The organism is Sporosarcina newyorkensis (assembly GCF_900167515.1).
In the GTDB taxonomy this organism is placed as follows: Bacteria; Bacillota; Bacilli; order Bacillales_A; family Planococcaceae; genus Sporosarcina; species Sporosarcina newyorkensis.
Map to the genome: position 1 here is coordinate 115,344 of NZ_FUYJ01000003.1, position 230,686 is coordinate 346,029.

At 42.4% G+C, this 230,686-nt stretch carries 214 protein-coding genes, 2 pseudogenes, 3 riboswitches and 1 other annotated feature (2 of these 220 only partly in view); of the genes and pseudogenes, 65 read left to right on the top strand and 151 right to left on the bottom strand.

All coding sequences use genetic code 11. From position 1 onward, the window contains the following. The 4 genes from B5D59_RS07285 to B5D59_RS07300 form a co-directional block, all read right to left on the bottom strand. Positions 1-3,053, bottom strand: partial view of a nitrate reductase subunit alpha gene (locus B5D59_RS07285; RefSeq protein ID WP_078817455.1) — the 5' portion only. Its footprint begins 622 nt before the window's first position; the window shows 3,053 of its 3,675 coding nt (coding positions 1-3,053); it begins with the start codon at positions 3,051-3,053; its stop codon lies off the left edge, out of view. Between the two features lie 400 nt (positions 3,054-3,453). Further along, positions 3,454-4,605, bottom strand: coding sequence for a Ger(x)C family spore germination protein (locus B5D59_RS07290; protein WP_078817456.1), 1,152 nt, complete (start codon positions 4,603-4,605; stop codon positions 3,454-3,456). Beyond that, positions 4,592-6,046 (bottom strand): spore germination protein, encoded by a 1,455-nt coding sequence (locus B5D59_RS07295; RefSeq protein WP_078817457.1) that lies wholly within the window; start codon positions 6,044-6,046, stop codon positions 4,592-4,594. Before B5D59_RS07295 ends, B5D59_RS07290 begins: the two co-directional genes overlap by 14 nt. 20 nt (positions 6,047-6,066) lie before the next feature. Continuing rightward, positions 6,067-7,167 (bottom strand): endospore germination permease, encoded by a 1,101-nt coding sequence (locus tag B5D59_RS07300; protein ID WP_078817458.1) that lies wholly within the window; start codon positions 7,165-7,167, stop codon positions 6,067-6,069. 396 nt (positions 7,168-7,563) lie between these two features. On the opposite strand from B5D59_RS07300, the gene scpC reads away from it, so the two are divergent. After that, positions 7,564-9,084, top strand: a complete 1,521-nt coding sequence (gene scpC / locus B5D59_RS07305; RefSeq protein ID WP_078817459.1) for a succinyl-CoA:acetate CoA-transferase ScpC — start codon at positions 7,564-7,566, stop codon at positions 9,082-9,084. A 62-nt stretch (positions 9,085-9,146) separates the two neighbouring features. Then, positions 9,147-9,416, top strand: a complete 270-nt coding sequence (locus tag B5D59_RS18170) for a hypothetical protein (RefSeq protein ID WP_176132522.1) — start codon at positions 9,147-9,149, stop codon at positions 9,414-9,416. On the opposite strand, the gene B5D59_RS07310 is transcribed toward B5D59_RS18170, so the two are convergent. The 5 genes from B5D59_RS07310 to B5D59_RS07330 form a co-directional block, all read right to left on the bottom strand. Beyond that, positions 9,371-10,408 (bottom strand): ribonucleotide-diphosphate reductase subunit beta, encoded by a 1,038-nt coding sequence (locus B5D59_RS07310; RefSeq protein WP_078817460.1) that lies wholly within the window; start codon positions 10,406-10,408, stop codon positions 9,371-9,373. The two genes, B5D59_RS18170 and B5D59_RS07310, sit on opposite strands and share 46 nt — an antisense overlap. Further along, positions 10,387-10,824, bottom strand: coding sequence for a flavodoxin (locus B5D59_RS07315; protein WP_139365972.1), 438 nt, complete (start codon positions 10,822-10,824; stop codon positions 10,387-10,389). The genes B5D59_RS07310 and B5D59_RS07315 overlap by 22 nt, the downstream gene beginning before the upstream one ends. Beyond that, positions 10,812-13,034 (bottom strand): ribonucleoside-diphosphate reductase subunit alpha, encoded by a 2,223-nt coding sequence (locus B5D59_RS07320; protein WP_078817462.1) that lies wholly within the window; start codon positions 13,032-13,034, stop codon positions 10,812-10,814. The genes B5D59_RS07315 and B5D59_RS07320 overlap by 13 nt, the downstream gene beginning before the upstream one ends. Positions 13,035-13,179: 145 nt before the next feature. After that, positions 13,180-13,358, bottom strand: a riboswitch (cobalamin riboswitch). A 118-nt stretch (positions 13,359-13,476) separates the two neighbouring features. Next, positions 13,477-14,904: an alanine/glycine:cation symporter family protein gene (locus B5D59_RS07325; protein WP_139365973.1), complete on the bottom strand. Its 1,428-nt coding sequence runs from the start codon at positions 14,902-14,904 to the stop codon at positions 13,477-13,479. A gap of 103 nt (positions 14,905-15,007) precedes the next feature. Next, the gene (locus tag B5D59_RS07330; RefSeq protein WP_078817463.1) at positions 15,008-16,150 is read right to left on the bottom strand and encodes a glycerate kinase; all 1,143 of its coding nucleotides are present in this window, start codon (positions 16,148-16,150) and stop codon (positions 15,008-15,010) included. A 455-nt stretch (positions 16,151-16,605) separates the two neighbouring features. On the opposite strand from B5D59_RS07330, the gene B5D59_RS18175 reads away from it, so the two are divergent. The 4 genes from B5D59_RS18175 to B5D59_RS07350 all read left to right on the top strand — a co-directional run bounded on the left by B5D59_RS18175 (position 16,606) and on the right by B5D59_RS07350 (position 18,774). Beyond that, positions 16,606-16,782, top strand: coding sequence for a hypothetical protein (locus tag B5D59_RS18175; RefSeq protein ID WP_176132523.1), 177 nt, complete (start codon positions 16,606-16,608; stop codon positions 16,780-16,782). Positions 16,783-16,912: 130 nt separating this feature from the next. After that, complete coding sequence (locus B5D59_RS07340; RefSeq protein WP_078817465.1) at positions 16,913-17,350, top strand: DUF4181 domain-containing protein; 438 nt, start codon at positions 16,913-16,915, stop codon at positions 17,348-17,350. 103 nt (positions 17,351-17,453) lie between these two features. Next, positions 17,454-18,209: an arylamine N-acetyltransferase family protein gene (locus B5D59_RS07345; protein ID WP_078817466.1), complete on the top strand. Its 756-nt coding sequence runs from the start codon at positions 17,454-17,456 to the stop codon at positions 18,207-18,209. A gap of 169 nt (positions 18,210-18,378) precedes the next feature. Continuing rightward, positions 18,379-18,774 (top strand): VOC family protein, encoded by a 396-nt coding sequence (locus B5D59_RS07350; protein ID WP_078817467.1) that lies wholly within the window; start codon positions 18,379-18,381, stop codon positions 18,772-18,774. A gap of 41 nt (positions 18,775-18,815) precedes the next feature. Here the strand turns inward: B5D59_RS07350 and B5D59_RS07355 are convergent, their stop codons facing one another. Both B5D59_RS07355 and B5D59_RS07360 read right to left on the bottom strand, forming a co-directional pair. Beyond that, a complete protein-coding gene (locus tag B5D59_RS07355) occupies positions 18,816-19,721 on the bottom strand; it encodes a chemotaxis protein (RefSeq protein WP_078817468.1) in 906 nt (301 codons plus the stop codon). A 141-nt stretch (positions 19,722-19,862) separates the two neighbouring features. Further along, entirely contained in the window at positions 19,863-21,917 is a 2,055-nt protein-coding gene (locus tag B5D59_RS07360; RefSeq protein ID WP_078817469.1) for a bifunctional diguanylate cyclase/phosphodiesterase, read from the bottom strand. A 406-nt stretch (positions 21,918-22,323) separates the two neighbouring features. Here B5D59_RS07360 and B5D59_RS07365 point away from each other — a divergent pair, with 406 nt between their 5' ends. Together B5D59_RS07365 and B5D59_RS07370 are read left to right on the top strand one after the other, a co-directional pair. Further along, entirely contained in the window at positions 22,324-22,638 is a 315-nt protein-coding gene (locus tag B5D59_RS07365; RefSeq protein WP_078817470.1) for a hypothetical protein, read from the top strand. Between the two features lie 8 nt (positions 22,639-22,646). Then, positions 22,647-22,952 carry a hypothetical protein gene (locus tag B5D59_RS07370; RefSeq protein WP_078817472.1) on the top strand — a complete coding sequence of 102 codons (306 nt, stop codon included), beginning with the start codon at positions 22,647-22,649 and terminating at the stop codon, positions 22,950-22,952. A 229-nt stretch (positions 22,953-23,181) separates the two neighbouring features. On the opposite strand, the gene B5D59_RS07375 is transcribed toward B5D59_RS07370, so the two are convergent. The 7 genes from B5D59_RS07375 to B5D59_RS07400 all read right to left on the bottom strand — a co-directional run bounded on the left by B5D59_RS07375 (position 23,182) and on the right by B5D59_RS07400 (position 31,348). Beyond that, positions 23,182-26,070, bottom strand: coding sequence for a DEAD/DEAH box helicase (locus B5D59_RS07375; RefSeq protein WP_078817473.1), 2,889 nt, complete (start codon positions 26,068-26,070; stop codon positions 23,182-23,184). Positions 26,071-26,092: 22 nt separating this feature from the next. Then, positions 26,093-26,500, bottom strand: coding sequence for a (deoxy)nucleoside triphosphate pyrophosphohydrolase (locus B5D59_RS07380; protein WP_078817684.1), 408 nt, complete (start codon positions 26,498-26,500; stop codon positions 26,093-26,095). Between the two features lie 252 nt (positions 26,501-26,752). Next, positions 26,753-28,573 (bottom strand): DUF262 domain-containing protein, encoded by a 1,821-nt coding sequence (locus tag B5D59_RS07385; protein ID WP_078817474.1) that lies wholly within the window; start codon positions 28,571-28,573, stop codon positions 26,753-26,755. Positions 28,574-28,666: 93 nt separating this feature from the next. Further along, positions 28,667-28,831, bottom strand: a complete 165-nt coding sequence (locus B5D59_RS18180; RefSeq protein ID WP_176132524.1) for a hypothetical protein — start codon at positions 28,829-28,831, stop codon at positions 28,667-28,669. A 1-nt stretch (position 28,832) separates the two neighbouring features. Then, on the bottom strand, positions 28,833-29,300 hold the full coding sequence (locus B5D59_RS07390; RefSeq protein WP_078817475.1) for a hypothetical protein: 468 nt from the start codon (positions 29,298-29,300) through the stop codon (positions 28,833-28,835). After that, the gene (locus B5D59_RS07395) at positions 29,297-30,577 is read right to left on the bottom strand and encodes a replicative DNA helicase (protein WP_078817476.1); all 1,281 of its coding nucleotides are present in this window, start codon (positions 30,575-30,577) and stop codon (positions 29,297-29,299) included. Before B5D59_RS07395 ends, B5D59_RS07390 begins: the two co-directional genes overlap by 4 nt. Next, entirely contained in the window at positions 30,578-31,348 is a 771-nt protein-coding gene (locus B5D59_RS07400) for a conserved phage C-terminal domain-containing protein (protein WP_078817477.1), read from the bottom strand. A gap of 159 nt (positions 31,349-31,507) precedes the next feature. On the opposite strand from B5D59_RS07400, the gene B5D59_RS07405 reads away from it, so the two are divergent. Together B5D59_RS07405 and B5D59_RS07410 are read left to right on the top strand one after the other, a co-directional pair. After that, a complete protein-coding gene (locus tag B5D59_RS07405) occupies positions 31,508-31,858 on the top strand; it encodes a hypothetical protein (RefSeq protein WP_078817478.1) in 351 nt (116 codons plus the stop codon). Positions 31,859-32,124: 266 nt separating this feature from the next. Then, positions 32,125-33,024 (top strand): RpnC/YadD family protein, encoded by a 900-nt coding sequence (locus B5D59_RS07410; RefSeq protein WP_139365974.1) that lies wholly within the window; start codon positions 32,125-32,127, stop codon positions 33,022-33,024. Positions 33,025-33,351: 327 nt separating this feature from the next. Here the strand turns inward: B5D59_RS07410 and B5D59_RS07415 are convergent, their stop codons facing one another. The 5 genes from B5D59_RS07415 to B5D59_RS07435 all read right to left on the bottom strand — a co-directional run bounded on the left by B5D59_RS07415 (position 33,352) and on the right by B5D59_RS07435 (position 40,267). Then, the gene (locus B5D59_RS07415) at positions 33,352-34,761 is read right to left on the bottom strand and encodes a sigma-54 interaction domain-containing protein (protein WP_078817480.1); all 1,410 of its coding nucleotides are present in this window, start codon (positions 34,759-34,761) and stop codon (positions 33,352-33,354) included. A gap of 77 nt (positions 34,762-34,838) precedes the next feature. Then, a complete protein-coding gene (locus B5D59_RS07420; protein ID WP_217698587.1) occupies positions 34,839-36,038 on the bottom strand; it encodes an acetyl-CoA C-acyltransferase in 1,200 nt (399 codons plus the stop codon). Between the two features lie 25 nt (positions 36,039-36,063). Beyond that, the gene (locus tag B5D59_RS07425) at positions 36,064-37,797 is read right to left on the bottom strand and encodes a class I adenylate-forming enzyme family protein (protein WP_078817482.1); all 1,734 of its coding nucleotides are present in this window, start codon (positions 37,795-37,797) and stop codon (positions 36,064-36,066) included. Between the two features lie 47 nt (positions 37,798-37,844). Beyond that, the gene (locus B5D59_RS07430) at positions 37,845-39,275 is read right to left on the bottom strand and encodes a carotenoid oxygenase family protein (RefSeq protein ID WP_078817483.1); all 1,431 of its coding nucleotides are present in this window, start codon (positions 39,273-39,275) and stop codon (positions 37,845-37,847) included. Then, positions 39,272-40,267 carry an NAD(P)H-dependent flavin oxidoreductase gene (locus B5D59_RS07435; protein ID WP_078817484.1) on the bottom strand — a complete coding sequence of 332 codons (996 nt, stop codon included), beginning with the start codon at positions 40,265-40,267 and terminating at the stop codon, positions 39,272-39,274. The genes B5D59_RS07430 and B5D59_RS07435 overlap by 4 nt, the downstream gene beginning before the upstream one ends. A 222-nt stretch (positions 40,268-40,489) precedes the next feature. Between B5D59_RS07435 and B5D59_RS07440 the strand changes: the two genes are divergently transcribed. The 3 genes from B5D59_RS07440 to B5D59_RS07450 are packed head-to-tail and all read left to right on the top strand — an operon-like array spanning position 40,490 to position 42,247. After that, complete coding sequence (locus tag B5D59_RS07440) at positions 40,490-40,855, top strand: muconolactone Delta-isomerase family protein (RefSeq protein ID WP_217698588.1); 366 nt, start codon at positions 40,490-40,492, stop codon at positions 40,853-40,855. A 25-nt stretch (positions 40,856-40,880) separates the two neighbouring features. After that, positions 40,881-41,825 (top strand): alpha/beta hydrolase, encoded by a 945-nt coding sequence (locus tag B5D59_RS07445; RefSeq protein ID WP_078817485.1) that lies wholly within the window; start codon positions 40,881-40,883, stop codon positions 41,823-41,825. Continuing rightward, complete coding sequence (locus tag B5D59_RS07450) at positions 41,795-42,247, top strand: acyl-CoA thioesterase (RefSeq protein WP_078817486.1); 453 nt, start codon at positions 41,795-41,797, stop codon at positions 42,245-42,247. The genes B5D59_RS07445 and B5D59_RS07450 overlap by 31 nt, the downstream gene beginning before the upstream one ends. A 167-nt stretch (positions 42,248-42,414) precedes the next feature. On the opposite strand, the gene B5D59_RS07455 is transcribed toward B5D59_RS07450, so the two are convergent. From B5D59_RS07455 to B5D59_RS07505, 11 genes are all read right to left on the bottom strand, one after another. Then, positions 42,415-42,903, bottom strand: a complete 489-nt coding sequence (locus B5D59_RS07455) for a metallophosphoesterase family protein (RefSeq protein ID WP_078817487.1) — start codon at positions 42,901-42,903, stop codon at positions 42,415-42,417. 566 nt (positions 42,904-43,469) lie between these two features. Continuing rightward, positions 43,470-44,114 carry an L-fuculose-phosphate aldolase gene (locus B5D59_RS07460; protein WP_078817488.1) on the bottom strand — a complete coding sequence of 215 codons (645 nt, stop codon included), beginning with the start codon at positions 44,112-44,114 and terminating at the stop codon, positions 43,470-43,472. A 28-nt stretch (positions 44,115-44,142) separates the two neighbouring features. Further along, complete coding sequence (locus B5D59_RS07465) at positions 44,143-44,934, bottom strand: DeoR/GlpR family DNA-binding transcription regulator (protein WP_078817489.1); 792 nt, start codon at positions 44,932-44,934, stop codon at positions 44,143-44,145. Positions 44,935-44,968: 34 nt separating this feature from the next. Then, complete coding sequence (gene mtnA, locus B5D59_RS07470) at positions 44,969-46,012, bottom strand: S-methyl-5-thioribose-1-phosphate isomerase (RefSeq protein WP_078817490.1); 1,044 nt, start codon at positions 46,010-46,012, stop codon at positions 44,969-44,971. 9 nt (positions 46,013-46,021) lie between these two features. Beyond that, on the bottom strand, positions 46,022-47,230 hold the full coding sequence (mtnK, locus tag B5D59_RS07475) for an S-methyl-5-thioribose kinase (RefSeq protein ID WP_078817491.1): 1,209 nt from the start codon (positions 47,228-47,230) through the stop codon (positions 46,022-46,024). A gap of 16 nt (positions 47,231-47,246) precedes the next feature. Continuing rightward, positions 47,247-48,251 carry an ABC transporter permease gene (locus B5D59_RS07480; protein ID WP_245799475.1) on the bottom strand — a complete coding sequence of 335 codons (1,005 nt, stop codon included), beginning with the start codon at positions 48,249-48,251 and terminating at the stop codon, positions 47,247-47,249. Between the two features lie 4 nt (positions 48,252-48,255). After that, complete coding sequence (locus tag B5D59_RS07485; protein WP_217698589.1) at positions 48,256-49,743, bottom strand: sugar ABC transporter ATP-binding protein; 1,488 nt, start codon at positions 49,741-49,743, stop codon at positions 48,256-48,258. A gap of 63 nt (positions 49,744-49,806) precedes the next feature. Beyond that, a complete protein-coding gene (locus tag B5D59_RS07490) occupies positions 49,807-50,871 on the bottom strand; it encodes a sugar ABC transporter substrate-binding protein (RefSeq protein ID WP_078817493.1) in 1,065 nt (354 codons plus the stop codon). Between the two features lie 1,125 nt (positions 50,872-51,996). Further along, positions 51,997-53,388 carry an amidase gene (locus B5D59_RS07495; RefSeq protein ID WP_078817494.1) on the bottom strand — a complete coding sequence of 464 codons (1,392 nt, stop codon included), beginning with the start codon at positions 53,386-53,388 and terminating at the stop codon, positions 51,997-51,999. After that, entirely contained in the window at positions 53,389-54,711 is a 1,323-nt protein-coding gene (locus tag B5D59_RS07500) for an MFS transporter (protein WP_078817495.1), read from the bottom strand. It abuts the gene before it with no gap. A 391-nt stretch (positions 54,712-55,102) separates the two neighbouring features. Then, the gene (locus B5D59_RS07505) at positions 55,103-56,791 is read right to left on the bottom strand and encodes a sigma-54 interaction domain-containing protein (RefSeq protein WP_245799476.1); all 1,689 of its coding nucleotides are present in this window, start codon (positions 56,789-56,791) and stop codon (positions 55,103-55,105) included. Between the two features lie 832 nt (positions 56,792-57,623). Here B5D59_RS07505 and B5D59_RS18185 point away from each other — a divergent pair. Then, positions 57,624-57,782, top strand: a complete 159-nt coding sequence (locus B5D59_RS18185) for a hypothetical protein (RefSeq protein ID WP_176132525.1) — start codon at positions 57,624-57,626, stop codon at positions 57,780-57,782. A gap of 156 nt (positions 57,783-57,938) precedes the next feature. Here the strand turns inward: B5D59_RS18185 and B5D59_RS07510 are convergent, their stop codons facing one another. Together B5D59_RS07510 and B5D59_RS07515 are read right to left on the bottom strand one after the other, a co-directional pair. Beyond that, entirely contained in the window at positions 57,939-58,868 is a 930-nt protein-coding gene (locus B5D59_RS07510) for a DMT family transporter (protein ID WP_078817496.1), read from the bottom strand. Between the two features lie 92 nt (positions 58,869-58,960). Beyond that, positions 58,961-59,408 (bottom strand): annotated as a pseudogene (locus tag B5D59_RS07515) (SDR family oxidoreductase); the annotation flags it as partial. Between the two features lie 240 nt (positions 59,409-59,648). Here B5D59_RS07515 and B5D59_RS07520 point away from each other — a divergent pair. Beyond that, positions 59,649-60,152, top strand: a complete 504-nt coding sequence (locus B5D59_RS07520) for a DinB family protein (protein ID WP_078817497.1) — start codon at positions 59,649-59,651, stop codon at positions 60,150-60,152. Positions 60,153-60,454: 302 nt separating this feature from the next. Here B5D59_RS07520 and B5D59_RS07525 read toward each other — a convergent pair whose 3' ends face one another. The 11 genes from B5D59_RS07525 to B5D59_RS07575 all read right to left on the bottom strand — a co-directional run bounded on the left by B5D59_RS07525 (position 60,455) and on the right by B5D59_RS07575 (position 73,470). Further along, a complete protein-coding gene (locus B5D59_RS07525; RefSeq protein WP_078817498.1) occupies positions 60,455-61,408 on the bottom strand; it encodes a ketopantoate reductase family protein in 954 nt (317 codons plus the stop codon). Between the two features lie 81 nt (positions 61,409-61,489). Then, entirely contained in the window at positions 61,490-62,761 is a 1,272-nt protein-coding gene (locus tag B5D59_RS07530) for a TRAP transporter large permease (protein ID WP_078817499.1), read from the bottom strand. Beyond that, positions 62,761-63,237: a TRAP transporter small permease gene (locus B5D59_RS07535; protein WP_078817500.1), complete on the bottom strand. Its 477-nt coding sequence runs from the start codon at positions 63,235-63,237 to the stop codon at positions 62,761-62,763. The genes B5D59_RS07530 and B5D59_RS07535 overlap by 1 nt, the downstream gene beginning before the upstream one ends. Positions 63,238-63,316: 79 nt before the next feature. Beyond that, complete coding sequence (locus B5D59_RS07540; protein WP_078817501.1) at positions 63,317-64,378, bottom strand: TRAP transporter substrate-binding protein; 1,062 nt, start codon at positions 64,376-64,378, stop codon at positions 63,317-63,319. Between the two features lie 551 nt (positions 64,379-64,929). Beyond that, a complete protein-coding gene (locus B5D59_RS07545; RefSeq protein ID WP_078817502.1) occupies positions 64,930-65,925 on the bottom strand; it encodes a tripartite tricarboxylate transporter substrate binding protein in 996 nt (331 codons plus the stop codon). A gap of 35 nt (positions 65,926-65,960) precedes the next feature. After that, the gene (locus tag B5D59_RS07550) at positions 65,961-67,469 is read right to left on the bottom strand and encodes a tripartite tricarboxylate transporter permease (RefSeq protein WP_281250654.1); all 1,509 of its coding nucleotides are present in this window, start codon (positions 67,467-67,469) and stop codon (positions 65,961-65,963) included. 16 nt (positions 67,470-67,485) lie between these two features. Then, entirely contained in the window at positions 67,486-67,995 is a 510-nt protein-coding gene (locus tag B5D59_RS07555) for a tripartite tricarboxylate transporter TctB family protein (RefSeq protein WP_078817503.1), read from the bottom strand. 64 nt (positions 67,996-68,059) lie between these two features. Continuing rightward, complete coding sequence (locus B5D59_RS07560) at positions 68,060-69,181, bottom strand: mandelate racemase/muconate lactonizing enzyme family protein (protein WP_078817504.1); 1,122 nt, start codon at positions 69,179-69,181, stop codon at positions 68,060-68,062. 44 nt (positions 69,182-69,225) lie between these two features. After that, positions 69,226-70,143 (bottom strand): malate dehydrogenase, encoded by a 918-nt coding sequence (locus B5D59_RS07565; RefSeq protein ID WP_078817505.1) that lies wholly within the window; start codon positions 70,141-70,143, stop codon positions 69,226-69,228. Between the two features lie 83 nt (positions 70,144-70,226). Next, positions 70,227-71,720: an aldehyde dehydrogenase family protein gene (locus B5D59_RS07570; RefSeq protein ID WP_078817506.1), complete on the bottom strand. Its 1,494-nt coding sequence runs from the start codon at positions 71,718-71,720 to the stop codon at positions 70,227-70,229. Continuing rightward, positions 71,707-73,470, bottom strand: coding sequence for a thiamine pyrophosphate-requiring protein (locus B5D59_RS07575; RefSeq protein WP_139365975.1), 1,764 nt, complete (start codon positions 73,468-73,470; stop codon positions 71,707-71,709). Before B5D59_RS07575 ends, B5D59_RS07570 begins: the two co-directional genes overlap by 14 nt. Positions 73,471-73,620: 150 nt before the next feature. Between B5D59_RS07575 and B5D59_RS07580 the strand changes: the two genes are divergently transcribed. Beyond that, on the top strand, positions 73,621-74,502 hold the full coding sequence (locus B5D59_RS07580) for a LysR family transcriptional regulator (RefSeq protein ID WP_078817507.1): 882 nt from the start codon (positions 73,621-73,623) through the stop codon (positions 74,500-74,502). A gap of 137 nt (positions 74,503-74,639) precedes the next feature. On the opposite strand, the gene B5D59_RS07585 is transcribed toward B5D59_RS07580, so the two are convergent. The 4 genes from B5D59_RS07585 to B5D59_RS07600 form a co-directional block, all read right to left on the bottom strand. Next, entirely contained in the window at positions 74,640-75,764 is a 1,125-nt protein-coding gene (locus B5D59_RS07585; protein ID WP_078817508.1) for a cupin domain-containing protein, read from the bottom strand. Between the two features lie 42 nt (positions 75,765-75,806). Beyond that, complete coding sequence (locus B5D59_RS07590) at positions 75,807-76,748, bottom strand: fumarylacetoacetate hydrolase family protein (protein ID WP_078817509.1); 942 nt, start codon at positions 76,746-76,748, stop codon at positions 75,807-75,809. 200 nt (positions 76,749-76,948) lie between these two features. Next, entirely contained in the window at positions 76,949-78,214 is a 1,266-nt protein-coding gene (locus tag B5D59_RS07595) for a phenylacetate--CoA ligase family protein (protein ID WP_078817510.1), read from the bottom strand. Between the two features lie 58 nt (positions 78,215-78,272). Continuing rightward, a complete protein-coding gene (locus B5D59_RS07600; RefSeq protein ID WP_078817511.1) occupies positions 78,273-78,680 on the bottom strand; it encodes an acyl-CoA thioesterase in 408 nt (135 codons plus the stop codon). Positions 78,681-78,854: 174 nt separating this feature from the next. Here B5D59_RS07600 and B5D59_RS07605 point away from each other — a divergent pair, with 174 nt between their 5' ends. From B5D59_RS07605 to B5D59_RS07630, 6 genes are all read left to right on the top strand, one after another. Next, positions 78,855-79,655: an IclR family transcriptional regulator gene (locus B5D59_RS07605; protein WP_078817512.1), complete on the top strand. Its 801-nt coding sequence runs from the start codon at positions 78,855-78,857 to the stop codon at positions 79,653-79,655. Beyond that, on the top strand, positions 79,652-80,422 hold the full coding sequence (locus B5D59_RS07610) for an IclR family transcriptional regulator (RefSeq protein ID WP_078817513.1): 771 nt from the start codon (positions 79,652-79,654) through the stop codon (positions 80,420-80,422). The genes B5D59_RS07605 and B5D59_RS07610 overlap by 4 nt, the downstream gene beginning before the upstream one ends. 147 nt (positions 80,423-80,569) lie before the next feature. Continuing rightward, positions 80,570-81,793: an FAD-dependent oxidoreductase gene (locus B5D59_RS07615; protein WP_078817514.1), complete on the top strand. Its 1,224-nt coding sequence runs from the start codon at positions 80,570-80,572 to the stop codon at positions 81,791-81,793. A 20-nt stretch (positions 81,794-81,813) separates the two neighbouring features. After that, positions 81,814-82,365 (top strand): hypothetical protein, encoded by a 552-nt coding sequence (locus B5D59_RS07620; protein WP_078817515.1) that lies wholly within the window; start codon positions 81,814-81,816, stop codon positions 82,363-82,365. 903 nt (positions 82,366-83,268) lie between these two features. Further along, positions 83,269-83,796 (top strand): sigma-70 family RNA polymerase sigma factor, encoded by a 528-nt coding sequence (locus B5D59_RS07625; protein ID WP_078817516.1) that lies wholly within the window; start codon positions 83,269-83,271, stop codon positions 83,794-83,796. Further along, positions 83,789-85,117 (top strand): DUF4179 domain-containing protein, encoded by a 1,329-nt coding sequence (locus B5D59_RS07630; RefSeq protein ID WP_078817517.1) that lies wholly within the window; start codon positions 83,789-83,791, stop codon positions 85,115-85,117. Before B5D59_RS07625 ends, B5D59_RS07630 begins: the two co-directional genes overlap by 8 nt. A 185-nt stretch (positions 85,118-85,302) precedes the next feature. Here B5D59_RS07630 and B5D59_RS07635 read toward each other — a convergent pair whose 3' ends face one another. The 18 genes from B5D59_RS07635 to B5D59_RS07720 all read right to left on the bottom strand — a co-directional run bounded on the left by B5D59_RS07635 (position 85,303) and on the right by B5D59_RS07720 (position 105,342). Next, positions 85,303-86,901, bottom strand: a complete 1,599-nt coding sequence (locus B5D59_RS07635) for a BCCT family transporter (protein WP_078817518.1) — start codon at positions 86,899-86,901, stop codon at positions 85,303-85,305. 328 nt (positions 86,902-87,229) lie between these two features. Next, on the bottom strand, positions 87,230-87,748 hold the full coding sequence (locus B5D59_RS07640; protein WP_078817519.1) for a flavin reductase family protein: 519 nt from the start codon (positions 87,746-87,748) through the stop codon (positions 87,230-87,232). 39 nt (positions 87,749-87,787) lie between these two features. Continuing rightward, positions 87,788-89,239: a cytosine permease gene (locus tag B5D59_RS07645; RefSeq protein WP_009766377.1), complete on the bottom strand. Its 1,452-nt coding sequence runs from the start codon at positions 89,237-89,239 to the stop codon at positions 87,788-87,790. Positions 89,240-89,403: 164 nt separating this feature from the next. Beyond that, the gene (locus B5D59_RS07650; protein ID WP_078817520.1) at positions 89,404-90,078 is read right to left on the bottom strand and encodes a cysteine hydrolase family protein; all 675 of its coding nucleotides are present in this window, start codon (positions 90,076-90,078) and stop codon (positions 89,404-89,406) included. Between the two features lie 91 nt (positions 90,079-90,169). Further along, complete coding sequence (locus B5D59_RS07655) at positions 90,170-90,445, bottom strand: YciI family protein (protein ID WP_009766379.1); 276 nt, start codon at positions 90,443-90,445, stop codon at positions 90,170-90,172. Between the two features lie 10 nt (positions 90,446-90,455). Continuing rightward, a complete protein-coding gene (locus tag B5D59_RS07660; RefSeq protein WP_009766380.1) occupies positions 90,456-91,904 on the bottom strand; it encodes an aldehyde dehydrogenase family protein in 1,449 nt (482 codons plus the stop codon). Continuing rightward, positions 91,905-92,234 carry a hypothetical protein gene (locus B5D59_RS07665; RefSeq protein WP_009766381.1) on the bottom strand — a complete coding sequence of 110 codons (330 nt, stop codon included), beginning with the start codon at positions 92,232-92,234 and terminating at the stop codon, positions 91,905-91,907. A 46-nt stretch (positions 92,235-92,280) separates the two neighbouring features. Continuing rightward, positions 92,281-93,762 (bottom strand): aldehyde dehydrogenase, encoded by a 1,482-nt coding sequence (locus B5D59_RS07670; RefSeq protein ID WP_009766382.1) that lies wholly within the window; start codon positions 93,760-93,762, stop codon positions 92,281-92,283. 19 nt (positions 93,763-93,781) lie between these two features. Next, positions 93,782-94,579 carry an alpha/beta fold hydrolase gene (locus B5D59_RS07675; protein WP_078817521.1) on the bottom strand — a complete coding sequence of 266 codons (798 nt, stop codon included), beginning with the start codon at positions 94,577-94,579 and terminating at the stop codon, positions 93,782-93,784. After that, positions 94,579-95,157 carry an amino acid synthesis family protein gene (locus B5D59_RS07680; protein WP_009766384.1) on the bottom strand — a complete coding sequence of 193 codons (579 nt, stop codon included), beginning with the start codon at positions 95,155-95,157 and terminating at the stop codon, positions 94,579-94,581. The genes B5D59_RS07675 and B5D59_RS07680 overlap by 1 nt, the downstream gene beginning before the upstream one ends. A 25-nt stretch (positions 95,158-95,182) precedes the next feature. Further along, entirely contained in the window at positions 95,183-96,307 is a 1,125-nt protein-coding gene (locus B5D59_RS07685) for an LLM class flavin-dependent oxidoreductase (protein ID WP_078817522.1), read from the bottom strand. Positions 96,308-96,320: 13 nt separating this feature from the next. Next, positions 96,321-97,007 carry a GntR family transcriptional regulator gene (locus B5D59_RS07690; protein ID WP_245799478.1) on the bottom strand — a complete coding sequence of 229 codons (687 nt, stop codon included), beginning with the start codon at positions 97,005-97,007 and terminating at the stop codon, positions 96,321-96,323. 147 nt (positions 97,008-97,154) lie between these two features. Further along, positions 97,155-98,756, bottom strand: coding sequence for a BCCT family transporter (locus tag B5D59_RS07695; RefSeq protein WP_040758597.1), 1,602 nt, complete (start codon positions 98,754-98,756; stop codon positions 97,155-97,157). A 539-nt stretch (positions 98,757-99,295) separates the two neighbouring features. Then, a complete protein-coding gene (locus B5D59_RS07700) occupies positions 99,296-101,041 on the bottom strand; it encodes a methyl-accepting chemotaxis protein (protein WP_078817524.1) in 1,746 nt (581 codons plus the stop codon). 137 nt (positions 101,042-101,178) lie between these two features. Continuing rightward, positions 101,179-101,568, bottom strand: coding sequence for a 4-carboxymuconolactone decarboxylase (gene pcaC / locus B5D59_RS07705; RefSeq protein WP_009766391.1), 390 nt, complete (start codon positions 101,566-101,568; stop codon positions 101,179-101,181). A gap of 576 nt (positions 101,569-102,144) precedes the next feature. Then, entirely contained in the window at positions 102,145-103,374 is a 1,230-nt protein-coding gene (locus B5D59_RS07710; RefSeq protein ID WP_078817525.1) for a Zn-dependent hydrolase, read from the bottom strand. Then, positions 103,371-104,126 carry an L-2-amino-thiazoline-4-carboxylic acid hydrolase gene (locus tag B5D59_RS18450; protein WP_245799479.1) on the bottom strand — a complete coding sequence of 252 codons (756 nt, stop codon included), beginning with the start codon at positions 104,124-104,126 and terminating at the stop codon, positions 103,371-103,373. Before B5D59_RS18450 ends, B5D59_RS07710 begins: the two co-directional genes overlap by 4 nt. Continuing rightward, on the bottom strand, positions 104,119-105,342 hold the full coding sequence (locus tag B5D59_RS07720; RefSeq protein ID WP_050804670.1) for a trans-sulfuration enzyme family protein: 1,224 nt from the start codon (positions 105,340-105,342) through the stop codon (positions 104,119-104,121). Before B5D59_RS07720 ends, B5D59_RS18450 begins: the two co-directional genes overlap by 8 nt. 117 nt (positions 105,343-105,459) lie before the next feature. On the opposite strand from B5D59_RS07720, the gene B5D59_RS07725 reads away from it, so the two are divergent. From B5D59_RS07725 to B5D59_RS07740, 4 genes are all read left to right on the top strand, one after another. Then, positions 105,460-106,326 carry a LysR family transcriptional regulator gene (locus tag B5D59_RS07725; protein ID WP_078817526.1) on the top strand — a complete coding sequence of 289 codons (867 nt, stop codon included), beginning with the start codon at positions 105,460-105,462 and terminating at the stop codon, positions 106,324-106,326. Positions 106,327-106,493: 167 nt separating this feature from the next. Continuing rightward, positions 106,494-107,447: an agmatinase family protein gene (locus B5D59_RS07730; protein ID WP_040758616.1), complete on the top strand. Its 954-nt coding sequence runs from the start codon at positions 106,494-106,496 to the stop codon at positions 107,445-107,447. Between the two features lie 120 nt (positions 107,448-107,567). Then, on the top strand, positions 107,568-108,203 hold the full coding sequence (locus tag B5D59_RS07735) for a helix-turn-helix transcriptional regulator (protein WP_009766409.1): 636 nt from the start codon (positions 107,568-107,570) through the stop codon (positions 108,201-108,203). A 49-nt stretch (positions 108,204-108,252) separates the two neighbouring features. After that, on the top strand, positions 108,253-109,503 hold the full coding sequence (locus B5D59_RS07740) for an Nramp family divalent metal transporter (protein ID WP_009766410.1): 1,251 nt from the start codon (positions 108,253-108,255) through the stop codon (positions 109,501-109,503). Between the two features lie 484 nt (positions 109,504-109,987). Here the strand turns inward: B5D59_RS07740 and hutH are convergent, their stop codons facing one another. The 6 genes from hutH to hutU are packed head-to-tail and all read right to left on the bottom strand — an operon-like array spanning position 109,988 to position 118,607. Beyond that, positions 109,988-111,493, bottom strand: a complete 1,506-nt coding sequence (gene hutH, locus B5D59_RS07745) for a histidine ammonia-lyase (protein WP_078817691.1) — start codon at positions 111,491-111,493, stop codon at positions 109,988-109,990. A 37-nt stretch (positions 111,494-111,530) separates the two neighbouring features. Then, positions 111,531-112,877: a Na+/H+ antiporter family protein gene (locus tag B5D59_RS07750; RefSeq protein WP_078817527.1), complete on the bottom strand. Its 1,347-nt coding sequence runs from the start codon at positions 112,875-112,877 to the stop codon at positions 111,531-111,533. A 57-nt stretch (positions 112,878-112,934) separates the two neighbouring features. Then, positions 112,935-114,098: a M20/M25/M40 family metallo-hydrolase gene (locus B5D59_RS07755; RefSeq protein ID WP_078817528.1), complete on the bottom strand. Its 1,164-nt coding sequence runs from the start codon at positions 114,096-114,098 to the stop codon at positions 112,935-112,937. Between the two features lie 18 nt (positions 114,099-114,116). Then, the gene (gene hutI, locus B5D59_RS07760) at positions 114,117-115,382 is read right to left on the bottom strand and encodes an imidazolonepropionase (protein ID WP_245799480.1); all 1,266 of its coding nucleotides are present in this window, start codon (positions 115,380-115,382) and stop codon (positions 114,117-114,119) included. 48 nt (positions 115,383-115,430) lie between these two features. Continuing rightward, complete coding sequence (locus tag B5D59_RS07765; RefSeq protein WP_176132526.1) at positions 115,431-116,858, bottom strand: YjiH family protein; 1,428 nt, start codon at positions 116,856-116,858, stop codon at positions 115,431-115,433. A 24-nt stretch (positions 116,859-116,882) separates the two neighbouring features. Continuing rightward, positions 116,883-118,607, bottom strand: coding sequence for a urocanate hydratase (gene hutU, locus B5D59_RS07770; RefSeq protein WP_078817529.1), 1,725 nt, complete (start codon positions 118,605-118,607; stop codon positions 116,883-116,885). Positions 118,608-118,964: 357 nt separating this feature from the next. Between hutU and B5D59_RS07775 the strand changes: the two genes are divergently transcribed. Next, on the top strand, positions 118,965-120,671 hold the full coding sequence (locus B5D59_RS07775) for a sigma-54 interaction domain-containing protein (protein ID WP_078817530.1): 1,707 nt from the start codon (positions 118,965-118,967) through the stop codon (positions 120,669-120,671). 229 nt (positions 120,672-120,900) lie between these two features. On the opposite strand, the gene B5D59_RS07780 is transcribed toward B5D59_RS07775, so the two are convergent. Further along, positions 120,901-121,536, bottom strand: coding sequence for a hypothetical protein (locus tag B5D59_RS07780; RefSeq protein ID WP_078817531.1), 636 nt, complete (start codon positions 121,534-121,536; stop codon positions 120,901-120,903). A gap of 371 nt (positions 121,537-121,907) precedes the next feature. Further along, positions 121,908-122,954 carry a helix-turn-helix domain-containing protein gene (locus B5D59_RS07785; RefSeq protein ID WP_078817532.1) on the bottom strand — a complete coding sequence of 349 codons (1,047 nt, stop codon included), beginning with the start codon at positions 122,952-122,954 and terminating at the stop codon, positions 121,908-121,910. A 167-nt stretch (positions 122,955-123,121) separates the two neighbouring features. On the opposite strand from B5D59_RS07785, the gene B5D59_RS07790 reads away from it, so the two are divergent. From B5D59_RS07790 to B5D59_RS07800, 3 genes are all read left to right on the top strand, one after another. Beyond that, a complete protein-coding gene (locus B5D59_RS07790) occupies positions 123,122-124,255 on the top strand; it encodes a class II histone deacetylase (RefSeq protein WP_078817533.1) in 1,134 nt (377 codons plus the stop codon). 403 nt (positions 124,256-124,658) lie between these two features. Then, positions 124,659-125,081: a DUF1284 domain-containing protein gene (locus B5D59_RS07795; protein ID WP_078817534.1), complete on the top strand. Its 423-nt coding sequence runs from the start codon at positions 124,659-124,661 to the stop codon at positions 125,079-125,081. 60 nt (positions 125,082-125,141) lie between these two features. Beyond that, positions 125,142-125,702 (top strand): TetR/AcrR family transcriptional regulator, encoded by a 561-nt coding sequence (locus B5D59_RS07800; protein WP_050804646.1) that lies wholly within the window; start codon positions 125,142-125,144, stop codon positions 125,700-125,702. Between the two features lie 178 nt (positions 125,703-125,880). Here the strand turns inward: B5D59_RS07800 and B5D59_RS07805 are convergent, their stop codons facing one another. Together B5D59_RS07805 and B5D59_RS07810 are read right to left on the bottom strand one after the other, a co-directional pair. Next, positions 125,881-127,380: a class I adenylate-forming enzyme family protein gene (locus B5D59_RS07805; protein ID WP_009766424.1), complete on the bottom strand. Its 1,500-nt coding sequence runs from the start codon at positions 127,378-127,380 to the stop codon at positions 125,881-125,883. Positions 127,381-127,395: 15 nt separating this feature from the next. Continuing rightward, positions 127,396-128,991, bottom strand: a complete 1,596-nt coding sequence (locus tag B5D59_RS07810; protein ID WP_078817535.1) for an acyl-CoA dehydrogenase family protein — start codon at positions 128,989-128,991, stop codon at positions 127,396-127,398. Between the two features lie 297 nt (positions 128,992-129,288). Here B5D59_RS07810 and B5D59_RS07815 point away from each other — a divergent pair, with 297 nt between their 5' ends. From B5D59_RS07815 to B5D59_RS07830, 4 genes are all read left to right on the top strand, one after another. Then, positions 129,289-130,419: a polysaccharide deacetylase family protein gene (locus B5D59_RS07815; protein WP_176132527.1), complete on the top strand. Its 1,131-nt coding sequence runs from the start codon at positions 129,289-129,291 to the stop codon at positions 130,417-130,419. A 420-nt stretch (positions 130,420-130,839) separates the two neighbouring features. After that, positions 130,840-131,343: a DUF2243 domain-containing protein gene (locus tag B5D59_RS07820; protein ID WP_009766428.1), complete on the top strand. Its 504-nt coding sequence runs from the start codon at positions 130,840-130,842 to the stop codon at positions 131,341-131,343. After that, positions 131,303-132,118, top strand: a complete 816-nt coding sequence (locus tag B5D59_RS07825; protein WP_342536768.1) for a cytochrome c oxidase assembly protein — start codon at positions 131,303-131,305, stop codon at positions 132,116-132,118. The genes B5D59_RS07820 and B5D59_RS07825 overlap by 41 nt, the downstream gene beginning before the upstream one ends. Before the next feature lie 214 nt (positions 132,119-132,332). Further along, positions 132,333-134,384, top strand: coding sequence for a catalase (locus B5D59_RS07830; protein ID WP_176132528.1), 2,052 nt, complete (start codon positions 132,333-132,335; stop codon positions 134,382-134,384). A gap of 110 nt (positions 134,385-134,494) precedes the next feature. On the opposite strand, the gene B5D59_RS07835 is transcribed toward B5D59_RS07830, so the two are convergent. From B5D59_RS07835 to B5D59_RS07845, 3 genes and pseudogenes are all read right to left on the bottom strand, one after another. Then, positions 134,495-136,045 (bottom strand): arylsulfotransferase family protein, encoded by a 1,551-nt coding sequence (locus tag B5D59_RS07835; RefSeq protein WP_245799481.1) that lies wholly within the window; start codon positions 136,043-136,045, stop codon positions 134,495-134,497. Between the two features lie 100 nt (positions 136,046-136,145). Continuing rightward, positions 136,146-137,594, bottom strand: coding sequence for a bifunctional metallophosphatase/5'-nucleotidase (locus B5D59_RS07840; RefSeq protein ID WP_078817539.1), 1,449 nt, complete (start codon positions 137,592-137,594; stop codon positions 136,146-136,148). Positions 137,595-137,768: 174 nt separating this feature from the next. Beyond that, positions 137,769-138,462 (bottom strand): annotated as a pseudogene (locus tag B5D59_RS07845) (acetate uptake transporter). Positions 138,463-138,752: 290 nt separating this feature from the next. Here B5D59_RS07845 and B5D59_RS07850 point away from each other — a divergent pair. Beyond that, positions 138,753-139,538, top strand: a complete 786-nt coding sequence (locus B5D59_RS07850) for an arylamine N-acetyltransferase family protein (RefSeq protein WP_078817540.1) — start codon at positions 138,753-138,755, stop codon at positions 139,536-139,538. A gap of 150 nt (positions 139,539-139,688) precedes the next feature. Here the strand turns inward: B5D59_RS07850 and B5D59_RS07855 are convergent, their stop codons facing one another. Then, the gene (locus tag B5D59_RS07855; RefSeq protein ID WP_078817541.1) at positions 139,689-140,366 is read right to left on the bottom strand and encodes a Dph6-related ATP pyrophosphatase; all 678 of its coding nucleotides are present in this window, start codon (positions 140,364-140,366) and stop codon (positions 139,689-139,691) included. Further along, complete coding sequence (locus B5D59_RS07860) at positions 140,363-141,355, bottom strand: GNAT family N-acetyltransferase (RefSeq protein ID WP_245799482.1); 993 nt, start codon at positions 141,353-141,355, stop codon at positions 140,363-140,365. The genes B5D59_RS07855 and B5D59_RS07860 overlap by 4 nt, the downstream gene beginning before the upstream one ends. Positions 141,356-141,516: 161 nt before the next feature. Here B5D59_RS07860 and queC point away from each other — a divergent pair, with 161 nt between their 5' ends. After that, a complete protein-coding gene (gene queC, locus B5D59_RS07865; RefSeq protein ID WP_009766438.1) occupies positions 141,517-142,170 on the top strand; it encodes a 7-cyano-7-deazaguanine synthase QueC in 654 nt (217 codons plus the stop codon). Between the two features lie 79 nt (positions 142,171-142,249). On the opposite strand, the gene B5D59_RS07870 is transcribed toward queC, so the two are convergent. From B5D59_RS07870 to B5D59_RS07935, 14 genes are all read right to left on the bottom strand, one after another. Next, the gene (locus B5D59_RS07870; protein ID WP_078817542.1) at positions 142,250-142,669 is read right to left on the bottom strand and encodes a hypothetical protein; all 420 of its coding nucleotides are present in this window, start codon (positions 142,667-142,669) and stop codon (positions 142,250-142,252) included. A 120-nt stretch (positions 142,670-142,789) separates the two neighbouring features. Further along, the gene (locus tag B5D59_RS07875; RefSeq protein ID WP_078817543.1) at positions 142,790-143,305 is read right to left on the bottom strand and encodes a PCYCGC motif-containing (lipo)protein; all 516 of its coding nucleotides are present in this window, start codon (positions 143,303-143,305) and stop codon (positions 142,790-142,792) included. 84 nt (positions 143,306-143,389) lie between these two features. Beyond that, positions 143,390-144,775, bottom strand: coding sequence for a class II fumarate hydratase (fumC, locus tag B5D59_RS07880; protein WP_078817544.1), 1,386 nt, complete (start codon positions 144,773-144,775; stop codon positions 143,390-143,392). 279 nt (positions 144,776-145,054) lie between these two features. Next, complete coding sequence (locus B5D59_RS07885) at positions 145,055-146,272, bottom strand: multidrug effflux MFS transporter (RefSeq protein WP_009766442.1); 1,218 nt, start codon at positions 146,270-146,272, stop codon at positions 145,055-145,057. Positions 146,273-146,606: 334 nt separating this feature from the next. Beyond that, positions 146,607-147,689 (bottom strand): sensor histidine kinase, encoded by a 1,083-nt coding sequence (locus B5D59_RS07890; RefSeq protein ID WP_078817545.1) that lies wholly within the window; start codon positions 147,687-147,689, stop codon positions 146,607-146,609. Then, positions 147,682-148,365, bottom strand: coding sequence for a response regulator transcription factor (locus B5D59_RS07895; protein ID WP_078817546.1), 684 nt, complete (start codon positions 148,363-148,365; stop codon positions 147,682-147,684). Before B5D59_RS07895 ends, B5D59_RS07890 begins: the two co-directional genes overlap by 8 nt. 37 nt (positions 148,366-148,402) lie before the next feature. Next, the gene (locus tag B5D59_RS07900; RefSeq protein ID WP_078817547.1) at positions 148,403-148,972 is read right to left on the bottom strand and encodes a peroxiredoxin family protein; all 570 of its coding nucleotides are present in this window, start codon (positions 148,970-148,972) and stop codon (positions 148,403-148,405) included. A 17-nt stretch (positions 148,973-148,989) separates the two neighbouring features. Continuing rightward, on the bottom strand, positions 148,990-149,748 hold the full coding sequence (locus B5D59_RS07905) for a cytochrome c biogenesis CcdA family protein (RefSeq protein ID WP_040758624.1): 759 nt from the start codon (positions 149,746-149,748) through the stop codon (positions 148,990-148,992). Then, a complete protein-coding gene (locus B5D59_RS07910) occupies positions 149,735-150,394 on the bottom strand; it encodes a hypothetical protein (RefSeq protein ID WP_078817548.1) in 660 nt (219 codons plus the stop codon). The genes B5D59_RS07905 and B5D59_RS07910 overlap by 14 nt, the downstream gene beginning before the upstream one ends. 580 nt (positions 150,395-150,974) lie before the next feature. Next, positions 150,975-151,751, bottom strand: coding sequence for a sulfite exporter TauE/SafE family protein (locus B5D59_RS07915; protein ID WP_078817549.1), 777 nt, complete (start codon positions 151,749-151,751; stop codon positions 150,975-150,977). Between the two features lie 347 nt (positions 151,752-152,098). Further along, the gene (locus B5D59_RS07920; RefSeq protein ID WP_009766451.1) at positions 152,099-152,992 is read right to left on the bottom strand and encodes a LysR family transcriptional regulator; all 894 of its coding nucleotides are present in this window, start codon (positions 152,990-152,992) and stop codon (positions 152,099-152,101) included. Between the two features lie 127 nt (positions 152,993-153,119). Then, positions 153,120-154,514, bottom strand: coding sequence for an L-cystine transporter (locus B5D59_RS07925; RefSeq protein ID WP_078817550.1), 1,395 nt, complete (start codon positions 154,512-154,514; stop codon positions 153,120-153,122). Then, on the bottom strand, positions 154,514-155,716 hold the full coding sequence (locus tag B5D59_RS07930; RefSeq protein ID WP_078817551.1) for a MalY/PatB family protein: 1,203 nt from the start codon (positions 155,714-155,716) through the stop codon (positions 154,514-154,516). The genes B5D59_RS07925 and B5D59_RS07930 overlap by 1 nt, the downstream gene beginning before the upstream one ends. Positions 155,717-155,810: 94 nt before the next feature. Continuing rightward, positions 155,811-157,226: an MBL fold metallo-hydrolase gene (locus B5D59_RS07935; RefSeq protein WP_078817552.1), complete on the bottom strand. Its 1,416-nt coding sequence runs from the start codon at positions 157,224-157,226 to the stop codon at positions 155,811-155,813. A 480-nt stretch (positions 157,227-157,706) separates the two neighbouring features. On the opposite strand from B5D59_RS07935, the gene B5D59_RS07940 reads away from it, so the two are divergent. Together B5D59_RS07940 and B5D59_RS07945 are read left to right on the top strand one after the other, a co-directional pair. Further along, positions 157,707-158,954 (top strand): threonine synthase, encoded by a 1,248-nt coding sequence (locus tag B5D59_RS07940; RefSeq protein ID WP_078817553.1) that lies wholly within the window; start codon positions 157,707-157,709, stop codon positions 158,952-158,954. A gap of 160 nt (positions 158,955-159,114) precedes the next feature. Beyond that, on the top strand, positions 159,115-160,338 hold the full coding sequence (locus tag B5D59_RS07945; RefSeq protein ID WP_078817695.1) for a dicarboxylate/amino acid:cation symporter: 1,224 nt from the start codon (positions 159,115-159,117) through the stop codon (positions 160,336-160,338). Between the two features lie 155 nt (positions 160,339-160,493). Here B5D59_RS07945 and B5D59_RS07950 read toward each other — a convergent pair whose 3' ends face one another. Beyond that, complete coding sequence (locus tag B5D59_RS07950) at positions 160,494-161,801, bottom strand: ABC transporter permease (protein ID WP_009766458.1); 1,308 nt, start codon at positions 161,799-161,801, stop codon at positions 160,494-160,496. Continuing rightward, complete coding sequence (locus B5D59_RS07955; protein WP_040759045.1) at positions 161,791-162,489, bottom strand: ABC transporter ATP-binding protein; 699 nt, start codon at positions 162,487-162,489, stop codon at positions 161,791-161,793. Before B5D59_RS07955 ends, B5D59_RS07950 begins: the two co-directional genes overlap by 11 nt. 485 nt (positions 162,490-162,974) lie before the next feature. Between B5D59_RS07955 and B5D59_RS07960 the strand changes: the two genes are divergently transcribed. The 5 genes from B5D59_RS07960 (at position 162,975) to B5D59_RS07980 (ending at position 168,406) form a co-directional block, all read left to right on the top strand. After that, entirely contained in the window at positions 162,975-163,595 is a 621-nt protein-coding gene (locus tag B5D59_RS07960; protein WP_009766460.1) for a DUF47 domain-containing protein, read from the top strand. 13 nt (positions 163,596-163,608) lie between these two features. Next, complete coding sequence (locus B5D59_RS07965; RefSeq protein ID WP_009766461.1) at positions 163,609-164,607, top strand: inorganic phosphate transporter; 999 nt, start codon at positions 163,609-163,611, stop codon at positions 164,605-164,607. Between the two features lie 158 nt (positions 164,608-164,765). Then, on the top strand, positions 164,766-164,966 hold the full coding sequence (locus B5D59_RS07970; protein WP_009766462.1) for a cold-shock protein: 201 nt from the start codon (positions 164,766-164,768) through the stop codon (positions 164,964-164,966). A gap of 166 nt (positions 164,967-165,132) precedes the next feature. Then, complete coding sequence (locus tag B5D59_RS07975) at positions 165,133-167,280, top strand: MMPL family transporter (RefSeq protein ID WP_078817554.1); 2,148 nt, start codon at positions 165,133-165,135, stop codon at positions 167,278-167,280. 220 nt (positions 167,281-167,500) lie between these two features. Continuing rightward, a complete protein-coding gene (locus tag B5D59_RS07980; protein ID WP_078817555.1) occupies positions 167,501-168,406 on the top strand; it encodes a PhzF family phenazine biosynthesis protein in 906 nt (301 codons plus the stop codon). A 142-nt stretch (positions 168,407-168,548) separates the two neighbouring features. On the opposite strand, the gene brnQ is transcribed toward B5D59_RS07980, so the two are convergent. From brnQ to B5D59_RS18540, 6 genes are all read right to left on the bottom strand, one after another. Beyond that, entirely contained in the window at positions 168,549-169,850 is a 1,302-nt protein-coding gene (brnQ, locus tag B5D59_RS07985) for a branched-chain amino acid transport system II carrier protein (RefSeq protein ID WP_078817556.1), read from the bottom strand. 79 nt (positions 169,851-169,929) lie between these two features. Next, positions 169,930-170,180: a binding site (T-box leader), on the bottom strand. Positions 170,181-170,332: 152 nt separating this feature from the next. Then, positions 170,333-170,722, bottom strand: coding sequence for a hypothetical protein (locus B5D59_RS07990; RefSeq protein ID WP_009766467.1), 390 nt, complete (start codon positions 170,720-170,722; stop codon positions 170,333-170,335). Next, entirely contained in the window at positions 170,719-170,925 is a 207-nt protein-coding gene (locus B5D59_RS07995) for a helix-turn-helix transcriptional regulator (protein ID WP_078817557.1), read from the bottom strand. The genes B5D59_RS07990 and B5D59_RS07995 overlap by 4 nt, the downstream gene beginning before the upstream one ends. A gap of 187 nt (positions 170,926-171,112) precedes the next feature. Then, positions 171,113-171,286: a hypothetical protein gene (locus B5D59_RS18190; RefSeq protein ID WP_176132529.1), complete on the bottom strand. Its 174-nt coding sequence runs from the start codon at positions 171,284-171,286 to the stop codon at positions 171,113-171,115. Between the two features lie 21 nt (positions 171,287-171,307). Next, the gene (locus tag B5D59_RS08000) at positions 171,308-171,769 is read right to left on the bottom strand and encodes a hypothetical protein (protein ID WP_078817558.1); all 462 of its coding nucleotides are present in this window, start codon (positions 171,767-171,769) and stop codon (positions 171,308-171,310) included. Between the two features lie 31 nt (positions 171,770-171,800). Further along, positions 171,801-171,926, bottom strand: a complete 126-nt coding sequence (locus B5D59_RS18540) for a hypothetical protein (RefSeq protein WP_281250655.1) — start codon at positions 171,924-171,926, stop codon at positions 171,801-171,803. A gap of 118 nt (positions 171,927-172,044) precedes the next feature. Here B5D59_RS18540 and B5D59_RS08005 point away from each other — a divergent pair, with 118 nt between their 5' ends. The 3 genes from B5D59_RS08005 to B5D59_RS08015 all read left to right on the top strand — a co-directional run bounded on the left by B5D59_RS08005 (position 172,045) and on the right by B5D59_RS08015 (position 173,985). After that, on the top strand, positions 172,045-173,172 hold the full coding sequence (locus B5D59_RS08005) for a CAP domain-containing protein (protein ID WP_245799483.1): 1,128 nt from the start codon (positions 172,045-172,047) through the stop codon (positions 173,170-173,172). Between the two features lie 97 nt (positions 173,173-173,269). After that, positions 173,270-173,710: a hypothetical protein gene (locus B5D59_RS08010; protein ID WP_009766473.1), complete on the top strand. Its 441-nt coding sequence runs from the start codon at positions 173,270-173,272 to the stop codon at positions 173,708-173,710. Beyond that, positions 173,695-173,985, top strand: coding sequence for a DUF2653 family protein (locus B5D59_RS08015; RefSeq protein ID WP_009766474.1), 291 nt, complete (start codon positions 173,695-173,697; stop codon positions 173,983-173,985). The genes B5D59_RS08010 and B5D59_RS08015 overlap by 16 nt, the downstream gene beginning before the upstream one ends. Before the next feature lie 89 nt (positions 173,986-174,074). Here B5D59_RS08015 and B5D59_RS08020 read toward each other — a convergent pair whose 3' ends face one another. From B5D59_RS08020 to B5D59_RS08040, 5 genes are all read right to left on the bottom strand, one after another. After that, positions 174,075-174,662, bottom strand: a complete 588-nt coding sequence (locus B5D59_RS08020) for a superoxide dismutase family protein (protein WP_245799484.1) — start codon at positions 174,660-174,662, stop codon at positions 174,075-174,077. A gap of 197 nt (positions 174,663-174,859) precedes the next feature. Beyond that, positions 174,860-175,249, bottom strand: a complete 390-nt coding sequence (locus B5D59_RS08025) for an ectoine synthase (RefSeq protein WP_078817561.1) — start codon at positions 175,247-175,249, stop codon at positions 174,860-174,862. A gap of 12 nt (positions 175,250-175,261) precedes the next feature. Continuing rightward, positions 175,262-176,542 carry a diaminobutyrate--2-oxoglutarate transaminase gene (gene ectB, locus B5D59_RS08030; protein WP_009766477.1) on the bottom strand — a complete coding sequence of 427 codons (1,281 nt, stop codon included), beginning with the start codon at positions 176,540-176,542 and terminating at the stop codon, positions 175,262-175,264. A gap of 66 nt (positions 176,543-176,608) precedes the next feature. Further along, the gene (gene ectA, locus B5D59_RS08035) at positions 176,609-177,133 is read right to left on the bottom strand and encodes a diaminobutyrate acetyltransferase (protein WP_009766478.1); all 525 of its coding nucleotides are present in this window, start codon (positions 177,131-177,133) and stop codon (positions 176,609-176,611) included. Between the two features lie 623 nt (positions 177,134-177,756). Then, positions 177,757-178,437, bottom strand: coding sequence for a phosphoribosylaminoimidazolesuccinocarboxamide synthase (locus tag B5D59_RS08040; RefSeq protein ID WP_009766479.1), 681 nt, complete (start codon positions 178,435-178,437; stop codon positions 177,757-177,759). A 167-nt stretch (positions 178,438-178,604) separates the two neighbouring features. Here B5D59_RS08040 and B5D59_RS08045 point away from each other — a divergent pair, with 167 nt between their 5' ends. The 8 genes from B5D59_RS08045 (at position 178,605) to B5D59_RS08080 (ending at position 184,546) form a co-directional block, all read left to right on the top strand. Continuing rightward, positions 178,605-178,826, top strand: a complete 222-nt coding sequence (locus B5D59_RS08045) for a heavy-metal-associated domain-containing protein (protein ID WP_040758634.1) — start codon at positions 178,605-178,607, stop codon at positions 178,824-178,826. Between the two features lie 15 nt (positions 178,827-178,841). Then, a complete protein-coding gene (locus B5D59_RS08050) occupies positions 178,842-180,743 on the top strand; it encodes a heavy metal translocating P-type ATPase (RefSeq protein WP_078817562.1) in 1,902 nt (633 codons plus the stop codon). Then, positions 180,721-181,419 (top strand): Crp/Fnr family transcriptional regulator, encoded by a 699-nt coding sequence (locus tag B5D59_RS08055; RefSeq protein WP_078817563.1) that lies wholly within the window; start codon positions 180,721-180,723, stop codon positions 181,417-181,419. Before B5D59_RS08050 ends, B5D59_RS08055 begins: the two co-directional genes overlap by 23 nt. Before the next feature lie 93 nt (positions 181,420-181,512). Beyond that, a riboswitch (TPP riboswitch) is annotated at positions 181,513-181,621 on the top strand. Between the two features lie 79 nt (positions 181,622-181,700). Further along, the gene (locus tag B5D59_RS08060; protein WP_078817564.1) at positions 181,701-182,291 is read left to right on the top strand and encodes a thiamine phosphate synthase; all 591 of its coding nucleotides are present in this window, start codon (positions 181,701-181,703) and stop codon (positions 182,289-182,291) included. Between the two features lie 17 nt (positions 182,292-182,308). Further along, complete coding sequence (gene thiS / locus B5D59_RS08065) at positions 182,309-182,515, top strand: sulfur carrier protein ThiS (protein ID WP_078817565.1); 207 nt, start codon at positions 182,309-182,311, stop codon at positions 182,513-182,515. Continuing rightward, complete coding sequence (locus B5D59_RS08070; RefSeq protein ID WP_139365977.1) at positions 182,512-183,285, top strand: thiazole synthase; 774 nt, start codon at positions 182,512-182,514, stop codon at positions 183,283-183,285. Before thiS ends, B5D59_RS08070 begins: the two co-directional genes overlap by 4 nt. Then, positions 183,282-184,298, top strand: a complete 1,017-nt coding sequence (locus B5D59_RS08075; RefSeq protein WP_078817567.1) for a ThiF family adenylyltransferase — start codon at positions 183,282-183,284, stop codon at positions 184,296-184,298. Before B5D59_RS08070 ends, B5D59_RS08075 begins: the two co-directional genes overlap by 4 nt. 26 nt (positions 184,299-184,324) lie before the next feature. Next, positions 184,325-184,546 carry a hypothetical protein gene (locus B5D59_RS08080; protein ID WP_009766487.1) on the top strand — a complete coding sequence of 74 codons (222 nt, stop codon included), beginning with the start codon at positions 184,325-184,327 and terminating at the stop codon, positions 184,544-184,546. Between the two features lie 69 nt (positions 184,547-184,615). On the opposite strand, the gene B5D59_RS08085 is transcribed toward B5D59_RS08080, so the two are convergent. The 4 genes from B5D59_RS08085 to B5D59_RS08100 all read right to left on the bottom strand — a co-directional run bounded on the left by B5D59_RS08085 (position 184,616) and on the right by B5D59_RS08100 (position 188,238). Then, positions 184,616-185,296 (bottom strand): ABC transporter ATP-binding protein, encoded by a 681-nt coding sequence (locus B5D59_RS08085; RefSeq protein ID WP_009766488.1) that lies wholly within the window; start codon positions 185,294-185,296, stop codon positions 184,616-184,618. 3 nt (positions 185,297-185,299) lie between these two features. Beyond that, positions 185,300-186,370, bottom strand: a complete 1,071-nt coding sequence (locus B5D59_RS08090; RefSeq protein ID WP_009766489.1) for an ABC transporter permease — start codon at positions 186,368-186,370, stop codon at positions 185,300-185,302. Between the two features lie 16 nt (positions 186,371-186,386). After that, entirely contained in the window at positions 186,387-187,679 is a 1,293-nt protein-coding gene (locus B5D59_RS08095; RefSeq protein ID WP_176132530.1) for a globin-coupled sensor protein, read from the bottom strand. 121 nt (positions 187,680-187,800) lie between these two features. Next, positions 187,801-188,238 carry a hypothetical protein gene (locus tag B5D59_RS08100; protein WP_078817569.1) on the bottom strand — a complete coding sequence of 146 codons (438 nt, stop codon included), beginning with the start codon at positions 188,236-188,238 and terminating at the stop codon, positions 187,801-187,803. Positions 188,239-188,363: 125 nt separating this feature from the next. Between B5D59_RS08100 and B5D59_RS08105 the strand changes: the two genes are divergently transcribed. Further along, a complete protein-coding gene (locus tag B5D59_RS08105) occupies positions 188,364-189,245 on the top strand; it encodes a MerR family transcriptional regulator (protein WP_176132531.1) in 882 nt (293 codons plus the stop codon). Here B5D59_RS08105 and B5D59_RS08110 read toward each other — a convergent pair. From B5D59_RS08110 to B5D59_RS08130, 5 genes are all read right to left on the bottom strand, one after another. After that, entirely contained in the window at positions 189,242-190,654 is a 1,413-nt protein-coding gene (locus B5D59_RS08110) for a cryptochrome/photolyase family protein (RefSeq protein WP_078817571.1), read from the bottom strand. The two genes, B5D59_RS08105 and B5D59_RS08110, sit on opposite strands and share 4 nt — an antisense overlap. Before the next feature lie 83 nt (positions 190,655-190,737). Continuing rightward, the gene (locus B5D59_RS08115) at positions 190,738-192,423 is read right to left on the bottom strand and encodes a DUF2207 domain-containing protein (RefSeq protein WP_078817572.1); all 1,686 of its coding nucleotides are present in this window, start codon (positions 192,421-192,423) and stop codon (positions 190,738-190,740) included. A gap of 59 nt (positions 192,424-192,482) precedes the next feature. Then, entirely contained in the window at positions 192,483-192,977 is a 495-nt protein-coding gene (locus B5D59_RS08120) for a DUF1648 domain-containing protein (RefSeq protein ID WP_176132532.1), read from the bottom strand. A gap of 17 nt (positions 192,978-192,994) precedes the next feature. Continuing rightward, on the bottom strand, positions 192,995-193,381 hold the full coding sequence (locus B5D59_RS08125; protein WP_078817574.1) for a hypothetical protein: 387 nt from the start codon (positions 193,379-193,381) through the stop codon (positions 192,995-192,997). A gap of 96 nt (positions 193,382-193,477) precedes the next feature. After that, complete coding sequence (locus tag B5D59_RS08130) at positions 193,478-194,674, bottom strand: class I SAM-dependent rRNA methyltransferase (RefSeq protein ID WP_040758643.1); 1,197 nt, start codon at positions 194,672-194,674, stop codon at positions 193,478-193,480. A gap of 506 nt (positions 194,675-195,180) precedes the next feature. Here B5D59_RS08130 and B5D59_RS08135 point away from each other — a divergent pair. After that, positions 195,181-195,915: an MBL fold metallo-hydrolase gene (locus tag B5D59_RS08135; protein ID WP_009766497.1), complete on the top strand. Its 735-nt coding sequence runs from the start codon at positions 195,181-195,183 to the stop codon at positions 195,913-195,915. A 43-nt stretch (positions 195,916-195,958) separates the two neighbouring features. Here B5D59_RS08135 and B5D59_RS08140 read toward each other — a convergent pair whose 3' ends face one another. The 11 genes from B5D59_RS08140 to B5D59_RS08185 form a co-directional block, all read right to left on the bottom strand. Next, positions 195,959-196,789, bottom strand: coding sequence for an undecaprenyl-diphosphate phosphatase (locus B5D59_RS08140; RefSeq protein WP_040758646.1), 831 nt, complete (start codon positions 196,787-196,789; stop codon positions 195,959-195,961). Between the two features lie 277 nt (positions 196,790-197,066). After that, positions 197,067-197,699, bottom strand: coding sequence for a response regulator transcription factor (locus B5D59_RS08145; RefSeq protein WP_078817575.1), 633 nt, complete (start codon positions 197,697-197,699; stop codon positions 197,067-197,069). Continuing rightward, a complete protein-coding gene (locus tag B5D59_RS08150; protein WP_078817576.1) occupies positions 197,674-198,720 on the bottom strand; it encodes a sensor histidine kinase in 1,047 nt (348 codons plus the stop codon). The genes B5D59_RS08145 and B5D59_RS08150 overlap by 26 nt, the downstream gene beginning before the upstream one ends. After that, on the bottom strand, positions 198,717-199,418 hold the full coding sequence (gene liaF / locus B5D59_RS08155) for a cell wall-active antibiotics response protein LiaF (RefSeq protein ID WP_078817577.1): 702 nt from the start codon (positions 199,416-199,418) through the stop codon (positions 198,717-198,719). The genes B5D59_RS08150 and liaF overlap by 4 nt, the downstream gene beginning before the upstream one ends. 50 nt (positions 199,419-199,468) lie before the next feature. After that, the gene (locus B5D59_RS08160; RefSeq protein WP_078817578.1) at positions 199,469-200,101 is read right to left on the bottom strand and encodes a PspA/IM30 family protein; all 633 of its coding nucleotides are present in this window, start codon (positions 200,099-200,101) and stop codon (positions 199,469-199,471) included. A gap of 14 nt (positions 200,102-200,115) precedes the next feature. Further along, positions 200,116-200,466, bottom strand: a complete 351-nt coding sequence (locus B5D59_RS08165) for a lmo0954 family membrane protein (protein ID WP_078817579.1) — start codon at positions 200,464-200,466, stop codon at positions 200,116-200,118. Positions 200,467-200,677: 211 nt separating this feature from the next. Continuing rightward, positions 200,678-201,139 carry a DinB family protein gene (locus B5D59_RS08170; protein WP_078817580.1) on the bottom strand — a complete coding sequence of 154 codons (462 nt, stop codon included), beginning with the start codon at positions 201,137-201,139 and terminating at the stop codon, positions 200,678-200,680. Between the two features lie 69 nt (positions 201,140-201,208). Further along, positions 201,209-201,559 (bottom strand): hypothetical protein, encoded by a 351-nt coding sequence (locus tag B5D59_RS08175; RefSeq protein ID WP_078817581.1) that lies wholly within the window; start codon positions 201,557-201,559, stop codon positions 201,209-201,211. A 155-nt stretch (positions 201,560-201,714) separates the two neighbouring features. After that, positions 201,715-203,922, bottom strand: coding sequence for a sensor histidine kinase (locus B5D59_RS08180; RefSeq protein ID WP_176132533.1), 2,208 nt, complete (start codon positions 203,920-203,922; stop codon positions 201,715-201,717). Next, complete coding sequence (locus tag B5D59_RS18195) at positions 203,919-204,101, bottom strand: hypothetical protein (RefSeq protein ID WP_176132534.1); 183 nt, start codon at positions 204,099-204,101, stop codon at positions 203,919-203,921. The genes B5D59_RS08180 and B5D59_RS18195 overlap by 4 nt, the downstream gene beginning before the upstream one ends. Continuing rightward, positions 204,079-204,768, bottom strand: a complete 690-nt coding sequence (locus tag B5D59_RS08185) for a response regulator transcription factor (RefSeq protein ID WP_078817583.1) — start codon at positions 204,766-204,768, stop codon at positions 204,079-204,081. The genes B5D59_RS18195 and B5D59_RS08185 overlap by 23 nt, the downstream gene beginning before the upstream one ends. A gap of 212 nt (positions 204,769-204,980) precedes the next feature. Between B5D59_RS08185 and B5D59_RS08190 the strand changes: the two genes are divergently transcribed. Beyond that, positions 204,981-205,166, top strand: a complete 186-nt coding sequence (locus B5D59_RS08190) for a hypothetical protein (protein WP_221837734.1) — start codon at positions 204,981-204,983, stop codon at positions 205,164-205,166. Between the two features lie 91 nt (positions 205,167-205,257). Then, entirely contained in the window at positions 205,258-205,722 is a 465-nt protein-coding gene (locus B5D59_RS08195; RefSeq protein WP_078817584.1) for a GNAT family N-acetyltransferase, read from the top strand. Between the two features lie 78 nt (positions 205,723-205,800). Here B5D59_RS08195 and B5D59_RS08200 read toward each other — a convergent pair whose 3' ends face one another. Beyond that, positions 205,801-205,983 carry a hypothetical protein gene (locus B5D59_RS08200; protein WP_009766511.1) on the bottom strand — a complete coding sequence of 61 codons (183 nt, stop codon included), beginning with the start codon at positions 205,981-205,983 and terminating at the stop codon, positions 205,801-205,803. Between the two features lie 157 nt (positions 205,984-206,140). Between B5D59_RS08200 and B5D59_RS08205 the strand changes: the two genes are divergently transcribed. Further along, positions 206,141-206,626: a QueT transporter family protein gene (locus tag B5D59_RS08205; protein ID WP_078817585.1), complete on the top strand. Its 486-nt coding sequence runs from the start codon at positions 206,141-206,143 to the stop codon at positions 206,624-206,626. A gap of 144 nt (positions 206,627-206,770) precedes the next feature. Here the strand turns inward: B5D59_RS08205 and B5D59_RS08210 are convergent, their stop codons facing one another. From B5D59_RS08210 to B5D59_RS08260, 11 genes are all read right to left on the bottom strand, one after another. Further along, complete coding sequence (locus tag B5D59_RS08210) at positions 206,771-207,256, bottom strand: flavin reductase family protein (protein WP_078817586.1); 486 nt, start codon at positions 207,254-207,256, stop codon at positions 206,771-206,773. 43 nt (positions 207,257-207,299) lie between these two features. After that, on the bottom strand, positions 207,300-207,848 hold the full coding sequence (locus tag B5D59_RS08215) for an FAD synthetase family protein (protein WP_245799485.1): 549 nt from the start codon (positions 207,846-207,848) through the stop codon (positions 207,300-207,302). Between the two features lie 39 nt (positions 207,849-207,887). Further along, a complete protein-coding gene (locus B5D59_RS08220) occupies positions 207,888-208,673 on the bottom strand; it encodes a dioxygenase family protein (protein WP_078817587.1) in 786 nt (261 codons plus the stop codon). 17 nt (positions 208,674-208,690) lie between these two features. Then, the gene (locus B5D59_RS08225; RefSeq protein WP_078817588.1) at positions 208,691-210,262 is read right to left on the bottom strand and encodes a 4-hydroxyphenylacetate 3-hydroxylase family protein; all 1,572 of its coding nucleotides are present in this window, start codon (positions 210,260-210,262) and stop codon (positions 208,691-208,693) included. A gap of 166 nt (positions 210,263-210,428) precedes the next feature. Further along, a complete protein-coding gene (locus B5D59_RS08230; protein WP_078817589.1) occupies positions 210,429-212,234 on the bottom strand; it encodes a XylR N-terminal domain-containing protein in 1,806 nt (601 codons plus the stop codon). Between the two features lie 501 nt (positions 212,235-212,735). Continuing rightward, entirely contained in the window at positions 212,736-213,941 is a 1,206-nt protein-coding gene (locus tag B5D59_RS08235) for an acetyl-CoA C-acyltransferase (protein ID WP_078817590.1), read from the bottom strand. Beyond that, positions 213,926-214,585: a 3-oxoacid CoA-transferase subunit B gene (locus B5D59_RS08240; protein ID WP_078817697.1), complete on the bottom strand. Its 660-nt coding sequence runs from the start codon at positions 214,583-214,585 to the stop codon at positions 213,926-213,928. Before B5D59_RS08240 ends, B5D59_RS08235 begins: the two co-directional genes overlap by 16 nt. Next, complete coding sequence (locus tag B5D59_RS08245; protein ID WP_078817591.1) at positions 214,576-215,265, bottom strand: CoA transferase subunit A; 690 nt, start codon at positions 215,263-215,265, stop codon at positions 214,576-214,578. The genes B5D59_RS08240 and B5D59_RS08245 overlap by 10 nt, the downstream gene beginning before the upstream one ends. Further along, complete coding sequence (locus B5D59_RS08250) at positions 215,262-216,107, bottom strand: alpha/beta hydrolase (protein WP_078817592.1); 846 nt, start codon at positions 216,105-216,107, stop codon at positions 215,262-215,264. Before B5D59_RS08250 ends, B5D59_RS08245 begins: the two co-directional genes overlap by 4 nt. A gap of 21 nt (positions 216,108-216,128) precedes the next feature. Further along, positions 216,129-216,596 (bottom strand): DUF3237 domain-containing protein, encoded by a 468-nt coding sequence (locus B5D59_RS08255; protein WP_078817593.1) that lies wholly within the window; start codon positions 216,594-216,596, stop codon positions 216,129-216,131. A 3-nt stretch (positions 216,597-216,599) separates the two neighbouring features. Beyond that, positions 216,600-217,721: a muconate/chloromuconate family cycloisomerase gene (locus B5D59_RS08260; protein ID WP_078817594.1), complete on the bottom strand. Its 1,122-nt coding sequence runs from the start codon at positions 217,719-217,721 to the stop codon at positions 216,600-216,602. Positions 217,722-217,849: 128 nt separating this feature from the next. Between B5D59_RS08260 and B5D59_RS08265 the strand changes: the two genes are divergently transcribed. The 3 genes from B5D59_RS08265 (at position 217,850) to B5D59_RS08275 (ending at position 221,250) form a co-directional block, all read left to right on the top strand. After that, positions 217,850-218,656 carry an IclR family transcriptional regulator domain-containing protein gene (locus B5D59_RS08265; RefSeq protein ID WP_078817595.1) on the top strand — a complete coding sequence of 269 codons (807 nt, stop codon included), beginning with the start codon at positions 217,850-217,852 and terminating at the stop codon, positions 218,654-218,656. A 107-nt stretch (positions 218,657-218,763) separates the two neighbouring features. Continuing rightward, positions 218,764-219,276, top strand: a complete 513-nt coding sequence (locus tag B5D59_RS08270; protein WP_078817596.1) for a DUF1572 family protein — start codon at positions 218,764-218,766, stop codon at positions 219,274-219,276. Between the two features lie 483 nt (positions 219,277-219,759). Further along, positions 219,760-221,250, top strand: a complete 1,491-nt coding sequence (locus B5D59_RS08275) for a glycine betaine uptake BCCT transporter (RefSeq protein WP_078817597.1) — start codon at positions 219,760-219,762, stop codon at positions 221,248-221,250. A 49-nt stretch (positions 221,251-221,299) separates the two neighbouring features. Here B5D59_RS08275 and B5D59_RS08280 read toward each other — a convergent pair whose 3' ends face one another. From B5D59_RS08280 to B5D59_RS08310, 7 genes are all read right to left on the bottom strand, one after another. Continuing rightward, entirely contained in the window at positions 221,300-222,592 is a 1,293-nt protein-coding gene (locus B5D59_RS08280; protein ID WP_009766517.1) for an O-acetylhomoserine aminocarboxypropyltransferase/cysteine synthase family protein, read from the bottom strand. A 236-nt stretch (positions 222,593-222,828) separates the two neighbouring features. Further along, positions 222,829-222,935, bottom strand: a riboswitch (SAM riboswitch). A gap of 96 nt (positions 222,936-223,031) precedes the next feature. Continuing rightward, positions 223,032-223,808, bottom strand: coding sequence for a sulfite exporter TauE/SafE family protein (locus B5D59_RS08285; RefSeq protein ID WP_009766518.1), 777 nt, complete (start codon positions 223,806-223,808; stop codon positions 223,032-223,034). Between the two features lie 60 nt (positions 223,809-223,868). After that, complete coding sequence (locus B5D59_RS08290) at positions 223,869-224,096, bottom strand: sulfurtransferase TusA family protein (protein WP_078817598.1); 228 nt, start codon at positions 224,094-224,096, stop codon at positions 223,869-223,871. A 423-nt stretch (positions 224,097-224,519) separates the two neighbouring features. After that, the gene (locus tag B5D59_RS08295; RefSeq protein ID WP_078817599.1) at positions 224,520-225,641 is read right to left on the bottom strand and encodes an MBL fold metallo-hydrolase; all 1,122 of its coding nucleotides are present in this window, start codon (positions 225,639-225,641) and stop codon (positions 224,520-224,522) included. Next, complete coding sequence (locus tag B5D59_RS08300) at positions 225,641-226,216, bottom strand: sulfurtransferase TusA family protein (protein WP_078817600.1); 576 nt, start codon at positions 226,214-226,216, stop codon at positions 225,641-225,643. The genes B5D59_RS08295 and B5D59_RS08300 overlap by 1 nt, the downstream gene beginning before the upstream one ends. Positions 226,217-226,263: 47 nt before the next feature. Beyond that, on the bottom strand, positions 226,264-226,743 hold the full coding sequence (locus tag B5D59_RS08305) for a DsrE/DsrF/DrsH-like family protein (RefSeq protein WP_009766522.1): 480 nt from the start codon (positions 226,741-226,743) through the stop codon (positions 226,264-226,266). Positions 226,744-226,826: 83 nt separating this feature from the next. Next, complete coding sequence (locus B5D59_RS08310) at positions 226,827-227,090, bottom strand: metal-sensitive transcriptional regulator (protein WP_009766523.1); 264 nt, start codon at positions 227,088-227,090, stop codon at positions 226,827-226,829. A gap of 193 nt (positions 227,091-227,283) precedes the next feature. Here B5D59_RS08310 and B5D59_RS08315 point away from each other — a divergent pair, with 193 nt between their 5' ends. Further along, positions 227,284-227,523 (top strand): DUF2187 family protein, encoded by a 240-nt coding sequence (locus B5D59_RS08315; RefSeq protein ID WP_009766524.1) that lies wholly within the window; start codon positions 227,284-227,286, stop codon positions 227,521-227,523. A gap of 65 nt (positions 227,524-227,588) precedes the next feature. Here the strand turns inward: B5D59_RS08315 and B5D59_RS08320 are convergent, their stop codons facing one another. Then, the gene (locus B5D59_RS08320; protein WP_009766525.1) at positions 227,589-228,467 is read right to left on the bottom strand and encodes a DMT family transporter; all 879 of its coding nucleotides are present in this window, start codon (positions 228,465-228,467) and stop codon (positions 227,589-227,591) included. A gap of 218 nt (positions 228,468-228,685) precedes the next feature. Here B5D59_RS08320 and hutG point away from each other — a divergent pair, with 218 nt between their 5' ends. Together hutG and gltS are read left to right on the top strand one after the other, a co-directional pair. Next, positions 228,686-229,645: a formimidoylglutamase gene (hutG, locus tag B5D59_RS08325; protein WP_078817601.1), complete on the top strand. Its 960-nt coding sequence runs from the start codon at positions 228,686-228,688 to the stop codon at positions 229,643-229,645. Further along, on the top strand, positions 229,642-230,686 hold the 5' portion of the coding sequence (gltS, locus tag B5D59_RS08330) for a sodium/glutamate symporter (RefSeq protein WP_009766527.1). 146 nt of this gene lie beyond the right edge of the window; only the first 1,045 of its 1,191 coding nucleotides appear in the window; the start codon lies at positions 229,642-229,644; its stop codon lies beyond the right edge, outside the window. Before hutG ends, gltS begins: the two co-directional genes overlap by 4 nt.

The window sequence follows — 230,686 nt, forward strand, 5'->3', positions numbered from 1 at the left end:
ATATTCGTTGTGAACGGCGAGTAGCGGCGTCCCAATTTATTCGACCCGCTAAATACCGGTGTCGGAATAACTTCGCGAGGCTGGGCGGTAATGTTGGCAAATGTGAAGCGCTCGGCCGCCCGGTCTGCTGAGATATCCTTCAGCTCGACGCCCGTATCTTGCTCGGCCGCTTCGAATGCACGCTGTGAGACCCGGCCATTCGTTGCTGAAGACAGCGTGAGCATGGCCTCTGCCGCATGTTTTGCCGTATAAAGTTTCGGCAGGCCGTCTTTGATCGTGTCGTCCTCGTATATACCATTGATGCCTTTCATCAGTTCGTATTCCTCTGCCACGGAGAAACTGACACCGTGCGCTCCGGTTTTCCCTGTTGACAATAAAGGTCCAAGCGTAACGTACTTGTCATAGATTTTTGTAAAGTCACGTTCTACGATGGTCATGCCTGGCATTGTTTTGCCCGGAATTGCTTCAATTTCACCTTTACTCCAGTCGCGCACTTCGCCAAATGGCTGTGCGATCTCTTGAACCGAATCATGTGCCAATGGTGAAGTAACGAGGTCCTTATAGACACCCGGCAAATGAATTTTCGCCAATTCCGAGAACGTTTCGGCGATCGTCCGGTAAATATCCCAGTCCGAACGGGATTCCCATAGTGGATTGACCGCTGGATTAAACGGGTGGACAAATGGGTGCATATCCGTAGACGATAAATCTACTTTTTCATACCAAGTGGCTGCCGGTAAGACGAGATCGGCGTATAGCGGTGTTGCCGTCATCCGGAAATCCAATGCGACCATTAAATCCAATTTGCCTTCCACTTCATCTCGCCAAACCATCTCTTCCGGTTTCATGTCTTCATTCGGACGGGCCAGTAAACCGCTGGAAGCGCCGAGTAGATGTTTCATGAAATATTCTTGACCTTTAGCTGAACTGGAGATGAGATTGGAGCGCCAGATGAACAGTGAACGCGGGAAGTTTTCCGGTGCTCCCGGATCCTCTGCCGCAAATTGCAACTCTCCTGACTTCAGCTGATCAACGATATGACCGACGATTTCTTTTGTTTCGGTCTTACCTTGTTTCGCTGCTTCTTCAACGAGCATTAAGCTGTTTCTATTAAACTGCGGATAGGATGGCAGCCAACCAAGACGCGCAGCAAGTACATTGTAGTCCGCCGGATGTTTGTATCGCGCTTCGCCCCCGAGCGGTGACATGAGCGTATCGGCACCTGCCTCTTCGTACTTCCATTGATCGGTTGCAAAATAAAAGAATGACGTTGCATTTTGCAGACGCGGCGGCCCTTGCCAGTCTTTCGCAAACGCAATCGTGCTCCACCCTTCAATCGGACGGCATTTCTCCTGACCGACGTAATGCGCCCAGCCACCGCCGTTGACGCCTTGTGATGCCGTCAGCGTGACCAAGTTCAGGATCGCCCGGTAAATCGTGTCACTGTTGAACCAGTGATTGATTCCCGCCCCCATGATGATCATCGAACGTCCACCCGTATCAATCGCGTTTTGTGCAAATTCCATCGCGATTTGCGTGACCAGTTCAGGTTTGACGTTCGTGATTGATTCCTGCCAAGCTGGGGTATATATAGAAGTAACATCATCATACCCAGTCGCTTCGAGCTCGCTGCCGATTCGATTGACGCCGTATTGGCTTAACATGACGTCATACGTTGTCGCCACCAAGCGTTCCGTTCCGTCTGCAAACTGGACTTTCATTGCAGGGATCGGTCGTTTGAATGTACCGTTACCTTTCTGATCGAAATAAGGGAAATGGATCTTCTGCCACTCCGCTCCATGTTTTTCGACAGACAGTGCCGGTTCCACGTACGTCCCGTCTTCATTTTCAAGCTGCAAGTTCCACTTTACTTCCTTCTCCCAGCGCTGCCCCATCGTTCCGTTCGGTACAATAATTTCATCTTTCGCTTCATCGAATAGCATCGGTTTCCATTCTGCATGCTCAGATTGCTGACCCAAATCGCTGGCACGCAAGAATCTTCCGGCTTTATAGGAATCCTCATGAGGCTCCAATAGAATCAAGAACGGCATATCCGTATATTGCTTCGCATAATTTAAGAAAGTCGGTTCTTTACGTTTCTGATAGAATTCATCCAATATGACGTGTGTCATTGCCTGCGCAACTGCCGCATCCGTACCTGGATTTGCTGCGATCCAATCATCTGCGTGCGTTACATTTTCCGCATAGTCTGGTGCCACTGAAACCACTTTCGTTCCTTTATAGCGGACTTCTGTCATGAAATGTGCGTCTGGCGTACGAGTTAACGGTACGTTCGAGCCCCACATGATGATGTAGCCTGCATTGAACCAGTCACTCGATTCAGGAACATCCGTCTGCTCGCCCCAAATCTGTGGGGAGGATGGCGGCAGATCCGCATACCAGTCATAGAAACTCAGCATTTCTCCGCCTAATAATGAAATGAAACGCGCGCCGGATGCATAGCTGACCATCGACATGGCCGGGATAGGGGTAAACCCTGCTACACGGTCTGGGCCGTACTTCTGCACAGTATAAATGAGCTGCGCCGCGATCAGCATCGTCGCATCACGCCAATGGATCCGGACATGCCCGCCTTTACCGCGTGCTTTCTTATATTCATTTGACTTCACCGGATCCTCAACAATAGCCGTCCAAGCCTTCACCGGATCTTTCGTTTCCTGTAGCGCTTCATTCCACATACGCCATAATTTCCCGCGAATATAGGGGTACTTCACCCGAAGCGGGCTGTACTCATACCAAGAGAATGATGCGCCTCGGGGACAGCCGCGCGGTTCAAATTCCGGCATATCCGGACCACAGGAAGGATAATCGATCTGCTGGTTTTCCCAGGTGATGATGCCGTTCTTGACAAACACTTTCCAGCTGCAGGACCCTGTACAGTTCACGCCGTGCGTTGTACGCACTACTTTGTCATGCGACCAGCGCTGACGGTACATATTTTCCCAATCACGGTTCTTTTCCTCCAATACTGACCAATTCCCAGAATAACTTTCGACAGGTTTAAAATAATTCAGTCCAAATCTCTTTTTCATCGAACATTTCCACTCCTTCTCAGAATGTCGCAATAAAGAACACAGTCATACTTAACTTTTTACCCCAAAATAAATTAATTAATCCGAATTTTGGTAAGGGTATTCCCTAATTAAGTTTCCACCTAACGTAACTATCAAACTATTTCCATCAAGTTCTCTTTATATTCCTTAATTATACGCGCTTTCTGGACGTTCACCATTAGGGATTCCCCTATTTCCCCATGGGAAAGTTAAACTTCACAATTTTCGATTAGGGAAAGCTCTGACTCTATCAGCTGCCGAATCATTCTGAGACTCATATAACTATAATCTCTCCATGTTCAGCACTACCCGCAGAAAAAGCCGTAACGTTGGACGGCTTTTTCGAGCATAAGCGAAGTGTTGGGAGCATATCTTTGCGCTACCTAATTTTTTCAGTAAATGTTTTTCTATCCGAATTAAGTTCGGTTATTTTAACATTCAGTGTGCGTATTGAATCGTCTGATAACTCAACTTTCCCTTTATCTTGAAGTCGTTTCCACGCCTTGACATCCTTCCGATATAAATATTCGGACAATCGATAAATATCGACATCTAATTTTAATGCTTCCTTGTAGGTTTCTTCGATTTGCTTTTTTATTTCTTGTTCTGCTTTTTTTCTGATTTCATCCTTCTTTATTTTTATAGGAATGGCGCTTACTTCTCCTATCATGCGAACGTCAATGTCGAATTTCACGGAATCGCCTTCGACAACAGGCGTTACTTTCACTTTTATCTTCTGTAACACAGCTGTCATGAAATCTTCTCCCGAGTTTAACGAAAACGTGACTTCTCCTCTTTGCGTCTTCTCATTCATCCACCTCAATCCAGATATTTTTTCTATATCCAGGAATCCTTTAAATTCTTTCGGGGTAATTAACCCACCCCCTGCAAGCTGTGCTATTTGATCCTTGCCTGTTACCGTTTCCCAGTTTTCGGAAACCTCCATATATGGAATAACCATTTCGTGACCCGGTTCATTTAATCCGATAATCATTCTGCGTATATCAACTGGTTCGACAGACGACGATTGGTCATACGTATTCTTAGGATCCCCTAATCTTGACAATGTAATGGCCGTATTTACAATAGGAACTGTTAACAATACATCTTTTACGGAATCAGCCGTGCCGTACAGCAAAACTTGATATCTTGTCTCTCTATAACGAAGAAAAGTGTCAATAGCACTTTGCATGGCGCCATTTTTCAACGCTTCTTCAGAGAGGACGACGTAAGTGAGCTGACCCCAATAAATCCTTTGATCCGCTGAATTGTATACATTGAAGATTGCTTCGGCTATTGTTTTACCAGTGGCAAAGCCTGTTTCTGATTGGTTAGGATCCGTATTCGGTTGTTCTAATTTTGCCACTCTTTTAAAATCAATAATTTGGACGTATACATTATACTCACCATCTTTATAATCAATACCGAGACCATACACATAAAGCATCCGTTCTGGTTCATTTCGATTCCAACAACCAGAAAGCAAAGCAACTAGTAGTAAACTAAGAACAATCCACTTATTTCTTCTCATGTTTCATCCTCGTTTTATCTTTGGGATTTAAATCTTGCGGGCGCTCTGTGTAGTATTTACCCGGGGGTCGAAATAATGTTTTGATAATCTTAGACCAACTTAAATCTCCCGCAATAGACAAATACGGAACGCCAAACACTCTCATATTGGCTACATGAAGAACAATAAAGTGAAACGAGAGTAAAAGCCCGACCAGCCCAAAAAAAGATGTTAATAGGATGCAAAAATATCTTAATATACTCACGGTCGTAACCAGTGTTTGGTTCACTAAGGTGTAGGATGCAATGATTGAGCTTGCTATGACGACAATCATTGCCGGACTTGTAACCCCCGCCCGGATGGCCGCGTCACCGATTATTAAGCCACCGACAACTGATATTGTTCCGCCGATTGCAGCAGGAGCCCGTGAACCGAACTCACGAAATAAATCGAATATAAAAAGCATGAGGATCATTTCAAGGCCTGATGGCAATGGAAGCCCCGTACGCGATTGCACTACTGTTGCTAACAATTGTGAGGGCAGCTGGTTTTGATGGAACGTCGTCAAGGCCAGCCAGAACGCGGGAAGGAACGCACCTATAAAAAGACCGACCAACCTTAGTAATCGCCCAAGTGAGGTATAAACAACTGAATTCTCATTATCCTCACCCGTTTTAAAGAGTAGAAATACATTCACCGGAATAATCACCCCATAGGCGACACCGTCGATGAGGATAACGAATCTTCCTCTTGCCAGGTGTTGAATGGCAAAATCCGGTCTTCCGGTATAGTCATGCTTCGGGAATAAATAAGACTTTTTATCCAAGTGCTCCATTAGGATATTCCCGCTAAAGAGGATATCAATATCAATCTTATTTATTTTTTCCTTTATGCCTTTAAGAATTTCTTTATCTGCAATATCGTCAAAATAAAGGACAGCAACCGCTGTTTTTGTCCTTCTTCCTACTTCGAACTTTTCAACGCACAGTGAATTTGTAGGCAGCCGTTTCCGAATTAAGGCAATGTTGGTGGAAATATTTTCAATAAATCCGTCCCTCGGTCCTTTCACAACTACTTCTGTGCTCGTTTCTTCCGTATTACGGTTTGGCTTTTTGGAAATAGAACTCGAGTAAATGACATTATAGTCTTCAAAATAAAGAAGAACATTTCCGGCGTATACGTCAGTTATCATCTCATCCGTGTCTTCTACTTTTTTTAATGCCGGAATGTGTAAATGACTTGACACTGCCTCTTCAAAGGACAACTCTTCAAGTGCATTGAAGAAAAGCTGAATGCGTTCAACAATTACGTCATTTAATAAGTGTTGATCGATCATTGCTTCACAGGTAATAAACAGCACATTACGCTGATTAAACGTATAGACCTGAAACTGGACATCGGCAGATTTATGAAATAATTGTTTCAATGTTTCCGAATAATCGTTCGTATCGGCAGGTTGCATACTTTTTCACCCTTTCCAGCTTACATCTCATGCTTCAATCTCTTTGATGATCTACCTGAAAAAAAGGCAACCGACGCGAGAAACAGCGAAAAAGCAAAATACACAATAAAGGTAATCGGCAACATGTATTTTCCTTTGATCTCATCGAATGTACTTCCACTCATCTGCAATAACGCTAAGCTGATAAAGAAGAATGCCGGTGCAATATATATCCAGATCATTTTCTTATTCCCATTCAGATTAAATAAGTCGACGATGATGTATAACATGAATCCAACTCGTATAAACGCACCTGTAATCCATTGATAAATCGAGAAAAAGTCAAGGTGTTCGATATAGCGCCCGATTTGCACGAGTCCCCATTCTTCATAAGCCGGAAAACGTTGTTCATTTGCCTCACTGGGCCCGAACTCCGTAATCGCACCGACTAATGGTCCCAGCGTCAGTCCCGTCAAAATAAAGAACATGATCAGATAATGTCTAAAGTGAATCCGATCTTTTATTTTATGTTGGAGAAAGAGGAGTAACATAAGTTCGATCAGTCCGGAAGCAGGGTACACCATCGCTTTCAGTACAGGATCAAATCCGTGTTCAAAAAATGGCTGCAGCAATACATAATCTTTTACTTGCAAATTCGTAAAAGCAGCAAAAAAACCAAAAGCAACAACACCCACCAAAACAAATACATTTATCATGACAATCGTCTGAATGGACGTTGTGATCAGCAAGACGCTAAGAATCGTAAAAAAAATCAGTAGAGCGAAGGATGGCGTATCATTCAAAAATGTGTACTTGATCCATTGCAGCATTTCACTTGTCGTGAATGAGGCATGCACCAAAAGACTAATGGCGAGCAAAAACCCGAAAACAGATGAACCGACTTTGCCGACTTTCTGTCTTAGCCAAACTTTCATCGGCTCCATATTTGTTTTTTTATGAATATATAAGAGCAGTACGATCCATGGTAATAAAACCAATGTTGCTGACAGTACAGATATCCATCCATCCCTACTGGCGACATTTAAAATCGCCGGAATAATTGTGACGTGATTTTTCAAACCGATAACTGTCATCGCTAGAAATATTATGTGCAGCATACTGATTGAACCCGTATGTTTCATAGTAAAAACCCTCTGTCATATGTTAATACCGTTTATCATTGACATGAATAAGAGGGATTATAAGCAAGTATGTCCTGAATTATTCGCGGAAATACCATCGGCGGTTGCGGTAAAAAAGTGATATTGATCCGTTACTATGTATCCTCCATTGTAATGCGGAAAGTAAGTGGAGATGAAAAAAGGTAAATCTCTTTCAACACAGACTTCGAAATTGAGTAATGAAGGGTGCAAAACCTCTTTTAAAGCTACACACACGTATTCCACGCTTGGACTCTATTTCTGTTCAACCTGTTATTTTTGGAAGATCATTCACTATAGTTCTCTTAATATTATGTTGATTTTATTTAGATTACTGATAGAATTATAGTTAAAATGAAAGGTTAGGTGGATGATACCGTGGCAAACGAATTAAACAAAGTTCTTCGTTGTGAAGCACTAAAAGACAAAATCGTAACAGCAGAAGAAGCAGCATCTTGGATTGAGGATGGGATGTCTCTAGGTTTAAGTGGATTCACTTTGTCTGGAGATGCGAAAGCGGTTCCATTGGCATTAGCGGAAAGAGGTAAAAAAGAAAAGTTGAAAGTAAACGTTTTCACTGGAGCTTCTCTCGGGCCAAACGTCGATGAGTTGATGGCAGAAGAAGACATGATCAACTTACGTATTCCTTATCAAGGCAACCCAGCAATGCGCGGAAAAATCAACTCCGGTGAGTCTTTCTACATCGACCAGCACCTTTCCCATACAGCTGAGTGGGTACGCCAAGGCGTAATCGGCCCAATCGACTACGCAATCATCGAAGCGGCTGCTATTACGGAAGATGGACAAATCATCCCAACTGGATCGGTAGGCAACTCACCAATTTTTGTTGAGAACGCAAAACATGTCATCATCGAACTAAACGTCAATGTACCGGCTGAATATGAAGGTTTGCATGACATTTTCATACCTGCAAAACAAGGCGAAAGAAAAGAAATTCCTGTATACAGTGTAACTGACAAAATCGGTACGCCTGGTATCAAAGTTGATCCTGAAAAAGTACGCGGGATTGTTATTACAGAGAAAGGCGATATTCCTTCCCCTATCGTTCCTCCAGACGAAGAGACACAGGAAATCGCAAATAACTTGCTCGACTTCTTCCGTGATGAGATTAAAAAAGGACGCATGGACGAAACGTTGATGCCTCTTCAATCTGGTGTCGGCTCAGTAGCAAATGCAGTTCTTGACGGCATGAGAACTTCTGAGTTTAAAGACATCGAAGTATATTCTGAAGTCCTTCAAGATGCGATTTTCGACTTGATCGACGACGGCGTTGTAAAGTTTGCTTCTGCGACTTCATTAACGCTTTCTAAGAAGCGTTTGGACAGCTTGCAAGAAGATATCGGTAAATACCGTGACAAGCTTGTATTCCGTCCGCAGGAAGTATCCAACCACCCGGAAGTTATCCGTCGTTTGGGCATCATTTCCTTCAACACGGCGCTTGAGCTGGACATCTACGGAAACGTTAACTCTACACACGTCAGCGGTACACGCATGATGAACGGTATCGGCGGTTCCGGAGATTTCGCGCGTAACGCACGAATCGCAATCTTCGTAACGAAGTCATATGCAAAAGGCGGCGATGTTTCATCCATCGTACCTTTCTGTTCTCACGTAGACCACACAGAGCACGATGTAGACGTAATTGTTACGGAACAAGGCTACGCGGATCTTCGCGGCCTGGCTCCAAGACAAAAAGCGGAAGCATTGATCGAGCACTGTGCGCACCCTGACTTCAAGGATGAGTTGCGTGATTACTTCAACCGAGCAAAAGACCAAGTTGGCGGACAAACACCACACATCTTGGAAGAAGCATTGTCTTGGCACGTAAATCTTGCGAAGAACAAAACGATGCACAAAGAAGCACCTGTTCAGAAATAAATTTCTTTTTTAGCACAGCGAGCGGATTTTTAATCCGCTCGTTTTTTTTGATTGTCTGGGGGTTGGATTGGTTCGGTGTGGTGTGGGTTTGGTGCGGTACGGCGCGGGGTTGGCTCGGTACAGCGCGGGGTTGGTTCGGTACAGCGCGGGATTGGCTCGGTACGGCGCGGGGTTGGCTCGGTACGGCGCGGGGTTGGCTCGGTACGGCAAAACTTTTGCTTGCTTGCCGGCAATCATGTACGGAAAAAGGGAAGCGCGATTGGCGCTTCCCTTCCCTTTTCACTTCTTACAAATCATCAAAGCCATTCAAATCACTCGTCTTCACATACTGACGGCTTGTTTGTTCGAAGAAATCTGTCTTCGTATCATCGAAGTTATCGACATATGCGCGAATCCATTTCATCGGATTGTCCGTGAACTCGGGATAGATTTCACTCAATCCAAGCATGCGCAGCATTTTATTGGCACGATATTTGATGTAGCCTTCCATTTCCTCCATGTCGAGACCTTCGATTTCGCCTAGTACATAGCGGCTCCAAATAACTTCTTGCTCGACGGAATGACGGAATTGATCATAGATCCAATCTGTGAATTCATCCGTATTGTATTCAGGATTTTCCGCAAGCGCTGCGCGGAAAATATCGCTGATTGCTTTCCCGTGTTGCAGTTCATCTCTATTGATATACGAAATCATAGTAGATGTCCCGACCATTTTCTGGTGACGTGCTAAATTATAGAAAAATGCAAACCCACTGTAGAAGAATAAACCTTCAAGCAATGTTGTATAAACCATTGCCTTCAAAACTGTTTCGATTGTCGGATTCTCAGCTAACTCATTATAGACTTCCACAATCCGTTCATTACGTTTCATCAACACTTCATCCGTACGCCCCATTTCAAATGAAGCCATTTGCTTGTCTAGATTGGTGACGGAAGAAAGGACGTATGCATAACTATGGTTATGTTCACTTTCCTGGTCCGCAATTGTCGCCATAATCGACTTGACGGAAGGATCCGTCGCAAAGTCCGCGATCTTCATCGCCACAACTGTTTGTGGGCCATCCAATGTTGCGAGCAGGCCGATAATTTTCAAGAAGGCAGATTGCTCTTCTATCGAAAGGCGCGGGAATTGCTTTACGTCTTGTGTCATATCCACTTCATTCGCCGTCCAAAAAAGAGAACGGATACGCTGACGCAATGTATAGAAATGTGGATGCGCCAAGTCATTCCAGTTCAAAATGCCGCTTGCTTCCCCACCAAAAATAGCCGTCGCTTTGTTCGGATTTGCTGGATTCAATACTTTTACTCTTGTAAGTGTCGCCAATGGTCGAGCACTCCTTTCGTCCAATTCGTTACCAATTTTTCTTGCGTGCCACGCGGGCTTTGTTCGATCTTTAACGGTTCAAATGGTGAATGATAGAAGCGCGCTAACTTTTCTGCCGCTTTGCAAAACAACTCATCTCCACCAAATTGCGTATCCCCTGTGCCGAAGACGTAGACAGGCACTGGCTTGAAGCCGATAGCCGCCACAAAGTCCTTCACTTCATCCGGCGTTGAACCTTTTTCCCATGTAAAGGAACCAATGCAGAATGCTTCATATTTATTTACATCCGGAAGGACCCCGATGCCTATCCGATGGGTGTCGACTTCGATTCCTTCACGGCTTATCTTATCCGCTATCAACTCCGCCACTTCCTCCGTATTGCCGCTCCAGGAAGTGTACGCAATCAGGAATGACACCACTCGCACTCCTCGATTTCAGAAGCTGTTGAGCGCATATAATACGTTGTTTTCATACCGGATTTCCATGCTTGCATGTGCAAATCAAGCAGGACAGATGCCCGAATGGAATTCGGTACGTAAATATTGAATGAAATCGACTGATCGATATGTTGCTGGCGTGCGGCGTTTTGTTTAATTGACCAGCGCTGATCGACGATATACGCGGAACGGCGGTAGATATCATACGTGTTATGGTCCAAATCGGGTGCGATGACCGGCAATTTATAGTCTTTTTTCTCTTCGTGATAGAACGGCTTGAAAACCGGGTCGATCGAAGCAGTAGAGCCCGCTATAACAGATGTAGAACTATTCGGCGCGCCAGCCATCAAATAGCCATTGCGCATTCCGTTGATTGCTACGTCCATACGTAGCTCCCGCCATTTGTTCGAGTCGTATTCGCGTTGCTCGAAGTACCCCCCTGTCTGCCAATCGGAGCCTTCAAACAATGGATATGCGCCTTTTTCCTTCGACAGTTCCATCGACGCTTTGATCGTCAGATATGCAATTTTTTCGTAAAGTTCATCTGCATACTCCACAGCCTCGTCGGATTCCCACTGCATATTTTTCAATGCCAATAAATGATGCCAGCCAAATGTACCAAGTCCGATACCACGGTAACGCGCATTCGTACGTTGTGCCTGTACCACCGGAATTTTATTTTGATCGATGACATTATCGAGCATTCGCACTTGGATCGTAATCAGGCGATCGAGCACGTCCGCCATCACCGCTTTTCCTAAGTTAATGGAAGATAGATTACAAACAACGAAATCGCCCGGCTTTTTGCGTGTAACGACCATATCGTCTTCCAATGAAACCGATTCGAATGTGGTAGCCGACATATTTTGCAAAATTTCTGTACACAAATTACTAGAATAAATAATTCCCTCATGTTTATTCGGGTTCATCCGGTTCACTTCATCGCGGTAAAACATGAATGGTGTGCCTGTTTCCAGTTGGCTGCGCAATACACGTTTCATGATTTCAATCGCAGATACCGTTTCGCGTGATAACTCCGGATTATTGACACATTCCTCATACTTCTCACGGAACGAGCCGGCTCCTTTTGTCTCATCATAAAAGTCTTCCAATGAATAGCCCATCTTCGTCCGTACTTCATGCGGGTCGAATAAATGCCAGTTTTCGCGCGATTCCACTTTCTCCATGAACAGATCCGGCAAGCAAACGCCTGTGAAAATATCATGTGCACGCAAACGATCGTCACCGTTATTCAGCTTCAAATCGAGGAATGTAAAGATATCTTTATGCCACACATCCAAGTACACCGCTACCGCACCCTGTCTTTGACCGAGCTGATCGACGCTGACTGCCGTGTTATTCAACTGCTTGATCCATGGCAGCACACCGCTTGAAGCACCTTCAAATCCTCGGATAGATGCACCGCGTGAACGGACTTTCCCCATATAGACGCCAATCCCGCCGCCGAATTTCGATAAGTTCGCAATATCCGTATTGCTGTTGTAAATGCCCTGCAAGGAGTCATCCACTGTATCGATGAAACAGCTGGATAACTGACCGTGCATCTTCCCTGCATTCGACAGAGTCGGAGTTGCAACCGTCATGTAAAGATTGCTCATCGCCCAGTATGCTTCCCCAATTTTATGGATGCGCTCTTCCGTTTCATCCTGCATCAATGTCATCGCGATGACGAGCCAGCGTTCTTGCGGCAACTCTACCGGCTGCTTGGAGAAGTTTACTGTGACATAGCGGTCCACCAATGTTTTCAATCCAATATAAGTAAATAAAAGGTCGCGGGTCGGCTCCAGTAAACGGCCGATTTCGTCGAGTTCTTCACGGCTGTACTTCTCCGTCAACACCGACGTATAGAGCCCTTGCTCCACCAAGCGTTCTACATTTTTCGCAAAGTCAGTATAAACATCTGCGCCACGCAGCGCTTTTTGCTTCGCATACACATCATATAGATAAATCCGCGCGGCCACGAACGTCCAGTAGGTATTCGCTTCATCGATTCTGCTCAGTGATTTCAAGACCATCGCATTCGTCCAATCCGTTGCTGAACTTTCCGGATGCCGCTCTTGATATCGCCGGCTCGCTTCGACTAATGGCTCAACTTCCTGTTTCCCGAACTCTTCCTGTAGATTTTCCATCAATAAATCAAGACCGACTGTTTCATGAATAATAGCCATTAATATCCGCTCCCTCAAAAATAATAAAAAATAAAAAAAGACTCCCGATCAATCGGGAGTCGTCATGTGACGGATGGTAGTAAGCGGAAAACGACAGGCAAACAAAAACCTCTGCGTTTCGCTTCCACTCTCCAACCCCGAAGAATGTATCGCATGATGAATGGCAGGTCTCCTGGCTGGCATGTCTCTCTTCTGTCCATCCTTCCCGCCTAAGGCAGTGGATAATTACGGACAGTCGTCAATACCATCAGTTGCGGGGGCAGCTCCGTTTTTAGCGGATTCCCTTTTAAACCGTTATCGGTACCGATTCATCAAAATACTATATATAGTGTCTTATGTACAAGTTATACCCTAACATGTTGTGTGTAAACTGTAAAGAACTAAAAAAGGTCGCAGTTCAGAATTGGACTTCTGAACTACGACTTTATTGTTTCAGCGGAACTCACCCACGCAATCGATCTTCTGGATCCGTAGGGGTTTCCTCCCAACATTCCGCGCCTTTTAGGCCAGGAATGCTTTCGGCTTTGAATACTGGATTTTTCCCTTGGCGTCTTTGAGCAGTGAAGTCGTCGAGGACTTGAAAAGCCACTTTTCCGAGAAGTAGGATGACGATCAGATTCAGGATTGCCATTACACCCATGAAGAGATCGGCCATATCCCATACGACTTGTACTTTTGCTACTGCACCGAAAAACACCATGCCTAGGACTAGAATCTGATAAAGCACTTTCCATCCTCTGCCCGCGTGAATGAACTCGATATTCGTCTCACCGTAATAATAATTACCGATGACAGAACTGAATGCGAAGAACATGATCGCGACCGCAATGAAATACGGAGCCCATGCCCCGACATGCACTGCCATCGATGCCTGCGTCAGCAAAATTCCATCCGTTTCACCAGACTGATATAGTCCGCCAAGCAAGATGATGAATGCCGTAGCCGAACAAATTATAATCGTATCGAAAAATACACCAAGACTCTGTACGAGCCCTTGTTTTGCCGGGTGCGAAACATTGGCTGTCGCAGCAGCATTCGGCACACTACCCATACCGGCTTCATTGGAGAATAGTCCTCGGCGAACCCCTTGCATGATCGCCATCCCAATTCCACCGCCCGCAATTTCCTTGATGCCAAATGCATGTTCAACAATCAACATGAACATGGCAGGAACCTGCGTAATATTCATGACAACGATAAACAACGCAACCAGAATGTAGAATACTGCCATCACGGGAACTATCGTCTGCGTCACTTTGACAATGCGCTGGACACCGCCGAAGATGATGATGGCTGTAAGTACTACCAATCCGAGACCGACACCCCAATCTGGAATACCGAAAACATTCATGAAGGATTGGCTGATCGTATTGGATTGTACTGCGTTGAAAATGAAACCGAAACATAGTGTCAACAAAATAGCAAAAGCGATTCCTAGATTCCGCTTTCCGAGCGCTTTCTGCATATAATACGCTGGTCCACCGCGGAACGTCTCACCATCTTTTACTTTATACACTTGCGCGAGCGTACTCTCGATGAATGCGGTCGCCATTCCAATGATCGCAATAATCCACATCCAAAACACCGCGCCGGGTCCACCAATTCCAATTGCAAGGGCGACCCCTGCCACGTTACCAGTCCCGACACGCGAAGCCGCACTGATGGTGAACGCCTGGAAAGGTGAAACTCCGTCATTCCCTTCCTTCTTTTCCACGATCAAACGAAACATTTCACGGAACAAACGCACTTGTACAAATTTCGTGCGAATCGTAAAATATACCCCAGCTGCGAGTAAAAGTCCTATTAAGATATACGTCCAAATAAAGTTATTCGCCGGTCCTACCAGCCAGTCCAAAGCATTTTGAAACATCTGACCACCTCCTTGTTTATCTATACCCTGCTAACTATCCGAATACGCATCGCAAAGCAAATAATCTCGCACTGACGAAACCGGATTTTATCAGTATACTATATCACAAGAATAAATCGCTGTTTTTTATTTCTGACATCAAATGGGCAGTCTCCCTGCAGAGCAGCCCGGATGCATTCGCCATCAACTCAACCAGCGTCTTGCTGCCGTCGTCTAAAGCACGCAGTTCAGAGAACCACTCACTCAATTCCCCGCACGTACCTTTTTCAATCGCCCCTGAAATGACGAAGACAGGAACTCCGCAAACTTTCGCTGACTTCGCAACTCCCAGCAATGCCTTGCCATCCAGCGTCTGGCGATCCGTCTTGCCCTCGCCCGTCAAAATGAAATCAGCAGATTGTATATGCTTTGCGAATTCAATGGCCTCCAACACTACTTCAATCCCGCTTTCCAATCGCGCCCCGCAATAAGCCAGCAAAGCGCCTGCACTACCTCCCGCAGCTCCTGCACCCTTCAGTTTATGGAGACGCATACCAGTAAGTTTGGCTGTTTTATCCGCAAAATGAAGCAATCCTTCATCCAGCAACTTCACCGCTTTTGTATCTGCTCCTTTTTGCGGTCCAAAAATGTACGAAGCACCATTTTCACCGACGAAAGGGTTTTCCACATCCGATGCAATCCGAATATCCGTTGTTACCAAACGCTTATCCATCTGTGACACATCTACTTTATCGATGAGGGAAAGCGAAGAGCCGTTCATCTGCAGCAACTTCCCCTGCGCATCAAAAAACCTGACACCTAGCGCTTCCAACAAACCGGTTCCTCCATCATTCGTCGCACTTCCTCCTAAACCGATGATCAACTTGCGATGCCCTTCATCAAGCGCATGGCGAATCAATTCTCCCGTGCCAAATGTCGAAGCCTCCATCGGATTCAATTCACCAGGCCCAAGTAACATCAGCCCAGAAGCTTGCGCAAGTTCCACCACTGCCGTCTCCCCATCACCAAGTACTCCAAGTTGCGCTTCTACTAAATGCCCGAGCGGTTTGCGTACAGTAAATGTTTTATACACGCCTCCCGTTGCAGATATAAGAGCCGACAATGTGCCTTCCCCGCCATCTGCGACAGGCAAACACATTGTCTCCGCTTGTGGAAATACCTTTTTGACACCTGTCTGCATCGCTTCTGTAGCTTCCTCGGCTGTCAAACTTCCTTTGAACGCATCAGGCGCAATAATTACTTTCATCGTCTCAGCCCCTTTTATTGGTAGTGTAGCAGATTTACAAAGAACAGACATTTCGAAACTGATATTTTCAATTTTTCTGAGAGTACGATATAATCAACGGCAAGTACGAGAGGTAAGCTAGGTGAACTTTCAGAAAGGAGAATGAACAATGAATAGTAAAATGTTTGTTCTACTATTGGTTATCTTAGTGATCAATACTTTGCGATATGGGTCCTATCTTCTAGAAGGGTCAACAAGTACATATTATTTACTATCCTTTTGTTTAAACTTGTTCGCTTTGATTGGAGTCATCCTGTCAAACATAAAAGGACGTATTAAAAATACTGATGGGAACGGAAGCACGGAAAGAAAACAGAGATAAATAGCTTGATGAGGCCAACATAATAATTCCTTGTGTGGAATAACACGTGTAGGAATACAAGGTATTTAGATAACTTGAAAAAGGAGTGTGCAGGATGAATAACTACCAAAAACGTTCCGTGTATATTTCAATTATAGTTCTTGCTTTCTTTTTAGCATTATCCTTAATTACACATCAATGGGGATTCTTTTTGTGGAGTCTATTGCCTGTTTTTATTGTTTTGATGACTGTGTTTTCCAGCAAGATCAACAAAGGAAGCGGTAATAATTGAGAAGTTTTATTCACCTGCCGGACTTGATAAACGGATAAGCACAATCCCTATCAGTTCCAGATTGCAATATACAATTATCTTGCGTATAGATACCTTTTTAAATAAATAACTAAGGTGTGATGAGATAAATATGATTTATTTCGGGGTGGGATCATCTTTTTGGCCAACGTTCTTCCTTTTTTTATTCGTTGTTTGGCTGCTGTTTTTTTCGTTTAATGCCATTATGAGAAAAATCCTTAAAGTTAAAAAGAAGAAGTTATTTTCAGATAACCATATGAATGCATTGCATGAAAAGATTGATTGGACCATTCGAATTGTCTTTATTGTTGCTATCATAGTCGGAAGCATCGTCAATATATCAAGACTGCCATCGGATCCAATCTTGTTTTTAGAACCTTACATTTTACTGTTTGCATTAATTTTCATAACTGAAATCGTTACAGCTATTATGGAATGGAAGTATTCAGAAAATAAAAACGCTTACATTTTAACAACTTCTCAATTAGTTCTTCTTGCAATGCTCTTACTTTCAATGTATTTGACTGATTTTTTCGGCTTGTTTGGGTAGACTTAAAAATATACACATACAGTACTATTGAAGCCAATTTTCTTAAAAGGCTTTACCATAACAGACAGTAAATTAAATAATTTACGTAAAGGAGCATCTCGATATGGAAATTAGTCAATATTTGCAACGAATCGGTCTAAAGGACATAAAAGGGATAAGTATTGAAACACTTTCCCAACTTCAGATGCAACATATGCTGCATATTCCCTTTGAAAATTTAGATGTGATGCACAATGTTCCGATTCCCTTAGACGTAGAAACGTATTACAACAAAATTGTACTGAATCAGCGCGGCGGTTTTTGTTATGAATTAAATGGGCTATTCAACTGGTTACTGCAAGGGCTTGGCTTCAACAATCATTTGATAGCTGGAACCGTGAGAACCCCCAAAGGCACTTGGGCAAAAGAAGAAAGTCATGCCGCCCAGATTGTCCAACTAGATCTGCCTTATTTAGTCGATGTAGGATTTGGCGACTCTACTAGAATGCCACTCCCCTTAACAGGCGAACCGCAAGAAGACGTCAGCGGGGTATACCGTGCAGAAAAGATAGAAGAGAGTATTTTTGACCTGCAAAGAAAAGGTAACGATGCTGAATGGAATACGTTGCTTCGCTTTGACATAACTCCTAAAAAGTTAATGGACTTTGAAGAGGCATGCCATTTTAATCAAACCTCCCCTGATTCCCATTTTACGAACAAAGAACTCATCACGATTGCCACTTCGGATGGCCGGATTACACTTTCAGGGGATACTTTAGTCGTCACTCACAATGGGGAAAAACAAGAGAAAACCGTTCACAACAGCGAAAGGGCTGCTGTTCTGGAACGATACTTCGGTATTCATCTTAAGGAATCATGATATACTCTTTCATTAGGCTGACATGTCCCCAAAATGGTTGGTCGCATTCCCCTACCAATGAAAGAACACGTTTCGGTCTCAGACCACCGCAAAAAAATTCAACTTATTATAAAAGAAGTCCGCAGTTGCATGTTAGAAACTTAAGAAAACAGAGGAAGGATTGATTTATATGGAGAAAGTTACACCATTTTTAATGTTCCAAGATGGCAATGCAGAAGAAGCAATGAATTATTACACATCACTTATTGAGGACTCGGCAATTACAAGCATCACCCGCTACGGAGCGAATGAAGCCGGGGATGAAGGAACGGTGATGCATGCGACCTTTTCTTTGAAGGGGCAGGAATTTATGTGCATCGACAGTAATTTAAAACATGAATTCTCCTTCACTCCTTCGTTTTCAATCTACCTCACTTGCACTTCGGAAAAGGAGCTGGACGATCTTTACGGGAAACTGATCCAGGATGGACAAGCTCTTATGCCGCTGGATGACTATGGTTTCAGCAAGAAGTTTGGCTGGCTAAATGATCGGTACGGTATTTCCTGGCAATTAAATCTTCCGTAATAAATAAAGGAGGCTCCAGAATCAACTGGAGTCTCCTTTTCTTACAATATATACTTATCGATTTTCAATACAAGCTCGGCAATTTCCGGCTTGCTCACTTGATCGTCCGCCCCGACGCTCAATCCTTTATGCTTAAGATCGTCCGTGATTAGCGAAGAGAAAATGATGACCGGCAATCCAGCAAGCTTCGGATTCTCGCGAATTCGTCTCGTAAAGTGATGGCCGTCCATTTGCGGCATCTCGATATCCGTGATGACGAGCTGGACTTCTTTTTTCACGTCGATGCCTTGTTCTACAATGCTTTCCAAATAATCGAAAGCATCTTTACCGTTCTCATAAAAGTCCAAGTTGCCATAGCCTGCTTCTTGCAACGTATCATTCAATAATTTACGCAACAGAGGGGAATCTTCTGCAATCAAAAGACGCTTGTCAGATCGCTCTCGTTTGCCTAACTTCTTCACCTGGTCCACATTTATGCCCGCGTCCGGATTAATATCGAGGATAATCTTTTCGAAATCCAGCAATAACAGCATTTCGCCGTCTAACTTGATGACACCGATGACTTGGGAATTCTCGGCTGCATAGATGCCTGAAGGTTTCTCGATCTGATCCCATGAAATCCGATGAATCTGTGTCACATTGTGTACTTGGAAAACGACGGTCTGTTTATTAAACGAAGCGACGATATATTTTTCATCTGAAGGATTGCTTGAAGGAGCCATCCCTAAAATCTTTTCCATGTTGACGACTGGCAACACTTCGCCGCGTAACTGGACAATTCCCTCCACCGCAAAATGCGCGTGCGGAATCGGGGTGATCGGCAACGGCATAATAATCTCTTTCACTTTGATAACGTTGATACCGTAACGGTTGCCTCCCATTTCAAACCCGACAATCTCCAGCTCATTTGTACCACTTTCCAATAAAATCCCTGAATCGTTCGCCAACTTCTTCCACCCTCTCAGACGATTTGTCTATCTATTTATCAAAAATTCACAGTATCGTATTCATTTTGGTGCCATAGGACTACTATACCATATGGATCACCTATCAATCTATGACAATACGAAGAAATATAGTAGCCCCTTTTATTTTGAAGGCTGCTTACCGAGTTGCATTACTCGTTGGCGCTCATCCGATTTATCAACCCACTTCACCAACTGGTCGACAGCCATCGGTCTCGCGAAGTAATACCCTTGGAAAATCAAGTCCGGCTGAAGATCAAGCAAGAACTCCACTTGCTCTAAGGTTTCTACTCCCTCGATGACGATTTTCAGATCCATGGATTGCCCGATGTTCAGGATGGCATTGAGCACGGCGCATTCTTTTGGCGACGCAGGAACTACATCCGTGAACGACTTATCGATTTTCAATGTCGTGATCGGCAATTGCTGCAGATAGGACAGCGAGGAGACACCCGTACCGAAATCATCCAGCGCTACCGCGAAACCATAGCGCTTAAACCTCTTCAATGCGGTCATGGCAAGCGTGATCGATTTCGCCGTACTCGTCTCCGTGATTTCCAGCTCAATCCGGCTTGGCTCGATACGGAATGCGTCCGTCTCTTTCCATAACACGTCCAATAAATGCGGCTCCGTTACGTATTCGCCCGGAATATTGATGGCGACTTGTGGAATATGCACACCTTGCGCGTCCCAGTCGTGAATCTGCCTGCAAACTTTATGGATGATCCAGTCGGTCACTTCCCCCATCCGTCCATCTGATTCTAAAAATGGTACGAATACAGCGGGCGATATCGGTCCGAGTTCAGGGTGATCCCATCGCAGCAGAGCTTCTACTCCGACAAATTCAGTAGTGGCGCCCTTCACTTTCGGCTGATACACAAGATGAAGATGCTCTTCCTCCATCGCTTTCGAAATATCCCGCAACACTTCTTGCTCATAGGACGTTCCATAAATAGCCGGGTCAAACGTAACCAAGCCCCACTCACGAGAAAGAGTCGCTTGATCGACGACCATCAGCGCTTCTTGGTACAATTGCTTTTTCGTTTTCCGCTGATCCGCTTTCGCTAATGCACACGTATAGCGCATCTCCTGTCGTTTGATCGGCAGCAATTGGTCAATCTCTCGTTGAAGAATGACCAGATTTTTATAGAAATCCGCCGAACGTCCGGATTGATTGACGCAGAATAAATATCGATTTCCACTTACCCGATATAATTGCGCGAACTTTGGCTTCCATTTCGACAATAGTTCGCCGATTTGCTGCAAGATCTTGTCGCCAGCCTCATAACTATATAACTGATTGACACGCTGCAAATCAGGGAAATTCCAGACCGCCACATCTCCTGCCGCTACATCATCCGTCAGTTCACGTTCCCAATTCCGTCGATTGGGCAGCTTCGTCAATACATCAAAATACTTCAGCCAATAGTCCAAATAGCCGTCAATATAGGTTGTCAATAACATGACGACCAGCAATACACCGACACCCACGCCAATAACCGAATTCAATAAAAGCATATGATTGACTGCTTGATCCATGAATGGCTGCCCGTTTTTTATATAATAGCGAGTCCCGAGCAAACCTAAATAATGCATGGCGGCTGGTGCCAACGTCAAACATAGTATGGCAATCCATTTTCCAGCAGTCGTGTTTTTCGGATTACCGATGAGCCGGAAGGTGATGTAAGAAAACAGGCCGACAATCACGTTCGCCACCAGAAGCAGTTGCCAGTCATGTTGGACCACAGCCTCGACTTCCATTGATTGCATACCCAGCACATGCATGGCCGTCATGCCTTCTGCGAACAGCACAGCCGCAATCGTATATTTCCAATTAGGTTTCATGGGGCCTTGAATAAGTTGGAATGCCAGGAAAGAAGCAATGATGGCCGGCAACATGGATAGAAAACTGGTCATGTAATTGACATGCATATCCAGCGGGAGCGATAAGGAGTTCATCGATACAAAATGAGTTGCCCAAATCCCAAAACCCATGGCCAACGAAGCCAGGATAAGCCAGATTTCTCGCTTAAAGAAGCTCGGTTTCTGCATCCGGTCATAAAGCGACAACGTGGTGTAGGATGTGAAGCCTATGACAAGTAGAGACAATAAAAGTATACCGATTGAATAGGTGCTCGGGATTTCAACATATTGTTGGTAGTCTGGTGGAGTAAACATATTGCCTCGCCTCCTTAGCCTATGACAAAAGGGGAAATTTTACTTCTTGATGATTCTAAATGCTCATTCTCGTATAATGCCTATAAATCTAGTTAGTATTTATTATTTACTATATTCCTATTCTAGTCAACGACTTTTAGAGGGGTTTGTGTTGAAAAACCGCAAAACGAATAGAATAATGAATCTTATGGTGGACGAAAGCTGTCTAAGCATGACATCCTTCTCTTTCGCTATGGTAGAACATAGGGAATAGTGAAAGAATAGGAGAAGATAAAATGCCGGTCTATAATAAATTGGTGCGTGATCTGATTCCACAGATCATCGAACAGGATGGTAAGACGTGCAAGACATATATATTGAAAGTTGATCCTTATATAACAGAAGTGAACCGTAAGATGCACGAGGGGTGGCAGAGTATGAAGATACCTACAATGCAAAAGATCCAATCGAGGAACTGGCCTATTTTCTGGAATTAATTCAGACCGAGACAGCAGTGATTGATTTGCTGGAAGCGATGAAGCAGAATGAACCGATCCAGCAGCGGCTGGCGGATGCTTATTTCGGATTGAAAGTGGAGCTGGGTTATCGACCGACGTATTTGGAATTTCATTTGAAGGCGACAGAGGATTCGAGAGCCATCCAGCAGAAATTCAAGACCTACCCGCATGCCGACGAATTAGATGCATTGAAACAGGAAGTGCTTGATCGGTATAAGGATTGATTGATTGATTGATTGAAGTGAATCGGACGCTCATGCATAAGAACTATAAGACGGTCGTGCTGAAGTATATGTTTTTGAGGAGCCCTGGTGAATGGTATAAGTCTGTGACGGCTATGGAAGCAGCCCTGTTTTTTCATGCGTATTTAATGGAGAAGCCTTATGGGAGAGATGCGGATTTGGCGGATCAGCGCGGGAAGTCGTTACATGTGTATGATGAGATGAAAGTTGCGAGATTGATTGCGGAGATGCCGATGACGAAGTGGAGGGTTCTTCGAAGGGGAAGATTACTTTTGAGGTTGGGGAATTTTATTTAGTTGGATGCAAGAGATTTGTCAGTATCAGTTGCATTGGTATTTTGAGAGGAATACTAAAACAACATATTAAGAATGCATGAGGACTTACATTATACCGTACCAATTGTTATTAGATATTAAATACGGCACAACTAGCAGATATCTAATTGTGCCGTTTAATTGATAAAAGAAAAAACTTCATTTACTTATGATACGGTTCAACGTACTATAAATAAAACCTTCCTTTTTACTACTCCATCAAATAATGATACAACTTCCCCTTTACAGCATGCTCCATCACCATGTTCATATGCACAACAGGAAGGTCCTTCCCATTTTTATCGACCATCCTGTCTTCTTCAACTGACAACTTGTCAGGGAATCCTTTTCCTAGATAATAAAAGTCCGTCTCTTCCTTGCTTTTCTGTATAAAAATATGGATATCAAGGTCATTATCAGCTGAATGTATAATTTCTTGAACTTCCTTAGATCCAAGCTTCCTATTATTTTTAGAGTACCATTTAAAAAGAGCTGGATTTATAAATTCATCCCCATAATTTATACTTGATTCAACGTTTTCCTCTTTTTCATATGTAACAAAAATAGGACAGGAGCCGTACTTTGACCTATAACCATATACTGTTGAGCTTTCATCTTTACTCCAATTCAACAATTTACATGCGTCTTTTCTTGAATATTTTTCGTATAACGTAAGTGGCTGGTCACATTGATACTTTTCCGCTTTCCTATTTGCGCTGTCTATGACATCTTTAATCAGTTTTGTGAAATATGGATTGTTCGCCAAGCTTTCTTGTATAGATGTATTGAGCTGATAGTCGCCCTCCCCATTCAATTCCACAATTGGCTTGTCCCCATATTTCTTTTTATAACTCTGTGTAAAAAACGATAGATCCAAAATTCGATTTACTGAATTAAGGGTTGCCTCATCAGTCCGACAACCATCGGCTTCTAACTGAGCCAGATACTCTTGATGCGAAAGTACACCCTTTTTTAATAACATTTCGACCAAAATAATTTCATGCTTACGTTTCCCATTCAATACTTCCGTTGAAAACATTGTCAGTACTTTATCTTCATATACACTTATTGCCGGAACTTCTTCATTCATTTTCAGTAAAAACTGATAGTAGTTCACATACTTATCTGTAATAACGGTCGGATCAATGGAGTGATGCACGACAAAATCATGTAAGTATGGGATTCTACCAATCCTTTTCTTCAATTCCTTATATGCGTCCCTTAATATCTTTAATGCCGTTAAGTTGCTTTGATTGATGGAACTAAAGATTTTTTTCTTGGCGATTTCTTCAAAATTAATCGTTGAAACACCCTTTAAATAGCTCGTATCTTTCGTATATCGGCGTATAGTATCTTTATTCAGGGACTGATCGCCCGACAAAGCCACGGGAATGAGGTAGTTGTTTTTATAATTGCCGATAAAATCAATGATTGTGACATAACTCTTTGACTCGTGCTTACGCAGCCCTCTTCCAAGCTGTTGGATAAAGATAATACTCGACTGCGTTTGTCTCAGCATAACGACCTGATTGATGCACGGAATATCGATTCCTTCATTAAAAATATCCACGGTAAAAATATAATCAAGAAAACCATTTTCCAATAGACTTATTTGGCGCTCTCTTTCCTCTGGAGAATGGTCCCCCAGCAAAGCCACAGTTCGTAATCCCTTCTCATTCAACGCTTGCGATAACTGTACTGCTTCATTTTTTCGACTGCAGAACATTAACCCTTTAACACTCTCACCCGAAAATCCATAGTAATTTATTTTTTCTAGGATATGATTGACCCTTTCTTCTGTAACAAGCTTGGATAATAGTGTTGCGTCATCAATTTCCTCTCCATTATGTTCAAAGTCTGTCACACCAAAGTAATGAAATGGGCAAAGCATATCCTCTTCAAGGGCTTCCTGTAATCGAATTTCATATGCAATATTGTAATCGAACAGTTCATATATATTAAAGTCGTCTGTCCGTTCCGGGGTCGCTGTCATTCCCATTAGGAATTTTGGCTTAAAATAATCAATGACTCTTTGATAAGATGTTGCGCCTGCCTTATGTACTTCATCTATCAATATATAGTCAAAATCTGCCGGATCGAATTGGCTAAGGTTCTCTTGCTTTGAAAGGGTTTGGATACTAGCAAATAGGTATTTTTTGTCTACTTGTTTACTTTCACCTACATATAGTCCAAAGTCCTCACTGATCCCCCCAAGAATTCTCTGAAAGTCATTTTTCGCCTTGTTTAAAATTTGTTCTCGGTGAACAATAAACAACATGCGCTTAGGTGCAAAGTTCCTTACATCAAATGCTGATAAGTAGGTTTTCCCCGTGCCTGTTGCAGAAATAACAAGCCCCTTATCTTTTCCTTCATCACGAAGTGACTGAATTTGTAACAATGCTGCTTGTTGCATAGTGTTCGGGACTATTTTTAAAGACTCTTCGATTGCGTTAGGTGTATACTGCTCTGGCATATCAATTACTTGCCCAGCTATCGTTTTATCCGCATTCTCATTGTACTTTGCTTCATAACTTTCAATCCATTTTTCAGTGAGTAATTCCGAGCCAGCCCATACATCCTCAAATTGATTTTTAAAGTGATGAACAATATCGCCATTTTCATGAGATGTTAATTTCACATTCCATTCGTAATTTACCTTTAGTGCATGCGCAGTTAAATTAGAACTCCCTACAATCAATGAATAATGAGTACTATGTTTAAATATGTATCCTTTCGAATGAAATCCTTTTAAGGTGGTTAAGCGTACTTCAATATTCGTTAATTTCATAAGTTCTTTAAATACTTTAGGTTGATTAAAATATAAATAAGTGGAGGTTAATATCCTCCCAGTAACACCCTTTTTTTCAAGATCGAAAAACAAGGACTTTAGTGTAGCTAGTCCACTCTCCGTTATAAATGCAACTGAAAAAAGGAAATCCTCACTAGTTGCGAGTTCTTCTTGTATTGTGTTTAATACATAATTATTTTTCTTTTCATTGTTAATGAGAAGTTCTGGTTTAAAGCGTCCAAAATTACTCTGATCTTTATCTATGAACCCCTTATGTAAGGATGTTGTTAAGTTACGAATAAAGTCTTCCATATGAACATCACGTCACTTTTCACTAATATTTATTCAGTTTATAATTTGATAACTTTTCAATCGCAGGAATATCTGCTGGCGCCCAGTTAAGCGATGGCAATTCTTGTCTAGTCATCCACTTTAGCTCTGCATGTTCGGAGACTACGGGTAATCCAGAAACAATCTTTGCCATAAACGTCTCCAATCTTACGATGACTTTTTCGTATTCATACGTGGTATCATCTATATGCTCGTAAACTTCTATTGTACAACCCAACTCTTCTTGAATTTCTCGTTTTAGTGCTTCTTCCTTTGATTCACCTTGCTCAATTTTGCCTCCTGGAAACTCCCAGTAGTTTGGTAATGTCATTTCTGGTCCTCGCAGTGCACAAAGGATTTCTTTTTGTTCATTTTCAATAATTGCTCCTACAACATGTATCTTCTTTTTAATGATTCTCACCTATTCCTTCGTATCGTATTAAATCTTGTTCGAAATTGTCTGTATGCAATATTATCAAACATCCATCTCTATATTTCAAATTGCCAATTCATTTTCTCGCATAATCACTTGCTTCAGACTAACCGCTGCACCCATGACAAACAGGAAATTTCCTACATTTATATTTGTTGAATGAATCATGAAAGTTTACACAAACACATTTTCTTCTTGCACCCTTCCACCTCTATGTTCATCAGGGGTATTTCAATCTAGCGTCACACCAAACCCCTTCACAACATCTTCGCCATCCAAATTGGAAATCGGTTTACCCATTGCATTGCTAATTAAATCGAGCAATGACTTCGCCCTTTTTATAAAAAATTCATCAAAATCGTCTTTTTTCAGATCTTCAACGCTCATTAAATGGGATGCCAGATAATTGTTCAGATCTGTTTCCGTCGCCTGTTTCTCCTTTATGATCTTCCCTATATACTTACTTGGAGCGGATCCTCCTATGCTACGATTCGTCTTCGCAAATAAAGGAGTTTTGTTCACGATAGAGTTCCATTTCCTTTTTTCCAACCCATGCTCTTCGCAGAATTTCCGAGGGAAGATGTGATGGATATCCGTTCCTTCATCCAAAAATTTTGTGAAGTCCATCGCACTGCCCGTGATAAAATCCAAGCACCCTTCTTTGAGAATCAACGCCATGATGCCTTTGTAGGCTGCACTTAAACGGGATTGCAAAGATAGTAATCTCGTTGGTTGGAAATAGGCGCGTTGAATAGTATCAGGCTCTTTTCCTCCCGCAATCCAATCCATCATTCCCAAAACATCCGTAGCAAACCGAGTTTCATTTGCACCGCCATACATTTCACCAAATACCCCGCACCAATACCAACTGGAGATCTTCTGTTTTACTGCGCTATCATGTGCCTTACCCTTCAAGATGGTAAACATGACTGACAATGGAATCAACTGAGTGCTGTACGGCAAGTCTCGCGCAGTAAAAATACGTTGTTCCTTCATGAATTTAGCAGCCTGAATAAAACCCTCCAATAGCTCGTCGGCATGTTTCACATAGATATCCAACGTCAGTTTCAAAACATCTCGTTTTTTACAACTGATTGCTTCCCCGCCATTTTTCTTTACATAATAACGTTCCAATAATGTAATGGCCGTCAAAAAGTCAGATGATGAAACTATTTTCAACAGGGCTTGGTCTCGATTCGCAAAGGATAAGGCAGACGCATCGACCATCTTTTCCTTTCGTTTTTCCCAGTCTTTGCGGAGCTCAAAATTATCTGCAGCGAACGTCGCTGTCACCAGTTCAAATACTGTCAGTGAAACACCACCCGTATTTACATTTTCGAAAACTTGGCATACCGCGTCTTTAGGGGTATTTTTCCCCAATGTAATTACAGGCACTTTATACGTTTGGATTGGGACGATTACTTCTTTATTGAATTCCACGTATTGTTGAAACACGATTGGATCATAGGCGTGGAATTTCTGGTACTCACTCATCCACATCATGCATTCAATCGAATCATAGACAATATTTAATGGGAACATTTTATTGGCGAATTCCTTATCGCGCGTACTTAGATCCAATTCAATATCCCTGCCGAAATTGGTACGGATGATCTTGTCTTCAGGTACCGAGATGACTGCCTCTACCCGATCAGTTGTACTATTCAGGCTCTTTTCGATATCCAAATAGTAATAACGGTAGACCTCCTTGTTTTTCTCAGTACGCGTCTGCACTGGTTTCCTGGAATACAGCGAATTAAAAATAGATGTCATCCGTTGCTGCCCATCCAACACTAAAGTTTCCGGACTATTTATTGCGGTTGCTCCAGTGAAAGGACGATATTTGAAACGTATCTCGCTATTATTACTGAACTCCAAAAACATCAGTGCCCCTACAGGATATGCATTTGAAACACTTGCAATTAATGCCTTTATGCGATGGTTATCCCACACCCATCCGCGTTGGAAATCTGGTAACTGAATTTGTCCATGCTCTATGTTTTTTAAAATATCCGCTATTGCTGTGTCATTTGATTTAAACGTGCTACTCATTATTATCCCCTCTTTATTTACTTATTACTTCAAGAATAACACGTATATGCAGTTTCAATGCCAAAAGAATTCAAAATAATAAGACCTTAACTACTAACCGAATGAAACAGCATAATCACCAAGAAACACGAAAATAATAGGATGGAATTGAAAACACCCAGCCTCCACACAACCCCGAATTCCTTCAGAGTCATGTAAGACCAGGCATTTTTCATCTACATCCATCCTATCACCAAAAATCTCTGCCTTTCCATCCATTTCACCCCACCTGAAACATCACCAGCTCCCCCGCCCTCGCATGCCCGACGTAAGCGGGGAATTCGGCCATGCGTTTCTTCCGTTCGAACAGGAACTCTTCTTTTCCGGTCTCGGCGGAAGCCATCACTCCGCACAGGAGGCGGTCAGCGGGCAGGAGGTCCACGTTGTTCTCGCCGAATTTTTCCCGATGCAGCTGGAATACGTCCATTGCCTGTTCGGCGAAGTAGAAGGCGAACCAGTCTTTCGTTTGGGTTTTGACGGCATACAGTTTGATGCGTCCGGTGCCCAATAGATTGGTTTTGTGCAAGCGGAGGATTTCCGCTTCGTCGGATTGCACCTTTTTTAGTTTTTCCATGTTGTCGTTTGCATCCACTTTGCCGTTTGTCAGCGCCCAATAGATTGAATGCGCGACGAGGCTCATGTCCATTTCCACTGCAAATTCAAAAAGTTCCCCGACTGTGATTTTCATCCTGTTCCGCTCCCTCGCCGGGCAGATCGTTCGATGTCACTCAGCTTGCCCGTCTCTTTAATGTACTTCACGGAAATTCTGCCGGTCGGACCGTTCCGGTGCTTGACGACGTCAATTTCTAGTTCATCTGACGGCATGGTTTCTTTCTTGTAATAGTCTTCCCTATAGAGAAATGCCACCACATCGGCATCCTGTTCGATGTTCCCCGAGTCCCGCAGATCACTCATGAGCGGACGCTTGTCCGGGCGATGTTCCACTGCCCTCGACAGTTGCGACAATACGACCACGGGGCAGTTGAATTCCTTGGCCATATTCTTCAGATCGGCACTGATTTGGCCGATGATTTGGTTTTGGTTGACTGGATTCCCTTCAGGCCGGATGATCTGCAGATAATCAATAAAGATGATCGGGCGTTTGTCCGGGTGTCCTTTGATAATTTTCCTTGCCTTCGCTTTAATTTGGCTAACTTTCAAGGCGCTTCTGTCGTCGATTTGGATATTCAAGTCATCCAGCCTGCTCATGGTGATGCTCCAAGCGTCCTTTTGCTTATCGGTGAATAGGCGGTAAGGATCTCGCATACGCAACCGGCTATAGCCTGCCGTTGCAGCGATCAATCGGTCAATCATGGACTTCTTGCTCATCTCGAGCGAAAAGATGATCGGCAGATGACCGGCCCGGCCTGCACTCAATGCAAAGTGGTTCAGCGTATCTGTTTTCCCCATCGAAGGTCTGGCTGCCACGATGATGAATTCACTGTCTTGAAAGCCGTTCAAAATCTGATCCAAAGCAGCAAGCCCTGTTGCCGTGCCGGTATTTTCATCCATCGGCTTGAATGGCCGTTCAAATTGCGCGACCAACTCATTCCTCAAGGAAGTCTCCACACCCGCCGTGTTCTCATCCTGCAGGGCATCGAATGAATGCTGGATTTCGGAAAGGGACCAGTTATCTTGTTGGGCCAGCTGCAGCAGTCTCGTTTTCTCGGCTTCTTTCCATTTGCCGATGAGGATTTCCTTGTATTCATCAAAGCGTGCAGGATGGGCGAAGCTTTTAAGTTCCGCCAGATAATTCGCTCCGCCGAGACTTGCCGGTTCCCGGATCGTCAAGAGGGTGATGTAGTCGGCCGCTCGATTCGCACCGGCCAGTTCACGCATCGCACTGTAGATCGTCCCGTGGATATGGGACTCAAAGAACTCTGCCTTAAGACCGCTGTCCATGATTAAGTGGTTCTCTGTCAACATGCTGCCAAGCAGACTCTTCTCAGCTAAAACTTGACTCATTTATTCCTCCCCCTTAGTGAAATCCAGCTCGAAAGGCTGGAATGGCTGTACCTGACTTTTCACCGGCTCGCCTTCATTCAAATAGTTCTCAAAGTTGCTAGCATTGAACAAAGTGGAAGGCCGCAAGTAGTTCCGGAATTTCTGGTCCGGCAGCCACTCGGTTGTTTTTGAGTCGATGACCCGTTTGATGTCTTCCACAGAATAGCCTTCATTCAGCCGGGCATTGACAAGTCTTCTTGTAGAGGATGCATTGGTCTTGAACTGTTTACCGGTTTTCAAGTTGAGGTATTCGACGACCGTCACGATCTCGTCGTGGTGAAGCCCGACAATCTCTTTTTTAAAGTTCTTAAGTTCTTTACTTATTGGTTTGTTCAATTCAGGCAGCTCCTTCTGTCCATCATGGGCAGTTGCAGCTGTCTGTCCCGGGCAGTGGTTCTGTTCTTCGGCAGAGACAAAATCGATGGCGGAATAATTGATGCGGTACCATTTCGTCTGGTCGGCTTTTATCTTGTTGTGTCTGGACGTGGAAATTACATACCCTTGCGCCTCCAGGTTGCCGATGATGCGCCGGATGGTAGTGCGCGACCAGAACCCGAACTCCTCCTCCCAGTCCTCGTACGTTTTATACACCCACTTTTCTCCTTCAAAGACATGGCGTGAGACAAGTGACCGGAAATGCAATTGTTGCAGAAAGACCGCCTCATTCAATCCCACTTGCTTAACAAGCGACGGCAAGATCAGCAAAGGAGCTTCGTTGATCAGTAAATTCATCGCGACATTCCTCCCTGTTAATTTTTGAAAAGGACTTCATTGCCCTTCTGCAAGCTATATAGGGACATTTCGCGAAAAGGATACAGGTGAGGTCAGAATTGTTCTCCGTGTATCCCTTTTTGGTCCCCCGGCTATATAAAGGGCAAAAGGAGTGATGAGTTGGCGAATCATTTAGCAGGCCATACTACATTCACGAGTCGGCAGGAGTTGGATTCGGCCGTCCGCCGGCATCTGAAAGGGAAACGGCACAAGACGAACCGCACGGACCGGACGGTATTCGAATTGATCCATTCACATTCCGGTCCATTTTTGGTGGCACAATTGACGCAAAAGCAGATGGAAGACGAATTGGACGTATCCAATTCCACCATTCGGCGGACAATCCGAAAGCTGATTAAACTGGAGATGATCCGGCGGGTAGCATTTATCGAACCAGAAACGCAAGGCCCCGGGGCCAATATCTATGTGATTCTGCCGGCAGGAGCATGGAATGATGTGGATGCAGATTAAGCCGAAAAGGAGCCGGGAGGACGGCTGAGTCCTTCCGGCTGCAAATTTAATCGTTGCGTGCAGAACGAATGTATTTTTAAGGTAACGGGCATAGGCGAGTCTTTGTGATGGCCTGTCACACAGGTTTGTTTTGTCTTTTTATTGAACGTATGTTCTTGTTGTGTTACAATTAACTGAATAGTTGGTTTATATTGGAGGGGTGAGCAGATATCGGCATTACACACATTAGGGAACATTCTGCAACGTATGCTGTTGATCAAGATGGTTTGTGGAAGAAAGTGATCGGTGATCTATTTGAAGACTTCCTGCTGTTTTTCGAACCGAATCTGCATGCGCATATCGATTTTTCAAAAGCACCTGACTTTCTTCAGCAAGAGCTTTTTCAATTAGTCAATGATAAGAAAAAAGGTCGCGGGGTAGCCGATCAGATTGTGAAAGTGCAATTGAAAGAAGGTAGGGAACAATGGATTCTCATCCATGTGGAAGTCCAAGGCACCGATCATGCGGACTTTTCTGCCCGCATGTTTCAGTACTTCTACCGGATCTATGACCGTTATCGCGAAAAGATCATTGCACTCGCCATTATGACATCTCCACACGAAAGCAAAGCCCCAGTCGATTTCCGATACCAATATTTTGGCACGACGCTGCATTATGCGTATACTAATCGTAAACTCCTCGACTATCCCGTTGAGGAACTGCAGCAGTCCGACAAGCTGTTCAGTAAGGTCGTATTGGCCGCAAAGTACCTGCATTCAACGAATGACAAAGAGCTGCAGCGCTACCAATTCAAAATGAAACTTATGCGCGAAATCGTTCGAAATGAGAAATACCCGCGTACAGCAGTTCAAGCCGTGTTTCACTTCATTGACTACCTGTTGAAATTGCCAAAGGACCTGGAACAAAAACTTTCGGAAGTTATGTATCCCATCTTAGGAGAGGAGAAAAAGCTGATGGAACTTTATAATAAGGAGAACGCGTCGCCCACAATCGCAAATGCTTTTGAAATGGAACGAGTGGAAGGTAAGACGGAAGGCAGAATCGAAGAGCGTTTGCGTCTTGTCCAAAATATGTTGAAAAAGGATTTGTCCCTTGAAGAAATTGCGGATTTGGCGGGGCTTTCTGAGGATGAGGTTTTGGCAATCCGTAATGAACTGCTTCAGTAGGGTGCAGCGTATCGATGGCGCGCGAAACGACTTTGACTCAATTTGGAATCGTTCACTAATTGCTTCGCGCGCCAATTAACTATTTAATTGAAGCCAATTGCAGATAAAAGAATGGTTTTATTATAGCAAAGCAAATCTATTTCAAACAGTTGTCAATCTGATTGTTTCAATTGTATCCTGGCCTAATACAACATACTAAGGATGCAATGGACACCATCCGCGTCCACGTGGAAATTCATTAGAAACGATGCTCCGTCCGATAAGTCAATCAGTTCCTATTGGCTATTAAATTCAAGATTATTACTAAGACGTTGACCCGCCAAAAATTCAATCTTCATATGAAATCCCATACTTTTTTATTTTCTTCACAACTGCGGATTGGCTAATGCCCAGCACCTGAGCCAATTTTCGCGTAGTTCGGTATGTCTGTAGTTTTTCCAAAATAATCTTTTTCTCAATTTCCTCTAAAGTCGCTTTCAAAGAATAATGTTCACTTAGATTGGGATGATCGGCAATAAAAGGCAAGCTACTCCAGCTGATTTCGTCATGTTCCGCCGTGACGACAAGCCGCTCAATCATATTCTCCATTTCTCGAATATTTCCTGGCCAATCATATTGATGAAGCAATTCCACCAAACCCGGCTGAAAATGTCGTTCAAGCCCGTATTTTCGATTTGTGCGGTTTAGAAATAAATGAGCTAGCTGCTGTATATCTTCCGGGCGTTCACGCAAAGGCGCAATATGAATCGGGATAATATTTAGGCGATAGTATAAATCTTCCCGAAATGCTTCTTTTTCAATGAGTTCTTCAAGATTTTTATTTGTGGCAGATACAATGCGAACATCAATTTTAATATCTTTTGTTCCACCTATACGCCGAATTTCAAATTCTTGCAGAACCCGTAATAGCTTAACTTGTAAATCCATCGGCATATCACCGATTTCATCCAAAAACAATGTGCCACCGTTTGCCACTTCAAAAAGGCCGGCTTTCCCCTGCTGATTGGCACCTGTAAAAGCTCCTTTTTCGTATCCAAACAACTCAGATTCCAGTAAGTCGCGGGGAATCGCCGAACAATTGATTTTAATGAATGGATGGCTTGCTCTGGAGCTGTTTTCATGAATGAATTTGACCACAACTTCTTTGCCTACACCTGAATCCCCTAAAATCAGGATCGAAGAATCCACTTTTGCCACTCTGGCTGCCAATTGAATAACTTTTTTCATTTTAGGGCTAGCGGCAATGACATTTTCCGTATGAATCAAAGCAGCAGAATTGGAGAGTAGCGGACTCGTAAGTTGTTCATTTTTGCGGCGCAACGCAATCGAAAGCAATACATCTAGTTTCAAATTGTTCAACTCAGAAATATCACGTACATTTAAGATGATATATTTCAGATGACCGTTTTCATCCATTACAGGATTTCCTGTTGCTAAAATTTCGACACCACGTACGCTAATCACTTCGGTGACAGTTTTTTTTGTTTTAATTATGATCTCTGTGATAGATTTTGAGATATATCCTTTTTGGAGTGCTTGCTTGGCTGTTTCTCCAATAAACTCCTCTGCTGAAAAACCAGTGATGCGCTGTGCAGCTTTATTAATTTCAAGGCCCTCGCCTTGTGGATTAAACACACATATACCATCAAAGCTATTTTGAAATGCTTGTTTATAAATGTCTGCCACCATTTCACCCCATTTAATTCGATTGAGTTGCTTTCGAATCAAAGCTTTCATTCTATATTATCTCAAAAGTCTAATAATTAAAACAGAAAAGCAGAATTCTCCGAAGAGATATTCTGCTTTTCTATATTTTATATACGTTCGAGGATAAGCGCCGTCCCCACACCACCGCCGCCGCTAATGGCAACCAGTCCACGTTTTTTTTCGGTTCTTTCCAATTCGTCTAAAATCGTAGCAATCAACATGCCACCCGTACCCCCAAGTGCATGGCCCATTGAGATAGCGCCGCCATTGACATTTACCTTTGAAGGATCGATTTTTTCATCTTGGATAAATTTTAAGACCGTCGCTGCAAACGCCTCATTATACTCAATTAAATCGATATCATTAAAATTCAAATTGGTCTGATCAAGCACTTTTTTGCAGGCTGCTTGACCGCCTGTCAGCAAATACGGACTAGCCGAAGTATTTGCGATGCCAAGAATTTTTGCACGCGGCTTCACGTTCAATGCCTTTGCAGATTGTTTATTACCGATGACTACTAACGACGCCCCATCCGCTAACGAAGGAGAATTTCCCGGATGATGCAGATGCTCAATTTTCCCGAGAGTAGGAAATGCCTCGTAAATTTTATCCTCCGCTTCACCTACCCCATATTTAATGAAGGAAGGCGTGAGTGCAGCCAAACTTTCTACTGTGCTGTTTTCTCGAATTAATTCATCTTTGTCGAGTAAAAGATTACGATTCTCATCATAAATCGGAATGATCGACGAGGCTAAATAACCGTTGTCTCTGGCATATGCTGCACGTTTTTGGGATTCCACTGCATATTCGTCCAATTCCCTTCTTGAAAACCCTTCTAACGCCGCGATAACGTCAGCGGAAACACCCATTTGTACGAATCCAGTTTTTTTACTGACCTCCCGATCTGCATACCATGCACCTTTATCGGAAAACATGGGTACCCGGGAAACGGACTCCACACCTCCTGCCAACACAACATTTTCAAATCCCACCTGTACTTTTGCGGCTGCTAAACCGACAGCATCTAAACCTGATGCACAAAAGCGGTTAATTGTTACACCACTCACTGTTTCCGGGAGCCCTGCATAGATTGCAGCGATTTTGGCCAAATTCCCTCCTTGATCTTTTACCTGTGTCACACATCCGAGAACAAAATCCTCAATCAACGCTTTATTGAATGAATGTCGTTCCTCCAGTGCATGTAACAAAGCGGAAATAAGCTGTATTGGCTGGACAGATGCTAAAGAACCGGATACTTTACCTGCTCCTCTGGGTGTGCGGATTGCTTCATAAATGTATGCATCCATGATACCTTCTCACTCCTTTTACCGGTCATACCTCTAATTTTACGTCTTCTGGTGAATTTAGGACCTGCTGTTTCAAATGATACTTCAGTATTTTGCCGACAGGATTACGAGGCAGCTCGTCGAGAAAGTACACGTATTCAGGTATTTTATATATCGCATAATCATGATCTTTGAAGTACTGTATTATTTCTTCTATTGTCAGCAAACTACCAGGATCTTTTAAAACGATACAAGCGCAGGCTTTTTCACCCATACGTTTATCAGGAAGACCGACAATCGAAACTTCCGCCACCTTGGGATGTGTTTGAAGTAAATATTCTACTTCTGCAGGGCTGATATTGACACCGCCACGGATGATGATTTCCTTTGTTCTGCCGACAAAGCGATAAAATTTCTGCTCTCCTTCTTTTTCAATGATTTCAAATAGATCACCTGTGCGGAAGTAACCTTCTTCATCAAAAAATTCATTTTGGGCATCTTCTTGTCCCCAATAGCCTGGAAATACGCTGGCCCCTTTAATACGCATTTCACCAGGTATACCACTTTCCGTTATGACGGATCCAGTTTTCACATCTACCAGCTTGCTTTCGAAGTAATGAGCAATTCTGGTCGTCCATTCCAGCCCTTTTACTCCTAGACGCGGAAAGTAATTGGCACGCTGTTCCGGATCGGGAATATCACGCGGATCACTTATAAATGTCGCCCCTTCATTTGAACCGAAATAATTAATGATGGAGATATCAAATTTATCTTGCCACCCTTTTACCATCCAGGGAGATAGCGGAGTAGAACCGGATCCGATTGCCCGCAGCGATGAAAAGTCTGCATTTTTTAGGATTTCTTCATTATTCAGCATTGCATTCAGCAAAGCCGGCGGGGCCAATGTATAGGTAGCACGGGCTGAAGCAATTTGGCGCAAAAATGTCGGAAGATCGAAAGGATGGTGCATGATCAAAGTGCAGTTTGTAAGTAACCAAGGGACGAACATACCCGCAATCCCTGCCATGTTAACCATCGGGAATGTATTCAGTAAAACCTCTTCTTCTGTAAATGCTGCCGCATCGACAGACGCATACGAAGAGATGATCCACTCATTATGTGTACGCGGGACGCCTTTAGGTGTTCCTTCAGTCCCGGATGTCCAGCAAATTGTAAACACATCATTCGCTGTGTTTTTTGTAGCAGTACAGATTTCTTCTGCTTTTTGACGATCTTTTTCAGACATGTTGAGATTATTTAAAGAGATTACACCTTCCGGCACATTGTCTCCCCAAGCAAAAATATGTTCCAATGAAGAAACTTCTGGTTTTACCTCTACAAAGTCCTGGGCGGCATGATGCTTTAAAATATTCGTCATAGTAATTATGGCTTTTGCTTCTGTAAAATTTAAAAGTGTTCTGTATTCATGTTTCCTATACTGAACAGGAAAGGGTGTCGCGATGGCACCGATTCGAAGGATTGCTAAATATGTCAGGAGCATTTCAACCGTGTTTGGCAGCTGAATTCCAATAATGTCGTCTTTTCGAATACCGTTCTTCAGCAAGTAAATCGATAGGGTTTCAACTCGTTCCAACAATTCTTCATACGTGTACTGCTGCGGAACTCCTGAGCAGATGGCTTCCCTATTTAATGGATCGGCTGCGGCTAGGGATTCCGGTTTGTTTTTGACGTTCCTCAAAAATAATTCATATAATGTTTCCGTTCCCCAAAATCCTTTTGCTGTATACTCATCAATCTTTTTTTGATCTGCCAATATCATATTCCCGCCCCCTCATTTTTAAAAGCTTGATGCATTCATTGTACGGTTTACGCTTCGGAACCGAAGAAATTCTCCCCTGAAATCCAAGTCGCATGGAAACCCATCGGCACACGGTGCGGCAGTGCAATTCTGGCAACCGGACCCAAATCAAACTGCTGAGCATCTAAAATTACCAGCTCGGATTTATTCGTAACCTCATTATGTGTATAACAAACCACATAGCCTTCATCCTCCGACTGGGCCTGTTTCTTAGGCGCAAACGCAGCTTCGGAACCAAAAAAATGCTCATCAAACAGATACTTTTGGGATTGGCCGGTCCATGTGTCGTACTTCACTAATCCCGTAAATTTTAATGTATGGGAAGAATCGATATGCACGTTGTAAGAATAACGACCTTTGCGCCCCATATAGTGCAGATTGATGGCAGGGAATTCCGTATTCAAATCATCCAATTCGCCTTCTTTTACAGCACCTGTCTTGAGATTTAAGCGCCAGTAATGGAGCTTTGCATTCAATTGTAAGAACTGCATCATTCTTTCAATGTCACTCTCAGTAGAGCGTTTGGGCGGCTCAGGCTGATCAACACGACAGCCGACAAGTACAATTTCATCGCCATCTTCCCATGCGTTGATAGAATGGTAGATATAGCAAGGATCTGCCTCAAACCAGCGAATTTCATTGGAATTCCCATGACGTGGAATCACACCGAAACGGCTTGGGATATTCTGATGAAATTCCACTTTATAGCGCCCCTTTTTCAATGCTTCCGTATTCGCAAAGAGTGGCAAATCCATTAGAATTGAATACTTCTCAGTTATCCACATATCGTGCGGGTTACGCGGACCAGGTAAATCGATTGGTACGCTATGCACATCCTTTCCGTCTGCCGAAACCACTCCGTACATCATATAAGGATATGAATTTCCATAATCGAAGAAAATGAATTCTCCTGTATTCTCATCTACTTTGGAATGTGCGGAAACATGTACTTTTAATTGGTCATTAAAGTTTTCCACACCTATCGTTTTCAGCGTTTTTGCATCTATTCGATAAGGTTCCCCCGACTTATACCAAAGACTTAAGAGATTATTATTGTGGTAGACAACATCTGTATTGGATGTGTTTTTCAATGGTTCAAATTTGGGATTTCCCGCTATATTATCTCTGAGACCAACCCATTCAGATTGCTTTGTTTTGTCTTCATACTCATAGCCTTTTGTATGAACATATCGGTTTCTGTAACTGACTTTCCCATCTTTAAAATAGACTGCGTGCAGCATACCGTCTCCGTCAAACCAATGATGACGGCCTGTTGGTTCATACTTTGGATTCGGACCGTTGCGAACATACACACCGCTGAAATCAGAAGGAATTTCTCCTTCAATGACCGGCAGTTCTTCGACGAAAAGCTCTTCTTCTGTAGGTGAATATAAAGGATCTTGTAAATAGGGATTTATTTCAGTTTGCATTTTAGTCATTTGATTTCCTCCTTGTGCATGTTCCAATAGTTTATTTGACTTAAACGCATTTGCGCTTTTTCATATTGTTCTACAAGCCCCGAAATAATGTCTGCAGCCGGTTGAATGTTTGTTACCGATTCTACGCCGTGTCCTGCTGACCAAATATTTTTCCATGCTTTTGTACCGGCTTGAGGATCACTGAAATTAATCGTCGTTTTCGGCTTTAACTTTTTCGGATCGAGTCCCGCTTTTTCAATACTGGGACGAAGCATATTTGCATGAACGCCTGTAAATGCATCCGTCATGACGATATCATCGAATTCCGCATCTACGACCATTTCTTTATATTCCACTTGCGCCATACTTTCTGATGTGGAAATGAATGAGGTTCCCATATAAGCTAAATCTGCACCAAGTGATTGGGCAGCAAGAATTCCGTTTCCTGTAGAAATCCCGCCCGCCAATATAATTAGGCCATCAAAGAATTGCCGAACCGCTTCCACGAATGCAAAGCTGTTCATATTCCCTGTATGTCCTCCAGCGCCCGAACTCACGAGGATCAGCCCATCAACCCCTGTCCGAGCAGACTTTTTGGCAAATTTTACCGAATTCACGTCAGCAAATACAAGCCCGCCATAACTATGCACAGCTTCAATGACTGTAGTTGGACTGCCTAACGCCGTAATCACGATTTTCGGCTGATAGCGTAAAATCAATTCCACTTCTTCCTTCAGGCGACTATACGTACGATGGGTAACCATATTAAGTGCCCAAGGAGCCGTTTTTTGACCTGACTTTGCATGCTCTTCTAATGAAGTGGTAATTTGAATCATCCACTCTTCTAATTGTTCAATCGTTCTGGCGTTCGGTGCAGGAAAAGAACCAATGACCCCATTCCTGCAACATGCCGTGACTAGCTCGGGATTAGATACTAGAAACATTGGTGCCGCGATGACTGGCAATACCATTTGGTCTGATAGTGCTTTCAACACATCTTCTTTTTTCCCCATTCATATCCCCTCCAAATAAAGACTCTTTCGAAATTACACTTTCACTAGTGTGCCAGTCTATATTGCAAGTATCATGCCAATTAAAACGATGTATCAGAATCACTGTTAGCAAGGATATTCGATTCCAAAAGTAATCAAAAGACATAAAAGTGAGTAGGATAGTAATCAGAAAATTAAGCCATTCCCATATTTCCCGCGCCAAGCAAGGATATTGAATATGGTATGAAACTTGCATATGTAGTAGGGGAGGAAGGAATTGAATATAGAAAGGTGGAATTGGAAATGTTATTTTATATTCGTGTCTCCGTGCAGCAAAAAGAATTATCAACGGAGGAGTTATGGGCTCTGTGGGAGAAAGAAATTGCCGTCGGGAGTAAAGCACTCCAGGCCGGCAAAATTGTCAGTGCCTATAAAGTGGCAGGCAGCAAAGAAGTCATTTTAATTTACGATGCAGATTCACACGATGAGTTAGATCGAGTATTCACAGCTCAGCTGCCATTGGCTGATTATATAACAGTAGAAGAAATGACACCCGTTCGTCCTTATTTAAATTTTGGAGAAGATGTAACAAAACGTTGGAAAAAATAATGATCTAGGAAAAGAGTTGACTGGAATGATAGTAGAAAAAATCATGTTTAAAAGTGAAGGAATTACTTGCAGCGGGCTTTTATATCGACCGTCGGAAGATGAAAACATCACCTTTCCAGCCGTAGTTATGGCTCATGGATTTAGTTTAGTTAAAGAGGTTTTTTTACCCGCGTATGCAAAGAGGTTTGCAGAATCAGGATTCGCGGTCCTCGTCTTTGATTATCGGAATTTCGGTGAAAGTGAAGGAGAAAATCGCCAGCACATGGATCCGATGATGCAAATTGAAGATTATCGTAACGCTATTTCATGGATGGCGTCTCAAAGCTTTGTCGATTCTGAACGGATTGGTATTTGGGGAAGCTCCTATAGCGGTGGTCATGTACTACAAGTGGGTGCTATTGATCGCCGTGTAAAAGCAATCGTCTCACAAGTTCCGACGATTCGCGGTCGTATTGGCATGGAGAAAAAGATGGGTAAGGACAATTTAGCTTCCTATACCCAAAAATTGATGCATTATCGGCAAGCACGATATGAAGGTGCACCTATTGAATATATTAAAGTCGTCAGTCAAGATGGGCAAAACTGTGCACAAACCCATCCCGAAGCGTACGATTGGTTTACGAATAAAGCAAAAAAATGTACATCCAATTGGAAAAACCGTCTGACACTTGAATCAATGGAAAAGTACATGGAGTACTTCCCCGCATCCAACGCCGACCTGATTTCGCCTACACCGCTATTAATGATAGTAGCCATGGAAGATGGGGTAACACCACCACAACCGGCTATCGATGTGTTTAATGAAAAAATTTCTGAACCGAAACAGTTGGTGAAACTACCAAAGGGGCACTTTGATTTATATGACGGGGAAACATTCGAACGAGCACAGCGGGAGGCTACACTTTGGTTTACCAAGCATTTAACTAAGGAGGCAAACAAATGGGTGCAGACTATATCAAGCCAAATTTAGAAGAATGGTTGGAAACCTTTGGTTATGAAACGTATACAAAAGTCCGTGTGTGTGAAACAGACTTATATGCACATGTCAATAATACAAGCTATAGTTTGTATTTCGAACAGGGTCGTGCGGATTATCTCGAGCATTTAGGGTTCTACGAAGAAAACTTAATGTTCGTCGTTGGGGATATTTATTGCCGATTCCACAGTCAAGCGTATGCGCGTGAGGAACTAGTGATTAAAGTACGCACATCCCGCTTCGGCACAAAATCATTTACAATAGAAAGCGTCATTCAACGAAAATCAACGGGGGAAGTTATCGCATCGAATTGGACCAATCTCATAATCGTAGATAGTAAAACAAAAAAATCGATAGTCATTCCTGAATGGGTGAAACAACGAATCCGTGATAACGAAAAAACACCGCAAATTTAGTATGATCTCTTATCGCTAGAACAACTTTAACAGAATCCACCATGCCTCTTTGCAAGGGAGGCATGGTGGTTCTTTTTTAGGAATAAGCATACAAAACCACATTCATAAGAAAATTTGCCTATCATTGAAGAAGTATTCACAATCAAAATTATCTAGCCGAGGGGTATTCATGAGAAAAACACATGCCGCACTTCGATCCCTTCCCCAAGATTCATCACCGCGAATGAATAATAAGGATTCGTTCGTTTATCCATCAAAGATCCCGGATTAATCAGCAGACACTTCTTAAAATAACGGAGCAAAGGAATGTGGGAATGGCCAAAGATTATGACGTCGACAGGCTCATCCACAAAAGCATCAAACGCACGCCTGTCCGTTGTTTTTCCGCTTCCATGACCGTGAACGATACCAATTCTAAAACCTTCTAGCGTAATGACCTCTCTTTCAGGCATCTTCTCCCTGATGTGTTCATCCTCCACATTCCCCTGCACTCCAGTAACGGGGGCATACGCCGATAGGATGTCATAAACCTCCAGCGTCGACCAATCACCGGCATGGATAATATGGTCCGCCTGATCCAACTCATTTAGGAATCTCTCAGGAAGCACGCTGCCTTTTTTCGGCATATGGGTATCCGATAAAATCACCACTTTCATTTTTTCAGCCTCCTGAACATTAAGTAGTGAACTTCCCGAAGATTATCCGAGCAATGCCTTAATGCTATTGGACACAAAGTCATTTACATTTTGGAACTCTCAAGTATTACTATTTTAACCACACTTTACTTTATGAATCTATCAATGTCATTTCCAATTCTTCCATTACGCAAATGCTCTTTATGTCAGACTATCAATAGATATTTGGCGGCTTTATTATTTACGGATTATATTTGTTGTTCGGCGTTATTACTTGCGATTTTCTAGCCAAATTAAAAGGACTTACAACTTATGAAAGGTCTGCACATGAAACTGATCTTAAATTGTACCAATCCAATACAGTGCCAATTCATATTATCAGATCCAGCAAGCAAGTAAGAAAGAATTCGTTATGAATATGGCAGCCCTTTTATTGAAGAAAGTGACAACATATAAATTGAAGGCATGTACATTCGTCTTGGTCAAATAAATAAACAGTCCGTCTATATGATTCAAAACCATCACAGACGACTGTTTATCCAACATACGTTAAAAGCGTATAATTATATCATGTTTTTAGTTAGTAGTTACGCTTTTTGACCATACGACTTGAACCTTTCTAACATTTGATCCATTTCTTCATCAGATAACAATATCGGCTCCCCTAATTGCTTGGCACGATAGTAGATCTCAGCACAAAACTCAATTTCTTCTGCTATATTAAAAGCATTTTCCAAATCTATTGCCCCTGCCAGCATACCGTGGTTCGCCAAGAATACTGCTTTTCGATCCTGCATTGCAGCAAATGCATTTTCAGCTAATTCATCCGTGCCAAAACTTGCATATTCGGCGCACCTAACATTTCTACCGGCATAAGCTACTAAATATGACACCGCAGGTAATTCCCATCGTAAGGAAGCTAAAGTTTTGGCAAAGGTAGAATGTGTATGCACTACTGCATTTATGTCTTTGCGTTCCCTATAAAAAATAGAATGCATGCTCAGCTCACTGGAGGGCTTATTTTTTCCATCTATTATATTGTGTTTTAAGTCCAATACCACAATATCTTCTGGTGTTAATTTCTGATACTCAATACCACTCGGACTTATAGCCATCAAATTTTTATCGCGATTAAAGACACTAATATTCCCTCCTGTGCCCTTTGTTAACCCCTGTGTAATTAATTTATTACAGAACTCAACTATTTTCATTCTTTCTTGTTCTAATAACATCTATTTCCTCCTTTAATTGTTCGTGCGATTACTTTGCAACAATTACATGAACACCGGATTCTTTATACTGTTTCAAGCACTCTGATTGTTCATGTGTATGCTCTTGTGAACGGTCTGTAATTAAATAATCAATTTGTTCAGCATCACAAATCTTAAAGAAAGCAATTGTGTTTATTTTTGATTGATCTGCCAACAGAAAAATGTCAGTCGATCGTTTTATTATTGCTTGTTTCGCTTCTCCTTCATCCATCAGAAAGTCCGTTACCCCATCTGAATAGTTAAAAGACTTACATGATATAAAAGCTTTATCGATGTTGATTGAATCTAGGTACTTAGACATCCCTGAACCAATAACGGAAAGTGAAGTACGGCGGACAAAACCACCTAATAATATGACGGGTATTTCAGGATCCTCTGCTAACTCAATAGCTATATTTAAATTGTTCGTAACAACTGTTACTTTACGTTCGAACTTAATAAACCGACTCAATTCTAATGCTGTAGTGCTAGCGTCAAATGCAATCACGTCACCGTCATTAATATATTTCATAGCCTCTTTCGAAATCAGTTTTTTAGCCAGTGAATTTGTACTTTTCCGGATTTCAATAGGGCTCTCCCATTCACGATCACTTAATACCTTTAAACGCACACCACCGTATACACGGGTAACTCGGTTCTCTTTCTCTAGCTTGTCAATATCACGTCGGATCGTCATTTCTGATACTTTAAATGTCTCGCTCAAATACTGGATTTCAGCGTAATCTTTGGTTTTTAGTATGTCAATTATTTTTTCTCTACGTTCTTCAGGTAAGATAACCATAATTACTCACTTTCCATCTATTGATACTTGTATTTTATTCAAATAGTTTCTTTAAATTCTCTTCAAAGGGAGCACGGACTATGCCTTTTTCCGTAACTATAGCTGTTATATTTTCATGAGGTGTAACATCAAATGCCGGGTTAAACACTTTAACATCTTTAGGTGCCGTAAACTCACCAAACCCTTTAATTACTTCATGTGAATCTCGTTCTTCAATCGGAATTTCAGCACCTGTTTTTGTTTGCATATCAATTGTAGGTGTTGGTACCGCTATATACATTGGAATATTAAAGTTTTTTGCCAGTATTGATAAATTAAATGTACCGATCTTATTTGCCACATCTCCGTTCGCAGCGACACGATCCGCACCTACTATTATAGCATCTATTTCGCCTTTACTCATTATCACCGCGGCCATACTATCGGTAATTACGGTAACATCAATACCTGCTTGGTGCAATTCAAATGCCGTTAAATTTGAGCCTTGCAAACGTGGTCTAGTCTCGTCCGAATACACTTTGAAATCCCAATTCTTTTCTTGTGCTAAATACATCGCGGCTGTAGCAGTACCATATTTCGTGGTAGCTAATGCACCCGCATTACAATGGGTCAGCAAGCCACACCCATCTGATAATAAACTTAACATATTTTCACCAATTTTATAGTTGATTTCTTCATCTTCTTTATGAATTAACTTTGCTTCTTCAAGTAATTGCTCTTTCAATTTATCAACGGTTAATTGATCGTTTTTTTGAGAAAAGTCTATCATTCGATCAATTGCCCACGACAAATTTACCGCTGTTGGACGAGAAGTAGCAAGATACTCCCCTATTTTCTTGTATCCTTTTTGAAACTCTGACATTTCCGATGTTTCAATTGACTTCGCCCCTAAATACATTCCATAAGCAGCTGTAACTCCGATAGCAGGTGCTCCTCGAACAATCATATCTTGTATTGCATCCCATACACCTTGAATTGTATCAAAACTTCGATATGCAACCACATTTGGTAGAACTGTTTGATCCAATAAAAATAATTTATCTTCTTTCCATTCAATAGTAGTAACTTGTTTTGACATATTGTCACCTCATATTTCTTCCATTTTTTCTTGTAATAGCCCTATATATTGATCGCCCGTTTGTAAAGACGCTCTTTTCATAATGCAATCCTTTGCAAAGAGTACACAAATCTTTTCTGCCTTTTCTCTCGCTTCGGGTTCCTCTATACCCACAATATCCTTCACTTTTGCCAACCCAACAATACGACGAATAATTTCCAACCCACAAATGCCGGCCGTATCCTCCATTACTGTATGGAGATAATGGTTTTTAAACCCATCTTCTTTGGCCAATCTATCTATTGCACCGTCATTCCATTTTACAATAAATTTCTTCTGGAACTGATCAATGAAACTAGCTATTGTTCGCTTGCTCCATTCAACATACGCTTCTTCCCCCGCAACTACTGCTCTGACGTGAGCAAATACTAAGTTGGCTATCAGATTGCCGACGTCATACCCAATTGGTCCATAAAATGCAAATTCAGGATCTATTACCTTTGTTTGATCTGGTGTTACAAAAATTGAGCCTGTATGCAGGTCGCCGTGTATCAAAGCTTGAGCGTTATTCATAAATGCAAATTTCAATTTTGCTGCCTCTGTACGCAATAATTGATCCTCATAGATTTGTTGGCTTAACCAGGCTTGTATCGGGCCGAATAATTCATTGCGTTTATTATGGTCCGTAAAAGGCTCTGTATAAACCAGTTCCTCTGAGATTTCACATAGCTCAGGATTTATAAAGGTCTTTACTTGCTCTTTCTTTTCTTTATGCTCCATAAATACATCTGTAGTAGGCAATAACGTATCTACAATAAATGTAGACATATGATCTGCCAGATGTGGATAGATTTGATAATGAATTAATCCATCGCGTAAAATACGGAACTCAGATAAATCCTCCATCGCAAAACAATTCATAACTGCATCATACCCATATAGGTCAGGTCCAAATTCCGGTGCATATTTCCGATACATACTTAATACTTCAAATTCAATCTTAATTCTATTTGTCGATAAATGAATATCTTCAGAAATCCTTGCTACAGTACCAGCCTGTTTGATGATGATTGATTTATTGGTTTCGGTCTCCTTTATACGATACACATAGTTTAGATTCCCATCACCAATCTCCTTCACTTCCAAAAGAGCTTTTTTATCAAAAAAAGTAATTTTTTCTTTCACATATTCGGCAACGTCCGACTCTTGCATTAAAAAGTATTCATCAAATTTCGACATCTTGCTCTCTCCCGTCTTAAAACTTTTTCTGATTATAATAGGTAGATGCCAGTGCAAGGGCTAGTACTAATCCTTTTACTATGTTTAGCGAGTAATACGGCACAGACATCATGACTAATCCATTTTCTAAAACCCCTACAAGGACTGCTCCGAAAAATGTACCGATTGCATTTGGCTTACCTTTTCCAGCAAATGAGGACCCGATAAACGCGGCCGCAACTGCAGGCATCAAGTAACCTGATCCCGCATTTATTTGTGCTGATCCTATATACGAAGCAAGTATAATCCCGCCAAGTGCCGCAAAAGTAGTAGATATAATATAGGCTAAAGTACGGTAACGTTTAACCGGGATCCCCGATAAACGCGCTGCCTCAGGATTACCACCTATCATGTACATATAACGACCATGCTTTGTATGATTCAAAAATATATGTACAAGTGCAACAACCAAAACCATAATGATAATGATCCAAGGCGTTTGACCTAAGTACGTAAACATCTTTGGCAATGTTCCTACTGTTGGCGATCCATCTAATCGTGGCATTCCTTGACTAATGGATCCCCCTCCCGTATAAGTCATAGCCACTCCTTCAAAAATAAACATTGTAGATAATGTAGCAAAAAGGTCAGGAATCTTCACTTTAACAATTAAAAATGCATTTACTGCCGCTACGGATAAAGTAATTAAGATCGCTAACGGTAAAGCAATACCTAGAGGCATATTGAACCAAATAAAGAATGAGATAATTAAAGAACTTGATAACGTTGCTGAAGAACCAATCGATAAATCAAATCCATTAACAGACAGTGAAACTGTTAGTCCAATTGCAATAATAGTTACAATGGAAATACTTCGAAATATATTCACGACATTTGAGCTTGTCAAAAATAGGTCCGGCAACATAAAAGTAAAGAATATAATAATCGCGACGATCGCAACTATGGTTCCCCACTTATTTAATGCTTCTAATAAATTTAAGGAAGACTTATTTTGTTTTTGTTTGACCATTGTATTTTTCATAAGTTTATTCTCCCCCAGTTGAATAATACATAATTTCTTCCTCATTTGTTTCGCTTGTTACTACCTCTTTAACAATTCGGTTGTCATACATAATATAGACCCTGTCCGTTATCGCCAATATCTCTACTATTTCACTGGAGGCATACAAAATCGCTTTTCCTCTTTCAGCTAAGCCTTCTATTAATTGAAATATCTCTGATTTCGCGCCAACATCAACGCCCTTTGTAGGTTCATCGAACATATAGACGTGCGCATTTGATTGTAGCCATTTACCTACAGCTACCTTTTGTTGATTTCCACCAGATAATAAAGCCACTTTTTGATTCTCAGAAGGCGTTTTAATCCCCAAGTCTTTTATCATCTTCACTGCAGCAACCTTCTCTTTCTTTGTATTCAGGAATCCTAATGACGTGAAATTATGCAGACTAGGTGCAGATAAATTACTAAAAACCGGTTCTTCTACCAAGACCCCCTCTTTTCGTCTCTCCTCCGGCACTAAAGCAAATCCCTCTTTAACGGCATGATAGGGTGAACTTGGCTTAACTAATTTACCGTTTACCATTATTTCTCCACTATCAATTGTATTATCGCCAAATATCGTTTTGCATAACTCCGTTTTTCCTGCACCAACCAATCCTGCAATTCCAACAATTTCGCCTGACTTAACGGAAAAACTTGCGTTGTCAAGAGTACCTTCTTTATCCGTCAAGTTACGGATTGATAATACTTCTTCTCCTATCACCGACTTTTTCTTTACATAATCATCTACCATATTGCCGCCTAGCATATCGTCAACTACTTCTTTGATAGACGTGCTTTTAATAGGTCGACAAGATACAAATTCTCCATCTTTCATAACTGTTATATCTTCACAAATCTCAAACAATTCAGGTAAGCGATGTGAAATAAAAATAATTCCTACCCCATGCATACTACATAAATTACGAATAACTCTGAACAGTTCTTTCGTTTCAGCCGTACTTAATGGAGCAGTTGGTTCATCTAAAATTAAAAACTTAGGTTTTTGTACAAGTGATCGCGCAATCAATACCATCTGCTTTTCTGCCAGTGTTAATCTAGAAACAAGCCGTCTTGTCGGTAGATTGATATGCAGTTCTTCCAATACCTCTTTTGCTCTTTTATGTGTTTGTTTCCAATTAACAAAGTGTTTGCCACCCATATCATTTGCTAGTGAATCAAGCATGATATTTTCGCCCACAGTCAAATACGGTATAAGCGCTGTATCAACTTCTTGGAAAACGATATCAATACCCAGCATCTTAGCCTGCTTCGGATTTCGGATTTCAACCGCTTTCCCGTCTAGTAAAATTTCACCCTCGTAATGGTCATAGGCACCCGATAACACTTTCATTAAAGTCGATTTCCCCGCACCATTCGCACCAATTAATGCGTGAATCGATCCAGATTTCATCGCAAAGTCCACGCCTTTTAATGCCTTTACACCTGGAAACCCAATGAAAATTTTTTCCATTTCCAACTTCATTTAATCACCGACTTTCTAATTTAAATAAAGAGCGCATGAGCGCCCTTTCATTTACCTATCACGTAACTTTTTCATCCACTCTTCATTGAAATCATCCGATGTACCCCAACCCTCAATAACATCGCCAAGGTTTGTCATATTAGTAGAGTCTGTTAAATCTTCCTGTTTAATTAATCTAGGTTCCAATTTGTAATCCGAAGGTGTTTCCTCGCCAGCAATCTTTTTGGATAGTAATCTCATGTTCATAATTCCGATTAGTTGTGGGTCCACTGCAGCAGTAGATAACCATGTGCTTCCGTCTTCTAGCATTAAATTAATATCTTGATTGGAAATATCAATTGAAATCAAATCTATATCAGAACGCTTATTATCCTTTAATGCGTTAAACCCGCCTTTTGCCAACTCATCCCATGATCCCCAAATAGCATCTACGGATCCCTCTTTGTACTTTCCAAGGATGGAACTTACGCTTGCCGAAACATCTCCTTGAACATTTTGCATATTTGCAGGTCCGATTGTTTCTAACGTTTCTAGTTTGCCGTCTTTTTCATATTGCTGATAGACTTCTTCACGGGAATCCAGTGGAGGAATTCCACCCAACCATAGTTTGATTACTCTTACAGGCTTACCATCTTCGGAAAGCTTTGCAATTTCATCTAGACTCAAACGAGCAAGTTCATGATCGTCCTGAACAGTTGATGTAATCCCATCGTTATCTGCCACAGTATCAAATGTAACTACCTTAATATCTGCATCTAATGCCATTTGAATTAAGTCCTTTGAATATGCCTCTTTCCCATGCGAAATTATCAAACCATCATACTTTTTTTGAATAGCTTGTTTCACTAAATCTTGGAATTTTGCATCATCACCGTCAGAGATAAAAGTATCTACTTTAAATCCAAAACTCTCACCTTCTGAGCGTGCGCCATCTAAAAATTGTTTTGTATGATCATCAGATGGAAGATTTCGTATAACAGCTATCTTCACATCATTTTGAATTTCCTCAGGCACACCCTCAATCTTTTCCTTTGGTTCACTTGTAGGCTCTGAATTACCACACCCAACCAGCGCCAACATTAAAGCTATAACAGTAAATAAAAAAAATTTCTTCATCCTCTTTCCTCCCCCTATGAAATCGCTTTCAAATTATTATTAACACTATATAACACCTTTTAACACTCGTCAACATATTTTTAAACCTTTCAAGTAATTGAGTTTATAATTTACTATTTTAGCCGTCACAGTGCTAAAACAATAATATTTTATTCATATTATATTCTTAAATTTTGCTATTTATGATTTCTTTCAAGTCATCTCAACTAACTTCACATTAAAACAGTTTAACGAATGATTTTATGTGTTATTTTATGTTATTTTATTAACATCTAATGACATTTTAAATCTGATGACCTTACTAACCTATCAGAACAAGATCTTTAAAGAAGAAAAACTCGGATGAAGAACTGAGTGAACCGGCTCTGCCTGTCTACCGTAATCATCAAGAAGTAGGAAAGTGTTTGCATCAACCATCAAAACATCCCGAAAATGATGGTGAACAAGAAAAAAATCTGTTCGTTGTATACCAGAAATAAACAAACGATCGTTTTTTTGTTCGAGTAGGATACCGTGCGATACTTGAAGTATTCTAAAACTTCATCAATGATAACGGTTGGTTGAAACACCTTTACAAGACAAGTTTTAATCGACCTTCTTTTGTAGTGGGTGAGTGGTATGGAGTTTAAAGGGGGGATGTGGATTGGACGGATCCAAGCTGCTTGATAGATGATATTGTATAAAAAAAACAGCTTATTAGGAGATCAAGATGAAAATTAGGCATGCTCTTTCAATTTGAGAATGGGTTTATGAGAATTTCTATATTATTTAAGATATTAGCCCCCTAAACACACTTTAATCCATTAAGGAACTAGTACCTTAATGGATCCTCACCCTGCTATTGATAGCACTTCTCTTGATCCCTCAGATTTCAAGAAACACGTGGATGTGAGAAATACATCCGACAAAGTGAACAATATTAAAAGTTACCATGTCCCTAAACAAAGTTTTTTGCAAAATAGTAAATAGAAAGGATCCAAATTTGACCGTCGAGTTTTTAAGTTTAATGTAATGCCAGTGATTTCTCATTAGTCTTTAAAAATCCTCCCATTCGCTCGGCTTTCCTCATAAATAAAAAAGAAGGAACCCTAAAGGCTCCTCCTCTCAACTATCATAATCTTTAGATCAATTGTTATATTTGTTAACGCGCTCTGTAAAGCCGATTGCCTGCTCTAAAGCATATCCCAACTGATACAGCAACCCCTCACTCCAATGCTTTCCAATCAATTGAACGCCAATTGGAAGACCGCTTTCAGATAGACCACATGGCAATGACAAAGACGGATTTCCGGTGTAATTGGTAGGTGAAGTCAACCGAAGAAGTGCACTGCGGACAGATTCAGTTTCTGTCCCAATCCGAACTTCTCTTTGTCCAATATCTGTAGGCAGGATAGGAAGTGTAGGAGTTAGCAGCGCATCCACTTCATTAAATACCAAATTATATTCCTTAATTAAAGAACTACGCTTTATTTGGGATTGAACATACTCATAACCTCTGACAGATTGACTTGCAATCAAACGATCATAGACCTCTCGATCCAACTCATCTTTATGGTTTTGCATCGTTTCTTGGTGCACTGCAGTTGCTTCTGCTTGGATCGTCACTATTTGGGCAGTGGCGATATCCCGCATAACCGGCATGTTGACACGCTTGACTTGTATACCTATTTGTTCATATAACTTTATGCAACTTTCCACTGCATCGCTTACTTCTTCTTCAATCCGCTCAAAATACCAGTCAGGAATTCCAATCTTCAATCCGCTAACGTCTTTGCTAATCCGTTCGGAATAATCTTGTACGTCTCTTTGAACAGAATGAGGGTCCTTAAAATCATATCCAGCCATCACATTCAATAATAGCGCATTATCTCGTATGGTATTAGTCATCGGACCTATATGGTCAAGTGTATAGGCTAGTGGAAAGGCCCCGACTTTACTGACCAACCCAAATGTCGGTTTCATACCGACCACGCCACATGCAGAAGCCGGAATTCGAACTGATCCACCTGTATCAGTTCCGATAGCTCCTGCAACCATGCCCGCCCCGACTGCTGCTCCCGAACCACTACTCGACCCACCCGTAATTTTCTGAGGGTTGTAAGGGTTATGGCATGTACCAAAGAAGGAGCGATCTCCGGTTGGTCCATAAGCAAATTCATGTGTATTTGTTTTCCCTATGATTACTGCTCCAGCCTCTTCTAACCTATTCACAACTTCAGCATTCATTTCAGGATAATGATTTTCGTATACTTTCGATCCCATCGTCGTCCGGATTCCATGAGTGTTAATCATGTCTTTTATCGCTATGGGGATACCGTGCAATTGACCTTTAAAGTTTTTCTTCTCCGCTTCTTTATCCAACTTTACCGCAGCTTGCCGGGCCTCTTTTGCTGCGACAGTGATGAATGCATTGCATGCAGGATCTCTCTCCGCAATTTTATCCAAACTAGCTTCAACAAGTTCAACAGATGAAACTTCCCCTGCTTTGATTTGCTGAAAAAAGGACGTTAGTGTCATTTATGCCATCCCCCCTTTTAGCTTTACTTTTTGTTGTCGTTGACCAGGTTTTACAAAAATCATGCAGAACATCCCGATTGCCGCTGCAACTGCAGCTGCCGTGAACATTGCAGAATAGCCATGGCTGACAACAAGGAAACCAGTAAGTATCGGCGCAATAATTGTTGCCGTGTTTGTTATGAAGTGTGTAATCCCGCCAAATGTACCAGCACGGCTTGGCTCTGTGTCAATGATGACAGACCAGTAGACCGAGTTAGGTAGTGAGTTAAATGCATTACCGATACTCATCAAGACCATCACGCCGGTAATTGAATTTGCCGTTGGAATCAGCATAAAACAAATAGCAGTAAGCAGGAGCGATACGACTGCCAGTCCAGAACGTGCAATTCTGAGACTGCCCGTCTTCATCCGCAGGTAATCGGAAATTTTTCCTCCGAGCAGCACGGTAAAACACGCTCCAATCCAAGGAATCATGCCCAAATACCATAGCGACGATAATTGGAAACCGAACTCGTCCTGCAAATATTTCGGCGTCCAGGTTAAGAGAAGGAAGTTAATGTATTGGAACGCGAAATAACCGAATGCATTAAAGACAAGAGTGGGATTTTTGAAGAAATGATACCACCGGATTGAGTCATCTTGCGGGTTGACAACTTTCTCGTTCGGCAACAAGTCTTCAACAGAACGGATCTTCTCAAGTTCTTCTTTTGAAACTTTCGGGTTTTGTTCCGGCAAGTCCGTAAACATTCTTGACCAGAAGAAAACCCAGATAATCCCGAGTGCACCCAGCAAGATGAACATCACTTTCCAACTTGTAAAGTACAACAGTCCCACCGCGACCGGCGCTGTCAACATTGCACCAAGCGGTGTACCTAGAAGGCCCATAGAAACTGCAAAACCGCGTTCTTTTGGAGTAGCCCAGTTAGCATTCGTCTTATTGATCGTCGAGAACGTGGGACCTTCTGCAAAACCGAACAATATCCGGACTACAGCAAATCCAGTAAGCGCAGATCCTCCAAACAGAATCAGACCAATATCACCAGCGAATGCGGTTGTAACGACAAATACAGACCAACCTATCCCAACCAAAATCCATACAAATTTAGGTCCCTTGCGATCCGCTAGGATTCCTCCGAAAAGTGAACCAAATAAGTAACCAAATCCGAAGTAGCCAAGCACTGCCCCCCAAGAAATCGGGTCGAATCCATATTCTTTAATGATGTCTGCCTGAGCATACGAAATAGCTCCACGGTCAATGTAATTAATGATTACCATAATGACCATCATTAACATGATCTGATAGCGATAATTCTTTTTCAGCATTTTAATCCCCCATTCCTCATTCTTTAGTAAACGCTTGCATGACTTGATTGATAAGTAATAGTTTTTTTACTACTTTCTTAGTTATAACACCCTAACATTTATCGAACAATTCAATTTTAGTGATTATTCTATGCATTCCGCCATATATACAAGGCGTTTGAATGGTGTTCTCCCATCTTAAATGAGTAAGTAAAAAGAGGTAACAAGAAGGGCAACTTTGGGTATACAAGAAGTGGGATCATCGGAACACATCCTTTAGATGTACGTTTTTAATAAAAAACAACCGTTAGGGATCTTTTTCCCACAACGGTTGATTATCGCCTTTACGGCACTTATATACATATACATTCGGAACCTATGCATTGTTGCATAACCACTTTGCATTTCTGCATTACTCTTCTTTAAAGTAACGTTTCAGCTTCCGGCTCACTGTGGATTGGTCAATCTGCAAAGCTCTTGCAATTTGAGTAGTAGAAGCGTATTTCTTTCCTGCCAGTTCCAAGAGTTGTTGCTCCACCAATTCTACTGCACTTTTTAATGGCATGATTTCATAAACTTGGACCGCCTGTTCGTTTCTATTGATCAGATCGAGCGAGCTTGGCAATGCTTCCGGTCCTATCTCTTGACCCTCGGATGTAACATAAAGCCTCTCGGTAATATTCCGCAGCTCTTGGACATTTCCAGGCCAATCATATTTTTCGAGTGTTTTAAGCACATTAGGGTTAATCTTTCTATCGTCCTTATAGAGCTCGTTTAATTCCTTCAAGAAGTGGATGATAAGTGGAATGATGTCCTCGCGGCGCTCCCGAAGTGACGGCACCTCAATCGGCACGACATTCAAATAGTAATAAAAGTCTTCCCTGAATTTGCCTTCCTCAAGCTTAACCTTCAAGTCCTCGCTCGCCGTAGCAATGATTCTTACATCCACCTTTTTTTCTTCCAAAATTCCTCGTTGCAGCGCACGCACTAGTTTAGCCTGAATAGACATGGGCATTTTGTCGACTTGTTCCAAGAATAAAGTCCCTGAGTTCGCCATTTCTATCAACCCAAGACGGTCCTCTGCCCCAAGCAGTTCCTTTTCCAACATTTCAGCAGAGACTGTTTCACAGCTGGTGACCAGCAATGGACCACTGCTGCGGTTACTCCATTTGTGAATCAGCGTAGCAATTCCTTCTTTGCCAACTCCCGATTCGCCAAGCAGGAGGATTGGTGAGTCCGCTTTCGCAACCCGCTGCGCAAATTGAATTACCTGTCTCATTCCAGCACTCCTGGCGATGAATCGTCGTTCCAATGCTTCATTCTCACGGAGTTGCTCGATCTCTTGTCGGTATCCTTCCATCATCTGTTTCAGCAAATCAATTTCGCCTTTCAGTTCCTTTAACTCCGTTACATCTCTCGAAGCGTTCACCACACGAAGTATGTTCCCATTAGAATCCTTTATTGGCGTACCAACTACGAGGAGTCGTCGACCCATCTTAGTTGTTTGAACAAGCGAAACCTTTTCCTCGCGCTCCAGAACTTCACGAGTAACAGACGGTGTAAACACTCCTTCTGCCTCAAGCTGATATACCGTCTTCCCGACAAGTTCGCTTTCCTTATAACCCCATAGCCGCTCACTAGCTGCGCTCACCCGTAAAGTCTGACCTTGTCCATCCGATACATAAATTACGTCATACGAGTGGTCAAAGATTGCCTTGAAATCGAGCAGCAGATTTCGATACGTATCTATTCCAAGTAAAAGTTGATCCAATTCTTCTTCCGTTTGCAGAAGCAGATAATCCCCGTTTTCATACTTCTCTATTTTTCCAATCAACGTCTCTCCATCTATGTTGCACCTAATCATTTTAAATGTCTCGGATGCGGGAACAGTTTCTATGTAATCCATTATATATGACCCTTCAGATATAGCTGCACTCTTAAACTTTTCCCTAGCATAAAGATTTAGCGACTTGACACAGCCCTTGTCGTCTAAAACCACAAGGCCAATTGGAGCAGTTTCAAAAAGCAATCCCATTCCTTCTGCAATTAACCTATCATCATATTTGATCATCCCGACTTTTAACGAATCTTTGTATTCCATCTGCCTCATTCTCCCTTCATTTCTACTGAGCATTTGACACTCACTTTTATTTCTACCTCCTGTTTAAGTAAGCCCTGATGCGTATGCAAAAATATATGTTAAAGTCCAATAAAACAGCCGGGTTGTAATCAGATTTTATGTAAGTAAAAAACCGGGGAGAAAAGCGATATACTAGAAGAACCGCCCATAATTCTATTGAATAAACCACAATCTCTCCTGTACTAACATTTCTTCCATCATATCATAGCTTTAAACAGGTATTTATACATGAAATTACTAGCAGGTCTGTACGGATAGATACTTGTTGAAATGCATATAGTTTAGATTTAATTTCAATTTATATAAAGTTCTCCCCTCTATCACTCTCACAAATTCCAATTGATGGTACCGATAACATGCAAAAGAAGGTCACATGCACCGCTAAAATTTAGTGCCAGTTTGCGAACAAAAATGACAGTTCTAATAATCGCATTTGTTTTTTGCATAAGTGACACAGATTAGTTGATAGTTATTCTTCATAAAGTCATTAGTTGGACTCTAGATTATACATGTTCCATACGTATCAGCATGCTAATGTAGTGATCGATCTGCAGTCTAAGTATTGAATTTTAGTGCGGTGACGGTGGGGAAATAAGAATAAATTTATAATAAAAAAATGCTAATTCTTAAGAAAATAAAACAGGAGTGGAAGCCATAATTTTTGCCCCCCTCCTTGTATTAACATTTTACAATTCCTCTAAATTTCGTTCATTCCATGAGTATGATTTAATGAATGTATAACCACCATTAGAGTTTTTTAATCAGAGAGGCGGACTTAAGTGATATAAATTAAGTGTCAGCATATTTTTTGTTTGTTGTGCTATCGAGAGATGGGCTACTCGGAGAAATACTCGACAAATATGACGAAGATTACAACAACTTATTTGAAAAGTTTCCTGAAGAGCGTAATACAATTGCAAAGACAAAGGCATTTACATACTTGGCACTGTAATTTTAAAGCTACTCAGTCTACTATAGGTGAATTCCCGTTCTTACAAGACGTCAATGCATGAAAAAGTCCGAATATCCTCTGTCTCACTTCCGTTTTTTGTATCTCACGAATCGTTAAAATAATAGAAATACTCTTGCATCTCCTATTAACTACGACTCATTCGACGCCCTTGTCTTCAGTCCCCATTTTCCTCATGCTCCGCATATAATATTCCAACGCTCCTGAACCAAGCGAAACCCCGAGGACAATAAAAATAAGACCAATGAAATGAGCAGGCAACAGCTTTTCACCTAAAAATAAACCTGCACCAATCAATGAGAAGAACGTATTTAAGTTCAGAAAAATCGAAGCTCCGGCTGCACCAATCTTTTGAATCATTGAGTTATAGACCATATGACCGATAGCAGTTGCAAATAGGGCAGAAAAGAGAAAAATCAACCATATCGAAACAGAGCCAGTGCGCAAACTCGTGATACCATTCGGCTCTTTCCAAAGAGCAATCAGCAGCAGAAACAGGGAACCAATTAACAACATATAACCGGTCAGCAGTCTAGCATCCATCTTTTCAGAGGCTTTTTTTATAATAATAAAACTGAATGCCTGTGAAAGGATTGCCAACAGTATTTCCATGGCTCCTATCGAAACTTCACCCAGCCCTCCGCTGCCGGCAAGCACGGTAAAGCCGACCCCAATACCACCCAACAAAAATCCTGATAAGCGCCAAATCGTCAGCTGTTCCTTTAATATGATGACAGATAAAACAGCTGTCAACAGAGGTCCTAATCCTAAGATTAAACCACCATTCGCAGCACTCGTCTTGGCCAGCCCATCAGATAGAAAATAATGATGGGCTACAACACTTGTAAAAGCTCCGCCAATTACCAGCCCCCACTCTTCCCTGTGTGGCAGCCGGATTTTCTTCATGAAAAACAAGATAATGAATACCATGGAGGCAGCGGTGAAAATTCGAACAGCGGTAATGGTAATCGGAGAAAAGTGATCGACAAGTACTTTTAACGCCGAGACATTAACTCCCCATAACAACATAACTCCAATTAATACTATATAAATCTGACTATTTTTCACGGCAAACAGCCTTTCCTATCCTGTATTTAGCGTATAAAGCCAGTATATCGAACGAGTTGCTGCAATAGTTAAGGATAGGCAGCTGCAAACCGTTAGATTACGATCACCATACCACCGTCCACTAACAATGTGCTTCTCGTTAAATAGGAATTTGCATCTGAGGCCAAGAATGCCACGATCTTCGCAAATTCTTTCGGGTCTCCATAACGCCCTAACGGTATGGAGTCAAGCTGCTCTTTCTCAAAATCTTCTATTGAAACACCTTTTTTCTGCGCATTTGATTCTCTAATATGCTCCAATCGATCTGTAAGAATGAGACCCGGACCCAAAACGTTCACCAAAATATTATAAGGAGCCAACTCTGTAGCCAAGGTTTTGGACAGGCCGACGACCCCTGTCCGGAACCACTTTTCGTATAAATCGGATATAGCTTAGCAAGGTAAGTTCGAACGCATACTGCCAAGCCTCGTCGTCGAAGTCAGCAAACGTTCCGGCGGACGGTCCACCGGCGTTGTTAATTAAGATATCAATCTTGCCAAATACTTTTAGCTGTATGAGCATATAAAATATTGACAATGAAGCACTATTACTCCCTTCCTGAATATACATATACATCTACTCAAGTCAGACAAGAAGTATCCAATTTCATGTTAGTTGTAGGTGTAAAAGTATACAGAATTGTCGATTATTTTATTTGATTCTAGTATAATAGAGTACGACAGCCCAAGCAGAATCAATGGAAAACCTTGGTCCCGTCTATTACAAAGGAGAGTTGATAAAATGACAGTTCACACAGTACAAGAAGGTTCCGTAAAAATGAGGGAATCAATCCATCAAATGGTGACGTTGATGGACTTGACCGATGCTCCTTTGCTGTATCAAAAGCCGTCTGATGAAGAATGGTCCGTTATGCAGATTGCTTGCCACGTAATTGAAGCTGTAGAATTCTGGGTCGCTGACCTAGAGGCACTGCTAATTGTGCCTGGCGCTAAATGGGGGCGCAACCACGAACACGTTCGACGTCTTGCGGCTGTGGAGGAGAGCAGTGTGGCCGCAGTAGATAAAGAACAGGCCATGGAACGTCTTCAAACATTGATTCCTGTAGCAGATAAAGCATTATCCAAAGTGCGTGAGGAAGATCTAGACAAAACCGCGCCTAGTTACAATCCAAATTTTGACGGAAAACCGTTATCGTTCTTAATCGACCATTTGCTGATCAAGCATGCGGAAGGTCATTTGAATCAAATGCAGCGTCATTTGGAAAAAGTCTCAAATCGCAAATAAATTGTGTTGTCATAAATGATGGCAAACGACAATTTTTTCACAGAAGACGTAAAAACTGTAGGCAAGCTCCAAAGTTTCAAGGAGTTCATCTACAGTTTTTTCATTACGCATGTCTGTGACCTACTTTCGGTTGATCAGTGCTCAACAAGAATAAGCTTTCTCACGCAAAAAGCCCTCCCTAATATAGTGAAGTTTGCAAAACATACACCAAAGAAGAGGACCCACATACTTCAAATAATTTAGATTGGTACCTACCGAAAAATTCTCATTCTACTTCTAGTATCTGACTGCTGTTGCTGCAATTAAACCTGTTGTACAGAAATATTGTCATTCATTTGGAAACGGTTTTCGATTATTTTAATCAAATGGAAGATCATTGTATTTATAGGTGCCGAAATACCATGCTTATGAGCCTTCCGAATAAAAGCACCGTTTAAGTAATCGATCTCTGTACCCCTTCCTCTTTGAATATCGTGATACATCGATGAAAAATGATGAGCAGACATGTCCGGGTGAAAAACACCTTCAATGACACTAAGCACGTTTCGTTTATCCAATGAAACACCTTCTGCTCGGGAGATTAATTCTATCTCTTCCAAAATACCTTCAATTATCTCCATTATTGACTCGTAGGACCCTATCGTTCCTACTGGACTTGATGTCAGTGTACAAAGTGGATTCAGCACTGCATTGAATGCGGCTTTCTCCCAAATACTTCGCATTACATCGTCTGATAGTTTGGCTACTAAACCGGCTGCATTCAATAAGGTAACAATTCTCTCTGCATCTTCTTTTCTATTTCCATTTATATGCATCATTTCAATCATTCCGGAACCATAGGCATGGACACTGCCCGCTTCAGTTAAATTTGATGCATATGTCGTAGTCCCTGCAAATAATTGATCCTTCGAAATATACTTGGATAACATTTCAAGATTCCCTATTCCATTTTGCAATGTCACGATTTCTGTTTCTTTAGCAATCATGTGTAAACACTTTTTAATCATTGTCTCGGTTTGCATTGACTTTGTAAACATTAACAAGAGGTCTGCTCGACCACTGAACTCTTCTGGCAACACGGAGGTGATCGGGATAAGACGAGTTCCCCTTTCATCTGTAACCGATAGTCCATTTTTATTGATTTTATCCACATGTTCAATCCAACTGTCTACGAGAGTTACATCATGCCCACTCGTAAAGAGCGCACTTCCAAACCTACTTCCCATTGCTCCTGCCCCGACTACGACAATCTTCAATTCTGCCACTCCCCTCAATTCTGCTAAACATATATCATTTACATACGCTTAACTTTTCCGATGAACCTTCATGCCATTTAGTTAAAATCCCCAAAGCGGGAACATGATCAAAATTGGTATATAGGTAATGACCAATAACGAAACAATCAATCCAAAAAGCAACCATCCAGATTCACGTGCGGTTCCCATAAGCGGATGTTTACCGATATTCGAAGATATAAGCAAAGTTGCACCAAAGGGCGGAGTTGCCATTCCGATTGCTGTATTTACAACAACAATGATTCCAAATAAAACTGGATCTACTCCAATTGCCTGTATGACCGGCAAGAACATCGGCACTACGATTACCAAGATCGCCATTGTATCCATAAAAGCACCAAAGAATAATAGAATAATATTGATTAAAAGTAGTATCATAATAGGATTTTCAGAAATCGACATGACGTTTGTTACGATCATCGTTGGAATATTTTCATAGGCTAATACATAAGCAAAGAGTGCTGCATTTGCAACAATGAACATAATAACAGCCGTAGATCGAGCCGAATCCAGAAAAATACCCCAGATGTCTTTGATTTTTAATTCACGATAAATAAACATCCCTACAATTATCGCATAAATCACAGCTACTACACCGGATTCAGTCGGTGTTACTATTCCCAAAAATACTCCTCCCAGCAAGATGAGTGGAGTACCTAACGCCCAAAGTGAACGGAGAAATGCTCGATAGAAATCGGAAAACTTAAAGGGTTCGTCACTCCCTTTATAGCCGCGCTTTTTCGAAATAATGTAGACTACAATGAGAAGTGATAAACCAACGATGATGCCTGCCGGTACGCCAGCAATATATAGATCTTTAATAGACGCACCTGAGAGGCTTCCGTAAATGATTAAGGACACGCTTGGAGGTATGATGACTCCCATCGGGCTGGCATTCGATACAATTGCTGATGCAAATCCACGACCATATCCTTTTTCTACCATGGCAGGAATCATAAGAGTACCCAGCGCAGCTGCCGTCGCAATCGCACTTCCCGAGATGGCCGCAAAGAACATACATCCTAAAATGGTTACTAGCGCGAGTCCCCCAGTCATTCTCCCAATTATTGAATTGGCCAAGTCTAAAATTCGTTGTGCTAAGCCGCCTGTCAGCATCAGATTTCCTGCTAAAATAAAGAATGGGATTGCCATTAATGCTGAGACATCAGCACCCGTAAAAAGACGCTGGATCACGATCATTGGTGTAATATCTGCTAACAATATATAGATAATAGAGGAGAGCCCGATGGTAATTGCCATAGGAACGCCTAGTAAAAACAAAATAACAGTGATAGCAAAAAATAAAGTTACCATTAAACAGTCTCCTCCTGCCCTTCGTTTTTCTTGCCCACTCTAGCCAATAAGTGAACAATTGTAAGTATTCCAGACAAAGGTATCACTACATAGATCCAAGCCATGGATATCTCCATGTTTGAGGAGTTTTGAGTCCCAACCACTTTTAATGTATCGAATCCGAATTTAATGAGGAATACACTATAAATAAAAATCATAACCCACTGAATCGGGGCGAACCATTTACGTAATCCTGGGAATTCATCTTCGAAAACCGAGACCTTAATGTGACTGTTATCTCGTATAGCCGATGCAGCTCCTATGTAAACCAGGGCAATCATAAGGAATCGGGCAAGTTCATCTGACCAGATAATCCCCATATGGAAAAAATAGCGTAAGACAACTTGAGTGGCTAAAACTAATGTCATTAAAATTAAAAAGAATACGATAAATACCCTAGAGGTTACATCTAGCCAGTAGCTTAATTTCCTTATCATTTGGCCACTCCCTTTGTAAATTTAATTTCTAATATTACAGGCTGCTCTTTGTAAGAGCAGCCTGTATCGTGTTGTTTCCTTACTCAATATCCTGTATTTTCTTCAGCAATCCTTCACCAAACTCTTTATTCCAAGCATCATACGTTTTGTCAAACTTACCTTCGAACAAATTGCGATCAAAGTCGTTAATTTCCATACCTTTTTCTTTAAGCTTTTCTTCAAATTCCCTTTCATTATGTTCATTTTCTTCCGTCTTTTCTTGGCCTGCCTCAAATGCAGCTTCCAAAACTGCTGTTTGAATATGTTCAGGCCATTTGTCGAACTCTAATTTGCTCGCCATGATAAAACTGAATACGAAGTTTATACCTGTTTTCGATACATAGTCCTGTACTTCAGCTACGTTTTCATCATGAATGATATCTAATGTATTTTCTTGTCCGTCAATCGCTTTTTGTTCTAACGCTGTATAGGCATCGCCCCAGTTCATGCTTTGTGGACTTGCCCCCAGTTCTTTATAAGCATTAACATACACTGGACTTTCAATTACTCGGATCGTCATCCCTTTTAGATCTTCAGGGGTCTCGATAGGAATTTTAGAGTTTGTGACATGGCGGAATCCCCTTGCCATGATGCCCATGTTTTTTAAATTGGCATCTTCCGTTAAACCCAAATATTCTTCTCTGACGTCTGAATTCAGAAAACCTTTTACATGGTTCCAGTCACGAAATAAAAATGGCAAGTCCACCACTGCCGTCTCGGGAGTAAAGCCTGAGATCGGCGGACCATTAATCACTCCGAAATCTAATGTCCCAAACTGCATCGCTTCTAGCAGCTCGCGGTCTGTACCAAGTTGTCTGAATGGAAAAATATCTACTTGCACTTCACCGTCCGTTTTTTCCTCCAACAAGTTTTTAAAAAGAACTGCATATTCATGAATATTGGTGGCTTCAGGGGATTGGTGTCCTAAACGCAATTTGTAAGTTGCACCACTGGTATCCACTCCCGGGGTCGTTTCCGATGAAGCTCCTTCCGTTCCTTCAGCTGATGCAGTACTTCCTTCATTCTTCGAGTAACCTCCACACGCTGTCAGCAGCAATACAGAAAAAACGGCAAGAAAAGCAAACATTAATCTTTTTGACATGAATATCCCCCTCTAAACTAGTTTTATATTAATTGTAAACGCTTTCTTGTAGCTAATTATAAACTATTAATATTCAGATTATTAGTCTTTATTCTTCTAGGCGGAACTATTGAGAAAAATCTGAATCCGTAGATCGATTGATCTCTCTGCTTCTTCTCTCAAATATACTTTTTAGCTCCAAGTTAACTCGAATAATTGTTTTTGGCTGGATAAGTATTTTGAAGATTAATAATGCGATTCATTAATAATGGGCTATTTATATCGATATAGACAGCTCATTGTCTTAATCACTTTACCTCATACGAAAGTCTGTTTCAGCTTCCAACATCCCCGCAATTCCGACAATTGATATTTCCGCGCTTTCCTTCTCTCTCACTACAATCTCCATAACATATATTGAATAAAATATAATACACTCCATTGCTTTTTAAAAAGCAATGGAGTGTATTATACTTTGCGGTTTATAATACTAACCCAAAACGCCTTTTTGATTTATGACTTTCCACGGAAGATCATCAACTAATGTATTATAGGAATAATATAGTCTCTTACTACTTTTGGTATGCTCTTAATTCTTCTACCTCTTTTTCTAGAAAATCTTGGTAGTCATCCGCATTTAGCCAGCCATCTCTTAAATGTAATTGTTGGCCTTTTGCAAATTCTTTATAGCGTTCACTCTCAACTGCTTCCTTAATTGCATCTTCGTATATTTTTTTAATTTCTTCTGGCACATCGCTTCGTATCATGAAACCTCTAGTACTTCCTCCTGTTATGTCCCAACTCTTCTCAACCGACGTCGGGATATTGGGATACTCTTTTACTTCATCAGCAAAAAGTAGAATCATCTCAAACTTTCCTGCTTCTAGCATTGACAAGGCTGCGCCAGGCTCTTCCAATAGAAGATCGACATGTCCTCCCAATAGAGCCGAGTGCATTTGTCCAGCATCCTCATAAGCAATATAATTTAAATCAATTCCCGCCATTTTCTCAAATTTCTCTACTGTTATTTGATCGGTACCACCTGCTGCCGTTCCACCTATTGTTAGTTTTCCAGGATTACTCTTTGCCATCTCAATTAAAGAGTCAATATCTTTTATCTCCCCTCCACTTTCCACCATAAGTGAATACGTATCGATATGGACTAAAGCTAATGCAGAAAATTCTTCCAAATAGTTCGGTGTTTTACCCTGTGCGATATTCAATTGAAAATCTGATGTCGTTGGCATAATTGTATATCCATCTGCAGGTGCGCTTTCCATCACTTGACTCGCTACAGCTCCAGCAGCCCCCGGATGATTCAGTACATTTACATTTTCATTTAAAATTTCTGATAGCTCCCTTGCAACAGCTCGCGAAAATGTATCTGTACCTCCACCTGCTCCACCACCTGCAATCATTTCAATAGTGCTTTTCGGAAAGTTTATATCCTTATTGGATGTTTTCTCTTCCGCTGAAGCTTTCTTGTCTTCACCTGTTTCTTCACTGCATCCCGTCATAAAAACTAGTAGAATAACCAATAGCGAAATTATCGTTGCATTATTCCTCATATTAATCTCTCCCTATATTTGGTATAGTAAATAGTCTACTTGAGATCGGTTACTTGTTTATTTCGTATCTTTTTAAAAAAACTTTGAAGCAGTGGGAAAAACAGTGCTAATATAGCAAGCGCAAGTAAAGTACCACTGATCGGTCTTGCGAAAAAGGTAGTAAGATCTCCTCCTGAGATTTGAAGTGAGCGCCTAAATTCTTCCTCAACCATTGGTCCCAACACAATTCCAAGTATTATCGTAGCTATTGGAAACCTTATATTTTCAAAATAATAGCCGACAATCCCAAATAGCAGCATAACCCAAACATCGAAAATTGAATTACGAACAGCATAAGTCCCTATTAAACATAAGATAATTATATAGGGACCTAATATTGTATAGGGAACTTTAACCGTCTTTGAGAACAAGGAGATAAACGGCTTTGCCAAGAGTAAAATGAGAATGTTAACAACGAGTAAACCAGCAAAAATTGTGTATACTAAATCCATTTCCTGCATAAACATCATCGGCCCTGGCTGCATACCATGGAGAATAAAAGCACCCAATATTACAGCTGTTGTCGCACTTCCTGGAATCCCTAGGGATAATAGAGGAACTAAAGCTCCCATTGCGGCTGCATTGTTAGCAGTTTCAGGAGCTGCTATCCCTTCAGGAATTCCTGTTCCAAATTTTTCTGGGGTTTTGGACCAGCGAACGGCCTCACTATAACTTAGTAGGGCGGCTGTTGTCGCACCTACGCCTGGCAATATTCCAACAAAAACTCCAATAATGGATGATCGCGCCACTGTTCCTGCTACACGCTTTAATATCGGTAAATCCAATATCTTGGTTTTAACCTTTTGAATCTCATCGATCAAATCTGGTTTTTCTCTTGAGCGTCTGAATACCTCAGAGACTCCAAATAAACCAATTAATATGGGGATAAATCCGACCCCTGACATTAACTCGGCTGAACCAAAGGTAAAACGCGTGGCTCCTGACAATACATCAATACCAATCGTTGCAATAAATAGGCCAAATAATACACCTATCACTCCGCGTGTTAAGTCTCCCCCACTTAGGGAGGCAACAACTGTTAGGCCTAAGACTCCCAATGCAAAATATTCCTGTGAAGAAAATTGGATAGCAAAGTCAGCTAGTACTGGCGTTAAAAATATTAAGACTAGCGTACCAAATATTCCACCGATAACAGAACAAATTATTGCTATACCAAGCGCTCTTCCCGCTTCTCCTTTTTGCGCCATTGGATAACCATCGAAGACTGTCGCAATAGCTTCCGGAGTACCGGGAGTACGGAACAAAATTGCACTGATCATTCCTGAAAATACAGAAGCACCGTAAATTCCTGTTAACAATAGAAATACGGGGGTAGGGGCCATACCATAGGTAATTGGCAATAGGATTATGACCAACATTGCACCACTTATTCCCGGCATTGCCCCTCCCAGGAACCCTATAGCAACTGCAAAAAGTAAAACTAGTACGTTTAGTGGGGTCAATAACTCTTGAAATCCAACTAACAAATGCTCTATATTAATCACCTCCTACTGTACTTTTTTAATAAAACAGCAAGCTCCATTCTCTAAAAAACCCTATACCTCTTGGAAAAGGAATCCTAAGTAACACGGCAAACAGGTAAATAAAAAATGCCGTGCCGATTATTGAGGTCAATAGAAGCCTGATCCAATTTTTCATTCCTAGAGTAAATGCAAGTATTCCAATAAATAATGGTGTGGCTAATAGAAATCCTATATATTTTATCCCCATAATATATATAAGGAGCATAAAAGCTAACACCAGGTGTTTTTTTGACGTATTATCAGCTACTTCAATAATTTGTTCCTCTTCATTATTCTGATTGGCTATAACCTTTTTCTCATGACGTTCCAGATAAATTGATTTTGCCAATAGAATAACTCCCATAATAAGTAATAAACCTAGAATGACTGATGGCCATCCACCTGGCCCAATATTATTCAAGTTTCCAAATGGTAGCCGTAGTGAAAAAAATAAGAAGAATGCTGAAAATAAAATAGTGATATAAGCAAGTGATTTATTCGCAGTCATGGCTGACCCCCCTTCGTTAATTATGCGGCCACTTGAGTTTGTTTATATAGTTTAGAATTTCAGATCACTCCTTAACAAGCGACTCTTCAGCAACTTTCTCATCAATTTCAAGAGCTAGTCCTGGTAGAGTAGGGGCAGCAAGATACAGTCCATCCTCACCTATAATTTCTTTGAATTGCGGACCCTTTAATAATTTGTTTTGAAAAGAGGAGCGGTCAGGTGTGAAATATTCAATCCACTTTACATTTGGCAATCCGACTGCCATATGAACATGTATTTGTTGCAGATTCCACGGAGAGATTGGAATGTTATGGGCTGTTGCAAATTGATATATTTTTAACCATTCTGTAATACCTCCCGTACAACTTGCATTGGGTTGTAAAACGTCTATTGCATTTTTCTCAATGTACTGACGAAATTCGTGAAGTCCGGTATTTTGTTCACCACCGGCGATTAAAGTATGGCCTGCCCGTTCTCTAACCCTCGCATATCCTGTAATATCTTCAGGCGAGACTGGTTCTTCAAGCCAGTAAACATCATATTTCCCCCATTTTTTTAACTGTTCAATTGCAGTAGCTGCATCCCACGTACCATTGATGTCGACCATCAACTTAACATTTGGTCCTATCGCTTCCCGAACTGCGGCTACTCTCCTTGTAGACTCTTCTAGGGACACCGCCGTTAAACTTCCACGGATTTTAATAGCAGAGTGGCCTTTGTTAACGTACTCTAAGGCTTTTTTTCCTAACTCATCTGGTGGTAATTGATGACCAACATTAGCATAGGTTAAAACTCGATCACGATGTCCTCCAAATAAGTCAGATAACGGTACGTTCAATAATTTCCCTTTAATATCCCACAAGGCAAAATCTACTGCTGCGATACAATCACGTATCATCCCCCTCATACCCAGACGCCAAGGAGCATCGAATAGAAGTTGCCAAATTTTTTCAGTGTGAAGTGGGTTCTCACCAATTATTTTATTTTTAAAGTTCCTTCTTAATAAAGTAACTGCCACATCACCAGTAATTCCATGTTCAAAGATGGGTGTGCCAATAAAACTTCTACCAGTGACTCCTATATCAGTTTGCACTTCAACAATTAATATTTCGTGGCCTGCCGCATGTGCCATATCTGATTCTTCCATGTTCATATACCTGTTAACTGTCAGATCAATAATTTTCAATTTCGTATTCCCCCTAAGCTAATTTCAAATAGTTTCGACGTGATTCAAACTTCTTTTAAGATATACGGTTCTATTAAATGTCTAATAGTCTCTGCCGACTGCCGGAAATGTTTTAACTCTTCGTTCGACAACTTCCAATCCTGAATGGATTCAATGCCGTTAAGACTAATGCTGACCGGAACACCAATACTTATATCATTAATCCCATATTCACCTTCTAGAATTGCCGAACCAACTGTTTCTATCTTTTCTTCATTCGTTATACCATCAATAATCTTTCCGATACCCGAGGCTGTCGCCCATCCTGTTGTTCGATTGATGTTCAAACGGTTGAAATCTATAAACCAGTTAGTAATTTCCTCCCTAATCGCAATTTGTTTGTCGGCGTCAATAGAGAAAGGCTTACCGTTCACTTGAGTAAGACTAAACAGTGGGACTTGAGTGTTTCCATGTTCACCAATAACCGGACTGAATACATCCTTCTCTTCCGAAATACTCATAACCTTTCGTATTGAGTGTTCCAGCCTCCGCGAGTCATTTACCGTATAACCGAGCAATTGACTTTTCTTGAATCCAAATTCCCGGTATAAATAATAATTTAATACATCAACGGGATTAGATGCCGTTATTATGAAAGCGCTTTCAGAATATTTCTTAATATACTTCCCAAATTCGTTAAATAACATGATATTGCCTTCCAAAAATTCTGTCCGTGATTTTACATCATTTCGATTTGGTACACCGGCCGTGATTATAACAATCGATGACCCTGTTAAGTCTTCGTAACTTCCTTTATAAATTGTTTTTTCCGGATAAGCATTTTGAAGATCCATAATGTGGTTCATCAATAACGGTTCGTTAACATCGATTAAACAAAGTTCGTTAACCTGCTTGTTCTGACAAAGACGAAAAGCAACAGCTGCTCCCAATGTACCTGCACCGCCAATAATAGATAATTTCATACCTTTCTCCTTTCCAAAATACTGCTGGCCTGATATTGCTCAGGCCAACAAACACATTTTACGTGTTGTAAAGTAATAATCTATCAAAAAGGAAAGCTTCTAAACTTCGTTTGAACTGAAACCCATTTCAACGACGTATACTCATCCACTACCCAAGGATTCCCAAAGCGGCCCATTCCACTTGCTTTCGTGCCTCCAAACGGAATGTTCGGAGCATCATTTACCGTTTGGTCATTAATATGCGTCATTCCGGAATCAATGGCTACGGCATACTCTTCCCCGTTTTCTAGATCACTGGTAAAAATTGCTGAACTTAGTCCATGATCAGAGTCGTTGGCCAATTCTATTGCTTCCTCGTCTGATTCTGCTTTGATAATGAGAGCGATTGGAGCAAACAACTCAGACTGTGCAACTTCGCTATCATTTTTTAGATTCGTAATGATGTATGGTGTCAAGATATTGCCTTCTCTTTTTCCTTCCAGCGCCATGACAGCCCCTTCTTTTTTAGCAAGTTCTACAAAATTAGCGGCTTTTTGGAGTTGTTGTTCATTGATTAATGGCCCTATTACCGTATTAGGATCCTGTGGATTTCCAAAAGGAAGATCCTTTGCTTTTTCAGTAAGTTTCCTAACAAATTCGTCATGAATATCTTGATGCACTATCATCCGATTGATGATCATGCAAATTTGCCCCTGGTGAATGAACTTTCCAAAAATCGCTGCATTTACAGCTTGGTCAACATCTGCATCGGAAAGAACTACGAATGGGCTATTGCCCCCTAATTCAAGCGCAACTCTCTTAAAATTCTGTCCGGCAATAGAGCCAATATGGCGACCTACTGATGTAGAACCAGTAAAACTAATGAGACGCGGAATGGGATTCGTTAACATCTCATCGCCAATTTCTTCGATATCTGTCAACAGCATATTAAAGACGCCCGCCGGAAGACCCGCGTAATCAAATGCTTTTGCCAAGAGCACCCCCCCTACAAGACCTACTTGAATATCAGGTTTATGAACAACTGCACTTCCTAACGCAATTGCCGGGATAATGGAGCGCATGGACAAGTTGACAGGAAAATTGAATGGCGAGATGGAAGAGATCACTCCAAGTGGCAATCGATAAACCTTGTTAACTTTCCCTTCTGGGCCTCCAGGCACTTCGTTGACCTTGCCAAGTTGATCGGTATAATTCAGCGCTTCCTCTAAAACCGCGAGAGCAAGACCGTATTCAATATTGCCTTTTAAAATCGTTCCTCCTGTCTCGCGACTTATTAGTTGAACGATCTCTTCTTGATTTGCCTTCATATACTCTGCTGCTTTTTCAATTACTCGATTACGCTCTTCAACAGTTGATTTTGCCCATTGCTTCTGCGCTTCACTCGCCTTTTCATACGCTTGTACGGTTTGCTCTTTTGAAGCTAGCTTGATCTCCGCAATTACAGAATTATCATAAGGATTTACGTTTTTATACGTACGGTCGCTCTCCCCTTCTATCCATTCGCCGTTAATATAACTCAGACCTTCAACTACCTCCCCGTTTAGGTAACTCTTCGTAATAGTCTCAAACTGTTGCATGTTCATTCCCCGCTTTCATATTAGTTTCTTCTTGAATAGATGGAAGATAAATGTCCAGAACAGCGGAGCGACCGGATTTAACAGCCGCGAACGCTTCTTCTAGCGCCTCTTTTACCTCTTCGGGATTTTCCACTTTTCTTGCATAGGCACCGCCCGCAGCTTCTGCAACTTTAGATAAATTGGCATGTGGTGTAAAGTCCACATAAAACTCATTCGTTTCGTTTGCAATCCCATCGGGGTGAACACCCAATGTAGATAGTTTTGGTGACTTCCAACCTCTATTATTATAAATGACCGTTAAAAATGGAGCATTGTACTTTCTAGATAACCAGTGCACACTGGAAGGAACACTAAACATATACGACCCATCCCCTGTAATACAGATAACATCTTTCGTTGGGTCTGCTAGCTTTGCCCCAACTGCTGCACCGCCATTCCAACCAAGACCGCCTGCACCGCTCCCTAAAATAGAGCCTGGCTCAGATCTTTTTAAATGTGTATACGATGATTGGTAATTGGAGATTCCTTCATTTATGATAAGGGTATTCTCATCACATAACTCACGAATACAGGCAGTCACATATTCAGCGGTGATCACTTCATCTGAGAATTGTTCTTGCTGCTCCCATTGCGCACGCTGTTTTGCATGGTATGCCTTTATCTTTTCTCTACGTTTTTCAATGCCTGCATGTTGAATATTTAATATGGAAATTTCTTTATTCAATTGCATTAGAGCCGTTTCTGCATCCGCTTTATAGAAACGCTTCGATGGGATATACCAGAGTGGCATGCCTTCTTTTAAAGGATCATCATCCATGTAGTAAACAATACAGTCTTCAGAAGGTTTATTAAACAAGGGAATCCAAGGAACATCGCTATCGATGACCAGAATGAAATCCGCTTCTTCTATCAAGTCATTTTGCACTGGCGAGTTCCACTGATACCCGCAATGCAATGGATTCGTTGATGGGAAATTCATGTAATTAGGAACAGATTCTACAACTGGAATCGCCAACGCTTCACAAAACTTTACCAATTCCGCAACCGCATCTTTGTTTTTACCAAGATATGATGTAACGACAAGCGGTGTTTTTGCTTGCAGTAAGTCTTGTATCAGAAGGCTTAACTCATTTGGTGCTATAGCCGGGGCGGAAATGGGTTGCCAACGTTCCGTCTGAATCTCAACCCTAGAAGTTTCCTCCTCCATAACTTCTCGTGCTCCCATTAAATAGACAGGACCTTTAGGGCTGCTGCTAGCTATTTGCAAAGCACGATGCACTAATTGTTTTACATTTGTTCCTGTACGGATTTCATTATCGTACTTCATGTAACCCCTTACAATCCCTCTTTGATCCGGAACGTCTTGGATCCAATGAATAAACTCATTGCGGCTTCCCAGCAATTCTCCTTCCTGCGTAAATGGAGAACTGCCTGCAAAAATGAGTACAGGCACCCGTCCCTTCCAAGCATTGTGAAGTCCTGCTCCCAAGTTTTGCGTCCCGCATTCTACATGAACAAAAACAGCTTGCGGCTTTCCACTCACTTGTGCATAAGCATGGGCTGCACTCAGAGCCACCATTTCATGAGGACATGTAATAACTTGCGGGAGTTTTTTTCCTACTTGCTTCGCTAAAGCGAGAGCTTCCAGAATACCCGGATGATCACTTCCAAAGTTGGAGAATAGATAGCTGACTCCTGCTTCTTGCAGGGCCTCTAAAAAAGCCATACTCGTTGTGTAGTTTGATTGCAATTGCTTTCCACCCTTTCTATTTCACCGCACTAAAATTTTTGAATATTTAAATATATCACTTAAATAAATTGTATATTATTAATTTCAATAGTACAATACTATTATATCTATAGATTCAATAGATGCATTCTATGATCAGGAGGAACAGTTATGGAACTACGCCTGCTAAACTATTTCAGAGCCGTTTGTGAAGAACTTCATTTTACAAGAGCTGCTGAGAAACTTGGGATTAGCCAGCCAACTTTAAGCCATCAAATTCGTTTATTGGAAGACCGTCTTGACACAAAGCTTTTTTCGAGAGTGGGTAAGAAAATTGAATTGACACCCGCTGGTTCCATTCTTTTGGAGCATGCCAACTTGGTATATTCAGAGAACGAGCGCACCATCGAGAAGATAGAAGAGTTGAAAGGGCTGAGCCGCGGTCAACTTCGAATCGGTTCCTCTGGAAACCACCTACTTTATGCTCCTCTTCTTTCTTTTTATGAAAAATATCCAAACATCAAACTAGCTGCCTTTGATCTTACATCTGAAGATATTATTCAGAAAATACTTAGATTCGAAATAGACGTCGGAGTAATTTTTTTACCTGTTTACCACGAACTTTTACAAAGCATTCCGTTGTTCACATCCGAACTTTCTGCAGCCGTCTCCTATGTTCATCCGCTCGCAAGCCGTGAACAGATTTATATGGAAGAACTTCAACATCATCCTACTTTTTTGCTACCTAAGCATTATCTCTTGCGGCAAACCATTGACAACCATTGTATTAAATCAGGTTTTTCATTAAACCCTGTCGTTGAACTTTCAGATATTTATTCGTTAGTTAGAATGACTGTTCTGCATAATGGCATTACAATATTACCGAAAATCTATGCGAATAATGTCACGGATCTTCCTGTTAAACTATTGGACATAGCGGATGCCCTTCCCAAAAATGAAGTAGGCCTAATCTTCCCTAAAGGAGATTTCACTTCTTCAGCCGTTCAAGCATTCATCCAACACGTAACAAGTTATTACGACTCACATAATTAGTCTGTCCAATCGTCAACTGGTACTTGGCTATTATTGAGCTGCACGAAAATTGGTTATCACATGAATTTAATTTGTTGATAAAAAGGAGAAACCCCTCGTGGCGAACCAGAGGGGTACTCCTAAAACCTTACGGCGGCTTATCTGAATGCCGCTTGAAATTCGCCCGTGACTTTCTGGAATCCATTATTAGATTCTAATTTCTCTTCCTGTTCCAAATCAAAGCGATCCATGATCGGCAAGTCGTTGACAGAGAACAGGTACGAGTCTTCTGAGCCTACATGCTCATACCAAGCCCAGTTCGGAACGACGAAGTAATCGCCTTTCTTCCAATCAAATCGTATGCCGTTAATAATTGTGTAACCGGAACCTTGATGCGCATGATAAATTGTAGAATGTGTATGGCGAAGTGCTTTCGTATGAAAATCCTTCGGTATGAACTGCATACGGGAGCCCATTGTAGGGTTTGCAGATTCCCCTGTCGACGGGTTGAAGTATTCAATCGCATAGCCATGGTCCGGATCTGGATCGAAATTCATTAATCCGTTTATCGCATCTTTCGTCCGAGTCCATTTATAATTCGCAAGCGGCGCAACCGTATACTTGTCGTCACCAACCGGACGAACCATCCCTCCACCATAGCGGAGTTCCGAGAAGTTATCCGGAACGTTCGGCTGTTGCAGGCCATCTGCATACGGCTCAAAGAATGTACCGCCAATTGAGTAAATTGTCGGGATATCCAATGCATCCATCCAGATCATCGGTTTATCACCCGTATGACCATGTCCGTGCCACAGGTTTTTCGGCGTAATTAGGAAATCACCCTCCTGCATATACACTCGTTCTCCCTGAACAATCGTATAGGCCCCTTCCCCTTCCGAAATGAATCGAAGGGCGCTTTGTGAGTGGCGGTGCGATGGGGCTTCCTCACCTGGAAGAAGCAACTGTACTGCTGCATAAAGCGTTTGTGTAGTTGATGCCCATCCCCATGGCTGGCGATACGTCAGGCCTGGGTTTTGGAAATAGATTGCACGACGCTCTCCCCCGCGATCAGGAGTAAAAATTTCTGCCGCTTCCATCAACTTTTTCTGCAATAGTTCGGCACTCCATAGATATGCTTCAGCATGTGGTTTTGGTGATTTATTCATAATCTCGGGGATCGCTTCCCATAGTGGACCGAGGTTGTATTCTTGGATATCTTTCGTAAAATCCTTCACTGTATCACTTTTCATGAACTCTTGAACTTCTGCTTTTTGTTCTGCCATCTTCTCCACATCCTTTTTCATTTTTTCCTGATTGTCATCTTTTTATCCCTTTTGTAAAGAGACTCGGTTTTCAAGTGTCCCAACTTTATCAATTTCAATTTTCACGACATCGCCATCTTTTAAGAATTGCGGTGGATCCATTGCCACTCCTACCCCGCCTGGAGTACCAGACAAAATAACATCACCTGGCTCGAGAGTCATTAGATTCGATAAAAATGCAACCAATTTCTGTACAGAGAATACAAGGTTTTCCGTATTCGTTTTTTGTCTTACTTCCCCGTTTACTGTTAAAACAACATCCAGTCCAGACGGATCTGTCAATTCATCGGTTGTAATCAGCCATGGTCCCAATGGTGCACTGCCATCTACTGACTTCCCTTGCATCCACTGAAGTGTACGGCGCTGGATATCCCGGTATGTCACATCGTTGGCTATTGTATAACCCGCCACATAGTCTAATGCATCTTCCTCTGATACATTGTTGGCTTTTTTACCGATAACAAATGTAAATTCAGCTTCATAGTCCAATTGCTCGGAAATTGGATAAAATGGAATATCATCTTCCGGTCCAATTATTGTATTGGCGAATTTCGCAAATACAACCGGATACTTGGGAATTTCACGCCCCATTTCTAAGATATGTTCCCGATAATTATGGCCTACACATATGATCTTGCCTGGTGCTGTCACGGGAGCTTCTACCTTTACAGCAGATTTTTCGTAAACGAGTTGGTGTTCAAAGCTATCCTGATTTGCAAGTGCATAAGCGATTGCCTCTTGGGCAATTCTCATGCTCTCTTTTCCTCCTTGCAGGAAACCCTCCATTTTCGTAGGTACGAAGGCTTCTGCAATTTCCTTGTAACGATATTTATTTTGACTTTTCAATAAAGCTTGGTACGCATAGTTTAAGTCTACTACTTTCCCCTCATTCTCAAGTGCCCCGATACGGGAATGACCCGCTGTTGTAAATGTTATTAGTTTCATAGGAATCTCCTTTACTTTATCAATAGTTAAAGTTGCATAGTATTACCGTACAAGCCTGAATACAATTTCAATTTGATACAACAAATTAATTAAAACCAATCTCTTTGATTGCCGATTTGCCTTGGACATTGTCTCCTATCTTTACATAAAAGGGAATAGCTGAATTCCCCGTTGTAATCGCTTTCAATAAATGCTGTCTTTTATCCCCTTTTTATTCGTTCATCCAGCACCCGCTTTGATTTCATCGTAAAACGCGGAAGGGAATCTGCTTCCACTCTTTCAACAGCAATACGGAGTCCCACACGATCGCGTAAAAGGGTAGACAATTCGGCAATTATGTCTGCGGCTGATTCAATTTGAACTTTTATTTGATCCATACCATTTTCTGTGAAGTAGACAACCCGGAACTCCTTTACTGCAGCGAATTCCCGAACAATTGCCTCAATAGAAGAAGGATAAATATTGATTCCTCTGATAACAACCATGTCATCTGCCCGACCTAATACGCCTCCAGGGAAAAACTTATAGGGATTGCCGCAAGCACACACTTCATCCGATTTTAATACTACATCTGCTGTCCTGTAACGAATAAGTGGGTAACCAAAGCGACCCAAATTGGTAAGTACTAGCTCTCCTTTTTCGCCGTTAGCCACCGGTTTCAGTGTGTCCTGGTCTAGTACTTCAGCAATGAATTCAGCTTCATTGATATGAATTCCGTTTTGTTCAGTACAAGAATATCCATATGCCCCCATCTCGGTCATACCAACATGATCAAAAAGCGTTGCTCCCCAGAGCGTTTCAATCTGTCTTCGAATAGAAGGTACAGAACCACCCGGCTCGCCTGCCGTTATAACTTTAGTAATGGTACTGTTCTGTAGATCAATCCCCAGATCTTTCGCCACTTCCGCAAGATGCAATGCGTAACTTGGAGTACATAACAGAACAGTTGCATTATTTTCCAACATACAATATAAGCGTTCTTTCGTGGATTGACTCCCTCCCGTGATCACAAGGGAACGGTTTTTCTTTGCTGCTTCAAAAGCGGCCCAGAACCCTATAAATGGCCCGAAAGAAAATGCGAGAAACACACGGTCTTTTTTTGTGACACCGCTCGAACGATACACCTCTAACCAACAATCTTCCCACCACGCCCAACTTTCAGCTGTATCTAACACTTTTAGTGGAGAACCTGATGTCCCCGATGTTTGGTGATACCGAGTATATTCCTCGACAGGGAATGAGTGGTTGCTGCCGTATCCACCATTGTTATTTTGATCCTCTACCAATTCTTGCTTCAACGTTAAAGGAAATTCTTCCAGCTGTTGCAATGACGACAGCGGCAACTGTATCTGTCCCCACTTTTTTTGATAAAATTTATTTTGATTTTTAGCAAATGAAAGCAACTCATTTAATTTAGCAAGTTGATCTTCATGTAATTTATTCGGAGAAGAGCTGTGCATAATCATATAATCCCGTCCTTTATAGTTTTTTTAGCAAACTTATATCCCTCCCTGCTGTACTAGATTAAGCAATGACCATTTTTTCTCTGACCACCCCTGGAATAGAAACAGCTTTCGGTTTGTTTCCCTCAAATGAAGTCCATGCCCGGACCTCACTACCCTCTGCAACCAACTCACTTTCCTTGTAAAAGCGGTGGCTGAGCTGAAAAACTTTATCCCGTATTTCTATAACTGTTGTAGAGATGATAAAGGGGTCTTCGAAAACAAGCGGCTGAAAAAAATTACACCTTGTTTCTAATAAAGGTAATCCAATCTGTTCTTCTTTCATCAATCTGGAAGTCGCAAACTCTATAGACTTGAAGAAGTTATGTGTCGCTTGGTCCATCCATTTATAATAGTTTGGATAGTATACAATACCTGCTGCATCCGTATCTCCCCACTGTACGCTCAATTCATATGTGACCCCTGACATGTTTCACACTCCTTAAAAGTTCACAGCTTTTTCTTATTTGCGTGTGTACTGACAATCTTAGTATGATAGATATATCATTCATACCTTCTTGTTCTTCTATGCGGAACATTTTGTAAATTTTTCTACTAAATTCGGAAAACTCGCGGTAATCAGATTGGGAAAGGAGAGGTATTAATGAAAAACGAACATATTCCTCAACGCGGTTCATCCATTGAAAATGCCATGCGCATATTAAAAATTTTTTCCATGCACCAGCCAGAGATGCGTTTGGTCGACATTGCAGATGAGCTAGGGATCGCAAAAAGTACAGCACATCGGTTACTAACGACATTGGCCAGTGAAGGCTTCGTTTATAAAGATCCACAATCAAATTATTACAGTCTTGGTGTTTCTGTATTAGCATTGACGAATATTGTGAGTTCACAATTGTCTATTGTAGAAGAAGCCACGCCTATCCTGAATGCTCTAACAGAGAACACTAGGGAAAGTTCGCATTTAGCTATTCGTGAAGGCCACGAGGTCATTTATTTACAAAAGATTGAAAATGAGTATTCCGTTCATGTCACAACCCATATCGGCCGGCGTAATCCTCTCCATTGCACTAGTACAGGTCTGGCAATTTTGGCTTTTGAAACGGAAGAGGTTGTTGATTTTATCCTATCCAAACCTTTGACGAAGTTTACAGATTACACTATTACCGATCCTAATAGTTTGCGGGAAAGACTAGAAGAAATCAGGCGGTCAGGCGTTGTCGTTGACTACCAAGGATTTGAGAGGAAAGTTATTTCAATTGGCGCTCCTATTTTCAACAGCCAGGATAAAGTCATTGCGTCAGTCAATATTACCGCCCCTGTCAATCGTTTACGTGATGCAGGCGCGCAACGAAAGTGTGTGGAGGAAGTAGTAAAGACTGCAAAACGGATATCCAACCTGGTCAAACTGCGAAAAAGACTCTTTGAGGAGGTAAAAAAATGATACCATCCGATAAATATATGATCACATCAGTGAAAAATGCTATGCGCATGTTACGATTATTTAATTCAAAACAAACTGAGATCGGACTGACAAGCCTTGCGGAACAAATTAACGTACCGAAAAGTACAGCGCATCGTATTGCTTCTTTGTTAGTAAAAGAGGGATTTCTGTCCAAAAGTCCGAAAAGTGGTAAGTATCGTCTGGGTCTATCGCTTTTGACATTAGGCGGCGTCGTATATAATCATCGGGATATATATATTGAAGCCTTTCCAATTGTCAGCGCCCTTGTTCAGGAGATCAATGAGACCGCTCATATTTGTTTGCTAGAAAACGGGGAGGTTGTGTATCTGTTCCGGAAAGAAAGTGATCGTCAAAATCGACTTATTACTTCAATCGGCAGAAAAAATCCCATACATTGTACGGGAGAAGGTTTATGTATCTTAGCTTTCCAAAATAAAAAAACAGTAGAGCGGATACTGAGCGCCCCTTTGTATCCCTATACATCCAAGACTTTAACGGAACGCGAGGATATATTGCAAGAGCTGGAACTGATCCGAAAAAGAGGATATGCCATCTCTATCGGACAATTTCATGAGGGGTTCATGGGAATTTCAGCACCAATCAGAGATTATTCACAACAAGTCGTTTCATCCCTCTCCATTATTGGTTCTACTTCGACCATTACACCGGATAGGTATTCGAAGTTAATTGAAAAAGTTGTCTGTGCAGCGCAAGACATTTCGGAACATCTGGGTTATTACAAGTGACACCTATTATTATCCGATTATTAAATTTATTCCACCAAGTCAACTGAAGGTTCCGCATAGAAGAACAACGCTATTTTATACCAACTAAAACTCCTCTACAATCAAGTCAAGCCAGATCAAAAGAAATAAGTTAAAGGAGTGTTTTAATTGGATAAAAATGTTGAGGTTGTCGTCGTAGGTTCCGGTCCGGTCGGATTAACTGCAGCACTTGCGTTACAGAACAAAGGTATTTCGTGTGTAGTCATCGAAGCAGAAGAAAAGGATGCGCCCCGGGCGGGAAGCCGCGCCATCTATCTTCACAATGCAACATTGAAGTTATTAGAAGAAGCGTCAAAAGGACTCGGTTTTACCTTGGCGAAGAACGGGGTAATTTGGCCGATCAAGCGGACGCTCTATCGCGGTAAAGAAGTATATGTACGAAATTATGGCGTTACCGATACACAAGATCCGAATCGTTTGCCTCATTTCACTTCTCTACATCAGCATGCGATTGAAAAACACATTTACGAGGCTTGTTTAAAATCAGGGGTCCAATTCATTTATGGACAGCCGGTTACAGAACTCGAAATTGCTGCAGAAGGTGTTCAGGTGACAACCAAGAATGGAGATGTATGGAAAGCGAAGTATGTCATTGGCTGTGATGGCGGTCGCTCGGTAGTAAGACAAGAAGCAGGATTGACGTTCGAAGGTCCACGAACGCATGATACTTTCCTCGTTGTCGATGTCACCGAAGATGAAGAAAACCCGCTTCCAATCGAGCGAGTCTTTCATTACCAGCATCCCGCAATGGGACGTCGGAATGTCATGCACGTGCCATTTAAGGGTGGCTGGCGGGTAGATTTACAACTACTAGCTGACGATAAAGAAGAAGACTTTTCTAGCATCGAAGGGGTGAAAGAATGGCTTCCAAAGGTAATGGATCAAAAATACGTCGATCGAATCACGTGGGTATCCTCCTACCGTTTTCACCAAGTCGTTGTAGATTCTTTCACTGATGAAAAACGGCGCGTGCTCTTGGCTGGTGAAGCTGCCCACTTATTTGCCCCATTTGGCGCACGCGGCTTAAATTCCGGTGTCCCCGATGCAATTATTGCCGTCCGTGGTATTCAACATGCTTTACAAGCTGACAATGAAGAACAGCGTCAAGAAGCAATTGACGTTGCAGCAAAGGAACGTAGAATCGCAGCTCTATGGAATCGCGATGGTTCGACGACTGCCCTTCATCACATACAAGGAGATTCACCTGAGATGAATATGAAACGGGAGCTCGCTTCTTCTCTGGTATCGATCGTGCCTAGGCTTGGACGCTGGCTGGACGAAGGCCCATACGGTCCAAAATTCGGTCCGCCTGAGCTGACAACGAAATATTAAGGAAAGGAGTCTGTAAATCAATGACAGTACAATTTAAAGAAGAAACTTACGGACCGGAAGCACTATCCTTAACTGGTCTGGCGAAAAAGCTAACGTCCTTTAATTGGTTTGGAGAGATCGGCACTGTCGACACGGCGGTAGAAAAACATGTAAGGCAGTTCATCGAAGCATTGGATGTTTCGCAATATAATATCAAATGGGTAGCCAAAGAAGACATCGCAACGACCATCGGTGAATTGACTTTCGAAAACAGCGATGTCTGGCGAGCACTAAAAGGTATTCCAGAACGATACAACCAACTGATTACCGAAAAAGATCGAACCGCGTTGCTTGAATCTGTGATCGACGCCATTCCAGAAGCGGTGTTCCATCCGGCCTATGCAGGTGCATTCAAACAGGTTACCGAAGATAAAGCGATAAGCTATCTAGTTGGAAATGCCATGTATATTAGCGTCATGGCTTGCACTGCCTCGCTCGCCGATCGACCAAAAATGTTCCAACCATTGCTTAACATTGTTGAAAAAGGACATACCGTGTTAGGTCTGGAAGGAAACACAATATACATTATTTAAATAGAAAAGTAGCAGCCTGAATGATTGATCAATCATTCAGGCTCTTTTGAGATTGAATTTGCACGTAATCACAGCACCGAATCCACTTCATCTTCTCAATATCATACTTTTTATAATATCGGATTGCTCTCAAATTCCATCTCATAGAGCCTATAAACACAAGATTTTCTTGCCTTTGCTTAATCTAAATTTCCTTCGGAGTTTCAACAAGATGCTTCCCGATTCAATTGCTACTATAATCCGTTTCCCCTATAAATAGATTTTTTCCATAAACAGTCTTAACGCTATATACATACCCATATAAATTCCACGTCTTTAGATCCAACCGGTAAAATTGGATCTATTCAATTAAAATATTTTCGCACCCTACGATATAGTTGACCATATCATTCTCATCACGATAAAGCTTCTCATTCACTTTTTCAAAATCAAAAGACTAATCTCTTTCATCGTAAAATACAAGAACCAACTGATTGAATGACAATGCTCTATCAGAAATTAGTAGATAAAGTCATATGATTCACCCGAAACTTCTTCCAACAAGTAGTCGATAGAGCATTAGTCGTTGCTCGAATCCACATGAAAAGTCTTTTTCCGAACGGGTTTGTTGAAGATAGTGTATAAATTCATTATTAATATCCGTTTTGTATTGGGCGTTGACACTATACAAAGGGAACCTTGAGAAGAGCCAAGTTTCAAATTGAATCTGAACTTATTTGGAGATCAGCATATTTCATATGACACATCAGTGAAATTAAAAACAAACACGCTCCCATACCCAATCACATTTTCCCAATTCAGAATGACATCATAAATGCGAGATTTTTCCACTACCTCAATTCACTTGAAACGAAACCAGCCCCCAAACAGTCTAACCAATGTCCGGAAGAAAGGAGTGCCACTATGAATTATTCAAAGTTGCTGAAAAAAGCGCAAAAAGGGAATGATCAAGCATTCTTGACATTAATTGACCAAGAGAAAGAAAAGTTGTACCGAATTGCGTTTACGTATGTGAAAAATGAGACAGATGCGCTCGATATTGTGCAGGAAACGATTTATAAGGCGTATACCTCGATCTCCAGCTTGAAAGAACCTGCTTACTTTTCCACTTGGCTGACGAGAATTTTGATCAATAGCTCGCTAGACTTTATTCGAAAAAATAACAAAGTGATCCCCATCGAACAAGAGTCGTTGGAAAGAATTGAATCACATCAAACTGCCTTTTCAGAAGACAAATTGGACTTACTGAACGCGATCGATCAACTGGAGGAAAAATACAAAACGGCTGTACTGCTGCGTTTTTATCAAGACTTGTCTGTCAAACAAATTGCTAAGATTTTGGAATGCCCGGAAGGCACCGTAAAGACCAATTTACACCGGGCCATCAATAAATTGAGAACTACTTTTAAGGAGGTATGCATCAATGAATAAACAACTGCATGATATTAAAAAAGCGATCGATAAAATTGAAGTTCCCCATGACAAGCTGAATCAAGCCATCCACGCTGGCGTCAAACAAGCGAAAACTAACGGAAAGACCACTCGACGAAAGTTTTACCCAATGCTGGCAGCCGTTGCAGCCACCACGTTTCTGACAATCAGTTCCGCCTTCGTCTCTCCTACCATGGCTAAAGTTTTATCGTCTGTCCCTGTGTTGGATTCCGTGTTTGAAGTAGCGGGCGATATGGGATTAGTTATTGCCAGCAAGCGGGGTCTCTCGGAAGGTATCGGGCAAACCGTTACAGACCAAGGGATTGGTTTGACCATCCAAGATGTCTATTATGACGGTACTCGTCTATCAGTGGGATATGTTCAAGAATTCACCGGCGAGCGCGGAAGATTGGGAGAGCTGCAACTGAAGGTGAATGGGAAAGAAATCAATTTTGGAGATGGCAGAACTGGAAAACCTTTATCCGACACGCAATATGCAGGCGTCATCGATATAGCCCCTGTCGGCGAGCTGCCCGATTCATTTGATCTCCAAATAGGACTAAATGAAATAGGCGATGTACAGGGAGCATGGAATTTCAAAATACCTGTGTCAAAGGCAAAAGAAGACGCACGAACGATCGAATCCAATCAAACCGTAACTTATCAAGACCAAACGATTAGTATAAACAATGTGAAAATAGGCGCCGCGGGTATTAAACTATCGCTTACACTCACTTCGCCTGACGAAATGAGCCTACAAATGATTGATGATCATCTCCTTCAATTCAATCTACTGAATGACAAAGGCGATGCATTGACCATGTTAGACAGTCGCGGTACAGGATTAGTGGAAAATGGAAAACACGTCATGAACATGGAAGTCCGATACGAGCCATTGCAAGAAGACTCCGAGACTTTGACCGTAAGCCCGTTTCTAGTGCCTGTTGACACGGGAGCACCCGAAAAAGTGGAAAATGTTCTACAGCCGGATCAATTGCCTATGTCCATTGACCAAGGTGACATGGGATCGATCATCATTAAAGATATTCAATACGAAAAAAATCAAACCCTGCTCACTTTCGAAACAGCAAGTGATTTTCCTTACGATGGACATTTCCAATACAACACACTTTGGTTGGAGGATGCAAAAGGAAATAACTTAGCCAACAATACACAAGGATATCCTGAGCGTATACAATCCAACACTTACGTCCAAGAGTTCCAGAAAGTCAAACCGAATGAGCCATTGACATTGGTTACTTTTGAAATGCCTTATTTAAAAGTGTTGAAAGATTTGGAGGTTGCCATACCCCTTGATTAATTAGCATTTTTTTCACGATGCGGAACATGTTGGGTACCCGTGTCACCACGGCAATAGAAAGTAAATACCATTCTGAATTCAACTGGAACTCTATAAAGATATAAAAAACAACGCGAATCTCCTATCGATTCGCGTTGTTTCTTTTCTTGTTTCTTCTATTTAAATAGTGAGCAATTTGGTACATTTCACAACTGACTCTTTACTTCCATTTCACTATCTATTGCATCTGCCTCGACAATCTCTTTCTCTTCCTTAACAATCCCTTGTTCAATAGCCAACACTTTCGCAACTTTCGGCGCGTACCACACCACGGGAAGTAAAAGGATTGATACCGGAATTGCAGCGATAACGACAAACGACTGCAATGCTCCGATGCCTCCACCCCCTATTTTGATTAGAATCGTTGCAATGGTAGCCATAACAACAGCCCAGAACACACGAATAATTTTAGGGGGATTTCCGTCACCAGTCACAGCCATTGAAATGGAATACGACATGGAATCTACGGTCGTCACAACGAATAACGTTGTCAAGATCAAGAAAACAGAAGGCATGATGGCTCCCAAAGGCATTTGCTCTGCGATGGCGATGATCGCGCTCGGCAATCCGCCTTCTTCTAACGGACCACTGACAGAACCTGCGTTATTTAATTCATAGAAAATACCTGTTCCGCCAAGTACCGTGAACCAGAAGTTTGTAATGATCGGCGCGATTACCGCAACCACTACAAATATCTCACGAATTTTTCTTCCGTTCGATATTCTTGCCACGAATAATGCCACCAACGGGCCAAAACCAATAAACCATCCGAAGAAAAAGAGCAACCAATCGCCAAGCCATGCTTCATCGCCACGGAATGTGCTTATATTTATGAATTCGCTAATATACGTACCATAGGAAGACATGAACGAGTTGATGATGAATAGACCAGGACCAAATAAAAGCAAGAAGGCGGCAATCACTACAACTAGATTCACATTCAGCTTACTTAAAAATTGGATCCCTTTTTCAATACCTGTAAGCGTGGATACAAGTACGACTCCTGTCAAAATAACGATCACAGAAAGCTGTGTACTAAACGTATCCGGTATTCCAAAAATTGAACTGAGCCCATAGCTGACTTGTAACCCAAGAAATCCAATCGGACCAATTGTGCCTGCTGCGGCGCCGATAATACAAAACACATCCGCTGCCGTACCCCATTTGCTCGTTAAAATCCTTTCTTTCAATATCGGATATAACAGAGTTCTGGGCTTCAACGGCATCCCTTTATGTTTATGCGCGTAAATCAAAATGATCGAACTGATAGCACCATAGACAGACCATGCAGTAAAGCCCCATGACATATAGCTTTGAGCCAAAGCAGGCCCGATCGCTTCATCGGAGCTACCCGCTATACCTTTATGCATCGGGGGCACGTCCAGAAAATAATACATTGGCTCTGCCGCTGCCCAGAAGACACCGCCCGCTCCAAGTCCCGTCGTTAAGATTACGGCTACCCATTTAAAATAAGTCATTTCAGGCTTCTTGGCATCGCCCAGGCGGACCTTACCATACTTGGACCCTGCTATTACCGCCCCCACCACAAAGGTGGCCATCATGAGAAACTGCCAGTACGCGCCAAAGTAATGAATCGACAAATCAAATCCTTTATTCACAAAATTACTGACCGCATCCACTTTAAAAATTGAAAACAGCACAAATGCTACCAGTACGCCTCCACTGCATAGAAACACAGGCCAATCTATCTTTTGACGAATATTCTTCCAATAGTCTTTCGTCATAATTCTCCTCCAAAATTTCGATTTGTTACAAATTTATAATGTTATGCTGAGTAAACCTTGTTTCCACCTTTCCTCATACTTTTCAACACCAATCTCAAAAAAAAAAGCAACACGACTTGAATTCGTGTTGCCTGTACTATTCAAAAACTTATAGTACAGAATATATCGTACTTGTGGAACTGTCAATGCATTATCTTGTATTTCCAATTTAGCAAAGTGTTCCGATTGTCTGAATAATTGAAGACTCGGTGTGGAGGCAGGTATCCTGAGACATAAAAAGCCAAGAAACTTTTCAAAAAAAGTCTTGGCTTCTTACTCTTATCTATTATCAAGAAGGAGAGTTAATTGGCTCGTAAAATACAGGAGGAACCGAGCCGAAACATCTGCGGTGATACAGCATCGGTTCTTTCGTTGTATCAGCCTGTAAATCTATCACTTCGCCAATTAAAATAGTGTGATCGCCCGCTTCAACCGTTTGGAACGTCTTGCATTCAAACACTCCGAAAGCGCCATCAATGATTGGCAACCCATTTTCGGAAAGCTCCCATTTGCAATCAGCGAAACGATCTTCAACTTTGCTTGCGAATGTTTTGCATAGCTCTTGCTGCTCGCCAGCCAAAACGTGAACTGCAAACTTCCCGCCTTTTGTGAACGCTTCCAAAGAAGATACTTTATGATCGATTGACCACAGTACCATAAGCGGATCCAACGATACGGAAGCAAACGAGTTAACTGTCAGACCTACTGGTGTTCCATCTTCATTGGTTGTAGTCAGGATTGTAACTCCTGTCGGATAGTTCCCCATGATTTGTTTAAAAAGATCTTGTTTTCCAATATTTCCCATCATCTATCTCTCCTTTTCCATTTTGGTTTTTACTGGATTCTCTTATGTTAATTTTGGCTGCTTGCCTTTCAATGATATGAGACTATAAAGTACTGCCGTAAATAGAATTGTTGGATATACCGCCCCTACTGAATTATTAAGGAGCCCTGAGTTACTAACCGATAAGAAGAATACAACACCCAAAGCCCAAACTGCCACGGCTTTAAGATTGACGCCTTTGTAAAACCAGTAGGCGCCTCCAACTTTCTCGAATTCCCGTACATCATATGAGCGCTTCTTCACTATGAAATAGTCAGCTACCAATATTCCAAGCAATGCACTTAAAACCATACCGATATAATCCAAGAAGCCCATGAACGTATCCAAGAAACTAGCTAGATACAGTGGTACGAGCATTAAGAATCCTGCTAGGACGGTCACCATCCAAATGGAATGCAAAGGCTTTACCTTTTTCGTCACATTCGTGATGGAGATTCCTGCCGCCATCAAGTTTACAACGTTAGTCGTCACACACGCTACTACAATGAGGATCAATGCAAACGATCCAAGTCCCAAATTCGTTACGATGGAACTGGGGTCTGAATTATCCGGATTGTACACCCCGGTAGAAAGCGCTGCACCAATCGTAGCGATAATTCCGATAAAAGCAAACCACAGAAGTGAAACGTATGCCCCCACAAGTGGAGCGACAGTCGCTGTTCTCGCTGTCCGCGTATATCTTGTGAACTCAGCAATCCCGAGCACCCAAGCCAAACTAAACGCAGCCATGATATCCACAGCTTTTCCAACCGGCACAACAGATTCTGGTGGTGCTTTCCAATCCAGGATGGCTGATAACGGATGCGTATTCAAGACGACAACTGTTATCCAGACACCCAATATGAGAACCAATACGATTCCAATTCTTTCAACAATCTTAATGGAATTCCGTCCTAATGATACGGCCAGCAAGTTCAGTAAACTCATGAATACAATCCCAAGTATCATCGGTCCCTTGCTGCCTGGTTCCCCGTATGCCGCCCATCCAAATAAATCTTTTAAGATAAAACTCATTGAAATAACGGCAATAAATGTATTAACTACTGCCCATCCCAGGAAAACAATTGTGTTTAAAACTGTAGGGAGAAGACTTCCTTTAATTCCGAATGCTGGTCTAGTTAATGCCATAGTAGAGGTTCCTACTTTAAAACCCATGTAACCTACCAGTGCCAATATTAGATAAGCGATTGGATTGGAAATCAATGTAACCCCAATTGCACCCGCAAACGCCATCCCAGCTACTGTTCCTCCTACATACCAGGATGCGTTGTTTGAGTTAGCTCCAACCCAAATCGCCACCATGTCGAAAAAACCAATATTCCTTTGACTCATAGGGACTTCTTCAGTCGCGTAATGTTCTTCAGTAGTAGCATCTAGTTGGTTGTTCAGTGGTGTTTTAGCATCTACCTCTATCGTTACGCCTACTTCCGCTTCTACTTTTTCGATAGACTTCATTTTCTTCCTCCTTTTTTAACAATTTAACTGAAAGGTTAAAGTCCTGCACTTCTATAAGTAATGGGGTGCTTTTATGGTTTTATCGAACTTAATGAAGGTTTAAACTCTGGCTGAATTTAAATGGCTCGAAAAAATACGGACACCATAATGCCAAAAGTAATTGATTATACAGTACAGCTTACTGTTAACTTGTCATACACTTCTCTCAAATTATCAGGTGTAAATTGTAATTCATCCGGCTCATTGGATTTCCAAACATGATACGATTCTCCCGATAATTTATTGCACATTTGATCGGCATCAAATATAGAAATATCATAGACCCAATTAGCCATCATACAAACCGCTGCCATATGCGCTCCATCTGTAGTAGTTCCACAAATATCTTTCACCAGGTCGATCTGATAATCACGATAGTAAGCGTCCATTACAGTCGAAAGGACACAGACATCGGTTAGAACTCCACCGACAATTAGGTTCTTTATGTTCAAGCTTCTCAACATTAAGTCTAAGCTGGATTCATGAAAACCACTGTATCGATATTTATCTACAATGATATCACCAGGTTGATTTCTCAAATCACTGATAATTTCTATCGAGTTGGAGTCAGTGTGGTAATAAAGAGGCTCTCCATTCTGGTCGACAGGTTCTCGGTTCGCAAGCCCAATCCCATCCCCTCTATTAATATGGCGCGTATAAATAATAGGAATTTTCTTTTGTCTGCATACTTTGATTAAATCTGCTGTCTTTTTGATGATTCGATCCATTCCAGGAACAGCAGACGTACCGCCCTCATTTTGGAGGTCTATCAAAAGCAATGCTGTATTCTGTCCATCCAATTTACGGCCTCCTTCCTGTTAATCGTTACCATGTACCATGCAAGTAAATAAGGAAAACCTATCTCTTTTTCTTTGTTCAACAAAGACAGTGTCACTTTAAAACCTCACTGATAATGGGTTTCCATTCTTTAAGCTCAAGCCGTCGGACTTTCTCCACTACATGAGGGTCGGCCTCCGCCAACTTCAGTGCTTCCTCATAAGAATTCGCTTGATAAATAACTAATCCGCCTGATTGATCGGCAAAAGGGCCACGGGCAAAGATCTTCCCTTGTTCATCCAGCTCATCCAAGTACTTAATATGACGCGGACGGACTTCCTCATTTTTTTCAGGCTGAATCATATGCAAAAATGCCGCGTAGTAAGCCATACATTGCCTCCTAATTACGATTCCAGACGACTAATTTCATTTCCGTCATTTCTTCAACCGCATATTTCAATCCTTCTCTTCCATTCCCGCTTTCCTTGACGCCGCCATAAGGCATGTTATCCACTCGGAAAGTTGGAATGTCATTGATCATGACGCCGCCTACATACAACTCATCCGCTGCATATAGTGCCGTGCTTATATCATTTGTATAAATTCCTGCCTGAAGTCCAAAACGCGAATCGTTTACTTTCTCGATTGCTTCATCTACTGATTTCACTTTGTCTACGACTAAGATTGGAGCGAACACTTCATTACAGGAAACCTTTTGATTCGGTTCCGCTTCAGTCAAGATTGTTGGCAGTAGGATATTCCCCTGTGCTTCTCCGCCCGTTGCCACTTTTGCGCCTTGTCTTTTTGCTTCTTCAATCCAACTCAATGTCCGTTCCACGTCTTTTGAAGAAATCAAAGCGGATACATCAGTTTCTTCATGTAACGGATCACCAATAACGAGTTTTTTTGTTTCTTTCACGATTTTCGAAACGAATTCATCATATAGGTTTTCGTGAACGTAAGCGCGTTGAAGTGAGATACAAACCTGTCCTTGGTTAGAGAATGCACCTGACACACAGCGAGAAACGACTTTATCAAGGTCTACGCCACTGTCAATAATCACAGCTGCATTTGAACCTAGCTCAAGAGTCACTCTCTTCAATCCTGCCCTGCTTTTTATTCCGATACCAACCGCCGGACTGCCTGTAAATGTGATCATTTTCACTCGATTATCTGTTACGATTTGATCTCCGACTTCTCTGCCGTCTCCTGTGATGACATTAATCGCGCCCGCTGGCAATCCTGCCTCCAATAAAAGTTCCGCTATAAAATAAGAGGATAATGGTGTTTGTGCAGCCGGTTTCAAAACAATTGTGTTTCCAGTTGCGATAGCAGGACCGACTTTATGTGCCACCAAGTTCATCGGAAAATTAAAAGGTGTGATGGCACCGATTACTCCTAGCGGCTCTCGCACGGTGTAGGCCAGGCGATTCACTCCGCCCCGAGCCGCATCCAGTGGAAGAGTTTCTCCATGAATACGTTTCGCTTCTTCTGCTGCAAATTTATACGTCTCAATTGTTCGGATTACTTCACCTCTTGCAGTTGCAATTGGTTTTGCTGCTTCCAAAGCAATGATCTCAGCCGCTTCTTCAGAACGCTCCTGCAATAAGGAAACTAAGTTTTCCAAAATTTCCGCTCGTTGATAAGCAGGCATTTTCGCCATCACTTTACGTGTTTGTAAGGCTGCTTCGATCGCTTGATCAGCTTCTGTTTTTGTTGCTTTAGCAATATGGGCAATTACCTCATCTGAATACGGAGAACGCAATTCAGTATACTCTTCTGTTTCCACCCATTCACCATTAATAAGTAAGTGTTTCGTTTGTAAGCTCGCTAGTGATTTATTAGCCATCTAGTTTACCCTCTTTCTGCTGGTGGTGGCTATATTGGATTGATACTTCATGATTTGAATGATCTTATTTTCTTCTTTTAAATATTCTTCGATTTTCAAGCTTAACCCGCCACTTCCGAATTTCACACGCTGCTCTTTCGTTCCGCTTGTTCTTTTAATATATTCAAGGAAGACCAACACATTTTTACGCCTTTCTAAAATTTCTTCAAATCCTCTATCATAGAAAAACGTGTCTATTGTGTTGTAGAGACCTTTATTCACTCCAAATCGATCATTGCAGAGACGTACGAATGCTATATCCGGCAAATGAATCGCTTTTTCAATATGCATATCGGTTTCTCCTCTCTCTCTCTATATATTAATTGCCCGCTTCGGCTTAGCGCATGATGAATGGATCTGGCATAGGCTCGCTTGATGTGTTGATCCAAACCGCTTTGCTTTGTGTATATTCATAAATTGCATCGAAACCGCTTTCTCTTCCGTGCCCGCTTAATCTCGAACCTCCGATTGGCATAAGTGGCGAAATACTTCTGTATGTATTCACCCATATGATACCAGCGTGAACGGCTTTTGCTACACGGTGTGCTCTTGCGACGTCTCGAGTCCAAATTCCTGTGGCTAGGGCGTATTCCGTACCATTGGCCAAAGCAATCGCTTCTTCCTCATCTTTGAATGGGATGATGCTCAACACAGGTCCGAAAATCTCTTCTTGGGCAATACGTGCGTCGTGGTCAATCAACTCTATGATTGTTGGTTCAAAATACCAACCTGCGTCGGTATTCTCTGGGGTTTTCCCGCCGATAACGATTTTGCCGCCTTCCGCCTGGCCGATACCCACATATTCTTTCACTCGTTCTAGTTGCGCTTCCGTTGCAAGTGGTCCCATTTCAGTATCATCTAGGAGGGGGTCCCCTATTTTAATTTGTTCGACGCGTTCCACTAGCTTTTCAAGCACTTGATCGTAAATGTCCACGTGGAGCAACGCACGGGATCCCGCTACACAACTTTGTCCGGATGCTCCGAATATCCCTGCAATGATACCCATCGCAGCGCTTTCAGGATCGGCATCTTCAAAGACGATATTCGGTGATTTCCCGCCAAGTTCCAAGGATACTTGAGCGAAGTTTTCCGCTGTATTCCGAACGACATGACGTGCTGATTCGCTCCCGCCTGTAAAGGCTACTCTTCTTACGAGCGGATGAGCTGTCAACGTATTGCCGACCGGCATTCCAAAACCGGTGACTACATTGACAACGCCTTTTGGAAATCCTGCTTCTTCAACATACTTCATCAGTTCAAGAAGTGAAGCGGATGTCATTTCAGATGGCTTAATGACAATCGTGTTCCCTGCCACTAAAGCTGGGGCTAATTTAATCGTAGTTAGGTATAGCGGCGAATTCCATGGTGTGATTGCCGCAACTACGCCTAGTGGCTCTCTTGTCGTGAAGGCGAAAATATCCTTCTTGTCTATTGGCATGGTTTGGCCGTGGATTTTATCCGCCAACCCTGCGTAATAATAGAAAAATTCGGGTAAATAAGTGAGCTGACCGCGCATTTCCCGAAGTAATTTTCCATTATCCCTCGTTTCGAACTCCGCTAGCTTCTCAATATTTTGAGAAATCAGCTCTCCCAATTTATGCACGAGTTTACCGCGTTCTGTGTAGGTCATCTCAGCCCATTCCGAATTTTGAAAAGCTTCATGTGCTGCTTGCACTGCTCGATTCACATCTTCTTCCGTACCTTTGGCGACTTCACACCAAGCTTCACCCGTTGCTGGATTATAGCTGGGGAAGTATTCACCGCTTTCCGATTCTACCCACTCACCGTTAATATACATTTTATATTTTTTCAATGACATCCCGGCACACTCCTTTCATTCAATTGACATGCTTTTGGATAAATGAATGAATCGCCTGATTTACGATTTCCGGCTTCTCGACAGGTAACATATGTCTTGTATCCGGAACAACCAACAACTCAGAATTCAATAGTTTTTCATGTATTTGCTGCGACATTTCCGGTGTCGAACCCACGTCATATTCGCCTGTTATGATGAGTGAAGGAACTGTAATGTCCTTCAACTGTTGCCAAACCTCTTCATCCGCTGTCGCAAATAACGTATAGGCAGCTATATACCCATCTGCATTATTTGTTTCGAGGCGGTGTCTCACTTCATTGACAATCTCCTGATTCTTTTCCTGAAACTCTTGGTTGAACCAGCGCTGAATCGCAGGCTCAATTGTGACTTGCGGCCCTAATTTCTTCACTTCTTCAACTCTCGCAGCAATCGCTTTTCTCTGCTCGGACGTTCTGTTGGCGACCGAATTCATAATGGTCAAGGTTCTAATTTTCTCCGGAAATTTGGCGGCAAATGACTGTGCAACCATTGCTCCCATGGAGAATCCTACTATATTAACTTTCGGAAGCTTCAGCTTATTCACAAGCGTGGACAATTGCTCGACAAACTGTGAAAGTGAATAAGGACCAGGAGGATGCGATGATCCCCCGTGTCCCAACATGTCATACGTAATTACGCGGTAATTTGCAGACAAACGATTCACTTGTTGTTGCCACATTGCATGATCCAGTCCGACACCGTGAATAAAGATTAACGGTTCTCCCACTCCTTTTTCTTTATATAAAGTGGTTTCTTGATCATACGAAATGTTTGACATTAGGCAAGACCCATCTCAACCATGTCTTGGTGGCGGTCACCGGTTCTTGGGAATGGACGGCCAGCTGTCGAAACACTGATTGCAACTACAATTTCATTTGCACGTGGTGCATCTGGAATCGTCGCTTCGAAAGTCAGGAAGTGAGAACGTTTAGAGTCTTCGTTTTTGTGTACCATGGGAATAAGTACAGCAGTCCCTGCACCGCCGCGTTTGTTCGTAAACGGCAAGATGCTTTTTCCTTCGACAGCGTCGCGGAACTTATTACCGAACTTCAATGTATGGATGAAAGCAGAAGCATGTTCCATTTCACCGTCAACACCCACTACTGCAGCTTTACCGAAAGCTTCTACATCATCGGCAGAATCAATATGCTTAAATAATTCCTTCACTAGAATCTCTCCAATTTCAGGAGCATACTCATTAATTTCCGGCATTAAATCTTCTACATATCCTCTTTCAACCCAAGGATTCTTCATAACCAACATCGTTGTGATCATTTTGATCGGCTGGTCTAATTGTTTGCCACCTTCCATACGAGTTTCTTCGATAGCTGTATATACTTTACGAACTTCTAACATATTAATTTACCTCCAATTTTGTTTTTTAGAATATTGGCATAACTTCTTCCGTAAATAGCTTCATGCTCTTCATGATTTTTTCATGCGGCAATGTGCTGTGATTTGTCCATAGCAGCAAGGTTTCCAAGTTCAACTCATCTTGGAGTTCCTGAATCTTACCTGCTACGTATTCCGGCGTTCCAACCAACATATTTCTATGGAACAAGAAGTCAAAATCAAGTTCCTGTCCTTCTTTCAGCACTTCACCCGGATCAAGCAAGTTGCTGAGGCCTCTCCAATGGCAGATCCAGCGGTACGTATTTAGTACAGCCTCTTCGAAATCCGCACGGGCTTCTTCCATTGTTTCTGCGACATAGACATCACGCACAAGTGCAATTCCTTGGCCAAGTGGTACTTCAACACCTCTTGCTTCAGAAGCTTTATCACGATATAGCTCAAAACGTTGCTTCAGCTCTTTTACAGTCGGCATCCAGAAGATCCCGTTAATTCCTGTTTGAGCAGCGATTTCAATTGAACGAGGTGAGTCAATTGTTTGCCAAATGTTCGGCATGCGATTTTCGTAAGTGTTCGGCATAAGCGAGATTTTGCTGATTTCCCCTTTTTCCATATCCATGAATTCTGGAGAAGGCGGGCTCATCGGATGTTTCCATGACAACCCGTCTGCCGGGAAATTGAAGTACTCGCCTTTATGGGAGAAGAAACGGTTAGACCATGCTTTTTTCATGACTTCCAGTGTTTCTTCGAATACCGCTCGGTTTTGATCGTTATTTTTCGGATCGGATAAAGGATTCAAGTTGGCTGCTTCCCGACCGTACAAACCACGGGCCAATCCTACCTCAACTCGGCCTTTACTCAACTGATCAAGCATCGCAATATCTTCTGCCAAACGTAAAGGATGCCAGAACGTTGCTACGTTTGCTGCTTGACCAATTCGAATATTTTTTGTACGAGCTGCAATATCTGCACCCATCATGAGCGGATTTGAGATTAACTCATTTCCCTCGTGGCCAAAATGATGTTCCGTATACCAAATAGATTCGTAACCGTTTTCATCGCAATAAATCGCTTGCTCACGAGCCTCGTCCAACACTTTATAATATTCATCATGGCGTCCTGGGCCTGATAGGTTTGCAAATACTCCAAATTTCATAATGTTTCTCCTCCTAATTAACTGAGCTCGCACTCATCTTTTTGGCAATCCCTGCTTTCAATCCTTTAGCACTTGCTTCGACATGACGTCTCATCGTGCCTTCAGCTTCATCACGTTTGCCTTTCAAAATCACTTCTAGTATCACTTGGTGTTCTTTAAGCGATCTAACTAAACGTTCTGGATCGTTGATACTTATATGGACGTAGCGTTGGTATGGAATTTGATTCAGCATCAAGTTAAGTAAATAGCTTAATTTGGAATTGTTCGCTCCTGCCAGAATCGCCGCGTGAAACTGTTCATTCGCTTCCACGTATAGATTCGTATCATTTTTCCGGGCGGCAACTTCCATTAAATTGACGGCTTCTTCAAGTTCTTTGATCGCTACCGGGTCCTGGCTTTCCGCCAAGAGTCCTGCTGCAAATCCTTCTAACGCTTCCTTTACTGTGAAAAGCTCATCAAGCTCTTGTTCAGTCGGCTTTCTTACACAAGTGCCTACACGGGGAATGATTTCGACAAGTCCTTCTCTTTCCAATTGTTTCAGCGCTTCTCTAATCGGAGTCCTGCTCACTTCGTAATACTGAGATAACGCTGCTTCTGACAATTGCTTTCCGGGTTCGTATTCTCCTGAGGTAACTGCCTCTCGTATTGCATTGGTAACTTGTGCCGTTATACTGACCGTTTGTATTTTCTGTGTAATCACAATCACCTCTCTTTGTATGAATCATGTCCACGGTAATAACTTCTTCATATCGAATTAGTAACCTACCATGTACCATACAAGCTATGAGATGAGTATATTATCTAACTTTTCAAATGTCAACGAGTATTTAGATTATTGTAATATATCTTATTGGCTTTTTAATTCTGTTTCCCGATCAGCTGCAACTTCTTTGATCATGACCATATCTTGCTCCTCTTTGACAATCCCTTGTTCAATCGCCAGCACTCTAGCAACTTTCGGTGCATACCATACAACTGGAAGTAAAAGGATCGATACCGGAACTGCTGCTATTACGACAAAGGATTGTAATGCCCCGATTCCTCCACCGCCAATTTTAATGAGAATTGTAGCGATAGTGGACATAATAACAGCCCAAAACACGCGGACAACTTTCGGTGGGTTTCCGTCTCCCGTCACAGCCATTGAGATGGAATAAGACATGGAATCTACAGTCGTCACAACGAATAACGTCGTCAAGATCAAGAAAACAGATGGCATTATGCTTCCTAACGGCATTTGTCCTGCTATAGCGATGATCGCACTTGGCAATCCACCCTCTTCTAAAGGTCCGCTGACAGAACCTAAGTTTTTCAGCTCATAGAAGATACCTGTTCCACCAAGTACAGTAAACCAAAAGTTTGTAACGACCGGTGCTATGACAGCAACTACTACAAAAATTTCACGAATTTTTCTGCCGTTCGATATTCTCGCCACGAATAATGCCACCAATGGACCAAAACCTATAAACCATCCAAAGAAAAACAGCATCCAACCGCCAAGCCACGCTTCATCGCCACGGAATGTGCTTATATTTACAAATTCACTAATATACGTCCCATAGGAAGACATGAATGAATTGATAATGAATAAACCAGGACCCAGTAACAATAAAAAGACGGCAATCACCGCAACCATATTCACATTTAGCTTACTTAAAAATTGAATCCCTTTTTCAATACCTGTGAGCGTGGATACGAGTACTACTCCTGTCAAAATAACGATCACAGAAAGCTGTGTTATAAACGTATCAGGTATGCCGAAAATCGAACTTACCCCATAGCTGACTTGTAACCCCAAAAAACCTATTGGGCCGATCGTACCTGCTGCAGCCCCTATAATACAAAACACATCGGCAGCCGCACCCCATTTACTCGTTAACACTTTTTCTTTCAATATTGGATATAACAGAGTTCTAGGCTTCAGCGGCATTCCTTTATGCTTGTGCGCATAAATCAAAATAATCGCACTTATTGCGCCGTAAACAGACCATGCAGTAAATCCCCATGACATATAACTCTGAGCTAAAGCGGGTCCTATTGCTTCCTCGGTACCTCCTACAATTCCTTTATGCATGGGAGGCACATCCAGAAAGTAATACATAGGCTCAGCTGCTGCCCAAAAGACTCCCCCTGCACCAAGACCAGTCGTCAGGATTACAGCTACCCATTTAAAATAAGACATTTCGGGTTTTTTTGCGTCACCAAGACGGACTTTGCCGTACTTTGATACTGCTAATACCGCTCCAACAACAAAGGTAGCCATCATAAGAAATTGCCAGTAAGCCCCAAAGTAGCGAATGGACAAATCAAATCCTTTATTCACAAAATTACTGACTGCATCCACTTTAAAGAATGAAAATAATACGAATGCTAACAGTATGCCTCCACTAAATAAGAACACAGGCCAATCAACCTTTTCACGAATAAACTGCCAATAGTTTTTCGTCATAATTCCCCTCCTAATGTTCAATCTATTAACATGTACACAATATGAATGCAAAGAAACCTTAGCTCTTGAGTCTCTCTCCTCCCCTAAATGTTTGATAGCGTTTACATACAAACATAATTTCCGCTCCCTTTGCATGTACCATACAAGAACTTGTATTACAGAATATATCCTACTTTCAAAATTGTCAATATACTATCCAGATTTTCTTACCCGTCCAAACCTACTTTTTATACACTATTAAAAACACATTACCAACGGACTATTTAAATAATAGATTAAAGTCATATTTCATTGTTTATCCACATAAGATCAGTTGATCAAATTAAACGTTTTCACGGCTCAGTTCCATTTTACTTTATATTCAATAACTATCTGTATACGAAAAACAACGCGTACAAATCTTGCATCGCGTTGTTTTACCATTTCGTCTAATTAAAATATAAGCGCCCAATATCTTTCACTGATCATTCAATACTTTGAAAACCGTTACAAAGATTCGTCCCAAAATCAGGACGCCGAGCTCCTCACCTGCCCATTAATCATTTTACTTTGAACTCCCCAATTAATGTTTGGAGTTCCTCTGATATACGGGACAATGAAAAAGCTGAAGCAGCAATTTCCTCCATAGAGGCAAGTTGCTCTTCACTGGACGCTGCTGCACTACGGGAATGGTTGGAGGAATCCCTAGCGATTTGATTCAACTCTTTAACTGAGACCGTGATTCGCCCGCTGTTTCCCGACATTTGTTGCGTTGTGGTTGCTACGCCTTGAATTTGGCCGGCAACTTGGTTTAACGAATTCAAAATGGACTCAAACCTTCGTTCGGTCTCATTAACGATTTTGATCCCGCTGCCCACTTCTACATTTACTCCATTCATGCCTACAACTGAGTTATCTGTTTCATTCTGAATTTCCATGACTAAGTTTGTAACATGCTGCACAGATTCTGTAGATTGATCTGCCAGGACACGGACTTCATTGGCAACAACAGCGAATCCATTTCCATGTTCACCAGCCCTCGCTGCTTCAATCGCCGCATTCAAAGCTAGTAAATTTGTCTGCTTGGTGATATTTCCTATGACTTCTACGATCGTACCGATTTTCTCAGAGTGAACTTTTAATTTTTCAATCGATGAACTAGACTCTGCGGCCGTCGTGCGGATCATATTCATTTGACCTATCAACTGTTGCAAAAGCTTATTTCCTTCTTCTGCCTCCGCCGATGAGGTTTGAGCCACTCCTGAAACGCCCAAGCAATCGGTCGCAATCTCTTGCAGTCCTGTATCCATCCTGGTCATCATCTGTTCGATTACATCCGCGCCTTCTGTCTGTTTTTCTGCCCCAAGATCTACTTCCTGGATTGCTACAACAATATGTTCAGTTGCTTCTGTATTTTGCTCTGCATTCGCCGTTAATTGTTCTGCGGACGCTGCAACTTCATCCGACGTAATTGTAATTTTTGTAATCAATTGGCGAACGTTGTGTATCATTTGCTGGAAACCTTGGACGAGTATCCCTATTTCGTCCTTATTTTTCACTTCCAGAACATCTACTGCGAGATTTCCTTGCGCTACTTGTTTGACTTGACTTGATAATGCCATCAAAGGATTGGAAATGCTGCGTGAGAAAAAATAAATAATGACTGCCCCAACCGCTAGAGATAAAGCAAGTGTAATGGCAAGTGCGGTCATGATCGCCTTTGCCCTTTTATTAAAATCCTGATAGAAACTGTTCGTACTCAAAATCCAACCCCAAGTCGGTTCCAACTCCGCATAACTGACATTCAACGCCATTTGACCAGGACTGTCCGGCAGCTCCCACAATGTGTCCATATAGGTTGACCCATCGGCTTGGACATTCTTAATCATATTTTGAAAGAAGTAATCTCCATCGCTGTCTTGATAGTCCCAAGTGTTCGTACCTTCCAGGTATGGATCCGCAATTTGGTTCCCTTGCTCATCAATAATATAAAAATAACCATTCTCACCGAGGTCTATATTTTTATTAATAGGGCGGGTACCGTCAGCTGACTTCTCTCCTAAAACAGATACTTTTACATATTCTTGTGCATCTTCCAAGCTGATATTCCCTTGCTTCACTTCTTGATCCATCATTTTTATTGTTTCAATTGCTTGCTTTACACTGTTTTTTAACATTAATCTTCCTGACTCGTTCAGGCTGTTCAAAGACAATTGATAGCTTACGATCCCGATCAAAAGTGCAGGTATACATAAGAACAGAAAAGAAACCAACATTATTTTTCTTCTTAGATTCAGATGAAACATTAGAATATTCCCTCCTTTATGAACTAAATTAAATCTAAAAAAGAGCTGTTTGACAATTAATGGTCCATTGTAACAGCTCTTTTTTCTTTACATCCTATTTTACTGTGTAGAGCATCTATGGGTTTGTTTAAAAACCCTCAAACTTCTTTTCCACTCTTATACTCTTCAATAATTTCCTTTGCATTTCTAAAACTATCGATCGCAGCAGGAACTCCACAATAAATTGCTGTCTGCAACAACACTTCCTTAATCTCTTCTTCAGTAACGCCATTATTTAATGCACCTTTTATATGAAGTCTTAATTCATGAGGTCTATTAAGTGCCGTTAACATTGCAATATTAATAATGCTTCTGGTCTTTCTAGGCAAGCCTTCCCGCGTCCAAACCTCTCCCCAACAATACTCCGTTACCAGTTGTTGCAGTTCTTTATTAAAATCTGTAGCAGACTCTATTGACTTATTGACATACTCCTCCCCCAACACTTCTTTTCTTACTTTCAAGCCCTTTTCAAATAGTTCTCTCCCCATTTTCAGCACACCTTTCTAAAAATTAAATTTCACCTTAGAATTCATACTCAAAAAGCTAAAAATATTTCAGATACTTTTCAATAGTAACTAGCTCTTTAGATGAAGCCCATACACTTTCATTGACTAATTAAAATAAAGATTATCTTGCATGTACCATACAAGAACTTGTATTACACAATATAACCTAATTTCCGAATTGTCAATATACTTATCAACTATCTAACCCGGTCATCTTGTCCTTTTTGTACATAACTATACCTAGATTAGTTATGTACTGATACAGGGGGTTAGAGTTTATTTACGCTATAGCCGGAAGGAAGTCATCCAATTTCCTTAAGCGTCACGATTTGCGACTCTACTTTGTTCGCCATATCAAGAGGTAGCACCCAAAATATTTTTGAATTTAGAGGGGATCTGGTTCTCCTTAAAATCACACTAATACTACCCGCATAACTAAATATAAGTACCAAAAAAGGCAACACGACATGAATTCGTATTGCCTGCGCTATTCAAAAATTCACACTACAATATCTATCCTACTTGCAAAAACATCAACACATTAGACATCTCTTTTTTTCATACTTCGCTTACCAGCGACAATACCGTCTCATACAAAACTTCCGTGCCTTTCCCGCAATCTTCCTTAGTACTCCATTCCTCTGGATTATGGCTAATGCCGTTTTGAGAACGGACAAAAACCATGCCGATCGGACAGAAGTCCTTAAATTGCATCCCATCATGTCCCGCACCACTTGGAAGCTCGAAAGATTTCAAGCCCAGTTTTAGGCAAGCTGCTTGTATCGTCTGCCGAATGACTGCAGAGCATGGAACCGGTGTGACCCTTTGCAACGTTTCAAATTCGATCTCTACTCCTCGGTCGCGGCAAACTTGTTGCGCGTGAGCAACCATCTTTTCCTCAGCCTGCTGTCTTATTTCTTCATCGATATCCCGAAGATCAAGCGTAAAAGTCGCTTCGGAAGGAATTACATTAACACCGCCTGGCTTCACGGCAATTCGTCCAATTGTCGCTACAAGATTCGGGTACTTTTTTGCTTCTCCTTCTATAAACTGCATGATTTCTGAAGCAGCCATTAAGGGATCTTTCCGCATATTCATCGGTGTTGCACCCGCGTGTCCAGCTTCTCCAGTAATCGTCCATTTCATCCAAAGCGGGCCCGCGATCCCGGAAACGGTCCCTGCCGCGAGACCATGATTCTCAAGCACTCGCCCCTGCTCGATATGCAGTTCCACATATGCTTTTACGTCAGCTGGATCTTTCGCGGCGTCTGCCACCAGTTTAGGATCAAGACCCGATTCCTCCATCGCTTCTGCAATCGTTATCCCATTTTCATCACGTTGCTCTAGGTCCTTGTCAGTCAACGTACCAGCAATCGCCCGGCTGCCGATCATACCGAAACCAAAACGACTTCCTTCTTCATCCGTAAAAGCGATCACTTCAATCGGATGGTCAGGTTGTATATCTCTTTCGCTCATCGCATGAACTACTTCGATGCCTGCAATCACACCTAGAGCCCCGTCAAACATACCGCCGTTCGGAACTGTGTCGATATGGGAACCCATCAGAACAGCTGGCGCATTTTTTTGCCGACCTTCTTTCTTACCGATCAAGTTTCCTACAGCATCTTCTCTAACTGTCATGCCTGCTTCTGTCATGTATGAAGAGACCAACGCTTTTGCTTCGCGTTCTTCTCTCGTAAAAGAAAAGCGAGTGACGCCTCCACTTTCTTGCTTTCCAATGCCACTTAGTTCCATTAATCGAGCCCAGAGACGTTGTTTATTAATCATTTGGAAAACCCTCTATCACTTTTCTCTTCATCTTTCATTTGGAACTGAAAGTGACAGACACCTTCTTTTAAAACATATTGATCATGTATCACTTCAAAGTTCGGATTAAATCCCCTAGCAATCGAAGGGTCGATCATATGGCAGTATAGGATTCCGTAGTCCTCCATCCCGTCTTTTTTCCATTGCTCTGCAAACGCACATTTTGTAAACGTCTGTTCAATTTCGGTTGGATGAAAAAGGGTTTCATACTCAAACAGTTCACTGCGACCCATGTCATAATTAGATAAATAATTATCCATCGTATTTGGCTTCCCGACAGCAGCAGCACGACGGGCAATATCGCGACCGCGTTCTTCGCCGAAAGCACCGACACTATCCATCATCGCCCGTTCCCCTTCTTCTTTGCCGAATCGTTCCACTACGGACTTTGCGATATGCGCAAATAATTTTGCCATTACCGCAAACATTGTATGGGGTTCTTGCCCCGCTGACTGTTGCGCTTTATTGTAGGACTGGAATGTTTCTTTGATTTTTTCATCGTCAAATAGCTTATCAAATGAAAATAGCGCCTGCCCGGTTAACTGTCCATTTCCTTCGGCTTGTTGTTCATCCACTACATTTTGAACGCCTGCCTGCATCATACGTTTTCCTTCTTCTCCAAACCTGTCCGTGACAATATCCACTGTATGATTCATTAACTTAGCCGTGATTGTATACATTGATACTGGTTCCAAATCTTTTACTTCACGCATGTGTACCCACTCCGTTTCGTTTACTTAATTCATTTACCTTATCAAAAGCCTGCTCCAAATCAGCAACGATGTCTTCAATATCTTCAAGCCCTGCTGATAGTCGGATGAGACCATCTGTAATACCAGCAGCAAGCCGTTCCGTTTCAGGCAACGATGAATGCGTCATCGTCGCCGGGTGCTGAACGAGCGTTTCCGGATCACCGAGACTAAAGGATATCATCGACAATTTCAAAGCATCTATAAAAGCCGTCGCCGTCGCACTTCCGCCTTTCATTTCAAACGACACGATGCCGCCCATCCCCTTCATTTGCCGATCAGCGATTTCATATTGCGGATGGGATTTCAATCCTGGATAATATACCTTTTCCACTAGTGGATGATTTTCCAGGAATGTCGCGATCTTGTGGGCATTACTACAATGACGTTCCATTCTTAACCCAAGTGTTTTCAGCCCCCTTAAAATCAAAAATGCATCCCACGCACTTAATACTTGTCCAAGATCGCCCATAATTTGTTGGCGTATAAAATGAATAAATTTTGCATCTGCAACAATTACGCCGGCCATAACATCTCCGTGACCATTCAAGTATTTTGTTGCACTATGAATTACGATGTCCGCGCCTAATTCCAACGGTTTTTGCAAACATGGCGACATGAACGTATTGTCTACGATGAGCGGAAGATCATATTGTTTAGTCACTTGCGCAATTGCTTTAATATCCAAAATCGTAAGCAATGGATTGGATGGCGTTTCAATATAGACTGCTTTTGTATTTGGCTGAATTGCCTTCACGATACAATCGATATCCGTACAATCCACTAAACTGAACGATATCCCACATCGCGGTGCCAATGTCGTTAAAAAGTGATATGTACCTCCATAAACATCTTTTGTGACAATCAGATGATCCCCGTTTTGTAATACACCAAACAGCGTGGATGATATGGCCGCCATTCCCGAACCTAGACCAAGGGCTGCTTCCCCATTTTCGAGTGCCGCCATTTTTTCTTCAAATGCACGCAATGTACAATTGCCATACCTGCCATAATAAATACCATCTTCTTTTCCAGATACCGTATCAGACGCCATCTTATGATTTTCGAATGAGTAAGCAACAGCTGGTACAATCGGCTGAGCGACAGCACCTATTTTTCTTTCTGTTGTATGTTGATCGTGGATGAGCTCCGTGCTAATTCCCCATTGTCTAGTCATTATAATATCCCCAATCATTTTATTATTCTCTCTATTATAATTTTCATTTTTTACATAAGTCAAATGAATGTTTATAATGTTATATATTAATTATATTCATGTGTGAGAAAGGTGAGAGTTATGTCATTAATAAAATTCGAGATTTTCAGGACTGTCGTGGAATTGGGAAGTTTATCAAAAGCAGCAAAAACACTTAAACTTACACAGTCTGCCGTAAGTCATGCTATCGCAAGTCTAGAAGCCGACTTTGGATTTACATTGTTAATTAGAAATCGATCGGGCACAAGCCTAACAGAAAACGGCAGTGAAATGCTCGTATATATGCAAGGTATGTTAAAGCTAAATGAGCAAATGCTTCAGAAGGCATCAGAATTTAATGGCATTGAGACAGGTATTGTTCGAATCGGCACTTTTCCAAGCGTATCGATTCAATGGATTCCCCTCATTCTTAAAAAGTTCTCGGAAGATTTTCCACTGATTAAGATTAAGCTATATGAAGGAAATTATGATGACATTACAGAGTGGATTTCAGAAGGAAAAATTGACTTCGGTTTTTTATCCCTCCCCACTGCAAGCTCGTTTGATACAATCCCTATCATAACAGACCCGTTGCTTTGCATTGTCCCAGATACACATCCACTCTTTCACAATGAACTGATTCATTATGAGCAACTTCGAAACGAAGGTTTCATAATGCCTAAATCCACTATTGACAATGATGTCAGTAGAATCTTTAAAAAGTATAAAATTACTCCACCTATTCAATATGAAATCGAAGAAGATCAAGCTATCATCTCTATGGTGCAAAATGGTCTTGGCATCAGTATTTTGCCGTCAATGATATTATATCGCTTACCTGAAAACATTCGCGCAATTCCATTGGAGGGAAATTATTCACGTTCTATTGGCATTGCCGCCACTTCTTTTAAACATGTATCTCCAGGTGCTAAAAAGTTAATTCAGTGTATTCAAAATTGGATATATTGATAATACACAAAGGAGTTTCGATGAAAATCGATCTCCTTTTTATTCGCTCATTTTTTGTTCCGATTTAAAAATCTTGTTTTTATTTTTTTTAAAAGTATTTGACAATTCTTAAACATGAGTTTAATATAATTAAAAACAGTTTAAAAAAAGTAAAGGTGGTTGCAATAATGGTTGAAACAATTTACGGAAATACTCCTTGTATGTTAGGAGCAAAAAATATCTCGGCCACAAAAGACTTTTCGGATATAGATGTATTGGTGTATGGAGTTCCTTGGGAAGGCGCTGTGACGTGGGGCGACTATACGGGTTGTGAACTAGGACCAAAAGTTATGCGTTTATGTTCTGCAAGATATTCTGGTTATCTACCAGAAATCAATGATATGGACGTTTTCGAACACGTCACACTCGGTGATGTAGGAGATGTTGATGTTGTCCCTGCAGATGTCGATGAGACAATGAAACGAATTACCTCCTTCACTTCTGATCTGTGGAAGTCTGGTAAATTCGTCGTTGGCTTAGGTGGAGATCATGGCATCACGTTTCCGATTGTCCGCTCCATAACAGAGACAGGAAAAAAGGTCGGTATCATTCATTTAGATGCACATTATGACAACTTGCCTTCACACAATGGCGATCAGTATGCACGCTGCAGTCCATTCGCCCGACTTTACGAACAGGAAGGCGTACGCAATGAGAGCATCATCCACACAGGAATTCACGGTCCGCGTAACGAACCTCAAAGCGGACGCAATGCAAAAGCTGCGGGTGCGGTGACATTGACTGTCAATGATATCCGAGGGCATAAAGATTTAAAGGAACTTGCAAAAGAAATTCATGCAATGGCTTCCAAGGATGTCGACTGTGTATACCTGACCATCTGTAGTGATGTATTGGATTTTGCATTTAATCCAGGCGGACCAGTAGATGGAAATGGATTGACTTCATATGAACTACTGACATTAGTGCACGAGATTTGTAAATTAGGCGTGATTGGAATGGATTTCGTGGAAATTTATCCGCAGCAAGATCCTAATCAACTATCTGCTCACTTTGCTTCCACTCTCATTTTGTATGCACTTGCAGGAAACATTCTGCACAATCAGCAGAATATCAAGCAGTAATTAAAGGAATTTCATATTCTCCTCAGGTAAATATATCTATATTTAGTAATAGTGCTCGATTTTTCACCTTATCTATAGGAAACTAGAAAGGATATTTATACTGAGGAGTGTTCATTTACCATGAGAGAAAACAATCATTTTTTTGACGCATATATACGAATGGCAGATGCAATCTATGGAGTCTTCAATGTCAATTGTGAAATTGTCATACACGACATAACAGATGTGGAGTCTTCTTTAATTTATTTAAAAGGCGATGTCACTGGAAGGAGCCTTGGTGCTCCTACTACTGAATTTATTTTAAAGGAACTGAAGAAGAAACCTGAAGACATTAAGGACTTCAATGGCATCATAACGAATACAACAAGAGGTAAGATCATCAAGACGTCTATCGTATTTATACGAAACCTGAGCGGTGAAGTCATCGGATTCTTAGGCATCAACTTGGACATTACGGAGATGAACCGATTACATCAAGTATTAGGAGAAATGATCCTTCCAGAGACGAACAATTCGGACCAACAATTTGATGAGTCCTATGCTACCCATATCGATGAAGTATTTGACCAAATTACTAAAAGCACGATTGTGGAGCTTGGAATTGACATTGATAATCTAAAACGAAAAGACCGAATTAAGTTCGTCCGCCACTTGGAAAGCAAGGGTATGTTCCTCATACAAGGATCGACTGATCGGATTGCTGAATTAATAGGGGTATCAAAACAAACGATTTACAACTCACTTGAGGAAAAATAAGTATATTTTCCTTCACTTATAGTGTGTTAAGAATTAGGGGGAAAAAGAAATGACAGCTGATATGGTATCTGCAAATCTAGTTAAGAAAAAGGGCTTGTTGGCTAAAATCAAAGCGATGGGGCCTGGAGCCATTATTACAGCTTCATTCATCGGACCCGGTACAGTCACAACCGCAACAAGGGCGGGAGCAGGATTTGGATATGCGATTTTATGGGCAGTTGTATTTTCCATCATCGCAACCATTGTTCTGCAAGAGATGTCTGCACGTCTCGGTGTGATTACCCAAAAGGGACTCGGGGAAGCAATACACGATCAATTCAAACAGCCGCTGCTGAAATTCGCATCGATTTGGCTGGTCATCATTTCAATCGGCGTAGGGTGCGCCGCATACATTTCTGGGGATTTGATGGGTACTTCGCTAGGAATCTCTACCCTGACATCTATTCCAGCTAATGTTGTAAGCCCTTTCATAGGCGTGGCTATTTTGTTCTTAGGACTATCAGGCAGTTATAAGTTGATAGAAAAATTGATGATTACCTTAGTCGTCATTATGAGTCTGACATTTATCACAACAATGATTGTTGTGAAGCCTGATCTTGGCGCAGTATTTTCAGGGGCATTTGTTCCTTCTATGCCTGCCGGTTCCATCATCATGATCATCGCACTGGTTGGAACGACAGTTGTTCCATACAATTTCTTCATCCACTCTTCGATGGTACAGGAACGCTGGACACAGGCGAGCGATTTAAAAGAGGCTAGATGGGATACGATTATTTCAATCTGTGTAGGCGGTTTGATTACTGCAGCTGTATTGATTACAGCCGGTACAACGATGTACGGAATGGAAGTCAACAGTGTAGCCGACCTTTCCTACCAATTGGAGCCATTATTCGGCTCTTGGGCTAAAGTCTTCATTGCCATCGGGATTTTTGCCGCAGGGTTTTCATCCGCAATTGCGAGTCCTCTCGGTGCGGCAGTCGCGATCAGCAGCGTTATGAAATGGGAAAACGGAATGAAAAACAAAAAGTTCAAAATGGTATTCGCGAGCGTTATCATTATCGGTATCATTACTTCCGCAATCGGTTTCAGTCCGATGGATGTCTTGCTCATGGCGCAAGCCTTGAATGGTATCTTGCTTCCTGTAGTAGCAATCTTTTTGTTCGTCATTATGAATAATAAGAAACTATTGGGAGACAAGCGAAATTCCGTCTTGCTTAATATTATAGGTGCCGTAGTTATCTTGATCGCTACTTTCTTGGGTGGGTATAGCCTACTGGATGCAATTCAAACATATCTATAAGTTGTTTAGAGAAATCAGAGTTTTTAAAAAGTAAGTCCGTGTATAGGACTACTCGAGAAGTAATTTCTTTTCATTGCAAGATAGGATAAGTACCGGAAATCTGCAATACCAAAAAACTATTGCTTTTCTATCCTAATCCAATTTAAATTCAGACTTTCTTCTACATCATTTACCACTGACACTTTCAGGGTCTAAATATTATCTGCTTTTAAATTTTTAAATAGCATAATCGGACCGGCTAAAAAAGAGAGTGTCTACATCACCCCCTTGCAGAAATTACTTGCATGCAAACAACTATGCATATTGCATAATTGATGCGAACGGAGTATGAAAATAAAAAGAGGTTGTCGCAAAAAGTCATTTAAAACGACTTTTCCGACAACCTTTTATAATTTATTTTTATAGGGAGAGTAATTATGAGTTCTTCAGTTGAAGATTCTGCATATCGTCAAACCAAAGATTGAGTAAAGGTAATACAACGTTCTTATAACTTTTGCTGTGTTAACGTATCATCACGTAATAGGAACTGCGCTAATTCTTCGATCTGTTCAGAGATATCGCGATCCGCTAGCAACGGTGGGCAAATTTTACGAACCTTCTCCAAATAAGCACTCGTTGCAGGAGCCAGTTCATTCTCCGCTTGCTCTAAATGAATCGCTTGGGATGCACAAATTAATTCAATCGCAATGACACGTGCACTATTATGAATGATTTCACGTGCTTGTCTCGAACCAATCGTTCCCATACTGACATGATCTTCTTGGTTAGCGGATGTCGGAATGGAATCCACGCTTGCCGGATGTGCAAGTACTTTGTTCTCTGAAACTAATGCTGCCGCTGCATATTGGGCGACCATCAAGCCACATTCCAATCCTGGATCCGTGGCAAGGAATGGGGACAATCCACTCAATTGTGGATTAACCAGACGCTCAATCCGACGCTCTGAAATATTAGCGAGTTCTGCAGCTCCAACCTTCATGAAATCCATTGCCAAAGCAATCGGCTGTCCATGGAAATGGCCACCAGAAATGATTTCTCCATTTTCAAGGATTATAGGGTTATCTGTCGCGGAATTCATTTCCACGCTTAATCGATCCTCTACATACTGCAATGCTTGCCAAGATGCACCATGTACTTGCGGGATACAGCGTATGGAATACGCATCTTGCATGCGAATCTGTCCTTGGCTAGTCACACGTTGACTTCCCTCCAACCAGTTACGAATACGGGAGGCAACCACTTCCAATTCTTTATGCGGACGTACTGCCAATAGCTCGCTGTCAAATGCTGTTATAATTCCCTGAAGTGCCTCCATTGTCAAACTAGCTGACATGTCCGCAGCATAGCCAATGCGTTCAGCTTCATTAAATCCAATTACGCCTACTGCAGTCATAGCTTGAGTCCCATTGATCAAAGCTAGTCCCTCTTTAGCCTGTAAAGTAACAGGTTCTAATCCGGCAAGCCGCAACGCTTCTCCGCCGGTCAGAATTTCACCCTCATACTCTGCACGACCTTCTCCAATTAAAACGATAGCTACGTGCGCTAGTGGGGCCAAGTCACCACTTGCACCTACTGAACCCTTACACGGCACGACTGGATGAACGCCTTTATTGATCATCTGAACTAATAATTGAAGTGTATCTTCCTTGATTCCGGAGAATCCTTTCGCTAAAGCATTTGCTCTTAAAATCATCATGGCACGTACGATTGGCTTAGATAAGGGTTCACCCACTCCAACAGCATCCGCACGCAACAGATTCAGCTGTAATTTCGCAATATCATCTTCTTCAATTTGAATATCACTCAGTTTCCCGAAACCTGTATTGACACCATAGATAACCTTTCCATCTCTTAATTGTTTCTCAATACGTTCGCGGCTTTCCCGCACACGCTTTAAAGCATAATCCGAAATATCGACTTCTACTTCGTTAAAAACAATGCGTTCGATCAGCTGACGATCTAATGACTCCCCATCTAAATGGACTACCATTTCTTTACTCAACTAAACCACCTCTTATCCTCTTATATTATAAAATTGCTGCCGCCAATATCCCGAAAATAAATAAAGGGATATTATAATGAAGGAATGTAGGTACACAAGTGTCCCAAATGTGATGATGTTTACCATCTGCATTCAATCCTGAAGTCGGTCCAAGCGTACTATCTGAAGCCGGTGAACCAGCGTCTCCTAATGCTCCCGCTGTACCAATCAATGCAATTGTAGCAAGGGGGCTGAATCCCATTACCATACATATCGGGACGAATACAGCGGCCAGAATGGGAACTGTTCCGAAAGATGTTCCTATTCCCATTGTTACTAATAGTCCTATTAATAATAGTAATGCAGCACCAGCCACTTTTCCATAGCTGAAATACCCTTCAACAGCTGTCACCAAATTAGTTACTGAGCCTGTATCTTTTAAAACCGTTGCATAACCAGAGGCGAGAAGCATAACGAAGGCAATAGCACCCATAAGTTTTACGCCTTCCTGAACGACTACTTCTCCTTCACCCAATGTGACAACCCTTGCAGCAAACATTACAATAATTCCAACAAGCGCACCGAGTACTAATGATTGCACTTGAATTTGAACTACCAGAGCCCCAACAATTGCAACGAGCGTCAGTACGTCACGTACCTCGAACTTCTGTTTGACACGTTCCGTACCAGCCGCTAATTGAACAGAAGATGCAAATATCTCTGCATGGCTAGCACGTTCTTCCTCCGTTTCATAATCTCGCGGTTTACGATACGTGAAAAAAATTGCGATAAACAATCCTACGAACATACCAAGTGCCGGGATTGCCATTGCTAGAGGTACTTGTGATAATGTGACAGGCATGCCGTTAATGCTAACTTCCTGCACAATAATGCCATGGAATATCAGTCCATAGCCTGCCGGAATCAAAATGTAAGGCATCTTCAAACCGAATGTCAGAGCACAAGCGACAGCTCGTCTGTCTAAGCGTAAATAGTTGAAGAAAATTAGCAACGGCGGAATTAGGATAGGTATGAACGCAATGTGCACTGGAATTAGGTTTCCCGATAGACAGGTCAAACCGGCAACCATCAGCAATAACATATATTTATTCATCTTTTTAACAGACAATAATTTATCGATCAGCATTTTGGTAATGTTTGAATGCGCAATCATTGCTGCAAAAATCCCTAGGAGAATATAACTTAACGCAGTCTCAGACTGACCACCCATTCCACCAAGGAAGGTAGAAAGAGTATCCGATAATGACAAATTGGAAAGGAGTCCTGCCGTGATAGCCGCCATTAAAATGGCGAAAATCACATGTACTCTTGCCAGACTTAAAACGGTTAATACTACTACAGAAATAAATACGGGATTCGTTAACACGTTCATTCCCCCTGATTATCTAATTTGGATTAAATGAGGATATTTCCAATTTATCTATCTAATTTATTTCTGGCTTTCATACCATTGCTGAATTAATGCTGCTGTCAGACGCCCTGTGTTTGTTAAATTTTCTTCACTAATACACTCTCGGAACGAGTGAATGTTTTGGAAGCCATTTCCTAATGTTAAGCAAATTAGGCCATTTTCATTGAGCACATTAGTATCTGCGCCGCCAAGTGTTTCAGTCAAGTACGGCTTTACTTTAATATTCTCCGATGCATTCAAAACAGTTTGAGTTAATATATGATCTTCAGGAATCGAGAAGCCGCTGTACTTTTTCTCAATTGTTACTTCCACTGAACCACCTCTGGCCTCCACGGCCTTTCGCATCGCATCTTCCATATGCTTTAACTGTTTATCCAGTTTTTCTTTAGAAAAGCTGCGCACTTCACCTGCAACTGTTACCTCTCCTGGAATAATAGACGTAAGTTCTCCGCCTTCGATAATACCAATGTTTGCCAATGTTTCTTCATCAATTTCACCTAGGTTGATGTCCAATAAACCTGCTGCCGCTAAAATAAATGCGTTATTACCTTCCTCTGAATTCAGCGCAATATGCGCGGCATTGCCTTTTATTTTCATCCAGATCCTGCTGCTATAAGGTCCTTTCAAAATGGTTTGCCCTACATCGCCACTGCTGTCAAATATATAGCCAAATTTACTTTTGGGTCTGCTGTAATCTAAATAACGCGCACCCACGAGACCAGGTTGTTCATTGACCGTTAAGACAAGCTCGATCGGTCCATGCGGAATACCGCTTTCAATTACTGCACGAACCCCTTCAATATAAGCAGCTAATGCAGCGCGGTCATCTGCTCCGAGAATCGTCGTGCCGTCCGAATAGATTACACCATCTTTGATGACCGGCTTTAAATCTTTAGTGGGGAGTACTGTATCCATGTGAGTGGAGAAAAACAATGGAGGTACAGATGAATCCGTTCCTTCTTTGTAAGCAATCAAGTTCCCTACCTCTCCATCGAAGTTTTTATGCGCTTCGTCAAATTGAAGAGTGAATCCAAGTTCAGGTAGAGCTTCTTTTAGATAGTCAGCCACTTTCTGTTCTTTTCCACTCGGACCATCAATTTTCGCCAGCTCTAAAAATAAATCCAACAACCGTTTTTCATTAACACAGTCTGCTGCATTGTTCTTCACTTGTTTATTTGTCATCCTAACATTCTCCTTTTCTTACTGTATTTCTGCATGATCGACTACAACTTCCCCATCTTTCAAAACAGTTTCCACTATATTCGTACCGAGTTCGTATGCAATATGGACATAAGAAGGAATAGACCAAATTTGAAGATCTGCTACCTTCCCTTCTGCAATTACACCACGATCATCTAAGTCCAGGGCACAAGCCCCACCGTATGTGGCTGCTTTAATAGCCTCTTCGACGGTGAATTTGTAAAGTTTACATGCTAGATTGATAACGAATTGCATGGATTCTGTATAGCAGGCGGGACATAAATCCGTCGCTAGAGCGATATTCATCCCCAAGTCCAGCATCTTTCTAGCATCGAAAGGTTTCTTATGTCCCACGGCAAAATCTAGAGCAGGCATTAATACACCCGTAACCTTTGATTCCGCCAATTTCTCCATTACTTCTACTGGGGTATAATTCAGATGATCAACGGATACCATATTCATTTTTACCGCCAAGTCAGACCCGCCAATATAGGAGTATGCGTCCGCATGAAGCTTCGGCTTCATGCCATATTTCAATCCAGCCTCCAATATCTGTTCAGACTCTTCTGCCGTGAAATATCCATCATCGCACCAGGCATCACAAAATTCTGCGAGCTTGCGTTCACCGACCTCCGGAATCATTTCTTCGATAATAATACGGAGATATTCTTCTTTTGTTACACTCTCAGGAAAGCCATGCGCACCTAAAAATGTATTGTAAACATCCACTGGGGTTTCTCTATCAAGTCGGCGTCCCACTTCTAAGATTTTAATTTCACTTTCTGTCGTCAATCCATAGCCGCTCTTGCTCTCGATTGTCGTCATGCCGTAATTAAGCATGTTCATCATCCGTTTTTTGGATTGTTGAAACAACTCCTCTTCCGATGCATGCCGTGTTAATTCAATCGTACGATTCGGTCCTGTTGTAATACCTAGTTCTTCTAATTTCTTTTTATCGTCTCCAGCTAACTTTGCGGCGTACTCTTCCACTCGTGTACCGTTGAATACGAGATGCGTATGGGAATCTACAAATCCAGGTGCCACAACTTTTCCAGACGCGTCAAGTTGAGATGCATTATCCAGATCAATTGAATCGCTTCCCTCCCTTTCCGTGCCAACGCCTGCAATGCGACCGTCCTTCACCGCAATCCAAGCATCTTTAATGACGCCGAGCTCAGCCATCCCCTCACCTTTACAAGTCAATGCCTCAGCAGCATGGCGAATGACCAGGTCGACCTTGGTTTTTCCTTGCAGTTGATTCATCATAAAAACCTCCATTTAGACAATACAATAACTCTAAAATTGTAAACGTTTTCACAAAAACAGAAATGCTAACGGCGTCACAATAATTAGTGATAAGACCGTTCGAATAAACCAAAGAACCACAATCTCACGCATTTTAATTGGAATATCCGTAGATAATATGCACGGAATTAGTGCCGAGAAAAATAAAATTGTTGAAATAGAAATTGAAGCGACGATAAATCTAGTGTGCAAACTAGCTTCTACAACCATCAATGAGGGTAAAAACATATCCACCAAATTGATCATGGCAGCTTTAGCAGCTAAAAACGGTTCAGGAATCTGTAAAATCCAAGTTAAAGGTAAAAACAAATAAGCTAAATAATCAAACACCGGAGTTTGATTGGCCAGAATTAAACCAAGAAGTCCTATTGCCATGACAGATGGCAGGATACTCATCGCCATTAACACGCCATCCTTCAAAGTAGATAAGACATTGCTAAGAAGGCTTGGTGCATTTTGTGCTGTTACCATCGACTGATGCCACGCATGTTGGATTCTCTTTTCACTGATCACTTTCTCAGGCTGACCTTCACCCGTATAATAATCGTCTTGAATTTTGTTAATTGGCCACATCCTTACTGTAATACCCGTTACTAAAAATGTGACAAGGAATGTAAGCCAAAAATACAAGTTCCAAATTTCCATTAAGTCCAGTGTCTTTGCTACGACTACCATAAATGTAGCAGATACAGTAGAAAATCCGGTCGCAATGATTGTTGCTTCACGTCTAGAATATTTCCCTTCTTTATAAATACGATTAGTGATTAAAAGACCAATAGAATAGCTGCCAACAAACGAAGCAACGGCATCAATCGCGGAACGTCCCGGCGTCTTCCATATCGGTCTCATAACTGGTTGCATCAGAATACCAATAAACTCCAATAATCCATACCCCACAAGAAGCGCCAAAAAGATCGAACCAATTGGTACCAAAACCCCGATTGGCGTGAGAACTATCGAAAAGTAATATGGTCCCATGTCCTCTGCCAACAACCACTTTGGTCCAAATTCAAATAGAACCATAGCTGCTGAGATGGCGCCTAGTACCTTTAAGCATGATAATGCTATTTCAATTTTTGTTTTCCTCCAGCTACCTGAGTAAAATGGAAAGGCAGCTCCTAAAAACATAATCAACAAGATGTAATACGATACAGCGGTCGGTGTAGTATTCCTGATCCAAGTAACTAAATGATCTAAAGGAATGGAATTTTTCCCGTTAACTTCAATAGGAATAAAGAACATGAAAACGCCGATTAAACTGAAGAAGAAAAAGCTGAAGATATTTCGTACAGAATAAATATTCCCTTCTCTTTCAGCAGACGCACTGTCCACTCTGTCGAAATCTTGTTTTACATCGTTCATCGACTTCACCTGCCCTTGTTGTTTTGGCGACAAACAAGAAGGGAGGAAGTCAAACAGGTGCTTGACGTCCCCCACCCACTTCTCTAATAATCCTGTTACTTATGCTTTAGCGTTAGTTTTTTCCAGATCTTTTGGTCCGAATGTAGCCTTGCGCTCCCACCATAATGGAATCTGGATACTCTCATCCGTCAGATCCCCTTGACCGTTCGCTACATCACGGGCTATCTCATATCCAGCCTGTGCGTGACGCACGACTCCAATTCCGGAATCTACAGTCATTGCAACTTCTAAACGCATATCGGATTCAGCTGTTCCATCCGCTACCATTGTTACACCTGTATGAACTGCTTCACCCATTGAGTAGTTCGCTTGGATTGCGATCAAATCACACATACCAACGGCATTTAATAAACCATTCAACATTGGCCAGTCTGAGATCAAGTCACTGCCATCTTTCATATTTTCAGATTCGAATGTCGGGTTAACGATTGAGCCTGAATCCAAATTGTCACGAGAGAACGCAACTGGTCCGGCCAACTCACCGCGGCGAATCATATCATTAACTTCTAGTGCAAACTTTTTACGTTGTCCAAAGCCCATGTAACAAATTCGTGCAGGTAATGCCTCAATCGGAATGTGCTCTTTCGCCAGCTTGATCCAGCGCGTCACCAAGTAGTCATCTGCAAATTTCTCAAGAATCATGTCATCAATTTTACGAAGATCTTCCGCTTCTCCCGACATACACACCCAACGGAATGGTCCACGACCTTCACAGAACAACGGGCGAATATATTCTGCTACAAAACCCGGTAAGCGTTTCGCTTCCTTTTCATCCATTCCTGCGTCGATACATTCTTTACGATGGCTTGTTCCATATTCAAATGCGTGAACCCCTTCGTCCATGAACTGAATCAATGCTTTCAATTCACGAATCATCGTTTCGCGCCCCTTTTCCAAATACAGGGTACGATCTGTGTCGCGCAGTTGTTCAGCTTCTTCCACTGTTAACCCTGCAGGCAAGTATGAAATTGGGTCATGTCCCGGAGTCATGGATGTAGCAATATCTGGACGGAAGTCACTCTTCAGTACTTCTTCAAATACATCTGCAGCATTACCGACTACTGCGATTCCCAACGGTTTACCTGCAGCAGCATATTCTTTCGCTTTCTTGACTGCAGCATCCAATGATGGCGCTAATTCATCGATAAAGCCTTTTTCAATACGACGATTGATAATATCTACGTTGGAATCCACAAGGATACAAACGCCTCCGTGCATCGTCATTGCGCGAGTCTGGTTGCCTCCCATACCGCCTGCCCCCGCCGTCAGCAAGATTTTGCCGACAAGAGAATCATTGTAATGCAGGCGGGCAATAGCTGATAATGTTTCAAAAGTACCTTGAATAACTCCTTGTGTTCCAATATATTCCCAAGGTGCTGCTGTATAATTTGCATAAATTGTTAAGTTTTTATCTTGTAAATCATAGAATGTAGGCCAGTCAGCTTTCATAATATTTGTTGTTGCCATGACGACCGTTGGGGCATATTTATGAGTCTTGAACACCGCTACCGGCATACCTGATTGAACAACTAATGTTTCATCGTCTTCTAGATCTTTTAAAGATTGTACGATGGCATGGTAGGACTCCCAGTTACGTGCAGCTTTTCCGATCCCTCCATAGATGACTAACTCCTCCGGCTTTTCCGCATTTTCCATATTATTTTCTAACATTCGAAGGATTGTTTCTTGTCTCCATCCTTTACAGCGTAGTTCGGGCCCTCTTTGTGCTTTTACCGAATATAAGATTTCTGGTTTAGTTGTCATAATGAATTCCTCCTAGATTGATAGTTTCTGTTTCTCACTTTTATATATTGCAAGTACCGTGCCAACTTCTAAAATATCAAAAATAACTTTTTATTATTTAATCAAAAGCTGATTGTATCAAGGCTAAAGTCTAGTAAAACAGGATAAAACCTTTACTATGACCATCAATCACTTTCAATTCTCACCTGCAGATATATTTTCTCTTTGCACCTGCTTTTCCCCCTAGTATTTTCTTGAGAATCCACTATTAGAGGCACTTTCCAAATATGCAGATATATTTTGCATGCAGATGCAGACTTTTCAGATATTTCTGTGATACAATAAAAATTGTTCTACACAAAGGAGGGGTTGTTTTATATGTTTGCTAAAACAATAGGTTCATTGGTACGAAGTTTTGTTGATGGGGTTATTGTTCTTGATCATACGAACAATATTCTATGGTTCGATTTACAAGAGAATCTAACCTTTCCAATAGATCTCACTACCGATATTAAAAAGTTATTCAGACGGGATGATTTACGATTTATTGATAAGGAAGAATTCTATACAGAACTTCAAGGGCAGCCAATCCAAGTCTCTGTTAAGCAAATTGTGGAGCCTGAACAGTTGACCGTGTTATGTATTAAAGAATTTGCTTTCCAATTGGATAATAATGAAGCACGTCTGTATTGTTTGGAAAAAGTAATTGAAACAATCGATGAAGGAGTGATGATGAGTAATGGAGATGGTGAAATTACTCTTTATAACAAAGCGCAAGAAAAAATGGAAGATTTACAAGCACAGGAGATAATAGGAAAGCCTTTATGGGATGCCTATAACTATAATCCTCAATTCTCTGAGCACCGCCACGTATTCGATACAGGTAAACCTATATTTTCTCGTTATCGCGCACACTCGAAAGTAGGGGGTGTCCCAAAATACGTTAGCTATAGTACATATCCCATAAAAAAAGATGGGGATACCATTGGTGTTTTTTCTATCAGTACAAATGAATCGAAATTAAAGGATCAACTGTATCAAACGATTGAACTGAAGCGAAGTGTTAGCCAGCAACTGGAAGAAAAGACTTTCGCGAACAATGGAACGGTTTTCACTTTTGAAGATATTAAAGGAAAAAGTACTGTATTGAAGGAATTATTGAGAGAAGCGCAAGCTGTGTCCGTTCATAATACAGACACGCTTATCGTAGGTGAAACGGGGACCGGAAAAGAGCTGTTTGCACAAAGCATGCATAATCATAGCCCTCGCAGGGACAAACCCTTTGTCGCTGTTAACTGTGCTGCTATCCCAGAAAACTTATTGGAAAGTACATTATTCGGCACTGTCAAAGGAGCATTCACAGGCGCAACAGATCAAGTAGGATTATTTGAATACGCGGAGGATGGAACATTATTCATGGATGAAATCAACTCCATGCCAATGACATTGCAATCAAAACTTATGCGCGTGTTACAAGAACGGTTGGTACGAAGGGTAGGATCTAATGACGTAAAGCCCGTTCGTTGCACTGTTATTAGTGCGTCTAATGAAGATCCGGAAAAGATGATAGAAGAAGACCGAATGCGACTTGACTTATTTTATCGTATTGCGAATACCAGTCTCTTCATACCGCCTTTGCGTGATCGGCCAGAAGATATCTTATTTTTCATTCATTATTTCTTTGACACTTTCCAATCCAAAATGGGTATAAATGCTCCGCCAATCTCACCCATTTTACGAGAAGCATTACTTCGCTATCCATGGCCGGGCAATATTAGAGAGTTAGAGCATTTAATTCAAAATATCGTTATTCGAGTTACAGATGACTCAAAAGCTATCGAGGTCCATCATCTGCCGTCCTATATACGTGGTAAGATTTTAGTTGAACAAAAGGCGCTTGAAGGAGAAAACGAATCAAAAGCAAGCCGTCCAATTAAAAGTGCACTGAATCAGTCAAAAAAACAATTTATACAGTCTGCCCTCGAACAAACTGAATGGAATGTTTCGGCGGCTGCCCGTAAACTGGGTATTACTCGTCAAAGCCTGCAATATCATATTAAGAAACACCAATTAGAGAAACCATAAATAATCGTACTCAGACTCATTACCTCTCACTAAGGATTATAACAAAAAGAAATTACAGCCAAAACGTTAGCTTCAACGCTTTTTTATTAGGATAATTTCTAAATATGCCTGTTCGTGAAACAACCATGAACGTTTAAACAAACGCATTAGTTTCTTGCACAGGCACATATCATACTATTTCGACAGAAGCAGTTAAGATGAATTCTTTAGATTGGTATAAAAATTGCACTTATTTTTTTGGAAACAATGTATAGGACCACGAGTAAATAAAATCAACAATGAACGCAATACCCCAGATAACCCCAATTCCATACAGCATATCATTTGGATAAGGTGAATGTTGTGCATCCCCTACCTCCACCCAAGAGAGATCCATTAAGTACCCTTTCATTTCATCAAAACTATTCGTGCCCATAGACCAGAATATAGACTGCCCAATAATGAAGATGCCTAAATGAATGAGCGATGTAATCCGATATTTCTTCGCTAAATATTTAGGATTTTTATTTCGTTTCATGATCCTGTAGTCTTTTTCTGTCAACAGTTCAACGCCACGAAGCTTTCCGACAGTTTTCCTCATCCATCGATCCAAACGGATAAAATCCGCTATTCCAAACGTGAAGGCGTATGCAAGGAATACCATGATGACGATCAAAAATGTCGAAATTTCACCTGTATGAAAATATACATACAATCCAAGCAAAGCCTCGATAAGCAATAACGCAATGAAGGAAATAATAAAGATTATACTGAATTTGTGTTTGCTGAAAAAATAGCGAAATAGACCAAATAACAACAACGAGATTACAGATACTATCTCAATTGCAATAAACACTTGCCAATGATATGTAAGGATGAAGTCCATATGAATTTCCCCTGCCTTTCTTTAAAAATTAAATACATAGTGGTGGCTTTCCATATAACGTTACTTCTGACTATAATAGCATATTAGAGATTTTAAAAAATATGTCTGTACAAAATAAAAGCAAATGCTTTATCTTGCAAAGTTCCCTATCATCACCTCCTCTTAAATTCAACTTGAGGCGCATACCTCAAGCTCTCATCATATACAAAACTACAACTTGTTAAATAAAGAGCGCTCCTATCATCATCGATTTCATTTCCAATGATGATAGGAGCGCTTAAATCTTGATGCAACGACTATGTCTTTGACCTCTGAAAAGGAAAGTGACTCCTCTTGAATTTAAACAGGCAATTTTCAAGCCTTTATGCATTTCAATCCACTATACCCTCCAATTTATATATCAGGCTCGTTCTATTCGTAACATTGTACTTTGTATACATATTTCTCAGATGCTTTTTCACTGTGTTTATCGTAATCCATAGTTGTTTAGCAATCTGTTCATTTGTATATCCTTTTAAAACTAGATGATAAATTTCCAATTCCCTATTTGATAATTCTTTTTGGGGATGAGCAGCAGATCTCTCTTCTTCATCTCCCTGGTCATACAAATAAATCGTATATGCGCACAACAATGCACTCTCTTTTTCTTGGACCATCACTTTTATTTTCCTATTGTTAATATGGAAGTAATACGGACTTTCGCTTTCATTTAAACCGTCAGGAATCCTTGGATGAATTGAATTATAAAAGAATTCTTCAACTGTCGAAGTTGGGTCTATATCCTTAATAATATATTGTGCAACTTTATTATAAAATGAAATGCCCTGATCATGGCTAGCCTGAATGATACCGAGTTTATAATCTTTTTCCTTATTTATATAGAGACTTTTTGCTTCTATTTCCTTCGTCATCATTATATTCTTCACTAAATACTGTAGATGTATGGACAAGGTTTGCAGTATTTCCTTATCTTTTTGCGTGAACGGCATTTCCCCTTTGAATCTAATAAAACCGATACCACCATAGATAAATGTGCCATTGACAAAATAGACTACCATCTGATCAATGATTCTATGCGTCTTGATAAATTGATAATACATAGACTTCGCGAGGTCAGTTGGAATAGTTATCTCTTCCATCCGATACACCGTTTCTTTGTTACTTGTCAGCTTTGATACCAGTTTTTTGGGGTGCATTACATCATTCGCATTGTGGACTTCTTTATAATCTAAAATTAATTGGTCATCAAAGTTGAAAAACTCTAAATTATACATATTTCCTGCCGTATCGGCACGCCATAGCAGCGAATGATTAAACTGAAACATACTAGAAAGCAGAGCTTGAATTTTATGAGAGTCACAAAGAGAACTATTAATAAATTGTAAAATATTTTGATACTCCTTTGTTGAGAAATTCATAGCAATTCCTCCATATCTCTATGTTTTTCGTAGCCGATACTTCAATAAATATTTTGTTTCAACAGATTCAATGGCGAAGTTATCCTTTAGTGTAATTTACACTTGTCCGAAAATTTGAAATACTAGTTCCAGTACTAATATTATTCAAAATACAAGGGGGAAGTCAAATGAAAAAAACAGGATTTATTTATGATGAGAGTTATTTTTGGCATGATAACGGTTCTGGAGCTTTGCACTTAGCATCAGGAGGATGGGTTCAGAGTCACACATACGGGGAAGATCCAGAAACGAAGAGACGGTTTAAAAATCTAATGGATATTAGCGGATTGACTCCTCAACTGAAATCCATTGCCCCGCGTTCGGCCACCAGAGATGACATTGAGCTATTTCATCTGCCTAGTTATGTAGATAAAGTGAAACAGTTAAGTGCTGCAAACGGTGGGGATGCAGGACAAATCGCTATTGTGGGTAGAGGTTCATATGAAATCGCCCTATTATCGGCAGGCGGCGCAATGACTGCAGTGGATGCTGTTATGGACGGTGACGTTCAAAATGTGTATGCTTTGACAAGACCTCCAGGTCACCATGCAGAAGCACAAGAAGGTATGGGATTCTGCTTGTTCAATAATGTAGCCATCGCTGCGAAACATGCTAAGAAAAAATATAATTTGGAGCGAATATTGGTACTTGATTGGGATGTACACCATGGGAATGGCACAGAGCAAGCGTTTTATGATGATGAAAGTACGTTATTTATATCCATCCACCAAGATCGCTTGTTTCCCGCTGAAAGAGGTTATATAGAACATTGCGGGCAAGGTAAAGGCGAAGGATATAATGTGAATATTCCATTACCAGCCGGTACGGGAAATGCAGGATATATGCATGCATTTGAGAAAATTGTAGGACCTATTGTAGACCAATTTAAACCAGAATTAATTATAGTATCTGCAGGACAAGACCCTAGCTTCTTTGACCCACTAGCTAGAATGATGGTAACCGCTAACGGATTTTATAGATTTGCAGAGTTCATGAAAAAGTTAGCAGAGAAACATTGTGATGGTCGCTTAGTGCTATGTCATGAAGGTGGCTACAGTGCAGCATACGTTCCATTTTGCTCATTAGCCATCGTGGAAGCGATGAGCGAAATAAAAACTGAAGTTGATGATCCATTCATGGAAGGCTTTGGTGTTCCGGTGGAAACATTGTTTCCACACGAAGAACAGGCAGTTCAAGCAGTGATCGATCAACAATCGAAGTTTTGGAACTTTAGTGCTGAGAAGGTAGGTAACAGTTTATAAGTGATAATACCGAAAAACAAAACATTTTTGTATAACATTATGTAGCGACAAAAGCCTTCTGATCATACTGATTAGGAGGCTATTTGTTATGCTTTTATATAATCTTAATCTATATATTGTACTTAATTGTTTGCGGAATACACTTCATTTTACCAACCGATATCCTCAACTTATACTTCCAATCTAAAGGAAAATTTTAATTGCGCTCAAAGAAGCTGGTGCTCTTGACGAAATTGAAAAAAACTCGTTACCAAAGTCAATAATTTATCGCTCCTCGCAAAATACTACTATCTATAAGATGAACAATACCCACCTCTGTAGATTTCATTCTTTCCTTAGATATGCTTAAATAATTATACAGTTACAAAAGGATGGACACTTTCACACAAAGAGGCGATATCAAATGATAAAATTACGCGGCCATCATATTTTTTGTTTATTGGGCTATCGCGGGATGGGCTACTCGGAAGAATACGCGGAAAATATGACGAAGATCCAGATCACCTTACGTACCCAGCCCGACACATTGATCCAAATTATCAAAGGTCCCGACGATTTATGTGCTAAGTTTCCTGAAGGACAGCCCTATCATTGCGAGGACAAAGGAATTTACGTGAGAGATTCAGAAATCTTAAAACGGCTCAGACTGACATTCAGTGATGTGCTGCCTTGGCGGGAAGTGGAGCGGCGTATTCGTGTGGAGATTCTGCCGTCCGATATCGCTACTATTTGCGAAACATGCTCTTGGCGTTCATTTGGGTATTGTGAGGAAGGTGTCGAGCGGGTTATCGAGTCAAAAGGATTAAAGAAAGTCGATAAAATGTGAGGTTAGACTCCACTCCTACTTCTCTGTATGATGGACATATTACATCTTAAGGAGAAGCCAATGACACGTGAAGAGAAGAAGAAAGCCAACCAACAACGTATGATAGATGCAGCAGTTCACTTATTTAGCAAAAAGCCCTTTACAGATGTCAGTATGCGAGACATAGCCAAGTACGCGGAAGTTTCGCCTGCACTGATTTATAAATATTTTGATGACCAACAACATCTTTACATGGAAGCGATAAAAGTGGAAGGGCAGAAATTAATCGGGAAGCTAACGCCTTTCCATCAGCTCTCTGAACTAGTAGAACAGTATATCTGCTATATGTTTAAGGACGAGGTATTGTTCCAAATGATGGTGTACTTTATGTTAGAAGCGAACGAAAGAAGACCTACGATTCCGATTCACAACGAAATCGCGGGATTAATGAAGCTTTTCGAGTCAGCACTTAAGCCCCTCTTTCCAGTCGATACCAGACGAGAAGCCCAGTTGCTTTTTTCCACATTGAATGGACTGCTTATTACCTACAAGAATTATTCAACACTTACAACCGAACAAGCGTTGCACCGTATAAATTCTCTGTCCAAACTATATATAAGCCATTTGCAGACAACTAACTAAACTATTAAAATCGCTAGGCGCAAGAGCCGCTCAAAAAGTTTTTTCATCCGACTTTTCGAGTGGCTCTTGTTTTTTTATAAGGAAAGCCTTTGTGCAAATAAGCGAGGAAAAGCTTTAAGTGAAAGATACCTCTGACTTTAGTGCAATCCCTCGGCCTTCATTTTTCCTATTTCACTTATTAAATAGAGACCATTTCTTTTAATCTTTGCTTCAGGATCTTCCCGACCGCATTGCGTGGCAATTGATCTACAAACACTACCTCTTTCACAGCTTTGTAGGATGCTAACTTTTCCTTACTAAATTCTATTATATCTTCCACTGATACCTCTACGTCTTTAGCTTTCACGATGAAGGCTTTTAGTACTTCGCCCCATTGTTCATTCACCATGCCTACGACCGCCACGTCCGCGACGGCTGGATGCTGGGCTAATGTTTGCTCAAGTTCTGATGAGTAAATATTTTCACCGCCGCTGATAATCAAATCTTTCAGTCGGTCCACGACATAGAGAAACCCTTGTTCATCAATATAGCCAATATCTCCTGTGTGGAATTCCCCGTCAATCACTGTACTCATATACGCTTCTTCATTTTTATAGTATCCGACAAATACTTGTGGTCCGCCGATAATAATTTCTCCTATTTCACCGTTCGGCAATGTCTCTTTGGAGTCTGTATCCGCAATTCGCAGCGTCCCATGCATAACCGGTTTACCCATGGAATCATATTTATCAGGATGTTGCGTTTCCTTCCAGAATGTTACAGCACCGGCATATTCCGTAATTCCATAGACTTGCTGAACCGGAATCCCCATCTCCCTAAACTGCAAAATGAGAGGAGCTGGAACAGCCGATGCCCCACAAGTGATGTTACGCAATGAAGAAATATCGGCGGAGACTGCTGGATACGTTTTCAGAAGAAATGTCAACATGGCGGGCACAGTCATCATCGTTGTGATCCGTTCTGATTCAATTAGTTTCCAAGCTGCTGTCGGATTGAAATCTTCCATCAGAATCATGGCAGCACCTGTATGGACATTCGTGATTAACGGTGCCAAGCCTCCGATATGGAAAAATGGAGCTACCATCAGGAACTTATCACTCTCCCGCCAATCAATCGTATGGGACAAGCCTATGGACGTGGCTAAGAGATTATTATGCGACAATAATGCTCCTTTTGGTTTACCTGTTGTCCCGGATGTATACATGATAAGGATTGGATCATTTCCGGTTGTTTCATATATAGGCTCTCTCGTCTTTTGTCCCCAAACGGAAGAAAAGGATGGTGATGTGCTACTGGAAATATAATGGGATGCCGGGATCATTTTCTTCAGATCTTCAATGGTTGTCTGGAACACTTCATCGTAGACAATTAATTTTGCTTCACTATGCGAAAGAATATATTGCAACTCCTCTTTCCCTAGGCGCCAATTCACCATGACTGAAATGACTCCGATCTTTGCGGCACCAAAAAACGCGGCAATTGCCTGTTCATTATTTTTACATAGTATGGCCATGGTGTCGCCTTTGCTCAAACCTATTTCCTGCAGATACTCGGAAAACGAATTCGCCCGCTTATTCATCTCTTCAAAAGTAATCTTGGTATCGCCATGTATAAAGCCGACCTTCTCCCCCATCATTATTGCTCTACTGCGCAATACGCTTCCAATATTCATCTCCATCTCCCGAACACCCCTCTATAAGTTATTCAGTATTTCCTCTCTTAAAATCGGTTGCTCTTCAAAAGGTTTCGTCACAGCTTGTTGAAATGACAAAAACAGTTCCTCCCATAACGATTCCCAATTCATCGCAGCCATCTTATTGAATGGGGTCGGAGCTTCCATAATATTAATCCCCATGATCGCCTCGATGCGCGAAGTATATTGTGTCACATCTATTAGAGATAGATGCGGAAACATGGTTTCTAAAACCGTCTCAATCGGTACGGTTTTACGCAGCTGGAAAAGATCCCGATAAATTTGTGTCAGCAATACATTTCGCGGTCCTTCCCATAGTTCATTGACAAGACTATCCCGAAACAATCTCGGTATGGCTGAAAAATCTTCTATTGCACCATGCCCGCCGAAAAGGGATATTGCCAACCGTAAATGATCGACAGCTTCTTTGGCAGCATATATTTTCTGCAGTAAAATCAATTCCCGCAAAGCAAACTGCTGCAGCTCATCGTAGTCATCTTGCTCCAAAAACATCTTATACAGATGAAACGCTGTAGCCGTCATTCGCTTTGCTGCCCCTTCGAGTTCTTCCAGTTGTGCAGCTGCCATCGGAAAACCATCAATCGTCCGGTCGAACACATGGCGGAAGCGCGCATAAAGCTTCGCCTCTCTAGCTGCACGCATGACAAATGCTGCACTGGCAAAGCCGATGTCCAAGCGAGAACGCGTCAGAACGATGCCGACCGCTAAAGCAACCCCACGGTCTTCAGGTCCAATTCGGTATGCTACCGCCCCTTCGTAATCAATTTCTCCGGAAGGAAGCTCACTTGTGCCCAATTTCCATTTTAATCGATTAATGCGGTAGCCATTCCGTAGTTCTTTCTCTTTGTCTCCTGGCAAATAGGAGGGCACAACAAATACGGCAATATTCTCCGTACCTTCTATTTTTGCCGTTACTACCGAATAATCAGCATGCACAGCGGAACAGAAAAATTTATTGCCATACAATAGATAATGCGTATCCATCGGTACCGCCTCTAGTAGATTGGCAGGAATGTTCGAACCTCCTTGGATCTCCGACATGAATTGCGCGCCAATAGCGAAGTTCCCATCGATCCCTTCTTTTGCATGTGTGTGAATCTCTTTGACCTCATTTGGAACTTCTTCATAAAATGCTTCAATCAATTCAATCAGACCATCCGTACATGCTACAGGACATGTAATTCCTGCTTCACCATTCCCATGTAGGAGATAGCGTTTCATAATTCCTTCGTAAGTAAGTTGTTTCATTGAAAATAGCCCTTCACCAAATACTTCTTCTGTGAGTTTAAGCGCTTCCGCCGGACGAACAATGCGATCAATTCGGCGATTGTATGCATCATATTGACGCAACTTCGGATGATTTTCGGGTCTGGCAATTTCATTGACCGTCGCTCGCCACGAAGTGGAAAGTTTGTTTGCGAATGGTTGAAGTCTGCGATGCATCTCCCCCCAATCTTCTTTAGACAAATTCGACAACACCTCCACTAAAAAAGGATTGTCCAAATCATCCAATGTATCCTTTACAGCCAAGAACGAGTCAAATGTATATTGGGGATTCTTCTTTACGCAAAACATAGTAATACCTCCTATTACAGAATATTCTACCATCTAAATTTCGAAAGTAAACAGCGTTTACCCATGTTTTTAGAATAATAGTTTTTAATGAAGATACGAAAAAGTTATCTAACCAACTACTTGTGCCGGAAGGTTTCCGGAGAGGTTGGCACCGATTTCTCCAAAGTAAATAACTTAATTGTTTTCGCTAAAAATTTAGACTATTGTATGTTGCGATGAGTATAGGAGATTTCATAGATTTGTCGAAAGATACTAAATTACGATTACGACCTACTCTATACGAAATGAGGGATGAAAATGAAAAAAAGAATCTGGGGATTGCTCGGAGTATTATTCGCCTCGCTTCTAATTCTCGAATCTATTTCTGCAGAAGCGGCTGTTACACCTGATAAACGTTATATCGGGTTGCATGACAGGATATTACCAATTGATGACGTATCTGTTATCGGCAACAATACCCGTGTCCCTTTAGGTGAAATCGCAAAGTTCCTTTATCTGCCTTTGGAAATTGAAGACGGCGTCATGCATGTACGTAAAAGAGGCGTCGACTATACGTATGACTATGCAACTAAGGAAACGAGGAAAGACGGCATTCTCCAGACCAGTTCACCGATTGTTGAGCTGAATGGAAAATTGTATATTACGGTCACATACATCGCGGACGAACTGGGCTTCAAAACACATTACTTCCCTAAATTTAAGACACTGCGGATTTATCGCGATGATTACAAACATATGCCGCATGTAAATTTCGAATCCGTCATCAAGATGCACATGCAAGCAAAGCCGGAAGCCAGTGGCAAAGCGAATGTCTATCTCACATTTGACGATGGACCGAATCGATTCACATCTGCCAATACCGCCATCTTGAAAAAGTATAACGTCAAAGGAACCTTTTTCTTCATTGGAAATCAAATGAAGGATCAACGAAAAATTGTCAAAGAGACAGCAGCAGCCGGTCATTATATCGGCTCACACAGTATGACGCATGACGCCAATAAGGTCTATCAGACTACAAAAAGTTTCATGGATGAGATGAATAAAGGGCTTAGGCTGATTGAGCAAATCACTGGAAACGATACCAAGTTGGTGCGTGTTCCTTATGGCAGCAAGCCGTATGTGACTGCAGCTATGCGAAATGAGCTCATCCGCTACGATTATAAACTATGGGACTGGAACGTTGATTCGGAGGATTGGAAATATACGAACCAACAGGCGGGACGCATCGTGAAAAACATTCAAACAAGCGTGAAGAAAGCCTATGCAACAGGTAATCGGAACATCGTGATTCTCATGCATGACCGCAGCCAAACCACAAAAGTCCTTCCCGAGATCATTGAATGGCTTCAAGCGCAAGGTTATGTCTTGAAGCCATATGATCCTGCACATCATACGGTGAACAACTTTTATGCCGATAAACGTTTGTGATAAACGCTAAGTCCTTATGTATATATGTATTACCAGGCCCCCAAACTTTACAGATTTGGGGGCCTGGTAGTTTATTCAAGAAGAGGCTTTATCATGACATGGAAGCTTAGCAGAAATTGCTGCAATCACAATAACGATTACTATAAACTTCCAATATTCTGTCGGTAGAATTTGCAGCTGCTTCCATAATATTCTGCTGAACAATAACATATAGCCCCTGATTATTACATTTCAGTAATCGGATTAAACTTCATTTTATAGATTCCTTTATCTTTCTTTGCATTTAACAGCCCTTTTGAGATAAGTGAAATCCCTTCGTGTCCTCCACCAATTTATTCCCAAAACTCTCCAAACTTGGTTTAACCGCCTATTCTTTTGGTAATAATTAAGTATAAACACCATAAAGGCGGCGACTCTTATATGACTATAAAGAAAGTAACCAACTGGACGAATCGTTCGAAGTTCGCTAGTAAGAACTTATGGGCAGGCATATTGTTTGGGCTCGGCTTTGTAGCTTTCTTGGACGAGACTCTTTTTCATCAGTTGCTGCATTGGCATAAGTTTTATGATAAATCGACGATCGCAGTCGGTTTGGTTTCAGATGGATTGTTTCACGCGTTCAGCTGGTTTGCAACAGTCGGCGGCTTATATTTGGTCGCCGATTTACGGAGGCGAGATGCATTATGGCATAAAATGTTTTGGGGAGGAAAACTGCTTGGTGGTGGGGCCTTTCAGCTATACGACGGCACGATACAACATAAAGTCATGCGAATTCACCAAATACGCTACAATGTCGATATCGTCCCGTATGACTTGGTTTGGAATATTAGCGCTGTACTCATGATTTTGGCGGGAGTTTGGCTATTAAGGTCGGCAAGACAGGATGAGCGGATGGCAGGAAGTGGGGAACTTCATGTTGCATGATTTTCCGTTCCCTTTTACCGATGTCTTATTTGGCATTCCAGCAGTGTTGGCTATCGTGCTTTATCTTGCAGGAGTTTTCAAGAACAATCGGCACGCATCTCGGCGCCAATGGCCATGGATTCGTACTATGTTCTGGTTTTTTGGTGTTTTACTCTCGGCGAGCGCCGTGATTGGACCAATTGCCGAAGCTTCCCACGGGAACTTCACTGTGCATATGATGGGCCATTTATTCCTTGGAATGCTCGGTCCCCTTCTACTGGCTCTTGCGGCTCCGATGACACTGTTGTTGCGCGTGCTCTCAGTCCATCATGCAAGGCAGCTGTGCCGCTTGCTGAAAAGCCGACTCTCAAAATTTTATACTCACCCTGTTACCGCTACCTTCCTCAACATCGGCGGACTTTGGCTGTTGTATACTACCGACTTGTATATGACTATGCACCACCAACTCTGGCTACATGTTCTCGTTCATATCCATGTATTTGTGGCGGGCTATTTATTCACCATTTCCTTACTGTACATCGACCCGGTTTTCCATCGTTTCAGCTACATTTACCGGACTCTAGTCTTTATTGTTGCTCTTGCAGGACACGGGATCTTGTCCAAATACATTTATGCTTACCCTCCAGAAGGCGTACCTCTTGATCAAGCACGCACAGGGGCCATGCTTATGTATTACGGAGGAGATGCTGTTGATCTCGTCATCATTATTCTTTTATTCAAAAAATGGTTTCAGGCTACACGTCCCCGAACACGAGCAGTTTCGGTCACCGCGTAACAAAGTTTTAGAAAACAGGCACCTGCACCTATGCAGCAGTGTCTGTTTTTTTGCGGATTCACTTATTAACTGTAAACTACTACAGTTTAATAAAGTCTCTTTCGGGGAAGATGTGTAGTCAAAGGGATATCTAGCGGGATGAATTCTTGCTAGTCTCATAACTTTTTGACGCTTGATTGCACTCAAAAAATTAAAAGAGAAGGATGATGAAGAGATGGATCAGAACCATAAGAATAAAGACAGTAAAGACGAACAACTGGAACAATTCCGCCAAACAAATACCGGACCCGATAAGCAAATGACCGAGGAAAGCGGAATGAAAGTTTCAGACGATCAAAAGTCGTTGCGTGCCGGTAAGCGGGGGCCGCTTCTAATGCAAGACTTTCATTTCTATAAAAAACAATCTCATTTCAACCGCGAACGGATTCCCGAAAAAGTTGTGCACGCGCGCGGATTCGGAGTTTACGGAGACTTTGAATTGTATGAATCGATGAAAGACTATACAATGGCGAAGTTCTTGCAAGAACCTGGGAAGAAAACGCCTCTTTTCGTCCGCTTTTCCAATTTCGTAGGGAACCGGGGATCGAAGGACACAGCAGTTGATATCCGGGGTATAGCGATCAAGTTTTATACGGAGGAAGGAAACTATGATCAGCTTTCATTGCAATTCCCTGTCTTCATCCTAAGCGATCCAATGAAATTCATGGATGTATCACACGCGGCAAAACCTGAACCAAAAACACATATTCCACAAGCAACCGTCGGGCATGATAATTTTTGGGATTATGTAGTGAGTAATCCTGAATCTGCGCATATGGTCATGTGGCTGATGTCAATGCGTGGCCGTCCTAGAAGCTGGAGAATGATGGAGGCTTATCCAATCAACACATTCCGTTTCGTCAATGAAAAAGGGATCTCGACGTTCGTTCGGTTTATTTGGAAACCAAAGTTAGGTGTGCATTCCTTGAAACTCGATGAAGCAAACATGATCGGTGGAGTAGACGCAGACTTCCATCGTCGTGATATTATCGAGGCAATTGAAAGCGGGTCCTATCCAGAATACGAACTTGGCGTGCAGCTGATCGCTGAAGAAGATGAATTCAAGTATGATTTCGATATTTTGGATGACACCAAACTTTGGCCCGAGGAAGAAGTTCCACTGAAAATAATCGGAAAGATGACGCTGAACCGTCTCATGGACAATTTCTTTGCGGAAGAAGAACAATCCGCATTTAACCCGTCCAATCTGGTTCCAGGTATCGAGTTCTCGAATGATCCTGTCTTGCAAGGCCGTTCATTCGCCTATCGGGATACTGAACTGTATCGTCAGAACTCTCCAAATTATGAGGAACTGCCGGTGAACCGCCCGATTGCGGATGTCGCCAACAACTTCCGTGACGGCTATCAGAAGCATCCGATCGATACCGACAACGTCCATATGCACAGCAATTCATTGGCTGGAAATACGCCAGCTGAAACACCGCCTGAACAAGGTGGCTATGAAAACTATCCGAAAAAAGTGGAAGGTAATGTGACGCGGGAACATCCAAGCGATTCATTCGAAGATTATTATACACAAGCCAGAATCTTTTGGAACAGCTTGTCCGAGCCTGAGAGATTGGACCTGATCGAGTCGTTCAGTTTCCACTTAGGAAGCGTAAAGAGCAAGGAAGTACGTGAGATGAATGTAGAGATGTGGGCCAATGTCGATACCGAGATGGCGGGTATGATTGCGGATAATATTGGGGTCGAGCGTCCAAAAAACAAACACGTAGATGTAGACAAAAGCTATGCTTCACTTAGTCAGCTGAACTCTCCTCATTCTGCAATGACGCAGAAGGTCGGCGTGCTGATCGGTGAAGGGTTTAACGGAAAAGAGGTTAAAGAGACGCTTGACACCCTTAAAGAAAATGGTGTTATGGTGGAAATCATTGCTGAAAAACTTGGTTCAGTCACTGGTGAAGACGGTACAGTTCTTGAGCCTACTAAAACATTCCTAACCGTTCACCCGTCCCTGTTTGATGCAATCTATATCGCAGGCGGAAAATCCCAAAACCAACTGAAATTCGATCAGATTATTTTCGATTTTGTGCGCATGCAATATATGCACCTGAAGCCAATCGGAGTTTCTAGCGGCAAGGATTCCTATATTGCACAGACCGAACACAACAACGGAATCGGCGTCGTATCAGCAACTGATAACCCAGATTTCGCCAATCAATTTGTCGCAGCCATCGCTCAAAAACGTTTCTGGGATCGAACATAAGTATACGAAAACTTTTGACATGAAGCAGCCGAGCATCACGAAAAACCTTGGAATCGGGAAAGTAATTTCTCGTTTCTAAGGTTTCTTTATTGCGGTTTTCGAAGTAGTTCTTAGCTCCATGAAGACTTGCAGCCTAAATTAACCCAAGAAATCGGTGCACAAACCATCCGCGACTTGCCAATCACAGCACCAACGCCATCTAATGCACAGACTTGAAAATACGGACAAACACCATCTAATTTCACAGTTGTCTCAAATCCGTTTCGTTCCTTAAAAGCTACAACCGCCATTGCATAGGGGTTCCAACCAGCCAGCACCTTCCAGGCCTCCACTTCTGTAGCACCATTCCACGACATATAAATAATCGCAATTTGTTTCCCATACACCCCCACCCTCATATCAGGTGGTTCAAGCGGCAGTCCAACCCATTCATTTTTAAATGCTCTGTACGTAAAATTATCGCCTGGAAAATGCATATCGTAAATCATATGCAAAGCCGGATTCCCCTCCGTATTGCCGGCATATTTGAATTCAGAAACATAAGGTCCCTGTCCCCAGCCGATCAACTGGTTGCCGTTGGGCAGTTGTTGCATATTCCCCTGGTGGGATGCATGAATAGGAGGATCATGAAAATAGGTCCGGTCCACCTTTGCTGTCATGTGCTGCTCATCAAGCTGTAAAATCAAGCCACGCGACGCACCAGCAGGCGGTGAGTCCGGTGTGGCACAGCACGCATTATCAAAGAGGCTGATTCGGTTCTTCTTTCGGTATCTTGCATGATGCTGCCACGAGAACTCTGCGCCCTGCTCGAAGGTAAAATCACTCTGTTTTCCGCCAAGCTGCCAGATAATCTCTCCTGTTACCTTATCGATATGATAAATAGCAGACATATTCCGCATACTGATCAGCAGTGTATGATCCGGCCCTTCCTCCACCGAATTCACATGGAAACAATCCCAAATTCCCTTGCTTTCTGCTGCAGCAGTAACAGGAACCATCGAATTTGCCGGGTCGACATGCGCAAGCACATCCCATTCATACAGCAGCTCACCTGTAGACAAATCAACTTCCTGTATTGCAAAATTATCAATATAGCCTTTCGCCGGTCCTCCATAAACAGTCAAATCGGCAGGTACTTGCTTCACTGCGGTAAACAAGGCTGTATTTCGTTCGGTAATGGTAAACTCATGCACATCCGCAGTGTATCCATTTTGCGCCTCTACTGTCTCTATCAACTGGTAATGCTGATTGAAGATCTGGAAGACCGCGCCAGGCAGCGGGTCGCCGATAGGAAGACGAGGATTGGCAGATTCCGTACCAGAAATCGTTCCATGCCATGTCGTTAGGACTGGTAGCCCATGATAGACTTGCATCCTGAAATTCCTATTCTGTTTTTCGGGAGTATCCGATTTGAACCAGACCGGGTTACCTGCTTCATCCAGGATCAATGCACCCGTCTGCCCCACCATATTTTCTCCATACATCGTATACGGGGCCACGAATAGGTAGCCCTGTTCTGTCCCTGGCTCATGCACATTCACGGTTACCTTCATCGTCTGCAAATGTGGCGCTGAGACGAAATGCCATACTTGCGAATCCGTTATGTGCTTGTCGTCCTCAAAAAAGTGCTTTGATTCGAATTGATTCCTTCGCATTGTCATCTACATCACCTGATTAGTTTAATAGGAGCTTGCTAATGTATATGCAATGCATGTAACCATTAGTCGGTCAGGTTGCAAGGATAATTAAATACTTTTCCACTTATATCAATGTCACTGTCCCACGCAATGATGCTTCAATCGTCCGATTCTTTATCACATATTCCTTCAACGCGTCTACCGCATGAATTTCCAAATTCATGCGATCCTTTCCGTAAGAATGCGGCACACCTTGCATCGTGATAAAAGCTACATTGTACAGCCGATCCATTGCGACAGGTTCATTGCCAACAAATAAACTTTGCATTCGCTGACCGCTTGGGTTTTCCAATTTAGCGTAAAGATTCAGACCGAGGACTCTCTTTACATAGCCGCCCATTTGATGGTACGGATTTCTCGAAAACGTCACTTCAAGACTTTTCTCCATCAACTCCCATATCTCTTTTCCCTTCAATGTAATGGTTGATATGGGCGGATTTACAGGAATGATGTTCCATATATCATTCATCGTCAGTTCGCCTGGCGGAATAGGAGCGCCATATCTCCAGCCGTTTGAAAATGCCACTTCAGCTTTCGTATAGTCAAGCAATCCTTTCAGCAGGAAATTGTCCATTGTGCTTTCCAAAATGGCATGACGGTGCAATCCAGTTTCTGTCGCGCCGATTACTTCATCTAACTGATTGCGATACGGCCTCATTACTTCATCCACTATTTTTTTCATGGCTTTATCTTCCGGTATTTGTTCATCCATCAAGACCAGTTGATGATCGTGCTCTACAATTTGTTTGTTCTTTACTACGAGATCCAGCCGTCCTACAAATGAGCCGTGACATCCCGATTGAATAATAATCGTATCATTGACGGTGACCGGTTCATACAGCCGATTATGTGTATGCGCGCTCAGCAACACTTGGATACCGTCCACTTCTTCTGCCAATTGAATATCTTGGGGCAATCCCAAATGCGAAAGCACAACAATCAAATCCACATTCTGTTCCTTTTTCAACTTCTGGATATAGTCAGGCAGTTCCTCGTTCCCCAGCGTAAAATAAACACCTTCACTAAAATTTGGCGGCATCACTTTATCGACAATCGTTGCCGCAATTCCAATCACGCCTATTTTCAGGTCATTTACTTCTTTCACTAGAAAAGGAGGGAATGCCAATCTGTTTGTCTTTTTGTCATAGCAATTAATGGCGAGCATTGGATATCCCAACGAAGCAACCAACTCCTGTAAGTAATCAGGACCATACGCAAAATCCCAATGTCCTGTCATCGCATCTATGCCCATCTCCCGCAAAATCGGCAATAGAATCTGCCCTTTCGTATCCACTACAGGATGCGTCCCATGAAACGTATCGCCACCATCGAACAGCAATACCGAACCATTGCGTTCCTTATGAACTTGACGAATATAGCCTGCCATTCGAGCATACCCACCGACTTGTGTATAGACCGATTCATTCCCTTCATAAAAATGTTCCCAATGCTCTTCCAAATACCCATGTACGTCATTGATTTGTAATAAGGTCAAATTTTTCTTATCCTGCATACTGATAGACCTCCTAAACAGGTTCTGTCCTTTTACTTTTCCCGGTTAGGAGGGGGGTTACACCTATTCTCACATTCATGGTCTCAAACAAAAAAAGACGCCTACATAGAAAGTAAACACCTCATTCGGTTTGATTAATTTACTCATCTAATGTTTTAACTGAACCTTTATCATTCAGCTGAATGTATTTTCAACTTTTAAATCGCTGCTTACTGGAGTAGAATGTGCAGGTTTGACTGCTGCTTCATCCGCTTTCTTAAAGAGCCCGAACGGCTTACCCACCGGTAGAAACTCTCTTTCGATATGTTCATTCAAGACCGCAGCGGCAGCTTCATAAAATAATAATAATGAAATGCTCAGTTCCGAATAAGCGGCTTATTGTTGTGGGAATGCACCCAAAACTCCATAACTGTCGAGAGCCAGCCCGATAAATAGAAAGTTGATGCAGAAAAATATGAAGAATATGACCTTATGCGTTTCCATCGCTCCAATCGTCATGAATAGCATAAAAATCAGATAACCGACGAACGCAAAACCCAATTGTTTGGGGTCTACACCTGCAGCCAGCGTTTCCCCGAATATACCTCTTTCAATCATCCACGAGGAGGCGACGGCCAGCCAAAACAATCTGTATGCGCCAAAAGCGGTCGCACCAAATGTGTTATTCAGTTTCGAGTCGTTAATGCAGGCAATTATTTGCGCAAATCCACCTAAAAATATTGCCCCAAGGGATAACAAACGAAACATCTGTAGTGAGTCATAATTTTTGCGAAGAAGCTACGAGCGTGACCATCGCCAATCCAAATAGCCCGATTGCGGATGGATCTGCCGTAAAGACATTCACTTGTTCTGTTTTATACATACTCATGACACCCTGATTAAATAAACAAACCCTGGATATAAAATCACTTATTACTGTTTGTTCAACCAGTTATCAGTATACTTTTCCGATAATTATATGGATTACACAATATATAGGAACTGCAGAATGAGATTAATTCCATAGCAATTCTAAACTCGATGAGAATTTCGCTTAAATCAACCGATCCCTTCTAACCACTTTCGATCTGCCATTTAGAAGTTTGGGAAAGTCTTTTTATCTGCTATACTAGCCTCAATCAAACAACCGAATAAAAGTGTAGAAAGGAAGATTCACTCATGCCACAACGAATTATTGAACGATTGGAACAGCTAGGATACAGTCAATCAGAAAACCCGATTCAGCAAATAAGCTGTGTCCAACGATTATTCGCCCAGCTGTTTGAATTCGAAAATTTGGATGTCCTATTGAAGAATGAAGAGCCAATCACGGAGCAATTTTTATTGGATAAGATGGTGAATGCAGAACGCGGAGGTCTTTGCTACGAACTAAACGGCTTACTGCATATCGTCTTGCGTAAATTGAGTTTTAACGTATCTCTCGCATCCGCCACAGTATGGACAGGACAAGAATGGGGCTTGGACCGCACACATACGATCAATTTATTCGAATATAAAGAGAACCTATACCTGATTGACAGCGGGTCGGGAAATAATTTGGCGTTGGCGCCGCTCGCGTTAGATGGCAGAACAATCACTTCCCCGTCAGGAAGCTATCGCCTACGTTCGCAGAAAACGGAGAAAGGGTCCATGTTATGCGAACGATGGTCTGAAGAAGGCTGGACAAAGCATTGCGCTTTTGAACCGGACATCGTCGGCTGGGAGGATCTGAATCGGGTTAAAGAATTGATTCATACTCATCCCGATTCCCCATTCAATAAGACAATGCTGGTCGCTAAGACAGTGGAAGATGGCACTTTCTCAATCAATAAAGAACGCTTTTCGCGCAAGTGGATGGACGGACGCACAAAGACGATCCGTTTTGATCGGCGGTCTGATTTACTGGAACAGGTGAAGCTCCATGCAGCGCCTGGAGTGTATGATGCGGCAGTGGAACTATCGTGAAATCGGGAAACACTCCAAAATCTCGCTGTAACGAACCAAAGTGACATTGCACCGCACCAAAGTATCGATCAACCGATCTAAAGTCCATCCGGACCGCACATTCTTCCTTTGCCCCAGCCAAGTCCATAAACAAAAAACTTCCACAATTGCCTATTCAGCTTGTGGAAGTTTTTCATCTAATTTACACATTGAAAACACATAGCCATCTTTCTCAACAGTCTCCCCCATCTTCAATGGAATCCGCTCCTTGAAAATAGGCCCATCGACAACAACGGTATGGAATTCTCCCGATTCGCCGCAGCTATCGATGCCGAGTGCTTCGAGTTCATCCATTAATTCAATCGTGAAGCGTCTGCCAAGGAATTCGGCTGGCATCAGCTTCGTATTGACGACTACGATATACGCCTCGAATCCTTCACGAATGAATTCCTCTAACAGTTTGCGCCGAGGTTCTTCCCACAACGGATGAACCGCATCAATGCCAGCTTTTGCACACATCGATTGCACCCAGGATAGATGATCTTCTAAATCAATGTCGCCAAACACAGCCTGCGGGATGCCATGTGCCTTACAAACCCGCATAGCATCGAGAAATTGTGTCTCATAGCCCGCCCAATCTGCTTTTCGGATCATCAGGGGTACTCCGAGCTGCTTGGCTTGCGCTTGAATGATTTCTAACGGTAATGCATGGGATTTGGATTGGTTTTGTTCTTTATCGAACATTGTCCAGGACATTGCTGGAATATTTCCTGCTTTTACGGCTCGATGAACGGCAAGCGCAGAGTCCTTGCCGCCACTCCAAGATGCAACGAACTTCACGCCGGTCATTGGCCGTCCGCCCACGCAATACGTGCGTCCACTGTTCGTGCCATGCGGATCATATACGATCGGAATCCGAGCTTCGGCCAGAAATATGATGCCAGATGGTTTGCCGTATACCAATCCGTCATAATGTATTCATAGCCTGCTTTCTTCATTTGAGTGAAGCTGTGATTGGCGATCGACTTGCCGATGCCTTGTCCGCGCAGCTCGATGTTCGTAGCGGCCTGGACAAGTACCGCCGCCTGACTCGGTGTGGTCATCGCATGCCGTGCATCTGCTGGAGTATATAAATGAAAAGCAACCGGAACTCCATCCTGTTCCGCAACCCAGCTACGTGTCCCTTCTTTTCCTTCATACGCTTCGAAAGTCTCGCGCTCCTGATCAAGTGCTTCCTGCGTTATCGGCTGCCATGCCGGCGCTTTTGCCTGATGCATGCTATTCCAAGATGCCATCGTACGCAGGGTGGATTGTTCGTCTCCCACCAATTCCTTCATCGCTACCAAGCTGTTTTCTCCCGGCTGAGCGCGGTATCGTTCCAATGACAGGGCAGCAAAACGTTGTTCGAAATGAAATGATTGCTCCAGCATCTCAAGAATTAATTCGTCATTGCCGACCGGGACATCCAGTACGTGTTCAAAATAGCCATTACGTACCCACTCCGCCCCTGCTTCCGTATACAGCAAGCGTGCCAGTCGTGGATGCTCATCTTCATGAATGACAAATGAAGGATAGCCGACGTAAATTGTACGTCCGCGCATGGCATCCTGCCGATATTCGAATAACAAATAGCCGATCACATTGTCATCACGCAACGTCACAATCCCACCCATATATGGCTTACTCATTTCTTCGCGCAATCGTTTCTCCGCCTCATTTACATCTTCAAAACGTTCATGCAAAAATGAGAACCGCTGACGTTCGTCTCGATGTCTAGCGGCGAGTAATGACGCCATCTGCGATATGTACTGCTCTTCAAACTCTACAAAACGAATCAACTGAATCCCCTCCTGCCTAATTTGACTAAATTATACCATACCCTTTTTACTTTCATATGAAACGAATGGACCGGTTTGGAGGTGCGGCTATGGTATGATGGAAGCGATTAAAGAGGTTCGTGAAATCCCTCTCTAAAAAACTACTAACGGAGTGAATACATATGAAACAAGAAAAAGCAGTCGTCGTCTTCAGCGGCGGCCAAGACAGTACCACTTGCCTATTTTGGGCATTGAAACAATTCAAAGAAGTGACGACTGTGACATTTGATTATGGCCAGCGCCATCATGCAGAAATCGAATGCGCCCGCAACATTGCGGAAGAGCTTGGTGTTTCATTCAAAGTATTGGACATGACTTTGATCAATCAATTGTCCGCGAATGCGCTGACGCGGGACACTATCAAGATTACAGAAGAAGTCGGTGAATTGCCGTCCACTTTCGTTCCCGGACGTAATCACCTATTTTTCTCTTTCGCAGCGGTCTACGCTCAAGCAATCGGGGCGCGCCATCTTGTCACAGGCGTCAGTGAGACGGATTTCAGCGGCTATCCGGATTGCCGCGATACGTTCGTCAAGTCATTGAACGTAACGTTGAACTTAGCAATGGATGCAAAGTTCGTCATGCATACACCGTTGATGTGGCTCGATAAAGCAAGTGTCTGGGAATTATCCGATCAACTCGGCGCATTCGACTTCATTCAGCAGCGCACGCTTACTTGCTATAACGGTATCCCTGCTGCGGGTTGCGGAACTTGTCCCGCATGCAAACTGCGGAGTCAGGGATTGGAGGAGTATTTAGAGCGACGTGAGGCTTGATAGCTGGAATTTATTAAGCATACAAAATAAAAACTTTCTGAAACTAGTAAATAGAGGAAGGATCACAACGATCCCTCCTCTATTTCTCAATGATAGCCGCAATCCAACCTCGTATTTCATCCATCGACGCTGTAAGGGTGATTCCCAGTTTGGATTCTGTACCCATGTAGGAGTTAATATATCCTGTATCCATGAAGACAGAGAGTTCATATAAGCCTTTTTCATACTCACATGCTTCATAAGAAAACGAGACTCCAGGAGAGAACGTGCCAAGAGTTCCTGAGTTCTCTCCGCCAATTTTATTGATTTGCTCAAGCAGCGTTTCAATATCCTCATTTAACCAAACAAAGTTGTGTGCGTAATCCAAAAAGCCATAAGAGAACGTCAATTTAAATTCAACTTCAAAAAGCGTTCCTTCCGATTCTCCGATTTTAAACACTTCATGTGTCACGGCTGTTTCACTAAATTCAAAATAGCGATCTTTCAGTATGTATTTCATAATAAAATTCCCTTTCTACCGCGACTGTGGTTTTCCCCCAAAAAAGACTGCAGACAAACTTCATAATTTCTGAAGTTCATCTGCAGCACAAAATCCTTATCCGAATAAAGGAAGTCGTTATTACGCTGGCATCGGTGTGTCTGTAGGCTTCGCATAGTCTCCGTTTCCGTATTCAGCATCAATTGCGTCACGGATTTCTTTCATTGATTTACCGTCCTGTTGCATTTGAACAGATTTCACTGCGATTTCAAGACAGACTAGGCAGCGTGTGCCATGGTCGTCCCAAACAACTGATCCGTCTTCTCGTACTTCGTCAAGGAAACAATTCATATTGCTTTTGTGACCAGCACTATCGCCGCAACCGCAGTAGCATGGCATATACTCTAGAACATCGGTCGCCTTACCAGCGACTTGATAGACCATGCGCATATCTTCCGGCTTGTCGTCCAAGAAGGATGGCAGTACATCCGCTGAGGCAGTGATTTCCTGTAAGTCGCCGTTAGCGAGTTGTTCTACATGCCCGACTTCAGCTCTCGCATCTTGAGGATCCGATTCTGCCGGCTTTTCCGTCGCACCGTTTCCGCAAGCAGCGAGTGCCAATGTCAATGCAGCCAATCCTGCGAGTAGTTTCTTCATGTAAAGTTCGAACTCCTTTGTACAGACGTGATGCCTTCAGTATACAAGGTTTGTACTATCAACAGGAGTACAATTTCGTGACAATTATTGATTGCCCGTCATTTTGCTCGGATCTACATATTCGTCAAATTGTTCTTCAGTCAATAGACCTGTGGAAAGTGCAGCTTCTTTCAGCGTCGTACCTTCTTTATGAGCTTTCTTCGCAATTTTTGCCGCATTTTCATAGCCAATGTACGGGTTCAACGCCGTAACGAGCATCAATGAATTCTTCACTTTGTTATCGATTTCTTCGCGATTCGGTTCGATACCGACTGCACAATTATCATTGAAGCTGATCATTCCGTCTGCCAATAACTTTGCAGATTGGAGGAAGTTATAGATGATGACTGGTTTAAAAACGTTTAATTCAAAGTTCCCTTGGCTAGCCGCAAAGCCGATTGTCGCGTCGTTCCCCATCACTTGTGCGACGACCATCGTCAATGCCTCACTTTGCGTCGGGTTCACTTTACCTGGCATGATTGAGCTGCCTGGTTCGTTCTCCGGAATCGTGATTTCGCCGATGCCTGAACGCGGACCGCTTGCTAACCAACGAACGTCATTCGCTACTTTCATTAAGTCAGCAGCCAGAGCTTTCAATGCACCATGTGTGTAGACGACTTCATCATAGCTTGTCAGTGCGTGGAATTTATTTTCAGCCGACGTGAAATCAATACCGACAGATTTTGAAATTTCCTCTGCTACTTTTTCACCGAATCCAGCTGGCGCATTAAGTCCTGTACCAACTGCCGTACCGCCGATCGCAAGTTCCTTCATTGACTGCACGCTCGTTTCTAGCATGCTGTGTGTTTTCTCAAGCATCCGGTGCCATCCGCTGATTTCCTGTCCAAGTGTAAGCGGCGTCGCATCTTGCAGGTGCGTCCGGCCAATTTTGATGATGTCCTTGAAGTCTTCAGATTTCTTTTCGAATGTCTCTTTTAATTTATCGATTGCTGGAAGTACTTCACGCTCCACTGCGATAACGCCCGCCACATGTAGTGCCGTCGGGAATGTATCGTTGGAACTTTGTGATTTATTGACGTCGTCATTCGGGTGCAGGCGGTCTTCTTCTCCCCACTCCTCGAGCAGTTGATTGCCACGGTTGGCCAATACTTCATTCATATTCATATTGGATTGTGTGCCGCTTCCTGTTTGCCAAACGACTAACGGGAAGTGGTCGTCCCATTTTCCTTCGATGACTTCTTCCGCTGCTGTTTTGATGGCTTTCATTTTCGCTTCGGATAAATTGCCGAATGAATGGCTTGCGATAGCTGTTGATTTCTTCAGATGGGCAAATGCTTGGATGACGCCCAGCGGGATCCGTTCGCCGCCGATTTTGAAGTTTTGCTTACTGCGCTGTGTTTGCGCACCCCATAATTTCTCCGCAGGTACTTTAATTTCACCAAATGTGTCATGTTCAATACGATATTCCATCTTTCCATCCGCCTCTCGAAAAATAGTAATCAGACTCTCTCTCTATCATGCCTTATTTTTTCGGAAATTTGAATTAAAAAGGGTTGAGCGGGTGTATCTTGTCCTGGCACCGTTGATTGGGACTCCAGACGGCACGCTTTCCGGGGGGCGTGGCTTAAGCCGCTTCCTTCACTTCGTTCAGTCCAGGGTCTTAAGCGCACGCTGATCCCCCAGGAGTCGGCCGTCTTCCGCCCCAATCAACTAGTGACGCTTCCGAAAACTTAAAAAACCGTTCATTAACTATATAGCCAGATCGCGAAAAGCTTTCTTCACTACTGTCATAAATACGAGCAACGCACTGCTGCTGCAGGCTAAAATGACGATGCCCATTGGCCAAGCAGAGAAGTCTCCAGCCAGACCAACTAATGGGGAGACGATAGCTCCGCCGATGAAGGGCACGAGTCCGAGGAATGCGGCCGCGCTGCCTGCTGATTTCCCTTGGCTTTGCATGGCGAGTGAAAATGCAGACGTTGAGACCATTCCAACGCTTGAGACGACGATGAACAGGGCAGTTCCCATCATGAAGAGTGGCCATTCATTCCAGACAACCAACAACAAAAGGACGCTGCCTGAAAATGAGATCAATACCCCCGTCATTAGGAACTTCACTTCATGGATACGGCCTGCCAAACGCCCTGTCACTTGGGCTGCGATGATGATGCCGATGCCGTTCAAAGCAAAAAACAAAGAAAATTGCTGTGCGGATACGCCGTAGATGTTCTGTAGCACGAATGGCGATCCGGCGATATACGCAAACATGCTCGACATAACAAAGCCTTGTGTTAGCGCAATTCCCATAAACCACTTATCTTTTAATAAACCGCCGAATGTCTTGACGACGGCTAACATCCCGCCTTCAGAGCGCTGTTCGACCGGCAAAGTATCCGGCAGGAAAAGCGATGTGGCTAAAAACATCAGCAGTCCAATCCCGCCTAGGATGAAAAACACGACTTGCCATGATGCAAAGCTCAACACGGCGCCGCCCGCTATTGGAGCCATGATCGGAGCAACTCCATTGACGATGGACAAGAGTGCCATAAACTTCGTCAATTCCTTACCTGTGTATAAATCTCGCGCACATGCACGAGCTATAACAATCCCTGCTGCTCCCGTCATCCCTTGAATGAAACGCAGCAAGACAAATGTCCAGATGTTCGTGCTGAATGCACACAAGATCGAAGCTGCTGCATAGATGATCAATGTGACGACAAGCGGCTTTCGTCTTCCATAAATATCACTCATTGGTCCGAATACGAGCTGACCTGCTCCTAAGCCTATCAAACACGCAGTCAAACTTAATTGAGCAAGTGATGTGGAAGCTTGCAAATCTTCTGCCACGATCGGCAGTCCGGGTAAATACATGTCCATCGACAACGGGCCGAATGCTGTCAATGAGCCGAGCAGCAACACGAGCCAAAACGTCGGCAACGGTATTCTTTTCTGTAATTGTTTGTTCATTATACAAAACCCTTTTCTTCATTAGAATTCTCTAAGTATAGCATGCAGAACAATTGCTGATCTGTCAAAGTCAATAACCACACGTATTTCATTTTGGAACACAACAAGCCGAATTCAGTAAAAAAAGAGCAACTCAATAATTGAGATGCCCTTTCCGTATTGCACAACTTTAGTAGTGTCCCGCCTTCATTGCATAAACTGCTTATATCGTATTCCGAATAGCAAAGACATATCACAAATTCAGCATGAGCAGTAAACATCAAATTTTGAAAATGGTAAACAGCCGGAAGCACAATTGATGCATTACTTTTGTAAATACTTACATAGAAACTGACTATTCAAGCGGTATTGTGAACCAAAAAGTATGATAGTGGTTCTTTATGGAATTTAATCCAACCCGACCATTATGATGCTCGATGATCTCTTTAGAAATCGCCAGACCAAGTCCTGTTCCACCTGTCCTATGACTTCGCGGTGCGTCACCTTGATAAAACCTTTCAAACACTTTAGTTCTTTCTGCCTCTGTGATCTCTTGACCTTCACTGCTGATTGAAACCCGATAACCTTCTTCCGTAGATTCACCATGTATTATGATGGGCTCTTTCCCTTCATAATAGCGAATGGCGTTATCGATGATGTTGCTGAGAACTTGTGGGATGCCACCGTTGTATACATTTACCATTCCAACATCGGCTTCAACTATTACGGGGATACCTTTTTCCTCTAACGTCCAATGAAACATTTCAATGGATTGTTCTATCAGCAATCGCATATCTACCCGTTCTTTTTCTGTGAACGTTTGTTTCGCAACGTAATCCCATTCCTTTAATTGCTCCAGCTGCTCCACCATCGTAGTTAGACGTTTCGATTCACCGCTAAGTGCATCGAATAATTCTCTATCTCCTACAATCACACCATTACGTAAAGCAATAAGATAGCTCGTTAAATTCGACAAAGGGGTTCGGAATTCATGGGAAAGATCCGTTACAAGCTTCTGGCGAGATTGCTGATTGTTTTTCAATTGTTGCACCAATTCATTAAAATGGATGATCAATTCCCCTATTTCTCCTCTGGATTTTGTTTGGATCATATCGGGATAACGTCCTTTTTTCATGTCTTTAGTCGATTCAATCAGTTCTTCTAATGGACGGATCAACTTCCATGTTAAATAAAAATGAATGAGGCTTCCCATTAAAATGGTGGATATGCTGAATATCCATAAATATTGTAACAGGGTGGCATTAAAATGATTTTGCCGTTGTTCATCCATCGTTCCCATCCCATCCACCAGCACACAGGCTGTATTATAAATAGCGAAACTGCTCAGGATGATGAAAAGCGAGATTGCGAAGACATTCAAAAAAGTCAGCCGCCAGAGGAGCTGTTTCGGCAGAAATGTCCTGACTAACTTAATCATGCGCAAATTTATATCCCATTCCCCGTACCGTTAGAATGCGTTTAGGGGAAGAAGGAACCTCTTCGATTTTTTCTCTTAGTTTCTTTACATGAGCATCGATGGTCCGATCCAACACAACCTTATCGCCATACGGATACAATTGGTGAAGGAGGTCCTCCCGTGTCAAAACGATATTCGGATTTTCCATGAAATGAAATAATAAATTAAATTCGTGTTTCGTCAAATTTATTTTTTGATCGAAAAGCAGCACTTCTCCCTTTCTAGGTTTGATGCATAGCCCATCGTAAGCAATCTTTTGGCAGAACTGACCGGTTCTTCGCAAGACCGCCTCCACATGTGCAAGGAGTTCATCCGGATCAAACGGTTTTGTCATATAATCATCGGCACCCATTCGCAATCCGTTAATTTTATCATTCGTATGGACTTTCGCAGAGAGCATAATAATAGAAACTTCATTTAACCCTTGGTCTTTCACCCACTTACAGTATTCTTCCCCACTGCATTTTGGCAGCATCAGATCTAGTACAATCAAACAAGGATGATGCATTAGGAAAAGTTCTTTCGCTTCTTCGCCATCGACCGCCGCAATTACATCGTATCCGTCTTTTTTCAAATAGATGCAAATTAATTCACGGATTAGCTGATCATCTTCAACTACCAATATTGTCTGCTTCACCTGATCACCTCCTCGTTATTGTACAATCGTTAAGTCCTTATTTCATCTTCTCCACTTCTTGTACCATCAAATCATAATTTATTGCCCCAAGTGCAACGAATTGGATTCGGCCAGCCGAATCAATCATGTACGTTGTAGGATACGCATAGACGCTATATAGATTGCTCACTTCTGAGCTTCTGTCCATTAAGACAGGAAATGTCAGCCCATATTCCTCCACAAATGGAGCGACCACTTCTTCATTGTTTTCTGTAGATGTTAGATTGACTGCCAATATTTCAACATCCAAGTTACTTTTCGTATACAACTTTTGCATATCAGGCATCTCAGCTCTGCAGGGCGGACACCAAGTCGCCCAAAAATTCAATAAAACCCGCTGTCCTTTATAATCTGATAATTGGACTGTCTTCCCTTCCAATGTCTTCAATTCAAAGTCAGGTGCCAATTGGCCACGCTGAATTCCGATTTCATTGGAATCTACTGGACTAGAAACCTCTGCCTGAAGCGGTCGGCCCTTTGCTGTTTCCTTTTTTGAAAAGGAAAAGTCATAAACGGCCCAACCGACCAAGACCATTACAACAGCTAGTAACACCATGCTCTTCTTCACTCATGATTCCTCCCTATTCATCCCAGGTTTGATAACCACGTGCCATCCACTAAATCAAGTAACCACCCTGTAATTAATGGCATTAAGCCAAAAAACAATACGATACCCATCAAGATCATGATGACTGCTCCCACTTTCATGATGATCTCGCTGCGGCGGACAATCCACTTTGTCGAGCCAAGGAAAAATGTCAAGATAAGGAAAGGTAGCGCAAAACCGATAACATACATAATCGTGTAGAAAATTCCCTGACTCGGGTTACTCGCAGCCAGCATCAAAATAGAACCGAAAATCGGACCGATACAAGGCGTCCAGCCGGCTGCAAACCCGAGTCCGATGAAAAATGTCCCGATATAGCCGGTCGGTCTCCTCGAAGATTGAATGCGACGTTCCTTCATCAATCCCGTAATATTGACCCATCCGCCTATAAACAGCCCCATGACTATAATGAAAATACCGGCAATTCGTTGGATAAATAAGCCGGAGTCCCCTCTTAATAGTTCTGAAATCCACTGGCCGAAAAATGAAGCACCGGCCCCCAGGCTGATGAAGACAAGCGATACACCCAGTAAAAATACAAGGGAATGACTAATTAATTTCCTACGGATTTTTATCGTTTGGTTTCCCTGAAGTTCTTTCACGCTGATTCCCGTAATATAGGAAAGATATGCCGGGAAAATAGGCAGCACACAAGGAGACAAGAAAGAAAGTGCCCCCGCTCCTACTGCTAGTAACATCCCTACAATCAATACCGTATCTGTTTCAATTCCACCCATATCGTCCATCCTTCCTGTAATGTTTTAATAGCAAAAGCACATTGGCCACGAAAAAGAGGAGGAGGAACCACGGTTTAATCATATAACCGAACACCGTTATGTAAGGCTGTAACACCATCAGCACGCTCATCCCGCATGCCCAAACTGTCAATAAAAGCCCAAGTAACTTTCCCGTTGCCATCCGTCCATTCAAATAGGTAAACCCTCCCAGCAAGATCGCTAATATTATAAGGCTTCCCAATGAATAGATCTGATCGTTCCAGGCGTATTGAATAAACTCATATAAAAACGCCGCCAATAAAAACAGATGAACAAAAGCCTTTCCGACTGCCAGGCCTTCCAGTTGTCCTCGCTTTACCTTATACGTCAAGAGCAACCCACTGAATAACACAGCTGCATAGAAAGCGCCCGAATCACCTGGGTATGCCAATATCGCCATTGGATCCTTAATAAAAACGGAAAAATTCAAAAGAACTTTTCCAGCCCACATAAATAGAACAAAATTGACTAGCTGCGAAACCATTTCACCAATCATCTTCTTTCGCTGTTCCTTCGATAGTTCACTCATCAAATAAAAGAGCAAGATACCGCCAGCTACACTGATGACCAGAATAGATATGGAAATCAATTTACTTGTCGATGCCATTCAAGTCCCCCATTTCCTCTCCAACCTCATCATACAAGCCGATTATGAAAATTTGACGAAAGCAAGTTTATTCGGTAAAAGGAATCTGCTTTAAATAAAAAACAGTTCAGAACAGCGTTTGAGTTGTAACGTTATCTGACCCTTCCTCGTAAACTTTGAGGTAATTGAAGGGTTAAGAAAATTATATTGGCAGAGGATTAATAATAATTAGTGCTTAAAACAATTACTGAATACAATTGGGCAGTGGTGAGAGGATGGAAATAATTCAACCGAAGAGGGTAATTAGAAATTTTATTTTCTACAATTTAATTAAAGGGTTTATTGCTGAAAATACTTCTTCCAATCAACGTGTTGACGAAGAACCATATTTTGGAATTTGTTGGGAAGGATTCATCGTAAGACAAGCCGTTAAAAGAGACTGAAGGTTTCATTGATGACTTAGAATAATCTCTAAGAACACTTTCTGAAGCTGCCACCGTCGTGTAGCCCAGAGAATGATGGGGAACAGGGACAGACACCTGCAAAAAACGCAATGAAATCGGAATATTGTGATTTTTGTCAGTGTCTGTCCCTTCTGCATTTATAAGATATCCATCCAAATTTTCAATGCCGTAGCGAGTATCAGTACTGCCAAAATGACCTGTAACACTTTGGTATTAACTCTTTTTCCTGCCATTGCTCCTAAAGGAGAAGCAATTAAACTTGCTACAATCATAATGAATGCCGGATAGTAATCTACCTGCCCGGTGGTGATTTTTCCAACGGTTGAGCCAATAGAAGAAATGAATGTTATGGCAAGTGAAGAGGCAATAGTCATTCGTGTGGGAATCTTTAATACGACCAGCATAATGGGCACTAATAAGAATGCGCCAGCTGCCCCAACGATTCCCGCTCCGATACCCACAATTAAGGCGAGGGCTCCTGCAACCCATTTATTAAATGTCACTTCGTTCAAGGGAATATCATCAATCCCTTTTTTAGGGATGAACATCATAACAGCGGCAATCAAAGCAAGGATGCCGTAGGTAAAGTTTATTCCCCCTTCGGACATTAGTTTGGAGCCGTATCCTCCAATAAAGCTTCCAATTAAAATACTTGAACCCATATTGATAATTAGCTTTTTATTTAAGTATCCGCCTTTTCGGTAAGCCCAAACACCACCAATTGTCGCGAAAAACACCTGTATAGCACTTATTCCCGAGACTTCATGGGCGCTAAAAGAGACTAAACCAAATAACGGTGGTATATAAAGCAACATAGGGTACTTTATGATTGAACCACCTATACCTAACATCCCTGAAATATATGAACCTATAAAACCAATTAAAAAAATGGTTATAATAAATAAAAAATCCATCCGTGTTCCCCTCCTGGTAGCAAGTTAATATTCATATTGAGGTTAGGTCCCAAATAAAATAGCCCATTCCGTATAATTAACAATGAAGGGCCATTTTTTCTAGCATATTATTGCTGTATAACCAATAGGCTGACAAATCTTATAAGCAGCATTTTATTCAGTAAATAATAAATCGGCGCTATACATATAGTCATTGAAAGCCATATTTTTTGACAGCTTTATAAGGTTATGTTTATTGCGGATTTCGTTAAAGAAGTTAGCTGCTACTTCTAAGCAGGCATGATTATTTTTGCTACCGAAAAGGGTTTAGTGCTCTCAACGTACGCTTTTTAACGCTTTCGCTACGATTACATTGTCACTTTCTTTAAATAGGCAATAAAGGCGTCCATGCTTCTTTTAGGAAACCGAGACGGTAATTCTACTAACCATAAATCCCTAATTAGATCAATGCCAGAAATCGAAACTTGTTTCAAAACCCCTAATTCAAGTTCTCTCAAGACAGATAATTTCGGAATAATACCAATGCCTAAGCCCGCTTCTACGGCACTTTTGATGGATTGCGTGCTACTCAGTTCCATATAACTTCTAACTTTATCCAAGGTATTGTTTTCTTCTAATACTCTTTCTACAATCTTTCTGATACCTGCATTTTCTTCTCTCCAGATCATCTTTTCCTCAATCAATTCCTCTATTTCTATTTCATCTCTATCGCTCCATCTATGATCATTGGAGACAATCAAAATCAGTTGATCTTCCGCAAATTTTTCTATTTTAAAATCTTCATCATGTAGAAAGGCTCCTTCTACTAACGCAATGTCAATATCCCGACTTTCCAAACTGGATATGGTGCTGGGTGTATTTCCAATGGTTAATTTAAACTTAAGATTTTTATGTTCTTTTTGGAAGTCCCCTAGTATTCTGGGAAGCAGGTATTCACCAATTGTTAAACTTGCCCCTATATTTAACGTGCCTGCATCTTTATTGGCAATAGATTTTACAGCCTCTTCAGAGCGTTTATAGTTATCGATAATCTCTTTTGCATATGGATATAAAGTTGAACCGGCTTCAGTAAGCTTTAGTTTTCCAGCTTTTCTGTCAAACAGCGCAACTCCATAATGCTTTTCCAATTGACGAATTTGACTGGTTACAGCCGGTTGTGAGATGAAGCTAGTCCGGGCTGCCTGACTAATACTTCCTTCCTCAATCACACGGCAAAACATTATTAAACTTTCTTTCTTCATTAGTGTCACTCCCTAACCTTTTCCGTCCATGACGTGTCCCTTCTTATCATAACATGCTGGTTTATCCCATAGGAAAGCACCTGTTGCATGGTTAGGAATGCAACAGGTATGTAACTTTCAGAATTTTTTAAACGACTTCAGGTACAGCTTTTTCCTCTTTACTGTTATATACTTCTTCATCTAATTGTTTTGTGATTTTACTCGTTATTACCCCTGTCGTCATAGTTCCGCTGACATTTAGCGCCGTACGCGCCATGTCTATGAGCGGCTCTATTGAAATAAGTAGTCCTACAATCGCAACAGGCAAGTTCATCGTTGATAAGACAATCAGACCGGCAAATGTCGCTCCGCCACCGACGCCTGCAATGCCGAATGACCCAATCACTACAGTGACAAGTAACATGAGTATAAATGACGGTGTAAATGGATCAATTCCTACAGTGGGAGCGACCATAATCGCAAGCATTGCAGGGTAGATTCCCGCACATCCATTTTGTCCGATCGTTATTCCAAATGCGCCCGATATATCCGCGATCCCTTCAGAAACTCCCAAACTCTTCTTTTGTGTACTAACATTAATAGGCAATGTCCCCGCACTAGACCGAGATGAAAATGCAAATACAAGAACCGGCATGATTTTTTTAATATACGTTAATGGATTCAAACCTACCAATCTAATGAGCAACAAGTGAATTAAAAACATAACAGCTATCGCAAAATATGAGGCTAAAATAAACTTCCCTAGATTCCAAAAGGCGACTAAATCACTGGTGGCAGCTTTATTTGTCATTAATGCTAAAATCCCGTATGGCGTCAAACGCAAAACAAGTGTCACAACTCGCATCACAACTGTAAAAATCGCTTCGACAATTGACGCGAACATCTCTGCTTGTTTGGGTTCTTTTCTCTTTACACCCATGAATGCCATCCCGAGGATAGATGCAAAAATAACGACTGAGATGACTGATGTAGAACGCGCTTCTGTCAGGTCATAAAAAATGTTCATCGGCAGCATCGATACAACCTTTTCAGGTACTGACATCGCATTTAAATCATCTAACTTTTGCCCATGACTTTCTATCGCTACAGATTCTGCTTCTCCTTGTGTAATTTCCATTCCTTCTAAACCGAATATGCCAGCGGAGAATATTCCAACTGCAGCCGCAATTGCTACTGTTCCAGCAAGCATCCCAATCACTAACCCGCCAATTTTACCAAAATCATTGGCCAATTTGGATTTAGTAAAGGCGGATAAAATCGCAAAGAAAACTAATGGGATCACAAGCATTCTTAACAATGATATAAATCCGTTTCCAACGATATTGATCCATTCGGCAGATTCAGAGATAATAAATGATGTTTGGCCATAGATAAACTGTATGGCTAGTCCATAGATAATCCCAACAACTAACGCTAGCATGACACGTTTAGAAAACGATACAAATTTCTTTTGCATGTAGAACAATGCAGCACAAAGGAGCACAAATATCGTGATGATCAAAGAAATGTGGAATGCTTCCATTAACGTACCTCCTCTGCATTCTTAGCTAAATTTTCTTTCACAGCCCTTTCTACTCTTCGCAAGCCGTCTTCTAAAACATGCCTTGGACAAGCCATGTTAACTCTTGTAAAACCTTCGCCTCCTAAACCAAATGTATAACCTTCATCAAATGCCACCTTGGCGTTTTTACGGAAGAAGTCCTCAAGCTCTTTTGCATCCAATCCAAGAGCTCTGCAGTCTAACCAAGCAAGATATGTCCCCTCAGGCGGGATCACTTTAATTTCCTTTAAATTCGTTTCAATAAATGTTGTTAAAAAGGTAAGATTGCCTTCCAAGTAATCCAAAAATTGATCTAACCACTCTTCTCCGTATTTATAAGCGTTTTCAGCTGCAGTCACACCAAAAGTATTGGATAATCCTAAATACATTATGTCAATAATTTTCGTAAACGAATCCCGTAACTCTTTATTTGGAATAATAATATTAGCCATTTGAACACCTGCAAGATTGAACGTTTTACTTGGAGCCGTGCACGTTATGGAATGGTCCGAAAACTCTTCTGAAATGCTAGCAAAAGGCGTATGGGTATGACCTTTATAAACAATATCAAAATGAGCTTCATCAGAAATGACTAGCACATTATTTTTCAAGCATATTTCCCCCAGTCTCGTCAATTCTTCTTTAGACCAAACCCGACCAGCCGGATTATGAGGGTTACATAAAATAATCATCTTAACATCTTCGTCCCTTGCGACTTCCTCCAAGTTTTCATAATCCATCCCATATCTCTCATTTTCATACTTTAGTGGATTTAACACGATATCACGATTATTTTTTTCGATTACTTCCATGAATGGCGTATAAACAGGGGTTTGTATAATAACTTTATCTCCTTCATTTGTGAAGGATTGAATTGCAATACTTAACGCTGGCATAATCCCCGGCGTACAGCGGATCCATCGTTTCTGAATGTCCCATTTATGACGTCTTTGCACCCAGTCTATAAATGCCTGGAAGTAATCATTAGACCTTGATGTATAGCCAAACACTCCATGTTCAGCTCTCTCCTTCAACGCCTCTACGACAGGTTTTGGGGACACAAAATCCATATCCGCTATCCACATTGGAAGAATATCCTTATCACCAAATAACTTCTCTGCGTGGTCCCATTTGACCGAATCCGTATTGTACCGACTAATGACTTCATCAAAGTTATACTTCACTATAACGACCTCCGATTTATAATTTCATTACTGATATTATCTACTCGTTTCCTATAAGAGACGTTGGATCCAAATGAACAATTGGCCTGTTTGATTACTTTATTACTGGAGCTTGTTTATTAGTTTCCTTCAACCAAGCTAAATAGCCGCCTTTTACATTCATCACGTCTTTATAGCCATGAGCCTGCAGCAAGCTTGAGGCTATTGCTGATCGGGCACCAGACTTACAATGTACAAGATACGTCTTTCCTTTTGGCAAATCATCGAGCTGCTTTGTTAGCAAATTAAGGGGCATGTGTTCGGCCCCTTCAATTCTGCCTTCCGTCCACTCTGATTCATTGCGAACATCAACCAGATGATACTGATCATCGAGCAAGTATTCCTGTACTTGTTTGACATCTACTTCTCCGTAACTTTCCAACTGTTTGTCATCAGCCAGAACGTCAAACGGTTCAATGAAACCGACAATACGATCTAAACCTATTGAAGATAAACTCTCCTTGATCGCATTCAGTTTGCTTTCCTCTGCGATTAGTATAATTTCTGAATTGTAGTCAATTAACTCTCCTGCCCAATTTGTAAAAGATTGATTAAATGGGATGTTGATTGTCCCTTCCAAATGACCTTTTGCAAATTCTGCAGCTCTTCTTGTGTCTACTAAAACTGCATTCGCATCATGACCTTCCAATTCCTTTACAGTACGGATTTTATTAGTCTTCCCTTCACTGACTAGCGGCGGTCCCATCTTGTTAAACTTTTTCATCATTGCAAAATAGTTAGGAGGAGTAGATTGCCCCGTTAATAAAGTCTTGATAAAGTTTTCTTGATCTTCTTCCCGTAAAGCCCAATTGTTTAATTTCTCATAACCAACTGTAGACATAGGAACTGCTCCAAGTGCTTTACCACAAGCACTTCCTGCACCATGCCCCGGCCAAACTTGCAGATAATCAGGCAATTGCTTAAACTTCTGCAGCGATTGGAACATCTGGCTTGCTCCAAGCTCCGCAGAACCAATCACTCCAACAGCCTTCTCCAATAAATCAGGCCTGCCAATATCTCCGACAAATACGAAATCACCTGTGAAAATGCCCATGGGTTGGGAAGAACCACCGCCCTTATCCGTCAAAACAAATGAAATACTTTCTGGTGTATGTCCGGCAGTATGCATCACAGTGAATTCAATTTGACCTATCATAAATGTGCTGCCATCTTTCAACAAGACATAATCAATATCTTCCAGCTGATTGTATTCCCACTGTTCGTCGCCTTCATCCGAAACGTACAAAGTGGCATCACAATGTTGCGCAATCTCCCGAGACCCAGAAACGAAGTCTGCATGAATGTGAGTTTCAGCTGCTGCAATTATTTTCAGTCCCTTCTTCCTCGCCATCCCTAAATAGGGTTCAATGCTACGAGCCGGGTCAATTACAATGGCTTCTCCTGTCTGCTGACAACCAACCAAATACGACATTTGAGCTAAACTCTCATCAAAAAATGAACGAAAAAACATATTAATCCCTCCAACTATTTGTTTTGAAAGCGTTTTCAACAAGGGCTGTTAAATGAATTAAGAAGGCTGTTCCTTCCCCTCTCCTTCCAAGCTGTTTTAAGTATTCAATTAACTTTTTCTAGCATATCGCATTTCAAGTTTTTTGAACAATCGAATTATTTTATAAGGTATAAATTAAAAGTAGAGTCGTTGTGAAACATGGTTGTATCCTAGTTTTAGGCAGAGGTAAGTATTCTTCCACTGTCGGTATTAAGATTAAAAAACAACCCAATAAATTGGGATCCGACGAAGAATTCTCTTCTGACAAGAGAGATCTTCTATCCGTAGCCGCACAGCCAGAAAACGATAAAATTCACCTCGGTTTTACTGGGTGTAAGGTTCGGCATGTTGTAAAGCCTCCCAACATAAGATGGAACAATACGTAAACTATTTTAGTCACCGTAAAAGAAAGAACTACCCTTTCAGGAGGAGAGATTTCAGATGAAATTCAGCTATATTTCGCATCTTCATTGCCCTAAATGTCAAAAACGTTTCAGCGCAGGAGGAAAACACCAGCTATGTGAATGCGGTTCCCCATTACTAGTGAATTATGATTTGAAAGAGATAGGCAAGGTATTAAAACCGAAAGATTTACTTACGAGGAATACTGATTTATGGCGCTACCATGAGTTGCTGCCTGTACAAAACAAAGAAAATGTTGTCACTCTTGGTGAAGGAATGACCCCCCTTCTGCCGATGAAACAGATTGGTGCAGATATGGACATCTCAAACCTGCTTATGAAAGATGAAGGCATTATTCCCACTGGAACCTTTAAGGCTCGCGGAGCTGCAGTAGGAGTATCAATGGCGAAAGAATTAGGCATCCAAGAGTTAGCGATGCCGACCAACGGAAATGCGGGAGCCTCGTGGGCACTTTATGCCGCCAGAGGAGGAATTAATTCAACCATCGTCATGCCGGTAGATGCACCAAAAATCACAAGAAATGAATGTGCAATCGCCGGGGCGGATCTTCATTTAGTGAATGGATTAATTAGCGATGCAGGGAAAATAATTTCTCAAACAGTGAAGGAGTATGCGTTATTCGATGTTTCCACCCTGAAAGAACCGTATAGAATCGAAGGAAAGAAGACAATGGGCTATGAAATAGCAGAACAGCTGGGCTGGAAAGTACCAGATGTAATTCTATACCCTACCGGCGGCGGTGTTGGATTAATTGGAATTTATAAAGCGTTAAAAGAACTTCAAACCCTCGGTTGGATTGCTGAAGATAAGTTGCCCAGATTGGTAGCCGTTCAAGCTGAGGGATGCGCTCCGATAGTGAAAGCCTGGAAAGAAAACAAAATGGAATCAGAGTTCTGGGTTGATTCCGAAACAATTGCTTTTGGAGTGAATGTTCCTAAAGCTTTAGGGGACTTTTTAGTGCTTCAATCGCTGTATGAAACAAATGGATGCGCAATCGCGATCGACGATGAAACAATTTTAGAAGAACAACGAAAAATTGCGCGTATGGAAGGGACTTTTATTTGTCCGGAAGGAGCTTCCACATTTTCAGCCGCACGCAGATTACGTGAAGAGAATTGGATTAAAGCGAATGAAGTGGTCATCGCTTTAAATACAGGAGCTGGATTAAAATATCCCGACACGTCTAGTTTTGAAACACCCGTTATGGAGCCTGGTGAATCTCTGACTAAGAATGTCTCTAATAATACATTCCGAGAAGGGAGGTGAGCTAAATGACTTGATTTCTATAAGAAAGCGATTTTTATCAATCCGTCAACGTTAAAGAAAGCCAAGTTAATTGGAACCAGTAAGCAAGCGACAATCAGTTTCGAAAGCGCTCACAACTACTTGAAAAGGAGAGAGAAATGTGAGATTAAAAGGGAATTTAATGGCGCAGATTTTCATTGCTTTTGGGATTGCAATTATTTTAGGGGTTATCTTCGGTCCGTCCATTGAGGTAATAAAGCCACTCGGGGACTTATTTCTACGATTAATTAAATTCATCATTGCCCCGCTTATCCTCGCTTCTTTAGTTGTCGGTGTTGCAAGTACGGGAGATCCAAAGCAGTTAGGAAGAATAGGAGTTAAAACCGTCTCTTATTATTTAGTGACCAGCGCCATAGCGGTTGCCATCGGATTAGCATTCGCCTACCTCATTTCGCCTGGCAAAGGGGTAAATATCAGTGTTCCTGAAGCAGCTGCACAAGTGAATGAAACAGATGGAGTAATTGCTACTTTACTAAACATCATACCGGAGAATTCTTTTACTGCTCTTTCTTCAGGCAACATTTTACAGATTATATTTTTTGCAATCTTCGTCGGCCTGGCCATCACGCTAGTAGGAAAAAAAGCAAAGCCCGTCTATCAATTTTTTGAAGGCTTTGCTGAAATCATGTATAAAATTACCGGCATCGTCATGTGGTTCGCGCCAATCGGAATTTTAGGATTAGTTGCACCAGTAGTCGGTGAATATGGATTAAGTGTTTTAATGCCATTATTAAAAGTCATTCTAACTGTTGCCATTGCATGCTTTATACATGTTCTATTTGTTTATTCGATGGCAGTAAAAAAGTTCGCCAAGATGAGCCCGATGAAATTTTTCAAAGGAATGGCTCCTGCTTCTATTGTGGCTTTCAGTACATGCAGCAGTGCCGGAACATTGCCTGTGACGATAAAAAATACTCAAGATAATTTAGGTGTGCCGAAGAAAATCAGCAGCTTCGTCCTTCCGCTCGGAGCTACGATCAATATGGACGGAACAGCTATCTACCAAGGGGTGGCAGTCGTTTTCATCGCCCAATTCTATGGATTGGAATTGTCGTTAATACAACTTCTAATGGTTGTACTGACTGCTGTGTTAGCATCAATCGGTGCAGCAGGAGTTCCAGGCGCCGGTGTCATCATGCTTGCCATGGTACTAAGCTCCGTCAACATTCCATTAGAGGGAATCGCCCTGATTGCTGGAATTGATCGGATTCTTGATATGTTCCGGACAACTGTGAACATTCTAGGCGATGCCTCCGCTTCCGTCGTCGTTGCCGCCACTGAGGATGGATTATGGTCTGATGACGTGAACGAGCCACAAGAAAATGAGCTGGAAGTTTCAAAATAAAATCATCTTGAATTCAAGGGCTGTCCTGAACTTCCAGGTACAGCCCTTTTCCCGTGTTACCAAGCTGGTAAAGCGAAGGAACGCACCAAAGTCTCATCACACCGAACCAAACCGGCCGCGCACCGCACATTCCCTTCCCTACCATACTTTTCGCTTCACAATTCTCTTCGCAACGCATCAATCACATCAATCCTCGTAGCCTTTCTCGCTGGTCTCCAGCCCGAGACGATTGCCACCGTTAGGCTGATGGCTGACGCTATGACGACGAGCTGCCATGGGATCACTGAGAATGTGACATTTAGTTCAGCAAAATCTTCTTCACCGATAGCCGCTCCTACAATAATTGGCAATAGCCAGTTTGAAACCAAGCTGACGGCATAGGAAATGATGATCGCCAGTACAGTCCCGACAACACCGATCCAAGCACTTTCCATCAAAAAGAGTCGCTGGATGAGTTTCGGCTGGGCACCGATCGCCTTCATAACGCCGATTTCCCGCGTCCGTTCCGTCACCGCCATCGTCATTGTGTTGAATATCCCGATTGATGAAATCAATATGGCAATTGTACCGACGAAAACGAGACCTGCTTTTAACGCAAGGAAAAACACATCGATTTGGTCCAGTTCTTCTGAAATGGAATAGACATTATAGCCTTGGTCCTTCAGTTCACTCGTGACAGACTTTACGTTTTCCAAAACATCCGCGTAGACATACAGCATGCTGGAGAATAGTGGATCTGTCACCTCTTCCTTCTTATCTTGCTTATAGATTTTTTCAAGCTCTGGAATCAATGCGGCATCTGCATAAATTTTATTGTCCACTAACCAGTCTTTCGATGGTTTTTTGGCGACACCAACAATTGTCAACTCGGTTTTATCATCATATAGTTCGCCCGTACCGTAATCTCCTAGTTGATATGTAAACGTCTTTCCGATCAACTCTCCTTTATACGAAGGGATTTCCGGCTCTTCCTCTGACCCTTCAGGAAGTGCTTCAGCTAGCTTTTCAGCAGCTGATTCGTCTATTAAACTTTCAGCGAATCCATTCCCTACTACAACCTCGTAGGTACTTTCCGGTAGCCGCCCTTCCGCTAAGGCGAATCCAACTTTCGCCTCTTCCTTGAAGTCCGTAACTAGTAAATTTCCATGCGTTGTATACTTCCCGAGCGATGCTTGCTGCATTGCATTCGCTCCCTGATGCATCACAACTGCTTTAACATGGTCGATCCCTTTCATTTCTTCTGCTTCCTCTGCTCCTAGGTCATCGGAATACACTTCAATCTGCGTAACCAAGCGATTTTCCAACATAAGACTACGCATTGTATCATGAATCCCGAAGCCGACAGATGCCAGAACGATAAGAAAAGCAGTACCCATCGTAGCGGCAAGGACAGTCATGAAAACGCGCAATTTATTTTTCTTAATATGTTGGCGAATGAAATCAATCTGATCTTTAAACTGCATTCGGAACACCTTCTTCCGTCAAAATCCCGTCATGCATCCGATACATGCGATCCGCTCTTTGAGCCACTTCATCATCGTGTGTAATGATGACAAACGTGATATCACGCGTGTCGTTAAGTGTTTGGATGAGCTCCAAAACTTCCTGCTCTGTCTCGGAATCCAAACTGCCTGTTGGTTCATCAGCAAAAATGATCGGCGGATCGGTAATCAATGCTCGAGCAATACTGACACGCTGTTGCTGACCTCCCGACAACTCATTCGGATAATGATCTTGTACGGATTGCAGTCCAACATGCTTCATTAACTGCTGAACTTTGTCTTTACGCTGATGACGGTTCATTCCCTTTAATTTCAGCGGTAATTCAACATTCTCGAATGCCGTTAAACCAGGCATGAGCTGGAAATTTTGAAAAATGAAGCCGTAATTTTCAAGTCGAAACTGTGCACTTTGCTGTTCATTAAACACAGAAGTAACCGTATCCTTCACTACTATTTCTCCGCTGTCCGGCTTTAAAAAACCTGCCAATATATGAAGCAGCGTCGATTTGCCTGAGCCGCTTCGTCCGACAATCGAGACAATTTCACCTTGTTTCACCGAAAATGAAATATTTTTCAGCACTGGCACATTGCTTTCCTTGCCTTTTCTACCGATTAAAAATGAATGGTTTATATCTTGTACTGTAATCAACATTCTTTCCTCCCATAACTGTACTGCTTTCTAGTATATAAATAGCTTCTTAAGGAACCATAAGGATGTTTCTTAAGATTTTCTGAAGTTCTGCATCAATTACGCTTCGGCGTAATTGCGTACAGATTTTTAATTGTGCTTAGGCCCGCGTGAAGCAGGTCAGTTAACCTTTGCCACAGGATGTGGTGATCTTAGCCTGTGTACTTCTATTGTTCAGCGAGCGTTTGAACACCCACAGAACAGGGAATTGGATCATATTCATCTCACCACCCACCTATAGAAGTAAGGCTCTTCTGCTGAATAAATATAAATGCCAAAATTCTACACGATTCGCTATCTTTTTATACAAATATTTTGGTATGATGAGTAAATCAAATGCGCTAAGGTGTATTTAACCTGAAATTCCTTTCACCACTTTCACAAGCTAGAGTCCCTCGCTAAATTTAGTTACACAATCGATTCCAACAATAGATGGAGGAAAATACATGTTAAGTCCACGAAAACCCGATCCGTTCTTCACTGCTTTATTGGATATTGCAAAACACGTACAAGAATCGTTGCACTATGCGGATGACTTCAAAGTCGAAACAATAGCTGATCTGAAAGAAGTCAGCATTCAAATGAAAGCCTATGAGACTGCTGGTGACACACTGATCCATGAGCTGATCACCAAGCTCAATACATCATTCATGACTCCGATCGAAAGAGAAGATATCTTGCAGCTAGCGATAAAAATGGATGATATTTTGGATGGAATTGAGCATTTCCTCGGTAATCTGGAGATGTTTTCACTTATTGAAATTGATGAATACATGCAGAAGTTCATGAGCAATATTGTCAAAAGCACAGACGAAATCGTCAAAGCGATGGAACTTCTGACGAAGAAGAAGCTCGTCGAAATGCGGACGCATGCCGTGCAGATCAAAGAATATGAACGCGTGTGTGATGACGTGCTTCGGACGTCCATCAAACAATTATTCATTCGAGAAAAAGACCCTATCCGAATTATTCAATTGAAGGATCTGTACGAATTGCTCGAAGAAGTCGCAGATTATTGCCAAGATGTAGCGAACACTATTGAAACGATCATAATGCGAAACGCGTGAGGAGTAATAGTTAATGGATATGATTCTCATATTAACCATTCTCGTTGTTGTATTTGCTTTAGCATTCGACTTCATCAATGGTTTTCACGATACAGCAAATGCCATTGCTACTTCTGTCTCTACCCGTGCATTGAAACCACGGACTGCGATCTTGATGGCGGCAGCAATGAACTTTGTCGGGGCACTGACTTTTACAGGAGTAGCCAAAACCATTACGAAAGATATCGTAGACCCCTTTTTATTGGAAAATGGTTCCCTTGTCATTCTGGCGGCTCTCGTTTCCGCCATCATCTGGAACTTGGTGACTTGGTATTTCGGAATACCCTCCAGTTCTTCCCATGCCTTGATCGGCTCCATTGCAGGCGCCGCCATTGCAGCAGCCGGCTTTGGTATTCTGAACTACAGTGGATTCATCAAGATTATCCAAGCGCTCATTCTTTCCCCGGTCATTGCATTAGTCGGTGGTTTTATCGTCATGACGATACTGCGGGCTTTGTTGAAGAACCGTAATTTATTCAAAGCAAATAAACGAATTCGCTATATGCAAATCGGGACCGCCGCGATCCAATCGTTCACGCACGGTACGAATGATGCGCAAAAAGCGATGGGGATCATCACGATGGCACTCATTGCGGCCGAACTGCAAACATCAGATGACATCCAGCTCTGGGTACGGATTGCTGCGGCCACTTCGATGGGAATCGGAACATCTATTGGCGGCTATAAAATTATCAAGACGGTCGGCGGTAAAATCATGAAAATCCGGCCGATTCACGGAATTGCGGCAGATTTGAACTCAGCTGCGATCATTTTTGGAGCTACACTCCTTCACCTGCCTGTCAGCACGACGCACGTCATCTCCTCATCCATCATGGGGGTTGGGTCTGCACAGCGCTTGAAAGGTGTAAAATGGGGAGTCGCCCAAACAATCGTTTTGACATGGGTCATCACCATGCCGATCTCCGCAGTCGTCGCGGCCATTGTTTATAAAACATTAGCGCTTTTCTTATAAGTAAACTTTTAACTTGCAATGTCTGATATTTCCTGTTATGATAAAGAAGAATTATTTTTGTTCGACGTTGGTCTACGATTTCATCTCGACCGTTTTCAAGAATTGAGCAAGGATAGTAATACAATGTGTACACAACTGTACACGAGGAGGAAACAAACATGGAACAAGGTAAAGTAAAATGGTTTAACGCAGAAAAAGGTTATGGCTTCATCGAACGTGAAGATGGCGACGATGTATTCGTACACTTCTCCGCTATCCAAGGCGACGGGTTCAAAACTCTTGAAGAAGGTCAAGACGTGTCTTTCGAAATCGAACAAGGACAACGCGGACTTCAAGCAACTAACGTTACTAAAAACTAATTTAACTTCACAAACCACTTCCTTTTAGGGAGTGGTTTTTTTGTGTTTCTCCAACTAATCACGCAAGACTTTCATGCAGTTCTTCGTTATGATAGTCATTGAACTTACAATCTCGGCTCGTATCGATCATTACATAGATTGGTTTGAACAGATAGGAGGAATTATCGTGCATAGCTTTGCAAAGTTCGTGACGAAGTCCTATAAATGGATTCTCGCCTTTTGGGTTTTACTGTTTGGCGTAATGACCTACTTCGCCATCCAACTGCCCGGTTTACTCGCGGGTGATGGTTTCAGAGTAGACGGTGAACATGAAAAAGTTATGAAGATTGTCTCAGAGGACTTTGGGTTGCCTGCGGAGACGTTGTTTTTAGTTTTTGACGAAAAGTCCGATGAAGATATCAAATCCACTCTTTCAAAGCTGGACACACTTGACATTAAATCTGAAATTGTCTCTCCTTTGGACGAAAAGGATCAGTATTCAGAAGGGCTTTCCTACGCGATGCTGCAATTTAAGAAAGAACCCGAAGATATGCCGCAAGTGGTGGACGATATTCGAGAATCATTCGAAGGCGAAAAAGGAATTACGTTAACCGGCGGAGGCGCGTTTGAACACGATATCAACAAAGCAAGTCAGCGTGACTTAATGACTGCCGAGGCCATTGGATTGCCGATTGCCATTATCGTCTTGCTGTTTGCATTCGGGACGGTCGTTGCTTCTGTCGTTCCTTTATTGGTTGGGATCGGAACGGTCGTTTCTTCGCTTGGTGTGCTCGCACTACTTGGCAATCAAGTCGATTTGTCTATTTTTGTGCTGAATATCGTGCCGATGCTCGGTCTCGCGCTCAGTATTGATTTTGCTTTATTGTTCATTAGCCGTTATCGGGAAGAGTTGAAGAAGCGGAGCTTTTCCGATTCCTTGATCATGACGATTCGGACCGCAGGACGTTCGATTATCTTCTCTGCCGTCTGTGTGTTCATCGGACTTGGTGCAATGTTGCTCATTAAAGTCGATATCTTTGAAAATATCGCTCTTGGCGGGATGATCGTTGTCGGCATGGCGGTCGTTGCTTCGCTCACTTTATTACCTTCTGTACTATTGATGCTTGGTGATCGTATCCATAAAGGACGATTGCTGAAGGATCGCGGTGAAGAAGCAAACGGTTGGCGCAAATTTGCGAATGCAGTGATTAAACGACCTGTGTCGATTGCAATTGTCGCCTTTGTTCTATTGGCGATCGCGTTAATTCCTGTGCGCAATATGGAGCTTACGATTCCGCAGATTGATTCGTTGCCGGAATCATTCGATACACGCCTGGCGTTTGAACAGATACAAGAAACATTTGGCTTGGATAATGAAAGTACAGTTTTCTTGTTGGCTGAGCGTTCTGGCGGCTGGGAGAATTCAGACGGACTGGCTGACTTGAAGAAACTCGAAGAACAAGTGACGGAAGACCCTCTAGTCCAAGATGTTTCAACGATTTTCACGGTAAGCGGCATCGAAACCCCCGATCAATGGGAGCAGTCGATGATGGCACCGGGGATGGACGAACAGCTGAATCCTGTCATGAAAAGTTTTATAGACGGCAACAGATTGCTCGTTCCTGTTACGCTGAATGCTTCCGGCAGTTCCAATGAAGCACAAGATTGGGTTCGGAACTGGTCCGCTAAAGATACGCACTGGAACTTATTGATTGGCGGTGAGCCTCGTTTCAATCAGGAGATCTTCGATGAAATCGCAGATCATATCGTCTATGTGTTGCTCATCATTGTAGTTTCAACATTCTTCATCTTGATGTTCGCTTTCCGTTCCTTAATCATCCCAATCAAAGCGATTTTGATGAATATTCTAGGGTTGTCCGCTACGTTCGGAATACTCGTGTATATTTTCCAGTACGGCCATTTCGGCTTGCACCCTGGAACGGTCGCGCTCATTATTCCGGTCATCGTCTTTAGCTTAGTGTTTGGGTTGAGCATGGACTATGAAGTATTCTTAATTTCGCGGATGCAGGAAGAGTTCTCTTATTCATTTGATAACGATAAATCGACTGTAGAAGGACTCGCAACAACGAGTAAAGTCATTACGTCAGCTGCACTCATCATGATCGTTTTGACTGGAGCTTTCGCCTTTACGGATGTCATGCCAGTGAAACAGATCGGTGTCGGAATCGCCATTGCAGTAGCGATCGATGCGACAATCATCCGATTGTTGCTCGTACCGAGTCTAATGAAGCTGTTCGGCAAATGGAATTGGTGGTTGCCGTTTGGCAAAGGATTATATCGTTCCCACGGTCAGAACCGACATGCAGGCAAGTAAACTAATTGGGTAATCAGAAAATAACTAGGGAGGAAGGTTAAAGATGGCCTTTCTCCCTTCTTCATAAGGTGCTATTCGCTAATTTTATCACATGGGATTGAATACTAATCCAAGACATACCTTAGCCGATAACAATCATTGTAAACAAGAGAAGAATAATTTAAAAAGTAGTAATGGCAAAAAATAAAGAATTTTAATATTACTAATGGAGGAATGTGTTGTGAAATCTATAAAGGTTTATCATTACGATGCGTTTAGTAAGGAGCCTAATAAAGGGAATCCTGCGGGAGTAGTATTAAACGGGGATGAATTGACGGATGCTCAAATGCAAGAAATTGCTTTCAAAGTGGGGTTTAATGAGACAGCATTTCCGGTTAAATCGGAAGTTGCTGACTTTAGAATACGTTTTTTTACACCCGGACACGAAATGAACTTATGTGGTCACGCGACAATGGCAACTGTTTATTCATTAATATCAAAAGGTTTATTAGATGAAAAAACGAATTTTACAATTGAAACAAATGCAGGAATTTTACCAATAAACGTTAAATTATCTACGGAAGGTGAAACTTTTATAACAATGAAACAAGCCTCTCCCCTATTTAATGAATTCAACGGTTCCAGAGAAGATTTAGCTAGTTCAATAGGATTAAATGAATCAGATATCGATGGAGACTTACCTATCCTATATGGCAGCACAGGTAATTGGACGCTATTAATTCCAATAAAACATCTTGAGGCATTTAAACGAATGAAACCAAATAATAATGTTTTTCCTGCTATCTTAAAAGAAATACCAAAATCCTCTGTTCATCCATTTTGTACGGAAGCATATGACTCTGATGCTGATATGCATGCTCGACATTTCTCCTCGCCGTTTTCAGGTACTGTGGAGGACGCAGTAACAGGCACTGCTTCGGGGGTAATGGGTGCATTTTTTGCCAAATACATAAAAAGCGACAGATTTGAAGAATCCCTAAATATTATAGTAGAACAAGGTCATGAAATTGAAAAAGACGGCAGGGTCATGGTGAATGTTACGAAAAACAATGAGTCCTACGATATTGAAATAACAGGAAACGCAGTGTATGTTAAAGAATTTGATGTTTATTTAGAAGATAAATAAAGTAGGGCACACGTGTAATTGATAAAAGCCTGCTATCTTGCATTACATTGAGACAGCAGGCTTCATCTATACTTAAAAATCCACAATATAAACCTGTGGAAGGATAAACTAGGGCCCTCCTACTCCAATCGGTTCTTTCATTTCATTCGCGAACTTGCCGGCCGGACTTATCCATTACATATCCAACCAAGGCAGCAACAAACGCAGGCAAGACCCAGCCCAGCCCTCGTTCAAAGAATGGGGCTACTCCCAGCAAACTAGTTAAGACGTCAAGTTTAAAACCGAGACTGATCAATACTTGGTATAACGCATAAATTGAGGTCACGATTACCGAAAGCCGGTACATCATCTTGCCTCCACCCGCAAAATGCTGAAATAAAGAAAGTATAACCAAGACTATAGCAATCGGATAAATAAACACCAATAAAGGCGTTGCCAATTCAAGAATTAAGTTTAATCCCAAATTAGACACGACCAAGCCGGTCAATACGAAAATAGCGACATATGCCTGGTAACTTAGCTTTGGATATATTTCATTAAAGAATCTCGAACAAGCGTTAATCAGACCGACACAAGTCGTCAGGCATGCCAATATTACAATTAAACCAAATAGAAAACCACCGCCGCTTGGGAACAATAAATTTGCAGCTTCGGTTAAGATTTCTGCACCATTTTCAAAACTGTTATTCTTCGGTATCACTCTGCCGATCCATCCTAGGGAGAAATAAACAATAGCCAGTCCAAGTCCAGCTATGAAAGCAGCTCCAAATGCACCTTTAACCAGTTCTGACTTGGATTTCGCACCTTTATCTTTCAAGGCATTGATCACAACAATTCCGAATGCCAAAGCGGCGACCGCGTCCATTGTAAAATATCCTTCCAAGAATCCTTTAACAAATGGAATTGATACATAATCCCCTTCTGGTGAAGAGGCGATGTTATCGAATTTAACAAAAGCCTGAACAACTAACACACCTAAAACTAGCAATAAAATAGGTGTTAAGAGCTGACCGATCCGATCAACGATTTTCTTAGGATTCAAGCTGATAAAATAAGTCAATACAAAAAATAACAAGGAGAACACAAGCAGCGGGAACCATCCTTGGGCATGAAAGACTTGTTTGAAACCCAGCTCGTACGCTACGTTGGAGGCTCTTGGTATACCATAAAAAGCCCCGATTGACATATAGATAATAATTGCAAAAACCATGCCAAACATACGATGTACTCGGCTTCCCATCGATAGTAATCCGTTATCAGACAAGGCAATTGCCATGATCGCCATGAATGGAAGCAGGACTCCCGTGATGAGAAAACCGGCAATCGCTGGTCCAAAATTGCTCCCCGATTCTAAACCAAGGAGTGGCGGAAAGATAAGATTTCCCGCCCCGAAAAATAAAGAAAAAAGCATAAACCCAGCAAAAAACACATTCTTCCTACTCAACTTAATCCACCTCGTATGTTGTCTTTGTTTATCATGATGCACCGCTCCTCTATTTTTCACATAAAAAAACCCGCCCCTAAATAGGGACGAGTTTATGCTCGCGATACCACCCATATTCCGCACGTTTCATTAAAAAGAAACAATCCGACTCTCAGTCAGCGTACTATCATACGCGCTCCATTTAACGGTGGAAAACCGTCAAAGTTTACTATTTTCAACTTTGCATCTCGGAGATGATTTTCGGATAAGATCTGCCCATCGACTTTCACCAAACGCCGACTCTCTGGAGAACAGGGTTCTTCTCTTACTCTTTCTCGTCACTGATTATTATGTATACATAATAACTTAGCAAAGAGTGATTAGAAAAGTCAATACATTTTAATATATTTGCAATTTTAGTAAAACAAAAATTTCTTTATATGGATAAGCATTTAAATACAAAACTATGAGAATCAAATGAAGTTATCCATAAATTAACAGACTCATTGGTATTTTTTGGCGATCAAAAATTCAACAAACGGCAAGATCACCATCGCTAAACCTAAAATACCTAATAGAAAAATATTCACTGTACCATTTACCATTTTATCGGCAGCCACGGCTATCAAAATAAAGAATACTAGAACAAAATAACTTACTTTTGAACTTTTCTCCATAATCATTTGCCCAAGCTCTTCCTCTGGCAATATTCCGTCTTTCTCTTCTTTATTCCCCCAAGTAATTGCAGAGAAAAACATCATCAACAACGCCCCGATTGTTATCACTTCATTGAACCCAAACTCTCTCTCGGTAATAAATTTAAAAATGGAATAGCCGACCACAATCAAAGTAGCAGTTCCAATTATAATGGCGCCTAATTTTCGAGTTTTCATTTTTCAATCTCCCCTTCACTCAAAAATAAATCATCGACTGTAACACCTAAAGTCTTCGCAAGATTAAAAGCTAATTGTAAGCTGGGATCATATTTGTTATTCTCAATTGCATTAATCGTTTGCCTGCTCACATTACATAGATCTGCTAAACCTCCTTGAGAAATCCCCTTTTTTTCACGATATTCTTTTATTTTATTTTCCATACAAACAGCACCCTTAATTTCTAGTTGGTGTAAAACTTATTTGACACCAGTATAAAATAAGATGTATAGTCTGTCAAACATCTTTTACACCTCATGCTTCGTAAAGGAAAATTAAATTCATGAATTCCACACAAGGTTCCAACAAAAAACAGCAGTACTCGGTTGATCACCGAGTACTGCTGTTTTTTTATTTTAATTGCCAGCCATATGTTCCTGGTTCTATATACGACTGGTTTTCGACCGATTGATGATTTTTTTGTGTTGGATTGTTTTTGAAGGTTGCTTGTACCATAAAATACACAGCCCCCACTACCACAATAACAAAAATAATTAGACCGATTGCAACTGTTTTACCTTTCATTTGATTTCACTCCTAGTGCCTTCATTTCGTTTTGACTGAAAAACCTTCTTCTTTCAGATAGCCGGCCGCTTCCGCGTAATCACCAAAGCCCTCTTCCAAGTTATAGCCATGATAGACGTTGAAAAAGTCATCTTCTTCGAGAAGTGTCAATGTCTGTCCTGCTGCATTTTGCCAAACTTCCTCAAGCATTTCTTCTTCGACCGCTTCTGTAGCCAGCCCTTCGATCGCTGCTTGGATTACTGTCCGCAATTCATCCGCAGAAAACTCCCGGATATTGACGAGGCCGCGTTCATCCGGCTCATATCCTTTGACATCCGCCACGTAGACGAAGCCATTTCCGTTCGGGTGCAAATGTTGCACGACGACCGTTTTATCAAAAAGTGACTCTTCATAATGATAGTTTAAACGCTTCATTGATACTTCTTTTTTCACAAGTTCGGGAAATCCCTCTATAATCTGTTGTTTCTCTTCAAATGTTAACATGCTTTTCCTTCTTTCTTCTTAAATTCTATCGTTATCTCGTTTTCCATTCGATAAACAGGACTAGTAATAACACGACTGCAAATGCGACTATATAAAACCAGGAAGGTACACTGCTTACACCGCCGAACATGCCATCCACCCCTTCCAGACTTTCCATTCTTTTTAGTATACCCTTTTTCCGACTTTCCTGGCGGATAAATTTCAACAATTCGATAGTTTCCGCTGTATTGCCACGATAGAAAAAGAGTACAATGAATGAGAGGAGTGGGTGTCACATGTTTAAACGCCTTTTTCAGTTACTATTTCTCATCGTAATTTTATACGCGGCCAAGCCGTTATGGGAAGGCCCTGTATCCAAATACGTGGACTTATCGTTTCTAGACCCGCTGGACGCACGTGTGGAAACGGTGCTCGATGAAGAATTGATTGGATCTGTGCTTGATTATACAAAACAATCGATTGCAAAAGTTGTCTCGTTCATTTCAAATAAAACCGCAGAATCACGGGTTCCTGATGAAGTTGCTCAACCAGCGCTTGAAACACCGACGCAAAGTTTGATATCCATACACAATATCGAAATTGGCATGCCGGAAGCCGAAGTGAAATCAAAGCTCGGTGAACCAATGCGCAAGTCGGTCAATGAATACGGTACCGAATGGCTGACCTTTCATCAGGATTATCAGAACTTTGTCATGCTGTCTTATGACATAAAGCGGCGTGTGAATGCGGTCTATACAAATGACCGGTTGATTTCTTCATCATTAGGAATCGAATACGGTGCAGCGAAAGCGGATGTCCGTGCTGTTAATGGAGAGCCGATCACCGAAATTCGCAAAGGCACGAATATCTATAAGCTGCAAGATGATGAAGGAATGGATATTTTCCATTCGGATGGCGTCTATATATACGTCTTTTATGATTTGCATCAAAACAATACAGTAACGGCCGTCCAGCTCATCTCGGACCAACTAGAGCAACGGAAAACCGCTTTGTATGCACCGCAGAACGATGCCATGCGTAAAGGTTTTGAAATCCAGCTCTTCGACTTAACGAATGCGGCGAGAGTGCGTCACGGCCGCTCGATCCTTACGTGGGACGACAAGGCAGCTGTGGCTGCACGTAAACATAGTATGGACATGGCTGTGCATGATTATTTCAGCCATGAAAATTTACACGGCGAATCCCCATTCGATCGGATGAAAAAAGACGGGGTGAAGTTCGTCAGTGCTGGGGAGAACCTTGCGTATGGCCAATCAAGCAGCATCTTTGCACATGAGGGACTGATGAACTCAAAAGGGCACCGGGATAATATATTGATTCGCGACTATCAGTTTTTAGGGATCGGCGTGGATTTCAATGACAAGGAACAGCCATATTATACGGAAAATTTCTTCGCTAAATGAGTGGGTTTCCTTTCATTACGCAGCATTATCTATTAAAATAGAAGGAAGGCCTACGAACTTTAGGGAGTCCTGACTAAGCATTAAAGGAGAATACGAATTGAAAAAACTTGCAGCATTTTTCTTGGCCGCGACGTTAATTTTGTCGCCGATCGGGAACATCGTTTTCCAAGACGAGATCACAGCGGAGGCACGTGGCTATAAATCCGGAAAGAAAAGCTTCAGCACACCGAATCGCGTGCAACCGAATAAAGCTGAAAAGAAACAAGATAATACGAACCAAAGCAACAACAAAGCAGCTGCCAGCAAAAAACCTGGTACGGGCGGCGGCTTGATGAAAGGCTTAATGCTCGGCGGATTGGCTGGTCTTTTATTCGGTAGCTTATTTGCGAATATGGGTATGCTCGGTTCAATCCTCGGATTGATGATTAATGTTCTAGCGATTGTCTTCATCATCTTCATGGTACGAAAGATTTTCGCGATCTTCAAAGAGAAGGAACGTAAGCGAAATGAGGAAATGAATCAATGGAACAACAGATAATTTATGAACAAGACGTGGCAAATGCCGTTTGTGTATTGATCGCGAAAGAAGCACGTGCGATGCCTGACGACGTGGAAGTGGAGTTGGCTTACGATGACGACGAAGGTTTCTCGGCAGAAGCAGAGCTCAACGGCAACGTACATCAGTTGAATACGACGCGACTCGTGGAAGCACTTCGTCTTTGGGTTGAACAGTATCTCGACATGGATCCGATGGCAGCCGGCATTCAGTTAAAGCTGGATGACGACGAAGGCATCATTGCGATTGTTCGATAATTTGTAGGCGCTCCTTTTATGCGGAGCGTCTTTTTTATTGCATAAAAATAAACGGCTCCCCGTCACTCAAGAGAAGCCGTTACCTTAAATTATTTTAACTGATTCATCGTGATTTCTGCACAAGCAATCGGTTTCCCCGAATCTCCTGCTGGATCTGTCTTATAATCGTCCGCACCTTCATGGATGACAAGCGCTGTTCCGTCATTATCAAGCAATGAATTCTCCTGCCCTTTTTCAAGAGTCACTTGATCGGTTGCCATCTGGGCATAGACCTCACCTTTTTCGTCGACCTCTAGATTACGTAAATCTCCAAGATGATACCCTTTTGGATTGTCGAAGCCATGCTCCTTGCCGGTCGGATTGAAGTGTCCGCCAGCTGACGCTTTAAAGTCAGGCGCCGTACAAACACCATGCTCGTGAATGTGGATACCATGCTCCCCCGGCGTCAGGCCAGATGCTTTCACCTCGATGGACACGCCGCCGTTATCTGCTGTCAATTTCGCCTCCCCAATCTCCTCGCCATCCGTGTTGATGATTGGCGTGATGATTTGAGGCTCTGACGTATCCCCTTGATTCACGGTAGCCTCATCTCCGCTCACCTGAACTTTTTCCTTAGTCCAACTACAGCCAGCTGTCAACAAAACAGCAGCCACTACTGCACCCGATAACTTCCACATAGTTGTTGCCTCCTTGTTCATGCTATTCACCATTCTTGCCAATTCACTGCGAACTATTCAATGTACTGGTATATTATCAATGAATATGGGTTTGGTGCGTTGCAGACGCTGGTTGGCATGGTCCATAGTATTCTCATCACTCTAATGAAAACAAAAAACTTCAAAGCAAGGTCGATCCCCTGCTTTGAAGCTTCATCTCAGTCTGTCAACAACGGATACACGCCATTCTCATCATGTGTCTCCGTTCCAACGAGCGGCGGGTTGAAAACGCAGATCAAACGCATGTCTTCCTGACCGCCCCTCAAGTAATGCTCATCATTTTCATTCAGTGCATACATCGTGCCATTTTTAATCGGATAAACCTTCCCATCCGCTGTCGTTTCTATCTCTCCATCTCCCGCCACGCAGTAGACTGCTTCCAAGTGGTTTTGATAATGGATATGTGTTTCTGTACCAGAATAAATAATCGTTTCGTGGAATGAAAAGCCCATATTGTCTTTCTGTAGCAAAAAACGGCGGCTTGCCCACGTTTTTGCTTTTGTTTCGTTTTCACTGCCAATAATTTCATCCAATGTACGTACAATCACTATAAATCCCCCTTAATTCTTAACGACATCTTCAATCGCTTCTTCTAAAATATCAAAACCTTGTTGGATTCCCTTTTCATCGATGATCAATGAACCGAGGAATTTGACGACCTCCCCTTCAGGCCCGGATGTCTCGATAATCAGGCCCTTTTCAAAAGCTTTTGCACAAATCTTATCTGCATAATCTTCCTTGCCCTCACCACAGACGATTCCCTGCATGAAACCGCGGCCGCGCGTCGTTGCTTTTAGCTGCGGATACTCTTCGACAATCGTCTCCATACGCTTTGTGATGAGCTTGGATTTTTCTTGTACCGATTTAGCGAATTCATCTGTTTCCCAATACGACAGCGCTTCTGTCGCTGCCAAAATCGCCAAGTTGTTGCCGCGGAATGTTCCGTTATGCTCAGCTGGACCAAACATATCGTATTGAGGTTTGATTAGTGTCAAGGCTAACGGCAGGCCATAGCCGCCGATGGATTTGGACAGGCAGACAATATCCGGTTTGACGCCGGCTGGTTCAAAGCTGAAGAACGTACCAGTTCGGCCGCACCCCGCTTGCACATCGTCAACGATCAGTAAGATATCGTAATTGCGGCAGAGACGTTCAATTTCGCGCAACCACTCGAAGCTTGCAGGATTGATGCCGCCTTCTCCTTGGACCGTTTCCAAAATCATTGCAGCCGGTAAATCTAATCCACTGCTCGCGTCAGCTAAATACTTTTTAAGGAAATTTAATGATTGACCTTCCTCCAAAAACGTATCGAATGGCATGGATGTCGTATTGTTCAACGGTACTCCAGCCCCGCCGCGGTTATATGAATTGCCTGTAACAGACAATGCACCAAGCGTCATGCCGTGAAAGCCATTCGTAAAGCTGATGATATTTTGGCGTCCTGTCACTTTGCGGGCGATCTTCAATGCGCTTTCCACTGTATTCGTCCCAGTAGGTCCAGGAAACATCACTTTATAGTCCATGTTTCTCGGCTTCAAGATCACTTCGTTAAATCGTTCAAGAAATTCTTTTCGGACCGTCGTCCCCATATCCAGACTATGTGCAATTCCGTCGTCTTGGATGTACTCGATCAACTTTTCCTTCATTTTGTCGTTGTTATGGCCGTAGTTCAAAGCACCGGCGCCGGCAAAGAAATCGATATATTCCTTGCCTTCCGTGTCCCACATCTTATAGCCTTTTGCTCGTTCGAATACTGTCGGGAAACTTCTGCTGTAACTTCTCACTTGCGACTCATGATTTTCAAAGACTTCCATTACCTTCTGACTTTTTGTCAGTACCATTGTTAATTAATTCCTCCGTAGTATTTCTGTATTTTCCGTGTCAAGTTGCGACAGTCGACCCCTTCTTCAGAATGGCCCAATGCGAAACAACTCTTCTGCTTCGTGTCCTTCCCTTGGAAATTGATCTTCCGTGTAGCCATCGGTGATTGTGCACTCAGTCTGTAAATCACGTGCCAAACCTTTGAAAAGCTTAGTTGACGGAATGTTAGATGGCGTTACAGTGGCTTCCAAGTACCGAATATTCCGACATGATTGGCTCTGCAAAATGGCTTGCAGCATGCGGGAAGCCAAACGTTGGCCGCGTGCTGATTCGTCGACCGCTACTTGCCAGATAAATAACGTATCTTGCGCTTTCGGCTGAATGAAACCCGATATAAAGCCTACTATTTTCCCGTGATCTTCCACTAAGATACTGGTGTCGCTGAATTGATCTGCCCACAGTAAATAACTGTACGAAGAATTCAAATCTAGGACTTGGGTATCTTTGACAAGTTTCCAAATTGACTTACCGTCATCTAGAGTGGGGGTGCGAAAGATGTAAGGATCATTCGGATCGTACCCTGCAATCGAATACATGTGAGGTTTCTGCAAACATTTTTCCTCCAAGTCTAGTCATTTGTCATAATAGACAAATGTTCATTCTCTGAAACTCTCTGGATGCATGTTTACTTCTTACCCGACAACGTGGTCACATCAAACTAAAGTCATTGAATCGTCATTATCGTGAGGTTTTTTTAATGACCGAGCACGAGTACTCGGCAGATTCTCTCTAAGGAATCTTGTGGATTTAGCAAGGATACTAACGTAGAAAAGCCAAATGGAGATTGGTGCTGGCTACTTGGGTGCTAACTTTCTGCCTTGCGGTATGAAGAGCAAAAAAGAGCGCCTTTACAAAAGCAGGGAGCTTTTGTTCATGAAAAACAGCTAATATTATCAATTATTCGCTGATATGAAAGACACTTTCATTATCTTGAATTTACTGCCATACGCATTCATCCAACCACGGTTCTTGTGTACAAAAACGTCGGTGAAGAAGCAAACAATGTGTCTCCTCTGACACTGGTTGCTATTATAGGAAACTATGAAAACGTTGTCAACAGTATATATATCATTTTATTTGTTTAATGAAAAAGTAAAGCGTCATCAAGTCAAACAGCGTATAGCCTCAGCACGAATTAAAAAAGCCGGAAACTTTTTTCGTTTCCGGCTTCATGTTATGAAAATAAAATCGTTTCCAACTCCATTGGTTCTACATACTTATCCCCTTGATAAACGCGCATATTCCCACCTGAAATTTCGTCGATCAACATGATGTTTCCTTCAGAATCACGTCCAAATTCCAGCTTAATATCATAGAGATCCAAACCTTTTTGTGTCATTTCAAACTTGACCAGTTCAGAGATTTTTTTCGTCAACTCTTCCAAGATATCGTATTCATCACGCGTTAGGATTCCTAGCTGGGCCAATGCGTCTTTCGAAATCGGCGGATCTTGTCGTTCATCGTCTTTTAATGTTACTTCCACGAAGGCATCGAGTGCCCGTCCTTCTTTACAATACTTACCATATCTCCGCAAGAAACTTCCGACTGCGCGAAATCGGCAAATTACTTCCAGACCGCTGCCGAAGACTGTTGCAGGCTTGACCGTCATTGTTACTTTATCTAAATCTGCATCGATATAATGTGTCGGCACTTGCTGCTCCGCCAATTTTTCGAAAAAATACTGCGTCATGCGAAGACCCGATTTCCCTGCACCTTCTATCGTTAATCCGACTGTATTGGCGCCAGGATCGAATACACCATCTTCCCCTGTCACATCATCCTTGAATTTTAATAGCACATGACCGTCTTCCAATTGATAAACATCTTTCGTTTTACCAGAATAAGTTAGTTTCATACGAACGATTCTCCTCATTTCGTAATTATTGTTCTACTTTTTAAGTATAATGCACTTTGCTCTGAAGAAAAAGGATAGATTACAGAAAACTTGATGGAGGTCAAGGTGCAAAATACAAATCCCCTCTATACTTAAGTTAACAAATACAAACGAAAAGGATGAGAACAATGAAAAAAGCAGTATTTCAAATGGAGCCATTCAGCTGTCCGTCATGTGTCAAGAAAATTGAAGGTGCCTTAGCCCGAGCAAATGGGGTTCAAAAAGTAAAAGTATTATTCCACTCAAACAAAGTACGCGTTGAGTTTGACGAAGCCATCGTAGCTGCGAATGACTTGCAAGAACTCATCGAAAAGCTCGGTTATCCAGTACTCAGCCTAAAAGTTGCTTAAAAAGGAGGAACTCACATGAATGCCAAACAAACGGTACGCGTCACTGCCATCTCTGCTATTCTCTTAGCAGCCGCGATCATCATGCATATTGCCGGGTGGCATGATGCACGCCAAATCACGTTGGTTACTTCTACTTTGATAGCCGGGACTCCAATCACGATCAAGTCTTTTAAAGCTATCCGGATGAAAGCGTTCAGCATAGAATTACTCGTCACGATTGCGGTTGTCGGTGCATTATTCATTGGAGAATATGTAGAATCTGCGGTCGTCACGTTTCTATTTTTATTCGGGGCGATGCTGGAAATACGAACAATGGAAAAGACTCGCTCTTCCCTGAAAGCTCTTACCGACTTAGCTCCACTAGAAGCACGCGTCATGCGTGATGGTGAAATATTGACCGTTTCAGTAGACAATGTTGAAATCGGCGATCAGGTCATCGTTCGATCAGGAGAAAAAGTTCCTGTGGATGGTCCAATTATTTCGGGGACCGCCACACTAAATGAAGCAGCTATCACAGGTGAATCGGTTCCCGCCAGCAAAATGCTGGATGATCAAGTATTCAGCGGTACACTAGTGGAACATGGTTATATAGAAGTGATTGCCGTAAGAGTTGGTAATGACACGACTTTCGCCCGCATTATTGAATTAGTGGAAGAAGCGCAGGAATCCAAATCGAAAACCGAAAAGTTTCTCGAGCGTTTTGCTACTATCTATACGCCTTCCATTGTGCTCTTGTCCGTGCTCGTTTATCTTTTAACACGGAACATCGAAATGACGTTAACTTTCCTCGTCATCGCTTGCCCTGGAGCCCTCGTCATTTCCGCACCGGTTTCGATCGTTGCAGGAATTGGCAACGGAGCCCGAAACGGTGTCTTGATAAAAGGCGGTGAAGTAATGGAACAGCTAGCGAAAATTGATACGATCGTCTTTGATAAAACAGGTACATTGACAAGAGGGCGACCTGAAGTAACTGATGTCTACGGATTAGGTATAGAGAAAGAAGAGTTACTGCGTCTCACAGCCGAAGCCGAAATGATTTCAGAACACCATCTAGGCCGGACTATCGTTAAAGAAGCGAAGAAACGTGCGATTCATTTGTCCAATCAACCGGAAGACGCTGAAGTGGTTAAAGGAAATGGAATAATGGCTACAGTAGAAGGAAAGCATCTCGCAGTTGGCAATCGCAAACTAATGGAAGACCAAAAGATCCCGATTCCTTCTGAAATGGAAGACTATGCATCACAACGTGAGAAAGCTGGAAATACGGCAATTTTCGTCAGTATTTCCCGGGAAATCACAGGAATCATCTCTGTCGCCGATCAAATTCGTCCGGAAGCTGCCGAAGCGTTGGCCAAATTGCGGAAAAATGGCATCAAGCAAATGATCATGCTGACAGGCGACAATCGACATACAGCCCAACTAGTTGGCGAACACCTTGGCCTTGACGAAATCTATGCGGAATTATTGCCTAAAGATAAAGTGGCGGCAGTTCAGAGTTTGAAAGAACAAGGTCACCGAGTTGCTATGGCAGGCGACGGAATCAACGATGCACCCGCCATAGCAACGGCGGATATTGGGCTCGCCATGGGAGAAGGCGGAACAGATATTTCAATGGAGACAGCGGACATCGTCTTGATGGCAGATCGGCTCGATCAATTCTCCCATGCCTATGCTTTAGCGAAAGCAACTGTACAGAACATGAAGCAGAATACCTTCTTTGCGGTCGGTACCGTATTCCTTCTGTTGCTCGGTGTATTACTCGGCAAAGTATTCCTCGCTTCCGGTATGCTCGTCCATGAAGTGAGCGTACTTCTGGTGATCCTGAACGCCATTCGATTAATACGTTATACTAACGACAAGCCATCGAATCAAAAACAAAGTGAGGTGATATCGGATGAACCAAGGATCACATTGTGACCTAAGCACGAACGATCTTCACCGTTCCTGCGTTTCGCTCGTCCCTCTTTTCAATCACTTGGATAAGCAGCAAATGGATAAAATCGTCGCGCTTGCACGCAGCATAAACTACCCTCGCGGTGAAATGATTTACCATAGCGGTGATCGCTCAGAAGGTTTATATATATTGCATAAAGGACGAGTCAAGGTCTATCGTCTATCGGAGAATGGCAAGGAACAACTCGTCCGTATCCTGAAACCAGGAGAATTCACAGGCGAGCTTTCCTTGTTCGACGCAAAGCCTCATGACGCATATGCGGAAACTTTGGAAGCCGTTGAACTGTGTATCATCCAACGGGACGAGATGCAGCAACTTTTGCAATCTCACCCTGCAATTTCATTGAGGATGCTTACGGAATTCTCTTCCCGACTCGCGGATACAGAGCTGCGAGCCGCCCGAATCGCCATGGAATCTGCTGAAACTCGACTTGCGTTGTATTTGGCGGATCTATCAGAGGAACAGCAACAATTGACCATCCGACTGCCGATGAGCCGAAAAGATCTAGCTTCCCATCTTGGCACGACACCCGAAACAATCAGTCGTAAATTAAGCGTATTCGAAGAACGGGGCTGGATACGCCAGACCGGTTCTAAGATTGTAGAGATTTTCGATTTAGATTCTTTATTACTCATATAATGGCTATATGAAATTCAGCAAGAGATGAAAATTTGACATCCCTCTTTTCTTTCAATCTGGTAAGTGCTATGCTGTAAGTGAATATCATAATCTTTTGACCATTAGGGGAATCCTTCACAAGGACTGAGAAAAGAGTGCGACTCTGAAACCCTTATCACCTGAACAGGTTCGTACCTGCGGAGGGAAGTGGCAAGTCGTTTTGGCGTACTCTCATACATGCCGACACATCCAACCACTTTCCGATTCGGGAAGTGGTTTTTTCATTTGGAGGTGAACTGGAAATGAAATTGGTCGGTGTCACGGATGATTGTCATTCTGTTGATGAACTGCTGCTCAAGTTGCTGGAGACGGAGCCTTATATCGATGAATTTATCTTACGTGAAAAGTCGAAGACGGATGTACAGCTGATCGAATTGATTTCACGTCTCTCTACTAGAGGGTTTCCATTGGATAAAATAATTGTACACGCACGGCCCAGCCTCGCAAACTCGCTGTCCATAGCCTGTCAGCTGACAGGCTATGGAATGTCGGTGAAGGAAGCACGTACCACTTTTCCGTCGCTGAGATTAGGATCTTCCATCCATTCATTGGAAGAGGCACGAGAAGCACAAGCTGCTGGAGCAGACTGGCTATTGTATGGACATATTTATCTGACATCATCCAAAAAAGGCTTGGCTCCGCGGGGTACGGATGAGCTTTTTGAGATTGCATTATCATGCACGATTCCCGTCTATGCAATCGGTGGAATTCGGCCAGTTCATCTGCCGTTTTTTAAAAGACACGGCGTCAGAGGTGCAGCAATCCTGTCCCCCATCAGCAGTCAAGACGCAGTGAGCGCAGTTAGAGATTATGCACGTGCAAGAGATTCATAGCAAAGGAGCGGTGTTCATTGGGCAAAACAATTGATTTGAACGGTAAGTCGTATTCGGTTGTACCTGAGGTGGAAACAGTTCAGCAGTTACTGGAGCATTTGAAGCTTGGCAATCGAATTTTGATCGTCGAAAAGAACAAGGAAATTCTGCAGAAGGACAGTTACGATGCACCAATTATGGACAGAGATCAAATTGAAATCATACATTTTGTTGGAGGCGGATGAGGATGTTACAAATAGCAGATAAAAGGTTTTCTTCACGTTTATTGTTAGGCACAGGGAAGTATCCTTCATTTGAGACTCAAAAAAAGGCAGTTGCGGTATCAGAGACAGAAATCTTAACATTTGCGGTGAGACGGATGAACATTTTCGAAGAGTCTCAGCCGAATTTCCTGGAGCAACTGGATTTAGAGCACTATACATTATTGCCAAATACAGCAGGCGCAAGCACAGCGGAGGAAGCGGTGCATATCGCGAAGCTGGCGAAAGCATCGGGATTATGTGATATGGTAAAGGTTGAGATTATTGGCTGCAGCCATTCCTTGTTGCCTGATCCAGTGGAAACGTTGCGTGCATCTGAAATGCTGCTTGAAGAAGGTTTCATCGTGCTGCCTTATACGTCGGATGATGTGGTGCTGGCACGGAAACTTTGTGAATTAGGCGTTCATGCCATCATGCCGGGCGCTGCACCGATTGGTTCAGGTCACGGAATTTTGAATCCGTTGAATCTTTCTCTAATTATCGAGCAATCAAATGTACCGGTCATTGTGGATGCGGGCATTGGATCACCGAAAGACGCGGCATACGCGATGGAGCTTGGAGCAGACGGCGTGCTATTGAATACAGCGGTTTCCGAAGCTGCAGACCCTGTTAAAATGGCAGAAGCGATGAAATTAGCGATTGAAGCGGGACATCTTGGCTATCAAGCAGGGCGCATGCCGGTAAGAGACTATGGCGTCGCGAGCAGTCCGCTAGAGGGGCTTGTGCCAAATTGATGAGTAAATATTCACGCCAAGAGCTGTTTACATCCATTGGAGCGGACGGCCAGCTGCGGATACGGGGGGCCAAGGTGTTCGTCCTCGGCGCTGGGGCACTTGGTTCATCGGGAGCCGAAATGCTTGTACGAGCAGGTGTTGGTGAATTAACAATTGTAGATCGCGATATTTTGGAATGGTCCAATTTGCATCGTCAGCAGTTGTACGCTGAGCAAGACGTTGTCGAGCAATTACCGAAAGCCGCCGCTGCGGAAAGACGACTGTGCAAGATCAACAGTGATGTGAAAATCCGAGGAGTCGTAGCAGATGTGACGCCAGAAAATGTGCTGGAGTTATTTGAAGGCCATGACATGGTGCTCGATGGCACAGATAATATTGAAACGCGATTACTCGCAAATGACGCTTGTCTGCAATTAAATATTCCTTTTTTTATGGGCGCTTGTGTGGGAAGCTATGGATTGACGTTTCCTATCGGAGTTGCCGAGGAACAGCCTTGCCTGCATTGTCTGCTCGAAGCGTTGCCCCCACAGTCCTTGACTTGTGACACTGTCGGCGTAATCAGCCCGATTGTCGTGACGACTGCTGCACGCCAAGTTGCACAGCTGCTGAAGTATGTGACAGGAGCGGAATTGGATCCACGCTTGGAATCCACGGATTTATGGACAGATGAACGTGCATCGATGGAAGTCAAAAACATGAAGAAATCTAGTTGTCCAAGTTGTTCAGCACAGCCAAGCTATCCGTTTTTATCAGCTTCCGAAGTCGTTCGAACAGCCGTGCTATGCGGACGCGACACTGTACAGTTGACTTGGCCTAAGAACCGGCAAGTGGAACTCGCTCCATTTGCTGACTCGATACGCGAGACGGTCTCGAATTTATTGCATAATCCCTATTTGGTATCTTGTGAATACAATGACCACCGACTAGTTTTATTTCGCGATGGCCGCATGCTAATCCACGGCACGAAAGATATCACAGAAGCCCGGAAGATTGCGGCAGGTTTATTGGGATGACGAGTAAAAAAAGAGGAGCCAGGTAAATGAAAGAGTTCAAAATTACGTACTTTTTTGACGAAGATCATTACATTCGACGATTTGTTCATTTGGATTCCTTTGAAGAAGCAAAAAGTCTAGTCCACGACGAGCGCGGGCAGTATGTTGCTTTTTTTGACAGCCGCGAAATATATCATGAACTGGACACTAGCAATGTAAGAGTCGTGCAAATTTCTGAATACCACCGTGAGAATAAAGCCGAACGCTAAAAAACTATGCATCCGTGCTGGATGCATAGCTTTTTTTATTGGTGCAATATAGTTTATGAACATTTCCGGTTATTCATAAGCGGTCATATCCAATTCCAGCACACCGTCTGTCATTCGATAAACTTTATCAAAATACTTAATGAGCCGGATATCATGCGTCACGACAATGGTTGCTGTCTGCTTCGATTTTGTTTCGTGTTGCAGCAGTTCCATCACTTCGAATGCTCGATCTGAGTCGAGTGAAGCGGTCGGCTCATCGGCTAAAATAATCGCTGGATTACTGAACAACGCCTTGGCGATTGCAACACGTTGCCGTTCCCCGCCCGACAAATCGGAAGGATAACTCTTACGCAACTTCGTAATACCCAAGTCTTTATACAGCTGTTGCCGTTCATCATTTGGCATATTGCCTTTCTTCACTTTATTCAGCAATTCAAGTTGCTCATCGACTGACAGGAACGGCACCAAATTGGATGCCTGCAAAATGAAGCCAATTTCCTGCAGACGAATTTTGGAGCGCTGTTTTTCATTGAGTTTCGACAATTCATTGCCATTGATGATCACTTGGCCCTCACTTGGTGCCTGCAGCCCGCCTGCTATAGTCAGGAATGTACTTTTTCCAGAACCGGAGGGCCCGATAACCGCGACCAACTCGCCTCGTTCCACTTTGAAATTGGTCTCTTTCAACGCTTCGACCAATGTATTCCCTTCGCCAAACGTCTTTTTCGCATTTCGTAGTTCCAGTACCATCGTTTACCCTCCTATCGCTTCAAGCGGATCAATCCGAATGATCGTCCAGACCGATATAACTGCACCTAAGATCGCTACTGTGATCAAAATGAGTCCGTAAATGATCATCGTCTGCAAATCAAATTGGACAGGGACCGCACTCGGCAAGAAACTTCCCGCAAGCCATGTCAATCCGAATCCGACCACGACACCGATTGTCGCCAGTATAAAAGTCTGCGCGACAACAGATTTCGCTAAATAGCCGCTCGAAATACCTTGTGCTTTCATCAATCCGAACATGCTGATCTTCTGCACTGTTAGCACATAGAGGAAAATCGCCACAATCGCAGCAGAGATGACGAACAGGAAGTAGATCATGTACGTCAACGTCATGTTCTGCTCGGTATAGCCCGGTAAATTTTTAATGAAATTTTCTACTTCGATGATTTCCAAGTCTTCTGGCACTTTTAATTTGCTCCAATTGGTGTCTTTCACAACGATTGCGTTGACTAAATCGGCATTTATCTCTGCAGCATCTCCAAACTTGAGATGCTGTAAATCATCTAAGTCGATATACAGTACAGGTGCTGCGTTGAAACGTGCCTGATCGGTGAATCCGATAATCTCAAGCTTCGTATCGGACGATGACAATTCAAGCGTGTCGCCGATCGCAAAGCCCTCGTCTTTCAATACATCCGACGCAATGACGCCGTTTTCTACGGAAAACGCTACCTCCCCTTCGCTCACTTTCGGCATAATGAAACCTTCCGGCTCGATCCCAAATAGAACGACATTTTTCTTCACCTTGCCATTATCCGCAATGGAGCCCATCTGACCGATGACTGCTGTTTCCTTCGCACCCAGTCCGTCAGCTTCTCCCTTATCCAATGAAGATTGATAAAGACTTTTATCCGATTCTTCGGTCAGTACAACTGCTTGCGCATGCCATTTATCAACTGCTTCCCTATTCATATTCGCCAGCCCTGCGGCGAGCCCTGATAAGAAAAACACTAAAAAGGATACGAGCAATAAAATTGAAGTGATCAATAAAAATCTCAATTTATTTCGTTTGATTTCGCTCCATGCTAAAAACATCTGCTTTTCACTTCCTTTATAAAACGTCTATTGCTTCTTCCAATTCATAAGATGTCGAGACTACCTCTTTTGACACGCCGCCGATTGATGTGATGACTTCGCGCAGGCTTTTCATATGATCGGAAAAATGGTTGATATCTTGAATCGTCATATGGACGGTACCCGTAATGTTCTGCAAAGTCTCTTTGGATGACTCTGTCTCTCTCATCCCCATATCCACAAATTTTGTCACATTCTCGATCGCCTGATGGACAGCCAGCGTTTTCGACTTTGATTCCGCTACGAGTTGAGAAATCGTATCAGTGGATCGCTTGGTCTGGTCGGCTAAATTTCGCACTTCATCCGCCACCACGGCGAACCCTTTTCCGTGAACTCCCGCACGTGCTGCTTCAATCGCCGAGTTGAGGGCCAATAAATTGGTTTGATCCGCTATGGTTTTCACCAATCGTACAACTTCCTCAATTTGCATGGAGGCTTGATTCAGTTCGTCAATCAGCACCGCCATTCCTTTCGTTTCTTTGACAATCGTTTCCGATGTATAGACGAGCTGCCCCATCTGCTCAACTCCCGACTGCGCTTGAACCGCTGACATTTCAGAGCGAATTATACTTTCCTTTATTTTACTGTCAAGTTCTGCAGATCGCTCCACTAAATCTTGCACGACCGAATACGTAGACTCGGATTTCTCCTCAATTTCCAACGCGATACTGCCAATATGCTTCTTCACCTCCGCTTTGATTTCCTGCTGCTGCATGCGCATCGCTTCATTCGTACTTTTCTCAAATGCTTCCAATACGAGCTGCTTCTCGAAATTCAAAATTTTACTTAAAGCCACAATCATTTCCTGCTCTTCACTTCGTTCCAATTCCAATGAAAACAATATGTCCAGCATCGTCGCATGCAAGTTCTGGAACGCTGCAACGTACCACTTCGGTTCCAACCCGATACGCAAATGAGACTGCGCGACTTTATTCCGATTGGCCAGATACGCTTCATCAATGACTCCATCAAATAAGCCGCCTAAATGCGTTGCCAATGTCTTGCTTAAATAATCCCTGTTGCTGTGCTCCTGAATCGTATCGGATAAATGCGGGACAGCCGTTACACTTTCATAGAAAGCATTGACAATATCATGCACCCGGTTTTGCATTGGTTCTTTCAAGGCCCGCAATAGCTGCAGATCACGCTCTTTCAACTTAATAGCATCCAACTGCAGCTGAACTTCTCTGGTGGATACTTGCAGTTTAATAGGGATGGTGGAAATAGACGGTACTATTGAAAGCGGTTGATGTTTTTTCGTGATCCACATGGGGCTGACTCTCCTTTTTCTTAAACGCATCTATACATTGTTCAATCTTTGTATAATGTTTGTCGAAACTTAGTATACATAGGTCTGGAGAAAAATGCTAGAGATCAGAGTAAGTTTCTATTTACTTTATGCGGCTTCTTAATAATATACCCACTAATACGCCAATAATCACATGTGCAACCGTCCACCAAAACCATGCGGATATACTCGTTATGCTTGGTGTACGTTCAGAAAAGGATGTAGTAGGATACAATAGAAGACCTATCACCACATTTACGATAAGAGAAAAGTAAATTATGCGTTTCTTGGGAATCCTCTCGCTTTTTGAATAAATGATTGCCAGTATGATGCACAATATAACAGAAACAATCAAGTGGAAAAGCACTTCAATTGATTCAGGGAAATGATACTCTTTCATTATTGGTATATAATCAACATTCAAGAGAAGTGTGTATACCTGATGACCCGTGACGGTCTGCATCATTCCCAGAAAAAGTGCCATTACCATACCGGATAGAAAGCTGATCCATGTCGCTTCCATAACTATTCTACTGTTCATTTAGACACCTTCCTATGCAGTAAAACTAGCAGGTTTGACTCACATCGTCAAATCTATGTATAATGTTATAAAGAGAGAAATGTACGGTGCCTAGATAATCACTAGTTGAAGAAAGGTTGTTTGCTGTGAAGCCCTTATCTGAAAAACCTACCTATACAATTAAACAGGTCGCGGATCGAACGGGCTTGTCGAGGCAAGTCCTGAGGAAATGGGAAGAGCGCTATGAAGTCGTGGTGCCGCAGCGGCTGGTGAACGGCTACCGTGTCTACCGCGAAGAAGACGTTCAGCTCTTTTTGCTGATGAAACGCTACTCAGAAGAAGGATTCGCTCTTTCTCAAGCGGCAAAAATGGCAAAATCTAAACGGACTTCCGCCCAGGAATCCGAACCTGAGGACACATACCAGGACACCATTTTGCGCGAACTCCTGCATCACGGCACAAACTGCGATGAATTGGAATTAAATCTTTTATTGCAAACGGCTTACCACCGATTAGGATTGGAGCTATATCTGCAACAAATCGTCATTCCTTTTTTGAAGAAAGTCGGCGATAACTGGGAAAGCGGTACGTGGAGCGAATATCAGGAAGCCCTATCCAGTCTGGTTGTACGAGATCAGCTTGTTCAGGTACGACGCAACTTCCAATACCGAGAAGGCTCTCCTATACTGCTGGGTGCTTGTCTGCCATTTGAATTACACGAAATTCCTGTCCATATTATCTTGCTGCAATTAATGCTCCGCGGCTGGAGGACCGTCATGATCGGCGCCTCGCCTGCTCTCGGAGCCATTCAGTCATTTGTGGAAAAAATTCGTCCTGACAAAGTATTGCTGTCCGCTTCCACCACTTTGCCTTTTGAAACACATCCAGGTTTTATTGCAGAACTGGATCGGTTCGCAGGAAGCTGTCCCGATATCAAGTTTTATTTAGGGGGACACGGATCCCTTCTTTTATCCGATCAACTAAAACTGACCCATATACATCTCATCGAATCCATCGATGAAGTTTAAGAACCGGCAGGCTTCCTGCATAAATCATATGCCTCCAATGCACGGGCGCGGGCTGCTTGATGGTCGACAATCGGCAGAGGATAGTTGCCTCCCAACCTTACACCTGCCGTTGACAGGACATCCGCAGGGGCTTCTGCCGGACGGAACACAAATTTCTCCGGCATACTCTCCAACTCAGGCAGCCATTTTTTCACGTACCCAGCCGCCCCGTCGAACTTTTCGCCTTGTACTGTCGGATTAAAAATTCGGAAATATGGCGAAGCATCACAGCCGCTTCCTGCCACCCATTGCCATCCCATCGCATTATTGGCCGCATCCCAATCCACCAGTGTCTGCTCGAACCAAGCTTGTCCTTCCCGCCAATCCACCAGTAGATGTTTGACCAGAAATGAAGCGGCAACCATCCGCACACGATTATGGATATAGCCTGTTTCCCAAAGTTCCCGCATGCCTGCATCCACTAAAGGATAGCCGGTCCGCCCCGTTTTCCAGGCGGCCAGGTGTTCACCCGCCTCTTGCCAAGGGAAGCGATCAAACTCAGGACGTATAGGCCGGTCAAGCATCTTCGGAAAGTAAAGCAACTGGTAGTGAGCAAAATCTCGCCATGCCAACTGCCGTAAAAATGCTTCCGTCTGATCATCTCCGATAAATTCTGCCTGATGAAGAGCCGCATGCCATAACGAGCGGACACTGATATTGCCGGCAGCCAAATAGGGGGATAACCGGGACACATGAGGCTTTGCAGGGATGTCCCTTCCCTCTTTATAGGAACTCAATCCTTGCCCGCTGAACGTTTTCCAGCATTCAATAGCGGCTGCTTCTCCAGGACGCCAGTAGTGTATAAACTTTCCATGCCAAGACGGTCCAGGCAACAAATCCCATTTACTATCAGGCAAAGAAGTAAGCAACGTGGACGATGGCAGCATGTTGGGAACTGGCAATGATTGCTCCACTCGTTCTTGACGCAGACGTTTCCAGAAGGGCGTGAAAACTTTATACGGTTCACATGTTTTATTGAGAATCAACGTCGGCGGTACTAGCAACGTCCCTTGATGGGAACGGACCTGCACTTCTAAATCCAAGAAAGCAGACAGCACATCCTGTTCCTGCCGGCGGCTCGCCGGATCGTAAAGTTCATTGAAAACGATACCTTCCGCTCCGCTGTCTTGTTGAACGGCAAGCAGCTGTCCAACAGGAGACCCTTTACGTACAATCAATTGTATTTGACGTTCCGCAAATTTCTTTTGCAGTTCCAATAAACTATGATGCAGCCACCAGTCCGATGCCTCTTGACGTGATTCCGGCAAAATGAAAACCGGCACCACTTCTCCATGGGCTGCCGCCTCTACTAATGCTGGATGGTCATGCAGGCGCAGATCTTTCCGGAACCAGACGATTGTTTTCCCCATGTTTCCTCTCCTTCTTCATTCGGCTGTTGATGACAGGATCTCCAACACCTGTCGTGCCTAAACGCCACCTTCTGCTTTAGGTCTTAAAAAGCTCCTGACCCTCCTCCGCCGCCACCCGTTCCACCGCCCCCGCTGCTTGAACTGCTTGGTGCGTTGGAAGATACGTTAGAAGAAGCCTGATTGAATGATCCCGACAAGAATACAGGATTGTAGACTAAGCTGCCTCCAATGCCGTTATCTGCATACTGATTTTGGTTGAGGCGTTTTTGAATACTTGCAAACTCTTCATAATAGGATTCAAGCTCAGGATGTTTTATACCGACTCCATAGACGAGGACACGAAACCTATCATCGGTGGATAGCGCTTCCCATTTTTCCGTGTTCATATCATTCATCCAATTCTCTACTTGCATCCATTCCATAAGCATGAGAATACCTGCAAAGTTGTGAGGACTATAGAATAAAATGAATACTAGGTTATACAAGGCGAGGATAATCGCCGTGAACATCAGAATATACAGATCATACGCTCCGAAAAAGATAGCGAGTGTAACGCCTGCCAAGCCTAGTAGGGCGAGGATCCAACGTAGCCTTGCGCTCGATTCTTTCAAGTCATATTGCTTCATTTCATGCTTCAGTAATTGCTGCCAAATCGTAAATGAATTTTGGAATGTATCATAATTTTTCTCGTCTTTCGTGTAAGCTTTCAACTGTGACAATGTGAAACGCTCATTACTGCCCACTTGAAAGAACAAAAGCTGAATCAGTTGTTGCTCATGATCATGGTCCACGTTGGCGTCCACTAACTCAAACTTTTCGTCTGACAATTGACGCACATAGCCTTTGCGGACCAAATCTAATAGCGCCGCTGACATTAATTCGACAGTTGCCGCGCCTTTTTTGAAGAATAGAGTGGCTGGCAAGCTCATGTCATAAGCAGGAACGAAAAAGCCATGGGAACTGATTTGCGCTTGAGCGTCCTTAACATATCTGTTTTTTCTAGATCTGACCACTGCACTGATCAATACGACAATTAGAAGCCCCGCTCCTAACGTGATGCCTCCAAATGTCTTTGTCCGTTCTCTGTTGGCAGCGTATTTTGCTCGTTCGATTTCCTGAAGCTTTCGATCTGCTTCGACATCCGGCCGGATTTTTCCATCCATCGCCTTCATCCCTGGAAATAAAGAAGATTCGTAGACGACACGAATATCACCGTTTTCTCCCGAGTCCACTTCACCGAGAGCAAATACCACACTGCCGTCTTCTTGAAGAGATCCCTTGTTTTCCGCGCTATGATAGCCGAGAAAACTTGCATTATTTGCACGGTCAGGAGGCGTAACGCTGATCGTCATGTTGCCGTAGTCTGTTTCATTGCGGTCATCGAAGAACGGCCAGTAAAATTCCGCCCCATCTTCGTATTTTTTCATTCCATCTTTAATTTGGTAGCGCAATTCAAAGTCAATCGTTTCTTTCTTCCCTTTACGGTGGGCTCGATATTCATCATTCTTTTTCTCGACTTTTAGTCTATTGCCATTTTCATAGGCTTCAAACTGTACGATAGAAGCGCCGGTTATCGGTTTGATTTCACGGATGATTCCGTTGAATTTCGAATCGAATTCATAGGTGTGTTGCTCATTTACCAGCACAGTGCCGTCCGGTTGCAATTGGGCGTTGATTTGCACATTCGGTATTGTAAAGTCGACTGCTCCTGCTGGCGCGGGGAATAGAATGAATGTGAGCAAAGCAACAAGTAGAAGTTTCCATTTCATTAAAATCACCTCTTACCATTTGTATACGGTAAGAGGTGCGAGTAGGTTTCATAGATTGCCTATAGCTTCATCATTCGATAAAAATAATACCCAATCGAAATGAACAAGACAGCCAATATGCCGATGAAAATGGGCATGTTCAGGGACTCGGTTCGTTCCAATGCGATGTCAGTCAATTGCCACATGATGAACACCATCAAAAGCGTGGACATGTTTTTCGTGACATTCATAAAAACCATGCCGTAGCGGTACTGTATTTCAACATTATCAGGGCGCAAATTAATGTAGTTATACAAATGCGGGTATTTTTCCAAAACCCACAGACCGATCCACAAAAAGATGGCAATAGCTGGCAAGATGAATAGCTCGAATTTAGAACCCCATCGATCCACTTCTCCATTTGCGCCGAAATGGGCCGGAATTTGGTCGGGCAGGCGATTCCAATGCAAAAGTAAATAGACTAGACACGCTGCGAATAACGCGACAGTCAGCACATCGAAGGCCTTCGCAAAACCTGGTTTCGGTATGTTCAATTTCGGTTTTTCTGTCTCCACACCGTCACCTCCCTCGCTTATGACTCCGGATTGCTCGTCATTTCAAAGACATCGAATACATCCTGATGAATATTCAATGACATAATTTTGCCGTTTTTCTCATAGAAATGAATCGTTCCTCTGCGCTCATCGACCAGCTCTGTCCAGCCCCATTCTTCAATAGTTTCCAGATAATGAGCGGGTGGATTGCCATCCTGATCGCCTATTCCCTGCAACTTGTATTTCGCTGCTTTTGAAATTTCATCGGTACAATCTTCCGGCTTCACTTCATAGGCATTTTTCGGTACAGGAAAACCCTGATTTATGACCGCCATCCGATAACCGTCTTCTTGACTGTAGACATTGGAGCAACCCGCAACGATTAGCACACCCGTTGAGAACAGTAACGCAAGCAACTGTTTCATCTAATTTACCTCCCGTTTCACAACTTGTTACCACAAGCGTACTAGGAAATATTGTCATTGTCATCCGACGGTTTTGTGACGGTTCCATCTAACGAATCACTTCAATTTCTGCACAATAACGACTTTCAGGTAATTGAACTCAGGATAGTCACGCGGGGTACGGAAATCCTTCGGTAATGAAGACTCTTCCAGTACTTTATAGCGCATATTCGTCTCTTTAAATGCTTGGTCAATGAAGCCTTTGAATTTTTTCATGCTGAAGCTCGCATTGTTCGTGGATGCTACGATGATGCCATTCTTCTCCGTTACCGCGATCGCTTCCTTCATGAGCATCGGATAGTCCTTCGCTGTACTGAACGTATACTTCTTTGATCGCGCAAAGCTAGGCGGATCAAGCACGACGAGACCGAACTTCATGTCATGACGCTTGGCATAACGAAAATAGTCGAAGACATCCATCACTTTGATGTCCTGCTGTTCATAATCGATACCGTTGACGCTGAACTGTTCAATCGTTTTTGCGACACTTCGCTTAGCCAAATCCACACTCGTCGTTTTGGTCGCACCGCCTAAAGCCGCTGCCACTGAAAAAGCACCAGTATATGAGAAAGTATTCAATACTTCCCGACCTTCCGCATACTCATCACGAATCGCTTCCCTGACATCTCGCTGATCAAGGAAAATCCCAGTCATCGCACCGTCATTTAAGTCAATTGCAAACTGCATGCCATTCTCCTTGATAATAATCGGAAAATCACCTGGTGTTCCCTTAACAAAATCATCCTGCTCCACATACTGACCTTTCGAATCAAAGCGCTTCTTCTCATAAACCGCCTTGTATTCCGCTCGTTTGTCGAGCACATTGTAAACGTGGTGACGAAACGCGTAAATTCCTTCGCTATACCAGCTGACCATATAGTAGCCATCAAAATAATCGATCGTCAGCCCGCCGATTCCATCGCCTTCTCCATTGAATAAACGAAACGCAGTAGTGTCGGGATCTTCCATATACGATACACGACGTTCAAATGCTGTAGTCATTTTTTTGTCAAAGAAATCAAAATCGATCTCTTCATTTTCATTATCCGTCAGCACCCAGCCGATACCTTTATTTTGCTTACCATAATAACCCTTCGCCAAAAATTTATGATAACGGTCCGTCAATCGCAGCAAACTGCCTTCCTCCGCATGAACTTCACTCGTCATCACAGCATCTTTCAAAATCAACGGATAACCCTTCTTTAAAGCCACTGTCCCTTGTGCATTTAACTGTATTTCAACTAATTTACTCATATCTTCATCCTTAGAATGTATTTTCCTTATTATCGCATGGATGAAGCAAAAGTGAAAGGTGGCGCATAGAGGCGACAGGCATAAGACGGACTGGACTTGAGACGCTTTTTGCCTCATGACCAGGCTGATTTATGACCCGAGACCCTGGATGAAGCAAATGTGAAAGGCGCCGTGTGGCTACGACAGACGTTTCTCATCCACTCAATCAATAGAAACACACGGACGAACCAAAACACTCTCAAACCGCGCCAAAGGGCTACCTAACCGAACCAATCCATTGACGCTCCGCACCATAGTCTTATCGTAACGAGCCAATTCTCCTCTCAAACGCTCCAAACTGACTGCGAACCGCACATTTCCACCACTATGAAAGCTTTGACTTATGATCCTACAATATATGTTAAAAAACCATTAAACAATTCCACTATTTCTCAGTCTCAATTGCAATCCAAATACAACAAAGGATACACTTATAGAGATCAACCAGACGAACAGGAGGAATTCCCATGAATATTATCCCTCTCGGCATTTGGGGCGGCTACCCAAAAGCAAATAGCGCCACATCTTCCTTTCTTCTCGAGCATGATGATTTTCATTGCTTGGTAGATTGCGGCAGCGGCGTGTTGGCCTCACTTCAGAACTACATAGCGCTTGACCAGCTTGATGCAGTAGTCATCAGCCATTATCATGCCGATCACATCGCGGATATCGGCAGTTTGCAGTACAGTCGTTTAATTCAGTATTATTTAGGACACCCGTCTCCCGCCTTGCCGATTTACGGACATGCTAAAGACGAAGAACAATTTGCCAAGCTAACGTATAAAGAGCAAACGCACGGCATTGAAATTTCGGAGGAGCATTCCGTACAAATCGGACCTTTTACTGTTTCATTTTGTCCAACCGTTCATCCAGTGTATTGCCTCGCAATGAAATTTACTGTTGCAGACAAGTCCGTAGTTTTTACAGCAGATACAGAATGGGCAGATCAACTCGTCTCATTCGCAAAAAATACCGATCTGCTGATTAGCGAAGCCAATCTATATGAAGAGCATATCGGCAAATCGCCGGGCCATCTAGCCGGCAGTCAGGCAGGAAAACTCGCGAGTGAAGCAAACGCCGGACAACTTGTACTCACTCATTTGCCGCATCACGGTGACCTGCAGGATATTTTACAAGCAGCTCAAACTACATTCGCCGGGATAGCAGAAATTGCGGAAGTCGGAAAATTTTATAGCCTATGACGTAAAAAAACGACCTTGCACAGCGCAAAGGTCGTTTTCTCTCTTATAAAAACACAATCACCGCTAAAATAATAGCTAAGACGATTCGATAAATCGCGAACGGTACCAATTTAATTCGGGAAATTAGTTTCAGGAAGAAACGGATCGAGATGAGCGAGAAGATGAATGCGCTCAAAAATCCAACAACATAAAACCAAATATGATCCATCGACATATACTCCCAGTTTTTCAGCACCGACACTAAACTTGCACCTGCCATGATCGGCACCGCCATGATGAACGTGAAATCTGCCGCAGTCCGGTGATTCATCCCGAATAAAACGCCTCCGGAAATCGTCGCGCCTGAACGTGAAAACCCTGGCCATAACGAAAGACATTGAACGAGTCCGACAGTGAATGCCTGTTTGTATGTAATTTGATCCAACGTCTGTACGCGCGGGTGTTTTGGTCCGAACCGATCCGCCGCAATCATTAACAACGCACCCGCCACTAAAGCAATAATGACCGTTTCGACTCCGAATAGATAATCATCAATCAAGTCCTTGAATGCAAACCCAAGAATAACAGCCGGCAACATCCCGACAATGACATGAAGCAAGTTGAAACGTTCACTCATCTTGACGCCGTTCTCCACATTGTACAAACCTACAAGACTAAATAATCGTTTCCAAAACACGACGACAACAGCCAAAATCGAACCAAGCTGAATAACGATCTTAAATGTAATCGCCGGGTATTTCCCCAAAAACTCTTCCGTCTTCAGCCACATATCATCGACAATGATAAGATGGCCTGTCGAGGAGACCGGTGCAAACTCCGTCATTCCTTCTACAAATCCTAAAATTAACGCTTTAATTAAATCGAATAATTCCATTTGACTCTCTTTCCGTGAAGGCCGCCCTTCACCTATTCTATTTTCTATTAAATATAACACTACCATGACGCCTGAATCAGTGGATAAGTTTCATTCAATTAATTATCCACATGTGAATACTTTTCTTCTTTAATCTGTCCAAATGTAGTTATACACATTAACTGGTGGATAGATTGTGGAAAAGTTCGTAATTTCTGATTACTCAGCTTATCCTTTGATGGTTATCCACATCTCATTTTATTCATTCATATGCTTCCCTGCTCAAAACTAGTACGAATCAGTCTACTAATTTCTTCTGAAACGCATAAATGACCGCTTGTGTACGGTCTTGAACTTCGAGCTTTGATAGAATATTGCTGACATGCGTCTTGACTGTTTTCAGTGCAATGAACAATTCATCGGCGATTTCCTGATTGGATCTGCCCTTCGCCAGCAATAATAAAACTTCCAGCTCGCGATCTGTCAACTCCTCGTGCAATTCGTGAGTTTGACCGCTGCGCATCTTGTTCATCATCTTTGATGTCACTTCCGGTTCCAACACAGTTTGCCCTTGCATCGTTTCCCTAATTGCATCCGCCACACGCTTTGCATTAGACGTCTTCAATATATAGCTGACAGCCCCTGCTTCGAGGGCTGGATACAATTTATCATCGTCAAGAAAGCTCGTGACGATAATCACTTTTGCTTCCGGCCACTTCGCAATGATGGCGGCAGTTGCTTCGGCTCCGTTCATCACAGGCATGACCATATCCATCAAAATGATATCCGGACGCAACTCCAGTGCCTTTTCTACTGCCTCTTGACCATTTTCGGCTTCCCCGATCACTTCTATGTCAGGCTGCATTTGCAAGTAGGTCGATACTCCGATGCGCACCATTTCATGATCATCCACTAGCAATACTCGAATCATCTGCCATCTCCCCTTTCTGAATTGGCAATTTCACTTCCACAATCGTTCCTTGAGACGGCACTGAAACAATCTTGCAGCTGCCACCGATTTCAATTGCTCGCTCTTGGACATTTTGTAGTCCATACGAACCGCCCTTTCCATCGTCTTGCTTAAATCCGACCCCGTTATCCTGCACACGTAAAATGGCCAGATGATCTCGTTCAATCAATAACACTTCTACTTCCGTCGCCTTTGCATGTCTTAGCGTATTCGACAGGGTTTCCTGCGCAATTCGGAATAAATGATCCTCTGCTCCTTTTGAGAGCTCCATATCTTCCAAACGGTAACGAATATCAAACGTCACTTTTTCCTTCAATTCATGTAATAATTCTTCCAAACCTTTTGCGAGCGTCTGATTGTGCAAGGCAGCCGGGCGTAAATGCAGCAGTAAAGCGCGCATTTCGAGCTGGGCCTGCTGTACAATTTTCTCTACTTGCAACAATGGTTTTTCAATTTGTGAGCCTTCTTCCGCTTGCTCCGTAATGGCGGACAGTAACATAGAAGCAGCAAATAACTGCTGAGAGACCGAATCATGAAGCTCTCTCGCCAGCCGTTGCCGCTCTTGGACAATTCGTTCTTGAATGATCTTATCCTGCGCCTCGACCCGTTCATCCGTAATGCGCCGCAGGCTGTTGCGCTGTGCGTCAAGAACGTCATACAATTGCCCAATTGAATGATTGGTTTGTTTGTTCATCTTTTTCGAAGGAACGAACTCCTGCTTCGAGTAAAGATTCTCCAGCTTCTTCGTGATGAAATTCTCTTTTGCGCGGCTATTGGAAGTCATCCACCCCGCAATGACTAAACTGACCACGAAAATGGTCATCAGCAGCCACGCAACTAACGGCATATCCGCCGCTTCTGTCGTGAGCAGCAACTCTCCATACTCCTCTAACGACAAATTGATGAATACATAGAAGAAAACAGCGACGAGTCCGCTAAAAAGCAGTGTCAGGGAAATTGTACGACCTATCATTGCTTTCATTTCCTGCGCACCTCCACATCGCCAATCCATGTAAATAGGGAAATAATCAGCTCTGGATCATTCGGCTGTTTCGTTTCATAACCATCCTTTACTTGCAACGCTTCATTCAGCAAACGCTTCGGTGCTTGCCCGAGTACACATGCCTCGCCGTAAAGAGTGGCGTAATGGATACGCACCGGGATATCATACGGCAGCTCAATCGTTATTTTACCGACACTTTGACGGATAGAAATGAAAGAAGCTCCTTTCGGCAACACCGTATCCGTCACATCGACATGAATATTCCCGAAGAATCCTTGCATATGCACATCTTCCCACTCATACGTCGAAAACGGAGTGGATTGGACAGAAAATAAGCGATTTTTCCATAAACTATCCGACGCGCCGTCCCTTGGCGTGCGAAGTGACCCGAAAATTTCATTAGAAGGCGTGCCTTTCCACATCTTCCACAGCACATACAGCACGACACCCAGAATTAACATTCGCAAACTCCACAATGTCAATAATGCGATTGCTATAAAAAATAGACCGGTGATCGCTGTCCACTTTTCTCTTTTTCGATAACCATAGTAGATAAATCCTCCACCGAGAAGGAGGAAGATGAAGTTACCGTTTGAAAAGAACACTGCTTCCACGAACACAAGCGCCAGAAAACCGAGCACGAATATCGCAACTTTATTGGAGCTTTCGCTATTCATTTCATTCTCCCCCTTCTCGATGGAGGAAGCCCAATGCTTCCTCCTCTAGTTTACACAATTTCCTGCGATTTTGCGTTGTTTTTTTCTAATGAATCCAAACGCTGTTCCATTGAAGAAGCAGACTGTGTCGTACGTGTCGTTCCTCCAAGATTTTCAATATACGTATGCAAATCATCAAGCGATGAAAATATATTTTCTGGCGTGACAAAACGATTCATCTTCTCATCTGCCCGCTTCACATTCTCTTTGCCCATTAATTGCAACTGACGAACACGCATATCTTTTACTCGATGCTTCATCTCTTCGAACTTTCTCTCTAATGAAAGCAGCTCTTGCGTCGCCTCCTGAATACTTGCAGACAACCGCGCCACACGTCCTTCATACGCTTCAACTTCAGATTTTGCGAATGAAATCAGTTCCTCTTCACCCGTCGCTTCTGCCAATTCCAGCTGACGGCGACGCTTCATAGCCATCAAATCTGCATCTTGCCGTTCATTTTCCAGTTCTTCTTTCAAACGACCTTGCCGTTCGAGCAGCTTACCGATTTCTGCCGTTTGCTGTTGTGCTTCCAAAAAGTATTGATTCAATTGTTCAAGCGGGTTTTCTTTCCCATTCTTTTTTTCCATCAAACTATTCAAATCTTCCTGTACTGTATATTTTAGACGATGCCAGAATGCGTTCATTGTCCATCTCTCCTTTACTTAGTAAGTTCATCCCATTGACGTTCAAAGTTTTTAAACGGATCATCCGATTCAGTGATAATGTCCGGATTCTTATCCCGCTCATTCCACTTCCGCCACACATAATACATCCCGATCAACGCGATGATTCCAATGAATGCCGGTATATTCGAAACCGAGCTGATCAAACTGCAAACCAACACGATCATCCAAAACACTTTTGCAAACGTCGATTGACTCTTTCTCCAGTAATGAAAACTGAAAAAAGCAATCACCCCTGATATGGCAAGTGCGATCATTGGTCCAAGATTCGCCACCAACGTTATGCCTGCTATGATGCCGAGCACCACTAGTCCAAATTTTTTCATGTTTACGTCCTCCCTTCATTTGTAACTCTAGTTTATAATGAATTCCTCATCTCACCGAGGGTCCCATAGCGGATTTCTTGCTCAGACTTAAGGCTGAGGGGGAGGTAAGACCTGATTTGATAGCGTAGAAGATCAGTTCGGCGCGGTTCACTCATCCATTTTCATTTTTCCGCACAAAAAAACAGTCAGAACATTCTCTGACTGTCTGCATTCATCGGCTTGCTCGTACTAATCCATCAATTAATCCGGCGTGAATTCCTTCATGCCATGTATTAAATCGGATGACATCATCAACTGTTTTCATCGTCAGCAGATCACCGAGAGAGATTGGTGTCTCGAGCACATGACCCAATTTGCTCTCTCCTACTTGTGAAATCCGTTGTCCTTGTTCTTTCAACGCCGTGATTAATTCATCGGCAGACGGCGGAGTGCCTTGCCAAGTCGATGGACTGCTGCCTGTAGCAAAAAACGGAAACCACTCGGAATGGCTCGGTTCATATTCATTCAATGCCTGACTTAAAAAGTGCTCTGCAGATACATAGATGTGCCCCGCATTCCAACGAATCGTATTGGAAAACCCGTCGGGATGAGTGTCCCATGCACCCTCATTTGCTTTCCTCAGCAAACCTAATGTGTATCCTCTTGCTAGACCTGCTTGTTGAATTGCTCCCATTTCATCCACCCTTTCACTTTTCTCTATTATATCAATTTAAAAACAGCCGCGCATGTCAGCGGGCTGATGTTAAGACTGATCGTTCGTTTTGTTGATTGTTTTATGTTCGTTCCATTGATTATGCGCTTCATGGTTATATTTTCGGTTAAATTCTTCCTGATCACCAAAAGGAAATTGTTCGCCCGGCTTCAGGTCATGATAATTTTGGCTCGGCGATTTATTTTGACTGTACGCGGATGGTTGATGTTTACCTGTATCGTCTTGTGCATTTTCTCGGAATACCGCAGTGGAATCTGAATCGGCTGGATCTGCTAACGGAAGTTCGTCTGTAGCTGACACCCTCTTGCCATTATGAATTTCATCTTTTACTTTCGGCTCTAAATCTTTCTTGTTAGGATATTTACCGTCAACGATTGTCATATTACCATTCCTCCCTTTCATGCCATCTGTGCATTCGATATAGAGACTGCACATCCTACATATACCCCTATTCGTCAAAAACTAAACTTTCTCCTTCACTAAACTAAAAATTCAGAGAAAAACAGGAATTTCCGCCTGTCTTTCCCTGAATCCATTTACCCAGCCGCAATTTCAACCGTCACCTTGAATAAATCACCGTCGACTTCGACATCCATCTTGCCGCCATGTAACTCGACAATCGATTGGGCGATTGCCAACCCAAGACCTGAACCTTCCGTCTGTCTTGATTCATCGCCACGCTTGAATCGTTCGAATAATTCATCGGTGTTGTCGCCAATTTCATATTTCGCAATATTTTTCACCGTAATTCGTGCTTGGGTGCCGACTTTTTGAAGATTCACATACACTCTCGTTCCCGGCAGTGAATATTTCAGCGCATTGATAAGCAAATTGTCTAGCACGCGCCACCATTTCTGCCCATCGACCATAACGAAGATCGGCACTTCCGGCAACGTAATCCGAACATCCAAATTCGATTCCGCAAAGTCTTCCGCATGCTCTGCCAACGCCTGATGCATCAACTGATTCAAGTCCACGCGCTGCTTTGTTATCTCCAAATTACCGCTTGCCATCTTCGATACTTCGAACAAATCCTCGATCAGCGTTTTCAACCGCTGTGATTTCTGATCCAAAATCGCAACATACTTCGCCCGCTCCTCAGCAGATAACGTTTCATCCTTCAACAAATCTGTATACGTAATAATAGAAGTCAGCGGTGTCCGCAAATCGTGGCTGACATTCGTGATCAGTTCCGTTTTCAAACGTTCACTCTTCGCCTGTTCATTGATGGAAACCCGCACACCTTCACGCAAATTGTTCAAATTCGCCGCATGTTTTGCCAGCGGAGACCTTCCTTTGACCGGAATCGCTTCTGTGTAATATCCTGCCGCCATCGCATCTGTTGCAGATAAAATTCGGTTTAAATACGCCCCTCTGCTGGCGAATAAAAACAATACAGGAAGACCAAGAAAGAAGACACACGCCACATAAATCAGGAAAGTAAATCCACCCAAAAAGAGTCCGACAAAACCGACACCTGCTAAAAAGAATCCAATTAGCAAAATGAATAGCTGGATGCCAACCGTCCGATTACTGAACATCCCGACTACGTTTTGTAGAAAACTAGCTGTATAACTTTCACGCCACGCCTGTTCCGCATAGCCCGGCTGACGCAATTGCTCAATTAAATGGACTACTTGGAATGCTAGAAGTGCTGTAAATAATACACCGAATAACAGAAAACTTACAATCATATTACCGGCTGTCCCGAGTGTAAAGTAAGTGAACTGATTCAAGCTACGATAGATTTCAGATTGGATATAGGTACCGAGCACAAGTACAGTGAGCAGCAAAATAGCAGCTTTGAAGTCTATCCGCAAGCGAGCATAGACAGGAGTAAACCGTGAGAACAGCACCCACTCTCGTCGGAATCGCACCACAGTCAACAAAGCGACCAGCGCCAGAATGCCAACTACCCAAAACGCATACATGCTGTATTTCCCACGTGTAAAAGCTTGGCTTTCTTCATACAAGCCGCCTGACGCTAACGCCTCTTTTGGAACAATTACGGTACCTTCGAAAAATTGAGGTTTATTACTGATACTATTAAAATCGTCATGTGAAATGTTCACAGCAGCATCGCCTTCGTACCAGGAGAAACCATTATTATTGACATCATCCATGAATGATTCTGCTTTTAAATAGCCGTTCGCTTCATTAAACTTCTTTTTATAGGCAGCCGCTGCACCTATATTGCCTTTTTTGAAACGCTCTCCTGTATCGATATTCACAAGATCATAGGATATCGGTAGATTATTTGTACGCCTATTTCTCTTTTCTTCCTCATACAGCGCCAATTGCCGAGCTTTCTGTTTGAGAATTTTATCTTCTACATGCTCATCGCTTTCAAAGTTCTGCTGGATGTCCTCTAGCTTTGTATCCCGCTCTTTCACTAAAGCCAGCAATAACGTCTCATTATTTTCTGCCTTCGCATTCGCAATTCGTTCGGCGTATTGCTCTTGAATATTACTCAATTGCTCCGACAGTGTTCCGTACAAATTGCGATACTCTTCAATTTCCTCCTTAGTAACAGGAATCTCTTGCGATGCTTTTTCAAGGTCTATCGGATTCAGCACAGTAGCACTTAAGTTTTCATATGTCCGTTCCATCTGCCAAGAAAAGTTCTCTTGGTCGATAACCGACTTCCCCACCAGTTGCTGCGCATAATGAAAAATGGACGGTAATGAGATCAGGACAAGCGTAACGAGCGCCGACCAAATGCCTAACTGTATTTTTCTATTCATTGGATCGTTCCTCCTCTTACAATTCGTCCGAAGTAATCGACAGCCACTCCTAGGCGCTCCCATCCATTTACGAAGAAATCAACCGCAAATGACGCACAATAGACTAAACTGATGACTGCGAGGGCAATGGCAACGAGTGACAGGCCTACTCCACTTTTATTTTTCGATCTTGTATCCAACGCCCCACACCACCTTCACATACCGAGGATTTTTCGGATCCGCTTCTATTTTCTCCCGGATTTTCCGGATATGCACCGCGACGATATTTTCCGCGTTATACGCTTCTTCGTTCCACACACGCTCGTAAATTTCATTAATTGAAAACACGCGTCCTGGATGCTTCATTAACAGCTCCGTAATCTTATATTCGATCGGTGTGAGCCGAACCGGTGTCCCATCCACCGACAGCTCCTTCGCCTCTTCATTCAGGACGAGCCCGTCGACTTCAATCATTTTTTGCACATCATATGTCCCAAGTTGCACATAACGCCTAAGTTGTGACTTTACACGCGCCATTAGTTCAAGCGGATGAAACGGCTTCGTCACATAGTCATCGGCACCGACTGACAAACCATGAATTTTATCGGAGTCCTCCGCCTTCGCACTCAACATGATGATCGGGATATTCCGCGCTTCCCGAATCTTGAACGTCGCCGTAATGCCATCCATATTCGGCATCATAATATCTAAAATAAGTAAATGCACTTCATTAGAAGCGAGCAGCTCTAACGCCTGGCGACCATCCTCCGCTTTTAGCACATTATAGCCCTCATTTTTCAAATAAATTTCAATGCCTTCTCGAATTTCCTTATCATCATCGGCAACCAACACTGTAAATTCCGCCACTTCCTTCACCCCATCTCACTAATAACTCAATTCTACCACCCAACTCTTAACAAAGAAGCAGGATAAATATGAAGAAAATCTTAAGGTTTCCATAAGTAGAATCTACAGCTACTCATTAATCTGTTTTAACGATCCTAAATCTCTCAGACCACTCATAGCCATCGTATAATCCCTATAAAAAAGACCACACTTCTATAATGGAGGTGACGACAATGCCGAATAAAGATAAGCGCAAACAAAACGACAAGATGAGGGAAGAGTACGGCTATGGTTATGACCTGAGTCCGGATGACCTTGATGTGATTGGACAAAATGACGCAGCAAAGAAAAACAATGCCAATTCCCAAAAGGATAAGAAGCGCCTACAGACAGGTGACGATTACACTACCAACCCATAAACCTTGGACAAGCACCCATCGCTTTATAAATGGGTGTTTGTCATTTACATAAGCAGCAGAAGGAAAATGTACACACTATGTGGAATAGAAAATGAAACTAGTAAAGAAGGTGAGTTCATTGAGCACACTAACCATAAAAGAACTTCAGTCAGAAACTGAAATTTTACAGGCCTTCCCTGTCATGAAACAACTGCGAAGCCACTTGGATGAACAGGAATATCTCACTTTAACAGCAGAAGCACGCGAAAAAGATCAGTATCGCATGTATGCACTATACGACCAAGAAGAACTTGTTGCAGTCACCGGTTTCAAACCGATGATCACACTATATTACGGAAGATTTGTTTGGGTTTGCGATCTAGTAACCGATGAGACAAAACGGTCTGCCGGCTATGGTGAAGCGCTGCTAACCTTCATTCACGAATGGGCGCGTGACAATGACTACACAAGTATTGCCCTATCATCAGGACTGCAGCGGCACGACGCGCATCGTTTTTATGAGAATAAAATGGACTATGATCGTGTCAGTTATGTATTTAAGAAAAACCTTTTTTAGAAACGCAATAATTATCACGCACAAAAAAAGGTTGTCCAGAAGTCATTTCCCAATGAACTGCCAGACAACCTGAAATTTTTAATCCCGTATTTCCTGATAATCCCTCTGATACGTTCCTCCGTCTTTCACTTCCGCATGATACAAAGCTTTCAAGGCGAAACTTTTCTCTAGTTCATGCTCTTTCATGATGGCCTTCAACTGTCGGTTTAACTCTGGGCTCTGTTTTACGAGCTTTACCATTTTAGTTTGCGAGTACTGCATGAAAAATTCCTCCTCATCTCTTTAGTTACTTTAGTATACCACGCAGACCTACAAAACTAAGTGAGGAACGGTAATAAACCGTCCGCCTAGAAAAAAGTGTCACTTGTCAGGTATACTGTATAAGGTTTTCTTATCTTCACTTAAAGGGGTATTCTGAATGAATGTTAAAACACTTGCGATCAGTGGAATTATTGCTGCTCTTTATACAGCCGTTACGTTGGCCATTCTTCCATTCGGCTTTACGAATGTCCAATTCCGTGTTTCGGAGATCTTCAATCATCTCGTGGTCTTTAATCCACGCTATATTTTTGGGGTCGTAGTCGGAGTTTTCGTCTCCAACTTATTACTGTCAGAACTCGGACCGATCGATCTGGTTTTTGGTGTTGGTCAATCTGTACTCGCATTATCGCTGACAATTCTCTTCTCTCGCTTCACGACCAATTTATTGGCACGAATGATTTTCAACACCTTTATCTTCACGACCACCATGTTTTTAATCGCTTGGGAATTAAACATCGTGCTTCATCTTCCATTTCTTTTAACTTGGTTATACGTGGCGATTGGAGAATGTGCAGTCATGATAATTGGAATTCCGATTATGCAGGCTCTCAATAAACGGTTGCAATTCGGAAAATTGATTTAACCTCATTTTCAAACTAACGAATACACTCCTTGCACAAACCTAACTGCTCATGTCTACAAGACTCAGAGCCCTCGTTAACTCCATTACCGCTATGTTGAACACAAGAAAAAGCTTCGTTCTTTAAATAGAACGAAGCTTTTTAGATCATTTGGATACATTCTCCAACGAAGCCTGGCTAACTAGAGAAGTGAACTTTCCTGAGTAGTATATTAATGCATCCTTATCTTGATACTCGAAGTTCTCCACTTTACCTACGAATATAATATGGTCCCCACCATCATATTCAGCCCATGGTGTACATTCAATAAACGCAAGCGACTCCTCAAATCTTACGGAATGTTCACCTTCCGTCCAACTAAAGGGCTCCTGTTCTTTTGGACGCCCCGCAAAATGCATGGCGACATCTTCTTGATGGCTTGCTAAAATATTTACCGTAAATGGTTTTGTATGTAAATGTTGCGCCGCTTTTGCCTTTCTGTCCACGGAGACCAAAACTAAAGGCGGATCCAATGAGACGGATGTAAATGAGTTTGCCGTAATGCCATGATGCTGGTTGTCAGTTTTACATGTTACCACGGTTACCCCCGTAGCAAAGCGACCCATACAATTTCGATACTCTCGACTATCCATTTATATAACCCCCCAACTAGTTGCAAAGCATTCTATGTCAGACCTATTCATTCGTTAACTGTCTTCCAAGCAAGCAATAGGCCTGGTCTGCCTCGTTACCTTGAAACAATTTGCGAATCCTTGTAGACGAAATAACTTCTCCTTTGGAACATCGAACAACTGGTTGTTCGAATGTCTTGCTAATCATATTTAAGTCCTGTGTTGTTCCGCTTTTGCCTTTTCCAAAATAAAAATTCGGACCTACCCATATTTCTTGCGGATGTATTTTCCTCAGTTCAACCAAAAATTCGCCGACACTTCGAGAAGCATAATGCTCATCGAAAGAAGCTACTATGGTATAATCCACACCCATATTCCGTAAAAACTTCTCTTTTTCCGCAAAAGGAGTTAAAAGTGATTGATTTTGAAAATACACTTTGGGCGGTGGATCAAATGTATATACAACGAATGGTACTCCATATATTTCCGCTCTCGACTTTGCCCGATTAATTAGTGCTTGATGTCCAAGGTGCAGCCCGTCAAATGCACCGATTGTCATGATTGATTGTGGTAATTCTAGTTCGCCATCTCGATATACTTTAATGGGAAGCACCTCATTTCTGGTTGTATTTACAAAAGAACATATTTGGATTTAGTTCTCTTCACGCATTACGAAATCTAATTCCGCTTTTTTCACTCCGTTTTCATCTCGCAGAGTTGTCATAAGATCTAAACGAACACCGTCAGCTACGTCCGTCTCCAGCCACTCATCTCCTTCAAAGAACACTTGAGTTATAAGTGTTTCGTGTCCTTCTGCTTCAAACATGAGGTGTAAGTGTGCAGGACGCATTGGGTGTTGCTCCGTATAGTCTAGGAACTCTCCCGTTGGCCCATCTGTAGGAATGGAGTAAGGAAGCGGCACGATAGAACGCACTTCAAAATCGCCATTATTGTCAGTAAAGAAGTGACCCCTGAAATTATATTTTGGTGCGTCCGAATCAAATGAAGAATATTTTCCTGACGCATCATTTTGCCACATTTCCACTTTTGTGTTTGCCAGCGGTTTTCCGTTTGTACTACTTACATTTCCTTTGAAATACATGATCTCTCCTTTTTCGTCTGGTCGTTGTGTCAAGATATAAGCATCCCCGTCTTTCGCTTCGACTTTTGGAGAATTCTCGACGAAATAGGGTCCGAGTAAAGATGGCTGAGTTCCTGGCTTATCGGTATACATCGCACGTAACACGTGGGTCTCCAAAAATACATCCGCGAATAAAGGTAGCTCTCCTTTACGCCCTAGTCGATCTGCCCAATCTACAAAGTTTGTATATTCTTCGTGATTTAGTTTTGCTTCTTGCAGAAATCCTTGGATATGTTTAATAAATAGGTTGAAAACCTCTTCTACTCTTTCGTTTTTCTTTAAAGTTTCAGTTTGCATAATCACTACCCCCATTTTTAATTTTTAGTAGTTTTGATTTTATTTTTCAACGTCACATTAACATCATCCGGATTAATCCACGTTGGGTTTACCCAACCATCCAAATCGTAATCATCCATACATTCCTGTGCAAATTTCTCATAAGCAGTTGCTTGGCCCGTCTGTTGCGCCATCACTAGGTTCTCCAAGCGAATGTTTTCATTGTTTCCTGAATAATTCCGCTCGTACAGCTCATGCCGCCCACCAAATTCCGTTCCGATAGCGTCCCAAAGTAGTTTAATAACCTTGATTTTTTCAATTGCTTCTATATTATTTGAACCACGATAAAGTTTATCTATATATGGACGTAATTCAGGGTTTTTAAAATCATTTGCACTTGATGGCTGTACAATCAAACTTCCGGCCACAACCGTTTCAATAATGTCTTTGACACGTGGCCAACCCTCAGACATGAAGACCCGGTACGATAAACCATAGTCAATGTTTGGAAGGACTGTTCCATTTGGTCCTTCATTTGGATTTAAAGCCATGGCATCACTCATCGCCCAGAACATATTTCGATAGGCAAGGACTTCTCCAATATTCGCTTGTACGCCGCGGAACTTATCCGTACCGTTTGCCCTTAATGCTTTCATGAGTAGCCCTGAAATGAAGTCGAGCTTTACTGCTAAACGAGTGACACCGTGGAAGGTGAAGCGATGCAAGAAACCACTTTCGGCAAAGAAACTATTTGCTTTTTCAACATCCTTATATACAAGAAGGTTCTCCCAAGGAATCAACGCATTATCAAATACAATAACCGTGTCATTCTCATCAAACCGACTACTGAGCGGATAGTCGAAGGGACTCCCTGTCACTGCTGCGTTTAATTCGTAAGAAGGTCTACTGATTAACTTAATTCCAGGAGTAGCCATATCGGCAACAAAAACTAGTGCATATTCCTCCGTTGGAATAGGCAAGGCACCATAATGCGCAATGAAGTTATAATTTGTCAATGCTGATCCTGTAGCTACCATTTTGGCACCGCTTACTAGAATCCCCTCTTCAGTCTCTCCTACACAACGAATAAAAACATCTTTTACTTCATCAATTGGCTTATCCCGATCTACTGGAGGATTAATTATCGCATGGTTGAAATAATAGTTATTTTCCTGTGCTTCCTTATACCAACGTCTAGCATTTGCTTCATATTTCCCATAATATTCAGGATTGGCACCTAGCGTTGCCAAGAACGATGCTTTGTAGTCTGGTGATCTTCCCATTTGTCCGTAAGTCAGTCTAGACCACTCCGCGATAGCATCTCTTGTTTTGAATAAGTCTTCAGCTGTTTTGTCTGGTCGGAAAAATCTTTGTGTATAGCCACCGTTTCCTGTGTCTGTTTCCCGAGTCAATATATCTTTATGTTCCGGATCATGTAAGGCGTCATATAATCTGGCGATAGAGCGTGCACTATTTCTAAAGGCCGGATGAGTGGTAACGTCTTCTACCTTCTCGCCGTGCAGCCAAATCTCCCTACCGTCCCGTAGGCTTTCCAAATACTCTTCTCCAGTCATTGGTTTCTTCACAGCTTCTTGTTGCTTGCTTGTCATGTATATGCCTCCTTCAAATGTAATCTCTTTCTACTTATAATACTAATTTATATTCTGAATATTTGTAACTGTAAATAAGTTGTAATGTAAGCCCTTTCACTAGCACTTTTTGCAGTATGGCAGCAGATATCCAAAAAATAAAACTCATACAAAATAAAAAAACGAATCAATTGAATGATCCGTTGTGTTTACTGATAATTTGCAAAGCGTAATAGATTTGGGTGGCCAACTGGCCCTTAAACCTTCCAGCCCCAGTCTTCAAGTCAATTCCGCTTAATGCCTCAATCCGTTCAATCCTATAACGTAGCCCTGCTATCGATAGATGAAGCTGATCGGCTGTTTGTTGTAAATTTCCGTTATTATCTAAGAATGCTTTCAAAGTAAACAGCAAGTTTCCTTGGCCTTCTGAGTCATAGTCTATAATTTCTCCCAGTGTCTCCGTATAATAACGAATCATTTCTTTTTGATCCGCACCTTGCAACAAAATCATAATTGGTTCCAACTCTTTGTAGTCTGCTTGTTTGCTTTCCATGGGATGCGTCAAATAGATAAAATCACAAATTCTCGTAGCATCCAAATAGCTGTCTCTCATCAGATCAATCGATTTTATTGCACGTCCGGATCCTAAATGTACCTTCACTCTAGGAAACGATTTATGCAATTCCTGAATCAATCGGGTAGCGTATCTTTCTACACAATTCTGTTCATTCAAACTGACAATCATAATTACACGGCCATCTTTTAAAAACGGGTCTTGTCCTACATGCTTTTGTATCAGATAACTGAGTACCTCCTCCGTTTTCTCAAAAGGTTCAACTTTCATAGCAATGACTCTTTTCACTTGATTCTTTGTGAAACCAAACATAGCGGCCTGCCGTTGCATTGTGGATGGGTCTAACAGTTTATTTTGAATAATATCATCAAAAAAAGTAGCTTTCTGTTTCCATTTCGACTCCATAAGTTTACGGTAATGAAACATTTGAATAGTTAACACCATAAGGGCCCGATTAATGATCAGTTGTTTTTTATGAGAAAGTTTCTCTTTGTCAAGTACAATCATTCTACCCAAATTCTTTTTATTGCTTTTAACATTGAAGACTTCCACTACTCGGTCCATTTCCATCTGCTCATCCTCGAACCATTTGGTAATACGCTTCTCATCCTCTCCTGTTTCATAATAGGATGAATAAATCTCAGACGCATGCTCCACCACTATGCTACATTCTAATTTTTTTCCGATTACTTGGGTAATTTCATTCAGATCTTTGTCTTCCAGAAAGAGCTCCGTCAACTCATTTTGAATTTTCTCTGACTCCATAATATCTTCATTCAATTGTTGCATTTCTACATACACATCTTCTAGTACCCCTTGCAAAGACTCTGTTTGATAGTAACGTAAGTCTTGTAAATGTTTTTCATCACATTTTTCCACGGTTTGTGCGACAAAATAGCAATAGGCGTCTCCATTAGCCCGGCAATATTTCTCATGGGCAATAATTTGTTTACCAAATATTTTTGTAAGGTACCCGCTTGCGTAACCAACCAGCGTCCAGCAGGAGGCCCCTTGCTCAATCCCATGCTTTTCAATATGCTCGTCTGCTTCGTACGAATTTCTCCAATAGCCACCAAACTCCAAATGATTTTCACAAATTTCAAGGTAATCAGGTTCAACTGTTACTACTCCTTCAAGCGTGTGCATGGCAGGTCCGGCAAATATAAGTTCTCTTAAAGACTTCCACTCGTACTGGGATTCTAACGTTTCGGCGGCTTTATATCCACATGACCATCCATATCTCATTAAAAACCCTTTTGCTCTTTCGTAACCTAGTGTCGTGATCAAGTCTGACCGTAAAATTCCTAATGCCTCAACCGACATCAGCATCATACGTTTGTCGTGCAGTTGGATAACTCCTGTTCGTGGGTTGACATCAAGTACATTTTGCAATAATAAGTGATTTGCCTTCATTACCATTCTTACACTTCCTCTCTAATGTGATCATTCTTCACAGGATTTTATAAACATGTAGTCAGCAATTCTTTTCAGCTGGTCGGGTATCGAAATGACGATGAGTTCAGGAATCAAGATAGAAAGCGTTATCAATTTCAGGTTTTCCGGGTAGCGTATACGTCCGTTGGAACCTCTTTCAAATAAAGTATCTCGTCTCAGATTACAGAGGTAATAAAGCCAAATCTCATTTGATAGGACAACTCCTATCCTAAACATATTTTGCTACACATCCTAGACTAACCGCAAGACGATTTCACAGTGCAAAAAGAACATTTATATCAGAGAATGGTTTGACTTGTAAGTTACTATACTACAAACAGTGTTATAGCAAGCTCATAAATTTCGAATACTGTTACTATGCGGACAATCAGTTAATAGTTTCTATCAAAATGATGCCAACAAATAACTTGTCGTGGCGTCAAAACAGTCTCCCACTTTGTAAAATTACCATGTAGGAGACTGTTTTTATTCTATATTTTCAACAGCAACCGATATTCCTTGCCCAACCCCAATACACATCGTCGCAAGACCTCGTTTTGAATGCCGTCGTTTCATTTCATAAATTAAAGTAGTCAAAATCCGTGACCCACTTGCACCTAAGGGATGTCCTAAGGCAATCGCTCCTCCATTAACGTTTACCTTATCCATCTCAAATCCCAATTCCTGAATACATGCGATAGATTGGGAAGCAAAGGCTTCATTGATTTCCATTAAATCAAAATCATCGGTGTTCAATCTATACTTCTTCATAAGTTTTCTTGTAGAATAAATCGGACCAAGTCCCATGACGGAAGGTTCTAAACCGGCTGCAGCCGAACCGATAAATTTCACTAACGGCTGGAGACCCAAACTTTTGGCCCGTTCCGCTTCCATGAGGAGCATAGCTGAAGCTCCGTCATTGACCCCCGTTGCATTTCCTGCAGTTACCGTTCCCCCTTCAAATAATGGAGAAAGCGAATTCAATTTTTCAATTGTTGTATCAGGTCGAGGATGTTCGTCGATATCTATACTATGTTCAATCCCTTTTCGATCCTTGTAAACAACAGGCACAATTTCGGTTTGAAACTTGTTAGCTGCTAGCGCTTCGCCCGCCAAATGTTGACTTCTCACGGCGAAGGCATCTTGTTCCTCACGTGATATTTCATATCGTCTAGCTACATTTTCTGCTGTTTGCGGCATAGAGTCCACTCCATACAATTGTTGCATCTTCGGATTGATGAACCGCCACCCAATCGTTGTGTCTGCCAATGTCTGATCTCCTCGCGGAAAAGCACGCTCGGGTTTCGCCATGACAAAAGGTGCCCGTGACATACTTTCTGTACCACCTGCAATGATCACATCACATTCTCCTGATAAAATAGCTCTCGCACCAATACTGACTGCATCCAAACTTGACCCACACAAACGATTGACCGTAGTCCCACTCACTTCCTGAGGCAGTCCTGCCAACAGTGAAGACATTCTGGCCACATTTCGATTTTCTTCACCTGCTCCGTTGGCATTTCCTAAAATGACATCGTCAATTGTATCGACAGGAAGTTCAGGATTCCTCTCCATTAATGCTTTAATGACAATTGCTCCCAGATCGTCCGGACGTACATTTTTTAATTGTCCGTTGTATCTGCCAATCGGAGTCCGCACAGCGTCCACTATAACTACTTCTCTGAACAAAATGATTCCCCCTTTATCCCCTCGCTGATCTTAAACCTCGCCTCTGTTTTATTTTGGACTTCTTCTAGAGTAGCATCTCCTACCAATTCAATTAACTCATATATATATCCATTCCATTTAAATACAGCTAATTCTGTAATGATCATATCTGCTACGCGTTTAGAGGTAATTGGAAACGTACAGCTCTCCACGATTTTCGGAGTGCCATCATTTGCCGTATGGCTCGTTGTAATGATAATCCTTTGTGCCCCTTCCAATAAATCCATTGCTCCGCCGACGCCAATTATATCTTTTCCAGGGATTGCCCAGTTGGCAATTCTTCCTTTTTCATCAATTTGTAGCGCACCCAATATAGCAGTATTGACATGCCCACCACGGATCATCGCAAACGATTGCGCGCTACTAAAGTAAGAAGCACCTCCCCCTTCCCCAACCGGCTGCTTACCCGCATTGACGATTAAAGGGTCAATTTTTTCAGGCTCTACCGCCGTCACACCGAGCATGCCATTTTCAGTATGCAAAGTAATGGTGGGATCCGTAATATAATCCGCAACTAATGTAGGGATACCGATCCCCAAGTTGATAACAGAGTGTGAAGTCAGTTCTACGGCCGCTCTCTTGGCAATCAATTCTCTCATCTCGATTTCACTCCTTCCTTCGTTAACACCCATTTACTCGTGACAATGACATCTACGTATAAATGCGGCGTTACGATATCTTCCGGAGGGAGTTCTCCAACTTCTACAATTTCATCTACTTCCGCAATTACAAACGACGCAGCAGTTGCCATGTCGGGATTAAAGTTTCTAGCAGTTTTATAGTAAACGAGATTTCCTAATGTATCTGCCTTCCAAGCACGAATAATTGCCACATCCGCCTTGAGTCCTTCTTGAAATAAATACTGCTCGCCTTTAATCATCTTCGTCTCTTTGTTTTTTGCCAGGTCGGTCCCCACTGCCGTTTTCGTGTAAAAACCGCCAATCCCTGCGCCGCCAGCACGTATGGCCTCTGCTAAAGTTCCTTGTGGAAGCAATTCCAATGCAAGCTTCCCTTGATTGTAATACTTAGCAACATCTCGGTTACTAGTAAAGTAAGAGCCGATTGCCTTTTTAATCTTACCTTGTTGAAGCAATCTTCCTAACCCTTCTCCTTGCTCACCAACATTATTACTAATCACAGTCAAATTGTTTACATCATAATCGATTAGATCATAAATAATGGATAGCGGGCTTCCCACTAATCCGAATCCCCCTACCATAAGCGTATGATCCGACTTTATATGCTGAACCGCTTCCCGAATAGAAGTCTCTTTTATCGACTTCATTGAGTCACCTTCTCTACTCTGTTTAATAACTCCAAAATCTTACTTTCAATATACGGTTGCTTTTCGAACATCAACGTATAATGATTCGCGTGGACTTCAATCGTTTGAATATCTTTCGCATATTCAATCGTTTGTTCGTACGTTTCCTTCGTAAAAAGGGGTGGTTTTTGACCTAACGGACCCAAAGCGATCACAAGCAGGATTGGACAATTTATTTTCAGAAACACTTCTTTAGGTTTAAATGCATAGAAACTATTAAAGTCTTTCTCCATCACTAGTGCATCCGATTTATGCTGCCATCCGTTAGCAGTCTGGTGTACCTCGTAGTTTGTAATCTCTTCGACAATCGCATCCCATTCAACGTGTAAGCCCTCATAAATCGTCTTCGTTTGTGTGACATAATCATTTTTTGTAGCATACTTTTTCTGTAAGCGACTTAGAGACGGGACAATTAAATCTCTTTGTTTTTCTTCAGTTATGCCTGCACCATCTAGTAAGATAAGTCCTTTCGTTTGAATTTCACTTGCAGCGAGAGCACAAATATAAGCACCCATTGAATACCCCATCAAGATAGGATTTTCTATTCCTTTTTGTTTTATAAACAGTAGCAAATCTTTTGTATGCTCAAAAATCGATGTTTGATTTTCTGCTGGACTGCTATCCCCGCGCCCCCTCAAATCATAACTAATGAAGCGATAGCTCTCTTCCAGTCCCTGTTCATAATGTAAGAATGTCTTATGATTGCCAGTCAGCCCATGGACTGCGATGATAGTTCCTGCTGTGCCGTCTGATTCATGAAACATTAACTTTTTATGATCAGTCAGATGATGTATTTCTGCCATTATCGGACACCTTCCTTCCTCTTAATCAACTTGATACACGGAGTATCTAACTCCAGTCGGCAATCTTTCACCTATCGAAACAAAAATCTTCTTGTTTAACCAATCATACTTTTTAGAAGCAGTTTCAAAGATTGGATTTGTCCGAAAATAATATTCCTCACGATCTACCTTTTCATTGTTATCAAGCCTTGCAAGTACCTCTTTACTACCCGTCCGTATTCCCCGGTATGTCAGTAAAATGAGTTCTTTGTCATCAGTCTCTAACAAAATGCGAACATCTTGAATAATGGTTCCGTCTTCTCTGACAGTTATCCAATCATCACCCCCAGGTATCACTCTCCCATTAAGTTGCTCACCCGAGAAACACCCACCTTCGACTCGGATAATTCTTCTGTTACCGACTGGCGTCACACCTGGCAAGTGTGCTTTTTCAACGGTTAATTCCAAATTACATAAGAATGACAATGAGGGTGCATCAAAGTATTTCATTGTTTACTCACTCTTCCTTCTATATTTTTCTACCTTCTCTTCATCTAATTCCACGCCTAATCCCGGTCCAGTTGGTACTTGTACTTTTCCTTCTGCGCAAACTAAAGGATTTTTCACTAAATCATCTGCAAGCCACTGAGGTCCAAATAGTTCACTGCCATATTGCAAGTTACGAATAGTACCATAAGCATGAAGGCACGCCGAAGTCCCTATAGAGCTTTCCAATGATGTCCCTCCGAAACAAGGAATACCTGCCGCTTCGGCAATGGCAGCAATCTTTATCGTGTTCCGCATTCCACCGGATTTATGAATTTTCAATGAAAAAATATCAGCAGCTTTAGCAGAAATCAATCGCATGGCATCTTGCACTGTCGCTAAGCCTTCATCTGCCATTACAGGCACCTTTCTCATAGCGGAAAGTTCGGACGCCCCTTCAATATCCAATGGAGATAATGGCTGTTCCAAAAAGTCAATGTCCGCATCATTCAGACGATCCATATAACGAATGGCTGTCAAACGATCCCATCTGCCGTTCGGATCAATGCCTATACTTGAAATACCACGCAGACCGTTTGCTATTTGGATTGCACGTTCAGCATCTTCAGCAGTCTTGTATTTCCCGGCTTTTATTTTAAAATCTTTGTACCTATTGTTCTCTATCAGTTCTTTTCCTTCTTCGATGTCTCCATTAGCATCCCCCGTGGCAAGTGCCCATTTCACCTCAATAGACTCTTGGTATAACCCTCCTAACAGTTGATAAGCCGGCACTTCATATACCTTACCTACTGCATCATAAAGCGCCATTTCTACGGTTGCTTTAGCAAATGGATTGGCCCTCACGTGAATGTCCATCAGTTCAAGGATTTGCTCTGTATACCTCGGGTCTTTTCCTTCTAATAAGGGACTGAAATATTGATCAATGACTACCTTCATCGTTTCAACACTTTCTCCATTCCACCAGATTCCAGGCGTCGTACCTTCACCAACGCCGACTAGACCATTAGCCAGTTCCACGTTCACAAGCAACATGCTCTTAGTCGAGACTATTTCAGTCGCAAATTGGTGAGGCCTCTTGATCGGTACGTCTACAATTATCGTGCTGATTTTCCTAATTGAATGTTCCATGACTGATTCCCCTTATCGTTTTATTAAACTTTCTATTTTTTCTTGCTTTATTAAAAAAATCATTGTACGATTGACGTACAAATATACATATATCGTACAACACTATTATAACAAGGAGGATACAATCAATGTCAAGCAAATATTCTAATAATTTAATCAAAAGTGCTGACTTTATACAATCGTTGGAGCGAGGGCTATCCGTCATCCAATCGTTTTCTACTGAGCATTCAACATTAACGGTCAGTGAAGCCGCAGCCATTACCAATTTAAGTCGACCCGCCATTCGTCGTATATTCTTAACGCTCGAAAGTCTAGGCTATCTAACGTCCGACAATGGACGATATGCACTGACAGCTAAGGTACTTTCCTTGGGTTATGCATATCTTTCATCAAAAAACATATGGGAAATTGCACACGACCCTATGGATGAACTTGTCAAACAAACAGGTGAATCTACTTCTATTTCTGTATTAGACCATGACGAGATAGTATATGTAGCACGCATTCATACAAAGCGAATAATGACCATGTCGTTAGGCGTCGGCTCCCGTTTGCCCGCATTCGCCACATCAATGGGGCAAGTTCTGCTAGCGCACTTACCATCCGAGGAGTTGGAAGAGTATTTTGAACAGGCTATATTATCCAGCTATACAAATCACACTATCACCGACAAGAAACAATTAATAAAACAACTGGAACAAATCCGAAAGAACGGCTGGTCGCTGGCAGAACAACAATTCGAAGAGGGATTGAGCTCAGTGGCTGCACCAATTACAAATCGAAATGGCGAGGTTATTGCCGCCATTAATATATCGACACACACTGGAAGAAATAGCAGAAAGGAAATAAAAGAGAAATTGATTCCTCTTTTATTGCAGACGGCTCAGAAAATCAGCGAAGACTTGGCCAGGTCTCCGCACCCCATGAATTTATAACATGCACTAACATACAGTTGCCGGAACACATATGGAAGTGGAATCCTTTTCCACTGAAGAAACTAATTAACAAGGCGTAGAACAATATAAATCAAGGAGGATTATCCATGAACTTAGAAAATGTTTATCTGAATGTCATCAAAGAAAGGTTTAATGGCATTAAACGCCTTGGGGATGATACAATAGATCAATTGACAGAGGATGATATTCATTGGACTTTAAACGAGGCTTCAAATAGTATTGCTGTCTTAGCAAAACATATAAGCGGAAACATGATATCTAGGTCTACAAATTTTTTAACCACAGATGGTGAAAAACCCAATAGGAAACGAGATAGTGAATTCGAAGAGGATTCTCTAACCAAACATGAAATGATCGCAGTTTGGGAAAAGGGTTGGAGTATTCTTTTTGAAACATTAGAAGAACTAGAAGGTGAACATTTGTTAAGGGATGTATATATTCGTGGTAAACGCACTATCGTGCTCGAAGCGTTAGAAAGACAATTGACCCATTATGCTTCCCACATAGGGCAAATCGTATATATAGGCAAACAATTAAAAAATAATACTTGGGTAAACCTTAGTATTCCTAAAAGACAATCAGAAGAATACTTCGAATGATAGATTGTGAGCAGATCCTCTATATCATATAGTTATGAAAGAGCCAAGTTTCCTTTTTTTGTATTTGTAAACATTTTGTCCTCATATAGCGTGTGGTAATTTTGTCCAGCTACAGTATACATATATGCCTAAGAATTAAACAACCTGCTCCATCCTCCGATTCTATTGACTGGGTTATACATTATAATTAACAGGTTTGCCATCACTGCAATAAGGATTCCGCATATGCACACCATTCACAAAAAGTGATACTTTTAAAACTGGCGTGATACTACTTATCAAGTGAGACGGATGCCGAATAGGCCGTCTCATCTTCTTCCACTTTTACCCTTCCAAAAATGCTAATTTATCTGATCGTACCAAAGTTTGTATCGACGATTATTGGGTACAACTAAGTGTATATAAGCAATCTTGCCTTATCGTTTAAAACATTCTTTCCACAATCAACCTCTTCACTACATTACATTAGTTTTAGGAGGAATTATGAAAAAAATCTCGCTAACATTTTATATCACCTTGGTTGCCGTCATAATAGCCGTCGGTTATGGAGTGATTGCGCCGGACCACTTCGAGAGGATGACCTCCGACGTTAAAAATTGGATTGCCTCTTCCTTTGGCTGGTACTATTTGTTGACGGTATCCATGCTGTTTTTCATTTCGGTCTATCTGATCTTTAGCCCCATCGGCAGAATCCGTTTAGGAAAAGACAGCGATCGTCCCCAATTCTCTTTAATATCTTGGCTGGCTATGCTTTTTTCCGCCGGTATGGGAATCGGACTTGTCTTTTACGGTGCTGCTGAGCCCCTATCGCATTATGCAGTCAATCCTGCTACTGCGGGGCCTGAAACAGCGGAGGCTTATAAAGAAGCCATGCGCCAAGCATTTTTCCATTGGGGCTTCCATGCTTGGGCTGTCTATGGGATGACAGCTCTTGCACTGGCCTATTTCCAATTCCGTAAAGGCCAACCGGGATTGATTTCGGCTACTTTGAAACCTATTTTCGGTGACCGCGTCAATGGGCCCCTCGGTATTGTCATTGACGTATTTGCTATCTTTGCTACAGTGTTTGGCGTTGCCACATCTCTCGGTCTTGGCGCTGTCCAAGTCAATGCGGGGCTGCATTACCTTTTTGGTATTCCTGTCAGTTTCCTATCGCAACTCATCATTATCATCATAGTAACGATTTTGTTCTTGGTGTCTGCATGGAGCGGGCTCGGCAAGGGGATCAAAATCTTATCAAATGCCAATATGGTCCTTGCTATTGCATTATTATTTTTCGTCATTGCTTTAGGACCCACATTGCTTATTTTCGATATGTTCACCGACTCGATCGGTGGGTATTTAGAGCATCTTGTTCGCATGAGTTTCCGTACTGCCCCTCTTGATGTTGGGAATCGTGCATGGCTTAATGATTGGACAATATTTTATTGGGCTTGGTGGATCGCTTGGTCGCCATTTGTCGGTATGTTCATTGCCCGGGTTTCGAAAGGGAGAACGATCCGGGAGTTTATGATCGGTTTACTCGTCGTACCAACCGTGTTAAGTATGATCTGGTTTTCTGCATTTGGTACTACAGCAATTGAAACACAAAAGGCCGGGATTATTGATTTAGCTTCCACTGCAACTGAGCTGACAATTTTTGAGATGTTCAGCGGCATGCCGTGGTCTTCTATAATATCCATGATCGCCATTTTGCTTATCATTTCATTTTTCATCACTTCTGCAGATTCAGCTACCTTCGTACTCGGTATGCAGTCATCTTACGGATCGCTGACACCACCTAATAATTTAAAGGTGGTATGGGGAGTGATTCAGTCCTCGATCGCTGTTATTTTATTGTTTGTCGGTGGATTGGATGCGCTGCAAAATGTAGTTATCATCGCCGCCCTGCCGTTTTCCGTTATCTTGATCATGATGGTCACTTCGTTGTTCATGTCATTGAAAGAAGAACGAAGGAAAGTGAAACGTCGGTAAATACAAAAAAGTCACCGGACTCGGTGACTTTTTTGCTTTTATCTATTAATTAATGAACAGCCTTTTCGACCGCTTTCTCAATCGCTTGTTTTAAATCTGCAATAATATCATCTGCTGATTCCAACCCGACAGACAGGCGAATCAACTCTTCAGTCACACCCGAATTCTTCAGATCTTCTGCAGATAACTGCTGGTGCGTAGTAGATGCCGGATGAATGATCAACGACTTCGCGTCGCCAACATTTGCTACATGCGACCAGATTTCCACATTATCAATCACTTTACGACCTGCATCCCGGCCACCTTTAATGCCGAAAACAATAATGGAACCATAGCCGTGCTTCAAGTGTTTTTGCGCCAACTCATACGTCGGGTGTTCTTCAAGACCCGTATACGTCACCCAGTCCACTGCCGGATGTCCCTTCAAGAATGCTGCGACTTTCTGTGCGTTTTCATTATGGCGAGGCACACGCAAATGAAGCGTCTCAAGCCCCTGCAATAAATTAAATGCACTGTCCGGCGCCAAGCAAGGTCCGAAATCACGCAATAATTGAACGCGCAGCTTCGTTGCGAATGCAGCCCCTGCCGTATCGATGCCATATCTCAACCCATGATACGATTCATCCGGTTCTGTGAACCCTGGGAATTTTCCTTGAGTCCAATCAAATTTCCCTGCATCGACCGCCACGCCTCCAATCGTCGTGCCGTGCCCGCCAATCCATTTCGTTGCGGAGTGAATGACTACGTCTGCTCCGAACTCAATCGGATTGGAGCCATATGGAGACGGGAACGTGTTATCCACCAACAATGGAATACCGTTGTCATGCGCGACTTTCGCTACCGCTTCTACATCAAGGACTTGCAGGCTCGGATTACCGATCGTCTCTGCGAATAACGCCTTCGTCTTATCTGTAATTGCCGCTTCAAAGTTTTTCGGATCAGATGCATCCACGAACTTCACCGTGATGCCATAGCGCGGCAGTGTCACAGCGAATAAATTGTACGTGCCGCCATACAGATTGCTGGCCGCCACAATTTCATCTCCCGCGCCCGCAATGTTCAGGATCGAAAATGCGATTGCCGCCATTCCGGATGATAGCCCTACTGCTGCAGATCCACCTTCGATCTGCGCCACACGCTCCTCAAAAACTGCGACAGTCGGGTTAGTAATACGTGTATAGATATTGCCTGCTTCTTGCAAAGCAAATAAATTCTGTGCATGCTCTGTATCTCTGAAAACATATGAAGTCGTACGATGAATCGGCACAGCACGTGAACCGGTTACAGGATCTGGCTGCTGTCCTCCGTGCAATAAAACAGTTTCTGGCTGAAATTTAGTCATAACTATTTCCCCTCCGAATTTATTAGTCTACCTGATGGAATACTGAAAAGCAGAAGAGGGCGTTTTGTCGTGACAGACGTTGGAGGGCTTATCGTAAAAGGGTGCTCTCCCCCTTTTTCGAAAAGACCGAAACGTCCCGAGCAGCTGCCCTCTGCAGCTAGACAATGAGCCTAGTGAGTATACAAAGAAACCCTCTTCCTAAAAATAAGAAGAGGGCTTTGCTTTCGCTCATACCTCTCTTATCTTCCAAACTGTCAACAGTTTGTAGGAAGTAGCACCTTTGCATAACTAGCCGGTTGCCGGGCATCATAGGGCCTAATCCCTCCGCCGCTCTTGATAAGAGTTTGTCTATTCGTTTTCCATCTTGAAAAATAGTATAAAGCCAATACCAACTAAATGCAAGGGTTATTAGTAGAATGTTTAGAAATCATTGTGATTTCTAAAAAATATCCCACCAAATTTTCACTGCAGAGCCCATGATCAATACAGCGAGAATTCCTTGCAACACTTTCGTATTGACTTTGCGACTTACCTTCACTCCAAGCGGGGCCGCCAGCACGCTCGCAATAATCATGACAAGCGCCGGTTCATAGGGAACTTGCCCTGTGAAGAGTTTTCCTGACGCCGAACCGATTGAAGACAATAAAGTGATTGCTAGCGAAGTGGCTATCGTGACCCGTGTAGGAATTTTTAATACAACAAGCATGATCGGTACGAGGATAAACGCCCCTCCTGCCCCTACAATTCCTGCAGCCAACCCAACTAGCAATGCAGTTCCTGTGGCTATCCATTTATTGAACGCAATTTCTTCCACGGGGATGTTATCAAGACCTTTTTGCGGAATGAACATCATCACGGCTGCCAGCACGGCCAATACACCATATACAATGTTAACGGTTGCTTCCGACAGCAGACTGGAACCTGCCCCTCCGATTACACTGCCGATCAATACGCTGATTCCCATATACAACACAAGTGGCTTCAAGATTAGATTGCTCTTGCGATAAGCAAAGACACCTGAGAGAGAAGCAAAGAATACTTCAACTGCCGTAATACCCGAGACGTCATGCGATGAAAAAGCTTCAAAACCAAGTAATGCAGGAATGAAAAGTAACATTGGATATTTGACGATGGCACCGCCAATTCCCATCATGCCGGAAAGGAATGAGCCGACAAATCCAATGAGGAAGATGGTGATGATAAATGTAAAACTCATGATGTTCTCTCTCCCTCCTTCCTAATGAAAGAGGGCAATGGAACACCCTCTTTGCTTAGTTTATCCTTTTTGAATCCAAAATTTAAAGACATCGGACTCTTGTTGCTGGTCCACTACCTTGTGATTTCCTGATGCGGCCCAAGCTGTCAAATCTGCTACAGATCCTTTGTCCGTTGCATGAATTTCAAGGATATCCCCTGCTTCTAGTTCTTTCATCGCTTTTTTTGTCCGTACGATCGGCATTGGGCAAGCCAATCCTTTAGCATCTAAAAATTTTGTCGTGTTCATTTGTATCTTCTCCTTTTGAATCGTTTTTAATTGAAAATAAAATTACAGTTTGTTGTCCCGTCGCTCGACTTCCATTGGCAGAGTAAAGTTCACTGGCACCGCTGTGCCGCTAGGGAATTGCCTTACGCCACGAGCCAGCTAGCGAAGTTCATGCTAGCAGTCTCATGGCAACGGCCGACCCCGCAGTTGCGGCTTCGCTGGAATGGGTAGGTATCATTATGTTGTGTTTAAAGTAGGCAATTCCGAGTCTGATGTCTAGTCTGAAATGGTCTTGCTAGAAAAACACATCGGTTAACCCCCACTCAAAAAAAGTAGGCGCCTCACAAGCGGGTATACGGAGCGATGTGACAGGCAGGCGTTCTTCCAGAACGGCACATTGCGGGAGCCATCCGCAAGCGCCGAAGTGGGTTCGATTACAACACCTTATCTCACCGCACAGCGATTCGGTCCGATTTCCATTTCGCGTTGTGTTTCTTCATCCGGTTGGACCTTGCCCATATTTGTCTGGCGGATTTCTTGATACGCATTTGGCTGTGGCGGTAGATTGCCTGTCACCAATTCCCTGAATTGCTCCTCATCCTCGATATTCAAGCCATGATTTCGTTCATATAACACGCCTAGCTTCTCTGCAACACTACCGTCGTCATTCAGCTCATCCATAATCATGAAATGCGCTGGAAGTACGATCAGTTCTTCGGATAACTCTTGGTAACGGCTGTATAATGATTCACGTAAATCACCTACCCAATCCTCTGCCAACCCTGCCAAATCAGGACGGCCAATCGAATCGATGAATAAAATATCCCCTGTCATCAAATAGCTGTCATCCACAATAAATGAAGTAGAACCAATTGTATGTCCAGGTGAATATAGCGGCTGGATATCAATTTTCGTTTTACCGATCTGGATAGAAGCCTCCTCTTCCAATGCTGCGAAATTGAATGTCACTTCTTCTGCGTCTTTCGGCGGCAACCAGTATGTTGCACCCGCTGCTTCCGCCAACTTGCGACCACCGGAAATATGGTCTGCATGCAAATGGGTGTCCAAGACATGTGTAATTTTAACTCCAAGCTGATCAGCAAATTCCGAAAATACATTCGTCATACGCGTAGCATCCACGACTGCCGCTTCTCCATCGGAAGTGACCATGTAGGACAGGCAGCCCTTACCGATTCTTACGAATTGATAAAGCTCTCCTCCAGACTTCAAATCTCCAACTTTCACCGGCTCTAAATGCTCGCTCCAAGCTTTCATTCCGCCTTGCAAATACGCAACGGAATACCCTTCCTCATCGAGCATGTCCGCCACCATGATGGAAGATCCTTCTTTCGCACACACTACAAGTATTTCCTGATCTTTCGGAAGTGAATCCTCAATTTCTTCAATACCATCCAACAATTCAAAATAAGGGACGTTCATATGGCGTACTTGCTTCCCATCAATCTTCCAATCCTTAAACGCATCTTCATTACGTACATCGAGAATAAATAACGGTTCTTCACGAATCACTTTTTTAGCGACTTCACTTGCTTGAATGGCTCTCATTATTTCGTACCCCCTGTTGTATTTTCTGTATCTCCATTCCATCCCGACATGCCGGGAACCACGTTTGTAACAAACTCAAAACCAGCTTCCGAAAGCGTCTGGCAAGCCATGTCGCTTCGGTTTCCTGTACGGCAAATCACAAATATATTTTGATTCTTATCGAAATACGCAGCTTTCTCTTCTAGTTGTCCAAGCGGGACGGATAGGGCGCCGGGTATATGGCTGAAGGCGTACTCAGTAGGCTCCCTCACATCCAAGAGAACAGTATTCGGCTCTCGCAATTTATCCGCAAGCTGCTCATTCATAATCGTAACCGGGTACTTTTTCTCCTGCAGTTCGCCATTGTCTGCTTTTCTAACGTAGTGATGCCAGACATCCGCTTCCTGTACATTTCCCACATAGTGATGCCCTGCACTTTTCGCCCATGCCTGCAGATCAGCAACTGTGCCCGGATCGGTGGACTGCACTTCAAGCACTTGCCCTTCTAACATGTCTTTCATCGCTTTTCTCGTCCTGACGATCGGCATCGGACAAGCTAGACCTTTCGCGTCCAACATTCTGTCTGTTTGTATCATAGTATTCCTCCTATACACCATGGGGTATATTAATTTGAAAAAATTTATTAAATAAATAAATTTACCTGGCCATCTTGTGCTTCACCTAAATAAGCAGCTACACCACCATAATCCACATCTTCCAATAATTCTTTCTGACTGAGACCAAGCAAATCCATCGTCATCGTGCAGGCGATCAATTTAATGTCTTGTTCTATGGCCAGGTCAATCAGCTCAGGTAATGGCATAGCTTGGTGCTTCTTCATCACATGTTTAATCATTTTTGGACCCATCCCAGCGAAATTCATTTGGGAAAGACCCATTTTATCGGCGCCACGCGGCATCATTTTACCAAACATCTTCTCAAGAAACCCTTTTTTACTTTGAATTGGCTCATCTTTTCGCAATGCATTCAATCCCCAAAATGTATGGAAGATCGTGACTTCATGATCGTATGCAGCCGCTCCATTCGCGATAATATAAGCAGCCATCGCTTTATCATAATCGCCGCTAAACAGCACGATTGTTGTTTTCTTTTGTTCTGTCATGTTCTCATCCCTTTCTTTTCAAAACTTTATATACCTATAGGGGTATATTACACTTTATAAAAAAAAGAGTCAAGCTTATTTTATCAGCGACTCTTTACAAGCAAATCCACCGCTTCATTAATAATCGATTCGTGGGAACGATCATCCATTTCTTCTAGATTTTGCATACAGGTAATCAAATTAGAGCTCACGATAACACCTATTGTGCGATCGATCGCAGAACGGCTGGCCGATAATTGGGTAATGACTTCTTTGCAATCCTTACCTTCTTCCATCATACGCAACACGCCTTTAATTTGACCTTCTATACGTTTCAACCGATTTTTCACTTTATCATCGTACTCCATATGTCTCACCTTCCTTCGCATTATGTATAGATTATACCCTGAGTGGTATACTGTCAACCAAATGCTTTATCAATCGACAGGTTTCTACTATTCTGAAATTTTTTGCGCGATGTGTTATACTAGTTCTAGTAGGCTATTGTACGTTTTATTCCATTTGTCAGAGACAAGTCTTCGACAGATGAGACCCTCACTAATGAAGGAGTTGATTCGATTGGCATTTCCTCGTAAAGATCGTCCGATTTCTGATTTTGTGGCCTCGCGATATGTAGATGAAGTCATATCTTTTAACCGCAATCAACATGAAGTTTCCGGAACGATACACAAGATTCTCGAAAACTCCGTCATCGTCAAAATTTCTGAGGCAGACGCGGAACAAATTGGCGCTGCTTCCAATATGACTGTTGTTGCACACAAAAATTATACGGTAGAGTAATCTATTTTTCATGCCTTGCATCTTTACTATGCAAGGCTATTTTTTATCCATAAACCCACAGCCCCTTAAGTCGGCAACTTGCCCAATTCTCGCTTACTCCTCCAGTTTACAAGAAAAATCCCTAGACAGATTAGCAATCCACCGACGATCAATGAAAACGACAACTTCTCGTCCAACAATAACCAGCCCGTCAATGTACCGAAAAACGGTGCAAGAAACAAAAACGCGCTCGTCCGCTCAGGATTGCCGGTCTGCAATAAATAAAACCAGATCGAGAACTGGACAATGGAGGCAGCAATCGCCAGCCATCCTAAAATCACTAATGATAAAGCATTCACTTCGAAAAATGGCTCTTCCAATAAAAAGCTAGCGACAAATAAGATGAGCCCCCCAAAAAGCATTTGATATGCCGTCATCACCCAGGTATCAAAACGGTAGCCATGCACTTTGACAATGAGTGTAGCACACGCCCACGCCACAGCCGATAAGAAGCCAAGCACTGTACCTACCTTCAGATCCAAATGTCCGCCCATCGTAATAAACACACCAAATAACCCGCAAATTACGCCAAGCCATTGCTGCAGCCGATAATGAATTCGCAGTACAAGCGTACCGATCACCACAACTAGAAGCGGATTGGTGAACGTCAAGATAGAAGTTTCACCGGAAGTGATTGTCCGTAACGCAATAAAAATACACCCCATCACAGCAGCCGTCTGTAACGAACCAATCAGCACCAGCCACTTCCACTCTCCAAACGTTTTGGGATGTGGTTTTTTTAGTATTTTTACGATTATTGCCATAATGATTCCCGCAATGGAAAAGCGCAAGGCAACCAATAGTAAAGGTGAGGAATACTCCAACCCAATTTTGCCGATCGCAAAAGAAGATCCCATCAACGCAGTCGTAACAACCACTAAAAAGCCAAACAAAAATTTATTCATAGAGTCAATTCCTTTCCATCCGCTTTATAGATAGGACGTCTTTTTGCAACGACTTCTATAATACGGCCGAGCAGCATTCCAATACGGTGATTGCTTAATTTTCATTCATTCTTTTCTCACCTATAGCCTTAAAGCATGAATTCATGAAAAAGATGTATTAGAATTTATAAATGCAGACCACTATAATAAGAGTAACACGCCCGAAAGGATGAAGTATATTGTTAATTCAAACTAATGAAAAATTCTGGTCAGGTCGAACTGACAGCGAGACGAACAGAGCCGCATTTCGTATGCATCAAGTGATACAACTTTCCGCTCCTCAAGAAAGAGTCAACAATAAGACATGCACGCTGATCGGCTTCTCTTCAGAAGAAGGCGTACGACGCAACAATGGCAGACTTGGAGCTGCAGAAGGGCCAAATGCCTTGCGTAGTGAATTGGCAAAACTCCCATGGCGCATGCCTGCTGAATGCCAGCTGATGGATGTGGGTACAATAGTTTGTGAAGGTAATCAACTCGAACAGGCACAAGCTGAATTAGGTGCCGCCGTTCGAGACAGCTTGGAGAAAAATGCGTGCCCTGTCATTTTAGGGGGCGGCCATGAAACCGCATACGGACACTACCTAGGCGTTCGGGAATTTATCGGTCCTGATGCGAAACTAGGCGTCGTTAATATCGACGCGCATTTCGACTTGCGCAGCTATGACGAGCAGCCATCCTCGGGAACGATGTTCAAACAAATGCTTGACACGGATGAAAACGTTGAATACTTGGTGCTCGGCATTCAGGAGTTTGGAAATACAGATATATTATTTGACGAAGCTGACGCACAAGGCGTGTCATATGTGACAGAACAAGAAATCACATCGGGTATTATGGACGAAATCTTACAGAAAATCAGCTTTTTCATTGAAAAGCAGGACTATGTTTTGTTAACATTGTGTTCTGATGTATTGAATTCGGCCTATGCTCCCGGGGTGAGTGCTCCTTCTCCATTTGGATTGGATCCTCTCATCGTACGGACGTTTATCCAAACCATAGCGTCTCATAAGAAAACCCTTTCATTCGACATCTCAGAGATCAATCCAGCACTTGACCATCAAAACCAAACAGTCAAACTGGGTGCCTACTTAACTAATGAAGCAATCGTTGCATTGCTGAGAGGAAGAATTACATGACGATTGAGTTAAATCAAATTACGACACTATTTTTAGCCTTAGCACTTCTAACAATCGGAACTCTCCTAGTACGTAAAATCGGAGTTCTCCAAAAATTCTGCATACCCGCCCCTGTCGTAGGCGGGTTGCTTTTTGCCGTTTTTGCGACTATTTTGAAGACAACTGACCTTTTGAGCTTCCAATTGGATACTTCTTTGCAAAATTTATTCATGTTAACGTTTTTCACGACAGTCGGTTTAGGTGCAAGTTTCAGCCTGATTCGTCTTGGTGGGAAATTACTCATCGTCTATTGGATCGCATGTGGTTTTTTAGCTTTGGTGCAAAACGTCATCGGTGTATCAATGGCCTATTTATTTAATCTGCATCCGCTAATCGGTATGATGGCAGGCGCTGTCTCGATGGAAGGCGGCCACGGTGGTGCAACAGCTTATGGACAAACACTGGAAAGTCTCGGTATTGACTCCGCTCTGTCCATCGGGATTGCGGCCGCTACGTTTGGTCTTGTCGCTGGCGGTCTCGTCGGCGGGCCAATCGTCAAATACTTAATCAATAAACACAACTTGAAATCTACAGAAGTCGAGCATGAAGCCGCCTATTCGGTAGAAGCGCATGAAGCACCGATCAATACGGATAATTTCTTGACGCAAGTGTTGCTGATCACAGCTTGTATCGCAGGTGGAACATTTATTGGTGATTTATTTTCCAGTTTAACTGGCTTTGTTATGCCTGGCTACGTCGGTGCAATGTTTGTCGCAGTAATTGTACGTAATATAGTCGATCGCTTCAAGGAAGATGCGGTTCATATGACAAGCATCAACTTGATCGGTGATGTATCTCTTGGTATCTTCTTGTCTATGGCATTGATGAGCATCAAACTATGGGAAGTCGCTGGTTTGGCTTTGCCATTGCTGGTTATCGTCTTCGTACAAGTACTCTTCGTTGTACTATTTGCGATTTTTGTTTTGTTCCGTTTACTCGGAAAAGATTACGATGCTGCAGTCATGATCGCTGGTTTTGCAGGACATAGTCTGGGAGCGACGC

Excerpts from the sequence above, each read along its gene's own strand:
- B5D59_RS07440 (WP_217698588.1), top strand. The coding sequence starts at position 40,490 with ATGAAACTTGCATATGTAGTAGGGGAGGAAGGAATTGAATATAGAAAG.
- B5D59_RS07635 (WP_078817518.1), bottom strand. The coding sequence starts at position 86,901 with ATGACGAAAGACTATTGGAAGAATATTCGTCAAAAGATAGATTGGCCT.
- B5D59_RS07725 (WP_078817526.1), top strand. The coding sequence starts at position 105,460 with ATGTCATTAATAAAATTCGAGATTTTCAGGACTGTCGTGGAATTGGGA.
- B5D59_RS08230 (WP_078817589.1), bottom strand. The coding sequence starts at position 212,234 with ATGGTAATGAAGGCAAATCACTTATTATTGCAAAATGTACTTGATGTC.
- B5D59_RS08095 (WP_176132530.1), bottom strand. The coding sequence starts at position 187,679 with ATGTGGATCACGAAAAAACATCAACCGCTTTCAATAGTACCGTCTATT.
- fumC (WP_078817544.1), bottom strand. The coding sequence starts at position 144,775 with ATGGAATATCGTATTGAACATGACACATTTGGTGAAATTAAAGTACCT.
- B5D59_RS08170 (WP_078817580.1), bottom strand. The coding sequence starts at position 201,139 with ATGGGAGCAATTCAACAAGCAGGTCTAGCAAGAGGATACACATTAGGT.
- B5D59_RS07350 (WP_078817467.1), top strand. The coding sequence starts at position 18,379 with ATGGAGAAAGTTACACCATTTTTAATGTTCCAAGATGGCAATGCAGAA.
- B5D59_RS07800 (WP_050804646.1), top strand. The coding sequence starts at position 125,142 with ATGACACGTGAAGAGAAGAAGAAAGCCAACCAACAACGTATGATAGAT.
- B5D59_RS07710 (WP_078817525.1), bottom strand. The coding sequence starts at position 103,374 with ATGATTAATAAACAACGTCTCTGGGCTCGATTAATGGAACTAAGTGGC.
- B5D59_RS08050 (WP_078817562.1), top strand. The coding sequence starts at position 178,842 with ATGAATGCCAAACAAACGGTACGCGTCACTGCCATCTCTGCTATTCTC.
- B5D59_RS07625 (WP_078817516.1), top strand. The coding sequence starts at position 83,269 with ATGAATTATTCAAAGTTGCTGAAAAAAGCGCAAAAAGGGAATGATCAA.
- liaF (WP_078817577.1), bottom strand. The coding sequence starts at position 199,418 with ATGAATAGCGAAAGCTCCAATAAAGTTGCGATATTCGTGCTCGGTTTT.
- B5D59_RS07595 (WP_078817510.1), bottom strand. The coding sequence starts at position 78,214 with ATGATTATGCACAGCTCTTCTCCGAATAAATTACATGAAGATCAACTT.
- mtnK (WP_078817491.1), bottom strand. The coding sequence starts at position 47,230 with ATGTCGAAATTTGATGAATACTTTTTAATGCAAGAGTCGGACGTTGCC.
- B5D59_RS08280 (WP_009766517.1), bottom strand. The coding sequence starts at position 222,592 with ATGACTAAATTTCAGCCAGAAACTGTTTTATTGCACGGAGGACAGCAG.
- B5D59_RS18540 (WP_281250655.1), bottom strand. The coding sequence starts at position 171,926 with ATGGAAAGTCTGGAAGGGGTGGATGGCATGTTCGGCGGTGTAAGCAGT.
- B5D59_RS18180 (WP_176132524.1), bottom strand. The coding sequence starts at position 28,831 with ATGGATGGAAAGGCAGAGATTTTTGGTGATAGGATGGATGTAGATGAA.
- B5D59_RS08320 (WP_009766525.1), bottom strand. The coding sequence starts at position 228,467 with ATGAATAAATTTTTGTTTGGCTTTTTAGTGGTTGTTACGACTGCGTTG.
- B5D59_RS07840 (WP_078817539.1), bottom strand. The coding sequence starts at position 137,594 with ATGCAGGATAAGAAAAATTTGACCTTATTACAAATCAATGACGTACAT.
- B5D59_RS07815 (WP_176132527.1), top strand. The coding sequence starts at position 129,289 with ATGAAAAAAAGAATCTGGGGATTGCTCGGAGTATTATTCGCCTCGCTT.
- B5D59_RS07655 (WP_009766379.1), bottom strand. The coding sequence starts at position 90,445 with ATGGCTTACTACGCGGCATTTTTGCATATGATTCAGCCTGAAAAAAAT.
- B5D59_RS07570 (WP_078817506.1), bottom strand. The coding sequence starts at position 71,720 with ATGCAACAGTTTGAGACTATTACGAAGAGTTACCTAAACGGGGAGGTA.
- B5D59_RS07940 (WP_078817553.1), top strand. The coding sequence starts at position 157,707 with ATGAAATTCAGCTATATTTCGCATCTTCATTGCCCTAAATGTCAAAAA.
- B5D59_RS08180 (WP_176132533.1), bottom strand. The coding sequence starts at position 203,922 with ATGAATAGAAAAATACAGTTAGGCATTTGGTCGGCGCTCGTTACGCTT.
- B5D59_RS08285 (WP_009766518.1), bottom strand. The coding sequence starts at position 223,808 with ATGAGTTTTACATTTATCATCACCATCTTCCTCATTGGATTTGTCGGC.
- B5D59_RS07535 (WP_078817500.1), bottom strand. The coding sequence starts at position 63,237 with ATGATAAGGAAATTAAGCTACTGGCTAGATGTAACCTCTAGGGTATTT.
- B5D59_RS07730 (WP_040758616.1), top strand. The coding sequence starts at position 106,494 with ATGGTTGAAACAATTTACGGAAATACTCCTTGTATGTTAGGAGCAAAA.
- B5D59_RS08290 (WP_078817598.1), bottom strand. The coding sequence starts at position 224,096 with ATGAACACGACAAAATTTTTAGATGCTAAAGGATTGGCTTGCCCAATG.
- B5D59_RS07695 (WP_040758597.1), bottom strand. The coding sequence starts at position 98,756 with ATGACGAAAAACTATTGGCAGTTTATTCGTGAAAAGGTTGATTGGCCT.
- B5D59_RS07775 (WP_078817530.1), top strand. The coding sequence starts at position 118,965 with ATGTTTGCTAAAACAATAGGTTCATTGGTACGAAGTTTTGTTGATGGG.
- B5D59_RS07455 (WP_078817487.1), bottom strand. The coding sequence starts at position 42,903 with ATGAAAGTGGTGATTTTATCGGATACCCATATGCCGAAAAAAGGCAGC.
- B5D59_RS07640 (WP_078817519.1), bottom strand. The coding sequence starts at position 87,748 with ATGATGGGAAATATTGGAAAACAAGATCTTTTTAAACAAATCATGGGG.
- B5D59_RS07505 (WP_245799476.1), bottom strand. The coding sequence starts at position 56,791 with ATGGAATACAAAGATTCGTTAAAAGTCGGGATGATCAAATATGATGAT.
- B5D59_RS08210 (WP_078817586.1), bottom strand. The coding sequence starts at position 207,256 with ATGGATAGTCGAGAGTATCGAAATTGTATGGGTCGCTTTGCTACGGGG.
- ectB (WP_009766477.1), bottom strand. The coding sequence starts at position 176,542 with ATGGTACTGACAAAAAGTCAGAAGGTAATGGAAGTCTTTGAAAATCAT.
- B5D59_RS07400 (WP_078817477.1), bottom strand. The coding sequence starts at position 31,348 with ATGAATTTACTGATCAACGAAGCTCCTTTGCTGATCTTGCCGTCGCTT.
- B5D59_RS07805 (WP_009766424.1), bottom strand. The coding sequence starts at position 127,380 with ATGGAGATGAATATTGGAAGCGTATTGCGCAGTAGAGCAATAATGATG.
- B5D59_RS08295 (WP_078817599.1), bottom strand. The coding sequence starts at position 225,641 with ATGAGAGCCATTCAAGCAAGTGAAGTCGCTAAAAAAGTGATTCGTGAA.
- B5D59_RS07835 (WP_245799481.1), bottom strand. The coding sequence starts at position 136,045 with ATGACAATGCGAAGGAATCAATTCGAATCAAAGCACTTTTTTGAGGAC.
- B5D59_RS07290 (WP_078817456.1), bottom strand. The coding sequence starts at position 4,605 with ATGAGAAGAAATAAGTGGATTGTTCTTAGTTTACTACTAGTTGCTTTG.
- B5D59_RS07750 (WP_078817527.1), bottom strand. The coding sequence starts at position 112,877 with ATGAACGTGTTAACGAATCCCGTATTTATTTCTGTAGTAGTATTAACC.
- B5D59_RS07755 (WP_078817528.1), bottom strand. The coding sequence starts at position 114,098 with ATGACAAATAAACAAGTGAAGAACAATGCAGCAGACTGTGTTAATGAA.
- B5D59_RS07935 (WP_078817552.1), bottom strand. The coding sequence starts at position 157,226 with ATGTTTTTTCGTTCATTTTTTGATGAGAGTTTAGCTCAAATGTCGTAT.
- B5D59_RS08015 (WP_009766474.1), top strand. The coding sequence starts at position 173,695 with ATGGAACAACAGATAATTTATGAACAAGACGTGGCAAATGCCGTTTGT.
- B5D59_RS07825 (WP_342536768.1), top strand. The coding sequence starts at position 131,303 with ATGAGCGGATGGCAGGAAGTGGGGAACTTCATGTTGCATGATTTTCCG.
- B5D59_RS08130 (WP_040758643.1), bottom strand. The coding sequence starts at position 194,674 with ATGAGTAAATTAGTTGAAATACAGTTAAATGCACAAGGGACAGTGGCT.
- B5D59_RS08045 (WP_040758634.1), top strand. The coding sequence starts at position 178,605 with ATGAAAAAAGCAGTATTTCAAATGGAGCCATTCAGCTGTCCGTCATGT.
- B5D59_RS07605 (WP_078817512.1), top strand. The coding sequence starts at position 78,855 with ATGAAAAACGAACATATTCCTCAACGCGGTTCATCCATTGAAAATGCC.
- B5D59_RS07425 (WP_078817482.1), bottom strand. The coding sequence starts at position 37,797 with ATGATATTGGCAGATCAAAAAAAGATTGATGAGTATACAGCAAAAGGA.
- B5D59_RS07565 (WP_078817505.1), bottom strand. The coding sequence starts at position 70,143 with ATGAAATTATCTATTATTGGCGGTGCAGGTACATTGGGAGCAGCTGTT.
- B5D59_RS07300 (WP_078817458.1), bottom strand. The coding sequence starts at position 7,167 with ATGAAACATACGGGTTCAATCAGTATGCTGCACATAATATTTCTAGCG.
- B5D59_RS07435 (WP_078817484.1), bottom strand. The coding sequence starts at position 40,267 with ATGGGGAAAAAAGAAGATGTGTTGAAAGCACTATCAGACCAAATGGTA.
- B5D59_RS07670 (WP_009766382.1), bottom strand. The coding sequence starts at position 93,762 with ATGTCATTGAAAAAATATAAAATGTATATTAACGGTGAGTGGGTAGAA.
- B5D59_RS07590 (WP_078817509.1), bottom strand. The coding sequence starts at position 76,748 with ATGAAACTAATAACATTTACAACAGCGGGTCATTCCCGTATCGGGGCA.
- B5D59_RS08220 (WP_078817587.1), bottom strand. The coding sequence starts at position 208,673 with ATGCAAACTGAAACTTTAAAGAAAAACGAAAGAGTAGAAGAGGTTTTC.
- B5D59_RS07295 (WP_078817457.1), bottom strand. The coding sequence starts at position 6,046 with ATGCAACCTGCCGATACGAACGATTATTCGGAAACATTGAAACAATTA.
- B5D59_RS18175 (WP_176132523.1), top strand. The coding sequence starts at position 16,606 with ATGAATAACTACCAAAAACGTTCCGTGTATATTTCAATTATAGTTCTT.
- hutI (WP_245799480.1), bottom strand. The coding sequence starts at position 115,382 with ATGATGAATCAACTGCAAGGAAAAACCAAGGTCGACCTGGTCATTCGC.
- B5D59_RS07700 (WP_078817524.1), bottom strand. The coding sequence starts at position 101,041 with ATGTTTCATCTGAATCTAAGAAGAAAAATAATGTTGGTTTCTTTTCTG.
- B5D59_RS07950 (WP_009766458.1), bottom strand. The coding sequence starts at position 161,801 with ATGCAGTTTAAAGATCAGATTGATTTCATTCGCCAACATATTAAGAAA.
- B5D59_RS07790 (WP_078817533.1), top strand. The coding sequence starts at position 123,122 with ATGAAAAAAACAGGATTTATTTATGATGAGAGTTATTTTTGGCATGAT.
- B5D59_RS07345 (WP_078817466.1), top strand. The coding sequence starts at position 17,454 with ATGGAAATTAGTCAATATTTGCAACGAATCGGTCTAAAGGACATAAAA.
- B5D59_RS07320 (WP_078817462.1), bottom strand. The coding sequence starts at position 13,034 with ATGGCTATTATTCATGAAACAGTCGGTCTTGATTTATTGATGGAAAAT.
- B5D59_RS07885 (WP_009766442.1), bottom strand. The coding sequence starts at position 146,272 with ATGAACAAACAATTACAGAAAAGAATACCGTTGCCGACGTTTTGGCTC.
- B5D59_RS07740 (WP_009766410.1), top strand. The coding sequence starts at position 108,253 with ATGACAGCTGATATGGTATCTGCAAATCTAGTTAAGAAAAAGGGCTTG.
- B5D59_RS08140 (WP_040758646.1), bottom strand. The coding sequence starts at position 196,789 with ATGGAATTATTCGATTTAATTAAAGCGTTAATTTTAGGATTTGTAGAA.
- B5D59_RS07735 (WP_009766409.1), top strand. The coding sequence starts at position 107,568 with ATGAGAGAAAACAATCATTTTTTTGACGCATATATACGAATGGCAGAT.
- B5D59_RS07555 (WP_078817503.1), bottom strand. The coding sequence starts at position 67,995 with ATGACTGCGAATAAATCACTTGCTTATATCACTATTTTATTTTCAGCA.
- B5D59_RS08250 (WP_078817592.1), bottom strand. The coding sequence starts at position 216,107 with ATGGCAGAAATACATCATCTGACTGATCATAAAAAGTTAATGTTTCAT.
- B5D59_RS08190 (WP_221837734.1), top strand. The coding sequence starts at position 204,981 with ATGCCGAATAAAGATAAGCGCAAACAAAACGACAAGATGAGGGAAGAG.
- B5D59_RS07545 (WP_078817502.1), bottom strand. The coding sequence starts at position 65,925 with ATGAGGAATAATGCAACGATAATTTCGCTATTGGTTATTCTACTAGTT.
- B5D59_RS07990 (WP_009766467.1), bottom strand. The coding sequence starts at position 170,722 with ATGAAAACTCGAAAATTAGGCGCCATTATAATTGGAACTGCTACTTTG.
- B5D59_RS18450 (WP_245799479.1), bottom strand. The coding sequence starts at position 104,126 with ATGCGTGAAGTAAAAGATTTGGAACCAGTATCAATGTATACAATCACG.
- B5D59_RS08115 (WP_078817572.1), bottom strand. The coding sequence starts at position 192,423 with ATGAAATGGAAACTTCTACTTGTTGCTTTGCTCACATTCATTCTATTC.
- B5D59_RS08315 (WP_009766524.1), top strand. The coding sequence starts at position 227,284 with ATGAAGGAGTTGATTCGATTGGCATTTCCTCGTAAAGATCGTCCGATT.
- B5D59_RS07795 (WP_078817534.1), top strand. The coding sequence starts at position 124,659 with ATGATAAAATTACGCGGCCATCATATTTTTTGTTTATTGGGCTATCGC.
- B5D59_RS08100 (WP_078817569.1), bottom strand. The coding sequence starts at position 188,238 with ATGAACAGTAGAATAGTTATGGAAGCGACATGGATCAGCTTTCTATCC.
- B5D59_RS07780 (WP_078817531.1), bottom strand. The coding sequence starts at position 121,536 with ATGGACTTCATCCTTACATATCATTGGCAAGTGTTTATTGCAATTGAG.
- B5D59_RS07480 (WP_245799475.1), bottom strand. The coding sequence starts at position 48,251 with ATGAAAAATACAATGGTCAAACAAAAACAAAATAAGTCTTCCTTAAAT.
- B5D59_RS07585 (WP_078817508.1), bottom strand. The coding sequence starts at position 75,764 with ATGGCAGAACAAAAAGCAGAAGTTCAAGAGTTCATGAAAAGTGATACA.
- mtnA (WP_078817490.1), bottom strand. The coding sequence starts at position 46,012 with ATGTCAAAACAAGTTACTACTATTGAATGGAAAGAAGATAAATTATTT.
- B5D59_RS07500 (WP_078817495.1), bottom strand. The coding sequence starts at position 54,711 with ATGCTGAAAAAGAATTATCGCTATCAGATCATGTTAATGATGGTCATT.
- B5D59_RS07495 (WP_078817494.1), bottom strand. The coding sequence starts at position 53,388 with ATGACACTAACGTCCTTTTTTCAGCAAATCAAAGCAGGGGAAGTTTCA.
- B5D59_RS07995 (WP_078817557.1), bottom strand. The coding sequence starts at position 170,925 with ATGGAAAATAAAATAAAAGAATATCGTGAAAAAAAGGGGATTTCTCAA.
- B5D59_RS07875 (WP_078817543.1), bottom strand. The coding sequence starts at position 143,305 with ATGAAGAAACTACTCGCAGGATTGGCTGCATTGACATTGGCACTCGCT.
- B5D59_RS07390 (WP_078817475.1), bottom strand. The coding sequence starts at position 29,300 with ATGAAAATCACAGTCGGGGAACTTTTTGAATTTGCAGTGGAAATGGAC.
- queC (WP_009766438.1), top strand. The coding sequence starts at position 141,517 with ATGAAACAAGAAAAAGCAGTCGTCGTCTTCAGCGGCGGCCAAGACAGT.
- B5D59_RS08020 (WP_245799484.1), bottom strand. The coding sequence starts at position 174,662 with ATGTGGAAGTTATCGGGTGCAGTAGTGGCTGCTGTTTTGTTGACAGCT.
- B5D59_RS07680 (WP_009766384.1), bottom strand. The coding sequence starts at position 95,157 with ATGTTAGAAGTTCGTAAAGTATATACAGCTATCGAAGAAACTCGTATG.
- B5D59_RS08110 (WP_078817571.1), bottom strand. The coding sequence starts at position 190,654 with ATGGGGAAAACAATCGTCTGGTTCCGGAAAGATCTGCGCCTGCATGAC.
- B5D59_RS08085 (WP_009766488.1), bottom strand. The coding sequence starts at position 185,296 with ATGGTACTGGAACTACGAAATGCGAAAAAGACGTTTGGCGAAGGGAAT.
- B5D59_RS07970 (WP_009766462.1), top strand. The coding sequence starts at position 164,766 with ATGGAACAAGGTAAAGTAAAATGGTTTAACGCAGAAAAAGGTTATGGC.
- B5D59_RS07810 (WP_078817535.1), bottom strand. The coding sequence starts at position 128,991 with ATGTTTTGCGTAAAGAAGAATCCCCAATATACATTTGACTCGTTCTTG.
- B5D59_RS07925 (WP_078817550.1), bottom strand. The coding sequence starts at position 154,514 with ATGGAAGCATTCCACATTTCTTTGATCATCACGATATTTGTGCTCCTT.
- B5D59_RS07890 (WP_078817545.1), bottom strand. The coding sequence starts at position 147,689 with ATGATTAAGTTAGTCAGGACATTTCTGCCGAAACAGCTCCTCTGGCGG.
- B5D59_RS07340 (WP_078817465.1), top strand. The coding sequence starts at position 16,913 with ATGATTTATTTCGGGGTGGGATCATCTTTTTGGCCAACGTTCTTCCTT.
- B5D59_RS07385 (WP_078817474.1), bottom strand. The coding sequence starts at position 28,573 with ATGAGTAGCACGTTTAAATCAAATGACACAGCAATAGCGGATATTTTA.
- B5D59_RS07660 (WP_009766380.1), bottom strand. The coding sequence starts at position 91,904 with ATGGCTAATAAATCACTAGCGAGCTTACAAACGAAACACTTACTTATT.
- B5D59_RS07820 (WP_009766428.1), top strand. The coding sequence starts at position 130,840 with ATGACTATAAAGAAAGTAACCAACTGGACGAATCGTTCGAAGTTCGCT.
- B5D59_RS07395 (WP_078817476.1), bottom strand. The coding sequence starts at position 30,577 with ATGAGTCAAGTTTTAGCTGAGAAGAGTCTGCTTGGCAGCATGTTGACA.
- B5D59_RS08080 (WP_009766487.1), top strand. The coding sequence starts at position 184,325 with ATGAAAGAGTTCAAAATTACGTACTTTTTTGACGAAGATCATTACATT.
- B5D59_RS07610 (WP_078817513.1), top strand. The coding sequence starts at position 79,652 with ATGATACCATCCGATAAATATATGATCACATCAGTGAAAAATGCTATG.
- B5D59_RS08270 (WP_078817596.1), top strand. The coding sequence starts at position 218,764 with ATGAACTTAGAAAATGTTTATCTGAATGTCATCAAAGAAAGGTTTAAT.
- B5D59_RS07520 (WP_078817497.1), top strand. The coding sequence starts at position 59,649 with ATGACAGTTCACACAGTACAAGAAGGTTCCGTAAAAATGAGGGAATCA.
- B5D59_RS07675 (WP_078817521.1), bottom strand. The coding sequence starts at position 94,579 with ATGTCAAACATTTCGTATGATCAAGAAACCACTTTATATAAAGAAAAA.
- B5D59_RS07430 (WP_078817483.1), bottom strand. The coding sequence starts at position 39,275 with ATGACTAAAATGCAAACTGAAATAAATCCCTATTTACAAGATCCTTTA.
- B5D59_RS07330 (WP_078817463.1), bottom strand. The coding sequence starts at position 16,150 with ATGAAAGTAATTATTGCGCCTGATGCGTTCAAAGGAAGTTTGACAGCC.
- B5D59_RS08225 (WP_078817588.1), bottom strand. The coding sequence starts at position 210,262 with ATGACAAGCAAGCAACAAGAAGCTGTGAAGAAACCAATGACTGGAGAA.
- B5D59_RS08125 (WP_078817574.1), bottom strand. The coding sequence starts at position 193,381 with ATGAAACAGTTGCTTGCGTTACTGTTCTCAACGGGTGTGCTAATCGTT.
- B5D59_RS07850 (WP_078817540.1), top strand. The coding sequence starts at position 138,753 with ATGCCACAACGAATTATTGAACGATTGGAACAGCTAGGATACAGTCAA.
- B5D59_RS08160 (WP_078817578.1), bottom strand. The coding sequence starts at position 200,101 with ATGAACGCATTCTGGCATCGTCTAAAATATACAGTACAGGAAGATTTG.
- B5D59_RS07645 (WP_009766377.1), bottom strand. The coding sequence starts at position 89,239 with ATGAAGTCTATCGAAAAAGTAGAAGCGGAAGTAGGCGTAACGATAGAG.
- B5D59_RS08310 (WP_009766523.1), bottom strand. The coding sequence starts at position 227,090 with ATGGAGTACGATGATAAAGTGAAAAATCGGTTGAAACGTATAGAAGGT.
- B5D59_RS07360 (WP_078817469.1), bottom strand. The coding sequence starts at position 21,917 with ATGTTTACTCCACCAGACTACCAACAATATGTTGAAATCCCGAGCACC.
- B5D59_RS08175 (WP_078817581.1), bottom strand. The coding sequence starts at position 201,559 with ATGACAATCGTTGACGGTAAATATCCTAACAAGAAAGATTTAGAGCCG.
- B5D59_RS07445 (WP_078817485.1), top strand. The coding sequence starts at position 40,881 with ATGATAGTAGAAAAAATCATGTTTAAAAGTGAAGGAATTACTTGCAGC.
- B5D59_RS08300 (WP_078817600.1), bottom strand. The coding sequence starts at position 226,216 with ATGATACAAACAGACAGAATGTTGGACGCGAAAGGTCTAGCTTGTCCG.
- B5D59_RS07960 (WP_009766460.1), top strand. The coding sequence starts at position 162,975 with ATGTTAAGTCCACGAAAACCCGATCCGTTCTTCACTGCTTTATTGGAT.
- B5D59_RS07905 (WP_040758624.1), bottom strand. The coding sequence starts at position 149,748 with ATGGGTGGAATTGAAACAGATACGGTATTGATTGTAGGGATGTTACTA.
- B5D59_RS08005 (WP_245799483.1), top strand. The coding sequence starts at position 172,045 with ATGTTTAAACGCCTTTTTCAGTTACTATTTCTCATCGTAATTTTATAC.
- B5D59_RS07325 (WP_139365973.1), bottom strand. The coding sequence starts at position 14,904 with ATGTTTCAAAATGCTTTGGACTGGCTGGTAGGACCGGCGAATAACTTT.
- B5D59_RS08305 (WP_009766522.1), bottom strand. The coding sequence starts at position 226,743 with ATGACAGAACAAAAGAAAACAACAATCGTGCTGTTTAGCGGCGATTAT.
- B5D59_RS08135 (WP_009766497.1), top strand. The coding sequence starts at position 195,181 with ATGAATATTATCCCTCTCGGCATTTGGGGCGGCTACCCAAAAGCAAAT.
- B5D59_RS08265 (WP_078817595.1), top strand. The coding sequence starts at position 217,850 with ATGTCAAGCAAATATTCTAATAATTTAATCAAAAGTGCTGACTTTATA.
- B5D59_RS07630 (WP_078817517.1), top strand. The coding sequence starts at position 83,789 with ATGAATAAACAACTGCATGATATTAAAAAAGCGATCGATAAAATTGAA.
- B5D59_RS08255 (WP_078817593.1), bottom strand. The coding sequence starts at position 216,596 with ATGAAATACTTTGATGCACCCTCATTGTCATTCTTATGTAATTTGGAA.
- B5D59_RS07375 (WP_078817473.1), bottom strand. The coding sequence starts at position 26,070 with ATGGAAGACTTTATTCGTAACTTAACAACATCCTTACATAAGGGGTTC.
- B5D59_RS08040 (WP_009766479.1), bottom strand. The coding sequence starts at position 178,437 with ATGAAACTAACTTATTCTGGTAAAACGAAAGATGTTTATCAATTGGAA.
- B5D59_RS07785 (WP_078817532.1), bottom strand. The coding sequence starts at position 122,954 with ATGAATTTCTCAACAAAGGAGTATCAAAATATTTTACAATTTATTAAT.
- B5D59_RS07485 (WP_217698589.1), bottom strand. The coding sequence starts at position 49,743 with ATGGAAAAAATTTTCATTGGGTTTCCAGGTGTAAAGGCATTAAAAGGC.
- B5D59_RS07415 (WP_078817480.1), bottom strand. The coding sequence starts at position 34,761 with ATGAAAGCTTTGATTCGAAAGCAACTCAATCGAATTAAATGGGGTGAA.
- B5D59_RS07945 (WP_078817695.1), top strand. The coding sequence starts at position 159,115 with ATGGCGCAGATTTTCATTGCTTTTGGGATTGCAATTATTTTAGGGGTT.
- B5D59_RS08245 (WP_078817591.1), bottom strand. The coding sequence starts at position 215,265 with ATGAAGTCGATAAAAGAGACTTCTATTCGGGAAGCGGTTCAGCATATA.
- B5D59_RS07685 (WP_078817522.1), bottom strand. The coding sequence starts at position 96,307 with ATGAAATTTGGAGTATTTGCAAACCTATCAGGCCCAGGACGCCATGAT.
- B5D59_RS08260 (WP_078817594.1), bottom strand. The coding sequence starts at position 217,721 with ATGGAACATTCAATTAGGAAAATCAGCACGATAATTGTAGACGTACCG.
- B5D59_RS07530 (WP_078817499.1), bottom strand. The coding sequence starts at position 62,761 with ATGGTAACTTTATTTTTTGCTATCACTGTTATTTTGTTTTTACTAGGC.
- B5D59_RS07540 (WP_078817501.1), bottom strand. The coding sequence starts at position 64,378 with ATGTCAAAAAGATTAATGTTTGCTTTTCTTGCCGTTTTTTCTGTATTG.
- B5D59_RS07830 (WP_176132528.1), top strand. The coding sequence starts at position 132,333 with ATGGATCAGAACCATAAGAATAAAGACAGTAAAGACGAACAACTGGAA.
- B5D59_RS08000 (WP_078817558.1), bottom strand. The coding sequence starts at position 171,769 with ATGTTAACATTTGAAGAGAAACAACAGATTATAGAGGGATTTCCCGAA.
- B5D59_RS08055 (WP_078817563.1), top strand. The coding sequence starts at position 180,721 with ATGAACCAAGGATCACATTGTGACCTAAGCACGAACGATCTTCACCGT.
- B5D59_RS08070 (WP_139365977.1), top strand. The coding sequence starts at position 182,512 with ATGAGGATGTTACAAATAGCAGATAAAAGGTTTTCTTCACGTTTATTG.
- B5D59_RS07855 (WP_078817541.1), bottom strand. The coding sequence starts at position 140,366 with ATGACCGGCGTGAAGTTCGTTGCATCTTGGAGTGGCGGCAAGGACTCT.
- B5D59_RS08090 (WP_009766489.1), bottom strand. The coding sequence starts at position 186,370 with ATGTTTTTAGCATGGAGCGAAATCAAACGAAATAAATTGAGATTTTTA.
- B5D59_RS07420 (WP_217698587.1), bottom strand. The coding sequence starts at position 36,038 with ATGGATGCATACATTTATGAAGCAATCCGCACACCCAGAGGAGCAGGT.
- B5D59_RS07450 (WP_078817486.1), top strand. The coding sequence starts at position 41,795 with ATGGGTGCAGACTATATCAAGCCAAATTTAGAAGAATGGTTGGAAACC.
- hutU (WP_078817529.1), bottom strand. The coding sequence starts at position 118,607 with ATGACAACTAAACCAGAAATCTTATATTCGGTAAAAGCACAAAGAGGG.
- B5D59_RS08275 (WP_078817597.1), top strand. The coding sequence starts at position 219,760 with ATGAAAAAAATCTCGCTAACATTTTATATCACCTTGGTTGCCGTCATA.
- B5D59_RS07490 (WP_078817493.1), bottom strand. The coding sequence starts at position 50,871 with ATGAAGAAATTTTTTTTATTTACTGTTATAGCTTTAATGTTGGCGCTG.
- B5D59_RS07965 (WP_009766461.1), top strand. The coding sequence starts at position 163,609 with ATGGATATGATTCTCATATTAACCATTCTCGTTGTTGTATTTGCTTTA.
- B5D59_RS08060 (WP_078817564.1), top strand. The coding sequence starts at position 181,701 with ATGAAATTGGTCGGTGTCACGGATGATTGTCATTCTGTTGATGAACTG.
- B5D59_RS07600 (WP_078817511.1), bottom strand. The coding sequence starts at position 78,680 with ATGTCAGGGGTCACATATGAATTGAGCGTACAGTGGGGAGATACGGAT.
- B5D59_RS08165 (WP_078817579.1), bottom strand. The coding sequence starts at position 200,466 with ATGAAAAAATTTGGACTAGTGGTGCTCGGCATCATAGCAGGCATAACG.
- B5D59_RS07915 (WP_078817549.1), bottom strand. The coding sequence starts at position 151,751 with ATGGATTTTTTATTTATTATAACCATTTTTTTAATTGGTTTTATAGGT.
- B5D59_RS08145 (WP_078817575.1), bottom strand. The coding sequence starts at position 197,699 with ATGATTCGAGTATTGCTAGTGGATGATCATGAAATGGTGCGCATCGGA.
- B5D59_RS07870 (WP_078817542.1), bottom strand. The coding sequence starts at position 142,669 with ATGAAATACATACTGAAAGATCGCTATTTTGAATTTAGTGAAACAGCC.
- B5D59_RS18190 (WP_176132529.1), bottom strand. The coding sequence starts at position 171,286 with ATGAAAGGTAAAACAGTTGCAATCGGTCTAATTATTTTTGTTATTGTG.
- B5D59_RS08150 (WP_078817576.1), bottom strand. The coding sequence starts at position 198,720 with ATGAAAGCAATGATAGGTCGTACAATTTCCCTGACACTGCTTTTTAGC.
- B5D59_RS07460 (WP_078817488.1), bottom strand. The coding sequence starts at position 44,114 with ATGTTATTAGAACAAGAAAGAATGAAAATAGTTGAGTTCTGTAATAAA.
- B5D59_RS07665 (WP_009766381.1), bottom strand. The coding sequence starts at position 92,234 with ATGCATATTGAAAAAGCGATTCATTTGCCGGATATAGCATTCGTACGT.
- B5D59_RS08200 (WP_009766511.1), bottom strand. The coding sequence starts at position 205,983 with ATGCAGTACTCGCAAACTAAAATGGTAAAGCTCGTAAAACAGAGCCCA.
- B5D59_RS07465 (WP_078817489.1), bottom strand. The coding sequence starts at position 44,934 with ATGGTTATCTTACCTGAAGAACGTAGAGAAAAAATAATTGACATACTA.
- B5D59_RS07620 (WP_078817515.1), top strand. The coding sequence starts at position 81,814 with ATGACAGTACAATTTAAAGAAGAAACTTACGGACCGGAAGCACTATCC.
- B5D59_RS07920 (WP_009766451.1), bottom strand. The coding sequence starts at position 152,992 with ATGAAGAAAGAAAGTTTAATAATGTTTTGCCGTGTGATTGAGGAAGGA.
- B5D59_RS08205 (WP_078817585.1), top strand. The coding sequence starts at position 206,141 with ATGAATGTTAAAACACTTGCGATCAGTGGAATTATTGCTGCTCTTTAT.
- B5D59_RS07580 (WP_078817507.1), top strand. The coding sequence starts at position 73,621 with ATGGAACTACGCCTGCTAAACTATTTCAGAGCCGTTTGTGAAGAACTT.
- hutH (WP_078817691.1), bottom strand. The coding sequence starts at position 111,493 with ATGGTAGTCCATTTAGATGGGGAGTCATTAGATCGTCAGCTGATCGAA.
- B5D59_RS07910 (WP_078817548.1), bottom strand. The coding sequence starts at position 150,394 with ATGGCATCGACAAGTAAATTGATTTCCATATCTATTCTGGTCATCAGT.
- B5D59_RS08195 (WP_078817584.1), top strand. The coding sequence starts at position 205,258 with ATGAAACTAGTAAAGAAGGTGAGTTCATTGAGCACACTAACCATAAAA.
- pcaC (WP_009766391.1), bottom strand. The coding sequence starts at position 101,568 with ATGGGGAGAGAACTATTTGAAAAGGGCTTGAAAGTAAGAAAAGAAGTG.